This window comes from Anabaena sp. WFMT (genome assembly GCF_051781005.1).
Lineage (GTDB): Bacteria > Cyanobacteriota > Cyanobacteriia > Cyanobacteriales > Nostocaceae > Anabaena.
The window spans coordinates 57,672-288,357 of record NZ_JBPWOA010000002.1 but is presented as its reverse complement, the minus strand read 5'-3'; the positions used below and the strand labels follow the sequence as shown (position 1 = coordinate 288,357).

Annotated in this window: 203 protein-coding genes, 1 tRNA gene, 1 other RNA gene, 4 pseudogenes and 1 riboswitch (2 of these 210 only partly in view); of the genes and pseudogenes, 97 read left to right on the top strand and 112 right to left on the bottom strand. The window is 39.1% G+C overall.

The window, feature by feature from the left end:
- Both ACSQ6I_RS01540 and ACSQ6I_RS01535 read right to left on the bottom strand, forming a co-directional pair.
- Positions 1 to 366: the 5' portion of an acyl-CoA dehydrogenase family protein gene (locus ACSQ6I_RS01540; protein WP_438888507.1), read on the bottom strand. Its footprint begins 1,443 nt before the window's first position; only the first 366 of its 1,809 coding nucleotides appear in the window; the start codon lies at positions 364 to 366; its stop codon lies beyond the left edge, outside the window.
- Positions 367 to 376: 10 nt separating this feature from the next.
- The gene (locus ACSQ6I_RS01535) at positions 377 to 2,215 is read right to left on the bottom strand and encodes a fatty acyl-AMP ligase (RefSeq protein ID WP_438888506.1); all 1,839 of its coding nucleotides are present in this window, start codon (positions 2,213 to 2,215) and stop codon (positions 377 to 379) included.
- Positions 2,216 to 3,123: 908 nt separating this feature from the next.
- On the opposite strand from ACSQ6I_RS01535, the gene ACSQ6I_RS01530 reads away from it, so the two are divergent.
- The 5 genes from ACSQ6I_RS01530 to ACSQ6I_RS01510 all read left to right on the top strand — a co-directional run bounded on the left by ACSQ6I_RS01530 (position 3,124) and on the right by ACSQ6I_RS01510 (position 11,797).
- A complete protein-coding gene (locus ACSQ6I_RS01530) occupies positions 3,124 to 5,550 on the top strand; it encodes a hypothetical protein (protein WP_438888505.1) in 2,427 nt (808 codons plus the stop codon).
- 1,971 nt (positions 5,551 to 7,521) lie between these two features.
- Positions 7,522 to 10,005, top strand: coding sequence for a cell division protein HetF (gene hetF, locus ACSQ6I_RS01525; protein ID WP_438888504.1), 2,484 nt, complete (start codon positions 7,522 to 7,524; stop codon positions 10,003 to 10,005).
- A 139-nt stretch (positions 10,006 to 10,144) separates the two neighbouring features.
- Positions 10,145 to 10,483 (top strand): P-II family nitrogen regulator, encoded by a 339-nt coding sequence (locus tag ACSQ6I_RS01520; protein WP_015216486.1) that lies wholly within the window; start codon positions 10,145 to 10,147, stop codon positions 10,481 to 10,483.
- Positions 10,484 to 10,815: 332 nt separating this feature from the next.
- The gene (locus ACSQ6I_RS01515) at positions 10,816 to 11,106 is read left to right on the top strand and encodes a HigA family addiction module antitoxin (protein WP_438888502.1); all 291 of its coding nucleotides are present in this window, start codon (positions 10,816 to 10,818) and stop codon (positions 11,104 to 11,106) included.
- Positions 11,107 to 11,566: 460 nt separating this feature from the next.
- Entirely contained in the window at positions 11,567 to 11,797 is a 231-nt protein-coding gene (locus ACSQ6I_RS01510) for a hypothetical protein (RefSeq protein WP_438888500.1), read from the top strand.
- A 188-nt stretch (positions 11,798 to 11,985) separates the two neighbouring features.
- On the opposite strand, the gene rdgB is transcribed toward ACSQ6I_RS01510, so the two are convergent.
- The 3 genes from rdgB to purN all read right to left on the bottom strand — a co-directional run bounded on the left by rdgB (position 11,986) and on the right by purN (position 14,902).
- Positions 11,986 to 12,564, bottom strand: a complete 579-nt coding sequence (gene rdgB, locus ACSQ6I_RS01505) for an RdgB/HAM1 family non-canonical purine NTP pyrophosphatase (RefSeq protein ID WP_438888499.1) — start codon at positions 12,562 to 12,564, stop codon at positions 11,986 to 11,988.
- Between the two features lie 104 nt (positions 12,565 to 12,668).
- Entirely contained in the window at positions 12,669 to 14,111 is a 1,443-nt protein-coding gene (locus ACSQ6I_RS01500) for a phosphoglucomutase/phosphomannomutase family protein (protein WP_438888498.1), read from the bottom strand.
- Positions 14,112 to 14,218: 107 nt separating this feature from the next.
- Positions 14,219 to 14,902: a phosphoribosylglycinamide formyltransferase gene (purN, locus tag ACSQ6I_RS01495; RefSeq protein ID WP_438888497.1), complete on the bottom strand. Its 684-nt coding sequence runs from the start codon at positions 14,900 to 14,902 to the stop codon at positions 14,219 to 14,221.
- Positions 14,903 to 14,938: 36 nt separating this feature from the next.
- Here purN and ACSQ6I_RS01490 point away from each other — a divergent pair, with 36 nt between their 5' ends.
- Positions 14,939 to 15,826 (top strand): carbohydrate ABC transporter permease, encoded by an 888-nt coding sequence (locus ACSQ6I_RS01490; RefSeq protein ID WP_438888496.1) that lies wholly within the window; start codon positions 14,939 to 14,941, stop codon positions 15,824 to 15,826.
- Positions 15,827 to 16,096: 270 nt separating this feature from the next.
- Here ACSQ6I_RS01490 and ACSQ6I_RS01485 read toward each other — a convergent pair whose 3' ends face one another.
- The 3 genes from ACSQ6I_RS01485 to fraC all read right to left on the bottom strand — a co-directional run bounded on the left by ACSQ6I_RS01485 (position 16,097) and on the right by fraC (position 18,657).
- Positions 16,097 to 16,876, bottom strand: a complete 780-nt coding sequence (locus tag ACSQ6I_RS01485; RefSeq protein ID WP_438888495.1) for an ABC transporter permease — start codon at positions 16,874 to 16,876, stop codon at positions 16,097 to 16,099.
- A gap of 91 nt (positions 16,877 to 16,967) precedes the next feature.
- On the bottom strand, positions 16,968 to 17,981 hold the full coding sequence (fraD, locus tag ACSQ6I_RS01480) for a septal junction protein FraD (RefSeq protein WP_438888494.1): 1,014 nt from the start codon (positions 17,979 to 17,981) through the stop codon (positions 16,968 to 16,970).
- Between the two features lie 127 nt (positions 17,982 to 18,108).
- Positions 18,109 to 18,657, bottom strand: a complete 549-nt coding sequence (gene fraC / locus ACSQ6I_RS01475) for a filament integrity protein FraC (protein WP_438888493.1) — start codon at positions 18,655 to 18,657, stop codon at positions 18,109 to 18,111.
- Between the two features lie 250 nt (positions 18,658 to 18,907).
- Here fraC and ACSQ6I_RS01470 point away from each other — a divergent pair, with 250 nt between their 5' ends.
- Positions 18,908 to 20,044, top strand: coding sequence for a cob(I)yrinic acid a,c-diamide adenosyltransferase (locus ACSQ6I_RS01470; protein WP_438888492.1), 1,137 nt, complete (start codon positions 18,908 to 18,910; stop codon positions 20,042 to 20,044).
- A gap of 73 nt (positions 20,045 to 20,117) precedes the next feature.
- Here ACSQ6I_RS01470 and ACSQ6I_RS01465 read toward each other — a convergent pair whose 3' ends face one another.
- On the bottom strand, positions 20,118 to 20,573 hold the full coding sequence (locus tag ACSQ6I_RS01465; RefSeq protein ID WP_438888491.1) for a DUF4351 domain-containing protein: 456 nt from the start codon (positions 20,571 to 20,573) through the stop codon (positions 20,118 to 20,120).
- Between the two features lie 383 nt (positions 20,574 to 20,956).
- Between ACSQ6I_RS01465 and ACSQ6I_RS01460 the strand changes: the two genes are divergently transcribed.
- Positions 20,957 to 22,072: a tetratricopeptide repeat protein gene (locus tag ACSQ6I_RS01460; RefSeq protein WP_438888490.1), complete on the top strand. Its 1,116-nt coding sequence runs from the start codon at positions 20,957 to 20,959 to the stop codon at positions 22,070 to 22,072.
- A 184-nt stretch (positions 22,073 to 22,256) separates the two neighbouring features.
- Here ACSQ6I_RS01460 and ACSQ6I_RS01455 read toward each other — a convergent pair whose 3' ends face one another.
- The 4 genes from ACSQ6I_RS01455 to ACSQ6I_RS01440 form a co-directional block, all read right to left on the bottom strand.
- Entirely contained in the window at positions 22,257 to 22,889 is a 633-nt protein-coding gene (locus ACSQ6I_RS01455) for a hypothetical protein (protein WP_438888489.1), read from the bottom strand.
- Positions 22,890 to 23,340: 451 nt separating this feature from the next.
- Positions 23,341 to 24,069: a Uma2 family endonuclease gene (locus ACSQ6I_RS01450; RefSeq protein WP_438888488.1), complete on the bottom strand. Its 729-nt coding sequence runs from the start codon at positions 24,067 to 24,069 to the stop codon at positions 23,341 to 23,343.
- A gap of 177 nt (positions 24,070 to 24,246) precedes the next feature.
- Positions 24,247 to 24,387 carry a PIN domain-containing protein gene (locus tag ACSQ6I_RS01445; RefSeq protein WP_438888988.1) on the bottom strand — a complete coding sequence of 47 codons (141 nt, stop codon included), beginning with the start codon at positions 24,385 to 24,387 and terminating at the stop codon, positions 24,247 to 24,249.
- A 63-nt stretch (positions 24,388 to 24,450) separates the two neighbouring features.
- Entirely contained in the window at positions 24,451 to 24,708 is a 258-nt protein-coding gene (locus ACSQ6I_RS01440; protein WP_438888487.1) for a hypothetical protein, read from the bottom strand.
- A 224-nt stretch (positions 24,709 to 24,932) separates the two neighbouring features.
- On the opposite strand from ACSQ6I_RS01440, the gene ACSQ6I_RS01435 reads away from it, so the two are divergent.
- Positions 24,933 to 26,522, top strand: coding sequence for an NCS2 family permease (locus tag ACSQ6I_RS01435; protein ID WP_438888486.1), 1,590 nt, complete (start codon positions 24,933 to 24,935; stop codon positions 26,520 to 26,522).
- A gap of 152 nt (positions 26,523 to 26,674) precedes the next feature.
- Positions 26,675 to 28,150, top strand: coding sequence for an alpha-amylase (locus tag ACSQ6I_RS01430; protein WP_438888485.1), 1,476 nt, complete (start codon positions 26,675 to 26,677; stop codon positions 28,148 to 28,150).
- A gap of 257 nt (positions 28,151 to 28,407) precedes the next feature.
- Here the strand turns inward: ACSQ6I_RS01430 and ACSQ6I_RS01425 are convergent, their stop codons facing one another.
- A complete protein-coding gene (locus tag ACSQ6I_RS01425; protein ID WP_438888483.1) occupies positions 28,408 to 29,472 on the bottom strand; it encodes a Rieske 2Fe-2S domain-containing protein in 1,065 nt (354 codons plus the stop codon).
- A gap of 75 nt (positions 29,473 to 29,547) precedes the next feature.
- Entirely contained in the window at positions 29,548 to 30,630 is a 1,083-nt protein-coding gene (locus tag ACSQ6I_RS01420) for a DMT family transporter (protein WP_438888481.1), read from the bottom strand.
- A gap of 250 nt (positions 30,631 to 30,880) precedes the next feature.
- Between ACSQ6I_RS01420 and ACSQ6I_RS01415 the strand changes: the two genes are divergently transcribed.
- Positions 30,881 to 31,261, top strand: coding sequence for a hypothetical protein (locus ACSQ6I_RS01415; protein ID WP_438888987.1), 381 nt, complete (start codon positions 30,881 to 30,883; stop codon positions 31,259 to 31,261).
- Positions 31,262 to 31,389: 128 nt separating this feature from the next.
- Entirely contained in the window at positions 31,390 to 32,127 is a 738-nt protein-coding gene (locus ACSQ6I_RS01410) for a DUF4079 domain-containing protein (protein WP_438888480.1), read from the top strand.
- Here ACSQ6I_RS01410 and ACSQ6I_RS01405 read toward each other — a convergent pair.
- Positions 32,128 to 32,199, bottom strand: a tRNA-Thr gene (locus tag ACSQ6I_RS01405).
- 319 nt (positions 32,200 to 32,518) lie between these two features.
- On the opposite strand from ACSQ6I_RS01405, the gene argF reads away from it, so the two are divergent.
- The 9 genes and pseudogenes from argF (at position 32,519) to ACSQ6I_RS01360 (ending at position 40,341) form a co-directional block, all read left to right on the top strand.
- On the top strand, positions 32,519 to 33,439 hold the full coding sequence (argF, locus tag ACSQ6I_RS01400) for an ornithine carbamoyltransferase (RefSeq protein ID WP_438888479.1): 921 nt from the start codon (positions 32,519 to 32,521) through the stop codon (positions 33,437 to 33,439).
- Positions 33,440 to 33,593: 154 nt separating this feature from the next.
- Positions 33,594 to 34,199 carry a transcriptional repressor LexA gene (lexA, locus tag ACSQ6I_RS01395; RefSeq protein ID WP_323311514.1) on the top strand — a complete coding sequence of 202 codons (606 nt, stop codon included), beginning with the start codon at positions 33,594 to 33,596 and terminating at the stop codon, positions 34,197 to 34,199.
- Positions 34,200 to 34,273: 74 nt separating this feature from the next.
- Positions 34,274 to 35,755: a DNA phosphorothioation system restriction enzyme gene (locus ACSQ6I_RS01390; protein ID WP_438888478.1), complete on the top strand. Its 1,482-nt coding sequence runs from the start codon at positions 34,274 to 34,276 to the stop codon at positions 35,753 to 35,755.
- 6 nt (positions 35,756 to 35,761) lie between these two features.
- The gene (locus ACSQ6I_RS01385; RefSeq protein ID WP_438888477.1) at positions 35,762 to 36,211 is read left to right on the top strand and encodes a GxxExxY protein; all 450 of its coding nucleotides are present in this window, start codon (positions 35,762 to 35,764) and stop codon (positions 36,209 to 36,211) included.
- Between the two features lie 103 nt (positions 36,212 to 36,314).
- Positions 36,315 to 36,488 carry a hypothetical protein gene (locus ACSQ6I_RS01380; RefSeq protein WP_438888475.1) on the top strand — a complete coding sequence of 58 codons (174 nt, stop codon included), beginning with the start codon at positions 36,315 to 36,317 and terminating at the stop codon, positions 36,486 to 36,488.
- The gene (locus ACSQ6I_RS01375) at positions 36,485 to 38,557 is read left to right on the top strand and encodes an AAA family ATPase (protein ID WP_438888474.1); all 2,073 of its coding nucleotides are present in this window, start codon (positions 36,485 to 36,487) and stop codon (positions 38,555 to 38,557) included. The genes ACSQ6I_RS01380 and ACSQ6I_RS01375 overlap by 4 nt, the downstream gene beginning before the upstream one ends.
- Before the next feature lie 42 nt (positions 38,558 to 38,599).
- Positions 38,600 to 38,737 (top strand): annotated as a pseudogene (locus ACSQ6I_RS01370) (Uma2 family endonuclease); the annotation flags it as partial.
- A 127-nt stretch (positions 38,738 to 38,864) separates the two neighbouring features.
- A complete protein-coding gene (locus tag ACSQ6I_RS01365) occupies positions 38,865 to 39,341 on the top strand; it encodes a DNA phosphorothioation-associated protein 4 (RefSeq protein WP_438888473.1) in 477 nt (158 codons plus the stop codon).
- Between the two features lie 19 nt (positions 39,342 to 39,360).
- The gene (locus tag ACSQ6I_RS01360) at positions 39,361 to 40,341 is read left to right on the top strand and encodes an HNH endonuclease (protein ID WP_438888472.1); all 981 of its coding nucleotides are present in this window, start codon (positions 39,361 to 39,363) and stop codon (positions 40,339 to 40,341) included.
- Between the two features lie 10 nt (positions 40,342 to 40,351).
- On the opposite strand, the gene ACSQ6I_RS01355 is transcribed toward ACSQ6I_RS01360, so the two are convergent.
- Positions 40,352 to 41,950, bottom strand: a complete 1,599-nt coding sequence (locus ACSQ6I_RS01355) for a DGQHR domain-containing protein (protein ID WP_438888471.1) — start codon at positions 41,948 to 41,950, stop codon at positions 40,352 to 40,354.
- A gap of 179 nt (positions 41,951 to 42,129) precedes the next feature.
- Between ACSQ6I_RS01355 and dndC the strand changes: the two genes are divergently transcribed.
- The 8 genes from dndC to ACSQ6I_RS01315 all read left to right on the top strand — a co-directional run bounded on the left by dndC (position 42,130) and on the right by ACSQ6I_RS01315 (position 49,870).
- Positions 42,130 to 43,755: a DNA phosphorothioation system sulfurtransferase DndC gene (gene dndC, locus ACSQ6I_RS01350; protein ID WP_438888470.1), complete on the top strand. Its 1,626-nt coding sequence runs from the start codon at positions 42,130 to 42,132 to the stop codon at positions 43,753 to 43,755.
- Positions 43,756 to 43,893: 138 nt separating this feature from the next.
- Complete coding sequence (gene dndD, locus ACSQ6I_RS01345; protein WP_438888469.1) at positions 43,894 to 45,882, top strand: DNA sulfur modification protein DndD; 1,989 nt, start codon at positions 43,894 to 43,896, stop codon at positions 45,880 to 45,882.
- A gap of 121 nt (positions 45,883 to 46,003) precedes the next feature.
- Complete coding sequence (gene dndE / locus ACSQ6I_RS01340) at positions 46,004 to 46,399, top strand: DNA sulfur modification protein DndE (protein ID WP_438888467.1); 396 nt, start codon at positions 46,004 to 46,006, stop codon at positions 46,397 to 46,399.
- Positions 46,400 to 46,493: 94 nt separating this feature from the next.
- Positions 46,494 to 47,786, top strand: a complete 1,293-nt coding sequence (locus ACSQ6I_RS01335; protein WP_438888465.1) for an AmpG family muropeptide MFS transporter — start codon at positions 46,494 to 46,496, stop codon at positions 47,784 to 47,786.
- On the top strand, positions 47,771 to 48,172 hold the full coding sequence (locus tag ACSQ6I_RS01330) for a hypothetical protein (RefSeq protein ID WP_015216822.1): 402 nt from the start codon (positions 47,771 to 47,773) through the stop codon (positions 48,170 to 48,172). The genes ACSQ6I_RS01335 and ACSQ6I_RS01330 overlap by 16 nt, the downstream gene beginning before the upstream one ends.
- 83 nt (positions 48,173 to 48,255) lie before the next feature.
- A complete protein-coding gene (locus ACSQ6I_RS01325; protein ID WP_438888463.1) occupies positions 48,256 to 48,399 on the top strand; it encodes a hypothetical protein in 144 nt (47 codons plus the stop codon).
- Positions 48,400 to 48,449: 50 nt separating this feature from the next.
- Positions 48,450 to 49,016: a GNAT family N-acetyltransferase gene (locus ACSQ6I_RS01320; protein ID WP_438888461.1), complete on the top strand. Its 567-nt coding sequence runs from the start codon at positions 48,450 to 48,452 to the stop codon at positions 49,014 to 49,016.
- 95 nt (positions 49,017 to 49,111) lie between these two features.
- Entirely contained in the window at positions 49,112 to 49,870 is a 759-nt protein-coding gene (locus ACSQ6I_RS01315) for a HEAT repeat domain-containing protein (protein WP_438888459.1), read from the top strand.
- Between the two features lie 165 nt (positions 49,871 to 50,035).
- Here the strand turns inward: ACSQ6I_RS01315 and ung are convergent, their stop codons facing one another.
- The 8 genes from ung to ACSQ6I_RS01275 all read right to left on the bottom strand — a co-directional run bounded on the left by ung (position 50,036) and on the right by ACSQ6I_RS01275 (position 63,310).
- Positions 50,036 to 50,737 (bottom strand): uracil-DNA glycosylase, encoded by a 702-nt coding sequence (gene ung, locus ACSQ6I_RS01310; RefSeq protein WP_438888457.1) that lies wholly within the window; start codon positions 50,735 to 50,737, stop codon positions 50,036 to 50,038.
- Positions 50,734 to 51,123 carry a phosphomannose isomerase type II C-terminal cupin domain gene (locus ACSQ6I_RS01305; protein ID WP_438888455.1) on the bottom strand — a complete coding sequence of 130 codons (390 nt, stop codon included), beginning with the start codon at positions 51,121 to 51,123 and terminating at the stop codon, positions 50,734 to 50,736. The genes ung and ACSQ6I_RS01305 overlap by 4 nt, the downstream gene beginning before the upstream one ends.
- Positions 51,124 to 51,228: 105 nt before the next feature.
- Positions 51,229 to 52,440, bottom strand: a complete 1,212-nt coding sequence (locus ACSQ6I_RS01300) for an EAL domain-containing response regulator (protein WP_438888453.1) — start codon at positions 52,438 to 52,440, stop codon at positions 51,229 to 51,231.
- A 3-nt stretch (positions 52,441 to 52,443) separates the two neighbouring features.
- Entirely contained in the window at positions 52,444 to 57,297 is a 4,854-nt protein-coding gene (locus ACSQ6I_RS01295) for a PAS domain S-box protein (RefSeq protein WP_438888451.1), read from the bottom strand.
- Positions 57,298 to 57,799: 502 nt separating this feature from the next.
- Positions 57,800 to 57,964: a hypothetical protein gene (locus ACSQ6I_RS01290; protein WP_438888449.1), complete on the bottom strand. Its 165-nt coding sequence runs from the start codon at positions 57,962 to 57,964 to the stop codon at positions 57,800 to 57,802.
- Between the two features lie 71 nt (positions 57,965 to 58,035).
- Positions 58,036 to 60,789 carry a family 10 glycosylhydrolase gene (locus ACSQ6I_RS01285; protein WP_438888447.1) on the bottom strand — a complete coding sequence of 918 codons (2,754 nt, stop codon included), beginning with the start codon at positions 60,787 to 60,789 and terminating at the stop codon, positions 58,036 to 58,038.
- Positions 60,790 to 60,939: 150 nt separating this feature from the next.
- Positions 60,940 to 62,265 (bottom strand): TIGR03279 family radical SAM protein, encoded by a 1,326-nt coding sequence (locus ACSQ6I_RS01280; protein ID WP_438888445.1) that lies wholly within the window; start codon positions 62,263 to 62,265, stop codon positions 60,940 to 60,942.
- A gap of 109 nt (positions 62,266 to 62,374) precedes the next feature.
- Positions 62,375 to 63,310, bottom strand: a complete 936-nt coding sequence (locus tag ACSQ6I_RS01275; protein WP_438888443.1) for an undecaprenyl-diphosphate phosphatase — start codon at positions 63,308 to 63,310, stop codon at positions 62,375 to 62,377.
- Positions 63,311 to 63,497: 187 nt separating this feature from the next.
- On the opposite strand from ACSQ6I_RS01275, the gene ACSQ6I_RS01270 reads away from it, so the two are divergent.
- From ACSQ6I_RS01270 to nadB, 3 genes are all read left to right on the top strand, one after another.
- Entirely contained in the window at positions 63,498 to 64,265 is a 768-nt protein-coding gene (locus ACSQ6I_RS01270) for a DUF3120 domain-containing protein (RefSeq protein WP_438888440.1), read from the top strand.
- Positions 64,266 to 64,639: 374 nt separating this feature from the next.
- Positions 64,640 to 65,068, top strand: a complete 429-nt coding sequence (gene psbU / locus ACSQ6I_RS01265) for a photosystem II complex extrinsic protein PsbU (RefSeq protein WP_042466168.1) — start codon at positions 64,640 to 64,642, stop codon at positions 65,066 to 65,068.
- 158 nt (positions 65,069 to 65,226) lie between these two features.
- Positions 65,227 to 66,897 (top strand): L-aspartate oxidase, encoded by a 1,671-nt coding sequence (gene nadB / locus ACSQ6I_RS01260; RefSeq protein ID WP_438888437.1) that lies wholly within the window; start codon positions 65,227 to 65,229, stop codon positions 66,895 to 66,897.
- Positions 66,898 to 67,189: 292 nt separating this feature from the next.
- Here the strand turns inward: nadB and ACSQ6I_RS01255 are convergent, their stop codons facing one another.
- The 4 genes from ACSQ6I_RS01255 to btpA all read right to left on the bottom strand — a co-directional run bounded on the left by ACSQ6I_RS01255 (position 67,190) and on the right by btpA (position 72,599).
- A complete protein-coding gene (locus ACSQ6I_RS01255) occupies positions 67,190 to 67,438 on the bottom strand; it encodes a hypothetical protein (RefSeq protein ID WP_438888434.1) in 249 nt (82 codons plus the stop codon).
- Between the two features lie 677 nt (positions 67,439 to 68,115).
- On the bottom strand, positions 68,116 to 70,344 hold the full coding sequence (locus tag ACSQ6I_RS01250) for a CHASE2 domain-containing protein (RefSeq protein ID WP_438888432.1): 2,229 nt from the start codon (positions 70,342 to 70,344) through the stop codon (positions 68,116 to 68,118).
- A gap of 288 nt (positions 70,345 to 70,632) precedes the next feature.
- Entirely contained in the window at positions 70,633 to 71,622 is a 990-nt protein-coding gene (locus tag ACSQ6I_RS01245; RefSeq protein ID WP_438888431.1) for a vitamin K epoxide reductase family protein, read from the bottom strand.
- A 128-nt stretch (positions 71,623 to 71,750) separates the two neighbouring features.
- Positions 71,751 to 72,599, bottom strand: coding sequence for a photosystem I biogenesis protein BtpA (gene btpA / locus ACSQ6I_RS01240; RefSeq protein WP_438888430.1), 849 nt, complete (start codon positions 72,597 to 72,599; stop codon positions 71,751 to 71,753).
- Positions 72,600 to 73,390: 791 nt separating this feature from the next.
- On the opposite strand from btpA, the gene rimO reads away from it, so the two are divergent.
- Positions 73,391 to 74,710, top strand: coding sequence for a 30S ribosomal protein S12 methylthiotransferase RimO (rimO, locus tag ACSQ6I_RS01235; protein ID WP_438888429.1), 1,320 nt, complete (start codon positions 73,391 to 73,393; stop codon positions 74,708 to 74,710).
- A 109-nt stretch (positions 74,711 to 74,819) separates the two neighbouring features.
- Entirely contained in the window at positions 74,820 to 76,331 is a 1,512-nt protein-coding gene (locus ACSQ6I_RS01230) for a DEAD/DEAH box helicase (protein WP_438888428.1), read from the top strand.
- 116 nt (positions 76,332 to 76,447) lie between these two features.
- Here ACSQ6I_RS01230 and ACSQ6I_RS01225 read toward each other — a convergent pair whose 3' ends face one another.
- Positions 76,448 to 77,383: an aldo/keto reductase gene (locus tag ACSQ6I_RS01225; protein ID WP_438888427.1), complete on the bottom strand. Its 936-nt coding sequence runs from the start codon at positions 77,381 to 77,383 to the stop codon at positions 76,448 to 76,450.
- Between the two features lie 293 nt (positions 77,384 to 77,676).
- Between ACSQ6I_RS01225 and ACSQ6I_RS01220 the strand changes: the two genes are divergently transcribed.
- From ACSQ6I_RS01220 to ACSQ6I_RS01190, 7 genes are all read left to right on the top strand, one after another.
- Positions 77,677 to 78,108, top strand: a complete 432-nt coding sequence (locus ACSQ6I_RS01220; protein ID WP_438888426.1) for a hypothetical protein — start codon at positions 77,677 to 77,679, stop codon at positions 78,106 to 78,108.
- A gap of 14 nt (positions 78,109 to 78,122) precedes the next feature.
- Entirely contained in the window at positions 78,123 to 78,404 is a 282-nt protein-coding gene (locus tag ACSQ6I_RS01215; protein ID WP_438888425.1) for a hypothetical protein, read from the top strand.
- 48 nt (positions 78,405 to 78,452) lie between these two features.
- Positions 78,453 to 79,022: a hypothetical protein gene (locus ACSQ6I_RS01210; protein WP_438888424.1), complete on the top strand. Its 570-nt coding sequence runs from the start codon at positions 78,453 to 78,455 to the stop codon at positions 79,020 to 79,022.
- Between the two features lie 71 nt (positions 79,023 to 79,093).
- Positions 79,094 to 80,524 carry a BCD family MFS transporter gene (locus ACSQ6I_RS01205; RefSeq protein ID WP_438888423.1) on the top strand — a complete coding sequence of 477 codons (1,431 nt, stop codon included), beginning with the start codon at positions 79,094 to 79,096 and terminating at the stop codon, positions 80,522 to 80,524.
- 58 nt (positions 80,525 to 80,582) lie between these two features.
- Positions 80,583 to 81,389 (top strand): inositol monophosphatase family protein, encoded by an 807-nt coding sequence (locus ACSQ6I_RS01200; RefSeq protein WP_438888422.1) that lies wholly within the window; start codon positions 80,583 to 80,585, stop codon positions 81,387 to 81,389.
- 288 nt (positions 81,390 to 81,677) lie between these two features.
- Positions 81,678 to 82,859, top strand: a complete 1,182-nt coding sequence (locus tag ACSQ6I_RS01195) for a M20 family metallopeptidase (protein ID WP_438888421.1) — start codon at positions 81,678 to 81,680, stop codon at positions 82,857 to 82,859.
- 248 nt (positions 82,860 to 83,107) lie between these two features.
- Positions 83,108 to 83,422 carry a chromosome segregation ATPase gene (locus ACSQ6I_RS01190; protein WP_438888420.1) on the top strand — a complete coding sequence of 105 codons (315 nt, stop codon included), beginning with the start codon at positions 83,108 to 83,110 and terminating at the stop codon, positions 83,420 to 83,422.
- 223 nt (positions 83,423 to 83,645) lie between these two features.
- Here the strand turns inward: ACSQ6I_RS01190 and ACSQ6I_RS01185 are convergent, their stop codons facing one another.
- Entirely contained in the window at positions 83,646 to 84,704 is a 1,059-nt protein-coding gene (locus tag ACSQ6I_RS01185; protein ID WP_438888419.1) for a hemerythrin domain-containing protein, read from the bottom strand.
- A 526-nt stretch (positions 84,705 to 85,230) separates the two neighbouring features.
- Between ACSQ6I_RS01185 and ACSQ6I_RS01180 the strand changes: the two genes are divergently transcribed.
- On the top strand, positions 85,231 to 87,111 hold the full coding sequence (locus ACSQ6I_RS01180; RefSeq protein WP_438888418.1) for an ABC transporter ATP-binding protein: 1,881 nt from the start codon (positions 85,231 to 85,233) through the stop codon (positions 87,109 to 87,111).
- A 66-nt stretch (positions 87,112 to 87,177) separates the two neighbouring features.
- Here ACSQ6I_RS01180 and gor read toward each other — a convergent pair whose 3' ends face one another.
- Both gor and ACSQ6I_RS01170 read right to left on the bottom strand, forming a co-directional pair.
- Positions 87,178 to 88,530, bottom strand: coding sequence for a glutathione-disulfide reductase (gor, locus tag ACSQ6I_RS01175; protein WP_438888417.1), 1,353 nt, complete (start codon positions 88,528 to 88,530; stop codon positions 87,178 to 87,180).
- 99 nt (positions 88,531 to 88,629) lie between these two features.
- On the bottom strand, positions 88,630 to 89,160 hold the full coding sequence (locus ACSQ6I_RS01170) for a peroxiredoxin (RefSeq protein WP_438888416.1): 531 nt from the start codon (positions 89,158 to 89,160) through the stop codon (positions 88,630 to 88,632).
- A gap of 183 nt (positions 89,161 to 89,343) precedes the next feature.
- Here ACSQ6I_RS01170 and ACSQ6I_RS01165 point away from each other — a divergent pair, with 183 nt between their 5' ends.
- The 3 genes from ACSQ6I_RS01165 (at position 89,344) to ACSQ6I_RS01155 (ending at position 92,074) form a co-directional block, all read left to right on the top strand.
- Positions 89,344 to 89,763: a Fur family transcriptional regulator gene (locus ACSQ6I_RS01165; RefSeq protein ID WP_438888415.1), complete on the top strand. Its 420-nt coding sequence runs from the start codon at positions 89,344 to 89,346 to the stop codon at positions 89,761 to 89,763.
- A gap of 386 nt (positions 89,764 to 90,149) precedes the next feature.
- Complete coding sequence (locus tag ACSQ6I_RS01160; RefSeq protein WP_438888413.1) at positions 90,150 to 90,356, top strand: hypothetical protein; 207 nt, start codon at positions 90,150 to 90,152, stop codon at positions 90,354 to 90,356.
- Positions 90,357 to 90,526: 170 nt separating this feature from the next.
- The gene (locus ACSQ6I_RS01155) at positions 90,527 to 92,074 is read left to right on the top strand and encodes a mercuric reductase (RefSeq protein WP_438888412.1); all 1,548 of its coding nucleotides are present in this window, start codon (positions 90,527 to 90,529) and stop codon (positions 92,072 to 92,074) included.
- Between the two features lie 153 nt (positions 92,075 to 92,227).
- Here the strand turns inward: ACSQ6I_RS01155 and ACSQ6I_RS01150 are convergent, their stop codons facing one another.
- Together ACSQ6I_RS01150 and ACSQ6I_RS01145 are read right to left on the bottom strand one after the other, a co-directional pair.
- Positions 92,228 to 92,485 carry a hypothetical protein gene (locus ACSQ6I_RS01150; RefSeq protein WP_438888411.1) on the bottom strand — a complete coding sequence of 86 codons (258 nt, stop codon included), beginning with the start codon at positions 92,483 to 92,485 and terminating at the stop codon, positions 92,228 to 92,230.
- 165 nt (positions 92,486 to 92,650) lie between these two features.
- Positions 92,651 to 93,508, bottom strand: coding sequence for an SDR family oxidoreductase (locus tag ACSQ6I_RS01145; RefSeq protein ID WP_438888410.1), 858 nt, complete (start codon positions 93,506 to 93,508; stop codon positions 92,651 to 92,653).
- Between the two features lie 606 nt (positions 93,509 to 94,114).
- On the opposite strand from ACSQ6I_RS01145, the gene ACSQ6I_RS01140 reads away from it, so the two are divergent.
- Both ACSQ6I_RS01140 and ACSQ6I_RS01135 read left to right on the top strand, forming a co-directional pair.
- Positions 94,115 to 95,716 (top strand): peptide ligase PGM1-related protein, encoded by a 1,602-nt coding sequence (locus ACSQ6I_RS01140; RefSeq protein WP_438888408.1) that lies wholly within the window; start codon positions 94,115 to 94,117, stop codon positions 95,714 to 95,716.
- Between the two features lie 50 nt (positions 95,717 to 95,766).
- Complete coding sequence (locus tag ACSQ6I_RS01135; protein WP_438888407.1) at positions 95,767 to 96,087, top strand: hypothetical protein; 321 nt, start codon at positions 95,767 to 95,769, stop codon at positions 96,085 to 96,087.
- Between the two features lie 47 nt (positions 96,088 to 96,134).
- On the opposite strand, the gene ACSQ6I_RS01130 is transcribed toward ACSQ6I_RS01135, so the two are convergent.
- Together ACSQ6I_RS01130 and ACSQ6I_RS01125 are read right to left on the bottom strand one after the other, a co-directional pair.
- Entirely contained in the window at positions 96,135 to 97,433 is a 1,299-nt protein-coding gene (locus tag ACSQ6I_RS01130; RefSeq protein WP_438888406.1) for a voltage-gated chloride channel family protein, read from the bottom strand.
- 214 nt (positions 97,434 to 97,647) lie between these two features.
- Complete coding sequence (locus ACSQ6I_RS01125; RefSeq protein WP_438888405.1) at positions 97,648 to 99,276, bottom strand: cation:proton antiporter; 1,629 nt, start codon at positions 99,274 to 99,276, stop codon at positions 97,648 to 97,650.
- An 88-nt stretch (positions 99,277 to 99,364) separates the two neighbouring features.
- Positions 99,365 to 99,428, bottom strand: a riboswitch (Fluoride riboswitch).
- A 286-nt stretch (positions 99,429 to 99,714) separates the two neighbouring features.
- Between ACSQ6I_RS01125 and ACSQ6I_RS01120 the strand changes: the two genes are divergently transcribed.
- The 3 genes from ACSQ6I_RS01120 to ACSQ6I_RS01110 all read left to right on the top strand — a co-directional run bounded on the left by ACSQ6I_RS01120 (position 99,715) and on the right by ACSQ6I_RS01110 (position 102,394).
- Complete coding sequence (locus tag ACSQ6I_RS01120) at positions 99,715 to 100,863, top strand: Fic family protein (protein ID WP_438888404.1); 1,149 nt, start codon at positions 99,715 to 99,717, stop codon at positions 100,861 to 100,863.
- A 186-nt stretch (positions 100,864 to 101,049) separates the two neighbouring features.
- Positions 101,050 to 101,919: a zinc metalloprotease HtpX gene (locus tag ACSQ6I_RS01115; RefSeq protein ID WP_438888403.1), complete on the top strand. Its 870-nt coding sequence runs from the start codon at positions 101,050 to 101,052 to the stop codon at positions 101,917 to 101,919.
- Positions 101,920 to 101,977: 58 nt separating this feature from the next.
- Positions 101,978 to 102,394: a hypothetical protein gene (locus ACSQ6I_RS01110; RefSeq protein ID WP_438888402.1), complete on the top strand. Its 417-nt coding sequence runs from the start codon at positions 101,978 to 101,980 to the stop codon at positions 102,392 to 102,394.
- Positions 102,395 to 102,456: 62 nt separating this feature from the next.
- On the opposite strand, the gene ACSQ6I_RS01105 is transcribed toward ACSQ6I_RS01110, so the two are convergent.
- From ACSQ6I_RS01105 to hemB, 9 genes are all read right to left on the bottom strand, one after another.
- The gene (locus ACSQ6I_RS01105; protein WP_438888400.1) at positions 102,457 to 103,035 is read right to left on the bottom strand and encodes a Uma2 family endonuclease; all 579 of its coding nucleotides are present in this window, start codon (positions 103,033 to 103,035) and stop codon (positions 102,457 to 102,459) included.
- Positions 103,036 to 103,359: 324 nt separating this feature from the next.
- The gene (locus ACSQ6I_RS01100; RefSeq protein ID WP_438888399.1) at positions 103,360 to 105,288 is read right to left on the bottom strand and encodes a pentapeptide repeat-containing protein; all 1,929 of its coding nucleotides are present in this window, start codon (positions 105,286 to 105,288) and stop codon (positions 103,360 to 103,362) included.
- A gap of 714 nt (positions 105,289 to 106,002) precedes the next feature.
- The gene (locus tag ACSQ6I_RS01095) at positions 106,003 to 106,722 is read right to left on the bottom strand and encodes a metallophosphatase (RefSeq protein ID WP_438888398.1); all 720 of its coding nucleotides are present in this window, start codon (positions 106,720 to 106,722) and stop codon (positions 106,003 to 106,005) included.
- A gap of 73 nt (positions 106,723 to 106,795) precedes the next feature.
- Positions 106,796 to 107,605: a metallophosphoesterase family protein gene (locus ACSQ6I_RS01090; protein WP_438888397.1), complete on the bottom strand. Its 810-nt coding sequence runs from the start codon at positions 107,603 to 107,605 to the stop codon at positions 106,796 to 106,798.
- Positions 107,602 to 108,375, bottom strand: a complete 774-nt coding sequence (locus ACSQ6I_RS01085; RefSeq protein ID WP_438888395.1) for a GTP-binding protein — start codon at positions 108,373 to 108,375, stop codon at positions 107,602 to 107,604. Before ACSQ6I_RS01085 ends, ACSQ6I_RS01090 begins: the two co-directional genes overlap by 4 nt.
- Before the next feature lie 215 nt (positions 108,376 to 108,590).
- Positions 108,591 to 109,241 (bottom strand): GTP cyclohydrolase I FolE, encoded by a 651-nt coding sequence (gene folE / locus ACSQ6I_RS01080; RefSeq protein ID WP_438888394.1) that lies wholly within the window; start codon positions 109,239 to 109,241, stop codon positions 108,591 to 108,593.
- Positions 109,242 to 109,339: 98 nt separating this feature from the next.
- Positions 109,340 to 110,374: a CobW family GTP-binding protein gene (locus ACSQ6I_RS01075; RefSeq protein ID WP_438888986.1), complete on the bottom strand. Its 1,035-nt coding sequence runs from the start codon at positions 110,372 to 110,374 to the stop codon at positions 109,340 to 109,342.
- A 190-nt stretch (positions 110,375 to 110,564) separates the two neighbouring features.
- Complete coding sequence (locus ACSQ6I_RS01070; protein ID WP_438888393.1) at positions 110,565 to 111,803, bottom strand: FAD-dependent oxidoreductase; 1,239 nt, start codon at positions 111,801 to 111,803, stop codon at positions 110,565 to 110,567.
- A 37-nt stretch (positions 111,804 to 111,840) separates the two neighbouring features.
- Positions 111,841 to 112,869, bottom strand: a complete 1,029-nt coding sequence (hemB, locus tag ACSQ6I_RS01065) for a porphobilinogen synthase (protein WP_438888392.1) — start codon at positions 112,867 to 112,869, stop codon at positions 111,841 to 111,843.
- Between the two features lie 120 nt (positions 112,870 to 112,989).
- On the opposite strand from hemB, the gene ACSQ6I_RS01060 reads away from it, so the two are divergent.
- Positions 112,990 to 114,039, top strand: a complete 1,050-nt coding sequence (locus ACSQ6I_RS01060) for a WD40 repeat domain-containing protein (protein WP_438888391.1) — start codon at positions 112,990 to 112,992, stop codon at positions 114,037 to 114,039.
- Between the two features lie 48 nt (positions 114,040 to 114,087).
- On the opposite strand, the gene shc is transcribed toward ACSQ6I_RS01060, so the two are convergent.
- A complete protein-coding gene (shc, locus tag ACSQ6I_RS01055; RefSeq protein ID WP_438888390.1) occupies positions 114,088 to 115,998 on the bottom strand; it encodes a squalene--hopene cyclase in 1,911 nt (636 codons plus the stop codon).
- A 201-nt stretch (positions 115,999 to 116,199) separates the two neighbouring features.
- Between shc and ACSQ6I_RS01050 the strand changes: the two genes are divergently transcribed.
- Positions 116,200 to 117,360, top strand: a complete 1,161-nt coding sequence (locus tag ACSQ6I_RS01050) for a glycosyltransferase (RefSeq protein WP_438888389.1) — start codon at positions 116,200 to 116,202, stop codon at positions 117,358 to 117,360.
- A 253-nt stretch (positions 117,361 to 117,613) separates the two neighbouring features.
- Positions 117,614 to 117,913, top strand: a complete 300-nt coding sequence (locus ACSQ6I_RS01045) for a hypothetical protein (protein ID WP_438888388.1) — start codon at positions 117,614 to 117,616, stop codon at positions 117,911 to 117,913.
- Positions 117,914 to 118,218: 305 nt separating this feature from the next.
- Here the strand turns inward: ACSQ6I_RS01045 and ACSQ6I_RS01040 are convergent, their stop codons facing one another.
- The 3 genes from ACSQ6I_RS01040 to ACSQ6I_RS01030 form a co-directional block, all read right to left on the bottom strand.
- Complete coding sequence (locus ACSQ6I_RS01040; RefSeq protein ID WP_438888387.1) at positions 118,219 to 119,634, bottom strand: S8 family peptidase; 1,416 nt, start codon at positions 119,632 to 119,634, stop codon at positions 118,219 to 118,221.
- 308 nt (positions 119,635 to 119,942) lie between these two features.
- A complete protein-coding gene (locus tag ACSQ6I_RS01035; protein WP_438888386.1) occupies positions 119,943 to 121,415 on the bottom strand; it encodes a pentapeptide repeat-containing protein in 1,473 nt (490 codons plus the stop codon).
- A gap of 390 nt (positions 121,416 to 121,805) precedes the next feature.
- Positions 121,806 to 122,402: a pentapeptide repeat-containing protein gene (locus ACSQ6I_RS01030; RefSeq protein ID WP_438888384.1), complete on the bottom strand. Its 597-nt coding sequence runs from the start codon at positions 122,400 to 122,402 to the stop codon at positions 121,806 to 121,808.
- A 520-nt stretch (positions 122,403 to 122,922) separates the two neighbouring features.
- Here ACSQ6I_RS01030 and ACSQ6I_RS01025 point away from each other — a divergent pair.
- The gene (locus ACSQ6I_RS01025) at positions 122,923 to 124,089 is read left to right on the top strand and encodes an FAD-dependent oxidoreductase (RefSeq protein ID WP_438888383.1); all 1,167 of its coding nucleotides are present in this window, start codon (positions 122,923 to 122,925) and stop codon (positions 124,087 to 124,089) included.
- Positions 124,090 to 124,127: 38 nt separating this feature from the next.
- The gene (locus ACSQ6I_RS01020; protein WP_438888381.1) at positions 124,128 to 125,231 is read left to right on the top strand and encodes a TRAP transporter substrate-binding protein; all 1,104 of its coding nucleotides are present in this window, start codon (positions 124,128 to 124,130) and stop codon (positions 125,229 to 125,231) included.
- Positions 125,232 to 125,393: 162 nt separating this feature from the next.
- Here ACSQ6I_RS01020 and ACSQ6I_RS01015 read toward each other — a convergent pair whose 3' ends face one another.
- The 3 genes from ACSQ6I_RS01015 to ACSQ6I_RS01005 all read right to left on the bottom strand — a co-directional run bounded on the left by ACSQ6I_RS01015 (position 125,394) and on the right by ACSQ6I_RS01005 (position 127,799).
- Positions 125,394 to 125,825 (bottom strand): MAPEG family protein, encoded by a 432-nt coding sequence (locus ACSQ6I_RS01015; protein WP_438888985.1) that lies wholly within the window; start codon positions 125,823 to 125,825, stop codon positions 125,394 to 125,396.
- Positions 125,826 to 125,923: 98 nt separating this feature from the next.
- Entirely contained in the window at positions 125,924 to 127,261 is a 1,338-nt protein-coding gene (locus ACSQ6I_RS01010) for a TRAP transporter large permease (protein ID WP_438888380.1), read from the bottom strand.
- Complete coding sequence (locus tag ACSQ6I_RS01005) at positions 127,245 to 127,799, bottom strand: TRAP transporter small permease subunit (RefSeq protein WP_438888378.1); 555 nt, start codon at positions 127,797 to 127,799, stop codon at positions 127,245 to 127,247. Before ACSQ6I_RS01005 ends, ACSQ6I_RS01010 begins: the two co-directional genes overlap by 17 nt.
- A 189-nt stretch (positions 127,800 to 127,988) precedes the next feature.
- On the opposite strand from ACSQ6I_RS01005, the gene ACSQ6I_RS01000 reads away from it, so the two are divergent.
- Entirely contained in the window at positions 127,989 to 128,504 is a 516-nt protein-coding gene (locus tag ACSQ6I_RS01000) for a GNAT family N-acetyltransferase (RefSeq protein WP_438888377.1), read from the top strand.
- A gap of 103 nt (positions 128,505 to 128,607) precedes the next feature.
- On the opposite strand, the gene ACSQ6I_RS00995 is transcribed toward ACSQ6I_RS01000, so the two are convergent.
- From ACSQ6I_RS00995 to ACSQ6I_RS00975, 5 genes are all read right to left on the bottom strand, one after another.
- A complete protein-coding gene (locus ACSQ6I_RS00995; protein WP_438888375.1) occupies positions 128,608 to 128,937 on the bottom strand; it encodes a putative toxin-antitoxin system toxin component, PIN family in 330 nt (109 codons plus the stop codon).
- Positions 128,928 to 129,179, bottom strand: coding sequence for a hypothetical protein (locus ACSQ6I_RS00990; RefSeq protein WP_438888374.1), 252 nt, complete (start codon positions 129,177 to 129,179; stop codon positions 128,928 to 128,930). The genes ACSQ6I_RS00995 and ACSQ6I_RS00990 overlap by 10 nt, the downstream gene beginning before the upstream one ends.
- Positions 129,180 to 129,329: 150 nt before the next feature.
- A complete protein-coding gene (locus ACSQ6I_RS00985; RefSeq protein WP_015212303.1) occupies positions 129,330 to 129,659 on the bottom strand; it encodes a ribulose bisphosphate carboxylase small subunit in 330 nt (109 codons plus the stop codon).
- Positions 129,660 to 129,700: 41 nt separating this feature from the next.
- Positions 129,701 to 130,108: a RuBisCO chaperone RbcX gene (gene rcbX / locus ACSQ6I_RS00980; protein ID WP_438888373.1), complete on the bottom strand. Its 408-nt coding sequence runs from the start codon at positions 130,106 to 130,108 to the stop codon at positions 129,701 to 129,703.
- 112 nt (positions 130,109 to 130,220) lie between these two features.
- Positions 130,221 to 131,651 (bottom strand): form I ribulose bisphosphate carboxylase large subunit, encoded by a 1,431-nt coding sequence (locus tag ACSQ6I_RS00975; protein WP_438888372.1) that lies wholly within the window; start codon positions 131,649 to 131,651, stop codon positions 130,221 to 130,223.
- Positions 131,652 to 132,712: 1,061 nt separating this feature from the next.
- Here ACSQ6I_RS00975 and ACSQ6I_RS00970 point away from each other — a divergent pair.
- Both ACSQ6I_RS00970 and panB read left to right on the top strand, forming a co-directional pair.
- Positions 132,713 to 133,795 (top strand): ligand-binding sensor domain-containing protein, encoded by a 1,083-nt coding sequence (locus ACSQ6I_RS00970; RefSeq protein WP_438888371.1) that lies wholly within the window; start codon positions 132,713 to 132,715, stop codon positions 133,793 to 133,795.
- Positions 133,796 to 133,867: 72 nt separating this feature from the next.
- Positions 133,868 to 134,638: a 3-methyl-2-oxobutanoate hydroxymethyltransferase gene (gene panB, locus ACSQ6I_RS00965; RefSeq protein WP_438888370.1), complete on the top strand. Its 771-nt coding sequence runs from the start codon at positions 133,868 to 133,870 to the stop codon at positions 134,636 to 134,638.
- Positions 134,639 to 134,683: 45 nt separating this feature from the next.
- Here the strand turns inward: panB and ACSQ6I_RS00960 are convergent, their stop codons facing one another.
- Positions 134,684 to 135,382, bottom strand: a complete 699-nt coding sequence (locus ACSQ6I_RS00960) for a Uma2 family endonuclease (RefSeq protein ID WP_438888369.1) — start codon at positions 135,380 to 135,382, stop codon at positions 134,684 to 134,686.
- 496 nt (positions 135,383 to 135,878) lie between these two features.
- Between ACSQ6I_RS00960 and serA the strand changes: the two genes are divergently transcribed.
- Positions 135,879 to 137,459: a phosphoglycerate dehydrogenase gene (gene serA, locus ACSQ6I_RS00955; protein WP_438888368.1), complete on the top strand. Its 1,581-nt coding sequence runs from the start codon at positions 135,879 to 135,881 to the stop codon at positions 137,457 to 137,459.
- Between the two features lie 129 nt (positions 137,460 to 137,588).
- Positions 137,589 to 138,509: a 50S ribosomal protein L11 methyltransferase gene (gene prmA / locus ACSQ6I_RS00950; RefSeq protein WP_438888367.1), complete on the top strand. Its 921-nt coding sequence runs from the start codon at positions 137,589 to 137,591 to the stop codon at positions 138,507 to 138,509.
- 83 nt (positions 138,510 to 138,592) lie between these two features.
- Here prmA and trxA read toward each other — a convergent pair whose 3' ends face one another.
- Together trxA and ACSQ6I_RS00940 are read right to left on the bottom strand one after the other, a co-directional pair.
- Positions 138,593 to 138,910 carry a thioredoxin gene (trxA, locus tag ACSQ6I_RS00945; protein WP_438888366.1) on the bottom strand — a complete coding sequence of 106 codons (318 nt, stop codon included), beginning with the start codon at positions 138,908 to 138,910 and terminating at the stop codon, positions 138,593 to 138,595.
- 212 nt (positions 138,911 to 139,122) lie between these two features.
- The gene (locus ACSQ6I_RS00940) at positions 139,123 to 139,395 is read right to left on the bottom strand and encodes a sunset domain-containing protein (RefSeq protein WP_438888365.1); all 273 of its coding nucleotides are present in this window, start codon (positions 139,393 to 139,395) and stop codon (positions 139,123 to 139,125) included.
- A 260-nt stretch (positions 139,396 to 139,655) separates the two neighbouring features.
- Between ACSQ6I_RS00940 and ACSQ6I_RS00935 the strand changes: the two genes are divergently transcribed.
- Entirely contained in the window at positions 139,656 to 140,597 is a 942-nt protein-coding gene (locus tag ACSQ6I_RS00935) for a pentapeptide repeat-containing protein (protein WP_438888364.1), read from the top strand.
- A gap of 170 nt (positions 140,598 to 140,767) precedes the next feature.
- Here the strand turns inward: ACSQ6I_RS00935 and xth are convergent, their stop codons facing one another.
- The gene (gene xth, locus ACSQ6I_RS00930) at positions 140,768 to 141,550 is read right to left on the bottom strand and encodes an exodeoxyribonuclease III (protein ID WP_438888363.1); all 783 of its coding nucleotides are present in this window, start codon (positions 141,548 to 141,550) and stop codon (positions 140,768 to 140,770) included.
- Between the two features lie 687 nt (positions 141,551 to 142,237).
- Between xth and ACSQ6I_RS00925 the strand changes: the two genes are divergently transcribed.
- From ACSQ6I_RS00925 to ACSQ6I_RS00915, 3 genes are all read left to right on the top strand, one after another.
- Positions 142,238 to 142,432 carry a hypothetical protein gene (locus tag ACSQ6I_RS00925; protein WP_438888361.1) on the top strand — a complete coding sequence of 65 codons (195 nt, stop codon included), beginning with the start codon at positions 142,238 to 142,240 and terminating at the stop codon, positions 142,430 to 142,432.
- A 204-nt stretch (positions 142,433 to 142,636) separates the two neighbouring features.
- A complete protein-coding gene (locus ACSQ6I_RS00920; RefSeq protein WP_438888359.1) occupies positions 142,637 to 143,998 on the top strand; it encodes a folate/biopterin family MFS transporter in 1,362 nt (453 codons plus the stop codon).
- 195 nt (positions 143,999 to 144,193) lie between these two features.
- The gene (locus tag ACSQ6I_RS00915; protein ID WP_438888358.1) at positions 144,194 to 145,687 is read left to right on the top strand and encodes a carotenoid oxygenase family protein; all 1,494 of its coding nucleotides are present in this window, start codon (positions 144,194 to 144,196) and stop codon (positions 145,685 to 145,687) included.
- A gap of 93 nt (positions 145,688 to 145,780) precedes the next feature.
- Here the strand turns inward: ACSQ6I_RS00915 and ACSQ6I_RS00910 are convergent, their stop codons facing one another.
- The 3 genes from ACSQ6I_RS00910 to ACSQ6I_RS00900 all read right to left on the bottom strand — a co-directional run bounded on the left by ACSQ6I_RS00910 (position 145,781) and on the right by ACSQ6I_RS00900 (position 148,199).
- The gene (locus ACSQ6I_RS00910; protein ID WP_438888357.1) at positions 145,781 to 147,148 is read right to left on the bottom strand and encodes a cytochrome P450; all 1,368 of its coding nucleotides are present in this window, start codon (positions 147,146 to 147,148) and stop codon (positions 145,781 to 145,783) included.
- Positions 147,149 to 147,216: 68 nt separating this feature from the next.
- Positions 147,217 to 147,486 carry a type II toxin-antitoxin system Phd/YefM family antitoxin gene (locus ACSQ6I_RS00905; RefSeq protein WP_438888984.1) on the bottom strand — a complete coding sequence of 90 codons (270 nt, stop codon included), beginning with the start codon at positions 147,484 to 147,486 and terminating at the stop codon, positions 147,217 to 147,219.
- A gap of 341 nt (positions 147,487 to 147,827) precedes the next feature.
- Complete coding sequence (locus tag ACSQ6I_RS00900; RefSeq protein WP_438888355.1) at positions 147,828 to 148,199, bottom strand: hypothetical protein; 372 nt, start codon at positions 148,197 to 148,199, stop codon at positions 147,828 to 147,830.
- Positions 148,200 to 148,708: 509 nt separating this feature from the next.
- Here ACSQ6I_RS00900 and ACSQ6I_RS00895 point away from each other — a divergent pair.
- Positions 148,709 to 149,998, top strand: a complete 1,290-nt coding sequence (locus ACSQ6I_RS00895; RefSeq protein WP_438888353.1) for a Glu/Leu/Phe/Val family dehydrogenase — start codon at positions 148,709 to 148,711, stop codon at positions 149,996 to 149,998.
- Positions 149,999 to 150,215: 217 nt separating this feature from the next.
- Here the strand turns inward: ACSQ6I_RS00895 and ACSQ6I_RS00890 are convergent, their stop codons facing one another.
- Positions 150,216 to 151,514 (bottom strand): hypothetical protein, encoded by a 1,299-nt coding sequence (locus ACSQ6I_RS00890; RefSeq protein WP_438888352.1) that lies wholly within the window; start codon positions 151,512 to 151,514, stop codon positions 150,216 to 150,218.
- An 848-nt stretch (positions 151,515 to 152,362) separates the two neighbouring features.
- On the opposite strand from ACSQ6I_RS00890, the gene ACSQ6I_RS00885 reads away from it, so the two are divergent.
- Positions 152,363 to 152,803, top strand: a complete 441-nt coding sequence (locus tag ACSQ6I_RS00885) for a cobalamin biosynthesis protein (protein WP_438888351.1) — start codon at positions 152,363 to 152,365, stop codon at positions 152,801 to 152,803.
- A gap of 87 nt (positions 152,804 to 152,890) precedes the next feature.
- On the opposite strand, the gene ACSQ6I_RS00880 is transcribed toward ACSQ6I_RS00885, so the two are convergent.
- The 7 genes from ACSQ6I_RS00880 to ACSQ6I_RS00850 all read right to left on the bottom strand — a co-directional run bounded on the left by ACSQ6I_RS00880 (position 152,891) and on the right by ACSQ6I_RS00850 (position 159,425).
- The gene (locus tag ACSQ6I_RS00880; RefSeq protein ID WP_438888350.1) at positions 152,891 to 153,244 is read right to left on the bottom strand and encodes a phage holin family protein; all 354 of its coding nucleotides are present in this window, start codon (positions 153,242 to 153,244) and stop codon (positions 152,891 to 152,893) included.
- A 244-nt stretch (positions 153,245 to 153,488) separates the two neighbouring features.
- Positions 153,489 to 154,304 (bottom strand): peptidoglycan-binding domain-containing protein, encoded by an 816-nt coding sequence (locus tag ACSQ6I_RS00875; protein ID WP_438888348.1) that lies wholly within the window; start codon positions 154,302 to 154,304, stop codon positions 153,489 to 153,491.
- Positions 154,305 to 154,384: 80 nt separating this feature from the next.
- On the bottom strand, positions 154,385 to 155,656 hold the full coding sequence (locus ACSQ6I_RS00870) for a M16 family metallopeptidase (RefSeq protein WP_438888346.1): 1,272 nt from the start codon (positions 155,654 to 155,656) through the stop codon (positions 154,385 to 154,387).
- A gap of 79 nt (positions 155,657 to 155,735) precedes the next feature.
- The gene (locus ACSQ6I_RS00865; RefSeq protein WP_438888983.1) at positions 155,736 to 156,977 is read right to left on the bottom strand and encodes a M16 family metallopeptidase; all 1,242 of its coding nucleotides are present in this window, start codon (positions 156,975 to 156,977) and stop codon (positions 155,736 to 155,738) included.
- 580 nt (positions 156,978 to 157,557) lie between these two features.
- Positions 157,558 to 157,741: non-coding RNA, 6S RNA (gene ssrS / locus ACSQ6I_RS00860), on the bottom strand.
- Between the two features lie 62 nt (positions 157,742 to 157,803).
- On the bottom strand, positions 157,804 to 158,937 hold the full coding sequence (locus ACSQ6I_RS00855; RefSeq protein ID WP_438888982.1) for a 5-(carboxyamino)imidazole ribonucleotide synthase: 1,134 nt from the start codon (positions 158,935 to 158,937) through the stop codon (positions 157,804 to 157,806).
- Positions 158,937 to 159,425: a pentapeptide repeat-containing protein gene (locus ACSQ6I_RS00850; RefSeq protein WP_438888345.1), complete on the bottom strand. Its 489-nt coding sequence runs from the start codon at positions 159,423 to 159,425 to the stop codon at positions 158,937 to 158,939. Before ACSQ6I_RS00850 ends, ACSQ6I_RS00855 begins: the two co-directional genes overlap by 1 nt.
- 479 nt (positions 159,426 to 159,904) lie before the next feature.
- Between ACSQ6I_RS00850 and ACSQ6I_RS00845 the strand changes: the two genes are divergently transcribed.
- Positions 159,905 to 160,228, top strand: a complete 324-nt coding sequence (locus ACSQ6I_RS00845; RefSeq protein ID WP_438888343.1) for a hypothetical protein — start codon at positions 159,905 to 159,907, stop codon at positions 160,226 to 160,228.
- A 103-nt stretch (positions 160,229 to 160,331) separates the two neighbouring features.
- Here ACSQ6I_RS00845 and ACSQ6I_RS00840 read toward each other — a convergent pair whose 3' ends face one another.
- From ACSQ6I_RS00840 to ACSQ6I_RS00810, 7 genes and pseudogenes are all read right to left on the bottom strand, one after another.
- Positions 160,332 to 160,754, bottom strand: a complete 423-nt coding sequence (locus ACSQ6I_RS00840; protein WP_438888341.1) for a response regulator — start codon at positions 160,752 to 160,754, stop codon at positions 160,332 to 160,334.
- Positions 160,755 to 160,925: 171 nt separating this feature from the next.
- On the bottom strand, positions 160,926 to 161,306 hold the full coding sequence (locus ACSQ6I_RS00835) for a response regulator (RefSeq protein ID WP_438888340.1): 381 nt from the start codon (positions 161,304 to 161,306) through the stop codon (positions 160,926 to 160,928).
- 22 nt (positions 161,307 to 161,328) lie between these two features.
- A complete protein-coding gene (locus tag ACSQ6I_RS00830; protein WP_438888338.1) occupies positions 161,329 to 163,872 on the bottom strand; it encodes a PAS domain S-box protein in 2,544 nt (847 codons plus the stop codon).
- A gap of 281 nt (positions 163,873 to 164,153) precedes the next feature.
- Positions 164,154 to 164,516: a circadian clock KaiB family protein gene (locus ACSQ6I_RS00825; RefSeq protein WP_438888337.1), complete on the bottom strand. Its 363-nt coding sequence runs from the start codon at positions 164,514 to 164,516 to the stop codon at positions 164,154 to 164,156.
- 18 nt (positions 164,517 to 164,534) lie between these two features.
- Positions 164,535 to 164,846, bottom strand: a complete 312-nt coding sequence (locus ACSQ6I_RS00820; RefSeq protein ID WP_438888336.1) for a circadian clock KaiB family protein — start codon at positions 164,844 to 164,846, stop codon at positions 164,535 to 164,537.
- A 196-nt stretch (positions 164,847 to 165,042) separates the two neighbouring features.
- Positions 165,043 to 166,749, bottom strand: coding sequence for a circadian clock protein KaiC (gene kaiC / locus ACSQ6I_RS00815; protein WP_438888335.1), 1,707 nt, complete (start codon positions 166,747 to 166,749; stop codon positions 165,043 to 165,045).
- Between the two features lie 712 nt (positions 166,750 to 167,461).
- Positions 167,462 to 167,731, bottom strand: a pseudogene (locus tag ACSQ6I_RS00810) (hypothetical protein); the annotation flags it as partial.
- A 9-nt stretch (positions 167,732 to 167,740) separates the two neighbouring features.
- On the opposite strand from ACSQ6I_RS00810, the pseudogene ACSQ6I_RS00805 reads away from it, so the two are divergent.
- A pseudogene (locus ACSQ6I_RS00805) lies at positions 167,741 to 168,016 on the top strand (IS4 family transposase); the annotation flags it as partial.
- Positions 168,017 to 168,191: 175 nt separating this feature from the next.
- Here the strand turns inward: ACSQ6I_RS00805 and ACSQ6I_RS00800 are convergent.
- Positions 168,192 to 170,090: a GTPase family protein gene (locus tag ACSQ6I_RS00800; protein ID WP_438888334.1), complete on the bottom strand. Its 1,899-nt coding sequence runs from the start codon at positions 170,088 to 170,090 to the stop codon at positions 168,192 to 168,194.
- Positions 170,091 to 170,498: 408 nt separating this feature from the next.
- Positions 170,499 to 170,732, bottom strand: a complete 234-nt coding sequence (locus ACSQ6I_RS00795; protein ID WP_438888332.1) for a hypothetical protein — start codon at positions 170,730 to 170,732, stop codon at positions 170,499 to 170,501.
- Between the two features lie 60 nt (positions 170,733 to 170,792).
- On the opposite strand from ACSQ6I_RS00795, the gene ACSQ6I_RS00790 reads away from it, so the two are divergent.
- Positions 170,793 to 171,707: a transposase gene (locus ACSQ6I_RS00790; protein WP_438888331.1), complete on the top strand. Its 915-nt coding sequence runs from the start codon at positions 170,793 to 170,795 to the stop codon at positions 171,705 to 171,707.
- Between the two features lie 623 nt (positions 171,708 to 172,330).
- Here the strand turns inward: ACSQ6I_RS00790 and ACSQ6I_RS00785 are convergent.
- Both ACSQ6I_RS00785 and ACSQ6I_RS00780 read right to left on the bottom strand, forming a co-directional pair.
- Positions 172,331 to 173,827: an HlyD family efflux transporter periplasmic adaptor subunit gene (locus ACSQ6I_RS00785; protein WP_438888981.1), complete on the bottom strand. Its 1,497-nt coding sequence runs from the start codon at positions 173,825 to 173,827 to the stop codon at positions 172,331 to 172,333.
- 152 nt (positions 173,828 to 173,979) lie between these two features.
- Positions 173,980 to 174,855, bottom strand: a complete 876-nt coding sequence (locus ACSQ6I_RS00780) for an SDR family oxidoreductase (protein ID WP_438888329.1) — start codon at positions 174,853 to 174,855, stop codon at positions 173,980 to 173,982.
- 212 nt (positions 174,856 to 175,067) lie between these two features.
- Here ACSQ6I_RS00780 and fabG point away from each other — a divergent pair, with 212 nt between their 5' ends.
- Positions 175,068 to 175,808 carry a 3-oxoacyl-[acyl-carrier-protein] reductase gene (gene fabG, locus ACSQ6I_RS00775; RefSeq protein ID WP_438888327.1) on the top strand — a complete coding sequence of 247 codons (741 nt, stop codon included), beginning with the start codon at positions 175,068 to 175,070 and terminating at the stop codon, positions 175,806 to 175,808.
- Between the two features lie 138 nt (positions 175,809 to 175,946).
- On the opposite strand, the gene ACSQ6I_RS00770 is transcribed toward fabG, so the two are convergent.
- Positions 175,947 to 177,029: an MraY family glycosyltransferase gene (locus ACSQ6I_RS00770; RefSeq protein WP_438888326.1), complete on the bottom strand. Its 1,083-nt coding sequence runs from the start codon at positions 177,027 to 177,029 to the stop codon at positions 175,947 to 175,949.
- Positions 177,030 to 177,187: 158 nt separating this feature from the next.
- On the opposite strand from ACSQ6I_RS00770, the gene groL reads away from it, so the two are divergent.
- From groL to ACSQ6I_RS00755, 3 genes are all read left to right on the top strand, one after another.
- The gene (gene groL / locus ACSQ6I_RS00765) at positions 177,188 to 178,873 is read left to right on the top strand and encodes a chaperonin GroEL (RefSeq protein WP_438888325.1); all 1,686 of its coding nucleotides are present in this window, start codon (positions 177,188 to 177,190) and stop codon (positions 178,871 to 178,873) included.
- Positions 178,874 to 179,216: 343 nt separating this feature from the next.
- A complete protein-coding gene (gene ldpA, locus ACSQ6I_RS00760; RefSeq protein ID WP_438888323.1) occupies positions 179,217 to 180,401 on the top strand; it encodes a circadian clock protein LdpA in 1,185 nt (394 codons plus the stop codon).
- A 90-nt stretch (positions 180,402 to 180,491) separates the two neighbouring features.
- Positions 180,492 to 182,231, top strand: a complete 1,740-nt coding sequence (locus ACSQ6I_RS00755; protein WP_438888322.1) for a R3H domain-containing nucleic acid-binding protein — start codon at positions 180,492 to 180,494, stop codon at positions 182,229 to 182,231.
- A 46-nt stretch (positions 182,232 to 182,277) separates the two neighbouring features.
- Here the strand turns inward: ACSQ6I_RS00755 and ACSQ6I_RS00750 are convergent, their stop codons facing one another.
- Both ACSQ6I_RS00750 and ACSQ6I_RS00745 read right to left on the bottom strand, forming a co-directional pair.
- The gene (locus ACSQ6I_RS00750) at positions 182,278 to 182,622 is read right to left on the bottom strand and encodes a hypothetical protein (protein ID WP_438888321.1); all 345 of its coding nucleotides are present in this window, start codon (positions 182,620 to 182,622) and stop codon (positions 182,278 to 182,280) included.
- A gap of 162 nt (positions 182,623 to 182,784) precedes the next feature.
- Entirely contained in the window at positions 182,785 to 183,453 is a 669-nt protein-coding gene (locus tag ACSQ6I_RS00745) for a helix-turn-helix transcriptional regulator (protein WP_438888320.1), read from the bottom strand.
- 92 nt (positions 183,454 to 183,545) lie between these two features.
- Between ACSQ6I_RS00745 and ACSQ6I_RS00740 the strand changes: the two genes are divergently transcribed.
- Positions 183,546 to 184,190, top strand: coding sequence for a DUF3386 domain-containing protein (locus ACSQ6I_RS00740; RefSeq protein ID WP_438888318.1), 645 nt, complete (start codon positions 183,546 to 183,548; stop codon positions 184,188 to 184,190).
- A gap of 138 nt (positions 184,191 to 184,328) precedes the next feature.
- Here ACSQ6I_RS00740 and ACSQ6I_RS00735 read toward each other — a convergent pair whose 3' ends face one another.
- From ACSQ6I_RS00735 to ACSQ6I_RS00725, 3 genes are all read right to left on the bottom strand, one after another.
- Positions 184,329 to 184,724 (bottom strand): GFA family protein, encoded by a 396-nt coding sequence (locus ACSQ6I_RS00735; protein ID WP_438888316.1) that lies wholly within the window; start codon positions 184,722 to 184,724, stop codon positions 184,329 to 184,331.
- A 174-nt stretch (positions 184,725 to 184,898) separates the two neighbouring features.
- On the bottom strand, positions 184,899 to 185,783 hold the full coding sequence (locus ACSQ6I_RS00730) for an alpha/beta fold hydrolase (RefSeq protein WP_438888315.1): 885 nt from the start codon (positions 185,781 to 185,783) through the stop codon (positions 184,899 to 184,901).
- Between the two features lie 13 nt (positions 185,784 to 185,796).
- Positions 185,797 to 186,297: a HugZ family protein gene (locus tag ACSQ6I_RS00725; protein WP_438888313.1), complete on the bottom strand. Its 501-nt coding sequence runs from the start codon at positions 186,295 to 186,297 to the stop codon at positions 185,797 to 185,799.
- Between the two features lie 252 nt (positions 186,298 to 186,549).
- Between ACSQ6I_RS00725 and ACSQ6I_RS00720 the strand changes: the two genes are divergently transcribed.
- From ACSQ6I_RS00720 to ACSQ6I_RS00710, 3 genes are all read left to right on the top strand, one after another.
- Positions 186,550 to 188,034: a CIA30 family protein gene (locus ACSQ6I_RS00720; RefSeq protein WP_438888312.1), complete on the top strand. Its 1,485-nt coding sequence runs from the start codon at positions 186,550 to 186,552 to the stop codon at positions 188,032 to 188,034.
- 23 nt (positions 188,035 to 188,057) lie between these two features.
- Positions 188,058 to 188,408 carry a hypothetical protein gene (locus ACSQ6I_RS00715; protein WP_438888310.1) on the top strand — a complete coding sequence of 117 codons (351 nt, stop codon included), beginning with the start codon at positions 188,058 to 188,060 and terminating at the stop codon, positions 188,406 to 188,408.
- Between the two features lie 85 nt (positions 188,409 to 188,493).
- On the top strand, positions 188,494 to 189,237 hold the full coding sequence (locus ACSQ6I_RS00710) for a Uma2 family endonuclease (protein WP_438888309.1): 744 nt from the start codon (positions 188,494 to 188,496) through the stop codon (positions 189,235 to 189,237).
- 187 nt (positions 189,238 to 189,424) lie between these two features.
- Here ACSQ6I_RS00710 and ACSQ6I_RS00705 read toward each other — a convergent pair whose 3' ends face one another.
- From ACSQ6I_RS00705 to ACSQ6I_RS00685, 5 genes are all read right to left on the bottom strand, one after another.
- Positions 189,425 to 190,384 carry an IS110 family transposase gene (locus ACSQ6I_RS00705; RefSeq protein ID WP_438888308.1) on the bottom strand — a complete coding sequence of 320 codons (960 nt, stop codon included), beginning with the start codon at positions 190,382 to 190,384 and terminating at the stop codon, positions 189,425 to 189,427.
- Between the two features lie 660 nt (positions 190,385 to 191,044).
- A complete protein-coding gene (gene glgB, locus ACSQ6I_RS00700; protein WP_438888306.1) occupies positions 191,045 to 193,336 on the bottom strand; it encodes a 1,4-alpha-glucan branching enzyme in 2,292 nt (763 codons plus the stop codon).
- A 276-nt stretch (positions 193,337 to 193,612) separates the two neighbouring features.
- Positions 193,613 to 193,954, bottom strand: a complete 342-nt coding sequence (locus tag ACSQ6I_RS00695) for a hypothetical protein (protein WP_438888980.1) — start codon at positions 193,952 to 193,954, stop codon at positions 193,613 to 193,615.
- Positions 193,955 to 194,001: 47 nt separating this feature from the next.
- Entirely contained in the window at positions 194,002 to 194,676 is a 675-nt protein-coding gene (locus ACSQ6I_RS00690) for a glutathione S-transferase family protein (protein ID WP_438888304.1), read from the bottom strand.
- Between the two features lie 349 nt (positions 194,677 to 195,025).
- Positions 195,026 to 195,235, bottom strand: a complete 210-nt coding sequence (locus ACSQ6I_RS00685; protein ID WP_438888303.1) for a hypothetical protein — start codon at positions 195,233 to 195,235, stop codon at positions 195,026 to 195,028.
- 549 nt (positions 195,236 to 195,784) lie between these two features.
- Between ACSQ6I_RS00685 and ACSQ6I_RS00680 the strand changes: the two genes are divergently transcribed.
- Complete coding sequence (locus ACSQ6I_RS00680; RefSeq protein WP_438888302.1) at positions 195,785 to 196,237, top strand: hypothetical protein; 453 nt, start codon at positions 195,785 to 195,787, stop codon at positions 196,235 to 196,237.
- A gap of 80 nt (positions 196,238 to 196,317) precedes the next feature.
- Entirely contained in the window at positions 196,318 to 198,129 is a 1,812-nt protein-coding gene (locus tag ACSQ6I_RS00675) for a peptidoglycan D,D-transpeptidase FtsI family protein (RefSeq protein ID WP_438888301.1), read from the top strand.
- A gap of 288 nt (positions 198,130 to 198,417) precedes the next feature.
- On the opposite strand, the gene ACSQ6I_RS00670 is transcribed toward ACSQ6I_RS00675, so the two are convergent.
- On the bottom strand, positions 198,418 to 199,527 hold the full coding sequence (locus ACSQ6I_RS00670) for a glutamate--cysteine ligase (protein WP_438888300.1): 1,110 nt from the start codon (positions 199,525 to 199,527) through the stop codon (positions 198,418 to 198,420).
- Positions 199,528 to 199,641: 114 nt separating this feature from the next.
- Here ACSQ6I_RS00670 and ACSQ6I_RS00665 point away from each other — a divergent pair, with 114 nt between their 5' ends.
- The 5 genes and pseudogenes from ACSQ6I_RS00665 (at position 199,642) to ACSQ6I_RS00645 (ending at position 202,856) form a co-directional block, all read left to right on the top strand.
- Positions 199,642 to 200,301, top strand: a complete 660-nt coding sequence (locus ACSQ6I_RS00665) for a Mo-dependent nitrogenase C-terminal domain-containing protein (RefSeq protein WP_438888299.1) — start codon at positions 199,642 to 199,644, stop codon at positions 200,299 to 200,301.
- 185 nt (positions 200,302 to 200,486) lie between these two features.
- Entirely contained in the window at positions 200,487 to 201,524 is a 1,038-nt protein-coding gene (gene obgE, locus ACSQ6I_RS00660; RefSeq protein WP_438888298.1) for a GTPase ObgE, read from the top strand.
- A 229-nt stretch (positions 201,525 to 201,753) separates the two neighbouring features.
- Complete coding sequence (locus ACSQ6I_RS00655) at positions 201,754 to 202,098, top strand: hypothetical protein (protein WP_438888296.1); 345 nt, start codon at positions 201,754 to 201,756, stop codon at positions 202,096 to 202,098.
- A 104-nt stretch (positions 202,099 to 202,202) separates the two neighbouring features.
- Positions 202,203 to 202,427 carry a hypothetical protein gene (locus ACSQ6I_RS00650; RefSeq protein WP_438888295.1) on the top strand — a complete coding sequence of 75 codons (225 nt, stop codon included), beginning with the start codon at positions 202,203 to 202,205 and terminating at the stop codon, positions 202,425 to 202,427.
- A gap of 3 nt (positions 202,428 to 202,430) precedes the next feature.
- Positions 202,431 to 202,856: pseudogene (locus ACSQ6I_RS00645) on the top strand (PIN domain-containing protein).
- A 102-nt stretch (positions 202,857 to 202,958) separates the two neighbouring features.
- Here ACSQ6I_RS00645 and ACSQ6I_RS00640 read toward each other — a convergent pair.
- Positions 202,959 to 204,089 carry an acyltransferase family protein gene (locus tag ACSQ6I_RS00640; protein WP_438888294.1) on the bottom strand — a complete coding sequence of 377 codons (1,131 nt, stop codon included), beginning with the start codon at positions 204,087 to 204,089 and terminating at the stop codon, positions 202,959 to 202,961.
- Between the two features lie 120 nt (positions 204,090 to 204,209).
- On the opposite strand from ACSQ6I_RS00640, the gene ACSQ6I_RS00635 reads away from it, so the two are divergent.
- Positions 204,210 to 204,671: a peroxiredoxin gene (locus ACSQ6I_RS00635; RefSeq protein ID WP_438888293.1), complete on the top strand. Its 462-nt coding sequence runs from the start codon at positions 204,210 to 204,212 to the stop codon at positions 204,669 to 204,671.
- 90 nt (positions 204,672 to 204,761) lie between these two features.
- On the opposite strand, the gene hpf is transcribed toward ACSQ6I_RS00635, so the two are convergent.
- Complete coding sequence (gene hpf / locus ACSQ6I_RS00630; protein ID WP_438888292.1) at positions 204,762 to 205,397, bottom strand: ribosome hibernation-promoting factor, HPF/YfiA family; 636 nt, start codon at positions 205,395 to 205,397, stop codon at positions 204,762 to 204,764.
- A gap of 45 nt (positions 205,398 to 205,442) precedes the next feature.
- Between hpf and ACSQ6I_RS00625 the strand changes: the two genes are divergently transcribed.
- Positions 205,443 to 205,592, top strand: a complete 150-nt coding sequence (locus ACSQ6I_RS00625) for a hypothetical protein (RefSeq protein WP_438888291.1) — start codon at positions 205,443 to 205,445, stop codon at positions 205,590 to 205,592.
- A 125-nt stretch (positions 205,593 to 205,717) separates the two neighbouring features.
- Here ACSQ6I_RS00625 and ACSQ6I_RS00620 read toward each other — a convergent pair whose 3' ends face one another.
- Entirely contained in the window at positions 205,718 to 205,861 is a 144-nt protein-coding gene (locus ACSQ6I_RS00620; protein ID WP_438888290.1) for a hypothetical protein, read from the bottom strand.
- A gap of 148 nt (positions 205,862 to 206,009) precedes the next feature.
- Between ACSQ6I_RS00620 and lipB the strand changes: the two genes are divergently transcribed.
- The 3 genes from lipB to cysH all read left to right on the top strand — a co-directional run bounded on the left by lipB (position 206,010) and on the right by cysH (position 208,640).
- The gene (gene lipB, locus ACSQ6I_RS00615) at positions 206,010 to 206,699 is read left to right on the top strand and encodes a lipoyl(octanoyl) transferase LipB (RefSeq protein ID WP_438888289.1); all 690 of its coding nucleotides are present in this window, start codon (positions 206,010 to 206,012) and stop codon (positions 206,697 to 206,699) included.
- A 149-nt stretch (positions 206,700 to 206,848) separates the two neighbouring features.
- Positions 206,849 to 207,049, top strand: a complete 201-nt coding sequence (locus ACSQ6I_RS00610; protein WP_323313788.1) for a hypothetical protein — start codon at positions 206,849 to 206,851, stop codon at positions 207,047 to 207,049.
- A gap of 886 nt (positions 207,050 to 207,935) precedes the next feature.
- Positions 207,936 to 208,640 (top strand): phosphoadenosine phosphosulfate reductase, encoded by a 705-nt coding sequence (cysH, locus tag ACSQ6I_RS00605; protein WP_438888288.1) that lies wholly within the window; start codon positions 207,936 to 207,938, stop codon positions 208,638 to 208,640.
- 153 nt (positions 208,641 to 208,793) lie between these two features.
- Here the strand turns inward: cysH and ACSQ6I_RS00600 are convergent, their stop codons facing one another.
- A complete protein-coding gene (locus tag ACSQ6I_RS00600) occupies positions 208,794 to 209,195 on the bottom strand; it encodes an HNH endonuclease (protein WP_438888287.1) in 402 nt (133 codons plus the stop codon).
- Entirely contained in the window at positions 209,192 to 209,542 is a 351-nt protein-coding gene (locus ACSQ6I_RS00595; protein ID WP_438888286.1) for a hypothetical protein, read from the bottom strand. The genes ACSQ6I_RS00600 and ACSQ6I_RS00595 overlap by 4 nt, the downstream gene beginning before the upstream one ends.
- Positions 209,543 to 210,111: 569 nt before the next feature.
- On the opposite strand from ACSQ6I_RS00595, the gene sbcD reads away from it, so the two are divergent.
- Genes sbcD through ACSQ6I_RS00580 form a run of 3 tightly spaced genes read left to right on the top strand, consistent with a single transcriptional unit; the run spans position 210,112 to position 217,221 of the window.
- Positions 210,112 to 211,365, top strand: a complete 1,254-nt coding sequence (sbcD, locus tag ACSQ6I_RS00590) for an exonuclease subunit SbcD (RefSeq protein ID WP_438888285.1) — start codon at positions 210,112 to 210,114, stop codon at positions 211,363 to 211,365.
- Positions 211,366 to 211,418: 53 nt separating this feature from the next.
- A complete protein-coding gene (locus ACSQ6I_RS00585) occupies positions 211,419 to 216,740 on the top strand; it encodes a GAF domain-containing protein (protein WP_438888284.1) in 5,322 nt (1,773 codons plus the stop codon).
- 55 nt (positions 216,741 to 216,795) lie between these two features.
- Positions 216,796 to 217,221: a hypothetical protein gene (locus ACSQ6I_RS00580; protein WP_438888283.1), complete on the top strand. Its 426-nt coding sequence runs from the start codon at positions 216,796 to 216,798 to the stop codon at positions 217,219 to 217,221.
- A 78-nt stretch (positions 217,222 to 217,299) separates the two neighbouring features.
- Here the strand turns inward: ACSQ6I_RS00580 and ACSQ6I_RS00575 are convergent, their stop codons facing one another.
- A complete protein-coding gene (locus tag ACSQ6I_RS00575; protein ID WP_438888282.1) occupies positions 217,300 to 218,100 on the bottom strand; it encodes a Uma2 family endonuclease in 801 nt (266 codons plus the stop codon).
- A 114-nt stretch (positions 218,101 to 218,214) separates the two neighbouring features.
- On the opposite strand from ACSQ6I_RS00575, the gene recJ reads away from it, so the two are divergent.
- On the top strand, positions 218,215 to 220,287 hold the full coding sequence (gene recJ / locus ACSQ6I_RS00570) for a single-stranded-DNA-specific exonuclease RecJ (RefSeq protein ID WP_438888281.1): 2,073 nt from the start codon (positions 218,215 to 218,217) through the stop codon (positions 220,285 to 220,287).
- 296 nt (positions 220,288 to 220,583) lie between these two features.
- Here the strand turns inward: recJ and psb30 are convergent, their stop codons facing one another.
- Positions 220,584 to 220,703 (bottom strand): photosystem II reaction center protein Ycf12/Psb30, encoded by a 120-nt coding sequence (gene psb30, locus ACSQ6I_RS00565; RefSeq protein WP_438888280.1) that lies wholly within the window; start codon positions 220,701 to 220,703, stop codon positions 220,584 to 220,586.
- Between the two features lie 165 nt (positions 220,704 to 220,868).
- Between psb30 and ACSQ6I_RS00560 the strand changes: the two genes are divergently transcribed.
- From ACSQ6I_RS00560 to ACSQ6I_RS00550, 3 genes are all read left to right on the top strand, one after another.
- Positions 220,869 to 221,219: a YkgJ family cysteine cluster protein gene (locus tag ACSQ6I_RS00560; protein ID WP_438888279.1), complete on the top strand. Its 351-nt coding sequence runs from the start codon at positions 220,869 to 220,871 to the stop codon at positions 221,217 to 221,219.
- Positions 221,220 to 221,312: 93 nt separating this feature from the next.
- Entirely contained in the window at positions 221,313 to 221,717 is a 405-nt protein-coding gene (locus tag ACSQ6I_RS00555; RefSeq protein WP_438888979.1) for a TMEM165/GDT1 family protein, read from the top strand.
- Between the two features lie 28 nt (positions 221,718 to 221,745).
- Complete coding sequence (locus ACSQ6I_RS00550) at positions 221,746 to 222,033, top strand: TMEM165/GDT1 family protein (protein ID WP_438888277.1); 288 nt, start codon at positions 221,746 to 221,748, stop codon at positions 222,031 to 222,033.
- Between the two features lie 40 nt (positions 222,034 to 222,073).
- Here the strand turns inward: ACSQ6I_RS00550 and ACSQ6I_RS00545 are convergent, their stop codons facing one another.
- The 3 genes from ACSQ6I_RS00545 to ACSQ6I_RS00535 all read right to left on the bottom strand — a co-directional run bounded on the left by ACSQ6I_RS00545 (position 222,074) and on the right by ACSQ6I_RS00535 (position 225,932).
- Positions 222,074 to 222,559: a hypothetical protein gene (locus ACSQ6I_RS00545; RefSeq protein WP_438888276.1), complete on the bottom strand. Its 486-nt coding sequence runs from the start codon at positions 222,557 to 222,559 to the stop codon at positions 222,074 to 222,076.
- Positions 222,560 to 222,924: 365 nt separating this feature from the next.
- Positions 222,925 to 225,510, bottom strand: a complete 2,586-nt coding sequence (locus ACSQ6I_RS00540) for a GAF domain-containing protein (RefSeq protein ID WP_438888275.1) — start codon at positions 225,508 to 225,510, stop codon at positions 222,925 to 222,927.
- Between the two features lie 260 nt (positions 225,511 to 225,770).
- Entirely contained in the window at positions 225,771 to 225,932 is a 162-nt protein-coding gene (locus ACSQ6I_RS00535) for a ribbon-helix-helix protein, CopG family (protein ID WP_438888274.1), read from the bottom strand.
- Positions 225,933 to 226,713: 781 nt separating this feature from the next.
- Here ACSQ6I_RS00535 and ACSQ6I_RS00530 point away from each other — a divergent pair.
- Entirely contained in the window at positions 226,714 to 228,018 is a 1,305-nt protein-coding gene (locus tag ACSQ6I_RS00530) for a Tudor-knot domain-containing protein (protein ID WP_438888273.1), read from the top strand.
- 67 nt (positions 228,019 to 228,085) lie between these two features.
- Here the strand turns inward: ACSQ6I_RS00530 and ACSQ6I_RS00525 are convergent, their stop codons facing one another.
- The 6 genes from ACSQ6I_RS00525 to ACSQ6I_RS00500 form a co-directional block, all read right to left on the bottom strand.
- Positions 228,086 to 228,451: a hypothetical protein gene (locus ACSQ6I_RS00525; RefSeq protein ID WP_438888272.1), complete on the bottom strand. Its 366-nt coding sequence runs from the start codon at positions 228,449 to 228,451 to the stop codon at positions 228,086 to 228,088.
- Positions 228,441 to 228,734 carry a helix-turn-helix domain-containing protein gene (locus ACSQ6I_RS00520; RefSeq protein ID WP_438888271.1) on the bottom strand — a complete coding sequence of 98 codons (294 nt, stop codon included), beginning with the start codon at positions 228,732 to 228,734 and terminating at the stop codon, positions 228,441 to 228,443. Before ACSQ6I_RS00520 ends, ACSQ6I_RS00525 begins: the two co-directional genes overlap by 11 nt.
- A gap of 22 nt (positions 228,735 to 228,756) precedes the next feature.
- A complete protein-coding gene (locus ACSQ6I_RS00515; protein WP_438888270.1) occupies positions 228,757 to 229,182 on the bottom strand; it encodes a hypothetical protein in 426 nt (141 codons plus the stop codon).
- Positions 229,175 to 229,474, bottom strand: coding sequence for a hypothetical protein (locus ACSQ6I_RS00510; protein ID WP_438888269.1), 300 nt, complete (start codon positions 229,472 to 229,474; stop codon positions 229,175 to 229,177). The genes ACSQ6I_RS00515 and ACSQ6I_RS00510 overlap by 8 nt, the downstream gene beginning before the upstream one ends.
- Before the next feature lie 3 nt (positions 229,475 to 229,477).
- A complete protein-coding gene (locus tag ACSQ6I_RS00505; RefSeq protein ID WP_438888267.1) occupies positions 229,478 to 230,113 on the bottom strand; it encodes a hypothetical protein in 636 nt (211 codons plus the stop codon).
- Positions 230,114 to 230,256: 143 nt separating this feature from the next.
- A protein-coding gene (locus tag ACSQ6I_RS00500; protein WP_438888266.1) for a HEPN domain-containing protein crosses the window boundary here: on the bottom strand, positions 230,257 to 230,686 show its end. The gene runs 1,124 nt beyond the window's last position; 430 of the gene's 1,554 nt are visible here — the last part of the coding sequence; its start codon lies off the right edge, out of view; it ends in the stop codon at positions 230,257 to 230,259.

Genomic DNA, 230,686 nt, shown 5'->3' with positions numbered 1-230,686 from the left:
AGCGCCGTTGGCATCTTTCATGAAGCTGGACAGGGTGTGTTTTTGCTCGTCCGTTCCTGCCATCCAGACCAAATATGACCAAAACATGGTGGTGAATGCGATCGCAGCAGTTTGATCTCGTCGCGAAAGCACCCGGACAAAGGAGATAAACTCGTCAAAGCCGGTAAACTCACCACCGCATTCTGTGGGGATGTAATAGTGTTGGAGTTTCCAGTTGTATAGCCAGTTAATGATTTCGTGAGGAAATTCTTCCTTTTCATCCAGGTCTATTACCTGTTTGAAGGACATCATATTATCTGGGTTGCCAGGGTCGCCTAAATCCCGTTCTAGTGCTTCTGCGACCCAAAATTGCTTTAGTGGTTGCATGGTTTTCTCCTTAGTGGGTAACTTGCACTTGATCCAGCAAGGAATCGACTTCCTGTGATAGTTCTTGGTAGCTGGCACAGAATTTAGGGTTTTCGCTCCAGTCTGCTAACACGCCCAATTCACCTGCGAGGAAACTGGCTTTACAAGCACGACGCTGAATCTTGCCACTAGATGTTTTGAGGACGTTACCTGGTTTGGCTAAGACGATCGCATAAACTTGCAGTTCATGAATTTCTGCGATCGCTTGTCGGATACTGTTAATTACCTCATCGGCTTTAAACTCTTCAGGATTGCGTTTGATTTCCTGTACTATCACTAGTCGCTCAACTGCATCCACATCTATGGAGAAGGCTGCACCGTAGTCTGGGCGCAGAGCAGGATGAATTTGCTGCACTGTCCACTCTAAATCTTGGGGATAGTGGTTAGTACCCCTGATAATGATCAAGTCTTTGATCCGTCCAGTAATGAATAACTCACCACCCTTGATAAAACCTAAATCACCAGTTCGTAGGAATGGTCCCTCGTTGGTATCGACGGTGTAGGCGCGGAAGGTACTCTCGCTCTCTGCTGGGCGATTCCAGTAACCCCCAGCCACACTAGGATCAGCCACCCAAACCTCACCCACCTCATCGGCTGAACAACGAGTTAAGGTATCGGGATTTGCGATCGCTACTTTGGTATCACCCACCAACTGACCACATCCAGGAATCGCCCGCACACCATCACCCCAGCTACTGGCTTCGACAATTTTGTTTTTCTCAATTTCCGATGTTTTTACCAAACAAAGTACAGGTGGTTCATCTCTAGGACTAGTTGACACCAGCAATGTATCTTCTGCCAATCCATAAGCGGGAGCAAAACTTTCCCAACGAAATCCACAAGGTGCAAACTTCTCAAAGAACTCTTCCAACACCCTAGGATTAATGGGTTCTGCGGCATTACCCGCTGCTACCCAACTGCTGAGATCAAGACTTTCTATCTGTAAATCAGTAACACGTCCGACACACTGCTCATAAGCAAAGTTAGGAGCCTGACTATGAGTCCCTCGATAGCGAGAAATAGCCTGGAGCCAGCGAATCGGCTGTTTAATGAAAGCTAGGGGAGACATGACGTAGCAAGGATGACCATTGTAGAGTGGCTCAGTCAATCCTTCCACCAGTCCGTAATCATGGAAGTAAGGCATCCAAGTGATAGAAACACTCTCTGCATCATAGCCACAGGCTTTTTGCAAATAGCCACAGTGGTGCATGATGTTGTGGTGGCTGATCATCACCCCTTTAGGTGTAGAGGTCGAACCCGATGTATATTGCAGATATGCCAGGGTATCTGGACTCACTTGAGGATCTTGCCACTGTTCTGCCATTGCCAGATCAATATCTTCAGTAGCTATCCATTGCATCTGCTCAAACTCTGGAAAATCTAATTCTGCCTCTTGCAAAATGGTGAGAAAGCGTTGAGTGGTTAAGGCAAAGGCTGCATTCGCATCTTTCACTATTGCCCTTAACCGAGGCAAAGCCCGCTTCAACCTGCCAGCATCGGGCGGTGGTACAGGTATAGCTATCACCCCACCATAGAGACTACCCAAGAAAGCCGCTATGACATCCAATCCTTGAGGGTAAAGCAATAATGCTCGCTGGCCTTTTCCGTTGTATTTTTGCAACAGTGCGCCAATAGCACGGGCTTGAAGGTCAAGTTCTCCATAGGTTAACTTGCTTCCTTGTTTTTTTCCATCAATCAGGAACGTATAGGCGAGCTTATCCACTTCCTGGGTAGCACGCCAGCGCAGTAATTCTATCAAGGTAGAGGCGTTTGTCATTGGCAAATTTTGGGTAGCGAGGCATTGATTCATTTGGCGACTCCGTACAGAGTAGGATTATCTGAATCTATGGCACTACACATATCTCATCTGTACGTAGTACATCTGTATAGCTATGTGTTTGACGGGACTTTTCTAGCTCCATACTTAATCGTGACACGTACAACCGATTTAGTGAATACTTTATCCGTATTTTCACCAAATCAATAAACTTAACCTTTATTAACATCCGTTAATTCACTAGCCTTAAATTGCTAAAACCATTGTTTCTGAGGAAGTTTGCCTTCTTCATCAGTGTAAATACGAGATAATAATAATGATTTTCTCTATGAATTTTCTATGAATTTTTTTTTGAGTAGAAAATTGTTACGTTTGTTATGCTTTTAGAGTTTTAACCACTTAGTTTGATTAGTTGCCAGACAAACTAGCAGTACTTACATCGTTATAGAATTCTTGACGGCTATTCTGGTCTGGTATGGATGTAAAAGATTGGTTGCCAAATTGCCCATTATTGAAAAGCTTGCTGAACAAAACTTAGTTTGATTTTTTGTTCTGCTTTGCGGGGCAATAAATGCTTATTGGTATTGGTATCTTTTTATCAAAAAGTAATCAGATGGGGTGGTTGGTTAGTAAAACCCAGTATTCAAACTTTTAACTGTTTGGAATCAGTTCCACATTGCCCATAATCTTTCTTTTGATAGAGGTGAACTACTTTTGTCTGTTTATAAGTTGGTTATAACTATGAAATTAATAAATTAGCCAAATATTATGGCTGACCTTGTGGAAACTGCTGTCAAAGCTGGAATTTTCAACAAATTAGTCCAGACGGCTGAAGCTGTACAAATAAAAGATTTGTACAGCTAATTATCAAAAACCTTGATTTACCGTTATTTTAGCCTCAACCTAAAACTTCTCAAAACACTAAAACTCACAGAGAAAAAATGAAACTTTTAACGATTGACACCAAAAACAATTGTTACGTTATTGACGCTAATGCAATGAACCACCTGCAACAAGATGTTGCTAGGTCTTTTACTTTGGAGAAAGGGACTTTTGATATAAAAATTACCAGTGGTCGCTATAGTTATGCTCAGAGTGAAAGTGAAGGCGAACCTTTGGTTGTACTTTGGATATATGGGGTTGATGGTAGTACATTTATCAACAAAAATACAGGTGCGGAAACAGGTGCAACTTGGACAACTTTAAACGGATATAACAAGACGTTACAGTTGGAAGTTAAAGAGAAAGCTGTTATCTGTGCTTTGTTTTTTGATGTAAATAATAGTGATAATAAAGGAGCAATCAACCTTTTAATTAACAGTAATAAACCACATTTTAATCCTCAAAATCTAACAGTTGATAGTAAAAAGAACTGTTATGTTATTGATGAAACAGTTCTCTCTAAGCTGAAGCAACCAAATTCTAATCTTATTGAATTGGAACCAGGTAATTACAAGCTCAAAATTCGTGAAAGCAACGCAACTTATTGGTCTTCTGAGCAAAAATTCCAATTAGAACCTTGGGCTTTACTATGGATTAAAGATGGAAAATTTGTTTCTAATCTTACTGGTCTTGAAGTTAAAGAAACTTGGTGTTCGCTCAACGGATTACAAGATGAATTCATTTTAGAAGTCAAAGAAAAAACTACTATTTTAGGATTTTTCTTTGATACCTACAAAGAAGATAACAAAGGACAAGTCGTTCTAGAAATTAACACAGTGAGTGAGACTGAAGTAACCGAAAAGTATGAAGGGCAGAAGGAACCCCAAGTAACAGTAGGGACAGGCGGTAATGGGAATAAAGACAATGTCACCCTTGTAAGCACTGATGGTGGAACTACCACGGTCGGAGATCGCTTCAGCGGTGAGAATGATTTCAGCTTCAGTTTCAATCAAGATCAGATGGAGCAAATGTGGCAAGAGATGGCTGCCAATATCGAAAGCTCAGTCAGCATAACGGCTCAAAAAGACGAAAATAAACAAGCCTACTGGGAAAGTCTTGAAAACTCGATACTCAAAGGCTATCAAAGCCAAGCTAAGACACTTGCCATGCAGGTAGCACGGCTTGAGTTCATGATGAAGACTCTCATACAACAAACTGAGGTAAATTTTAACCAAAGCTTCCAAGGTTGGTCTAGTTACTTTAATAAAAATCTCAATGACTTGTTTATTACGAGAATTCCCAGAATAGTTAATGACCAGGTTCATCTGGCAATTACTGAACAAACCCAAGAAATTAAAAACTTAGTAATTCAACAGATACAAACAGAACTCAATGAGCGTGTTGAGTCTGTCGTTAATCTGAAACTCACTAATCAAGCGCAAGAGATTAAGACTTCAGTCGTTCAGCAAATGCAAACAGAACTGGAGCAACGGATAGAAAATGTCGTTAATGTCAAAATTGCTAATCAATCTCTTGAGATTAACACTCAAGTCATTAACCAGATATCAAATGACATTGACCAGCGCATTGAGAATGTGGTTAATGTCAAAATTGCTAATCAATCTCAACAGATCAGCAATCAAGTAACTCAGCAGATACAATTTGACATCGATCAGCGTATTGATAATGTCGTCACTCTGAAAATTTCTGATCACACCCAGGATGTCAAGAATCTTGTGATTCAGCAAATGCAAAACTACATTGAGGAACGGATTGACAATGCAGTTAACATCAAAATTGCTAATCAAGCCCAAGATATTACCACTCAAGTAGTTCAGCAGATCCAAAGCAACATTGATAAACGTATTGATGCGGTAGTTAACATCAAAATCGCCAATCAAAACCAAACCATTAAGAATTTTGTAATCAAACAGATTGAGTCTGATTTCGATCAACGCATCAAGTCTGTCGTTAACCAATCTACCAATAACAATGTTCAGTTAGTTGTTAATAATGTCGTCAACGAGCTTGATAATCGCATCAATGTCAACTTAGACAATAAAATTGTTAACTTCCGCAATGAAGTATCTACGCTCGTTAAGAATGAGGTTAACCAAAACTTCACAGAATCTCTCAAAATAACGATTTTAGGAGATATCAAAAAACAGCAGTTCTACATTGATATGCAATCAATCAAAGCTGAGGTAGAAAACTTTTATGCCCGTTTAGGACAGTTTGAGAGTCAGTTATATTTTCGTATTGAACAGGGTGATACCCAACTTTATAATTGGACTCTCGAACAACTTATTGCCCTTCAAGGTTGCTTAACCGACCGCCAAGCTCTGGTTGAGATTTTTGAGGTCTTCGCCAGTAACCTTAAAGACCAACTAAATGGTGCTGAATGTGTTCATCCTAATCGGTTTACCCCTTGGGTAAGAAGAACTTCGCAAGCGCAATTTCAGCCTATGGAGCCTCAGCAACCTTAACGGGTGACACATAGCAGATGACTTAGCATGGAAGCATAAGTAAGTAATTGGTAGTAATTGTTAGGTTTTCAGCTACTGTTAATTAACCCCATAGTAAAAATTGGGGGTTCTTGCGTTCTTTTTATGGTGATTGAGGATTGATTATAACAAAACCCTGACGGGGCAAGGGTTATAAACAATTATGCCCATATTTTCAATGAAATGCCCACACAATAAGGCTTTCAATGGTTTTGAACCAGGTTTTCCATAAAAAGAACCGAAGAACCAAATTGGGTTGCCGACCAGAGCGTTAATTGTGGAAAAATTATTAAGAACCCTAGTTATATATCACGGCAATCATTCTGAAGTCATAGCTTCGTCCCAAAATGGAGTGAAAGCGATTTAGGAACGGGGTGTTGCTTTTGGCAGACAACATGGTTAAACTGGGACTTCCTAGCCAGTGGTAATTAGGCTAGAATATTGCAACAGCCCCAGCTTGTTAGTAAATAGTTATCTCGAGCTTGTCTTTGCCAATAAAAAACCCCCAGTAGGTATTAGCCAGCTAGGGGAGATTAGTTATCAGGGTGCATCTACCAATTTATTTTTCTCAGGTGCTTCACTATCCTCCGGATAAATTTCTCCTCCAGAAGTTTGTTTTTGTTTCTGAATCAAAAACTCTCAGTGAGTATTAGTCAGCTAAGGGAAGTTAGTTATCAGGGTGAATATGGCAAGTAACTGTTATTTTTTAACCCACTGGCTACGGATAAGTTTTTCAGAGATAGGGTAGTATGATTGTTGCTAACTACAAAAAACCCCCAGCGGGTGTTAGCCTACCAGGGGAAATTAGTTATCAGGGTGCATCTACCAGTTAAATGTTCTCAGGTTTCACATCGTACTCCGGATGAATTTTTGAGAATCAGGGTTGTATTACAAAACCTTAGTTGATTTCTAGACAGACATAGGCTATTTTAGGCATAAATAAACATCTTTACGCCTTCATAGTCGGTGATTCAAATCAATGCCTTGGTGAAATTCCGGCAATGAGAAGTAAACCCTGATATCTTTGTCTATGGTTTTATGGACTATGATTGGTAGTAACTACAAAAAACCCCCAGTGGTGTTAGCCAGCTAGGGGAAGTTAGTTATCAGGGTGCATCTACTAATTAAATGTTCTCAGGTTTAATGTTATCTCCGGATCAATTGAGGTGCATGACTATTTTTGTTTATGACTAAAAAAAACCCCCAGTGGGTGTTAGCCAGCTAGGGGAAGTTAGTTATCAGGGTGCATCTACTAATTAAATGTTCTCAGGTTTAATGTTATCTCCGGAAAAATTTGGTGGCATTTCAATTTATTGATATTCGCCAACCACATAAAAAACCCCCAGTGGGTGTTAGCCAGCTAGGGGAAGTTAGTTATCAGGGTGCATCTACTAATTAAATGTTCTCAGGTTTAATGTTATCTCCGGAAAAATTTGGTGGCGTTTCAATCATTGATATTTGCCAACCACATAAAAAACCCCCAGTGGTGTTAGCCAACTAGGGGAAATTAATTATCAGGGTGCATCTACCATTTAAACGTTCCTGGTTATCTGACTATGCTCCGGATAAATTTCACCAAATCTGGCTATTGCTTACGGAAAAAAATTTCTATGGCTAGTAGTTGGTTAGGGAAGTTATTTATCAGAATTTGATCTACTGATAGTTTGAGAAGAAATTCTTGGGTCAAAGATTGCTTTTTTTGCCAAAATTAAAAAGAAAACCCCCGGCGGGTGTTAGCCTACCAGGGGAGTTGAAGATCAAGGTGCATCTACCATTAAAGTGTTCTAGTCTGAAGTAATCCAATCCGGATAAAGTTGTTCGAGCAAAAAAAGCGAAACAACACAAAATCAGAAACATTCCTTGGCAATATGCTTCTAAAGTATCAGCTAGAGGGAGAAAGGACTAGAAATTTTTACGGTTCAAACCGGATTTAGGAGGCAAACAGGAGAAGTTGTGACCCAGGAATTTCACATTTCCGTAACCCCAGTAGGGCAGAATGACTACTTGGTGCGGACGGAACAAGTCGCACCTGGGGTGCCATTGGCAGAGGAACTGGTAACTTGGCCTGTGGCTGAGTGGTTAGTGGCAGCAGGACATTTGATGAATGACCCTTTACAGTTGGTGCTACAGGGTGATGCTGCGTCGCAGTCTGCCGCAGGCATCGCTAGAAACTCTGTAAACTTGGTGGCACTGGGTCAACAATTGTATAATGCACTGTTTCAAGGCACTCTTAGAGATAGTTGGATTACTGCCCAAGGTATTGCCCAGAATCAGCAGCAGGTACTGCGCTTGCGTTTAGGACTTAAAGATAATAAGTTGGCACGTTTGCCTTGGGAAGTGATGCACGCAGGCGATCGCCCTCTCGCTACTGGGCCATATATCGCTTTTTCTCGTTACCAAAGTGGAATTCCCGCAACATCAAGACTAGCAACTCGCAACATCCCCACACAGGAAGACAGCGGGGTAAAGGTATTGATGGTTATTTCTTCCCCCACTGATCAAGTGCGTCTTGATTTGCTCAAACAAGAAGCGATTAACTTGCAAGCCGAATTACATCGCCAAAACCCCCGAACCACTGAAAATGGCAATTATTTTCCAGAAATTGAACTAACGCTCCTTGATCAACCAGGAAGGGAAGAGTTAACCCAAGCTCTAGAACAGGGAAGATATCACGTTCTGCATTACTCCGGTCATAGTAACTTGGGGACTAATGGAGGAGAAATTTATCTAGTCAGTAGAAGAACTGGCTTAACAGAAACCCTCAGCGGTGATGATTTAGCAGGGTTGCTGGTGAATAATAATATTCAAATGGCAGTATTTAACTCTTGTTTGGGAGCATACAGAGCTAAGTCTGATACATCTGGGGAGACAGGAGAACGTAACCTAACTGAAAGTTTGGTGAAAAGGGGTTTGAGAAGCGTTTTGGCGATGTCAGAACGGATTCCTGATGAAGTAGCGCTGACGTTAACGCAATTGTTTTACCGTAACTTAAGTCAGGGCTATCCCCTAGATTTATGTGTGAGTCGGGTACGTCAAGGCTTAATTTCTGCCTATGGTTCTCACCAGATGTACTGGGCGTTACCAATGCTGTATCTACAGCGGGAATTTGAAGGTTTTCTGTCTCCGCAAATTGGTTTGTCTGCAAATGCAGAATTGTTCAATGAATATCACTCGCCTGTGGGAACATCAGTTAATTCGATGTATGCTGCTACAGATGATGCCCAGATGGCTTTAAATTTTGAGGATATGATGCCCTCAGGTTTAGCACGGGATGCCTCTGAGCTAGATTGGCTAGGAGATGATACGTGGGGGGATCTTTTGGATGAAATTGAGTATGATCAACCTGGTTATGATGAAGATTCGGCAATTGTTTCCGATTTGTTTCGTCAGTTAGGTAATCCACAGGTTTCTACTGAAGAAACTTCCATGAAGGCGGAACTAGAGCAACCAGTACGGGAAAATGATCACCAGGAAAAGCAGCCTTCAGAGGTAGATGAAGATTTAGATTTATGGGGAGATAGTGTCGCAGAAACAGCGTCAAATACGCCAATTGTTGAAAGCAATCAGGAAAACTTTCAACAACCGCCATTACCACCAATTCGTCCACCACGTCGCCGTCGTCGATTATGGCCAATTTTCGGGCTTGTGGGTGCAGGACTGGCAATTCTGGTGGGTGTGATGTGGTGGCAGCATCGACCATCAGTGGTCGGCAAAATCCCGCCGATTCCTACCGATAATTTTGCTAACCGCAAATTAGAACCCATTAATCTACAGACATCAACTACAGGAATTGTCACTGCTACGGCTACAGAACAATTGAGTCAAGGTAATTTAAAAGCAGGGTTAGAGGCTGTAGATGAATTATTGAATCGTGGCGCTTTGAAATCAGCAGAAACTGCTTTAGCGCTGATTCCTACTAAGCAAACTGAAGATCCATCTGTCAACTTTTTACGGGGACGCTTGGCTTGGCAATTTGCTCAAACCAGAGATAACAAATACAGTTTTGATGATGCTCGTCGTTACTGGGAAATTGCAGTGCGGGATCGACCGGATTCTGTGTTGTATAATAATGCTTTGGGATTTGCTTACTATGCAGAGGGAAATTTAAATCGCGCTAATGATGCTTGGTTCAAGGCTTTGAATTTGTCACTCAATCCCCAGAATACAACTTTGACAGAAGCCGAATCTCCCAATCCGATTATGCCACCAGCGGCTTTAACTTCTTATGCGGGGTTAGCTTTAGGTTTATATAAATCTGTAAATAATCAACCTGTTGCAAGACAAGGGCAATATCTTAAAGAAGCAATTAAACTGCGTCAAACAGTGATTGAGAATGAACCTGCGAAGTTTACGGTCGAGAAATTGGCTCAAAATTGGCTGTGGACAGAAAAAGCGATCGCAGATTGGCGATCGCTCCTTCAGGAACAAAGCCAGTAAGTAAGGTCTAGACACCTGAGCAGTGGTGAAATACAATACATCAAACTCAAGTTAAACAGTAGCTCTATAGTTACAGCTTTAGACAACTAATCTGGTTAGATATATAAACGATGTTCTTAGAAGTCAGGAATTGCAAAAAATGAGAAAAGTAGAAGCTATTATCCGTCCATTTAAGCTGGATGAGGTAAAAATTGCCTTGGTGAATGCGGGAATTGTGGGCATGACAATTTCTGAAGTCCGTGGTTTTGGACGACAAAAAGGTCAAACTGAACGCTATCGGGGTTCGGAATACACGGTTGAGTTTCTACAAAAACTCAAGGTGGAAATCGTTGTTGAAGATTCCCAGGTGGATATGGTGGTTGATAAAATTATCTCAGCCGCCCGAACTGGAGAAATTGGTGATGGTAAGATTTTCATCTCTCCTGTAGAGCAAGTTATCCGCATTCGTACCGGGGAAAAGAATACAGAAGCTGTTTAATTGCTGTAAGCGGTAGCGAGGCGTTTAGCCCGTGCTGAGTATTAAAATATTGGGCGTTGTGGAATTAAGGGATGAGGTATTGTCAATATTTCTCTTCATCTCTAACATCAGCAGCGCCTTTTGTAGTTTGATTTTAGGAAAAATAGTGCATTTGTTTTATAGCGATTTTCAAATAAATGAACCACATTTTGCTCAGGTTTGGCGCAAAGAAATAGATTAATTTATAATTTAGGGTGTAGTCTATATGAAACCTGCTGTAATTGGCTAGATGATGAATTAGAACCTTTTACTTTCAAGATAGAAATTACAAATTATCACTGAAGGAGAATTATATGGCACGTCCACCTATTCATCCTGGAGAAATTCTAGCCGATGAATTGCAAGAATTAGGAATGAGTGCAAGTGAATTAGCTCGTTTAATTGATGTACCTAAAAATCGGATTACAGAAATAATTAATGGTAAAAGATCAATTACTGCTGATACTGCATTACGACTAGGACAATGGTTTGGTACTAGTGCTGAATTTTGGATGAATTTGCAAAAAAATTATGAACTCAGACTGGCTGCACAAAAGATTGGTAAAGAAATTCAAGCAACTATAGATAAAATATATTCAAATTAATTTTTAACGTATGTTATTTTTGCCCATTTTATGATTCTAAATTACCAATGTAGGTAATTAAATTACCTAATACAGCAAATTTGAGAGTAACAAAAAGTCTCCTCTACTAGATGTCATTTACAAACACAGGGTACACATATTTATTAAGGCTCAAATATTAAATAATCATTAAGAAATTCAAAGTTGCTAGTGTAAGCGAACACAACAAGGGTATCTGTGTTACATTAAGAAGTATATCAGTTTAAATAATCACTTGTAATTAAGACTCAGGCTGCGACTGAGAAATAAATTCATACACAGAGAGTTGCGAATTACAAGTAATTAACCGAACTTGATATTACGTTCACTAAGGAGCAAAAAAGACAATATGTACAACAACAATATCAACAAAAAACACAAATTTCCCAACAATATGAACTACAACATGATTAAAAAACACAAACTTCGCAGAAGCAGTCGTATGATGACCATTTTTGCTGCTTCGGTACTTCGCCACCCGCGTTCTAGTGTTCTAGCTAGAACACTCGCTGGTTCTGTCTTATCACAAGCTGCACCCAGAGATCCCAGAGCATCTGCACAAAGAAGAACTAGTTCAAGGATGGCTAGGATTGCAAGCTACATACTAAGGAAGCCTGGATTGAGTTATTTAGAAAAAGCCTTAGCTGGTTCTGTGCTATCACAAAGAATGTAATAGAGAGAGTATTAATAAATTAGAGTTGTTACAAATATAACTTTTAGCAGATTAGATTTAACCTGATTATATAAACACAAGGTACTGCCAATAAACTGCTTTTGCAGTACCTTTTCCCTTCTTCCTTCGTGTACTTCGCTCCTTCGTGGTTCGTTAAAATTATCCTCAATAGAAAACGAATAACCCCCTCACCCCAACACCTTCACCAACTGGGGAACTAAATTTTTCAAAGCATTACCCCGATGACTAATTGATTTTTTCAACTCCGGTGACATTTCGGCAAAAGTTAATTGCTTTTCTGAAACATAAAAAATGGGATCATAACCAAAACCACCATCACCACGGGTTGAATAAAGAATTTCACCGCGACAAATACCCTCAGATTGCAAAACTATCTTTCCTTCAGGATTTGCAACTGCTACTGCACAGATAAACTGGGCTTGACGATTTTCTGTATCGCCTAACTCTCGTAATAACCGAGAAATACGTTCTGCGTCGGTATTGCCATAACGGGCAGAATATACACCAGGCGAACCATTGAGGGCATCTACAGCTAAACCGGAATCATCTGCGATCGCCCAATTTCCGGTAGCTATAGCAACCTCAGAGGCTTTGATACAAGCATTTGCAGCAAAAGTTTCCCCTGTTTCTTCCACGTCTAAATCATCTGGTTTAAGGGTTAATTCCCAACCAGAATCAGCTAAATAAGCTTGCATTTCCCGCAACTTACCGGGATTTCCTGTAGCTACTACGAGTAATTTTGTCATTGATAATTGGTAATTGGTAATTGGTAATTGGTAATTGGTAATTGGTAATTGGTAATTGGTAATTGGTAATTGGTAAGAATTTATTACCCATTACCGATTACTCATTAATTAGATTCAGCCCAGGTTTTTGCCCAAGCTAGGGTTTGATGAACTTGTTCTAGTGTGGGTGCTTCGCAGTACAGACGTAAAACTGGTTCAGTGCCACTAAAACGAATCATTAACCAACTTTGATCAGCGAGGCGGAATTTATAACCGTCGATAGTTTTGCAATCAATTACCTTTTTTCCAGCAATTTCTGTTAAAGGTTGGGTTTGCAGTTGTTGCAATAACCTTCCTCGCACGTCCATATTTGCTAAAGGTAAATCTATGCGATCATACACTGAACTGAAATTGGTTTGTTGTTGCAATTGGCGATAATAATCACCTAAATCTAAGCCTGATTCTACAACTGCTTCTAAGACATACAATGCTGAAAGTAGGGCATCTCGTTCGGGAATATGACTACCATAACCAATGCCACCGGATTCTTCACCACCTAGTAATACCTCTGTATCTAACATTCTGTCAGCGATGTATTTATAACCGACTGCGGTTTCAAATACAGGCAAATTCAGTAATTTAGCAACAAGGGGAATGATGTCAGAACCGCTGACTGTTTTGACGATTTCGCCTGTAAAGTTACGCCTGCGGGTGAGGTGATCTATTAATATGGGGATTAAGATTTGGGAACTGAGGAAATTAGCGTCTTTGTCTACTGCGGCAATGCGATCGCAATCTCCATCAAATACTAAACCTATAGTTAAACCTGATTTATTACTTTTCCCATGAGTTTTCATGACTTTAAATAGCTGGGAAAGGTATTTTGGCAAAGGTTCAGGCGCACCACCTGCAAACAAGGGATCACGGTTGTTGTTGATTTCTTTGACTTGTTTGCCTAACAGTCTACCCAATCCACTAGCTGCTGCACCATGCATAACATCAACAAATAATGTTATTTTGTCAGATGCGATCGCTTCCCTAATTTTGCCAATATCAACTTTAGCTGCTAATGCTTGACAATAACTAGGCCAGGGATCAAACTTCTCTTCTTTCCCCGTCGTGGCTGCGGGTGGTACATCTACGGTTAACAAACTTTCTATTTCATTGGTAACTTCTGGTGGTACGGAACCTCCGAAAGCGCTTTTGACTTTTAAGCCTAAGTATTTGCCAGGATTATGACTGGCTGTAACGACTAGCGCCCCTAACGCATTGAGTTCTTTAGCTGCCCAACTAAATGCCGGTGTAGGGGCAAAAGTCTCGCTAAATAGGACATCAAAGCCCACAGCAGTAACAGCATTAGCGACAACACGGGCAAACTCTTCTGCCATAAAACGGCGATCGTAACCGATAATAATTGTGCGATTACCTACCGTAGGAAAATAAGTACTATATAAAACTTTGGCGGCAACGGTTGCTACTAGGGCTAGGCGTTCAAAAGTGAATTCCTCGCCAATTACGCCCCGCCAGCCATCCGTACCAAACTTGATTGGGCTAGTTAAAACTGGCATAAATATATCCTAAATTTCTAACTGAGGATTGTAGCATTTATATAGGTAATGGGTAATTGGTAATTGGTAATTGGTAATTGGAAAGATACAACGTAATAAAGCAATTTTTACTCCTGACTCCTGACTCCTGACTCCTGTATTCTGCTATAAGAGGCTAGAGAAGCGATCGCTAATGGTAAAATTAGGTGTTCCTGTAATTGGATTCTAGCGTGTAGTGTTTCCGCCGTATCATCCGGTAAAACTGGTACTGCCGCTTGCATCAAAATTGGGCCACTGTCCATTTCTAAACGAAGGAGATGCACAGTACAACCTGTTATTTTCACTCCTGCGGCTAAAGCTTGTTCTACAGCCCTAACACCCTTAAAACTAGGCAATAAGCTGGGATGGATATTAATAATTTTGTCAGGAAAAGCGTCAATTAATTCTTGTGTCACCAGACGCATCCAGCCTGCCATGATCACCAAGTCTACATCATACTGCTGCAAAGTCTTAACAATTTCTCTGTCCAAATCTTCTCGGCTTTTGTAGTCGCGGTGATTTAATAGAATAGCTTCTACACCGTGATTTGTTGCCCTTGTTGCTGCCTTAGCCGAAGGATTATTGTAAATTAAAACTTGAATTTTCGCGTTTAATGTCCCTTCTTGGATAGCTTTCGCAACTACCTCAAAATTACTACCATTCCCAGAAGCCATAACTCCTAATTTCAAGGGAGTATCTGATGTGAATTTTGTACTAGAAATGTCAGGAGAAATTAGGCTAGATGCACCCTCAATCGGGTAATATTGACTCATAGAATGATGAATATCGTATGACTGAATAAGATTATCATGAAACCATCCCGATTTTCGTCTATGCAACTGCTGGATAATGATACAGTCGCTGCTTGGATTTTTCTCACACCCGCATTGATTTTGTTAGGCTTATTTATTATTTGGCCTATTATCTATTTGTTTTATCTCAGTTTCACCGCTGGTAGTTTTACTTCAAGTGGGACTTATTTAGTAGGCTTTAAAAATTACTGGCGTTTGCTACTCAACTCTGATTTTTGGCAAGTTATATTTAACACTGTTTATTTTACCATTGGTAGCCTCTTTCCTAGTTTAGTCATCCCCTTGGGACTAGCAGTATTATTAGACCGTTCCATTGCTTTGAGAGGGATTTTAAGAAGTGCCTATTTTCTGCCTTCAATTGTCTCTCTCGTTGCTGCTGGTTTAGGATTTCGCTGGCTGTTTCAAAATACTGGGCCAGTCAATGGACTTTTGAATTTTTTTGCTATTCAGCCAATATCTTGGTTAGGAGATACTTTTTGGGCAATGCCAGTCATAATTTTATTTAGTATTTGGAAACAACTAGGTTTCAATATGGTGGTTTTTTTAGCTGGATTACAAGCAATTCCTCCTAGTCGTTATGAAGCAGCAGAATTGGATGGTGCTAATGATTGGCAACAATTTTGGCATATTACTCTACCAGGATTGCGACCTACTTTAATATTCGCTACTGTCACCACTGCTATTTTTACATTGCGGAGTTTTGAACCTGTTTATATAATTACAGGTGGTGGCCCTTTAAATTCTACTAATTTATTAGTTTATTACACTTATCAAGAAGCTTTTGGTCAATTTGATTTTGGTTATGCAGCAGCAGTAGCAACTGTCTTGTTAGCTGTAACTTTGCTATTAGTTTATTTGCAGTTACGAACTTGGGAAAAAGATTAAAGGTAAGAATTCAGGAGTCAGGAGTCAGAATGCTTATGAAATGAAGAATAGAGAAAAGTGATATTTTATCAAAATCATCAAATTTGAATAAAAAAGCCTTTATTCTCATGACTTGAACTATTCTTTATCCTGAATACTTACGATTGAAGTAATTACCTGTTGTTTGTTAATGGTATATTAAAGTCTCGAATCTTTTAATTTCTGACTCCTAACTTCTAACTCCTAACTCCTGACTCCTGAATCCTGAATCCTGACTCCTGAATTCTTACTTTAAAACTCTCTGCGTAAGAAGATAAAAATAGCAATTGCTAACAGCATGAAGCTATAAAGTAAACCATAGCCTGCATTAGTAATCAGTGTGATTATGTCAGGTATTGCTTGTAAACCATAAACGGCATCATTTTTCAAATCCAAGCGAGATAAATCTGGCAGTATAAGATATAAAGCTTGGGTAATGCGTTCTACACCAGGGTTTTGACTAAGACGACCAAGTGCAACTAAATCTTGTGTAATATTTCCCATTAAATAAACTGCAAATGTTAAGGCTGTGGCGATGAGGGAACTGGTAAAAACTCCTAAAGTGATGGCTACAGCGGTAACTAAGGTTAATTGTAAAAATAAGAAAAATGAGGCAATGAGAATGCTTTCTATCGGATATGACATTTTACTAAATTGCAAAAATACCAGATAAATAGCTGTCATTGCGACTACAAGTACTGCCAATACACCAGATAAACCTAAGTATTTACTAGTAATAAATTCACTACGACTGATAGGTTTAGCAATTAGCATGAGAATAGTACGTTTTTCTATTTCTTTGTTAACGAGTCCTGTACCTATAAAGATGGCAATAATTAAACCGATGACGTTCATTACTGACAGTCCGACATCTAAAAAGATTTTGTCTTGGCTTGTAGCACTAAATTCAAAAATGGTACGGTTAGCAACAGCCAGGATGAGTGCATAAAAACCGATGATATACAGGATGCGATCGCGTATCACTTCCTGAAACACATTTTTTGACATCACAAAGGTTCTAGCTATGTTCATGGTGATTGGGGATTGGTTACAGGGAATAGGGAATAAGGAACAGGGAACAGTTAGAAGAAAGATAGATATTTCTCCTCATCTCCCCAAACCCTTACTGCTGTGGTGGTGGGGAACCAAGGTAAAATCTGTTAATGCGATCGCATTCAATTCCAGCGACTGCGTTTTTATTTTCTGGTTGATTGACGGATGCAATTGGTTGGATGCGACAAGATTTTTGGATATAAAAACCGCGTGAATTTGAGCTTGGACCTTTCCAAATGCTGAGAATATCTAATCTGTATCCCGATTCGATGTTGACTACACGGGGTTCAACACTCCATAGTTTTTGTTCTTTATATTTAACCAGATTTTTCTCAATCATTCTGTTTCCTAAATTCCCAACCTCCTTATTAGCTTCTAACAACCATCTCTCTACTTCTGCCCAAGGTTTGGTAACTATTTCTTCTTCTATGAGTGGTTGAATTTTATTTAAAATAGTCTCACCATTTTTTGGTTTTTCAGTTTTTGGTTCTAGTCTAATTACAAAGGTGCTGCGTTGAAAATTATCTACGGATAAACTTGGATATTCTTTTAACCATTTATCTATGACAAAATAAAACTGAATCCAACAACTTATCAACATAGACCAAGCAATCAATACGATGATTTTTTGACGGGTTTCTAGTTTGGGAATAGCAGCTTTTGTTGCGGTACCTGTGCCTGCAAAAAATTCTGGTATTGCGGTAATGATGGCAGCGATTGTTGGCCAGAGAACTATGGTTCTAGGTGTAACTACATTCACCTGATGTCCAAAAGCAAAAACACTGACTAATAAACCAGTTATTAATGCTCCAACTGGCATAAAAGTACCAGGTACTCTTAAAGGATCATCGGTGGTATACCAAGCTGTACCAGCTATTAAAAATAACCAACCTGTTAATGCAATTATATCTTTTATAAAACCTAGCGCAAAATATGAAGTTCCCCAAGAAAATACGCTTAAATAAATTAATGTTTGCCAGGAGAAAGCTTTGGGAGGCATTAAAAGTTTTTGAACTCCCAAAAATAAATCTTGAATAAATTTAAAGATCAGGGTTACTTCTTTAAAGAATAATGATGAGTTCATTTTTTTACGTTAATAAGGTTATTATTTTGGCAGTTATGTAGAAAACAAAATTGAATTCGTTGGTGAACATAGATAACAGAGAATGGGTAATAATGAAAAATGTGTATAATTAATTTTTTTGAGGCAGTTATTTTATAACTGGAGATAAATTGCGAAGTATTAATACTACAGTTATGGCAGTATAGCTCATTGAATTTGCTATTAATGTAGTGGTAACTAAATTGGTATTTTGCAATTTAAATTTTTCATTGATCATGATTTTTTCTCGCTGAGTAGTCGGTGTTTCTTCTTTTTTACCAATTTCATCTAATGCGATAATTAATATTTTTAGTAACAAAAATTTTAGCAAAAAGGTAGCGAAGAACATGATGAAACAGATGAAGATTATATAACTCTGCGTACTGACATTTGTGAACTTGTTAAAAAATACATAACTCATTAATTCTGATTTTGCTTGTAAAGGTAATATTGGCTCAATCAGAAAAAATAGATTCCAGCCAATGACGGTGGAAAAAACGTTCATAGCGATGGCATAAAAGATGCTAGTTTTTTTGTCAAATTTTAGCCATCTATGCAAAACATAGCCTTCTATGGCAATGGCAATTAGTAAAAATAAAGTTTGAAACAAAATTGCACCAACGGGCAAAATTCTGGGAAGTGATAATTCTTCTGGCATAAAGGGTGAACAGTAAGGGTTGACTCCACAGTATAACTGAGATAATACGGATGATGGGGGCAATTATCTCATTCTTCTTGTCATTTGCGATCTGTGTATGATGGTAGATTGTGATTAAGATTATTAATACATTGACTTCACTAGTATACTGAGGTGTCATCTATGGGGCAGATTTTAGAGAAAATCTTCCTACCTAATTAAACCAAGGTTCGGTAAAATAGGGGATTGCCACGTTACAGCTTTTCCAAAGATGACAAGAAATGGCATCGGTATTCGCACAGCACAAGTACGTTCTGAACGGCTCACGGGTCAAATTCACGTCTATGATGGACTTGGAAAAGGAAAGTCCCAAGCTGCTTTAGGGGTGGTTTTGCGCTCGATTGGTTTGGGAATAAATACACCGAGTGATTCTAATCGCGTCTTACTGCTGAGGTTTTTGAAAGGGCCAGAACGTGATTATGATGAAGATGGAGCGATCGCAGCTTTACAGCGTGGTTTTCCCCATTTGATTGATCAGGTTCGCACGGGTAGGGCTGAGTTTTTTGGACATGATGAGATTACTCCCTTTGACAGAACTGAAGCTGCACGGGGTTGGGATGTGGCCAAGGGTGCGATCGCATCAGGGTTATACTCGGTTGTGGTTTTAGATGAAATTAACCCGGTTTTAGATTTGGGTTTGCTATCAGTGGATGAGGTGGTAAAAACATTAAAATCTAAACCCCAAGAATTGGAAATCATCGCTACCGGACGTGCTGCACCGCAACAGTTATTAGATATTGCAGATTTGCACTCGGAAATGAAACCCCACCACCACCCGACAGCAGCAGCTCTGTTCATTGAGGGAATTGAAATTTATACTGGTGCAGGTAAGGGAAAATCTACTAGTGCTTTGGGTAAGGCTTTACAAGCGATTGGTAGGGGGATAAATCACCCTGGATCTACCCGTGTATTAATTATGCAATGGTTGAAAGGTGGTAGTGGTTATACTGAAGATGCTGCGATCGCGGCTTTGCAGCAATCCTATCCTGAAGTAGTGGATCATTTACGCTGTGGTAGAGATGCGATCGTGTGGCGTAATTCGCGGCAAGAATTAGACTATGTGGAAGCTGAGAGAGGTTGGGAAATTGCCAAAACTGCGATCGCATCTGGTGTGTATAAAACCATCATTCTCGATGAACTTAATCCCACCGTTGATTTAGAATTACTTCCCGTTGATCCCATTGTTCAAGCTTTACTGCGTAAACCACGAGACACAGAAGTTATTATTACCGGTCGCTGTCAAAATCAACCTGCATATTTTGATTTAGCTAGTATTCACTCTGAGGTTTATTGTCATAAACACTATGCAAATCAAGGTGTAGAATTGAAACGAGGAGTAGATTTTTAACCGTCGTAAAATTACAAAAAACCTAGATGTGTAGGGGTTTAGCACTGCTAAACCCCTACTTGTAAAATCACTATTAATAATGTTCTTCTTGGTTTAACCAATTTACTAAATCCGCAACTTCAGAGATATTAAACAACGCTGCACCTAAATTTTCTAACTGTTTCACAGGTAGGATTTTAACTCTTTCAATTATTTCGGAATCAAGTTTTCCAAACCTTTGATTAAGTAACATTAAACAAAATTTAACTGCTTCTTTTCCTTCTCCCTTCTGCAAAATATCCTGATAAATTACTGATTCTTGCATAAGATCCTCACTCAATAATTGACGAATAAAATCTTTTTCAAACCGCAAACCTGCTAAAATCTCTGTGTACGCTACAATATCCTGTTTAGTCTCCCTATCTGCAATTTTAGCAACATTATTGGCAATTTGGGATAATAAACCTTGGGGTGAATTTGTCCGAGTTAATGGCGCTAATGGTAATAATGCCAGATTATGCAAAAATAATTCTGATTCTTGTTCCCACATTCTAATTACAACTCATAGGGTTGTAAAATTAAATTGTCTGAATCAGGATATCCAGGATTTAAGGATTTACAGGATGTTTGTTTGAGTTGTGTTTTTAGGGTTTGAGGATTCAATACTTTTCGGTTAGGCTAAAAACACTGTAATGTGATCTAGATTAGTGCTTTTTACTGCTTGATAGGGAATACTAGAATAAATACTCCTTGTCAGATAAAGGCGAATTTTGAGCAATGGACTGGACAACAATACTCAAAGCACAGCAGACTGATTTTATTCAAAGACTGAAATCTGGTGACTTACTCCATTGTGAGAAGGAAGGCCGACATAGTGAGTTGACGGTTATCTCTGGAGAGAGGTTACAGCAATTACGGGATTTTTGCTGGGATATGGCTGAAAAATATAGACACACTTCTTCAAATCCTATTCGTAATGTTTTTATCAATAATTTAAAAGGAAAGCTTGGTGAGGAAGTTGTTAAAAGTCGATTAGGTGATTTAGTAACTGAAGTTGATTATGAAAAACGCATTGGTGGAGATGGAAAAATTGATTTTACTTTAACTTCTGATCCATCAGTTGGTATTCAGGTTAAAACCCGTTATGGATATTTTGATAAAGTTCAATGGACAATTGATAGAGAAGAAGTTGAAAAAAATGATGTTTTAATTTGTATTTTATGTCAAGAAGAATTTAGTGAAACGGAAAAAGAATATGGTCTTATTGTAGCTGGGTTTTTACCAACCAATATAATTAAATCAACTGGTGATAAAACTTTAGTCAGAATAGATGAATTACTTTATCCTGGTGGTTTGCGTGGTTATTTAGAGAGTTTAGTATCTTACGATGCTGACAAATATATCAGTTTAGGTGATGAATGTCTTGAGAAACAAGACTATAAAAGTGCTGCTTCCCATTATAATCAAGCCTTACAACTAAGACCTAATGATTCTCTTATTTACAAAAAACGGGGATTAGCTCGGTATTTTTTGGGAGACAAACAAAGTGCTATTGATGATTACACCAAAGCTATCTATATTAATCCTAATGATGCCAATGCTTATCAAAATCGAGGGAATGTTAAATTTGCGTTAAAGGACTGTCAGGATGCAATTTATGATTACACCGAAGCTATCAAAATTAATCCGAACCTTGCCATAGCCTACTATAAACGAGGAATTGTTCACTCTGTTTTAGGAGATAACCAAGGTGCAAACGCAGATTTTAAACAAGCTGCTGATTTATTTTATAAACAAGGAGATCAAAAGTTTTACCAAGAAGCACTGGATAGAATTAGAAAACTTAAACTGCAAGATGATAATAAATCTCAGAAACAATTACAGCAATGCTGGAATGTAGGTGAGCGTGTAATTCACAAAAAATTTGGTACTGGTGAAATAACTCATGTTTTTGGATCAGAAAACAAAGTATCTTTAGCAATTAGGTTCAATGAAGTAGGTCAAAAGATACTTGATCCAACTATCGCTCAACTAGTAAAGATAGATTAAATAGCTGTGAGAATTAGATTTAATGGCTGAAAAAGGTTTCAAAAATTGATATAACTTCTTTAGGACTTATGCACAAGTCACATAATAATGAACCACGAAGACACGAAGGAAACAAAGGAAATAGGGTTTGAGAGATATTTTGCGTATCTATTCTTATTTTTGCTAAATTTTAATAATAATTAAATCAATGATCTTCAGGTAAGCTATTAACCCATTGTAATAGATTTTGAAAATCTGAAGTTTTTTTATATTCTTGTTCCACAAAATACAAAAGCTGATCTGGTTTTAATATCAACGATCTCATTCGGTTATGAAAAGGACGTTTATCCACTTTTATAAACCAATGATATCCAGCAGACATAAATCTATAAAGATTCGCTTCATTATATGGATCTTTTCCTCTGATTGGGGGGAGGTGTATATATGATTCTTTACCTGTATATTTGAAAAGTAACACAGAAAAATCATCTTCTGTACCAGGATTCTCTAATAAAAGCATAGTTCTCAATTTAGTCTCCCATTCTTCTCCTAGATTAACTTGTTGGAAAAACTGTGCTTTTTTAACTTCAAATTCTCTAATTTTATTCTCAACAAAAAAATGATTTCTGGCTATGTGACTTCTCCATAAAACCGACATAAAAAACAATTTCAGCAAATTGTAATTAAAATTTTCTACAAATTTAAGTTTCGTTCTTGTACTTTGTACTTCAACTTTAGATATTGTGTCAATATATTTATCTCCGACTAATAATTCTTGTGCATATTTATCCCATTTGCCTATTAAATTTTCACATTTTTTACATAAAATGTCTCCCATAAAAAGTCCACTTTGGAATTGTTTTGATTTTCCATCTTTCGAGTACAAATATGTGGGATTACTAGTTGTATCAATAATTTCTTTTTCTACTTATTCTGTCGTATAATGGTAAAATTGTCTAGGTATAATATGAGATTTATTAATTAATTCTTGTTCTGTTCGACATAGCTTGCAGATGCCAATTTTCATAAAAATTCTAGGTTTTTGCGTTGTGTTTATGGAGACTTAATAGTAGAGTGTCATTACTTCCCTTGTATCAGAATTAATAGGATGTTGATTGTATTCAGTTCATCGTTAATAAAACATAATATAATAGAGCATAAATATTTAGATTAATTAACATTAAGATGATAACTTTATTAAATCCTGAAAATCCTGAAATCCTGGACATTATCTCGACTTGTCTCCGACACACTTCGTGAACGCTCGATAACCACCTGATTCAGACAAATTAAATATCAGGTTCTACACCCAGCTTTCTTAACTGTTCTATCAATCTTTCCTTTTGTTGTCTTTCCTGTTCCGTCGGAGTCAAAACCCAATTACCAGAAACATCATACCAGCGTAACCAAGGCTGCTGAATATTATTATATGTTCCTTCCCAAACTCCCAAACCTAACTCTATTTCTGGTATCCAAAAACGAGAATCTGATAAAGATAAATCTATTTCCGCATAACGACCACCATCTAATTTAAACATTCTAAATTCATATTTGTAACGGTCAAAAATAGCATAATAGGGAATCCTTAAAATCTGTTCATAAACTTCCCATTTTGTTGGCGGTTTTTCTATATCCCGCAAAGTCTCTCCTAAATCTTCCTTTTCAGTTCCTGGTGATAATAATTCAACTATAATAAAAGGAGTAATTCCTTCTTGCCAAATTACATAACTTAAACGTAAATCGCCATTTTTATAAAGGGGAGAAACACCGACAGACACAAACCAATCTGGTCTTTTATACCATGTTGGATGATTGGGATCATAATATAAATTCATATCACTAGCGGTAAAGATTTTGTTGCTAGGATAGGTAGGAGAATTAAAAGTTTCGTCTAATAACCTTGGTTGTAATAAATGAAATTGATCAGGCAAACCTTTTTCCTCTGGATCTTCACTTTTGAGATCATACATCGTTGGTAATACTTCTTGTGGTGAACGAGGTGGATCTGTTTGATACATTTTACTATTCCTGGAAAATATACTTTATTGTCTGTTCACAGTATTTCTATTGTGCCGAAATTAATAGGATATAGATTTTTATTCTTGACATCTGGGTATCCCTCAAAAATACAGATTATTGGTAAAATTTCTGCCTCAGTATCTATCACCTCAACTCAATCTACATAAACTATGAATTTAAACCCAAGATTCTAAAGCAAAATTATAGACTTGCTGGATACGTTGGAAATCATTGTCTGTTGATACTACTGTAAGGCTGTAGTGAATTGCAGTAGCCGCTATCCAAAGATCATTATCCCCAAAGCCGAGAGTTTGAATGTTGAATTAGATGCAGTTCACCAAAGATAATCCGACTACAATGATTAGTGTCTAGGAGATACATTAAAATTCAGCCTGAGAACGAGTGTCATAAACAAGTTGAAGACATTCTTCAAAATCATCACCTTGCCAAGTACCAGCAAATTGTAGCAAATCTTTAGCTTTAGAATCACGTAATATTGGTTCTTCCTCTCTGTGAGAAACATCTACTGGTTTAATTTTTCTGGTTTTGAGATATTCGAGATAGTCCAGGGTTTCTTCTAGTATTGATTCAGGAACAGCTTCAATTGCGGCTAGAAGTTTTTCTTTAATAGTGGTCATGATTCTGGTTAGGAATTAATAGTATTTATTTTACCTGATTAATATAAGATTTGACATCATAAATCCTTCACCGATGAATAAACTAGCAAAAACCCTAATTCTATTGTTTTACCTGCTATATGTACTATAAACAATTAGACTTCTTGCAAAAATTCTAGAGTTGAAAACTAATACTAACAATTTCCTGGTATTCTGAAACCCAGAAACAACAAAATTCACAACACATGGAAACCGCAACACCAAAAACCCCGCGTTGGTTTGTTCGCAGAGATATAGATGGTTTATTTGGACTCGTACTTGATAACTTTATTCAAATATTATTAATTGTCAGTTTATGCCAAGGTGTATTAGGTTTCCCACCTTCCCTAGTCTATGGACGCATTTTACCCGGTGTGGCTTTTAGTTTAATTGTTGGTAACTTTTATTATGCTTGGTTAGCAAAAGAACAAGGGACAAAAGAACAACGGGATGATATTACTGCCCTTCCCTATGGTATCAACACTATTAGTTTATTTGCCTATATTTTCTTAGTCATGTTACCTGTGAGGTTAGCAGCACTAGCCAAAGGTGTATCTCCTGAACAAGCATCCGAACTAGCTTGGCAAGCAGGTATTGTAGCTTGTTTAGGTTCAGGTTTAATTGAACTATTAGGGGCATTTATTGTTAACCCACTGCGACGCATTGCGCCCCGTGCGGCTATGCTTTCTACCCTCAGTGGTATTGCTATCACCTTTATTGCTATTGGCTTTTTATTTCGCACTTTCGCTAACCCTGTCGTCGGTTTAGTTCCCCTTGGTGTCATCCTCGTTACCTATTTTGGGAAAGTGCGTTTTCCCATACCAGGAGGTTTATTAGCTGTGTTGTTAGGAATTACCCTAGCATGGGGAACAGGTTTAGTTAGTTGGGATCATGCTAAATTTACTGCTGCGATCGCACCCATTGGCTTTTATTTCCCCAGTTTATATTTAGGACAACTGTGGGAAAGTCGCACAGTCTTAGTAGAATACCTCAGCATCATCTTACCAATGGGATTATTTAACCTTGTTGGGAGTATTCAAAATTTAGAAAGTGCTGAAGCTGCGGGAGATGTTTTTCCGGCTGTACCTTCGTTAGCTGCTAACGGTATTGGCACTATTGTGGCTGCGGTTTTCGGTTCTTGTTTCCCCACAACTATCTATATCGGTCATCCTGGATGGAAGGCTTTAGGGGCAAGAGTAGGTTATTCGATCGCTAACGGGATTATTATGGGCATCCTGTGTTTAAGTGGTACTGTCGCCATGTTTGCCTATTTTGTCCCCATTGAAGCAGGGATGGCTATTGTCCTCTGGATTGGTATTGTGATAGTTGCCCAAAGCTTCACTGCTACACCCTCTCACCATGCGCCGGCGGTGGTTGTGGGCTTGTTACCAGGTATTGCGGGATGGGGAGCGTTAATGGCTAAAAATGCCTTGCGGGCGGCGGGTTTGGGTACACCTGAGAACCCATTTACACCAGCTTTAATTGAGCAGTTTAAATTGAGTGATACCTTTATTGATGGGGCTTTTGCTTTAGAACAGGGGTTTATTTTTTCAGCAATGATTTTAGCGGCTATCACTGTTTTTATTATTGAACGAGATTTTCGTCAAGCTGCCTATTGGTCATTAGCAGGGGCTGTTTTATCTTGGGTAGGTTTGATGCACAGCTATAAGTGGACGATCGCAGATACGGTTGTTAATTTGGGTTGGGGAACAGGCAGTAGTTGGGCTGTGGGTTATATTTTACTGGCTATTTTGTTTTTCTATGTCTCTTGGCAAACAAGGCAAAAACACGAATAATCCTAAAATTTTTCCCAAAAAAATAGCGATTTCCCGTAAAACAGCAAATAACTATTGGAGGAATAAAAAAGCTCAGGTTATCCAAAACACTTAATGGATGAGCTTTTCATATTTCGCCATTATTTTGTGAACTATTTGAGGAAATCAGCTAAATGTCCCAAATCAACGGCACAATGATGCAATATTTCCACTGGTATATCGACCCCGATTTAATCCTGTGGAATGATGTAAAAAACAAAGCTCAAGAATTAGCTAATGCAGGTTTTACAGCTTTGTGGCTACCACCAGCCTATAAAGGAACGGCAGGCGGTTATGATGTGGGATATGGCGTATATGATATGTACGACTTGGGCGAATTTAATCAAAAAGGGACAACTCGCACCAAATATGGCGATCGCACACAGTATCTAGATGCCATTAAAACAATTCAGCAACATGGGTTACAAGTCTACGCAGATACTGTCCTCAATCACAGAATGGGAGGAGATGGAAAAGAAGTAGCTAAAGCTACACCATTCTCCCAAGATGATCGCCTTAATCCCAAAGGTGGGCAACGGGATATCAATGCTTACACCCATTTTGCCTTTTCCGGTCGTCAAGGTAAATATTCTGACTTCCAATGGCATTGGAGGCACTTTGATGCTGTAGATTACGATGATTATAGTAAAGAGCAAAATACTATCTTTTTATTAGATGGTAAAAGATTTGACGATTATGTGGCTTTAGCAAAAGGTAACTTTGCCTATTTAATGGGATGTGATGTAGACTTTCAATCCCAGGAAGTCAGAGAAGAAATAACTCGTTGGGGTGAATGGTATCTTGACACTACGGGAATTGATGGTTTCCGCATTGATGCTGTTAAACATATTTCCGCTTGGTTCTTTCCTCAATGGTTAGATGAACTCAAGGGATATGTGGGCAAAGATTTATTTGCAGTGGGTGAATATTGGGATGATGATATCAACACATTGCACTGGTATCTCAATACTGTTGAGAACAAAATGTCCTTAATTGATGTTCCCCTACACTTCAATTTCCACCGTGCCAGTAAAGCCGGTGGTAACTATGATATGCGACGCATTCTTGATGGGACATTAATGCAGGAACGACCCACCCAAGCTGTCACTTTTGTTGAAAACCACGACTCCCAACCCTTACAAGCTTTAGAATCAACCGTTGAACCTTGGTTTAAACCTTTGGCTTATGCTTTGATTCTCCTCCGTGCCGAAGGCTATCCTTGCGTATTCTATGCTGACTATTATGGTGCAGAATATGAAGACAATGGCAGAGATGGCAACCGATACCAGATTTTCTTACCTTCTCACCGTTGGTTAATTGACAAATTCCTCTATGCCCGTCAAAATTTTGCCTATGGTTCACAGTATGACTACTTTGATCACCCGAATGTGATTGGGTGGACAAGACTGGGAGATAGAGAACATCCTCAAGCTTTGGCTGTAATTATGAGTGATGGATCTGGTGGTAGTAAATGGATGGAAGTTGGTAAACCTAACGCCAAATTTTACGACCTGACAGAACATATTAAACAGCCAGTTTATACTAATGAATGGGGTTGGGCTGAGTTTCATTGTCAAGGTGGCTCAGTTTCGGTCTGGATTCAAGAATAATCATTGAGATAAGGGATAAGCTATGGATAATAGCAATAGTTTAGATTTGGTGACTGGGGGATTAGCGATCGCTATTTTGCTAGGTGGAATGTTGATGATGTTCACTACCATTTTTAGCACTAAGAAATAAGTTACAGCAAATTGTAAGTAAATAAATTACAAACATTAAGATTAGAAATCTTGTGGGGTGGGCATCCTGCCCGCCTTTGTGTAACTAACTCAGATTTAATTTGCTGTAATTTTTTGTACCTAGTTTTTCAAGCAAGCCATCGTAATAACAGACTCTTAACAGGATTGATAAATTCCCGTTTTTCAGCCGTGGCGCGAGCAAACTCCCGCTTTAACTGGTAGTACCATTGCGCTTGCATATCTGAATCTTTAATTAATCGTAGAACTGGATCATATTTGAGTCCAATTTGCTGTTTTTCTACCACTGTTCGGTCTTGGTCGAGAAATTTTCGTGCTAATACATGAATCAAAGGTTTGAATACAGTTAACCAACTAGGCATTCCATAAAGAACAAAAGTTACCTCTGTTTCTGTCTCAGAAATTGGTGTAACTGCGGTCAAATTACAAAGTCGATGTTTACCAAAAGTTATCTCTTCTATTCTCACACCTGGTAAACGAAAAGAAATTTCTACTTCGGGAATACCACCACCGACTAACCAATATAATCGGCTCATATTCTCCATATTTTCTGACAACTTATGCCGTCGGACTGTAAACCCGTAAGGTGAAGGATCAAATTGTTTGACTTCTTCATGCAATTCACCGCTTCTCCACCACCATACCCGATGTACATAAGGAGAATGGGCAGGGTCCATTAAACCTGTCACCGCATGATCTATAAAACAAGGAAACCTCATTACTTCAACTAGTTGAGGGAGTTGTTCAGCAAAACCTGGAACTACTGGAACATCCATTTCTGAAGGATTGGGTTGAGATTTATCCCCATCTGACATATATATCCAAATATTGCCTTGAGTCTCATGGATGGGATATGATTGCACATCGAAGCGGCTCAAATCCATGTCTTGTTCTGGCAATAAAGAAGGAATTGATACACAATGTCCAGCAGGGTCAAAACGCCAACCGTGGTAACAGCATTCTACTTCTTGCCCATCGAATCGACCACAACTCAAGGGTACAGCCCGATGAGGACAAATATCCCGCACAGCAGAAACCTTGCCATCTTGGCTTCTAATCAGTAGTACTGGTTCTCCCAAGAAAATTCGGGCTACCATTTTACCTGGTTTCAGGAGATAACTAGGTAGGGCATAGTACCAAAGATTACGTAATAAAAGGTTGTTGTTATCTATCACAATATAACTAACGTATAACTAAAGGCAATATTACGACAATAGTGATAGACAACAAGTATTCTTTGCAGATAAATTTTATATTCCTTTAAATCCCATCCCGGTTTCTACTTTTTGTTCTGCTGGAAGAGAATTTACTTTTTTAGGTGCAGTTTTGCGATAGCGAAGCGCTGCTGCAAGCAGATCGCTCTGAAGTTGGATACCAATCTGGCTCAAAAATATGCCCACTAAAACCAAGCTACCACCGACATATTGAGCGAAGGTAGGGGCTTCTCCCAATACTAAATAAGCTGCCATAATACCAACAATGGGGGTAAAAGAGCCTGCTAAGGAAGCCTCTGACACCGTAGAAGCTCTCAAGCCTTTCAGCCAAAATGATTGACCTAGCACGACGATTACAGCGCCATAGACAAGCATCCACTGCCACAGAAAAGGTGATAATACATCTTGAAAGTGGTCGCGGCCATAGAGAACTAAAGCAATCAAGAAAAATACTACAGTTCCTAAAGCAGTACGAAAAATACTGAATATTCCTAGTGGGATATGGGAAAGCCATGCTTTGGTAATGATTGTGGCAGCTACTGAACCCAAAGCAGCTAATGTTGCTAATAGTTCGCCAATACCCACTCCTAAACCTCCCATATTCATCATCCCTGCCCCTGGTGGTTGAAGGAGAATAGTAAGGGTGACACCAAGGAATGCAGCCAAGGCTCCCATCACGTCCCAACGATTCACCCGTTCCCGCAGTAACCAAACTGATAAAGCCATAGTCAGAGGTAGTTCCAAGCGGCCAACCAAAATGATATTGTTAACTTCTGTTAGTGCTAATGCCTGAAAAATTAAGCCGGGAATGATAGCTCCAGATAAAATAGCTACTGTTGTTAGTATGAACCAATCTTTTTTTGAAAGTTGCTGTAAAGTGGCTTGATTCCACTGTCGTCCATAAATCAGCAACAGAACTATCAAAGCGCAGAGATTGCCAACGAATAAAACATTACACAGAGAAATCGGATTTCGACCATCCATGAAGTGTTGAGCGCCGATTTGCGTTAGCTTGCGGGTAACTGCACTAGAAGCTCCAAAAATCAGAATTGCCAGCCAGAGATAGATTTGACCTGGAATTTTGGAAATGTGAAGATACTTTCTTCTGGGTCTGGTCACAATAACACCACTGTAAAGAAAATACTTTTAATTATCAATACTAAACTCAAATATGTTGATTAATTTAGGGTGATAAAAAACTTAAATTAAGCTGAGAATACAACATCATAACTTTCTGAGAATGTGCTGAGTACAAACTAAATTTTTCCAAGGGGTAATTTCAGGAAATTCAGGGAATACCTTCATTTGAGCTTCAGTAGTAGATGGGATGCTGTGGTTAGTCGAAAAACTTAAACATCAGGAAAAACAAATGAAAGTCGCTTCTTCTTTACTCACAGGTGTTGCTCTAGCTGGTATGTTGACAGTTTGGGATGTTCCTTTGAAAGTCGTGAATCCTTCCCTAGTTCAAGCATCAGCCGCAGAAATGAAAGATTCTACAGGTTTGAATGCTCAACAGAAAATTGATTTGGTGATGAAGAATAAAGGTCAATTTGGTGGTGGTGATCAATTACGTCGGTTCTTTTTTGGTGATCTTGAGCCACTTGCTGTTCAAGCCGGTGGTGCAGGGATGGTGGTGAATCTTTACAACAAAGCTAATAATGTGACGTTTTCTTATTGCGCTACTTATGATGTGGTAGTTGCAGTTAAACGGGGTAAGGTGTCTAGGTTTGAAGCCAGCGAAGTTAAGTAACTTTACCTGCGTTCATTTTTGATGGGAAGAATCTATTAAACATCTGGTATAAAAGGCGTAGGGACAATTCATGAATTGTCTCTACAGAATATTTTGGGCTAATTAACTAAGTTGGAAAGAGGTGTAATATGGAACTTAGAGATGCGATTTTGTTGTTGCATCCAGCGATCGCTGTAATTGTAGTTTTTCCCCTCATTGGCATTGTTGTCAACTTCGCTTTACAAGTCCGTCAACGTCGCTTGCAAACTATAGCCATAGGGAAAAGTAAAATTCCTCCTGTGGTTGGAACTGAACACGTCCAGTTGGGACGCTGGCTAACTGGCTCAGTTGTCGGTATTGTTTTATTAGCTTTGGCTAACGATGTTTTCGGTCATATTGTAGATCAGCAAATTTGGATGAAATCACCATTTCAGGTAATTTTTATTGCCCTGTTATTTGCGGCGACAATTGCTTCTCTATATTTACTTTATCGGGCGAAAGCAAAAAATTGGCGTGGTATATTTGCAACTCTGAGTGGAGTTGGGTTGGTGGTGCTTGGTTGTCAAGATGGTGTTTACCGCAAAACCGACCAATGGTATATTTCTCACTACTACTACGGGCAAGTAGCTGCTCTATTGATGATTTTTTCACTGGCTATCTTACCAGACATCTACAAAGATAAAACCAATCGCTGGCGCAAGGTTCACATTATCCTCAATTGCATTGCTCTGTTACTGTTTATCGGTCAGGGAATTACCGGCGTGCGATCGCTCTTAGAAGTTCCCCTCCGTTGGCAGGAACCATACATTAATAAGCTTTACGAGCAAAAATGTGAAACCAACCCCTGCACAATCCAAGCACCTTCTCTACTTCCAAAACCTGAATAAAGCCAGCAGCGGGATTTGAACTCGCGACCTTCCGATTACAAGTCGGATGCACTACCACTGTGCTATGCTGGCGAACTGGCTAGTGCTTTCTAAGCACCCACCGATTACACATCATATCACAATTCTGAGATTTGTCTAGTGGTCATGACTAAAAAAATTCTTTCCTTAGCCATAGCTCAATTTTCAGTCTTCAGTCTAAAGATACTTGTATAGAGAAAAAATCTGTGCATGAGTAAAAAAACTACTAGGACTTACGCATTGATTAAAAAAGCTAATTCTAATTGTGTAACTTAAGGTAACAATATTTGGTACAGTTTTAAGACTGTATTCCTTTTGACGCGTCTGGGTGAAGGAACAGAAAAACATTATTGTTCTTTAAAAGATCACAAGCATGGCAGAATTGATCGGACGAGATTTATTAGGTCTGGCGGATCTTAATTCCACAGAACTGCAAGAACTTCTGCAATTGGCAACTCAACTCAAGTCACAAAAGTTACAGTTGCAGTGTAATAAAGTTCTGGGGTTATTATTCTCCAAAGCCTCAACTCGCACACGAGTTAGTTTTACGGTGGCTATGTACCAACTGGGTGGACAGGTAATTGATCTTAATCCCAATGTAACTCAGGTGAGTCGTGGGGAGCCTCTTCAGGATACTGCAAGGGTGTTAGATCGTTATCTGGATATTTTTGCAATTCGTACTTTTGCCCAGGAAGATTTGGAAACTTTTGCCAACTATGCCGAAAGTCCTGTAATTAATGCACTGACAGATTTAGAACATCCTTGCCAGATTTTAGCCGATTTATTGACAATTCAAGAATGTTTTGGGACTTTGAATGGTCTAACTTTGACTTACGTGGGTGATGGGAATAATGTCGCTAATTCTCTCATGCTGGGTTGTGCTTTGGTGGGAATGAATGTGCGGGTGGCTTTTCCTTCGGGATATGCTCCAGATGCAAAAATTGTAGAAAAAGCTAGGGCAATAGCTAATAATAAAACTGAAGTTGTTCTCACCCATGACCCAGAAGCAGCAGCTAAAGGTGCATCTGTACTTTACACTGATGTTTGGGCAAGTATGGGACAAGAGGCAGAAGCTGATAATCGGCTTCCTATTTTCCAGCCTTATCAAATTTCTCAACAATTATTGAGTCTTGCAGATCCAGCCGCAATTGTTCTACACTGTTTACCAGCACATCGCGGTGAAGAAATTACCGAAGAAGTAATCGAAGGTTCCCAATCAAAGGTTTGGGATCAGGCAGAAAATAGATTACACGCTCAAAAAGCTCTACTGGCCAGTATTTTAGGGGCTAAATGACAGGTAAAAGCTAAAAAATTGCAAGTAAATAGGCAAAAGCAAAGTCAGTTATTTCTCTTTTGCCTTTTAAATTTTTAAGTTTTATCTTGTTAAGGGAAGATTTTTGTAGTACTAATGTTCTAGGGACATTTATAATTACTTCCCAACAAAAATTATGGAAAGACTAACAGAAGCTCAACAAGAATTATACGAATGGTTGACAGAATATATCCGAATGAATGAGCATTCGCCTTCTATTCGTCAAATGATGCAAGGAATGAACTTGAAATCACCTGCACCAATTCAAAGCCGTTTAGAGCATTTACGCAACAAGGGATATATCGAGTGGAAGGAAGGTAAGGCACGAACAATTCGGGTTTTGCGTCCTGTGAAGCTAGGTGTACCGATTTTGGGAACTATTGCTGCTGGTGGTTTAATTGAGCCTTTTACGGATGCTGTAGAGCATTTAGACTTGGCTAATTTATCTTTACCTCCCCAAAGTTATGCTTTGCGGGTGACTGGAGATAGCATGATTGATGATTTAATTGCTGATGGGGATGTGGTGTTTTTGCGTCCGGTAGCAGAACCAAATCAGTTGAAAAATGGCACTATTGTGGCTGCTAGAGTTGAAGGACACGGTACAACTTTAAAACGTTTTTATCGTCATGATGATCTTGTGACTCTCAAACCAGCAAATTCTAAGTATAAACCGATGGAAATACCTGCAATACAAGTACAAGTGCAAGGTTCTCTGATTGGTATTTGGCGAAACTATAACTGAAAAATGGTAATGGGTGATGGGTAATGGGTAATGGGTAAAATGAATAACAATTACGAATTACCAATTACCAATTTATGTATATAACGCGAAAACCAGTGCAGAAATTGCCTTTTTTCTCTCTCAAGTTACCTTATGTGGGAGAGAAGAAAGGCATTTATCAAGTTAAGCAGCCTTTACCAGGATGTCCAAAAATGCCATTATCTCTGCAATTGCGGGGATATCAGCGTCAAGCTATTACTAGTTGGTTTGCTAATAATGGCAGAGGGACGCTAAAAATGGCTACTGGTAGTGGTAAGACTATTACTGCACTGTCTATCGCTTGTGAGTTGTATCAACAGATAGGGTTACAAGTCTTGGTGGTAGTATGTCCCTATCGTCATCTTGTGACTCAATGGGCGAGAGAATGTGAGAAATTTAACTTAATTCCAATTTTAGCTTTCGAGAATTTACGTAGTTGGCAAAGTCAATTATCAACACAAATTTATAATCTGCGTTCTGGTTCTCAAGGTTTCGTGACGGTGATTACCACTAACTCGACTTTAATTAGTGATGGTTTTCAGTCACAACTTAAATATTTTCCACCGAAGACTTTAATTATTGGTGATGAAGCACATAATTTAGGTTCACCGAAGTTAGAGGAAAGTTTACCCCGGAAGGTGGGGTTGCGTCTAGCGTTATCGGCGACACCGGAACGGTATTTTGATGATGGAGGAACACAATCTTTATTAGATTATTTTGGTGCTGTTCTCCAACCTGAGTTTAGTTTAGAGGATGCGATCGCACAAGGAGCTTTGGTACACTATCTTTATTATCCCGTTTTGGTGGAGTTAACAGAGGCTGAAAGTATTGCCTATCTTAAGTTAACAAAAAAAATCGGACGTTCTCTTTTATATCGAGAAAGAGATCATGGTGATGTTGGAGATTTTGAAGACAACGAAGATATCAAATCCTTATTAATGCAACGTGCTAGGTTAATTGGTGCAGCAGAAAATAAATTAACAGCTTTGCGGGAATTAATGGAAACTCGCAAAGATACAAGCCATACTTTATTTTATTGTAGTGACGGTTCTCCAGAAACCGGACAGCGTTCATCTCTGCGTCAACTCAAAGCAGTTTCTAAAATTTTGGGTGTGGAATTGGGTTACAAAGTCAGCACCTACACCGCACACACTTCTTTACAAGAAAGAGAAACATTACGCTGTCAATTTGAAAGTGGAGAATTGCAAGGTTTAGTTGCGATTCGTTGTTTAGATGAAGGTGTGGATATTCCCGCTATTCAAACTGCGGTAATTTTATCAAGTTCAGGAAATCCTCGTCAATTTATCCAACGTCGTGGCAGAGTTTTACGTCCTCATCCTGGTAAAGAAAGAGCGACGATTTTTGATATGATTGTTTTACCTCCAGATTTGGATAGAGAAACTATTGAGGTGGAAAGAAATTTGTTAAAAAAGGAATTACGGCGTTTTGTGGAGTTTGCTGATTTAGCAGATAATGCCGGAGAAGCTAGGATGAAGTTATTGGCTTTGCAAAAACGATATGGGTTGTTGGATATTTGAAGATTAATGAACCGCGAAGGCGCGAAGGGCGCAAAGGAAGAGGGAATGAAGAAGGAGGAGGGAAGAATGAGGGAGTTGAGTGATGATGTGGAGGGGTTAGCATATGCGGTGATTGGTGCGGCTATTGAGGTACATCGGGTGTTGGGAGCGGGGTTTTTGGAGAGGGTTTATCAAGAAGCTTTGTGTTGTGAATTGCGTTTGCGAGGGATACCTTGTAAACCTAAATATCTAGTATCAATAAATTATAAAGTTCATCCTATTGGTGAAGGTGAATTAGATTTTTTAGTTGGTAATATTTTAGTAGTTGAATTAAAAGCTGTAGAAAAACTAGCTCCCATTCACGAAGCTCAAGTTATTTCATATCTAAAAATGACAAATAACCGCCTCGGACTCCTAATTAACTTTAACGTCCCCATCCTCAAAGAAGGAATCAAACGAGTCATCCTCTCTTCTTAAATCCCCTTCTTCCTTCTTCTTCCTTCTTCTTCCTTTCTTCCTTCGCGTCCTTCGCGCCTTCGCGGTTCATTTACTCTTACACATTCTCAACACAAATAAAAAAATGCCAGAATACCCAAACATTGAAGATGTCCAAGAACCAATTAACAGCGCACCACCAGAAGTAAAACAAATTATTGAAAAAGTATGGAGATTAGAGAAAAGCAGATTAGATAGAAAAAGCAAAGGACATATTAATGATGATATTCTAATAATTGTCAAGGAAGCAGTGCAATGAAACTAACTTCCATTAAACTATGTAATTTTCGCTCATTTTATGGAAAAACACCAGAAATTACTTTAGCTGGTGGAGACGTTCGCAATACTACCATGATTTATGGGAGTAATGGCGCAGGTAAAACCAGTTTATTGAATGCCTTTACCTGGGTATTATATGAAAAATTCAGTGCTGCATTTGCTTCCACAGAACAGTTAGTCAATAAAAGAGCGATCGCAGAATCTCAACCAGGAGATCCTGTAGAATGTTCAGTAGAAGTAGGTTGGGAACATGAAAGCAACCGTTACCGTGCGACTCGTTCTTGTCGGGTTTATAAAAATGAAAGTGATTTTATTGAAGCTGGTAAAACCCAGTTAAAAATCCAAGTTGCTGGAGATGACGGTAAATGGTATTTTCCCCTTCAGCAAGCCGAAGAAATCATCACCCAGATTTTACCCGCAAGTTTACATCAATATTTTTTCTTTGACGGTGAACGCATTGAAGAAATAGTCCGTTCTGATAACAAAGCTGAAATCGCAGAAGCAATTAGGACTTTTTTAGGTGTAGAAGTAATTGAACTTTCAATTAAACACCTGAAAGATACTAAAAAGACTTTAGAAACTGAACTAAAAAATATTGGTGATGCAGAAACTAAACAGTTATTGACTCAGCAAGAAAAGCTGGAATCGGAAATTGAAACTATCAACAAACGTCAAATTGAAATCAAGCTAGAATTAGAACATCAACAAACATTCAAAAAAGAAGTCAGTAATAAATTACGCGAACTAAGTGCTATTAAAGAATTACAAGAAAGAAAGCAAAACTTAGAATCACAAAGAGATAGCTATCGGGAACAATTGAAAAAGACACGGGAAACATTGAAAAAAGTGATTTCCGCACGGGGTTATACAGTTCTCTTGTCAGAAACTACAGCCAAGTTTCGGGAAATATTTACAGACTTAAAACAACGTGGTGAATTAACAACAGGAATTTCCCAAGAATTTGTCAAGGATTTACTCAATACTGGACGTTGTATTTGTGGTGCTGATTTAAGAGAAGGAACGCATACTCATTTCCATGTCAAGAACTTAATGAAAAAAGCAGGTTCTTCGACAGTGGAAGAAACTGCAATTAGAATGAGCGCACAAGTTGATGAAATTGATAAACAAGCACTTGCTTTTTGGGAAGAAGCGGATAGAGAACAAGCACGAATTAAGCAGTTAAAGGAAAACCTTTCTCAAGTTGAACTGGAATTAGACGGTATTCAAGAACAACTGCGAAAAGATCCCAATGAAGAAATTAGCGGTTTACAAAAACGATTAGATGGAATTGAAGCGAAAATTGATGAATTAAATCGAGAACAAGGTGCAAATCAACAAGAACTTTCTCACCTCAAAACAGATATTGATGCTTTAGTCAAACAAATATCTAAGCAAAAGCAAAATGAAGAAAAACAATCTTTAGCACAGCGTCGTATTAGCGCTACCCAAGATGCAATTGAACGTTTATCGGAAGTAAAAAACCGTCAAGAAAACCAGTTTCGTCTGCAATTAGAACAGCGAGTACAGGAAATTTTCTCAGATATGTCTTTTACTCCATACGTTCCCAAAATTAGCGAAAAGTATGAATTGAGTTTAGTCGAAAACACGACAGGAATAGAAGCACCAGTTGCAGCTTCAACAGGAGAAAATCAAATTCTCAGTTTATCTTTTATCGCTAGTATTATAGACAAGGTGCGCGACTGGAGTGAAAAGCGGAAAATGATCATGGTTCCTGATAGTAGCACTTTTCCCATTGTTATGGATTCTCCTTTTGGGAGTTTAGATGCTAATTCCCGTCGTCACATTGCTCAAACTATTCCTAAATTAGCAAATCAGTTAATTGTGTTGGTAACTCAAACCCAATGGAGGGTAGAAGTTGAGGAGGAAATTGCTGATAAAATTGGTAAAGAATATGTGTTGGTTTATTATTCTTCTAAACCTAATTGTCAGCAAGATGATATTCAGTTGGGTAGAGAAAGATATTCTTTGGTAAGACAGAGTTTGAATGGTTTTGAATATACTGAAATTATTGAAGTGGAAAGAAATTAATATATCTCACGCAAAGTCGCAAAGGCGCAAAGGAAGAAAGTTATGGTTGCTAGTTCTGATAGAATTTATATGAGTCCTTTAGAGTATTTGGAGTGGGAGGAACAGCAAGATATTAAATATGAATATATCAATGGTGAGGTTTTTGCTATGACTGGGGGAACTATTCCCCATACTACTATTTTCTCTGGTTCATGAGGATGTTTTTTGATTTTTTTCTCACGCAGAGGCGCAGAGGCGCGGAGAGGAAAGCAAGAGTATGGTATTAATAAATTAGGTTTGAGATATTTAGGGTGTATATTTTATAATTATGGCAGAAACTGGTAGAATCAGAGTTGCTAAAGATAAGGCTGATTTGGTGAAAAGTTTAACTTCTGCTGATGGGGGAACTGGTCCTTTTCAGACTTTTGCTGATGTGATTGTTTTTGCTGCTGCTTTGGGCGCTAAGTATAAAAAACGTATTCCTTTGGAAGAAATTTCTAAACGTGAACCATCCCCAATTCCTCAAGAACAATTTATTGTTAGAGGGTATGATACGATCATAAATCTTTTAGGACTGATTGAAACTGAAGATATAGGAATTTTATCTTTCCAGGATGGTAATAATAATGAAAAGCGTAATCATATATTTGAAGAGTATGCTAATGGTGGTTTAGAAGTATTAGAAGTAGAAATTCGAGGTGCAATAGATTATTCTGATCGAATTTTATTATTTCTCAATTCTGATAGGTTTAATGAAAAATTCGAAGGTGAAGACTATGATTTAAGAAGATTTATATCCTCTTAGTAATAGGTAATAGATAAAAATGAGTAAAGTAGAACAATCATACAATCAGAAAAATTTAGCTTATTATTGTGAATGTTTTTCTAATCTTAAAGTATATAAAACTCAAAAAAAAGGTGATGCACTAAATAAGCCAATATTACTTTTATCCGTAATTGATTTAATTACGCAAAATGTAATAACAGATAAAAATATTTATATTTCTGATGACTTAATTGAGACATTTAAAAAGTATTGGCAGGTAATGGCATCTAGCCCTTTTAAAGGTAGTGATTTTGCCCTTCCTTTTTTTCACTTGAAAAACGATAAATGTAAATTTTGGCATCTCAAGTATAGTTCTGAATATGAGGGTGGCCGTCCTCAATCAATTCCTAAAATTAGAGATGATGTTAACTACGCCTTTCTAGATGATGAACTTTTTAGTTTAATACAAGATGAAAGTACCAGAAAAGAATTAATTGATGCACTTGTATCAAGTTGGCTTTCATCTGATGAAAATGAGATAGGAGAAATTTTAAAAATTAATGAAAATTTTCAAAATGAATCCTTAGAACAAGAAACTATAACCGAATCAACAGATACATTAAAAACTATTCCTAAATGGAGTTTAAAAAAAACACTAATTAGAAATGCTTTTTTTAGAAAAGCAATTGTATCTGTCTATGAAAATAGATGTGCTTTTTGTGGGTTGAAAGTGACTAAAACTGGTAATCAAAATATTGTTGACGGCGCACATATAAAACCATTCTCTGCTTTTTACGATAGTAGAATACATAACGGAATAGCACTTTGTAAAAATCATCATTGGGCTTTTGACAGAGGTTGGTTTGCTGTTGATGATAAATACAAAATTATCGTTAGCAAAGAATTAGAAGAAGTATCTCCCCATGCTAGAACAATAACAGAATTTCATGGGGAAATACTCATATTACCTAAAGTAGAGAAATATTTTCCAGATATTGAAGCTTTGCAATGGCATCGTCATTATATATTTCAGCCATAATTAGCTATTATTATAAAATAACTGGAAGTCCTACATCCTGCGGTTTTACCAACTTTCCATCAAAACCTATCGTTTGTTCTTCAATAGTCCTAGCATTAGCTAAAGCCTTACGTAAAGCAGTAACTTCCATTTTTTCAGTCATTCCTCCCAACATATAAATTAATAACTTCACAGCTAAATCTTTTCCTGCTACCTGTACCCGCTTTTTATTGGGGTCATAGAGAACCCCATACCATAAAGATTGAGGATATTCCATACCACTAAAACCCCCTTGACGGTCAAATTTCTCCAACTTCTTAAAAACATCCGTCAAAGCAAAACCTTTTTTAAATACCAAAGTTCCCAAAGCTTGCGCTAAAGCAACTTGAGAAACTGGACGAAATAACATATTTCCCTCACCACCATCTTTTTCAAAATTGAAGCGACGCAAAACAGTTGTATCTTCGTGTTCCAATACTTTATAGCTGGGAAGATTAGCTAAATTATCAAAAAGTAGTTTAAAATCTGCAATTCCTTCCTGAATTTCTTCATTTTCTGGACGCATGGGAATTAATCCTTTTTCCAAAGGTTTCCAGTGGGGGAATTTTTGCCCCAAATACCTTTCGGACATATCTTGTAAGGCTTGCAGCGTCGTCAAAACCGTAGAATTAGCGGCTACTGTGGCACTATTCCAATTAACACGCGGATTTCGATTTGGTTTTTGTTCTAAAAGTGGATGTGTAACGGCAATTTTTCGCGCTACAATAGCAAAGCCATCATCTTCATTTAATTGTGCTAACTGACCTTTAGTTAAAGGTGCAGCCATTAAATTGACATGAACAAAAATTGATCTTACCCGTCGTTTTGCTTCTGTGTGAGTTTCCCCAGTATTCACCGCGCAAATAAACTCAATACCAATTTTTTCTTTGGATAAACTTTGTAAATAAGCAGGTTCTACTTGATATTTATCAATCAAATCAGACAAAGTAATAAAACTATCATCAGCAGTTTTATCCTTTTTATAACGTTGGAGTTTACCAGATTTAATTAACTCCATTAAACCTTGGACACCCATTAATCTATGCTGACCATCTAAAGCATAAATTGTCACATTTTCTTCAGAAATATTCAGTAAACCAACTTTACCATCTTTATCTAAAGGTATAAAATCAGTAGTCGCTTTTTTAGCCCGTCCTTGACTATCCCACTCCGCTGCTTTGGGGTTATCTACCCAAGGTTGATTAATTACTACCAACACAGCGGGAAATTTATGGTTTTTTCTCGCTGCTAAATACTGTACTAACGGTGCTTGACGCGACCAATCAACAGGACGTTGTTGAATTTCATCAATACTATCAGCGTCAATTTCAATATTCTCTGTCTCTGGGTTGTACTTTTTTTGTAGTAGGGGTAAACCAGACGCAAAATGTACCCGTCCCGCGAACCATTCCAATGTCACAGAACCTACATAAGCCTCAGTACCACCCATTTCTGTCTTTTGGACAAGAATTTGGTCTTTTTTCTCTAAAAACCTCTCTAGCAGTAAAGCTAATACCTGTTTATCCTTATTTTCCCGTTCTAGATACTCGTTAGCGAGTTGATTATTTAGTGCTTCTGTACTATTGCTCATGTTAATTTTTAAAAACTTAATAACTGACTCTTGCTTTATTGTCCAAAAAAATGGATACTAAGGATGCTATTTTTAAAAATATTTTGCACTCGTAGCTAGGTTTATTTATATACCAGATGTTTCCATTCCCCCGAATGGACATATTGAAACTATATCCATATATACACAGGTAGAAAAAAATGACTACAGCACAACAACCAGAAAATAAAAATCAGCAAAATCGTACTGTAGCAGAGTTAGTGGACTATATCCAAGCTCTCTCTACAGAAATTCAAGAATTGTATTGTTTAGATGAAATACCTTGGGTAGTAGGCTATTCGGGTGGAAAAGACAGTACTGCTACGTTACAGCTTATTTGGAATGCGATCGCTGAACTCCCACCGGAAAAAAAAACTAAGCCAATTCATGTAATTACAACAGATACCTTAGTAGAAAACCCTGTAGTCTCTGTTTGGGTACGCAACTCTTTAGAACGGATGAGAGTTGCCGCTGAAGAACAAGGAATGCCAATTCAAGCCCATCTGCTTTATCCTGCAATTAAAGATACTTTTTGGGTGAACTTAATAGGTAAAGGCTATCCAGCACCACGTAATCGTATGCGTTGGTGTACCGAGAGATTAAAAATTAAACCCACTGACAGCTTTATTCGGGAAGTAATTCAAACTAACGGTGAAGTAATTCTTGTATTGGGTACTCGTAAATCTGAAAGTATCAAACGTTCTATCACAATGGCTAAACATCGAGAATGGCGGATACGAGATCATATGAATTTGAATCCAAATAGACCTAATTCTATGATTTATCTCCCTATCGAAGATTGGCGTACTGATGAAGTTTGGATTTATCTAAATCAGCTTCAAAATCCTTGGGGATATAGTAATAAAGATTTATTCGTAATGTATCGAGGTGCAACAGCAGATAATGAATGCCCTCTAGTAGTTGATACTTCTACACCTAGCTGTGGGGATTCTCGATTTGGTTGCTGGGTATGCACAATTGTTAGTAAAGATAAATCAATGGAAGCAATGATCCAAAATGATGAAGAAAAAGAATGGATGCAGCCTCTATTAGATATTCGCAATGAATTAGATATTAAAGATGATAGAAGTAAAAGGGATTTTCGTCGTATCTGGGGAGAGGTTCAATTATTTGAACGTAATGTAGATGGTGCAACTTCTATTGAACCAATTCATGGACCATACACAAAATATTGGAGAGAATATTGGCTAAGAAGAGTATTAACAGCGCAAACACAAGTCCGTCAAACAGCACCTAAAAATATGGGTGATATTACTCTAATTACTCTAGAAGAATTAAGTGCTATCCGCCGGATATGGTTAGAAGACAAACACGAATTTGATGATAGCTTACCCAGAATATATGAAGAAGTCACGGGAGAAATATTTAAAGATCCCCGTCCTGGTGCAGATCAAAGCATACTTGGTATTGATGAATGGGAAATATTAGAAGAAATCTGTGATAGTGACGGAATGCACTTAGAATTGATGGCGAAATTATTAGATACAGAACGCCAATTTAAGAAAAAAACTCGTCGTGTTGGTATTTATGAAAGCCTAGAAAAATGTTTTAATACAAGTTCCCGTTCTCCAGAAGCAGCGATTAAAAACGCTCATTTAAAACGGGATTTACGACAAGCAGCTTTAGACGGTGATGTGGCAACTGTTAGGGAAAAAGTGAAGCAATTAACTTTAGGAGATGCACCTGATAAGGAAGACACTAAACTACAAACTTGGGCTAGTTTTAAGTTTGCAACAAAGAATGTAGATGACAGTTCAGATGAATAAAATATCCTCTCTATCCTCTGGCTGGAAATGTCAATATTGAGGTTCTACCTCATCTAATTATAACAGAGGCAGAGCCTCTTGAAAGCATTCCCTGTCAGAGCCAGGGAACGAGATTAATCTAAAATCCAAAATCGCATAATGATATTCCTCGAATTAGTATTACAAAACTTTGGTCCATACTCCGGTAAGCAAGTTATCAACCTCAACCCGAAAATTGATGAGGATAATGTACGCCCAATTATCCTTTTCGGAGGAATGAACGGTGGGGGAAAAACTACACTTATGGATGCTATTCGGCTGGCTTTATATGGTCAACGCGCCCAATGTTCAACTCGCCGTAATCTTAGTTATAGTGATTTTTTAAATCAATGTGTAAATAGTAAGGCTGATCCTATAGAAAAAACTCGTATTGAGTTGGTTTTTGAACATATTGAAGAAGATAAACCTGTTAGGTATCGTGTTGTTCGGACTTGGGAAAAAAATCCTAAAGATGGGAAAGACCATTTAGGTATTTTAGGTGATGATGAAACTTGGCCGATTGATTCACTGGTTAATATATGGGATGAATATATAGAAAATATTTTACCTTTAGGTATTTCTAATTTATTTCTATTTGATGGTGAACAAGTTAAGGAACTTGCAGAACAAGAAATACCACCCCCAATTGTGGTTGATGCTATTAACGGACTTTTGGGGTTAGAATTGGCAGATAAATTAGCAATTGATTTAGAGATTTTAGTAAATCGCAAAAAACGAGAATTTGCAGATAATAAAGATTTGGCTAAATTAGAAGAAATTGAAACTAAACTCAATGAAAAACAGCAAGAATACGAAAATAATCAGAAAAAACTAGCAAATCTGAATATTGAAGTTACAGAATTAGAAAAAATCTATGAAGAAGCTTTAGATAGATTTGTGAATGAAGGTGGTAAAATTGCTGCTGAACGTAGCCAATTAGAACGAGAAAAGGAAGATAAAATCAAAGCTGGTAATAATATCCGTGAATCTTTATGTGAGTTAGCTTCTGATGTTTTACCTTTGGCTTTAATTAGTCCTTTATTATCTCAAGTCCAACACCAAGGAGAAAAAGAACTTAAAACTCAACAAATTCAATTAGCTAAGGATGTATTAATTGCTAGAGATGAACGATTACTTAATTGGCTGCAACAATTAAATCTGGAATCTAATAAAGTTACTAATATTCAATCTTTTCTAGCTGAAGATATCAATAACTTATATACCAATAATGTATCAACAGAAAATACTTGGTTAAATGGAGATGAAGAAAGTTTAAGTTTGCTTGACAATATAACTTATCGTTTGCAGGTTGCCGAAAGTACAGCCCAAAAGCAGTTAGATGAATTAAGTAATTATGAAGAAGAAATATTAACTTTAGAAAGACAAGTACAAACTGCGGCTGCACCGGAAGAATATACAAAATTGCAAAAGGCTGTAAAACAGGCACAAACTGAATTTAATAAGATGCAATCTCAGGCTGAATCAATGAGTCGGGAATTGATAGAATTAGAGGCAGAAATCAAAAAACTAAGACAAGAACTAAATGAATATACCGTAGAAAATCTGAAATATAAAGATAGTGAACATATTATTAATTCGGCTGCGAAAGTACAAGCGACATTAAAAGAATTTCGGGAAAGATTGACTTTGCGGAAATTGAATAAATTAGAAGAAGAAGTAAAAAACTGTTTTCTGTATTTATTACATAAATCTGATTTAGTACATCGCATTGCTATTGATAGTAAAACATTTGGGTTATCTTTATATGATTTAAACGGTAAACCAGTTCCCAAACATCGACTTTCTGCTGGTGAAAAACAACTATTAGCGATCGCATTTTTGTGGGGTTTAGCCAAAGTATCAGGAAGACGCTTACCAGTAGCTATTGATACCCCTCTAGGTAGACTCGACTCCTCACACCGCAACAACCTAGTAGAAAGATACTTTCCCTCAGCCAGTCATCAAGTTATACTCCTTTCCACCGACACCGAAATCGGTCTACAAGAATATCAAAACCTCAAAGAAACCGAAGCCATAGCCCGCGAATACCTACTCCAATACAACTCCGGTAAAAGAGAAACCACAATTAAACCTGGTTATTTTTGGTAAAAAAATCTCAACTCTTACTCTCTGTGACTTTGCGCTACGCCAGTTGCTACAACGCGGGAAACCCGCGCAACGCACTGGCTCCTCTGCGTGAGACAAAATCATATTCTTAATCACCAAAATCATGGAATCACCAATAGAAAGAATTAAACTTTCCCAAACAGCTAAAGAACAACTTCTCAAACTTAAACGCAGCACAAAAATCGACCAATGGAACATATTATGTCGTTGGGCGTTTTGTCGTTCCCTTGCAGAAATAACTCCGCCCTCACCCGTACCCATACCCCAAGATAGCAACGTAGAATTGACATGGCGCGTTTTCGGTGGAGAAATATCTGATATTCTGCTTTTAGCTCTTAAACAACGCTGCTATAATGACGGATTAGATACAGATAGAGAAACCCTAATTACGCAATTTCGCTTACATTTACATCGGGGAATTGGTTATTTAGCAGGGGATCAGAATATCAAGAAAATTGAAGATTTAATTCAACTAGCCACAAAGAAAGTAAGATCCTGATTCTGCAATGTTAATTGGCGTGTAGGCAAGAAAAGACATAGCCAATATGGCAAGATAGCTGCAACTCTCTCAGGTGAGAAGGCAATTTAAACTAATGAATCCAGTTCAATCGCTACTGCAAGTTTTCGGTAGCCGGAAAATGGCTGCCTTGATACTACTAGGTTTTTCATCCGGGTTGCCTTTGTTTTTAACCAGCAAGACCCTACAAGCTTGGATGACAGTTGAAAACGTAGATTTAACCGCCATCGGCTTATTTAGCCTTGTAGGTGTACCATATTCATTAAAATTTCTCTGGTCGCCTCTGTTAGACTGGTTTACGTTGCCATTTTTAGGAAGACGACGGGGTTGGTTAATTACAATTCAAATTGGGTTACTAATAGCGATCGCTTGCATGGCATTGCAACAGCCCAAACAAGCCCTACAACTGTTAGCCATCAACGCCGTAGCGATCGCATTCCTCAGTGCAACCCAAGATATCGCCGCTGACGCTTACCGCACCGACGTTCTCGAACAACTAGAAATGGGTGCAGGTGCAGCAGTATTCGTCTTAGGTTATCGCATTGCCCTCTTACTCACAGGCTCTTTAGCCTTGATCCTTGCCGATAACATCCCCTGGTCATCAGTATATTTATTGATGTCAGTAGGCATGGGAATAGGCATCATTGCCACCTTATTTGCACCAGAACCCAAAGAAATCAGTCCCCCAGAATCCTTAACCGCAGCCGTAATCTTACCCTTTGGCGAATTTATCCAGCGCCAGGGTATCCTCCAAGCCTTACTAACCCTGCTGTTTATCGTCCTCTATAAACTCGGCGACTCCTTTGTCAACAATATGTCCACGCCTTTTTTACTACAAACAGGCTTTACCCAAACCGACATAGGAGCAATTCAAGGCGGCATGGGATTGATAGCTACCATTGTTGGCACACTGGCAGGTGGAGCATTTTTGAGTAAAATTGGTCTGAATCGCTCACTTTGGGTATTTGGAGCATTGCAAGCAGTCAGCAACTTAGCTTATCTTGTACTTGCACAAGTTGGTAAAAACTACCAAGTTCTCCTACTGACCATCAACATCGAGAACTTTTGTGCTGGATTAGGAACAGCAGCCTTTGTCGCCTTCTTAATGAATATGTGTAATCAGCGTTATTCAGCCACTCAGTATGCTTTACTTTCTAGTTTTATGGCCGTAAGTCGTGATATTCTAGTTGCGCCAGCAGGTTCCTTAGCAAAAAATACAGGTTGGCCTTTATTTTTCGTCATTAGTATCCTTGCTGCTGTACCGGGACTACTCCTGTTACCATTTTTCGCCCCCTGGAATCCAAAGCCAGAGGCAGTCACCAGACCAGGAATTGAGCCAGAAGAAGAGGATATATGGGGAACCAAGTAGTTATTCTTGTCGGTACATTTGTCCTCATCGTCACAGGGTTACTACTGGGCTATGTTCTTTCCCAGTTAGTTTTAGGATTTCTGGGGTTTAACCTGCTCACTCTCCTAGGCACAATCAGCCTGATTTTAATCTTTGGTACACTCTATTACGTTTTATTTTGGCAGTTACGGCGAGAACCTTCACAGCCCTTCAAAAACGGCATACCCAAACAGGTAGACGAAGAAGTCACTGGTAACTACTTAAAAAACCGACTCATAGCTAGGTTATCTGGTGATGTTGCCGCTGCTGAGAGATTAATTGAGCAAGCCAAGCAAAATTATCCAGGTATGCCAGAAAATTGGTACTGTGAGAGGGTACTAGATGATTTGGATCGTGAACAGCGGTAAGTATTAAGTACTGAGTACCGAGTACCGAGTGTTTTGCTCAACTAATTGTTTTCAGAAAATCCCTAGCTAACTAAAACCCAGATATGGCCATTTTTCGTCAATACATTGCCCCTTTAATTGCTGTGCTGATATTTACCTTGGCCTTAGTCGCAGTCAGCGCTCGCATTTTTCTACCTTCCGATATGGCAGCACCCGCACCAATTGGTATGGTAATCCGTAATTCGTAAATTGGGTTATTAACCTCCCCATCTCCCTCATCCTCCCCATTTCCCAAATTTTGACTCTCTTACTACCCGGCTACCACATTCGTCGAGGCTCAACTGTAGATAGGGCAATTCTGGTCAAGTTCATGCAGCAGACTTACCAAGAAATGTTCTCTCATCAAGATTTTTCACATCTAGCTCTAACAGTTGAGCAATATTTTTCTGCTGATACCCCTTTATGGTGGGTAGATGAAGAAGCAAGTGAAAAGGCTTGCCCTGAGTTTCGACAAGCTCAACTACCGCGTAGTCGAAGGGAAGCCGGAAAAAAGGGAGAGTTTACCCAATCACCAATCACCCATTACCAATCACCATCCCCCATAGCTTGTCTATGGGTAGGCAATGCTATAGATCAAATAAAGGGCGATCGCCATACTCACATTTTCCTCCTCTACGTTGTTCCAGAACATCGCCGTCGAGGAATTGGTAAAGCCTTGATGAATCATGTAGAAAATTGGGCAAGACAAAGGGGCGATCGCCAAATAGCTCTACAAGTATTTCAGTCCAACACACCCGCATTACAGCTTTATCATCACCAAGGTTATCAAACACAATCCCTATGGATGGTAAAACCACTCCATTAGCTTGTACAATTATTTAACTAATATCTATCAGGGTTTTGCTTGTTGGTATAGGGGGTAATGAATTGATCCCTTGCGGCGATTAAACCGGAATAATTATGTACGATGAAGATGACCTAAGCCTACTTGATGCCGAAGTGGAGCTAGAAAGCCCCCTAGACCGCATAGAACCACTTACTGCTGAATCAGAAGTGGCAAAACCCGATCCAGAATTAATGTTGGCACTCCTGACAAATCCCCAGTCCCAACAAAGAATGTTAGCGGCGCGGGCTTTCTGTGATATTGAATATGAGCAAGCAATTCCCCATCTCATTAGCCTATTAACCGATAACTGTCCCTTAGTCCGAGTCAGCGCCGCCTACGCCCTGGGACGAAATCCGAGTCAAGATGCAGTCGAGCCATTAATTACTCAACTCAATCGAGATTGGAATGGTTATGTGCGAAAAGGCATAGTTTGGGCTTTAGGCAACTGCCGCGATCGCCGTTCCTTAGCACCCCTAGCAGACGCTTTAAGAACCGACATTTCCGCCGTCCGTCTGTGGGCAGCCAGCGCCCTAGCCCAGATGGCAGGAGTAGGTTATGAGGTAATTGTGGGCGCAATTCCCCCCTTAATTGAAGCCCTTGTCCAAGACCCCATAGCCGCAGTACGCAGTAACTGTGCTTGGACAATTGGGCAACTGTGTAAAGAGTTGCCTTCTAATGTAGTTTATGCCACAGCAATTGATGCATTAATTCAAGCTTTCGCTGAAGACCAAGATTTAGGAGTCCGAGAGGATGCCAAAGCCGCACTTTTAGGAGTTGGTGATCCTCGTGGTTTGCAGTTAATTGAAACCCTAGAACAAGAAGGTTGGTTTTAACAGAGTACGTAAGAATTCAGGAGAAAGAAGGAAGAAGAAAGAAGGAAGAAGAAAGAAGGAAGAAGGAAGAAGGAAGAAGAATATTTTTCTCTTCTGTTAGGAGTTCCCTGCTATATCAAACATTCTGTATCCTGAATCCTTACCAGAGTATTGAGTATTGAGTACTCAATTGTTATTATTCCCCTGCGGTAATATTACAAGTTCCCAATCAATCTCCGGCTTATCCCAACTCCTTAAAGCAGCATTAATAGCTGAAAAAGGTTTGCTGCCAAAAAAGCCGTTTCGTGCAGAGAATGGTGAAGGATGAGCAGATTGTATAACTCTATGCCGATTGGTATCTATTAACTTTAATTTTTTTTGTGCATACCCACCCCACAAAACAAAAATTACCGGCTCAGATTTCTCGTTAACTTTATTAATCACCGCATCTGTGAAAGTTTCCCAACCTTTATTTTTGTGAGAATTTGGCGTATGCGCCCTCACAGTTAGCACCGCATTGAGCATCAATATACCCTGTTTAGCCCACTGAACAAGATAACCATGATTGGGAATATCCAGCCCCACATCTGCTTTGAGTTCTTTAAATATATTCATCAGGGATGGAGGTGGTTTGATCCCCGGTTTGACGGAAAAACATAATCCATGTGCTTGGTTTTCATCGTGGTAAGGATCTTGCCCCAGTAACAAAACATTGACTTTCTCATATGGTGTCAATTCAAAAGCCGAAAAAACATCTTTTGCTGGTGGATAAATATTATAGGATAAGCCATCTTCTACCAAAAATTCTTGGAGTTTATCAAAGTAGGGTTTTGTCAATTCATCACCAAGAACAGCTTGCCAATCAATAGGCAGTTGGAGATTTTTCATTGAACAGAAGTTAACTCAAATGGTCGTTCTATATCATCTTCACCCAAATACTCACCATTTTGAATTTCTAGAATCACTAGGGTAATAGATCCTGGATTTTCAACCTTATGGAGAGTTGCTGCGGGTACATAGGTGGACTGATTACAATTGAGCAATATTTCTTCATCACCACAAGTTACCTTAGCCACACCAGACACTACAACCCAATGTTCATGTCGGTGATAATGAATTTGTGGTTTAATGCCGTGTCTAGGCTTAATTTCCACACGACTAATTCTATAATTTTCACCCTCTTCTAAAACTTCCACATTACCCCAGTAACGTTCACCGGAATGGGAAGAAGATTTATCTAAATTAGACTTAAGCTCATTCTCATGCTGATTCATCACTAATTTTCCACCTTAAATATTGCAAATCAATAATTAATAACAAGAGGTAAAAATTATTCATTGGTGAATTTTGTACCCCATCATATTATACATAAATGTTTCTTAGATAAAAAAGGATTTATTAGATAAAACAAACTTCTCAAATTCTAGTGCTGGCAATGCACAACTAAATAGAAATCCTTGAATAGCATCACAATTTTGTTGCCGCAAAAATGATAATTCTGATTCTGTTTCTACACCTTCAGCAACTATTTTAAGATTTAAGCTATGACCCATTTGAATCAAGGCTTTTGTAATTGCAGATTTTTGATGATCATGGGTGATATTTTGAATAAAACAACGATCAATCTTAAGTGTATTAATGGGGAAATATTTTAGATAGCTTAATGAAGAATAGCCAGTACCAAAATCATCTACTGCAATTTTGATACCTAACGAACGTAATTGATTCATAGTAGCGATCGCACTATTAACATCTTGCATAATCATGCTTTCTGTCAATTCAATTTCTAGTCCTGGCATTTCCAAATTATTTGACTTAATCAAGTCTATTATTTGGACGATTAAATCTGGTTGATTAAATTCAATTGCTGACAAATTAACAGCGATAGTCAAATAATTAATTCCAGCACTACGCCAGATTTTAATTTGTTGACAAACTTTTTGTAACACCCATTGACCAATAGTCACAATTAAACCATTAGATTCTGCTATAGGAATAAACTCAGTTGGTGATATTGATCCCAATTCATGACTTTGCCAACGTAATAAACTTTCTGCTCCAATTATTTTACCACTATAGATATCTATAATTGGTTGATAATAAATCTCGAATTCTTCAAAATTATTATCTATAATTGCTTGGTGTAATTTTTTTTCTAATAACTGCATTCTAGGTGTTAGCCTATTAATTGCAGTCTGATATGATAAATGTTTTCTTAAATTTGCATATTTTTCTAATTTATTGAGGATGGCACTCAATAATTCAGAACGAGTGAACGGCTTAGTTAGATAATCATCTGCTCCCATATCCATACCTTGACGAAAGTCAGATTTAGCAGATTTGGCAGTCAAAAAAATAAAGGGAATTGTTGCAGTTATTGGTTCTTTTTTTAATGCTGTTAATACCTCATAGCCATTAAGCTCTGGCATCATCATATCGCATAAAATCAAATCTGGTACTTCCGATATAGCCAAATTTAAGCCAATTTTGCCATTAGCAGCAGCAATAGGTTCAAAATCTTCTGCTGTTAGTAAATCTAAAATATTTTCTCGAACTGATTCTTCATCTTCAATGATTAAAATTTTATGCATAATTTACCTTATATTATATTTTTTTAATGGTAGTTTAACAGTAAACTTTGTACCCCAACCTATCTGACTGATGACATGAATTGAACCTTGGTGAATGTCTACACATTTTTTGACAATAGCTAATCCTAAACCAGTTCCTAAAATATTACCGACATTTTTAGCCCGATGAAAAGATTCAAATAATCGAGGTATATCTTCTTCAGGAATACCAATTCCCTGATCTTGAATTTCAAACACTGCCTGTCTATTTTTACAAGTAAGGGTAAACTTAACCAGAGTACCATCTGGGGAATATTTGAGGGCATTGGAGAGTAAATTACTTAGAATATACCCCAATAATTTGTCATCCATATAGCAGGATATGGATTCATAATCACTGCTAAAAGATAGCAAGTGCTGATTTTTCAGATTCAACTGAAATTCTTCCACCAAGTGACGGCAATATTCGACTAAATCAAAGAATAATGGACTATATTCCAATTTTCCTGCTTCTGCCTTGCCGATCATCAAAATATCATTTAACATTTCTGTGATCCGCTGGACTGCACTTTGAATGCGACGCAGATGAGTGAGTTGTTTTTCTTGTGTCCATTTGTGGCGGTAATGTTCTAGCAACTCTGAGGAAGAAAGAATAGTACTTAATGGGGTACGGAATTCGTGAGAAGTCATAGAGATAAAGCGGGATTTGAGTTCGTTCAGTTCTTTTTCTTTCTCTAGTGCTACTCTCAGTTCTTGCTCTAATTGCTTACGATTGGTAATATCAGTTTGAATACCAATGTAGTGAGTTAAATAACCATCAGTGTCATAAACAGGGGAAATATTTAACTCTTGCCAAAATAGGCTGCCGTCTTGACGATAGTTACGTAAAATTACAGTGCAGTCTTGTCCTGCCTGCATGGCAGTGCTAAGTTCTTGTAATCCTGGTTGATGAATATCAACACCTTGAAGCAAACGAAAATTTTGCCCCATGACTTCTGCTGCTGAGTAGCCAGTCATCCGCTCAAAAGCTGGATTAACATAGATAATTGAACTATCTGGGCTGGTAACATCAGCTATGACAATACCGTTACTACTAGCAGCGATCGCGCGATCGCGTAGTCTTAAACCTTCCTCGATTAATTTGCGCTGAGTTATATCTGTATAAATACTAACAAATGAAACTATTTTGTTAGTGCTATCTTTAATGGCATCAATACGTAAATCAACTTGGACATTTTGATGACTACGAGTTTTCATGGTTACTTCACCACGCCAAGGCTCACCTCTCTGGACAGTCTTAAATACTTGGTTAAATATGTCTTTTTTGGTAAAATTAGCTGATAAACCACCACAACTATTCAATTGATAAAAAGTATAATCAAATACTTCCACAAAGGCAGGATTGACATAGATAGCCTTACCAGTAATATCTGTAATACTAATAGCATCGCTTGTGCTTTCTATGGCCTTGTGTAACCTTAATAAAGACTTTTCTGTTAATTTGCGTTCAGTGATATCGCGGGTGACTTTAGAGAAACCACGTTGCTTCCCTGTTTCATCATGTAATGGCGTTAAAATACAATTTGCCCAAAAGTGAGAGCCATCTTTGCGAAGAAAAACACTCTCACATTCACATCGACCGTTAACTGCTGCTATTTCTAATTGTTGCTTTGGGATATTGTTTAAAACGTCCTCTGGTCGAAAAAAGCAAGAGAAATCATGCCCAACAATCTCTGATGCCTGATATCCAGTAATACATTCTGCACCAGAATTCCAACTCATCACCCTGCCTTCAGGATCAAGCATATAAATTGCATAGTCTTTGACACCTTCTACTAATAAACGGAAATATTCTTCACTTTGGCGCAGTTCTTCTTGATCACGTTTACGGCCTGTAATATCTGTGGAAATACCGCAAACAGCATAAGGAGTACCATTAACATCTTTTAAAGGAAACTTCACAGATAAGTAGGTGTGTAAACCATCTAAGTGGGGTGCAACTTCTTCTGTTTCTAGAGGAATACCACCAGCCATTACTTGAGAATTGCTAACTGCGAATGCTTGAGCAACATCATAAGGCCAAACATCATACACACTTTTACCGACTATCTGCGCTTGAGTAATATTAAATAGCTTTTCATATTGGTGGTTCACTAGCAGGTATTTATTCTCAGGATCGAGTAAGTACATTACCGCTGGGAAATTATCCAAAATGGCTTGTAGTTGCTGTTGCATTTCCCATAACTTTACCGCTTCCTGCTTGCGAATAGTGATATCTCGATCAATACCGCGATAACCACCGAAGTTGCCCTCGACATCAAAAATGGGAACTCCATTGGTTTCCATAACTACTAAATGTCCATCTTGATGATAATGAGTGTTCTCCACGCATTTAAATGTTTGTCTGGCGGCAAAAAGTGGCGAGAAAATCTTGATAACACGCTCTGCTTCTGCTGGTGGCATCAATTCAAAGGGGGTTTTTCCTAATACGTCGTGGGGTTCGTAACCTAAAATATCGCGGACTTTAGGACTAACATAGGTATAAATGCAGTTTTCATTAACTTCCCACACCCAATCACTAGTAGCTTCAACCAAGTTGCGGAAACGTTCTTCGCTTTCTCGCAGTGCAGCTTCAGTTTGTTTGCGCTTAATACCAAGGGCAATTTCATCAGCAACAATTCCCATTGAGCTAAAAGTAGTTTCTGTGAGGGCTTGGCAGGAAAACATAGCAATTACACCTATTGTTTCCCCTTCCACAATTAAGGGATAACCTGCAAAAGCAACTATTCCCTCTTGCTTTGCCCACTCTTGGTTACTAATGTGAGGATCATCCTGAACAGAGTTAGTCAAGTGGGGTTTACCTTCTTGGGCAATCAAACCAATCTTAAATTGACCAACTGCCACAAGTCTGTGATTTCCATCAATGTGAGTGTATATCCCCGAACTGACTTGTAATTCCAAGACTTGCTCTTCTGTATTCAGTATCCAGATGCGAGCAAAGGCAGCATGAAGATGTTTCACTAAAGCATCAGTGCAACCACGCATCATATTTTCTAAAGTTTCTGTCTGAGTCAGAACAGCATCTACTTCCGAGCGAAAATCTGCTAACTGCACTCGTTCTAACAGTGCTGCTTCTACTCGTTGGTGATTCCTACGGAGCGCTTCGCTATCGCGCAACACAGCTTGTTTTTCGCTAATATCTGTGACTGTACCAATGTAAGTAACCTCTTCTCCAGTGTCTGAGCATTCGGCAACTATCTGACCAACCACCCACCTAACTTCTCCATTAGGATGTTGAAACCGATATTCGGAACGAAATGACAGATTTTGGCTTACAGACTGATACCATTCTGCTTGAATTCGCGCTTGGTCTTCTGGATGAATAGCACTTACCCAGGTACCAGCTATATCAGATGGGACTCTACCAGCAATCTCGCACCAACGGTCATTGGCATAGTGAAAATTTCCCACTGCATCGGTGCAGAACAAACCCACAGGGGAAACTTTGGCGATCGTGTGATATCTTCGTTCACTTTCCCGGAGTGCAACTTCTGCGGTGACGCGGTCATGAATATCTGTATTTGTGCCAAACCAATTGATAATTTGCCCTTGTTGGTTACGCAATGGTAAGGCTCGTCCCAAATGCCAGCGATAGCTTCCTGATGATCGCTGGAGGAGACGAAATTCTACTTCATAATTTGCACCTGTGGCTAGAGATATATTCCAAGCTGCAATACTGTTTGGCAAATCATCGGGATGTACCCATTCCTGCCATTTCCAATTTAAAATTTGCTCTGAGGTACAGGCAAAGTAATCTAGTGAGCGTTTGTTGATGTATTCCAGACTGCCATCTGGATGAGCAATCCATACTTGCTGGGGGATGGATTCAGCTAAGAAGCGAAAGCGTTCTTCACTTTTTTCTAAAGCATCTAAAGCCTGTTTGCGCTCTGTGATATTTTCTAATGTTCCTAACATACCTACAACAGTGCCTTCTGTATTATACAGAGGGACTTTGTTTGTCTCTAGCCAAATTTGGTTACCATCTACTTGCTGTTGAGATGTAATAGTTTGATATTGAGGTTGATTAGTCTTCATCACCTGGGCATCACACAAACGGTAGAAGTTTGCTTGTTCCTGATTGGCAACTAAATCATAGTCTGTCTTACCAACAATATCTTTGGGATTTTCCAAACCAACCATTTTGGCAAAGTTGCGATTACAGCCCAAGAAGACGGAATTTATGTCTTTCCAGAAAATATTATGGGGGATAGTATCCATAATTAACTGCAACATTTGCTGAGATTGCAGGAGTTGATTTTCTACCATTGGGCGATTCCGCTGTGAGTGCAAGGCACACGCTCCGCGATCGCTAAATGCTGCTAAAGGCAGATCACTAATTTCTTCTCCTACTGCTTCTAGAGCTAGACAAATACTTTCCGGGGTGATGGTGTCGATAAGTTGATCTTGCTCATCTACAACTGCAAACAACTGCAACTTAGACTGAGATAATAATGAAATTACTGTTGCTAAAGTATTAAGTGACTGCATAGTCAGTTTTATAACTGAGGTCTGCATCACTTCCGAAATTGGCACATTGTTCAAGTCAGATCCTGAAGCGACAAGCTGCACTATATCTTCTGGTGTCAAACACCCCACTACCTCTGAAGCTGATTTAACCAAAACACCTTGACATTGTAGAGCCATTGGTGAGATACCTGCTGGTGCGATCGCACTGTTTTGGTGTAATCTATCCGTAAGACTTACAGGCATCGCCGCGATCGCATCCAAGACAGTTGTTTCTGGCGTAACCGTCAGCGTCGAACAGTAAATTATAGACTCTAAGCTTTTGAGGACAAAATAGTGAGGTGATGCTTGCATATTTGATTTAAATAGCCACTACCAACAAATAATTAGAGACTTCCAACTAAAAAAATCTCCCGTCGTTGTGACGGCAGGGGGGCAGGGAGCAGGCTTGCCCTGAGCGTTCACGTAGTGTGTCGAAGACAAGTCGAAGGGGAGCAGGGGGAAGAAAAGTCGCTTTGATTTGGTGAAATTGGATCATCTTTTTTGTGGAGTTCTCTTATCTAAAATTGCTGATTTATTGAAGTCAGCCCTAGTCCCAGAAGCCAGGAGGAAAGAAAGCAAATTTTATGAGCTGTTTAAGCTTTTTGCACTAGCTAGTTAATTTCCTCATCTTGTACTAAATTATTGTGACGCGAAATCAATATTATTATAATGGGTAAAAATACGGTAAAATTTTTGGTCAAAAAATACTATAGTGTTTTTTCAATTGCCTAGATACATGATCTACACGCAAGAAGATTGTAACTAAACAATTAATATAATTTAGGATTTTAAATTTTATATCATTTCCACCTAATCACTTGCGATATAAATTGTTTGTGCAGGAATCCAAAAATTCTTTTTCCCCCTGATCCCCTTCGACTACGCGGTAGTTGAGCAGTTCGGCAAGCTCACTGTAAGACTTGTCGAAACTCAGGGCAAGCCTGCCCCCTAAGCGTTCACGTAGCGTGGCGTTAGCCATAGGGCTGCCTTAATAATAAGTATTCAACCGGATATGATATTAGTCGTAATCCTGTTGAAAACTTGCATATTCTATTGATTTATTACCCTCCGCTCACCGTAACGCAATAGCCTTTCTATTGTTAACAGTCGATTTTCCCAGACTTTAACTTGATAAGGATTTTCCTTCGCTGTCACAATCATCCAAATTCTAAATTTAGACTGGAAGCGATTGAGCGATGCTCTGGCACTAATTAAATTACGAGGAGAAGGTGAAACTGCCAGTTGATTTAAAATACTTTGTAATTCTTGAGACTGGTTCTTAAAAGTAGAAATTGTATTTGCCGACATTTGTAATTGACCATTCTCTCGCACAAGTTGCCATTCTTTTTCTAGAGCCATGTAGCGGAAAGCCGCAGTACGAAATGGCTGACGCTGAGGAATAGGCTCATTTTTTGAATTTTGCACCTTACCCTGGGTATTACTAAATACTTCGTCCAACTCGTTATTAAAATTATCTGCTGCAAAGAGTGCATAACCACTGACAGGTAAATCTCTCAACATTTGCAGTTGGTCAAAAGCCCCCACTGTAGGCAAAGACAGCAGACGAATTCCCGGAACCAACAAAGTAGAACCTAACTTAGTAGAGTTAATCCAAGGTTGCGCCAGTCGTTGAAAACGAGGAGTATCCAAAGCATAAGTCATCGGCACAACTAAATCTATATCTCCTCGTCTAGCCCAAACTTCCCAACGCTGTTGAATCTTTTGCACCCTTTCATATTCTGGTAACGGAAATACAGCCACAGATAAAATTAAATTTGCTCGCTTTTGGCGTGACATCTGTGATACTTCAGCAACAAAGCTATCAACTTGTTCGGTGCGAAATGCCGTCCATTTTTGCCACAAATCTCTCTGCGTAGGAGCAATATTTACAGGATCTACACCAGTTTGTTGTTGAAATTGCTCTCTTGCTGCTTTACCATAACCGTAAATTCGGCCTACAAAAGGATCTTGAAAAGGGTAACGAATGTAATCTAAATGTAGACCATCCACCTGATACCGAGTCACAATTTCTTCGTACAGTTTTAATAAATATTGACGTACTTCAGGATTAGCTGGGTCTAAAAAAGGCTTTGTTTGACCACTGGGAATCATCTGTCCACGCTGATCATAGTTTGCCCAATTAGGATTAGCAGCCAACACAGGGCCTGGATAATCAGGACTGACATTAATAATTTCATTGTGAGGGCGATTACCAGCGGCAAAAGTCCAAACCCAAGCGTGTAATTCCATTCCTCGTGCATGGGCTAATTTCACAGCGACTGCTAAGGGATCCCAATCTTTAATTAAGGGGTTTTGTTGTGGTGCAACCTGACTGGGATAAATTGTATAACCGGCATTGACAGTTTCAAAAAATATAGTGTTAATTCCAGCTTGGGACAAACGATCAAAAATCTGCACTAATCCCGCTTCATTTTCAGCTTTAACAATTGTTCCCCTATCTAACCAAACTGCACGAATTTCTGGTTGAGCTATGCGTTGATTAATAGGAAACTGTTGCCATAAATTCGTCCTGATCTTTAACCATTGCTGACGAGCCAAGGCATATTTTTTTTGGGCAATTAACACAGGAATATTTTTGGCAACTTCCCTAGCTTGGGCTAAGTTTTCCTCTAAACTGAGGTCTGTAGTTTCTAATCCAGTGGATACTAATTTTTCACTTTCTAATTTTAAGGTTTGGAGTTTATTGACGTTACCATAACCATGAACTGAAGCTGCTAAATGGGCGCTTTCCACTCGACCAATCAGATTCTCTAATTCTTTTTGAAGTGCTACTGCATCCTTACTATCAATCGGCTGATTAGAATTGGGTAAAACATCCAAACGAACTGCTGTTTCGAGTTGATCAATTGCCTCCTGGAAATTTTGAGGAACAGGTTTAGTTTGGGGTTTAGGGTTCCGAGAAGTCACCTGTCTAGGCTGGGTTCTAGTCTTGGGCAAATTGGGCTTTTTCTGAGAAATAACCCGCCTCGGCTGGGTTCTAGTCTGGGGTGGATTGATTTTGCTAAGTGCAGGGCTTTGTGTAGTAGTTGGCACATTTTCTGAAGCAGAGGGACAATTGGCCGCCTCTCCCACAATTTTTGTATTTGGCCATTTTAAATAACGACTGAGTGCAGCTTTTAACCAAGCGGTATCTAAATCGGCTGTTGCAGCGGTATCTGTTCCCAAGCGCCAACCTAACAAAGTGGAACGCTCGGTTGTCAGTACTGCTGACTGCTGATATTGAGAGTTCCAAACAGCAGCAACCTCAGTTCTAGGATGATCAGAAATCATCACAGCACCTACAACTTTACCAAAGAGTTCTTTTCGGTTTGCCCATTCTGGAGAATTTGTTTTTGCTGGTTGCAACTCTTGAGCTTGACTGAGGCTAAATGCCCAATAACCCCCTAACAAAGTTCGCAATAACTGACGCACTCCAGGAGTTGATAAACTACCTACAGGACCACTAGCAATTAAGCGCCCTCCCCGACTCATCCATTCTTCTAGTGCGATCGCTTGTACTGGCGTTAAAACCTCTACATTTGGCAATAACAATACCTGTTGCTTACCTAAATCTGCTACATTTTTCACACTATCTAGAGGAATTACACAATATTTTGCGCCTACAGCCTGTAAGCGGTTAGTGATTCCTTTCCATTGATTGCTATTCTCTTGGCTTTTAATTACGCCCAATACATTTACTTCTGTTGCCGCTTTTGTTGGTAATATTCCCAATAAGTTAACAACCAAAAAATTAATATTTACAATAAACAAGCTCGCAATTTTAATTTTTATATGATTATGCACCAAATATTCCTCACACACTGAATTCAGTTCGTATTAGTCCGCAGATTGTGTTAGCGACAACACACCATTTCTGGATTTATTGGTACGTTATGGAAGCCTAACGTACCCTACAACAAATTCGATATTTTTCAAATTGGCAGCCTCGAATCATTAGGAAATACAGGTATTGATTAAATCCTCAACCCCCGCTACTGGAAATATTTTTGTATTCAGTTGATTTGCTACATTCTCAACACTGATATCATCTAAAAATATTAATTCTCCATGTTTGAGCATAACGCTAGGTAGCAAAATACCCTCACCTAAATCTTGCCCATTTAATTTCAAAAGTAAATCATGTCCGGTTAATAATCCCGTAACACTGATACTTTGCCCCCAGTAATCGCTACATAACGCCTGCATATTTATCTCTAAGCCTTCCACAGCATTTAATTGTTTGACGATAGGTTTAAATGCCTGTTCCACAGCATTACCGACAACCCAAGTTAATTTTCTTTGGGGAGATACTTTTAATGGTAGTAATTCGTGAGCAGCTTGGGTAAATTGCTTGATAAATAATCGAATAGAACCAACACCATTATCAATTTGAGGATATTCCTCATATTCAGCTTCGCTAGGTAATTCTTCACCAGCAATCAAAAACCATTCATCTGCTAACCAAGCCACACTAGAACCAAATTTTTTCCGAAATTCGTGAGAGAGTGATTTAACTTGAGAAATTACTTCCTGCGCTTTTTCTCGTGTCACGGGTACAAGCTCATCTTCTTGGGGACGAAATCTGGTTAAACCGACGGGAACAACTGCTATTGATGCTACCGCAGGTATTTCTCCGGTATGAAAAGATGTTAAATCTCTCAATGTTTGTTCTAGATGTTCACCATCATTGATTCCTGGACAAACCACTACTTGAGCATGAATTTGTAATCGTCTTTCTTGAAACCATTTGAGTTGTTTTAAAATCTGCCCTGCGCGGTTATTTTTTAACAGCCTAGTTCTAATTTCTGGTTCTGTAGCATGAACAGAAACATATAAAGGAGATAAACGCATTTGTTCAATACGTTGCCATTCTTTTTCTGATAAATTTGTCAGAGTTAGATAAGATCCATACAAAAAACTCAGCCTATAATCATCGTCTTTGAAGTACAAGCTGGAACGTTTACCTGGTGGTTGTTGGTCAATAAAGCAAAAAGGACAACGGTTATTACACTGAATTAAACCATCAAATAAAGCGGTTTCAAATTCTAGTCCTAAGTCATCATCATAATCTTTTTCAATTTCAATATGATGGGTTTTACCAGATGTATCTAAAACTTCTAGTTCTAAAACTTCATCAGCACATAAAAATTGATAATCAATTAAGTCACGGGGTTGTATTCCATTAATAGCAACAATCGCATCACCCGCTTCAAAGCCAATTTCAGCCGCTATTGATTCGGGAAGCACCTTGGTAATTTTGGCAGGATGAATGGTAGTCATGGATAATTGGTAATTGGTAATTGGTGATTGGTAAATAATTATCTTTCTCCCTGCTCCCTGCTCCCCTTCGACTTCGCTCAGGGCAAGCCTGCTCCCTGCCTCCTATCTCCTATCCTTGCCAACCAAATGCGATCGCTAATAAGATAGCAGTGCCGAAGGCTAATCTGTACCATACGAAAACCATTGTGTTTTTGGTTTGTAAATACCGGATTAGAAATGCAATTGATAAGTAGGAAAAGATAAAGGTTGAAATAATCCCGACAATTAACAGTAAAACAATGTTATTTGGCAACTCTTGAGCTTGAAATAGCTTAAATATTTTCAGACTTTTATAAAGGGTGGCAATGGTCAGAGTGGGAAACCCTAACAAAAATGAGAATTTAGCTGCTGTTTCACGCTCTAAGCCTAAAAATAAGGCAGTTGTCAATGTAGAACCAGAACGGGAAACGCCGGGAATTAAAGCTAGAGTTTGTCCTAATCCTACTAAAATACCATCTCTAATTTGTAATGAATCAAATCCTCGCTTGCGAGTGCCAATTTTTTCGGCTAAACCTAGTAAAATCGCCATAACGACTGACATTATAGCAATAATTAATGCACTATCAGGTAAAACGTCTTTTAAAAGAAAGCCAATAGTTAATGCAGGTATTGTTCCTACTGCAATACCTACAGTAATTTTCCATTCTTCCCGTTCCCAGTCTTTATCCTTGAGTGTTTTGATTGCACCTTTAAGAATACTAGAAATCAGCGTCCAAAAATACCATAAAATTGCTAGAACACTACCAAATTGAATGGCATCGACGAAATCTTTAGAACCTAGTTCTTTCCAAGCAAATACTTTGGTGACAATTAGCAGATGTGCGGTGCTACTAATCGGTAAAAACTCGGTAATACCTTGCACAATACCGAGAATGAATGCTTGCATTAGTCCTTGAACAAGGTTGACTCCATTAGTTGTAGCTTCGCTAGGTACTCCTACCTGTAAAATTTGCCCCCATACAAGAAATAGCAAGTCTATACTGCCTGTTGCCAAGATTATCGCCATTTACCACGCTCCCAAAATGAATAAATAACTTGAGAAAATTATCCAACTTTACCTGCTTCTCGTCATTTATTCCGGGCAACATCCTTAGAGATGAAAAAATTTAAAGTATAATCAAGATGCCCCCTAGGGGGATTTTAGAGTATGATACTTTATGATAAGTAAAGTTTAGTAACAAATATTAAAAATTTTGATTAATAATACATTGTCCTCTTACACCACTACTAATACGGATTTGCTCACCACTGACACCGGGTACGGGGGAATCAAGGAATTAGAGTCTACTCTATCGTTATCGGCTTCTTTTCCCGCTGTCATCTCTAGGAGGCAAACTTGGCTAGTGTTTGCAGCAGCGATGTTTTTGGTAACAGTACCAGTATTTATAGAAGCGCCGTTAGTGCGATCGCTCCCCAGCGTTAGTTTAGTAATGACAGGATTTTGGGTTTGGCTGAGTTTGACATTAATGTCACGTCCACAAACCTACATTTGGGGGGATTTACTCCTAGGATTTAGCTGGAGTTGGTTAACAGGAGCAATTTACTGGGGCTGGTTACGGTGGGAACCCCTATGGCACTTACCCATAGAATCAATCGGACTACCCTTTGCTATCTGGTGTTTGTGGCGAAATTGGGGCAAAGTCGGGAACTGGTTTTATTTAGGTTCGCTATTCGGCACAGTTTTAACCGATGTGTATTTTTATTTAGTGGATTTGATGCCCTATTGGCGACAAATTATGAGAACAGATGCCGCTGGAGCTTCACAAATCTTAAAAAATGCTTTAGCGCAAGTCCTAACCCCTTGGGGAGAAGCCTGGGCAATTATTCTCGCCCTAGCATTGTTAACCGTCGGAATTGTCTCTTTGGGTAAAACACAATGGCACTGGTACGCCTTTAGTGGAGCAGTTTTGAGTACAATTTTAGTAGATAGTCTGTTTTTATTAGCAGCGGTTTTTGCCTAAATTTATCAAACAGACTTGAGAAAGGCACAACATAAAAATTGCAGATAAATTTGTAAAATCAGACCCCAGAGCCGTAAATTTGTGGATATTAACTAAATTTGGACAGAAGTCACCCACTATATCGGCAGGTTAGTATTCCGAATCAGCGATGGGTACTTCACTAAGCTGTATATTAGTTTCTGATGACTGCTGTGTGTTGATTTAGCTATCAGCTATCAACCAAAGGATGAGGTCAGAACAAATAAGTACCCGATCAGCCTCCAGAGTCACTAGCGGGGTTGAATTTGTACTCCATACCTCTGAACTTTAGCCTACAGTTGACGGCTTCTAGCTAAAAGCGTTGATTTATGTTTGTTGGAAAGAGGTAGAAAATTGTGAAAGGATTAGTACGTTTATTAACAGTGTTTAGTCTGTTGCTAGGCAGTTGGGGATTATTGGGAACTACTCAAATCGCCCAAGCTGCAAGTTTTAGCAACGTTACTTTGTTTCAAGTCCCAGTTTTGGCAATTTCACGTCAAAATCGGGCAGATGCCAAGCTAGGAACGGAATTTGGTAAAAAAATTGATTTGAATAATACCAACATTGCCGCTTTCCAACAATATCCAGGGTTATATCCCACTCTGGCCAAGAAAATTATCAGCAATGCTCCCTACCAAAAAGTAGAGGATGTATTGAATCTACCAGGATTGAGCGAGAGTCAAAAATCCAGACTGCAAGCCAATTTTGATAACTTTACCGTCACCGAATACGAGCCTAACTTCAATGAAGGAGACGATCGCATTAACAACGGTATTTATAGATAACTAAATGGGATTGGGGACTGGGAATTGGGAATTGGGGACTGGGGACTGGGGACTGGGGACTGGAAAAATTATTTAGATACTTTTTTCCATTACCATTATCCACTAACCATTACCCATTACCCATTACCCATTACCCACTACCCATTACCCATTACCTAATGTCTAAAATAGATATTCCTAGCCAATTTGATGTTTTAGTAGTCGGTGCAGGTGCTGCTGGACTATACACAGCATTGTGTCTACCAGAGTCCTTACGAGTCGGCTTGATTACTAAAGAAACAGTTACTTTATCAGCCAGTGATTGGGCCCAAGGTGGCATTGCCGCAGCCGTATCCCCAGAAGATTCTCCCAAACTGCACATTGAAGACACATTAAAAGCAGGGGCAGGTTTATGTGATGTCGAAGCTGTAGAATTTTTAGCTGAAAATGCTCCTAGCTGTATTGAATCATTAGTTAACTTAGGTGTAGCCTTTGACCGTCATGGTAGTTCCTTAGCTTTCACCCTAGAAGCAGCCCATTCTCGTCCTCGTGTTCTTCACGCCGCAGATACTACAGGTAGGGAAGTAACTACTACTCTGGCAGCCCAAGTACTACGCCGCCACAATATCCAAATTATCCAGCAAGCCTTAGCTCTGAGTTTATGGATAGAACCAGAAACAGGACGCTGTCAGGGAATTAGTCTGTTTTATCAAGGACAAGTTACATGGGTCAAGGCTGGTGCTGTAGTCTTAGCCACAGGTGGCGGTGGTCAAGTGTTTGCCCAAACCACTAACCCAGCCGTTAGTACAGGAGATGGTGTGGCGATCGCTTGGCGGGCTGGTGCTATCCTTAGAGATTTAGAATTTGTCCAATTTCATCCCACTGCTCTCACTAAACCAGGACGCTTTTTGATTAGCGAAGCTGTACGCGGTGAAGGAGCGCATCTGATTGATGATGAAGGGCGACGTTTTGCTTTTGACTACCATCCAGATGGAGAACTTGCACCGCGAGATGTGGTGAGTAGAGCTATTTTCAGCCATTTGCAAAATACAGCCGTTGATCTTGCCACAGCCCATGTCTGGTTAGATATGCGCTCCATTCCCCCTGAGAAAATTCGCCATCGGTTTCCCAATATTATTCAAGTTTGTCAGCATTCGGGTATTGATGTCTTCAATGAACCTGTGCCGGTAGCTCCTGCTGCTCATTACTGGATGGGTGGTATTTTGACCGATTTGATGAATCGTACCAATATCCCCGGTTTGTACGCTGTAGGCGAAACTGCAAGTACTGGAGTGCATGGAGCTAATCGCCTTGCGAGTAATTCTCTGTTGGAATGTATTGTTTTTGGGGCGCAGATGGCCGATGTCGAAAATGAATTATTAAGCAAAAATCAACTCACAGTCTCGGAATCTATATCGAATCCATTATCTTGTGTCTTTTCTGCCAGCGAGTGGCAAAATCAACAGGAATATCTAGAAGCCATACGAGAAAAACTACCCCGTTTAGTCTGGCAAAGTGCTGGTATTTGTCGAGAGGAATCTGGTTTAGAAAGTGCGATCGCTACAATTGAATCTTGGCAACAGGATTTCGCTAACTTACCTTTGAGTCAATTCTTGCAAAGTTTATGTCCCACAGAATCAGCCAGTTTCAATCTCCCGAATATTGATCAGCAATTGCGACTTTGGGCAGAAACACGCAATTTGTTAGATGTAGCTTACCTAATTCTTAAAAGTGCCGCTTTTAGAACTGAAAGCAGGGGTGGACACTACCGCTTAGATTACCCTCAAGCAGATCCAAATTGGCAAGTTCATACAATTGTGCAGAATCATAGTTGGTGGAAATCTCACTAAACATCATCTAAATAGATTTTGCGGAAAAAGTCTTTTCGTGAGGGCTAGGAGTCACAATTCAGGCTTCGCCGTGAGCGTCAGCCGAACGGAGTCAGGAGATGAATTTCAGAATTTTTGAGCATCCTTGAAAACCAGGAAAGTGTTTGACTTTTGATGCGATCGTCCCTTATTCCTTGCAGCATTTTCAACGCTCATATCCATGTAGTTCTTTATGTATAAGGGTGTCAGATTTATTCAGCAAGCCCTAAATAAATTTTATATGCTCTTTTACAAGTTTGAAGCTCAACCCCTATTAACGTGTTCCGCTACCATACTGACTGTCAGGCGCGCCATAGTTTGGTGGAGTATAGATATCTAAAGCAAAAGTATTCACTGCTTGAGTTCTTGAGCGAGGGCTTTCTGTATCGCTAAAATCATTAACAATTAAGCCATGAAATATTTTTGTCGCCTCCGTCAAATTGGGTATTAGTATAACAGCACTTACTACACATAAGACCACAATACTTGTGATTTTTGCATTAGTATCAAGGGATCTTAGCATATTGACTAGCATATAAATGCGTCCTGCCTCTTTTTGGTGTCTACTGTAGACTGACTAGGTTATTCGGACAAAATCAAAGCTTCCTCAAAGTTAGTTATTGTTGTTAGCAATTAACTGCTGAACTGAAAAGTAGCTTTCTCCTGAGCTTTGGAAATATTTTTGAATAATATATGTCTTAATTAAGAATTATTCCTCATATGCTCTTTGAATCATCGCTCCAGAGATAGATATTCACCACCTTATTCAGAAAAAATTAACTATTTGGCTTATTTTTAACCAAAGCTTAACTTTTTTTGTGTGTAAACACCCAAGCTACTCCATCAAAACTTACAAGAAGTTAGAAAAAATTATTAGTTGTTACTTAAATTATTAATTTACGAGTATAAAACACCAAGTTATGTTTACATAAATAAATGTAACGATGAATCACAACAATTATCCTAATTTTTAGAAAAATTTATTAATACAGCAGATTGCAGATCAATGAGGCTTCGCCGTGAGCGTCAGCCATACGGTACAGAATCAAAATTGAAACCTAGACACCAAACCAGTTTTACTCCTGACTCCTGCTGTAAAATATATATAAATTGACCAACAACTGTTAATAAATACTTATCAATATATATAGGAATCATAAATGATATAACAAAGTGCCAAGTGCATTTAATTTTAATTTTTTACTCAGCATTCATAACTGTTTTAGTGAACTCATAGCGATTTTTACCCAGATGTTTAGCCTTGTACATTGCTGTATCTGCTTGCTTAATTAAATCTTCACTATTTTGGCTGTTAATTGGGTAGATACTGATACCAATACTGGCAGAAACTGTAGTAGTATGCCCATCTAAAATAATTGGCTCAGTTATCACACTTAAAAGTTTTTCAGCTACCTTTGCAGCTACTTGGAAGTTAGAAATAGCCCGTAAAATCACAGTGAATTCATCACCACCCAAACGAGAAACTGTATCGCTAGTGCGTAATGAATTATTCAGACGTTGAGCAATAATTACCAACAAGCGATCGCCCATTTCATGACCTAATGTATCATTTACATCCTTAAAGCCATCTAAATCAATAAACAGCAATCCCAACATGAGATGATTAGTTTGTGACCAATTTAGCGATTCATCAAGTTGTTCCAGAAAAAATTTACGATTAGATAGACCAGTTAGAGAGTCATGGTATGCTAATTGACGCAGATGGTTCTCTTGGAGTTTTAATGCATAATTGGAGTGGAATAAATCAGCAGCAGTGCGTTTAAGTTCTTCCTCAATTTTTTTGCTTTGAGTGATATCTCTAATGATCCCAACTAAAAAGAAATTACCAGCAGCATCTTTGTGCAGGGATCGCTTAGTAGCAATCAAGTGAGTCTTACCATTAGCATCAGTAAATTCTTCTTCATGTTCCTGGGGTTGCTGAGTCTGAAACACAATATCATCTTGCTTGCGAAATATATCAGCTTCATGTTGAGGAAAAAAGTTATAATCTAACTTTTCTATTAATAGTTTATATGAATAACCGATAAATCTACAATAGGCTTCATTTAAAACAATCCACTGATGTTGTTGATTTTTTACAAAAATGGGATCAGGAATTGCATTGATAATTTGATGCAAAAAATCTTTAGAACGTTTTAATTCTTGCTGTATATAATTAATATAAAAAATCATAGCAATAGCTGAACTGCTAAAAGTCAACAATGCTGGAATAATGGGTATCCACCAACCACCTAAAAAAGCCAAATAAACAGTTAGATTTAAAGCAAAACCAGATAGTAAAAATATGAATATACTCTTTTTTAGTTGGCGGATTTGCCAGATGATAACCATTCCGATAAAAGACCAAACAAAAATCCACAAATTTTCTATATAATCAGGACAGACTTTGAGTAATGGTCTTCCTTGTAGAGCAGCAGAAATTAACTCATTGATAAAATAAGCTTGCAGTTGGACACCAGCTATCGGTTGTGCAGCACTTTTATCCATGAGATGGCTAGAGTAAGGAATAAACACAAAATCCTGGAGACTGGGTGCAGTAGAACCAATGAGGATAATGCGATCGCGAATCCAATCCTCTGAAATTCTCCCAGCTAATACATCTGCCAAAGATACATGACGATAATTGCAAAGTCCAACAGATACAGTATGACAACGGGGTTTAGGAAAATTAGATAAAATTTGGTAGCCTCTAGCATCAGCCCCCACATAACCACCATTGTTACTCTCAAACCGAGTAAAAATAGCCTTACCTAACTGTAAATATTGATGATTCCCCTCGGCTGTTTGAGGTGTTATTCCCTCTGACTTTAAATATAATAGAGCCAACTTGAGAGCAAAACTTTCATGGGCTTGATTATTTACGTGCGAATATAACAAACTACGGCGAACTTTACCATCAGGATCATAGAGTATATTATTAAACCCTACTTGGTTTCGCTCATTCAGTATTGCTGGAGGTGAAACACTTTCTTTTTTGTTATTTGCCAGTAGTTGAATACCAATCAAATTTGGTATGGCTTTATAAGCATTCTCTAGTTTTTTGTAGCCAGATCGTACAGGCAAATCTCTATAAATATCTAAGCCAATTGCACGGGGTTTGTAGTCCTTTAACTTAAACAAAACCTGGGCAATGATCTCATCGGGAATCGGCCAAGAACCCACTTGACGTACAGAAGTTTCATCAATTGCGACTATAGTGATGCGCTCATCTGGCAATTCATAGGGACGTAAGCGAAAAAATTTATCTAAAGTCTCCAATTCTAAAGACTGTAATAAACCTACAGAACGCAAAATCATGACAAAAATGGCAATCCACGAAGCAATCATCAATTCTCTGCGTCCTTGACTAAGAACTTGTTTAACTTCAAATACAAGTCTGACAAGATGACTGCTTAACTGCTGATTCATAAAAACCTCGCGGGATTGTGGAAAGCTAGAATTAGCAGCCGGACTAATACCGTTTCACTTGAAAGTTGATACAAATAAGCTTGCCTTGAGCGTAGTCGAAAGGGGGCAGGGGGAAAGAATTAAACATCAATGATTTGTATCATGCCTTTCGTGAAATGGTATAAGGCTGAGTGTGGAATATAGAGTATATGTTAAATCCCCAGCTTAATCTATGAACCAAGCCAGGGATCATGTCATTTATTTGCGGTAGGATGCTCCTGTAATAGTCAAAAACTGGATATAAGTAGTTTATCTAAAATACTTAAAGTTTCGAGAACCAGTATAACCAGTAATCTTTGCCAGTTCGTCTAGGTTCTGCACACCACTATAGGTTTTACCATTGATTATCCAAGTGGGGAAACTTTGAATTTTAGCAGCTTGACATTGGTCTGGCTTTGCTTTGGGGCTGTCAGTAGCGCACTCTACCTTAATATTATCGTCGATAATTTTTTCAGCTTCTTGTCCAAAAAGTAACTTCTGTTCATGACAGTGGGGACACCAATAAGCGCTGTATTCTTTAGCCCCAACTTTAACAAGATGCTCTGCTAAGGCAATTTCTGATTCCCCAGATGTGGTAGTAATTTTCCAGCCAAATTCGGGCTTAGGTTCTTCTGTGGGAGTGAATGTAATTTGCTGAGGTTTGCCAGAAGTGGATTCAGCGATATCACCAGATTTATTCACTCCAGCATAGATGCCTAAAGTGCCAATTAGCGTCACCATCCCGACAATAATGGCCGTGAAAAATATTTGCCCAATATCTTCCCAGTCACGACCGATGATGGTTATTACTAACATACTCAGGGAAAATAAAGCCGAGCCGATACAGTAAGGACATAAGGCTTTGATTTGAGATGCCAGTATGTACATTAAGTAACCACTAAAGACTGACATTGCGATCGCTCCCACTAATAGCAACCACCAAGTCAGATTTTCCAGTTGTTTACTGCTTTTGTTGTTTTCCCCTGAGTTTAATGCTAAGGGAGCAAGAGCGAATATCAGCATACTGATATAGGCTAAAAGCCCAAACAAAGCTAATGGTTGACCAAAAACTGTTGCCCAAGGGCTAGAAAGGACATCATTACAGCCCTTAGTACCAGCTTCGGCTACACAAGCAGCACTTCTGCCAGTCAGCTTTTCAAAGGTGAGATAACCTGTGATGAGGACACCACAGCCTGCGATCGCCCCAATTAATGGACGCGACCATTTATGAATCCAAGGAGTAGAACGACGGCGAATCATAAGTATTTAGTCAGGAGTTCAGGAGGCAGGAGTCAGAAGGCAGGAGTCAGAAAAGGGAGCAGGGGAAGCAGATGAGAAAATATTAACTCGGTACTCGGTACTCGGTACTCGGTACTCGGTACTCAGTACTAAGAATGTAATTTCACTGAAGGAATGGATTTAGTTTCACCTTTGGAGTTCCAACTGCGGTGAGCAGCTTCCACAAATTGACTGACGCGAATTGGGTCAATGGGTTGCGAAATTTGACCGTGGCGTTTGAGAGAACTAGAAACAATCACACCATTTGCGGCTTGCATCAGGGTATCAATATTTTCCCAATTAGCTCCGCTCCCAATGAACACTGGTGTACCAGCAGCCGCACCACAAGCAAGTTCCAAATCTTCTAGATTAGGAGGGCTACCAGTTGCCCAGCCTGATAAAATTACCCCATCTGCCAATCCTCTTTCTATTGTGTCTTTGACAGCAACTGTGAGATTGGGTGAACTCAAAGGACGGGCGTGTTTGACTAAGACATCAGCTAGGATTTTCACATCCGAGCCTAGTTCTCGTCGATAGCGCAGTAATTGATGGGCTTCACCTTCAATTAATCCTTGGTCAGTAGCCATAACTCCAGTCAGGACATTGACTCGGATAAATTGGGCTTTTACACAACTAGCGATCGCCATTGCACTTTTGCCATCATTTCGCAGAACATTTAAACCTATAGGCAAAGTGACTAAATTCTGTATGCGCTGTACCACCACAGTCATCGCACTAACAACTGCTGGATCAACTTGATTTTTAGTAAACGGTGCATCGAAGAAATTTTCTACAATAATACTGTCTACCCCGCCACTAGCCAGGGCTGTTGCTTCTTGTTCTGCGCGGTCAATTACCGCTTTGAGACTACCTCCCCAACGGGGTGAAGTCGGTAGCGGTAGCAGGTGAACCACGCCAATAATTGGTGTTCGAGTTTTGAATAGCTGATATAAGTCCACGTCTTTAATTTGCTAGGGCATTGTCCAGAGTTGAGAATTTTTTGTTTAAGAAGGATGAAAAGACAAGAATAATTTTTGGATCTACCACGTCCCTAGTCTGTTTTTAATTGGTTTTTGGCGATTTTATCACCCTATCCTCTGATGATTGAGGGCATTTCCGCCTTTATGCTTCATTCTTGAGCGAACTCTTGACTTTTAACTAAACTAGTCAAGTTATTTGATTATCCATGCTTTATTGCGTCCTTCTGAAGATGGAAATCGGCGTTGAACCTTCCATAAGATATGTTAAGATAAAATCTGGCTATAAGAGGAGTTTGCCACTCACAAGACACAAGGCAGCTTCCCGTGGTTTAGGCATACCGCCCGCGCATCGTCGCCGGCCTAGTCTGAGGTATGGGGTAGCATTACTGCTTGATAGGCGTAGTCGCAAGTGCGATTTCCCTGAGGGTAGCGACTTCTCAAAAACAGCCCTTTGGGCGGCTTCCCGATGGGTAAACTAACAACGCACACGCTGGGGTAGTGTAAAATACCAATAAGCGAATCGTTAAAAAAGATTAAGAGTGTCATAAGTACCCAAAGACACTTCAATTTACCCTGGGGAACAGATTAATAAAAATATCATAGCATGGCCTCTATATCAATACTGATTAGGGTCAAACGTCCACGGGTATTTATTAGCAGTGGCAATTTGTTACTGCCCATGTCCTGATCAGGGTACGGGAAAAAACACCTAACTACTGTTTTTAATGTTGTGATTGAACGAGAAAAAAAAGTGAAGATTTTTTCAAAATATGGGTGACAAGCCGACAATTGCTATTTCTCATCTGGGATGTGAGAAAAACCGAATTGATACAGAACATATGCTAGGGCTGCTGGTAGAAGCAGGCTATAGTGTAGATACAAATGAAGAGTTAGCTGATTATGTTATTGTCAATACCTGTAGTTTTATCGAAGCTGCCAGAGAAGAGTCAGTAAGAACTTTAGTAGAACTGGCGGAAGCAAATAAAAAAGTCGTTATTACTGGTTGCATGGCGCAACACTTTCAAGAACAATTATTGGAAGAGTTGCCAGAAGCAGTAGCCGTGGTTGGCACAGGTGATTATCACAAAATTGTCAATGTCATAGAACGGGTAGAACAAGGGGAACGGGTTAAACAAATTAGCGCCGAACCCACCTACATAGCTGATGAAACGACACCCCGCTACCGAACGACAACCGAAGGAGTAGCTTACCTGAGAGTTGCCGAAGGATGCGATTATCGTTGTGCATTTTGTATTATTCCTTATTTAAGAGGGAACCAGCGATCGCGTACTATTGAATCCATAGTCGCCGAAGCCAAGCAATTGGCTAACCAAGGGGTCAAAGAAATAATTCTGATATCCCAAATCACCACCAATTATGGTTTGGATATTTACGGCCAGCCAAAGTTAGCGGAATTACTCCGCGCTTTAGGGAAAGTAGATGTACCGTGGATCAGAATGCACTATGCCTATCCCACCGGACTCACCCCAGACGTAATAGCGGCAATTCAAGAAACACCTAATGTTCTGCCTTATTTAGATTTGCCCTTGCAACATTCTCATCCAGAGATACTTCGCTCTATGAACCGTCCTTGGCAAGGACGGGTAAATGATGGCATTATTGATCGCATCAAAACAGCGTTACCATCGTCAGTACTGCGAACAACCTTTATTGTTGGTTTCCCTGGAGAAACACAAGAGCAATTTGACCATCTACTAGAGTTTACTGAGCGACACGAATTTGATCACGTTGGTGTCTTCACCTTTTCCGCAGAAGAGGGAACCCCAGCCTATAAATTGCCTAATCAAGTTCCCGCAGAAGTAATGGTAGAGCGCCGTGATCAACTCATGGCACTCCAGCAGCCCATTTCCTTCCACAAAAATCAACAGGAAGTAGGCAAAATAGTCGATGTCCTGATTGAGCAAGAAAACCCCGAAAGTGGAGAATTAATCGGCCGTTCCGGCAGATTTTCCCCAGAAGTCGATGGCCAAGTCTATGTTAAAGGCGAGTCTAGGCTAGGAACCATCGTGCCAGTAAAGATCCACAATGCCGATGCCTATGACCTCTATGGTCAAATTGTTAATAGTTAATAGTCATTAGTCATTGGTGATGTTGCCATGACCTATGTCCCATGCCCTAATTTACAAACTAAGTATCGGTTTACAAGTCCACAACTCACAATAAAATCTAGGAGAATTAATGAATCTTTCCTTTCAAGAACTAGGTATTTCCCAAGAACGTGTAGCAATTCTAGAAAAAATGGGCTTTACTACACCCACGAATATTCAAGCCCAAGCTATTCCCCAACTGTTAGCGGGTCGTGATGTCGTTGGTCAATCACAAACAGGAACCGGTAAAACAGCGGCTTTTTCGCTGCCGATTCTAGAACAACTAGATGTTAACAAACGGGCTGTACAAGCTTTGGTGTTAACACCTACCCGTGAATTAGCAATGCAAGTTCATGATGCCATTTCCCAATTCATGGGTGATGATGGCTTGCGAGTCATGGCAATTTACGGTGGTCAATCAATCGACCGCCAAATGTCACAACTCAAACGTGGTGTTCACATGGTTGTCGGTACTCCCGGACGGGTGATCGACTTGTTAGATCGCGGCTGTCTCAAACTTGACCAAGTACAGTGGTTTGTTTTAGACGAAGCTGACGAAATGTTGAGCATGGGCTTTATTGATGATGTCATCAAAATCCTCTCCCAGGCTCCCAAAGAGCGCCAAACAGCTTTATTCTCGGCAACAATGCCACCCTCAATTCGCTCCTTGGTCAACAAGTTTTTGAACTCTCCGGCAACTGTCACCGTTGAGCAACCAAAAGCTGCACCCAACAAAATCAATCAAGTAGCTTACCTGATCCCCCGTCATTGGACAAAAGCTAAAGCTTTACAGCCAATTCTGGAAATGGAAGATCCAGAAACAGCTTTAATCTTTGTTCGCACCAGACGCACAGCCGCAGAATTGACTAATCAATTACAAGCTGCTGGTCACAGTGTTGATGAATATCATGGTGATTTGTCTCAACAAGCACGGGAAAGATTGTTGATCCGTTTCCGTAATCGTCAAGTCCGCTGGGTAGTAGCTACTGATATTGCGGCACGAGGTTTAGATGTTGATCTACTTTCTCACGTCATCAACTTTGATTTACCCGACAGTGCCGAAACCTACGTTCACCGAATTGGCCGGACTGGTCGTGCTGGAAAAGAAGGAACAGCGATTTCTTTAGTACAACCTTTTGAACGCCGTAAGCAACAAGCATTTGAACGTCATAATCGCCAAAATTGGCAAGTGTTGACGATTCCTACAAGAGCGCAAATTGAAGCCAGACACATTCAAAAATTGCAAGAACAGGTAGGAGAAGCTTTAACAGGTGAACGTCTAGCTTCATTTTTACCAATCATTAGCGAATTGATTGAGAAATATGATGCTCAAGCGATCGCTGCTGCGGCTCTACAAATTGCTTATGATCAAACCCGTCCTGCGTGGTTACAATCAGGTGTAGATGTTCCTGAAGAACCATCTTCCAAACCCAAACTCAACAAGCGTCGTGATGGTGGCGAACGCAATCGTGTTTCTTGGGCTAAAGATAACGATGGTGATGAAGGTAATGGATCTTCCAAACCTAAGTTACGGACAGGTCGCCGGGAATCTTCCCCCGCACCCAGTAATCATAAACTAGGTTCACATACAGGAAGAGAATAGACTTCTCAATTCAATTTTGGATTTTAGATTTTGGATTGAGAATTAAAGAACTGATGCAATTCTCAAGTGATGGTTTTTCCTAATCTAAAATCGCCAATCTAAAATCTAAAATTGGTTCAAAGGCGGGTAATTTGATCTAACTCGCCAAATTCATCATCAGTTAATTTCCAACCCAAAGCGCCAACATTTTGTTTGACCTGTTCGGCGTTTTTGACTCCAGCAATGGGAATCACGTTCCCCTGAGCAATTAACCAGTTAAGGGCTACTTGGGCGGGGGTACGACCATATTTTTCACCAATTTTCCGCAGTAAAGATAAAACTGGGGCAATTTTATTTAAACCATCTTGACTAAATCGCGGGTCTATGCTTCTTGCGCCTGTAGGATTTTGAGAAGGTGTATATTTGCCTGTAAGTAATCCCTGAGCTAAGGGACTATAAGCTAAGATTATTACATCCAAATCACGGGCAGTTTGCAAAATGCCGTTAGTTTCGATTTGCCGTGTTAGTAAAGAATAACGGACTTGGTTAACAGCTAAAGGTACTTCCCTTGCGGCTAATATTTGATGTGCTTCTCGCATTTGTGATGCAGAATAATTACTGACACCTACTGCACCGATTCTGCCCCGTTTCACTTCATCCGCCAAGGTGTTCATCAAAATTTCTTGACTGAGAAAGAAAGTAAATGGCCAATGGACTTGGTATAATTCAATTCTTTCAACTTGTAGACGTTTGAGACTTGCTGTTAACGCCTCAGATACAGATTTGCCATCCCAACGCCAGGGTAATGGTCCGAACTTAGTAGCAATTTGTACTGATTGGGATGTTTGTTTCATGAACTTTCCTAAAAACTCTTCAGAAAGTCCTAAACCGTAAACTTCCGCAGTATCGAAGAAAGTAACTCCAGCATCTAAAGCTGCGGTAAAAGCTGCTTGTAACTGTTCTTCACCGTAAGCGTCGCCATAATTCCAAAAGAGTTTATCACCCCAAGCCCAAGTTCCTATACAGAGGGGAGGAATGGTTATGCCATTTTGACCTAATGTGATGGGTTCCATTTTGGTAAAATAGATTATATTTACATTTCTTTACTTATTTAGTTTATCGTCTTCTATTAACCTTTTGATGATTAGTAACTCAATATAAAAAACTTAAGATTCAGTTGAGTTAAGACAAGTATTTGATTATTGGTGGCAATTTAAAATAATTTTTGGCTATGTGGGCTTGACAATTTTTATACTTATTATGTTAAGATTTACACGTGTATTTTAAAATTTTTAACTAAATAACACAACAGTATTTTGCCTTTATGACGAAGAATTGATTGTAATATCATAATGGATAATTTTTAATGGAAAGCAATCACATAAACTATAACTTTGACAAGAGTAGAGAAAGAATTGATGCAATACTTGACACTAGCGATGTGTTATATGAAGAAGTAAATGAAATTCCCTCAAGAGATAGGTTAACCTTTACAAATGGGTTTTATGTAAAATGTACTGCACTTTTTGTTGACATTCGAGACTCTTCATCATTACCAGAAAAATATAGAAGACCAAGATTAGCAAAATTGTATAGAACTTATATCTCTGAAGTCGTTGCAGTCATGAATGGTAATCCCAATTGCTCAGAAATTAACGTTCAAGGAGATTGCGTTTGGGGAATTTTTGATACACCATATAAATCGAATATAAATAGTGTTTTCGAGACAACAGCTATTGTATCATCAATAATTAATATTATAAATTGCAAATTAATTAAAAAAATTTTCACCCAATAAGAATTGGTATTGGTATGGATTATGGTAGGGCTTTAATGATAAAAGCTGGTTATAGTGGAAGTGGTATTAATGAGGTTGTATGGATGGGAGATGTAGTTAATTTAGCTTCTAATTTATGTAGTAATGCAAATAAAGCTTGGAGTGATGAGTTAATGATATCAGAAGCTATTTATAACAATCTTAATGAAGATTACAAAAATCTAATGAAATGGAATTCAAACAGAAGATGCTATCATGGTAATGTTATTAACCTTTTAATGAACAATTGGTTAAAAAGCAACTGTAGTAAGTGGTAATTTCAAAAATTGAAGCTAGAAAAATAAAAATTATTTGTTAATTAACGTATGGATATTTTAGAAAAATTACTCAAAATTCTAGAAATAGTAATTGATTGGGTTAAGTTTGCAGAAGCCAAAAATGCTGTTCTTCTGGCATTTTCAGGAGCAGGTGTTACTGCTATAATCACATATATTAGTGCTGCATCTAATATTCCAAAATCATTAATATTATCTTTGCCAGCTAGTACATTTATTCTCAGCCTTAGTTCATTAGTTTGTTTATTTTCTTTCCTACCAAAAACTAATCTCGAACATATTGTGTGGATGCAAGGTAAACCATCTAAAAATTTTAAAAATTTACAAAATAATACGGATAATTTATATTATTATGGACATTTAATGAAATATAAAAATATAGAGTTACTAGATACCATGAATCAACTTTATTGTGACAATAAAATTTCTCAACCATACAAAAAAGAATATTTGGATATTGCAACTCAAATTATTATTAACTCTGAAATTGCGTTTTTGAAATTTAGATTTTTTACATTTTCGTTATGGATTTTGATATTTTCCATACTTATTATTCCTGTTTCAGTTTTATTAAATTTAATAATTTTTAGAATAATATAAAATAATAGTGAATTTCGGTTTATCTTAATCTAATAAGAGGTTAAATCAGTAAACCATACAAAAAAGTAGCTATGGCAGGTAATACATTTGATACGAAAAAGGAATCCCTAGCTGTACCAAAGGTCAATATTTTGACTATGTTCCGGCTAGGGTTGTTTCAAATGGGGTTGAGTATGATGTCTATCTTGACTCTGGGGGTACTCAACCGAGTCATGATTCAGGAAATAGCAATTCCCGCAACGCTGGTATCTCTGGTGTTAGCAATGCCGGCATTTGTTTCTCCGACGCGGATTTTGTTTGGACAAATGTCCGATGTCAAACCATTATGGGGATATCATCGCACAGCTTATGTGTGGGTGGGAGCAGGAATATTTGCGATCGCAGCCTTTTTAGCAGTACAAGTAATGTGGCAGTTAAATGCCGCTAGTAATGCAGCTACGTGGGTATGGACAACCCAAACAATTGGTTGGACAGCAGTATTAGGTCTAGTTTTCGCTGTCTATGGTTTAGCGATTTGTGTCAGTGGTACGACATTCGCAGCTTTGTTGGTGGATATTTCAGAAGAAGATAACCGTTCCCAAATTGTCGGTATTGTTTGGTCAATGCTGATGGTAGGTATTATAGTTGGGGCTATTATCAGTTCTAGCTTGCTGAATCAATTAACAGCAGGTGCATCTTTAGAAACTTTGCAAGCTGCAATTAATAGATTATTTTTGATTGTTCCAGGAATAGTATTTTGTTTAGCAATTGTCGCAACTGTAGGCGTAGAAAAAAAATATTCCCGTTTCTCCAATCGTTCCACACCAGGAAACCGGGAAGATAATATTAGCATCAGTAAAGCTTGGTCAATATTAACAGCTAGTCCGCAAACAGGGATATTTTTCACTTTTTTATTGGTGATGACTATCAGCTTGTTTATGCAAGATCCAATTTTAGAACCTTATGCGGGTGAAGTGTTTAAGATGCCTTTAGCGGAAAGCACCAAACTCAATGTTTTTTATGGAATAGGAATTTTAATTGCTTATGGTGTGACGGGCTTTTTCATTGTGCCACGTTTGGGTAAACGCAGAACTATAAAATTAGGCTGTATTTTAGTAGCATTTTCGGCTTTATTACTCGGTTATTCAGGATTTTCTGCTAATCCGAACTTCCTGAAATTTGGTTTAGTCATCTTTGGTTTATCTACGGGTTTCTTAACTACAGCCGCAGTTAGTTTAATGTTAGATTTAACAGTTGCAGAAGCCGCAGGTACTTTTATAGGTGCTTGGGGACTAGCACAGTCTATATCTAGGGGAATAGCTGTAGTTATAGGTGGTACTGTTTTAGATATAGGACGCAAACTCCTACCCGATAACTTAGTATTAGCTTATGGATTGGTTTTTGCTTTAGAAGCAGTAGGAATGCTAGTATCAATTTGGTTTTTGAATCGAGTAAACGTGACAGAATTTCAAACTAATACCAAAAAAGCTTTTGCTTCTGTTTTAGAAAGCGATTTAGATTAATGGGTAATTAGTAATTATTTACTCCCCTATTCCCTATTCCCTGTTTCCTAAATAACAAATGAACGATTTTTGGAATACAATTTTAGATTTTGCTGAAACTACTACTAACAGAGTGGGACAGCAATTAATGCAAGATTTTGGTAAAGTGCAAGCATCTCAAAAAGCTGATGGTAGCTTAGTTACCCAAGCTGATAAATGGGCAGATCAAGAAATTCGAGATGCGATTATTTCTTCGTTTTCAGGTTACGGTATTTTAAGCGAAGAAAGTGACCAAACTTTTCCTGACACAGAATGGTGTTGGGTAATAGATCCTTTAGATGGAACAACCAACTTTACAAGAGGAATTCCTATTTGGTCGATTTCTTTAGGTTTACTCTATCAAGGAACACCTATTTTTGGTTACGTTTACGCACCACCATTAAATCAAGCTTTTCACGGTTTTTGGCCTGGTAAATCAGGTTTAACAACACCAACGGGAGCATTTCTGAATCATCACCCTATTCATACCAGTCAAGATGCTCCCAGTAAAAACCATTTTTTTAACCTTTGTTCCCGCAGTACGGGAGTTATTCAACCTGGTTTTCCCTGTAAAATTCGGATGTTAGGGGTTGCGAGTTATAACTTTCTCACAGTTGCTACTGGTGCAGTTTTGGGAGGACTGGAAGCAACCCCCAAGGTATGGGATATCGCAGGTGCTTGGGTAATAGTTCAAGCTGCTGGTGGTAGTTGGATATCACTCAATTCTGAGTCATTTCCATTATCGCCTGGAACAGATTATAGCGATCGCTCTTTTCCTAGTCTAGTTCTGAGCAGTCCAGAGTTAGCACCAGTATTTACACCATTTCTCCAAACTGGAGTATCTTAACCGTTTAGAGTATATAAAACAAGATCCCCCTAGCTGCTTTGTTTTCCAAGCTAGGGGGATCACATAATTGGTAGTCTATAAATCTTTCGGTATAGTCACTAAAATAAATTTTATATCATTTGTTTGGCTTTGGCTAGTCTTAGCATTATAATTTGCAAAATTTTTATATCTTCTTCACAATTGCCCCAGATGGGAGGCCAAAGCCCTTTTTTCCTGTCAAGTGAGAGCATTTTGGCAATTGGCACTTATCTATCATGGAAACAACACTGATCAACTAAAATTAATTAAATGCTGACCCGAATTAAAGACTTAGCCACCACCCTAGCAACCCGCTTAGTGGAGATTCGCCGCCATATTCACTCACACCCAGAACTCAGTGGACAAGAGTATCAAACTGCTGCTTTTGTGGCTGGGGTACTGTCTTCCAGCGGTTTACACGTAGAAGAAGGAGTGGGTAAAACTGGTGTGATTGGCGAATTACAAGGTGCTAATCAAGATGATCGGATCTTGGCAATTCGCACTGATATGGATGCTTTGCCAATCCAAGAACGCAGCGGGTTAGAATATTCTTCTCGTAAAGAAGGGGTGATGCACGCTTGTGGTCATGATGTTCATACTACGGTGGGATTAGGTACAGCGATGGTACTTTCCCAAATAGCAGATGAGTTGGGTGGTAAAATCAGGTTTTTATTTCAGCCAGCGGAAGAAATTGCCCAAGGTGCAAGCTGGATGGTAAAAGATGGGGTGATGGAGAATGTCTCTGCTATTTTGGGGGTTCATGTTTTTCCTTCTATCCCTGCTGGTTCTGTTGGTATCCGTTATGGGGCTTTGACAGCAGCAGCGGATGATTTAGAGATTATCATTATGGGTGAATCTGGACATGGTGCGCGTCCCCATGAAGCGATTGATGCCATTTGGATTGCTTCCCAAGTTATTACTACATTGCAACAAGCGATTAGCCGCACTCAAAATCCTTTACGCCCTGTTGTGTTGAGTATTGGACAGATTAATGGTGGTAGAGCGCCCAATGTGATTGCTGATAAAGTACAGTTATTGGGTACGGTGCGATCGCTCCACCCAGAAACCCGCGCCCAATTAGCACACTGGATTGAGAATATTGTCGCTAATGTTTGCAATTCCTACGGCGCTAAATACCAAGTTAATTATCGTCAGGGCGTACCCAGTGTACAGAATGATTATGCACTGACGCAATTATTGCAATCATCAGCAGAAGAAGCTTGGAGTAGCGAATTAGTCCAAATCTTACCAGAACCTTCCCTTGGGGCTGAAGATTTTTCTGTTTATTTAGAACACGCGCCCGGTTCGATGTTTCGCTTGGGTGTAGGTTACAAAGATAGAATCATCAATCATCCCTTACATCATCCCCAATTTGAAGTTGATGAATCTGCAATTATTACTGGGGTTGTGACTTTAGCTTATGCAGCTTATAAATTTTGGAAAAGTAAATAAACTACAGTTATATTGAGTATTTATTACATCTGATTTACTAAACTCCTCTACACTGGCGAGGAGTAGTTTTTCATTAATATCTTTAATTAGAGCTTACCCTAGTTACTAGAGGTGAAGATACCAGAAAAATACTGCTATACTATTTTGATTAATAGTCAGTTGAAAAATCCCTTTTTAACTGCTATTCATCAAGATAATCCCAAAAGCCACTTCAAGCTTTTGTTTTGATCATAAACTTCACCTATACTATGCCATCAATAGAACCTCTAGAATCTTCATCACCACAACCTATTAGTAATAATTGGTACTTGTTAACTGTGCGTTCTAAAAAGCGGGAAGTATTTTTAAAATATCTTAGATTTGCGATTGACCAAAATAAACTAGAAGATTTAGTTGTAGATATTAAAATACCCCAAGATTCAGTATATGAAGATATGGTTATACTGAGTCTAAGTAATTTTAAAACCGCCTCAACATATCTAAAAAAAGTTGAATGTTTTCAGAATATAGAGCGCAAACCCTTACAGTCAGAACAGGTTAATAGAATGTTAGGCATGGGGTGAATTAAATAAAAAGCGCATCGATACAACTCTGATTCTTGAATTAATAAGCAAAGAGGGTTTAGCATTGCTAAACCCCTAGTTTACTTGACAAATCAAAGAGGAAGGCTATACTACTTACCGCTCAGTACAAATCCAAACATATGCCTCTGTTTTAGTGCGTTCCATTTGTTGTTGAATTCTAGCTTTTGCAGCTTTAAATTGTGTAGTAAACTCATCACTTTTCCTAGTATTCATATGCCTCTGTTTTAGTGCGTTCCATTTGTTGTTGAATTCTAGCTTTCGCAGCTTTAAATTGTGTAGCTAATTCCTCACTTTCTCTAGTATTCATGTTGTTACGAATTGATGCAAACATTGTGCTTTCTTCTTGGCGCACATGATCTGTAACATCATCCATCAATTGTCTAATTCTGTCTTTGAATTCTGGTGCAGAAGGGCTAATAGCTTTCAATTGCTCAAATACTGGACCCCAGCGAGCTTGTTCATCATATAATTCTTGAGTATTGGCTTCACCGTAAAAAGGACGTACTCTGGGATAGACAACTTCCTCTTCAGCTGCTGCATGGGCGCTGAGATCTTTAAAAATTTGCCCAAAGTATTCTTGAATTTTTTGAGGATTATTGCTTTGTAGCAATTCTGTAAACAAGATATTTACCTTATTGTGATCCATACGCAGAACATCTTGGATATTCATATCCTGTTTATCAGAAGTTTGGGTAACAGCACTACCCACAGCACCACTAATTGCAGCGATCGCATCTTGCACACGCGACCAAATTCCCTGGTCGGCATCTTGTCCAGTCAGTTCCCGCACACCTAATATTTCTAGAATTCCTTTCAGTTGTTCTTGATGAGCGCGATTTTCAAAATTGATAGTATTTAAAGGGCTAATTGCTGCCATAACATCTGCACCAACTTTCTGTGCAGCTTTATGAATTGTAAGCCCATTCATCACTTGTTGATGCTTCAACAACTCATGCTGAAATACTTTTTCAAAAAAACTTAATTCACTACCTTGCATTAATTGGCGAATCGATTGCACCATTTGCTGCACAGTTGAGTCCGCATTTTTTTGGATGCCATATTGAACCACAACAGTATCAAGAATGCCTTGATTTTTGCGATCATCATCAAGCATCCGGCGAATACTATCAGTTATTTCCCCATCAGAGCAATCTCTCAAAAAGAGTTCTTCATTATCAATACATAATTGTTGCAGTAATTTCATATCTGCCAATTTTACTGCAATAGCATTTCGTTTGGTATCATCTAAAGTCGTTACCATGCTAAATTATCCTCGCCAAAGTAATCGTAGTTATTACCAATTTCAGGTTGACATAATAACTAGATATTTTTCATCTTTCTTTTGAGCTATTACCTGCTGAATGCTGGATAGAAAATTAGAAATAAATCTCATAAATTCTTGTTAATTATTATCTCCTTCTATTGCCGAAGATATAAATTACTAGTTTGTATTCCATCTTCAGATAGATAAATTTCAATGGCTAATTTTCTGAATTGACTCAACTGATGTGGATAATGGAAACTACAAAACCAAATTTTACCAATGATTCCTTGATGCTACAAGTTCCCGGATTTATCCGTAATTATCTGATTCCTTTGCCTCATATTCGAGGGTAAAGCATAAAAGGTATAAAAATTTGCATCCTTACTTAGAAATGCTTCTGGGTAAGCATTTTGGAGATTACTGTTCTGCACCACCAAAAAATGTCTTAGGATTTATAGATTGAATTGCAAAATTAAATAGTACATTTGTATAAATAAAGTCTAAACTTCAATTAACTTTTAATATGGTCATCTACCAATCCCAGAAAAAATCTAACAAAGAATACCGTCCCCGTAGAAACGACTGGCGGTTGTTTTTGCGTCTAGTACCTTATGCCCGCCGTAGCGGGCGGTTATTGACGCTATCAATGTTTTTACTCATCCCCATCTCCATAGCTAACGCCATTCAACCGCTACTGATTGGACAGGCAATATCCCTGATTCGGCAAGAACCCAGTACCTATGAATTCCTCAAAAATCGCTCGTTATGGGAAGGGTTAAGTATCCTCCAAGGATGCTTCCTGGCTACGATAGTTACCAGACTATCACTCACAGGTATTCAGGGCTATCTCGTACAGAAGCTAGGGCAAAAAATTACAGCGACAATTCGTGAAGATTTATTTCGCCATGTCACATCTCTTGCGGTGCGTTTTTTTGACCGCACACCTGTAGGTAAACTCATAACTAGACTCACCAGTGATGTCGAAAGTTTAGGAGATGTTTTTGCTACAGGAGCAATTGGCATTGTCTCTGATTTGTTTTCTATGGTGGTAATTGTCGGTTTGATGTTTTCTCTCCAGTGGCAACTTGCTTGCTTGCTGTTATTAATTCTTTGCCCAATCACCTGGTTAATTATTTATTTTCAGCAGCAGTATCGCAGTGCCAATTACAAAGTACGAGAAGAATTATCAAAACTCAACTCCCAGCTACAAGAAAACATTGTTGGTATTAATGTAGTGCAGTTGTTCCGCCGGGAAAAATTCAATGCAGAACTATTTCGCGCTACAAATAACCGCTATGTTAAAGAAGTTGATACCACTATTTGGTATGATTCTGCTGTTTCAGGAACCTTGGAATGGGTTAGTTTGATTGCTATTGCGGGAGTATTGGGAATAGGTGGTTGGTTACTGTTAGAAAAAAATCTTACCTTCGGTATTTTAGCTACATTTATTTTGTATGCCCAGCAATTATTCGATCCTCTGCGGAATTTTGCCGAAAAATTCACTGTTATTCAATCTGGGTTCACTGCCGTTGAAAGGGTAAACGATATTTTAGATGAACCGATAGAAATCAGAGATAATATCAATTCCAGATTCTCACTTTTAGATGCTCAATTCGGCTATATAGATGAGATCATTAGGGATTTAGAATCCCAAAATTTTACTACTCCACCTGAACTTGGAGAAATTTGTTTTGAACACGTCTGGTTTGCTTATAAAGATGATGATTATGTAATTAAAGATTTAGATTTTACAATTCATCCAGGAGAAAAAATAGCTTTGGTGGGGCCGACAGGTGCAGGTAAAAGTTCTATTATTCGGCTTTTGTGTCGTCTCTACGAACCTACTCAAGGACGCATTCTGATTGATGGTGTGGATATCCGTGAGATACCACAAGCAGAACTGCGGCGTTATATGGCAGTAATTTTACAAGAAGCTTTTTTGTTTGCTGGTGATGTCAAAAGTAATATTACTTTAGGGGATAGCTACACGTTTGAAGAGATTGAACAAGCAGCAAAAAAAACTAATGTTTCTGAGTTTATTGATCAATTGCCTCAAGGCTATGATACTCAATTACGAGAACGGGGAACAAATATTTCTAGTGGACAAAAACAACTTTTAGCATTTGCTCGTGCTGCTATTCGTAATCCCCAAATTTTGGTATTAGATGAAGCTACAGCTAGTTTAGATGTGGGAACAGAAGCTTTGGTTCAACAGGCGCTAAATCAGCTTTTAATCAAACGGACGGCGATTATTATTGCTCACCGCTTGTCAACTATTCGCAATGTAGATCGAATTTTTGTTTTGAAGCGTGGGGAATTAATTGAGCAGGGAAGTCATGAACAATTGATAGAACAAGGAGGACTTTACGCCACTTTGCATAATTTGCAAATGTTGGGAACTTGAAGAAGAATCCAGGAATCAGAATCAATGTCCTAAGTGCTGACTCCTGACTCCTGCTATAACTGATTTTTAGCGCATGGTGACGAACTCTTCAGCGGAACTAGGATGTATGCCTACTGTGGCATCAAAGTTGGCTTTGGTTGCACCCATTTTGAGTGCGATCGCAATTCCTTGAATAATCTCTGCCGCATTTGTTCCCACCATGTGCGCTCCCAACACCTTATCGGTCTTCTCATCAACCACCAGTTTCATCATCGTTTTTTCATCTTTACCAGCCAAGGTGTAGTACATGGGGCGGAATCGACTGCGATAAATTTTTACCGCATCACCGTACTTTTCCCTAGCTTCCGCTTCCGTCAAACCGACTGTAGCGGCCTCTGGAGTTGTAAAGATCGCTGTTGGTACATTTTCATAACTCATGGTACGAGACTTGCCACCAAACACAGTATCAGCAAAGGCTCGACCTTCATTTATCGCTACAGGAGTCAGATTAATAGTGTTGGTACAATCTCCCACCGCATAGATATTCTCTTCATCTGTGCGACTGTACTTATCAACAACAACTGCGCCATCATGCAGCTTAACTTTGGTATTTTCTAAACCTAAATTTTGGGTATTTGGTTTGCGTCCAAGTGCAGCTAAACTAACAACATCAACAACAACTGTCTCATCAGACTCGCCATCTTTGCGAACAGTCACCTTAATTCCTTCCGCATCCTTTTCAATAGCAATCATGTCGATGTTGCTGAGAATCTTAATCCCGTGGTTAGTCATTCCTTGATGAATTTCAGTCCGCAAGTCGTCATCAAAACCACGCAAAAGGTTATCACCGCGTATCACCTGAGTGACTTCGGTTCCCAATCCATTCATGATGCAGGAAAATTCTGTACCAATGTAACCACCCCCCAAAATCACCATTCTTTTAGGCTGTTCTTTGAGGTGAAAAATATCATCGGAGGTAATGGCGTGTTCAATTCCTAAAATGTTGGGCTTAATAGGATGACCACCAACAGCAATCAGCACCTTGTCTGCGGTCACTTGACGTTCGCCAACGACAATAGTGTGAGCATCAACAAACTGAGCGTATTCCTGAAAAAGTTCAACTTTGGAATTATCCAGCATTTTTTGATAAATTCCATTGAGGCGAGTTACCTCGTTGTTGACCACCGTGATCATCTTTTCCCAATCTAGAGTACTTTGGACAGAACTCCAGCCGTATCCTTGGGCATCCTCAAACAAGCTAGGGAAATTAGAAGAGTAAACCATAAGTTTTTTGGGGACACAGCCACGATTAACGCAGGTTCCGCCTAGTCGGTCAAACTCAGCAATTCCTACCTTGGCACCATATTCTGCTGCACGTCTGGCAGTAGCAATACCACCAGAACCCGCACCAATTACAAACAAGTCAAAATCGTAGCTCATGTGTCCCCTAAGTTTTATATTGCTTATTAAGAGCATGGTGATATCATGCCCTTATTTTGATGAAATCGCGTTTTCTCAAAGTTAGACAGCAATACCAGTCTAAGCGCTTTTCAGGTAAGCCAGCATGGTATCTGCATCTGATACTTCAAAGGGATCTGTAGGGCAGTTGTCATCGAAACCTGGCTCAACGAACATTTTTTCGATTTTGCCGTCATTCACCACCATTGAGTAGCGCCAAGAGCGCATTCCAAAGCCTAAATTGGCTTTATCAACCAACATCCCCATCTTACGGGTAAATTCACCATTACCATCGGGGAGCAGGAAGACGTTTTCTGCGTTCTGTTGTTTACCCCATTGGAACATAACAAAGGCATCATTTACAGATACACAGATGACACTATCAACTCCCAAGGCTTTGAAATCTTTGTAGAGTTCTTCGTAACGGGGTAGGTGTGAGGTTGAACAGGTAGGGGTAAAAGCACCAGGTAATGAAAACACTACAACCCGTTTACCAGCAAACAGTTCTTGAGTGGTGCGTTCTTGCCAGCGGAAAGGGTTGGGGCCACCAATAGACTCGTCACGGACACGGGTTTTAAAGACAACGTTAGGAACAGTTTCGATTACAGCCATATTGACCTCTTGAATGTGATCTGTGAATTTATGTTTGCTTGATGTATCTCAGAATAATTCTGATTTAATAAATATTCAATAGTTATAAATACCTAAATATGATAAAAAGATAAATGTGATACTAATTCCTTAATCTGGTAGACTATAATAAAAACAAAAAACTATTTAAATACGGCAACGATCATGCAGGAACAAGCAAACGCGATTGTTCAAACCTTAAAATCCAAGGGTTTGAGGGTGACTCCTCAGCGGTTTGCGGTCTATGCAAATTTGTTATATCGCACAGATCACCCGACAGTTGAGCAAATACTGACTGATCTGAATAAAGATTTTCCTGTTTCTTCTCAAGCAACGATCTATAGTTCTCTCCAAGCGCTCAGAGAAGTGGGACTAGTGCGGGAAGTGCTATTACAAGAGGGGGTTTCTCGCTATGATGCTAATGTTCAACCCCATCATCATTTTTGCTGTCATAAATGTGGTGCAATTGAAGATATTGCTTGGGATACATTCAATTTTATTGGGCTGAAAAGTCTACGTCCTGGTTTGCGTGGGGAAACCTATGAAGTCACGGTTCAGGGTTTATGCGATGCCTGTGGCGAGTAAAGTTAAGTAAGTCGGCACAATTAAACCTAACAATATCAATCTGATTGGAATTTTTTTAAATCTCAGTATTTCTAAGGTGGGTCAATTTATGCTTGATCACAATCATGAACTATACACACTCTACGTATTCTGTAAAAATCAAACATTAGCCCTAATAGGTGCAGAAAAACTAATGAGGTTGAAACCTTTTTCCATGCTACCTTCTGCCTGATTACCATTATAAATATTCACCCCCATCTAGCTAGATAAGTGATGCAAATCACTAATTCATGGGTATTCAAATCACAAAAAAAAATGATATTTATCACACCAAATACATTAGATCAATCACCAGAATAAATCACATTTGAGGAGATATTAAATCAATAGAGTTCAAAGCCAAACCTATGCTTCACATCCAAATTCTTCCTGGTGCTGTTTCGGAAATTATCGCTTCTTCTGCTGACACAGGGGTTTTGACTCTAGCTGATCGCTATGGGCTAATGGCAGCAATTTTAGATGAATCTAAGGATAAAGAAGAAGAAGAAGCACTCAATAGACTTTTACGCCGTGTGGCTAAAGGTCGTATTCAGGTATTAGACAGAGTTTCTTAACACCAAGCGTATTTATTTATATAGTTATTATTTCTGAAGAACTGTTAAATATAAAACTGACAAAATATTCATAACGCTATATTGATTGTAAAGACAGCATCTTTAACAGATTAACTCAAGACTAGAATCAAAAACATACTTTATACTTTATCATTCAGAGGTAATACATAATGTCTATTACAGAATTTGAGAGAGTGACTGTTTTGCCAATGGATGAGTATAATCAGAAGTTGGTAGCCAATGTACATCCAGGAAATTGGGTTAATCCCCAACCTGTTGATTGTTATGACTTAGTAGTAATTGGTGCCGGTACAGCAGGATTAGTGGTAGCTGCGGGTGCTGCGGGTTTAGATTTGGGTTTGAAAGTTGCATTAATTGAAAAGAATCTCATGGGTGGAGATTGCTTAAATGTGGGTTGTATACCATCTAAATGTCTGATTAGGTCTTCGCGTGTAGTTGGAGAAATTTGGAAAGCTAAGGATTTAGGTATTAATATTTCCCAACATATTGAGGTAGATTTTTCTACAGTTATGGCTAGATTACGCCGCATTAGAGCAGGTATTAGTCATCATGATTCAGCAACAAGATTTAAAAATTTAGGGGTTGATGTTTTTTTAGGAAATGGTAAGTTTACGAGCAAGAATACTGTAGAAGTTGGTGACAAAATTCTCAAGTTTAAAAAAGCTGTGATTGCTACTGGTGCAAGAGCAGTTAAACCGGCAATTATTGGTATTGAAAAGGCAGGTTATTTAACTAATGAAACGGTTTTTTCTCTAATTCAAAAACCAGATAAGTTGGCGGTAATTGGTGGGGGTCCGATTGGTTGCGAATTGGCACAGACTTTTCAACGCCTGGGTTGTGAGGTAACATTATTTCATAATGGTTCTCATATTCTCAATAAAGAAGATAAAGAAGCTGCGGAAATTTTACAAAAGGTTTTGATTGCTGAAGGTATTCGTTTGGTGCTGAATTCTAAGTTAGAAGAGGTGGTGACAGTTACAGAAGGAAAACGACTGTATTTTTCTGCTCATGGCCATCGAGATTCTGTGACTGTTAATGAAATTTTAGTGGGTGCGGGACGTGCGCCAAATGTGGAGGGTTTAAATTTAGAAGCGGTGGGGGTGGAGTACGATAAAACTTTGGGTGTGAAGGTGAATGATTATCTACAAACAACTAACCCCAAGATTTATGCTGCGGGGGATATCTGCATGAATTGGAAGTTTACCCATGCGGCTGATGCTGCGGCGCGAATTGTGATTAAGAATACGCTATTTTCGCCTTTTGGTTGGGGACGTTCTCAACTTAGTAGTTTGGTGATGCCTTGGGTAACATACACAGACCCAGAAATTGCTCATGTGGGGATGTATGCAGATGAGGCTGAGAAGCTGGGTGTTGAGATCACGACGATTAAAATTCCTTTTAGTAGTGTAGATCGAGCGATCGCAGATAGTGAAGAGTCAGGATTTCTGAAAATCCACCACAGAAAGGGATCTGACGAAATTATCGGTGCAACAATTGTTGCTAATCATGCAGGTGAAATGATTTCGGAAATTACTACAGCCATTGTCAATAAAATTGGTCTGAGCAAACTCAGTAGTGTAATTCATCCTTACCCAACTCAAGCAGAAGCAATTAAAAAAGCAGCAGATGCTTATCGCCGCACACTACTCACGCCAAAAACTAAAAAGATACTGGAGTATTTAACAAAATTGTCTTAATACTGGGATATTTTATCTATATTTCCCCGGCTTATTTTAACTAGTTCCGTGGGTTTAAGTCCCCCGGTTCTATAATCGGCAAGTTTTGTGTTGGGGTTAAATCCCCATTACAAAACTTAATTACGAATTACGAATTACGAATTACGAATTATTTTAAAGTTCTGATGCCGTATCAGGAGCAATAATTTCTCCTGTACCCATTGTTAAAATCATATCCTGATCGGTAATCAGTTCACTGAGTTCTTTAACTTTTAAATTCATTGTTTCACAAGCTTGGCGAAGTGCTTGGGAAAATGTTTTGATGTCATCGCCATAGCCACATTGATAAGCAGCCGTTTCAATTCCTAACTTGGCATTTGCTCTAGCACAATCTACTAGTTCTGTACCATGTAATTTTGTTGGGGAACCCATAGACATAATTATTTATTAGTATAATTTCTTCCATAGATATACTATCAGCCATTCAATATTGATTCATCCCTCTAATGGAGGAATAAGCACGGATTTTGCACTCAGATTGAGTATAAGGAGATAGAGGAAAACATCAAATCTTCCCATCTCCTTGAGCTTAAAAAATTAACCGTTGACTATTTCACCACCATTGGGATGTAATACTTGACCAGACATATAAGAAGAGTCATCAGAAGCTAAGAATACAAAACTTGGTGCTACTTCTTCCGGCTGACCGGCTCTTCCCATTGGTACTTGTGCGCCAAAAGTTTCTACTTTCTCTTCTGGGAAAGTTGAGGGAATTAACGGTGTCCAAATTGGTCCTGGTGCTACAGCATTGACGCGAATTCCCTTGGATACTAAGTTTTGTGATAGGGAACGAGTAAAGGCAACAATTGCACCTTTAGTAGAGGAATAATCTAATAATTGAGCATTGCCTTTATAAGCTGTTACTGATGTTGTATTAATGATAGAGCTTCCTTGGCGTAAGTGCTTCATAGCCGCTTTAGTCAGAAAGAACATTGAGAAAATATTAGTTCTAAAAGTGCGTTCTAATTGTTCTTGACTAATATCTTCAATGCTATTTTGAGGGTGTTGTTCAGCAGCATTATTAACGAGAATATCGAGTTTACCAAACTCATCTATTGTTTGTTCTATAGCCTGCTGGCAAAAATCTTCATGGGTAATATCACCTGTAATAGTTACTGCTTTTCTTCCATGTTTTTCAACTAAATTTTTAGTTTCTGTCGCATCTCCATGTTCTTGCAGATAAACTATGGCTACATCAGCACCTTCTTTAGCAAATGCAATAGCTACAGCACGACCAATACCACTATCTCCACCAGTAATTAAGGCGATTTTATCCTTTAATTTACCACTACCCCGATACTCAGCATTTTCTGCTTTGGGTTTTGGTTCCATTTTTGATTCTACACCTGGTGGTTCTTGTGTTTGTGGCGGTTGCATGGTCTTTTGTTTTGGCATAATGATGACTCCAAATTTGATGATTTAAAACCCAATTACCAATTACTAAGAATAAACCTTGGATCGAAATATCAACCCAAGGCTTACTTTTTAGCTCCCACTTGTTCTTTTATTGCAAGTTCAGACTTTTTTCTTGGATATTTGCCCAACGCACTAATATCTAACAGTGCGGGACTTTTTAAGATTACTCCCCACATCTGCACACTTTAATCCAACCACTGAGAATAAGTACACAACTCTCTGTAGATGAAGGATTTATCCTTACCATCTGCCCTTAATTTAAATGTTATTTGTTGATATTTTATCGTTCCCTAGAAATAAACAAAATATCAATTTAGTCAACCTTGAGACGTAGGAATCATAAATTAAAATATATAGATTTTGAATGATGAATGAGCTAAATTTGAACACATAAATGACGATGTAACCCGGAGATGAAAAACATAATTTTGATTAAAATTGAAATATATTGCATCCTCAATGTTTATCATCAGACTTTTCTCAGACATTTACAAAAATATACATACTAAATTAGCGCCTCAACTATTCCTTGAGATATACCTGAGATAATGAGGCAAAAAATGGCATCTAGTCAGGGTATGGGTTATGGTGACAATAAATATTTCTGAGTTAGAACAGGTTGATCAGTTTCGCAATTTACAATTAACTTTACGCGATCGCTGGAAAACTAGCGAGTTATTTGACAACAGCGAAGCGGATATTTTAATTATCCCCTCTTTGAGCATCGACCAACGGGAAATGCAAAAGATTGAAGGGTGTGAACATTATGAAGAAAGATTACTATTTTCTTTAATGCGCTTACGAAATCCCCGGACTAGATTAATTTATGTGACATCAATGCCACTACATCCCAGCATTATTGATTACTATTTACAGCTATTACCCGGAATACCATTTTCTCACGCCCGTCATCGCTTATTACTGCTTTCTACTTATGATTCTTCCCTGAGACCTCTCAGCCAAAAGATTTTAGAACGTCCTCGTTTGATAGAAAAAATTCGTCAAGCTTTGCGATTAGATAAAGCTTTTATGGCTTGTTACAATTCCACATTTTGGGAAGCAGAATTATCACTGAAATTAAATGTACCCCTGTATGCTGCTGCACCAGATTTACAGATTTGGGGGACAAAAAGTGGTAGTCGGCAAATTTTTGCTGAAAGTGGTGTACCTGTTCCAGATGGTAGCGAACTAGTGAAAAATACCGCAGACTTAGCAGTAGCAGCAGCTGATTTATGGGAACGTCAACCGACATTAAAACGGATGGTTGTGAAACTTAATGAAGGAATTTCGGGAGAAGGAAATGCACTTTTTGATCTGCGTCCATTGGTGAATATTGCACCTGGTCAAGGTTCTCATAGTGAAAGAGTAGCAGCAATTAGCGATCGCTTCTCAACCATGCGCTTCCAAGCCACACAAGAAACCTGGGCGAATTTTTCCCAACGTATCCCAGAGTTAGGCGCAATAGTAGAATCATACATCGAAGGAGAAATCAAGCGTTCTCCCAGCGTCCAAGGACGAATTACACCTAATGGAGAAGTAGAAATCCTCTCGACCCATGACCAAATTCTGGGAGGACCAGACGGACAGATTTATCTAGGTTGTAGCTTTCCTGCTGATGAAAAGTACAGATTACAATTACAGCAATTAGGCTTAAAAGTAGGTAAAAAATTAGCAGAAAAAGGCACATTAGAAAGATTTGGTGTTGATTTTGTCACCGTAGACCAAGGTAATGGCCAATGGGATATTCAAGCAATTGAAATCAACCTCCGCAAAGGTGGGACTACTCACCCTTTCATGACCTTAAAGTTATTAACAAATGGACGCTATGACCTGTCCACGGGATTATTTTACAGCCAACAAGGAAGACCTAAATATTACATCGCTACAGACAATTTACAAAAAGACCGTTATAAAGGATTATTACCCAACGATTTAATGGATATCATCGCTCATCATAGATTACATTTTGATAGTGGAACTGAGACAGGTACAGTATTTCATCTCATGGGTTGTCTTTCCCAGTTTGGCAAATTAGGATTAACTAGCATTGGTGATTCTCCCCAACAAGCGGAAGATATTTATAACAAAGTCGTCAAAGTTCTTGATCAGGAAACCAATGGTAAACATAATCACACCCTGTCTTCTGATTATGATTTTACCATGATTGAAGATGGATATAATTACTGATACATTCAACTAAATTACACACCAATGCGAGTCAATTAAAATATCAAATTATGCCCAAAGATGATTCTCAAACTACCCCAGCTAGTATTAGACTTTTTGAACAAAAGGGAGAAACTTCACGCTTCATTGATGCAGAATTAAACGAAAAAGGCGACTTACTCATTTTTGGGCAAGATATAGGTCAAGCACCTATGGAAACCTGGGGTGATACAGACTATGAATTTTGGGTAACTGTAGCAAAAAAGGATAAAGATAAAGTTCTACTAGCATTGCTAAAAAAATTATATAGCGGTAATCCCTCAGCCGTGGATGAGTTTCGTAATTTTTGTAAATCAGAAGGAATTCCATTTAAATTTGAAACATGGACTTAAGATAATGGGTAATTGAAAAAAGTAATTATCAAATTAGAGTAGGTTCATCATTCAGTTTCTGGGATATTTTTTGTTTGTTTGTAAGTACCCACAGTCAAGCCTGATTCCAGATTTGCAGATGAATACTTGTTCAAACCAATACGCTGTGCAGTGTAAATTCCCGAATGACCAGAAAATAGATAGCTGACAACACAAGCAATAGCAATAAATACCCCAGATTCTAAACCAAATAACTCAATTCCCATTAATATTGATGCCAAAGGTGTATTCGCTGCACCTGCAAACACAGCTACAAATCCCATTCCTGCTAATAGCGGTGCAGGTAATGATAAAAACGATGATAAAGCATTACCTAAAGTAGCACCAATAAAAAACAACGGAGTTACTTCCCCACCTTTAAAACCTGCCCCTAAAGTGAGTGCCGTCATACCTAATTTAGCAGCGAAATCCCAGGGAGGTAACTGAGTTTGAAAAGCATCAACAATAGTCGGAATACCCAATCCAATATATTTAGTAGTCCCACTTAAACCAACAATTGCAGCAACCATAGCACCACCGATTAAAGGACGCAGTGGTGGATAAGATATTTTAGCTTTAAATAAATGATTAATTTTGTGCGTTAATTGCGAAAAAACTCTCGCTACAATTCCAAAAATTGCACCTGCAATAATAGCATAAGTAAACATCCAAATTGTCATTGTGGGGATAATTGGAGCGTGTCGATATGCTGTATGATGTAAACCAAATAACAAAGTTACCTGATTCCCAACAATTGCTGCAATTAAAGATGGGAAAAGGGCATCATAATGAATTTTTCCAATTGCTAAAACCTCCAAACCAAAGACTGTTCCCGCTAAGGGTGTCCCAAAAACAGAAGCGAAGCCACCGCTGATACCAGCCATTAACAAAATTCGCCGACTCGCTCCTTTAAAATGCAATATTTTAGTTAATTGATCTGCTAGAGATGCACCCATTTGTAATGCTGTACCTTCACGTCCGGCTGAACCACCAAATAAATGTGTGAGGTCTGTTCCTAGTAGCACAAGGGGAGCCATGCGGAAGGGAATAATATTTTTAGGGTTATGAATTTCTTCGAGTAAAAGGTTATTTCCAGCTTCTACATTCCGACCAAAACAATGATAAATCCAACCACTGATAAATCCACCAATTGGTAAAAAAGCGATAATCCACTGATGAGATTCCCGCCAATTAGTCGCCCATTCTAATGATGATAAAAGAGCAGCAGAAGCAGTACCGGCTAAAATACCAATTATAAAAGAAATTGGCAACCACTTAATTAAATGCCTAGAAGCAATAAATATTTCAAATTGATGCAGGTAATTCATTTACTTAAAAGAGGTATTTTTATGAATTCCAGGAGTTACACATTGACAAAAAAATCAAATATGTGTGTCCGTGAAAACCACATTTATCGTAGGGGTTTAGCACTGCTAAACCCCTACCCCACGGTTGATTTGTCGGTAAAAATAGAATTAGTTTCAGTCTGAAATAAAGTATTTTGGTGAACGCATATCATGATTGATTTGTACAGTGCGTAAATCATTTATTTCCCCGATTTTCTAACAAAATTACAGGAATTGAACTGGCTTCCAAAACTGCTTGTGATACTGAACCAATCAGCACTTGTTCCCACGGTTGATGTCCACGTTTTCCCATGACAATTGCAGTCACATGATACTCTTGAGCAATGCGAATAATCTCTTCGGGAACAGTTCCTGTGGTTGTTAAAAACTCATATTTGATATCCGATAGCAACTTTTTAGCTTGTGCTTCCAGTTGTTTCACACCTTGCTGATTTGAAATATTAACTACGTGGAGAACGATCGCATTTCCATGACTGCGACGGGCTAAATCTGCCACCTTTATCAAAACTTCAGTTGATAAATCAGAGGTGTCTACGGCTGCCAGCAACAGGGTTTGAGTAGCAATTGTGACTTTTGTGGGGTCAACCTCTCCCCTAGTTAATAATTTAGGTGCAAAAGCCATAGTAGCCCAAGCACCTATAGGTGCAGTAGTTATAATAGAAAGGGCTGCGATCGCTAAAATTATATCTCCTCCCTCTATTCCTTGCGCTAGGGGAATCGCCCCAATAGCCGCTTGTACAGTGGCTTTAGCAGAGTTTCCTGGTAGTAAAAACAGTCTTTCGCGCCAATTCCAATTACTACCTAAAGTCGATAAATACCAGCCTATCGTGCGACCAATAAATAAACCAATTGCCAAAATTAACAGGCCGGGTAACAGTATTTTTCCCAATACTTGCAGTGGAATAGTTGCACCCAACAACACAAACAGGAAAATCTCTGCTACTACCCATAAACTATCAAACCCACCCCGCAAGCGTCGCGCTAAAGGTGCATCTAATTCAATTAAGAAAAATCCTAAGGCCATTGTCGCCAAATAACCAGAAAAATAAGGTAAACCATGCGCGACAATTACCAACAATAAAGCTAACCCAGCCGCAATAATCGTATCTTGAACAGCATTTTGAGTCCAGTTTTGTGTGGTTAATAGGGAAACTAACAACCTGGCTGCTAAGTAACCCAACAAAATTCCTAAGCATATCTGCATGATAATTTGCAGTGGGAGTAATTGCAGAGCATTTAAAGTCAAACCCCCAAACAGGGTAATTTTTTCAACTCCTCCTTTACCCAAAAAACTGAGTAAAAGGCTGAAAACTAATAACAGCAAGACATCAGATAAGGCGCTACCAGTTAAAATGGCATCGGGAATACCTTTAGTGACACCCCAACCTAAACTTTTTAGTCTCAGCATTCCCGGAACAATTACAGCGGGAGATTCTGCACCAATGACACAACCTAAAAGCAAACCCGTGGGAAAATCTAATTTAAAAATTACCATAGAAGCGAGACAAAGTGCGATCGCTTCCATAGTCGCAGGTAAAAAACCCAAACGCAGCGCCACAGTCCCCTGTTGAGCCAGTTTTTCTCTATCTAAACCTAGCCCAGCTTTCATCAAAATAATCATTACTGCCACAGTTCTTAATTCATCAGCAGCATTTAACACACCTGCACTGATAACATTCCCTACTTGAGAACCAAGCAAAATCCCCACCAAAATCATCCCCAGTAGCGGCGGAGTGCCTAAACGACGGGCAATTTGTCCGCTAAAATAGCCCATCAATAAAATCCAAATTATACTGAATAACATTCCTAACTCCTGAAAGTGCGATTTGTAAACAGATACTTTCTACAGGGGAGTTAGGTTTGCAAATAGCCCTACTCTCCCGCAGCAAGTCGGAAAAGTAGGAACCATCAGCCTTTCAAAAGGCGGTTTTGGCGAGTTCCATCGCCGTTTATAGCTTTTACATAACTACATTACATCATTTTTCCCAATTCGTTTGGCGCAGGTTTGGGTCTTGTAGCATATTAAAAATTTGATTAGCGAATCAAGTGATAAATTATCTTCAGAATTCCCATGTTTTTCTCGATACAATAGTCTAATTTGAAATCTTTAGTCCATTAAACTAAAATTTTAAGGATATTAATCATATCATATATTTTGATCCACATAACTATATTAACGAAATGAGAGGTTTTTTGATAATATAGCTATATAAATCATACGATGTTAACGAAACCGATAATAATGAGCAACGTTGCAAGAGCCGGTCGCTACGTGGAGCAACCAGCAAAATATAAAGCTTTTATACCTAATGCACTTCCTCCTGTGCCTGAAATTAATATGGATCAGGAGATGTGGCAAATGCTGTCTCAAGCAGATTTAGCATTAGGCCGACTAGATGGTTCTACAGATGCCTTACCTAATCCAGATTTATTTGTATTTATGTATGTTCGTAAAGAAGCCGTTCTTTCTAGCCAGATTGAGGGTACACAAGCCTCACTAATGGATGTTTTAGAATTTGAAGCTAAAGCAATAGAACCAGATAATCCTCAAGATGTAGCTGAGGTAGTTAACTATATTGCCGCCGTTAACTATGGTCTTGAAAGGTTAGCAGACTTACCTGTATCTTTGAGACTAATTCGGGAAATTCACAAGAAGTTAATGAATGGAGTTCGGGGATTTGAGCGTGACCCTGGAGAGTTTCGCCGCACTCAAAATTGGATTGGTTCAGGAGGTTGTTCTTTGAATAATGCTACTTATGTTCCTCCTCCTCCATACGAAATGAATCAAGCTTTAGAAAATTTAGAAAGTTTTCTCCACGATTCAACACCAATACCTGCTTTGATTAAAATTGGGTTGGCTCATGCTCAGTTTGAAACAATTCATCCTTTTCTGGATGGTAATGGCAGAACAGGTCGTATACTAATTACTTTTCTACTGTGTGAACAAAATATACTTAAACGACCATTGTTGTATATCTCTTACTATTTCAAGAAACATCGCACTGAATATTATGACCGTCTTCAAGCTGTGAGAGATAATGGTAACTGGGAAGGTTGGCTTAAATTCTTCTTGCGTGGAGTCCATGAAGTAGCTCAAGAAGCATCTGCAACTGCTCGCAAAATAGTCAGTATGAAAGAAGAACATCGACAGTTAGTGCTAAATACAATGGGTCGTAAATCAGGAAATGCCATAACTTTACTAGAAAGTTTGTACTTCAGACCGATTGTTTCTGTAGAAATTGTTCAAGAAATAATTCAATTATCATATCCCAATGCAAACACACTAATTAGGGAGCTTTGCGAGTTAGGTTTGCTACAAGAAATTACAGGGCAAAAGCGTAATAGAGCCTTTGCTTATCAACCATTTTTAGATGTGTTTAAAGAACCTTAAAAATATAAAGTAGCAGCTAAACTAAATTGTATTTTTACAGATGTAGCGGGAAAACCGTACTTCTCTAACAGGTTTTCATCACTGTACCTCAGAGTTGGACTCGATACAATCAAGACATGGTTGAACAAATGCTGTTGTCTACTAAAAGTTAAAGAAATTAACACAGCATTAACAGGAGAGTGCAATATGGGAAATCAACTGAAAACTGCTGTTTTGTTAGCCACACTTAGCGGCTTATTAATTGCAATTAGTTATTGGGTAATTGGTGGTACAGGTGGTTTGATCATAGGAATTGGGTTAGCAGCAGTTACTAACCTGTTTTCTTGGTATCAATCTGATAAAATTGCCTTGGCAGTTTATCAAGCCCAACCTGTTAGTGAAGCCCAAGCACCGGGACTTTATCGCATGGTGCAAAGATTGTCTGCGCGTGCCAATATTCCCATGCCAGGAGTTTACATTGTTCCTGGACAAACTGCCAATGCTTTCGCTACAGGGAGAGATCCAGAACACGCTGCTGTTGCCGTAACTGAAGGCATTTTAAATATTTTACCAGAGGAAGAATTAGAAGGTGTTATTGCTCACGAACTCACCCATATTATCAATCGTGATACCTTAACTCAAGCCGTTGCTGCTACTGTTGCCGGTGCGATTTCTTTCCTGGCACAAATGTTAAGTTATAGCTTGTGGTTTGGTGGCGGTTCAAGAGATAATGAAAGAGGAGGAAATCCTTTGGGAGTGCTGGTGACAGTTATGCTTGCACCCATAGCCGCGACAGTAATTCAGTTGGCAATTTCCCGCACAAGAGAATTTTCTGCTGATGCTGGTGCTGCAAAATTAACAGGTAATCCCCGCGCTTTAGCTAAGGCTTTACAACGTTTAGAAGCTACAGCAAAACAGATACCTTTAAATGCTAATCCAGCCTTTGAACCATTATTGATTATTCATCCAATTTCTGGGCAATTTTTAGGTAATTTGTTTTCCAGTCACCCTGCAACTGAGGCACGTGTGGAAGCATTACTAAAATTAGAGCAAGAACTACCAACAAGAGCTTATTAAGTACAAAGATACGGTTTTTATCTGCGAGTAAGCTTTGCAAATTAAGGATGTGTGAATTATGACTAATAACAACATTGAATCTTCAGCAATTGTAGTAGAAGTTAATCCTCAAACTAGCGAAATAGTAGAAACGGAAATGGCTGGAGAAACTGATGAAGTGAAGCAAGAAACCAAAGCCTTAATTGAGGCGATTAAAAACCGCGCCCAAGCTGAAGCGAAATCTGCTGGTACTCTCACTCGTGATACCTATTTAAATGCTGTGCGTCAAGCACGGGAGGCGATTGAGAAAGAAAAATTGATTGAGCGCGATAAACTAGAAAATGCCTGGAAGACTATTCAGGAAGAAGCAGAGAAAAATTGGCATACCATGTTTAAGGATTTTACCACCTTAAGCGATCGCTTCACCGACATAGGATATCGCTTCCAAGATGCAGCTAAAGCCGCCTGGGAAGCCTTTCACGCCCCTCGTCCTTAAAATTAAAGTGCGTAACGTGATTTAGGGATACAGCAATGCTGTATCCTTCAGTATTTCTAAAATTATCCAAAAATCGGCTGTAAATCTAAAATAAAACCTAGTAATACATCTTCTCCAGATAAAATTGCAGGAGATTGTAAAATCTCTACTTCTTGATTTTGGCGATAAATTTCTACTTGTTTATCTTTAGGATTAATTAACCAACCTAAACGCAAACCATTATTAATATACTCCCGCATTTTCGCTTGCGTATCTTCTAAATCATCGCTTTCAGAAACTAATTCAATCACAAAATCAGGACACAAAGGCAGAAACTTTTTCTTTTGTTCTGGTGTCAGTGCATTCCATCTTTCTATTTTTATCCAAGACACATCAGGGGAACGAGTACCACCTTTTGGTAATTTAAAACCTGTGGAAGAATCAAAAGCTTTTCCTAAATTATTTTTACGATTCCAAAACCAAACTTGTCCACTTAATTCTAAGTTTCTCTCCCCCGTTTCTCCTCCAGTTGGTGACATAACAATTAATTCCCCTTCCGATGATAATTCCAAACGCAAATCTTTATTAGCATCTACTATTTCTACAAATTCATCATCTGTGAATTTGAATGATTTTGGTATTTGTAAAGTTACAGAAGTCATGATTCATACCTCGTGACCATAGCATTTTTTAGTTGAATTATATACCCGGAACCTCACCCCCAAACCCCTCTCCGTAAACAGAGAGAGGGCTACTGTCACCTAGTTTACCTCGTTCCTAGTCTCCGACTGGGAACGCTCTCCTGGAGGTTCTACCTCCAATCTTAACCGTATTTCTAGAAAGCTAAAAACTAGATTTGAGTGACTTCCAATTTAAAAAATATCCCATTCGTAGGGTGCGTAAAGCACCGTTTGCTATAAATAAAGATGAAAGATGGTGCGTTACGGCTTCTGCCTAACGCACCCTACCGACTACCGACTGCATTTCTACCCTAAACCCAGAAAAGTAGAAATTAAAGGTAAAAGTTTACTACATTCCTCAACCAATTTTGCCGCAGTTGGTAAGTTGCTAAGAACTCCTTTTAACATAGTAATTGCTGTATCTGCTAAATCTTGTTTTTCTTGAGGATTTTGTGCGGCTTCTGCTAAAGATTTGACTTGCTTGAGTGCCTTTTCTTTATCTTTTGGTGTTAAATCACTATCAGCCTCAATCGCTTTTTGCAGTTGTGTCAAAATTTCCTTAATTCCCGGTTTCTCTGGTTCGGGTGCAGATGGTAATTCGTTGATTGTGTTTGTTACTGTACCGCTAATTTCACCTAAATTTAAAGCTTGTCCACTAGCATTAAAATCTCTACCGACACTACCAATTTCAACTTTACGACTGGAATCATTACTGTTAGTCATATTTTTATTCTCTACTTTGTTATCAACTTGAACAGTTATAGGTTTATTGGCTAATAAGCTAGTAATTTCTTTCATATCAGCACTTTGTTGACGATAGATAACTATTTCATTATCTTTTGCTTGTAAAAGTGCTTTATATTTTTCTTCTACTGCTGCTAATGCTAATTGATAATTTTGAGTAAAATCGCTGTGAATCTTTTCTTTATCAGCACCTTCAGGAACAGCAACCTTAAATACAAATATCCCATCACCTTTATCGTCAAAACTCTTTAATTTAGTCTTTTCATCTTCTAGCACTTTTTTTAAAGCCGTAGAAAACGCTTCCCCGTTATCAAGTTTATGACGGAAAATGAAATCAACAGTATTTAAAACCTCCTTAAATAATTTAGTAAAATCTCCTTCCTTAAATTCCCCACTACTAGGACGACGTTCTCGGTCATCTGTTCCTGGTTTGGGATATTCTAAAAGATAGACAAAACGACAATCTACATTATCCAATATAGTTGTAATTTCAATATTCCAAGCTTCCACACAAGCACCTGTCATGTGAGCATTAGTGAAATTAGTACCCACAGCTTGAGAAAGAGTCAGGTTTGCCCATTCTAAACAAGCACCTTGGAAAGTGGCTTCAATAATATCAGCATCTTTTAAATTAGCCTCTTTCAAATCTGCACCAATTAGGTTTGCACCTCTGAGGTTAGCACCAGCATAAGATTTACCCCTACCATTGCCAGTAACCAGCAAGTCTATTACAGCGCGGTTAGTCAATATAGTGCCGTCTACTCTGGCCAAATCTAGTTTTTTAGCTTCATAAAAACGAGTGCGTGTTAGATTGGCATTTCTGAAATCTGTGTTTTTCAGGGTTGCACCAGTAAAATCAGCATCAGTAAAATCAGCGCCACGAAAACTTGTGCCACCTGTAGCAGCAAAAGCCGTACTAAATAAGTCTATCCAAGCATCTTTTTCATGTCTACCTAGAATTATCCACCCAATATAAATACTAAATAATATGAAAGCAAAAGCGAATAATAAAGCAAAGACCAAGGCTAAATCTTTAGGTGATGTTCTAATCACAGTCAAGGCTTTGGGAAAGGCAAAAGTTAAAGTAACAACTAAAAGAGAGGCGACGACATAAAGTACGACTAAAACTCCTAAACCTGCTGTTAAACCTTTACGAATAGCGACAATACAAAAAACCACTACAAAAACTAGGGAAACTGCACCAATTAATATGTTTCCAGGGTTTTGGATGTAAAAAATATTTGCCACTGATAAACCAAGGCTAATTGAGTGAATGAATGCTATTGGTAAAAGCGGAAACCCAGCTAAGAGCAAACCAATTACCCAACGTCGCTGTAGTCCAGCCTTAGCACCACTAAAATCAGCACCTTTAAGAATAGCGTTGGTAAAATTTGCTCCTCTAATATCGGCTTTGCTAAAGTTGGCTTCTGTCAGGTTTTGACCTTTAAAAGATCGCCCTCGGAGATTTTCACCGGAATAGTCTGGCGGCATAATCGCGTCAGCAAGAGTTCATTTATTATATTTTATACATACTTGCTGGTATTTATTCCTATTTTTGCCGAAATTCGCTTAAATTCATCTGTCTGCTGTACTCAAAGCGGCTAATTAACCTTTTCAAAAATGCTGAATTGTTTGATTCGATAAGTCAGGGTTTAGCTGTTACGCAATTATACCTTTTCCAACTTTTCAAACAACCTTTAACATCAAAGTTATGTCCCGCAAAGTGGGTAAGGAAAGCAACTCTGTTATTCTCAATAGCTGGAAATAGATAAACACAGAGTTAACACTATGCTTGTTACTCCGTGTTTTTTATTTTGGTGATTGGGGCATTTGCACCCTTAATTTGTAACGCCCTTTGTTTCTTAATCGTTAATTTAAATATTTTTATATTATCGCTCATCTGTCTTACGACTGGTTTAAATATCTTACTTTAAGATTACGTTTTTGCCTGACAATAGTATTTTAATTAACCTGGAATTTGCGAGATTATTAAAGATACTTGTAAGCAAATTTTATTTTTTTAAATCATTTTTTAAATGTAGATTTAATTACAAATTAATTATACAAACTACCCAATTGTAACCAATTTATTTAATCTGGAATATTGAGTAGTATGATTGTATTTTACACAAGAAATAAACCATCTGACTTTCATCACTAACTGCTAAAAAATCAGTATAAGTTAGCAATTATTAGCTTTTTTCATTATTTCTTATCATTATTGTTGTAATACACAGATTTAAATTCCACTTGATTTGTACCAGGATTATAGAGAGTATAGGTAGCTTGACCGGGAATGCGTCCCACATTCCCCACCCCAATTACTTGACGTGGGGTAACAGTGGTTGTTTGCGGAGACACTTGGTGATCAAGGGTGGTGATTGCACTGGTAATAGAACCAGTTTGCAACTGATACTGAAAAGTTAAACCAGAACGTCCGCAAAATAAATTATTTGCTTGCATCCGCGCCAGTCTATCTAGCATTTGGATAGGAGGCGTTTCTGGGGTAAGTTCTTCATTCACATCTACCGTAGAACCGTGAATTAGCAAGCAATCTAACTCAAAAAAACCAAAATCAAGCGATCGCACCCACTCCACAGTCTGACGAGAAACACTCTCCCACAGCATTTTCACCGTATCCCCCCCATATTTCGCCAACAAATCAGGCGCTTCCCCAGTCGCCCCCAAACCATGCAAAATCAAACACTGTTCCTCCCACCAACCCTTACAAATCATCGGTTCTAACTCACCCCGCAGCGGTGACTTTACCCTTTCCACTAGCGCTTCACATTCCTGTCTTGGGCCAACCAAATCACCCAAAATATACAACGCCTCTAAATAACGTTGGCGCTTAATATCTGCCATCACAGCTTCATAAGCCGCCAAATTCCCTTCAATTCCACTCAAAATAGCCCACATAGTCAATTTTAGATTTTAGATTTTAGATTTTAAATTGGTAATGAGTATTCATATTCCCAGTCCCTAGTCCCCAATCCCTTTACCTTGTGCAAACATGAGTTGGATCATCAGCCCGTTCTGCAAACTCCAACCCATGCGCCAAACGCCAAGCAAAAATTTTCGGTAATCCCTTCTCAATAATTGCTGCACAAGTTTTCTGATAATCATAAACAACTTCTCGCAAAGTCACAGATTGAATATCAGTATCGTAAATCACATAAGTCGCATTTGGTCTACCATGTCGGGGTTCTCCTACTGAACCAACATTCACAATTTGTTTGAGAGGAGATGTAAATCTAATATCCCGTGATTCTTCTTTGCTATCAACCCGCACCTGTAACTGACCAGCATCAAGATTTCGGGAATAAGGAACATGAGTATGACCGCAAAACAACACATCTGCACCTGTCGAAAGCACCCTTTCTAAAGCGACAAAAGCATCAAGTTCCGGTAATAAATACTCATGATTACTATGGGGACTACCGTGAACAAAAGCTAAATTTCCTTCCTTGAAACTGTAGGGTAAATTAGCTAAAAATTCGCGGTTTTCAGAATGAATTTCCTTGTTTGTCCATTGGTGAGCTTCTATTCCTCTTTTTTCGGCTAATAATGAGGGATAACTACAATCACAAGCATTCAAACCTTCCACAATATCTTCATCCCAGCAACCGACACAAGTAGGAATATCTAAAGAGCGAATTTGGCTAACGACAGCATTAGGATGGGGCCCATATCCGACCAAATCACCAACACAAAAGATTTTTTCAGCTTTTTGCTGGTCAATATCTAACAAGACAGCATTTAAAGCTTCAAAATTACCATGAATACATGAAATAACAGCTATTTTCACCCTTGTTTCTCCGCTAATAAAATTTCTTTTACCTGTTGTTGATACTGCACAATCAGAGAATCAGATAAACAGCAATCTGATAATGTTTGTTTTAAAGTTGCTTCATCTAAATTTTTTCCCACCACTTCCAAACCACCAAACCGCTGAGGTCTACCTTCTAAACAGCGTGGTAAATCTAATTCTAGAAAATCGGTTTGGGGAACACCAGCAACAAAATCACAATAAAGAGAACGTCCATCATTGACATCAAAAATTCCCTTAGCACGGCTAACTACACCATAAGCACCATGAGTTATTTCATACCAAAATTCCTCTAAACTGTTTTCATCAATTACTTGACCAGTCGTAGCTACCCGCCATAAGTTTTCTACTGTCGTAGTTTGGGCTGGTGCGCCATAGACAATTTCTTCAGCCCAAGAATTATATTCAGTGTTTTTGGTATTTGGTGGTAAGACTGCTACAGCACGGTATGTCAGATTGTCTAATCCTGACAATATTGATTTTAATTCTAGATAAAAACCCAATTCGACATAAACCGCATCTGCTTTGGGTAGTTGATGAAGAAATTCAATTTCTTGACCATCACCAAAAACTTGAATACCAGGAAAATCGGTAGATATGCGAGTTTGGTCAACAATAACATTCCCTGACCCAGGACTAAAATAAATTAATTTATCAACAGATTTAATATCTCTAATTTGTTGATAAATCCAATTGGTTTTTCCAGCCCCAGATAATCCAGCGACGACAGTAATACTTGGTATAGTCATAATCAGATCATAAAAATGCAATAAATTAGGAGTTAGGCTTCACCGTGAGCGTCAGTCGAACGGAGTCAGAATATTTTTCAAATCCATATATCTAAATTAAAATTTAGTAGGAATAATTTCCACTAACCTAATTAAAAAATCAATAATGTAGAGATAAGAAATTTCCTATCTCTACATAGTACACCTAAATTTACATTTGCATCCAGCCAAGGCTTTTAGTGAAAATTAGGATTGTGTCGAATCAAATTCATAAACTCTTCACGGGTGCGAGCATCTTCTGAGAATACACCACGCATTGCACTAGTCACAGTCCAAGAACCGGGTTTTTGTACACCGCGCATCACCATACACATATGAGTTGCTTCTATAACCACTGCAACCCCTTTGGGTTTAAGTAAACCTTGCAGTGCATCAGCAATTTGTAAAGTTAATCGTTCTTGCACTTGCAAACGTCTTGCATACATTTCACAAATGCGGGCAATTTTTGATAAACCAATGACTTTACCATTAGGAATATAGGCGACATGAGCGCGGCCAATAACTGGTAGAATATGATGTTCGCAGGAACTGAAAATATCAATATCCCGGACTAATACCATTTCATCAGCGTCTTCTGTAAAAACTGCTCCATTTAATAGTTCATCTAAGGATTCATTATATCCTTTGGTGAGAAATTGCAAGGCTTTAACAACCCTTTTAGGAGTATCTTTTAACCCTTCCCGGTCAGGATTTTCGCCTAGTCCAATCAGCAAAGTACTGACAGCCTGCATCATTTCTGCTTCTGTCACAATTGTTTGTTGCTGAGTAGATAAGGATGACACCATCTGAGCAGCAGAATTCAGATCGGGACGAATCGATAAAGTCATTTTCTTTGTTTTAATTGAGATAGATTATGTGTTGATTAATAGTTAAAAACACTTGAATAACTATTAACCAAATCGAGCTATTTCTTAACACTTATTGATTATAACAAACATTTGTTAAGTTGTGTGTGAATTTCCCTAGCATCCAATTTTCTACCAATGAAAACTACTTGATTTTTAGGTGAAGTAGACCATTCATCAGCGTGCAAGTGATAACGAGGTCCACTCAGTTGAAAAATATGGCGTAAATCACTATCACTAAACCATAAAATTCCCTTAGCTCGAAATACGTCCTGGGGCATTTGTTCAGTCAGAAAATCCTCAAATTTATTAACGTCAAATGGTCTATCAGATTGAAAAGAGATTGATACAAAACCATCATTTTCTAAATGATGAGAGTGATGTTCATGATGATGATGGTGGTGGTCATGATTTTCATGGTGTTCAGGTGCGTGAGTATCTTCTTTATCACCAGAAATATATACATCTTTTGGTGTTAAACCTACACCTAAAATTAATGGTAAAGCAACTTCTCCATATTGAGTATGTAAAATTCTCGCTCCATTTTTTACATCATGGATAAAATGTTCTACTTCTTGTAGTTTTTCTGGTGTCACGAGGTCTGTTTTGTTGAGGAGAATAATATCTCCGTAAGTAATCTGTTGTAAAGCTGCTTCACTTTCAAAATGTTCCTCATTAAATGTCTCAGCATCTACTACTGTGAGAATTGAGTCTACATTTGTTAAATCCCTTAGTTCTGTTCCCAAAAAAGTTAAAATTATTGGTAATGGATCAGCCACACCAGTGGTTTCAATGACTAAATAATCAATGCGTTCTTCTCTCTCTAAAACTCGATAAACTGCATCAACTAAACCATCATTAATGGTGCAGCATATACAACCATTACTGAGTTCTACCATATCTTGGTCTACAGAAACTAGCAGTTGGCTATCAATATTAATATCACCAAACTCATTCACGAGTACAGCAACTTTTAAATCTTGTTTATTTTGGAGAATTTGATTTAAAAGTGTGGTTTTTCCACTACCTAAAAATCCTGTGATGATAGTCACAGGCATTCCTTGTTTGGGAATTTCAGGAATTATATTTGAAGTTGGTGCTGTTAATTGAGTCATCATCAGTTCAATAATTCGAGACATATAATGAGAATCGTTATCAGTCTAGCGCAAAAAGCTCTAAATGTTATTGATGTTGAAGTTTATTTTTGGGGAAATACAGTAAGGAGACAGAAGGCAGGAGTTGGGAATTTTGGATTATGTGAGTTTCTTCCAATCCAAAATCTAAAATCTAAAATCCAAAATTGTATTAGCTGGCTTTGATTCCAGTGATGCTATGGGAAAAGGCTACACTGGGTTTAGCGATCGCAGGGACGATTTTTTCACAAGCCATTCTTGCACCAGATAAATTCCTTGCTGTTGGCCCCACTTGTAACGCTGCTAAACCACCCATAATAAATAATTCACAACCAGTCCAACGCAGATACGTATCTAAAACAGGTAAACCGTTGACGATTTGGATGGGGTAAGCGGCTAAAATGTCTTTTAATAAAGGTTCTGTGGTGACATCGAATTTAGTACCAGTGGCTAACCAGATATAATCACACTCGTAAAAGTTATCATCACTACATTCTACCAGCCAATTATTACCCAACCATTCGGCTTTGATAACTTGACAATTTTCATCAATTATGATTTTACCACGATGCTTTTCTTTGCGTAGTTGGGAAGCTATTGCAGGTGTGATAGAACCACCATTTCTAGCTTGTTGAATTAGCGTCCACCGTTGCTGCCAATCTTGATCAAAAAATCCTTTGAGATATTTTGGGCCTAACCAACCCGGTTCAGCATCAAATAGCTTTTCTGATAACTGTCGTCGAAGTATCAAGTGAACTTTTGAACCACGAGAAATAGCACCTACAGCCAAATGTCCACTTGTCAAACCACCACCAACAATCAAGACTCTTTGAGACTTTAACTGTAATTGACGTAAATCTACAGTTTGAGAATGGCAAAGTCTATCTTGAGGATAGGGTGACTGAATCTTGTTTACCCAATCAGGAATGTGTATTTTACCGCTACCCGTTGCCAACACTAACCGCCGTGCAGTTACCGTTTGTCCATCTGACAGCCCTAATTGAAATTGAGGACGAAAATGATTAAATAACGGTTTAATGCTGGTTACAGCCAAAGGGATAACTTGATTTTGTAACTGATGTTCTGCTATTATACCCTCGCAAAAATCCGCAAATAGTTTTGTCCCTGGTAAATCGTAGGGGGGAAAGAGTTCCTGAGAACGAGATTCAGCAAATTTCCGTAAAGCGAAGGGGTTGGGGTGGGGATGATGAACTGCGGGCGATCGCAAATGAGGAATTTCCAAAGCTGCAAATTGCTGTTTCCAACCACTCATCCATGTACCACTGGGGTCAAATACGGCAAAGTTATCTTTCATTGTCTGCCGTTTTTGTAACAGATGGGCAGTCAAAGTTAGGGCATGGGGGCCAGCACCAATAATTCCTAGATCAATTTTTGCAGGGACTGTAATCATAATTCGTAATTGGTTGATTAATCTCTCTCATCCCCAGTTACATCAACATGAGAGCAACTTCTTTGGCGAAGTAGGTTAAAATTAAATCAGCACCAGCCCGCTTCATACTGGTTAAAGTTTCTAAAATCACCTGTTTCTCATCAATCCAGCCATTAGCGGCCGCTGCTTTAATCATTGCGTACTCACCGCTAACGTTGTATGCTGCAACTGGTAAATTTGTTACTTTTTTGACTCGATGTATGATGTCTAGATAAGCTAAAGCTGGTTTGACCATAATGATATCTGCACCTTCGGCAATATCTAATTCCACCTCTTTTAAAGCTTCTTGGCTATTGGCAGCATCCATTTGATAAGTCTTTTTATCACCAAATTTCGGGGCTGATTCTAAAGCATCTCGAAAGGGGCCATAGTAGGCTGATGCATATTTGGCAGAGTATGCCAAAATACATACATTGATATAACCTTCAGCATCTAAAGCCTGGCGAATTGCCCCAACTCTACCATCCATCATGTCAGAAGGAGCAACAAAATCAGCGCCGGCTGCTGCTTGGGAAAGTGCCATTTTTACTAACACTTCTACTGTGGGGTCATTTAAAATAATGCCGTTTTCATCGACTAAACCATCGTGACCATGAGTGGTGAAGGGGTCAAGGGCAACACCGGTAATAACGATGATTTCGGGAACTGCTTTTTTAATAGCTTTGACGGTGGTTTGTACCAAGCCTTCTGGGTTATAGCTTTCTGTACCTGTATCGTCTTTTTTATTTTCTGGGATAACGGGGAAAAGTGCGTAGTTTACCGCCGTAGGCATCGCATTAATTCCCAATTGTGACACTTCGGCTATTTCTTTCAGCAGCAAATCCAGAGAAAAACGATAACATCCCGGCATAGAAGGAATTTCTACTTTTTGTCCTTCCCCTTCCATCACAAACATCGGATAGATCAGGTCATTTACACTTAAAGTCGTTTCCCGCACCATTTTCCGCAAGCTTGCATTCCGACGCAGACGACGGGGACGTTGAGGCAGGTTTAAGGGCTTATCAGTGTTTGAATTTGCAGACGACATAGAGCTTATGTAAAATGATAATCATTATTATATAGCTTGAGTGGCAAAACAGTTATCCGTTATCTATCTCAAAAATGGTGAAATAATTTGTGATCATGAAATTTGAGATTGAAATATCTGATGAAAATTTTCAAGTCAGGTAATTGGAAACACACAGCCTTATTGATTCCGGTAGCCATCATTGTGGGTTTTCTCCCTGGTTCTCCAGAGGAACTTTTCAGCTTTTTTCAATATAGGGATAGGTACTGTTCCCATAATGCAAGTTCTCCATACTGCAATTTTTCAGTTGTTCGCACCATAGAGGGTCATCCTACAGCTTCTGCCATTGTGATCAGTGCGGACGGTCAAACTCTAGTCAGTGGTGGTCAAGATAAAACAATCAAAGTGTGGGAACTGCAAACAGGAAAGTTGAAAAAAACACTACGGAGTGATTCAGGTGCAATTAATGATCTGGCGATCGCTCCTGATGGTAAAACTGTTGTTAGTGGTAGTAGCGATCGCCTAGTACGCATCTGGGATATTACCTCAAATCGACCCCCTCAGTTACTCATAGGTCATTCTGGAAGTGTGACTCATGTTCATATTTCCTCAAATGGCAAGACTATTATGAGTCGTGATCGTGGTGACTCTCCAGAGATTAAAGTCTGGGATATGGTAACAGGTGAGCAAAAAGCAAAATTGCCATATATCCATTTTGATGATATTAGTCCAGATGGTAAAACTGTACTTATTACTTTACCGAGTAGTAAACTTGTGGCGTGGGATGTGGCAACAAACCAACAACAAGTCCTCCAACAATTTTTTAGCCCTTCTTCAAACTCAGGACTCATCAGTTTAGATGGGCAGACACTGGTTAATATCAAACGAGCAAGAAAAGACTATTTGCATCTGCAATTATCTGATTTAAAAACAGGAAAAGTAAAGGCAAAGAAACGCTTTTCTCGTAAAATATTTGAACCATTTAATATTGCCCTCAGCCGTAATTTTATGATTGGTAGTACCTCGAAGGGACTAACAGTGTGGAATCTACAAACAGCCGATCTAGAAGCAGTTCTGGAAAAACAGCAAATGAGTCATTTAGTTGTCAGTCCTGATGGCAAACTCTTAGCCGGAATTACAGGCAATTCAGATGATGCGAATATCATAATTAAAGTGTTGCAGCGTCCGTAAAGTTCCGAGGAAATTAACCCCTCAGCAATTGGTTAAACAAGAGGTATTTCATCTCTTAATCGCTTGATATCTTCCCAAAGCAATTAAAGGAAAATACTGTTGATAAAGGTGATATTTGAGATAGAAATGACAAGGAAAACCTGTTCCTGTAAAGTATGACTCATCCCAAGTACCATTTGATTTTTGAGTTTCTAACAAGTAATTAATCCCTCTTTCAATGCTATCAAAAGGCATTTTACCCGTTGCTTCACCTGCGGCTATGAGTCCAATTAACGCCCAAGCTGTTTGGGATGCGGTGCTGTCTCCTTTGCCTTTGAGATTGGAATCATTGTAACTAAAACAAGTTTCGCCCCAACCACCATCAATGTTTTGAACCTTGACTAACCAAGCTGCACCTTGTTCTATATTGGTGCAATATTTTTGAGGATTTATTAAAGCTAAAGCTGATAAAACGCCACTTGTTCCATAAATGTAATTTACCCCCCAACGTCCGAACCAACAACCTTCTTTTTCTTGTTCATTTAGAATATAAGTGAGCGATTTCTCTAATTTATCAGGTTGAATTGATAAGTTACAAGCCCCCAACATTTCTAATACTCTGGCTGTGACATCGGCTGTATTTGGATCAATCATGGCTTTTAAATCGCCATAGGGTACAGAATTGAGCCACTCTTGATCATTATCAATATCAAAAGCCGCCCAACCGCCTGGTTGACATTGCATTGATGCAATCCAGTTTAAAGCACGATTTATAGCTTGTTTTTTAAGTTCTTCATTCGGTAATTTTGTTTGATGCAAAGCCATGACAACTACAGCAGAATCATCAACATCTGGATAGAAACGATTGTCAAATTCAAACGCCCACGCGCCGGGTTTTCCCTGCTTATTTTTTACGTTCCAATCACCATAATCTAATATCTGTTTTTCTAATAACCATTCTCCAGCTTTTATTATTGCAGGATCATCTGCTGGAAAACCTGAATCAATTAAGGCACGAATTGCCCATGCTGTATCCCATACAGGAGATACACAAGGTTGAACGCAGTAACTATTTTCTGTTTCAATTGCAAAATTATCAACTGCTTTTAAACCTCTATATATAATTGGGTCGTTTGCATCGTAATCTAAACACTTCAAGGCTAACAGAGAATTTAACATGGCAGGAATTATTCCTCCCCAATCACCTGTAGCTTCTTGACGTTCTAAAATCCATTTTTCTGCGGCTTTAATTCCTTCATTTCTGAAGGGGATAAAGTTTAAGCTTTCTGCTAATTTAAAACCATTATCTAAGATGTTAAATATATCCGACCAATCACCATTTTGGGGTAATTCCCAGCGGACGTTATTTACACCTTCTGTATATAATTCATCTAGGTTTATAGGTTGATCAATTTTAAAAATAGGTTTACGATCAAAGACTATTAATAAAGGTACTGTGCTAGAACGCGCCCAACTAGAAAGTTCATAAATATTGAAGGGAAAATTATCGGGTAGCAGCATTACCCAAGGTGGTAAAGAAGGCAGTCCACGCCAGTTGTAGCAACCAATTAAGGCGAGGTGTAATTTGGTGAAAATGCGGGTTTTGCTGATTCCCCCTTTTTCTAAAATCAAAGATTTAGCGCGAATTAGGGCGGGATCTGTTGGGGGTACACCTAACAACCTCAGCGCCATATAAGCTTCAACCGTTGTACTCAGTTCTCCACCATCACCATAAAATAGTTCCCAACCGCCGTTTTCTCGTTGTTGCGATCGCAAATATGTTTCAATTTTATGCAAAGGTCGAGTTTTGTCTGTTCCCCAAATCTTATGCAGCAGAACGGTTTCAGCCGTGATGGTAACGTTGGATTCTAATTCCGCCCACCAATAGCCATCTGGCTTTTGAATCGCAAGCAGATGTTTTTGACTGGCTTTAATTGCTTCTGCTATTTGCTTGACTTGCACTCTGTTTTGTGTTTGCATTAATTACTTTCCTCTGCACTACATGATATTTAATCACATATCTTCTTACCTAAAATAATATGGATTAAATGAACCGCGAAGGCGCGAAGAGCGCGAAGGAAGAGGGAAGAAGGAAGAGGGAAGAAGGAAGAAGATAGATAATCTTTCCTAAAATCGCTTGACACTGTATTCTGTCTGAGTCACTGACAATTTGCAAGAGATATGACGGAAATTGTATTGGGGTTGGTGGTTTTATCTTTGGTAATTTGGTTATTTTTGCTTTTGTTTTGGGGGCAGTTTTGGCGGGTAGATCAGCAATTAGAAACAAGTGAAGACATCTACACACAACAAGGCTTACCTACAGTCTGTGTGGTGATTCCAGCGCGGAATGAAGCTGATGTGATTTCCATTAGTGTGCGATCGCTCCTCCTACAAGACTACCCTGGTGATTACAACATCTTTTTAGTAGACGATCATAGTACAGATAATACAGCACATTTTGCCCAAGAAGTAGCCCAAGCCGTAGATAAACCCCAACAATTACATATTGTCTCTAGTCAAGAATTACCCGCTGGTTGGACTGGTAAACTATGGGCAATGGAACAGGGTATACAAAAAGCCAATCAATTACAACCTGATTATTTTTTACTTACTGATGCAGATATAGAACATAATCCCAGCAATCTGCGGCGATTAATTGCCAAAGCTGAAGAAGAGAATTTAGACTTAGTCTCAATTATGGTCAAACTGCGTTGTCAAAGCCTTTGGGAACAACTACTAATTCCTGCCTTCGTATTTTTCTTCCAAAAACTCTATCCTTTTCGCTGGGTAAATAACCCCAAAAAAACTATAGCAGCAGCAGCAGGCGGTTGTATGTTAATCCGTCCAACAGCCCTAAATCGCATTGGGGGAATACAAGTAATTCGCCAAGCTTTAATTGATGATTGTTCTTTAGCAAAAGCCGTCAAATCCAATCAAGGACGGATTTGGTTAGGATTAAGCAATTTAACTTATAGCTTGCGTCCTTATGATTCTCTAAAAACAATTTGGGATATGGTAGCGCGTAGTGCTTACACCCAATTAAATTATTCTCCCTGGCTACTAATAGGAAGTGTGTTGGGAATGATATTAGTTTATCTAGTGCCACCTGTGGGAATGATTTTGGGTTTAGTTTTGGAAAACTTTCCTATTACTTTCACTGGTTTAATCACATGGTTATTGATGACTTTAGCTTATTTCCCCATCATCCGTTTTTATAAATGTTCCCCTTGGTTAGCCTTTTGTTTACCTATAATTGCTCTTTTCTATACTTTAATGACTATAGATTCTGCTATCCGTCACTGGCAAGGGCGTGGTGGTGAATGGAAAGGTAGAGTTTATTAAAAAATGCAGAAAAAAGGAAATTTTATCAGCCTTTTAAAATTAATTTTGAAATTTGTATTCCTTTAGATATAGTTTCCCTAATCATTATCTATTGTTTTTGCATCTATCGGATGATTGTCAAGAGGAATATGTTTGTTAAAATACGGGTATAAATGATGATTAATTGATATAGCGGTATGTATTTCACTCAACCGAGAACCGCTATAAAACAAATTTCATCATTTCACATGATGTATTTATTGCAGGTAAGCTTATGACAATGCAGAATGACAAAAGACAAGTCTATCAAGATAAAGTCAAAGCACAATTAGATAAATTCAATGCTCAGATTGATGAAATGAAAGCCAAGGCAAATCAAGCAAAAGCAGATACAGCCTTGGAATATAACAATAAATTGGAAGAAATATATACCAAGCGTGATGCTGCTCAAGCTAAATTAGAAGAATTGCAGCAAGCTGGTGAACAAGCTTGGGAAGAGATGCAAGTTGGCTTTGAAAAAGCTTGGAAAGAACTAAATACGGCTTTTGAAAGCGCTGTTGCTAAACTCAAATAAACCAAACCCACCAATTCCTTCCTCTAGTAGATATCTCCAATAAAGATTGTAGAACCGAGAATCCCTACCTATAGAACGTCTCTACAAGGGTTCTTGAAGACGCATATTTAATTTTCCCCAGATATCTAGTATGCGAGGTTAAGTCAAAGTCTCTGCCTTAGCAGGAGATACAGCAGAATTCAGGAGTCAGGATACAGAATGTTTGATATAGCAAGAAACAGAAGAGAAAAATATTCTTCTTCCTTCTTCCTTCTTTATCCTGACTCCTTGCCCTGAGCGAAGCCGAAGGGCTGACTCCTAACTTCTTACAAATCAGCATCTTCAGTAATTGTGTAATTAGTTAAATCGCTGTCGTAGTAACGCAATTCCCATCTATCATGACTCTGATTGTGATAACTAAATTCCTCTACATTAGGCGTTGCCGTACTCATATCACCAACAGATAAAACAACAGATTCTAATGGGATAGTTGATTGTGCTTCTAGGGGAAATAATGAACCTATATTATCGAAGGGAAATAGTGAGCCGATATTGATGAGACTGAAGGGTAACTCAATAGGAAATGGAAATGGTAAAGAAGGCGTTGGATTTGAAGGCTGAGTAGGTTCTGGAGTTTGTGTCCCATTTTCTGCTGTACGGGTAATAATATCCCGGATTTGGCTATCAGTCAGATTGGGGTTAGCACTAAGCATAAGGGCAACTACCCCAGCAACGTGAGGGGCTGCCATAGAAGTGCCACTGTAAGTGGCATATTGATTATTGGGAACTGTAGAGTAAATATCCTGACCAGGTGCTGTGACGTATTTGATTTCTTGAGAACCAGAACGGTTAGAGAAGTCAGTGAGGTTATTATTTTTATCTACTGCACCAACAGCAATTCCTAAATTATCAGCATAACGGGCGGGATAGGATGGTGTAGACTCGCTATTATTACCTGCCGCCATAACCACAATTACGCCTTTACTGCTGGCATATTCAAGGGCTGATTTGAGAGTATTATTACCAGAATTACCTCCCAGGCTGAGGTTAATCACATTAGCACCATTATCTACAGCATAATAGATGCCTTTGGCAATATTTGAATAAGAACCTGAACCATTTTCATCTAAAACCTTGACTGCCATAATTTTGGCATTATAAGCAATACCAGTCACACCACTACCGTTATTTTCCCCGGCGATAGTTCCTGAAACATGAGTTCCGTGTCCGTTGTCGTCTAAAACATTATTGTTAGTACTATTAAAGTTCCAACCTTGAATATCATCAATATAGCCATTACCGTCATCATCTATACCATTGCCCGCGATTTCTTTACTGTTCGTCCAGATATTATCATTCAAATCGGTATGGTTGTAGTCAACTCCAGTATCTAGAACGGCTACAACAATACCCTGGCCTGTATGTCCACGCTCCCACGCTGCCGGAGCATTCACCAAATCTGCACCCCAATTATTTCCACCCAAGTCAGGAGCATCTGGATAGGGACTCTCACCAGCAGCCTCACTAACTGCTTTTCCAGCATTGATTAAGCCATAGCCATTCTTGGAGTTATAGGTGCTAGTGGAGACAACAGACTCTTTTGTTTCCTGCTCTGGAGAGCTACTACGATTACCCCAACTCAAGCTATTGTCAGCCTGATTATTAAAGATATTAACTGGGGAAATAGGAGTAATATTCAGTTCCTTTTGGGAGGAAAAATTGTTAGTAATATCCAGTGTCATCAGACTTTTATCCTCAAAAATAGTAATCTTTTTGTAACAGCCTGATCTTTTCAAACCTTTATCTAGCAAAAGCTTGAAAGCGTTATTTATTAGTCATGGTCAAAAATTACTATAAATTGCTAACTATAAAAAGCTAATTTGATTACGAATTAAGGATTTAAAAAACAAGCAATCATGACAATTACAAAGTCATGATTTAATGACTTGATTAAAATTAAAATATGAGCAATTAATAACAATTAAAATAATTCATAATTCGTATCTTGCCTAGAAAAGTAGAATGCACCAATGACCGCAGTTGTAAATCTTCAAACAGATTGCCGCCAACTCTCCGGGGTTTCGATATAATCAGGTAGACGAGTAGTGCGATCGCCCAAAGCCATATTTATCTGCTCTAATTCCAGGTTTTTCGCCCCCGTCAGAATCGCTCCAGTCAATTTAACATCACAAAGATGAGCGCCAGCTAAGTTAGCTCCCATCAAATTTGCCCAAGAAAGATCAGCTTCATCAAGAATAGCCTTACAAAGATTAGCTCCCATCAGATTAGCTTGTTGCAAATCTGCTTCCGTCAAACTAGCTTCGCTGAGATTAGCAAAATAAATATCTGTTTGCTGCAATTTAGCCGCATTCAAATTTGCGCCTTGGAGATTTGCGCCATTGAGATTTGCACCTTGCAAATTCGCCGCAGTCAAACCCGCTAACTGTAAATTAGTTTTACCCAATTTTGCCCCTTGCAAATTAGCCAAAAATAACTTAGCACCAGACAGGTTAGCCGCTTTCAGAGTTGCTTGTTGCAAATTAGCTTTATACAAATTAGCTGCTTGTAAATTAGCTGCACGCAAACTTGCACCAGATAGGTTAGCTGAACGCAAGTTGACCCCGTATAAATTAGCAAGATTCAAATTCGCCCGACTTAAATTAGCTCCCCGCAAACTAGCTTTAAACAAATTAGCTTCATAGAGAATCGACCCGATGAGTTTAACCCCATCTAAATCTGCTCCACTTAAATCTATCTCCCGCAAATCAGATCCACACAAATCAGATCCCCGCAAATCAACCCCTTGCAGTTTAGCCCCTGCTAAATCTACCCGTCTGATGTCAATATTCCGTAAATCCAGTTTTTGATTTTCTCGATCTTGCTGAAAATTGCGTCTACCAATCACAGTTAGTGCCGCTTGAATATCGGTGCGAAGTTTGAGAGACTCTAATGGTATAGAATAATCTGCTGGCTGTTGACGGCGCGATCGTTCTCGCTGTTGACCCAAATCAATCGCCATAAAATCTTCCGGCTTGGGTAGTTTCCGCTCTAGTTGTATGGCTGCATTCTCTCGTATAAAAGCGGTGAGAATTTCCATAATTGTCCAATGTTCTTGGGGGAAATCCTGGGCAATTCTTTCTAACGCATAAATTGCACCAATGCGCGTTTCTACCTTGTCATGTCCTAACTGAGCAATTCCGCCAAGAAAGCGTTCTGCAATCAATCTTTCTTGAGTCAGTTTAGTATTTTCTATGCCAATTGCTAGGCTTTTCTCCGCTGTAATCGCATTTTTTTGCATTGCTTGAGTCCGCTTTGCCGCGTAGTAAGCATTAAGCATGACAGCTAAACCTAGAAAAACTATGGCAGTAGTAGTTAATGCTTGATTTCTATCAGTTATTCGCTGCTGAAGTGATAACTTCTCAATATTAGTAGATGCGAAGACAATCAGTATTAAGGACATAGCAACAATAACTATGATGGTAATAAACCAATTCAAAGTTGCGTCTGTCTTTTTAGCAGACATACCAGAAAGATGCTTCACAATAATGAGTTATTACTGAGATGATTAAGAACAACAGTATAGCATTTAGCTTCAAAGTTAGATATGCAAGAACTTACTTAATTAAGTGTTGTATTAATTAGTTAGAATGAAAATAAATATACTTTTCAGAAAAAATCTTACTGTCTGTAGAGCGATCGCATTGCTCAGTAGGTGAAGATATACACAGATCACAAAAATCAGACATAGAAAGACTTTCAACCCTGTTTCTTCTTCCCTGTTAAGATTTCCCTACCATACAATTTACTTCTATATCTACCCCTACACAGGAGTAGATGTCAATACCTGGAAAGCAAAAATTTCAGTTGCAACTTGATCAGTGATCAGCATTATACACTCGGTATATATTTTTTCTTACAACTTAAACTGAGCTTCCCTCAGGTTTGCTTCATCCAGGATAGCATCATTCAAAATTGCATCCTGTAAACTAGCTAAATATAGATTAGCTCGATGTAAGTTAGCACCAGAGAGATTTGCACCTCTGAGATTTGCTGCACTCAGGATAGCTTGGGAGAGATTAGCAAAATTGAGATTAGCACCAGAAAGATTTGCCGCACTGAGAATCGCTCCCTGTAGGTTTGCACCAACAAGATTTGCCTCTGATAGATTAGCTTGATAAAGGTTAGTTTGTTCCAGATTTGCACCTTGCAAGTTTACTCCCCTTAAGTCCGTGTAACTTAAGTCAATCTGCTCATTCTCCGGGTCATGTTTTGTATCTCTCCTAGCAATCACAGTAATAGCTGCTTGAATGACTGCCTTAGTGTTTTCTGAAGAATTATTCGTTACTTCTTCTGGGGATCTACTGGGAGCTTTATTTCGCACAAAATTAGTGAGCATATCCATAATTATCCAGTGGTATTGTGGATTAACTTCAGCGATATGCTCTAAATCATTAATTGCATCTAAACTGATTACCATTGAATTATTTTCCAGTCGGCTTACAACTTTCATTAAGTAATCCTGATGGTGTTTATTGTGTTGATCATGCTTTAGTTTTTCATTGATTACCAGCATCCACCGGATGATTTTTATGCTAGTAATTTTATCGAAAAAACCAGTATTTTGAACATCTTTAGATGTAATAGAAAATATTTTTGGCACTCTCATAATACTTGTATTGTTTTTTATTGAGTATTTTTTTGCAACTGTTTGTACATAAATAACCTTTAATTATTAGTTAGCATAACTACCAAGTAATTTAGAATCCCCAATTCAAAAGATACTAGAGGAACTATTAGCAGGTTAATAAATCATATCTATGATCTACAGCTATTTGGGATCAGCCCAATTCTACTCTGCACTAAAAAAAGAAAACATAATCATTTGAGGTATAGACACCAAGAAAAATATATGTTAAACATATGGTTCAAAATTTAGTTGTAAATACTACTGTTTACTATTCATAAACAACTGATCAGAATCATGATCATATTGATATTTAATGATTAACCATATTTACTTAAATCTGACAATGCAGCAAAATTCCCGACCAATACTGAAACAGCTAGTGCTGATCGGTGGAGGTCATAGTCATGCCATTATCTTGAGACTTTTGGGTAAAAAACCTTTACCTGGATTGTATTTGACCTTAATTACTCCAGATAAATATACGCCCTACTCTGGGATGTTACCAGGACATCTTGCTGGATTTTACAGTTATGCTGAGTGTCATATTAACTTGCAAAATTTAAGCAACTTTGCTCATGTAAATTTGTATTTTGACAGAGTAGTTGGGCTAGATTTGCAAAATAACAAAGTGATTTGTGCTAACCGACCTGCGGTAGATTTTGATCTACTGTCTATTGATATTGGCAGCACTCCTGCTAAATTGTCTGTATCAGGTGCAGCAGAATATGCTATTAGTGCTAAACCAGTAGCACAACTTTTAGAACATTGGTATAAATTACAAAAAAGTGTAGCTGTAAAACCCCAAAAACCGCTAAGTATTAGTATTGTGGGTGGTGGTGCTGGGGGTGTGGAATTGGCGTTATCAATGCAAGCAGGTTTACAAAAATTAGAGATTGAAAATTTAGAAGTGCATTTATTTCAACGAGGTAGGGAATTAATGCCAAATCATCATCTATCAGTACGGCGAATCATGGAAGAAGTTTTAACTAAAAAAGATGTAAAACTGCATTTAGGGGAAACAGTGTGTCAACTTGTACCGATAAACGAAAATTTTGATGTGAAATGTGAATCTGGGTTAATAGTTGAATGTAATAAAGTTTTTTGGGTGACACAAGCATCAGCACCAAATTGGGTAAAAGCATCAGGAATTGGTACTGATGAACAAGGGTTTATTTTAGTAGATGATCATTTGCAATCTCTCACCCATTCCCATATTTTTGCAGCGGGTGATATTGCGACTATGGCAAGTTATCACCTACCAAAAGCAGGTGTGTTTGCGGTGCGTCAAGGTAAACCGTTGTATGAAAATTTGTGCAGGATGGTTTTGGGTAAATCACTCAAACCCTACAAACCACAAAAAGCATATTTGAGTTTGATTAGTACAGGGGACAAAAGAGCATTAGCTACTAGGGGAAATTTCACTTTACCTCCCCATCAATTATTGTGGCACTGGAAAGACTGTATTGATCGCCGTTTCATGGAACAATTCCAAAATCTACCAAAAACCTGATAAATTGCACTATCAGCCTCAAGATAGATTAAAAAATAATGAAACGTAGACAAATTATCAATACTGGTGTAATTGCAACAGCAACAGCCACACTTACCGCAGCTTGTGCAAAAACAGTTACATCTAGCAACGCACAAGGTAGTTTACCCAGTGTCAGATGGCGCATGGCCACTAGCTGGACAAAGACTTTAGGGACTTATATCGGTGCGGAAACCATCTCCAGACGTGTCAAAGAAATGACCAATGGCCGTTTCACCATTACTCCTTTTGCGGCTGGGGAATTAGTTCCAGGATTACAAGTATTAGATGCTGTTCAAGCGGGAACTGTGGAATGTGGACACACTGCTAGTTATTATTACATTGGTAAAAATCCAGCATTAGCTTTCGCTACTACTGTACCCTTTGGCTTAAATGCCCAACAGCAAAATGCTTGGTTGTATCATGGTGGTGGACTGGAAGCCATACAAAAAATATATGCTAATTTCAATATCATCAACTTTCCTGCTGGTAATACTGGGGCGCAAATGGGAGGATGGTTTAAGAAAGAAATCAAATCTGTTGCTGATTTGAATGGGTTAAAAATGCGGATTCCTGGCTTAGGTGGACAAGTTATGTCTCGCTTGGGGGTGAATGTGCAAGTGTTACCCGGAGGAGAAATATATTTAGCATTAGATAGGGGTGCAATTGATGCGGCTGAGTGGGTGGGACCCTATGATGATGAGAAGTTGGGTTTAAATAAAGCCGCGCAATTTTATTATTATCCTGGTTGGTGGGAACCGGGTCCAACTTTAGATGTTTTGGTGAGTCGTAAGGCTTGGGATAAATTACCTAAAGAATACCAAGAAATTTTTAGATCAGCAACTGTTGAAGCTAACGTGAATATGTTGACTGAGTACGATGCTTTGAATGGGGAAGCGCTGACAAGATTGCTCGCTGGTGGGACTAAATTAACTCCTTACAGCGAAGAGATTATGCAAGCTGCAAAAAAAGCGGCTTTTGATATATATGAGGAAAATGCTAGTAAGGATGCAAGTTTTAAACAGCTTTATGAACAGTGGAAAACCTTTAGACAGCAGATTTTTAACTGGAATCGTGTCAATGAATTAAGCTATGCCAATTTTGTGACGGCTGATAGTAAATAATATCTCATTTGAGTTCAATGTAAGTTATGTTGGGGTCAGGCGATCGCTTGACTCACATTTTTTGCAAATTTCGTTTTTAGTGGAAGTAAATTTACCAAACTCAGTACTCGGAACTCGTAACTCTTCATACTTGGCTACTTTTGCCCCTAATTCGGGCTGGCTTCATTTAACCAGATATAAGACCGAACCTATGTTCCAACTCATCCCTAGGAGACAAATGATCCCCACTGCGTACATAATACTTCGCCAGGGCTGAAAACCGAAAAGATACATCAATGTATGAAGTATTCGCGCAATTGTGAAAGTGGGAAACAGCCAAGTTGCAGCCCTTGGTGATGCTCCAGTCAGCAGATACGCTATGCCTAGACCCAGAAATATGGGAATGTTCTCTAAGTCATTAAGCCAAGCTTTGGCCGCACGTTGAACTTGTGGTATCTCCTCTGCTGCGGGCGGTTTATTGAATACTGCTGCGTCCTCAGGGTTCACAAATATACGTTTGCTAATACGATAAAACCCCTGATAGGCTGAAAGTGCAAACATTTTCAAAAAGAGGACTATAACGCACAACGAATACCATTGAAGAGCGGTTTCCATATTTTTGATCATAAAGATCACCCGTGATTTTGAATTTGTATTTAACCCAATTAAAAACTGTTGTAATACTCCATATTCCTACATAGTCTTGTGTTTTATTAACCTCCCAAAGAAGGTAAAAAACTCACAATTCCTGGGAAGGTAATAATTAAAAGCACTACCAACAATTGCAACAAAATAAAGGGAATTACACCACGATAAATATCACCAGTTGTGACTTCTGGTGGTGCAACACCGCGCAGGTAAAATAACGCAAAACCAAAAGGTGGGGTGAGGAAAGAAGTTTGCAGATTTGCCCCTAAGATGACACCATACCAAACTAAATCAATGCCTAAAGTTTGGGCAACTGGGACAAATAAAGGCACGATGATAAAGGCGATTTCAAAGAAGTCGATGAAAAAGCCGAGAAAGAAAACTACTGTCATGCTGAGGGCTAAAAAGCCGATTTTGCCACCGGGGAGATTGGAGAGGACATCAAACATAAAGCGATCGCCATTTAATCCCCGAAAGACTAAACTAAAGGCTGTAGAACCCAGCAAAACGAAAATTACCATGCTGGTAATTCGCAAAGTGTTATCACAAACTTGACGCAGAGATGCTAAAGTTAGTTGACCGTTAGCAGCAGCAAGTGCGATCGCTCCCCCACATCCTACCGCACCCGCTTCCGTTGGTGTAGCAATGCCAAAAAATATACTTCCTAAAACTAAAGAAATCAAAATCAACGGCGGTAGCATCACCTGAACTACCCGCTTTCTCAAAGCCTTTCCACCAATTTCCCGCACTTCCGCAGGTAAAGCTGGCGCTACCTCTGGCTTCAAAAATGCCACAATTAGTACATGGAGAGCAAAAGCCCCCGCCATCATCAAACCAGGAATGACTGAACCAATAAACAAATCACCGACAGACACACCCAATTGGTCGCCTAAAACCACCAAAACCACACTAGGGGGAATAATTTGTCCCAAAGTTCCCGAAGCCGCAATTACCCCAGTAGCTAATTCTTTGTTATAACCATAACGCAGCATAATCGGTAGAGAAATCAAACCCATTGCTACCACAGTCGCTGCTACCACACCAGTAGTCGCTGCAAGTAATGCACCTACCAAAATCACAGCTAAAGCCAGTCCACCCCGCAAGCGTCCTAGCAAAATCCCCATCGTTTCTAACAACCTTTCCGCAATGCCAGATTTCTCCAACATTGACCCCATGAAAATGAAATAAGGGATAGCTAACAGGGTATAATTGGACATAATGCCAAAAATCCGCTGTGGCATCGCAGTCAGAAATACCGGGTCAAAAACACCCAAAGAAATTCCCACAATTCCGAATAAAATCGCCACACCACCCAGAGAAAAAGCAACTGGATACCCCAAAGACAGCAGCACTAAAGCACCCGCAAACATAAACGGGCCAAGCCATTCATAATCCAGCGTCATGGTTTTCCTCCTGAAGTTCTATTCTGTTTTGGAGAATTGCCAAATTTTTAATCGCTTGGGAAATTCCCTGAAAAATCAGCAGCACAAAAGCAACAATAATCATCGCTTTAATGGGGTAGCGTGGTAAACCACCAGGATCAGGTGATGTTTCCAGAATTTGCCAAGACGCAATAATGCTATCCCAGGAAAAAATAATCACCATAATACAGAAGGGAATTAGAAAAAATACTGTTCCCACTAAGTCTGCAAGTGCTTTGCGTTTACCTTGCCAATTACTGTAAAAAATATCAACACGGACGTGTTCGTCATGCTTGAGAGTGTAAGCTGCACCTAATAGAAAAACTAAGTCAAAAATATACCATTGAGCTTCTATATAGGCGTTGGATGTAAGATTACTACCAATCAAGCGCCCAATGTATCTACCTGCAACATTCCACACACCCAGTATAACCATAACTAGGACTAGCCAACTAGTTAATCTGCCAATGCGTTCAGTACAAGCATCAATAAAGTTTGATATTTTTAATAACGTGTCCAATGCTTTTCTTCTCTCCTCTTAGAATACTACACCCTAGATAGTAACATCACCCGCTTGAAGTATCTGTACACCATAGTTCTCTCAAATCGTACTTTAACTTTGAGATCAGGGGTATAGTTCAACAAATGAGCATCTAACCGATTAGTATAAAATAATTAAAGCCCAAATTATTGACGAGGTTAGTGAAGCATGAATAATTCCTTAATTGGGATTGAAAAGTTATTAGATACAGATTTAGAAGAACTCAGAAAAGTTAGTCTAGATATTTGGTATAGTCACTATTCCCAAATTATCAGCATTGAGCAGATAGATTATATGCTAAATCTGATGTACGGTGTAGGAGTAATTGAAAATGAAATTTTAAATCAAGGTATATTCTACGATAAAGTCTTAAAAGATAATCAATTCGTTGGTTATTTATCCTATGGCTCAGAAACCAAAAATAATATTACTTATTTAAAACTACATAAATGTTACTTATTATCCTTCCTACATGGTTTAGGATATGGGCAAATCATGTTATCTCATGTTTGCAAAAAAGCACAAGAAATGAACTTGAAACAAATAATTCTCAATGTCAATAAAAGGAATGAAAAAGGAATTAAAGCTTACACTAAATTTGGCTTTAAAATTATTGCCAGTGAAATTAAAAATTTTGGGAATGGATTTGTAATGAATGACTATATAATGGGTTATGATATTTAAGAGATAGGATACCAATATTTATTAATAAATTTATTAAGTTAATTGTTGAGGTAATATTAAACTAAGGAAATCTGTTGCATTTATAATTGCAATACCTTCATAACTACCTAAAGGTAACAATGTGAGTTGCATTGGACAAAACTGCACATTCTAAAATCATATTATCATCTGGGTCAGTGGTGAGAAAATTTAAAGTGTTGGTAATTGTTACTAATCGGAGAAAGCTGAGTAAATCAGATATTGTATCAATTACTTGAGTATCTGAAAATTTTAGCTTTAGTTGTAATTTTTCTGTGACTTCCTCAAGTATTTCTGGACATATTACACCTTCTATTATTTCCTTACGTGCCAATTCAAGACAGCGAAAAGGGTTGCTTCTCCAGCCAATACCAGAGAGCAAAACATTTGTATCAAATACCACTACTAGGCGCACCGTCTGTCCTCATGCACCAAATCATCTATAAATGATTCATGTTCATCTTCTGACATAGTATCCCAATTTAAACCACGTTCAGCACATAAGTTATGTAGTTGTTTTTCCGCATATTCCATGCGAGACTCACGCTTACTTTCACTTTCCTTAGCTAGTGCTAACAAGACTACTCGTTTACTTTCAGGGGGTAGTTGCTTGACTAATTCAATTACCTGTTGATCGCTTAATGTGAGATTTGGCATGATTATTACCTCCACTTCTATTTTGCACTCAAAAATGAAAAAACCCTCCGCGTACCTCTGCGCTAACCTCCGTGTCCCTCTGCGTTAAAAAAAAGAGAGATAGAAAACTCTACCTCTCCCAAGAATAAATTATTTAAACCAAATCAGAATTTAGTATCTGCTGGGTTTGTGAACGATAAAGCTGAGAACTTGACACTGCTTGATGTTGTCAAAACCAACAACACGAACATAGCAGTTACCGAACTGAGAACGGCAACCTTGAACTTCACTCAATACTTCTTGAGTGGTTTTAGCACCAAACAAAGGTAGCTTCCACATTGTCCAGAACAATTCGGTTGGTTCAGATGTTTCATTGAACTCGATTGCTGGAATGTAGCCTTGGCTCAGAATGTACTGAACTTGCTTGGCAATTTGAGCATCAGACAAGGGGGGAAGATAAGAGAGAGTTTCGTAACGACGCTCTTTTGATAAAGTTTGCATAGCTGTTGGTAATGGGTTGTTTTTACTACTACGTTGACCGACTAACCGGATAAATTATCCAAATCAGGGTCTGAGATTGTGTGCTGTTCAGTTATTGGGCTGGGACTTGATAAATTTAGTTGCGTGATGCGTTCGAGATGCTGGCGACGCTGTTCCATGTTGGCTTGCTGAATGCCAGTACGCACCATTTCTGGTAAGAAATCTGTCACTTCCGCCGCAATGTGTTCCCTGACAGTCATAATTCGCAAAGCCAAATCTGACTTGACCAGAAACAATTCCTCAATATACGCTTCTCCGTCTTGGATTTTCCCCGCAGAAAAGTTTTGCAACCAATATGCTAAAGGAGGATTTGTTTCGCCTAGCTGTGCCAAAACAGTCATAAGTGCCTGATAAGTCAGATAACTTTGGAGAGTTTTGGCTGTGTCTTTCGCAATTTGCTTTAAATTCATGCTTGACCCCAGCCCCATAGATTTTAGATTTTGGACTTCGTCGTGAGCGTTCAGTCGAACGATTTTGGATTTTAAATTTATCCAATAGTCCAAAATCCCAAATCCTAAATGATCAGACGGTATCCATTGCTTCAAACTCGAACTTGATTTCTTTCCACAGTTCGCAAGCAACAGCTAGTTCAGGAGACCACTTAGCCGCTTCGCGGATAATGTCGTTACCTTCACGAGCCAAGCTACGTCCTTCGTTACGAGCTTGAACGCAAGCTTCTAGAGCTACGCGGTTAGCGGTTGCACCAGGAGCATTACCCCAGGGGTGACCAAGTGTACCACCACCAAACTGTAGTACGGAGTCATCACCAAAGATTTCTAGGAGTGCGGGCATATGCCATACGTGGATACCACCGGAAGCAACTGCCATTACACCAGGCATAGAAGCCCAATCTTGGGTGAAGTAGATACCGCGAGACTTGTCTTGCTCAACGTAGTTTTCACGTAGTAGGTCAACGAAGCCCATTGTGATGCCGCGTTCGCCTTCCAATTTACCAACAACTGTACCGGTGTGAATGTGGTCACCACCAGACATCCGCAAGGTTTTAGCCAATACGCGGAAGTGGATACCGTGGTTCTTTTGACGGTCAATTACAGCGTGCATAGCACGGTGAATGTGCAGCAAAATACCGTTCTTACGACACCAATGAGCCAAGGTGGTGTTAGCTGTGAAACCTGCGGTCAGGTAGTCATGCATGATGATGGGCATTTTGAGTTCTTTAGCGTACTCAGCCCGTTCCAGCATTTGTTCACAGGTAGGAGCGGTTACGTTCAAGTAGTGACCCTTGATTTCGCCGGTTTCTGCTTGTGCTTTGTGGATTGCTTCTGCTACAAACAAGAAGCGATCGCGCCATCTTTGGAATGGAGCGGAGTTGATGTTTTCGTCGTCTTTGGTGAAGTCCAAACCACCACGTAAACATTCGTATACAGCGCGTCCGTAGTTCTTAGCAGACAAGCCTAATTTGGGCTTAATGGTACAACCCAACAAAGGACGACCATATTTGTTCAACTTGTCGCGTTCAACTTGAATACCGTGAGGAGGACCTTGGAAGGTCTTCAAGTAAGCAACGGGAATCCGCAAGTCTTCCAAACGCAATGCGCGTAATGCTTTGAAACCAAATACGTTACCTACAATAGAGGTCAACATATTGGTTACGGAACCTTCCTCAAACAAGTCTAGAGGATAAGCAACGTAAGCGATGTATTGGTTGTCTTCACCAGCAACTGGTTCGATGTCGTAGCAACGACCTTTGTAGCGATCTAGGTCGGTGAGCAAGTCTGTCCATACAGTTGTCCAAGTACCTGTAGAAGACTCAGCAGCTACCGCAGCACCAGCTTCTTCAGGTGGAACTCCAGGTTGAGGAGTCATCCGGAATGCTGCAAGAATATCTGTATCTTTAGGTGTGTAATCGGGAGTGTAATAAGTTAGTCTGTAATCTTTAACCCCAGCTTGATACCCAGCTTTCGCCTGAGTCTTCGTTTGCGCGTAAGACATATTTTCCTTCCAAGAAGTCATTCTTTTTACTATCAAATCACGTTATGTGCAATTTCTTATCACCCTTTATCTTTCTCCTTTTCTCATTGTAGATATAAAGAGAACTTATATTTGGGGGTTGACTGTTGGTTGAGGGCAGCGTTATTTGTGCGACAAACATTTGGCAGCGGTGGTAAATTCCCGCACCTTTATGATTATCTCTATATAGAAGCGCACATCTAGGCGCTCTGCTTTTTCCCTCGTCCCACAAACACAAAGTTGTTTCTATCTCTTTTGCTTGCCTTACTAAACCTGCTTAATTTCAGAGAAAATTCGGTGCTTTACGGGCATTTATGCCTTAAAAGTAGGAAAAATTAGGGTTTTAAGCTGTCTAGCTCATTTTCCCGTTTTTTCTCCTGATATCTTTATCCTGATTGGGTAAAAAGATATAAAGGAAACTTCACTAACTGCGGTTTAGCTCAGGAGTGAGCTAAAGATAAAAAACTGCACACGACGTAATTTGTAACTTGTCTCACAATATATCAATAATTCAATAAGTTATTCTTTGAAAATTTTGAACTCATATATTTAAATTTCTTATTAAAGAAATTTTTAAACATTTTGTTAAGACTACTGTACAAAGGGTGACTATTAGTTGTATTAACTACCTGCGATAGATTGCTCTGCCAGATACAAAAGGATTTCTAGTCTACTGAGTGCTGTGTCACCCCATAGTTAAAATTAGGGGACGGTTAGAGACTTCCAACTAAAAAAATATCCCGTCGTTGTGACGGCAGGGGGGCAGGGAGCAGGGAGCAGGGAGCAGGGGGAAGAAAAGTCGCTTTGATTTGGTGAAATTGGATCATCTTTTTTGTGGAGTTCTCTTAGCGATCGCACCAAAGTCTTGTCAAATTAGTTTACTGACTCCCGATCGTGCAGCATAATCTATCAGCAAAGTGCTAGATTGAGGAAAAAAATTGCTCTTGATGCTAAAAAAATACCAACTCAGGGAAGACTATTAATTAATCTCAAGTCATTTTAGTTAATAGTTCTTAGGTACTGTCTCGAAAGGATATACAACCGTGGTATTATTTAATAGTCGTACTCGTTTATTGATGATTTCTATTTTGCTGGGGCTAATAAGTCTGCCCAGCACAGGAGAGCGAGTAGAAGCGCAAACAAAACCTGATATCAATCCAAATAATTCCACTACTACTTACCCAGCCGCACCTCCACCAAGGCGAGTAGATCCCTTACCCGATGACCGGGATGTGCAAGAAAGAGAAGCAGAAACTGATTACCGCATTAGTAATTTGTTAGGAGATTTTGCTGGTAATTTGTGGGTAGGTTCTTGGCGGGGTTTATCGCGGATTGACCCGAATACAGGTAAGGTTATTGCTCGTGTCAGTTTACCGAATATTACTATTGGTGCATTAGCCCAGGATAAAGTCGGTCGTTTGTGGGTGGGAAATTATGAGGGTTTGACACGAGTAGATCCTCGCACTAATGAAATTACAGCACAAAATTTATTACTACCTTCCAAACGGGTATTGTCGCTGTTAATAGATAAACGTGGTTATTTGTGGACAGGTACTGATAGCGGTTTAGCCTTGATTAGTCCTGACCAAGGCTTGATTATGACAACAATCAAAAATTTGCCTGGTGTTAGTGCCAATGCAATGACTTTAGATGCTGAAGGTCAGCTTTGGGTTGGGACTTTGGATGGACTGGTCAGGGTGAATACTGCCAATGCCTTGATTATGAAGAGGATAAATAATTTACCAGGGACGACTGTGCAATCTTTAGCTATCAGTCCTGAAGGGTTAATTTGGGCAGGAATGCCAAATCAATTGTTAGTGGTTAACCCAAAAAATGGGATTGTGTTAAGGTCTGTTACTCCTCTACGAGGACGGAATGTAACTTCAGTCCGTTTTGCTCAAGATGGTAGTGTTTGGGTTGGTACAACTAATGGTTTGTTACGATTAAATCCCAATACAGGCGCTTTATTAGACCGAGTTGCGGGGCTTCCTTCTAGTCGAGTGCTGACTGTTGCACCTGATCTTGGTAATAAGTTGTGGGTGGGAACCAGCGAGGGGTTGGCTTGGTTAATGCCTACAATGGATAAAGCACAAACTCATTTTGGGTTCGGTCGGGCTGTGAAGTAGGGTTTGGTAATGGGTAATTGCAAAAAACTATTGCCCATTCCAAAATCTAAAATTTAAAATCTAAAATCGCTTATGGCAGTTACTACCCAGCAATTAATTCAATGGAAACAGCAGGGGCGGGCAATTGTCGCTTTGACTGGCTGGGATTATGCGATCGCTCAACTGCTAGATGCAGCTGGTGTAGACTTAATCCTGGTAGGAGATTCTTTGGCAGCAATTCTTGGGTATGAGACAACGCTGCCAATTACTCTAGATGAAATGATCCATCATGCTAAAGCTGTGCGTCGTGCTGTGAAACGCGCTCTTGTTGTTGTCGATTTACCATTTTTAACTTATCAAGAAAGTATTTCTCAAGCTATGCAGTCTGCCGGCAGGGTGCTGAAGGAAACTGGCGCACAAGCGGTAAAATTAGAAGGTGGACATCCGGCAATGGTGGAAACTGTAGCCAGGTTGGTGCAAGCTGGAATTCCGGTGATGGGTCATGTCGGGTTGACACCACAATCTGTACATCAACTCGGTTTGCGACAACAGGGAAAAAGCCCAGAAGCGGGTGAGAAAATTTTAAATGAAGCGATCGCTCTCGAACAAGCTGGTGTATTTTCCATAGTATTGGAACATATCCCTGCTCATTTAGCATTACAAATTACTCAGAAATTACGTATTCCTACTATTGGCATCGGTGCAGGTTCGGACTGTGATGGTCAGGTATTGGTTACTTCTGACATTCTCGGACTTTCAGAAAAACAACCACCCTTTGCCAAAGTTTATACAAATTTACGAGAACATATTACTCAGGCTGTGCAAAAATATGCTGTGGAAGTGCGCGATCGCCAATTTCCGTAATTAGAATTAAATATATAAACCTGCATAGGCAGGTTTATGTTTATCTTATTGAATTTGATCAGGATCGATTCCTAAATCTTGCAATTTTGCAGCTAACTTTTGCGATCGCACTTCTGCCAACTGAGCGCGTTTTTCTGCCTCTTTAACCTGTTCTTGTGGTGTCAAATACCGCTTACCTTCGCTATCGTACCAATACAACCATTCCCGGTTCAAACCGCCATAATTTCCCTGTTCAGAACCAATTCCTAAACCAATTTCTGGTAGCCACACAGGGTTTCCTGTTTGTAACTCATATTTTCCATTAACCAACTTATGTACTTCCAAACGTGGTTTGCGACGACGACGAGAAGAATAAATCACATAATATCGCACACCTAAATCCGCATATTCGTCCAGTTTAATGCTATACTCCTTGCGATAATTTGGAGAAACCACTTCTAGGACTAAAATAGGGACAACATTTTCATCCCACAACACATAACTAGGGCGTAATTCCTCATCATAACAACGTTCTACTCCCAAGCTCAGAAACCCATCTGGCACTATTGGCAGTTCATCAGGGTGATAATAAATCCCCATATTTACCCCAAAAAACCAGTCCATGCGTTCTGCCCAAAGTATGAGCAGTATAGATTTCAGCAATCCTGGAATTAATTCTTGTAGTTCGTTATCCACAGGTGTTTCATCAGAATCGGGTAACTCTTCAGCCGAGGGTAAGTACCTTGGTAGGTGGAAATTTAACATCACTACTTCTCCCAACACTCACCACAATTAATTATAGAATTATTATTTTGTTCAGGCGATATGGCAGGAGTCAGGAGTCAGGAGTCAGGAGTCAGGAGTCAGGAGTCAGGAGTCAGGAGTTAGGAGTCAGGAGTTAGGAGTCAGGAGTTAGGAGGAAGAAGGAGGAAGAAGTAAAACTTATGATGTGATTGGAGTGTCATCAATACGCTTGATGTCCTAACTGCTTTGTCCGTTGCGATGCGATCGCACCAAAATCAGGTTTATGGGTTTGAAACAGGTAAATTAGATATAAGACTCCTATTTGATTTTTGATAACTTGCGTGGCGTAGCCATAAAAAACTCAGTACACATATTTGTGCCTTGTTTCCCTTGTTTGCTGTTAAGAGTTCCCTGCCTGCTATATATAGAAACGCATAATTCTTGCTGAATTGTTACAGATAAAGACTAAACTTAAAAGTCTTGTGCAGCAAAACCTGTAAATTTAAATGAAGTAATCATGTCTAAGGTTCTTGTCTCCGATCCGATTGACCAGGCTGGTATTGACATCCTTTCCCAAGTTGCTACGGTTGATGTCAAAACAGGTCTTAAACCAGCAGAACTGATAGAAATTATTGGTGAGTACGATGCGTTGATGATCCGTTCTGGAACTCGCGTCACTCAAGAAATTATTGAAGCTGGCACACAATTAAAAATTATTGGTCGTGCTGGTGTGGGAGTGGATAATGTTGATGTTCCTGCTGCTACCCGCAAAGGTATTGTAGTAGTCAATTCTCCAGAAGGAAATACCATTGCCGCAGCCGAACACGCACTAGCGATGATGTTATCTTTATCCCGTCATATCCCAGATGCCAATGCTTCCGTAAAAAGGGGTGAATGGGATCGTAAAACTTTTGTAGGTGCAGAAGTATACAAAAAAACTCTCGGCGTTGTCGGGCTAGGTAAAATTGGCTCTCATGTTGCGGCTGTAGCCAAAGCTATGGGGATGAAACTTTTAGCTTATGATCCCTTTATTTCTACAGAAAGGGCTGAACAGATGGGCTGTCAGTTGGTAGAGTTAGATTTACTGATGCAGCAAGCAGATTATATCACCTTGCATATCCCCAAAACCCCAGAAACTACCCACTTAATTAATGCCAAAACTTTGGCGAAGATGAAACCAACAGCGAGAATTATTAACTGCGCTCGTGGTGGCATCATTGATGAAGCAGCTTTAGCAGCGGCAATTAAAGAAGGTAAAATTGGTGGTGCAGCTTTAGATGTGTTCGAGTCAGAACCTCTGGGTGAATCTGATTTGCGATCGCTCGGCAAAGATATCGTCCTCACCCCCCACTTAGGAGCATCTACCACCGAAGCCCAAGTTAATGTCGCTATAGACGTAGCTGAACAAATCCGCGATGTTCTCTTAGGTCTACCTGCTCGTTCTGCTGTTAACATCCCCGGATTCGGCCCCGATGTCTTAGAAGAACTCAAGCCTTATATGCAGTTGGCAGAAACCCTTGGTAATTTGGTAGGACAACTAGTAGGTGGCAGAGTAGAAACACTCAATATCACACTCCAAGGGGAACTCGCAACTAACAAAAGTCAGCCGTTGGTAGTAGCAGCCCTCAAAGGACTACTTTATCAAGCCTTGCGGGAACGGGTTAATTATGTCAACGCCAGCATAGAAGCCAAAGAAAGAGGAATTCGCGTGATTGAAACACGGGATGCCTCAGCCAGAGATTATGCCGGTTCACTGCATCTAGAAGCTACAGGTACTTTAGGTACTCATTCAGTTACAGGTGCATTATTAGGTGATAAAGAAATTCACCTCACTGATGTTGATGGTTTCCCCATTAACGTTCCACCTAGCAAATATATGCTGTTCACTCTGCACCGTGATATGCCAGGAATTATCGGCAAACTCGGTTCTCTACTTGGTAGTTTTAATGTCAATATTGCCAGTATGCAGGTAGGTCGTAAAATCGTCCGTGGTGATGCAGTCATGGCACTGAGTATTGATGATCCTCTACCAGAAGGCATCTTAGATGAAATTACGAAAGTACCAGGAATTCGAGATGCGTATACAGTAACACTTTAATTTTGGATTTTGGATTTTGGATTTTGGATTAAAAACAGGTAACAAGTAATTGTTTTTTCCAATTACCCATCACCAATTACCCATTACCAATCTAAAATCTAAAATCTAAAATCTAAAATCTAAAATTCTATGGCAAACACCTGGTGGGAACTGAAAATTTTATGTGAACCAGACCTGGAAGATTCTATCTTTTGGCGACTGGAGGGTTTTGGCTGTCGTGGTACAGCTAGTGAAAGCAAAGGTAATTCCTCATTATTAAAGGCTTACTTACCCAGCTTTCAAGCACAGCTACTGGATTTATCTGCTCTATCACTATGGTTGCGGCAAGATGCTATGTGTATAGGGTTGCCATCTCCCATACTCCATTGGCAATTGATTGATGAGGAAGATTGGGCTAGTAGCTGGAAACAATATTGGCAACCTCAAGAAATAGGCGATCGCTTTTTGATTAACCCCGCATGGCTACCACTACCAGACTCATTAGAACGGTTGGTCATTCGTCTTGATCCAGGTGTTGCATTTGGTACGGGTAATCATGCTACAACCCAATTGTGTTTAGAATCGCTAGAAATGCGCCTCAGTCAAGTTCCTGAAGCTTTCGTTAGTAAAAATGATAAAAAACAACCCCTCATCATTGCGGACGTTGGCTGCGGTTCTGGCATTCTTTCCATTGGTGCAGTATTACTGGGAGCAGAAAAAGTTTATGCAGTAGATACTGATCCTTTGGCAGTACAATCCACTTTCAGCAATCGCGCCCTGAATGATATTAATTCAGAACGCTTAATCCCAACAGAGGGCAGTGTAGAAATTCTCACCAAAATAATTACTCAACCAGTTGATGGTATTGTCTGCAATATTTTAGCCGATGTAATTATTGAGTTAATTCCAGAAATGGGAGCTATTGTTAAACCCACAACCTGGGGTATCTTTAGCGGTATTTTACTAGAACAATCCAAAGCCGTTGCTGATGTCTTAGAACAAAATGGCTGGGTTGTGGCTACTCTCTGGAAAAGAAAAGAATGGTGTTGCTTAAATGCCCGTCGTTCCTAACAGAAGGGACTGGGGGCTAGGTATTGGTGATTGGGAAATTGATATTTTTCCCCTGCGTCCTGCCCCCTACTTCCAATTTTTAACTAAATGAGAGATTTAAGACGTTGAACTAACTGCGGTGCTTGTACTACACCCTCAATTCTCTCCACTGGCTGACCTTGCTTAAATAATACTAGAGTTGGTAAGGCCGCAATTTGATATTGGCTGGCTAACTCTGTATATTTCTCTGTGTCAATTTTGACAATTCTTAAACGATTGTTCAATTGGGCATTGACTTGTTCTAAAATTGGCACCATCATCTGGCAGGGGCCACACCAATCAGCATAAAAATCTACCAATACAGGGACATCTGAACCAGACAGCATTTCTTCAAAGCTGTTAAATTGCTTTTTAGTAGTCATATGACACACACCAATTTTCTATCGTTTGTTTCAATGGTAGTTCTTACATTATGGAAACGGTATATCTTCATATTTTTTTTGGAAAGCTAATAAATCTACAAAATTAGCTGAATTTATTTAACAGAAAAATATTTAAGATAATTCGTAATATTAAGTTTTGTGACAAAAATTGACCGTAAAATCGAAACGGAGAATTACTCCGATGAAATATTTTACTTTGGTGCTTTACTCCAACCATTTGCCACAGCTTCTGACTCTGTACAAAACCATTTCTCTCCCTTTGTAGGATCAATTACTGTTGATTGATAATCTTCTGCACCAGGAACATGATAAAACTTTCTCCCGGTGTTTATGGAAATATTTCCTTTGATTTTGCATCCTGGTTTTGTGAAAGATGTGATTAAAGATGGAGAACGACTACCGCTAAATTGCGTTTGCAAAATAAAAAAACCAAAAATAATAGGAATACCGATAAGATTTTTCATTAAACTCCGTTTTTTTGCCTTTTGCTGTTTTCTGACAGGTAGAGGTGCAACACCTTGAATTGAAGCGTTGGTAGCACGAACTTTTCCATCTGCTGCGATCGTAGTTGGTCGTAGTTGGTGATTTGGGCTTCGGCTAGTTGTCCGACAGGGAGGTCGGTTATTTGGAGGGTGAGGTTGAAGGTGGGGTCAACTAGGGTAGACCAGGAAGGGAGCAGGGTAGAGTTAAGGGTATTAAAGGATGTGGGTGTGGGTTTAGTGTTATGGACGAATTTGAAGAAATTCTCAGACTGAACGCCTTGCGAGAAGAAATTATTCAGCGTTATGAGGCTGGGGAAAGAAACTTTGCTGGTGCTGATTTGAGAAATATCTGGTTTAACTATCCCTGTTTGATAGATATCGACTTTAGTGCTGCCAATTTGGAAGGTGCTTCTTTCGGTGGTACCTACTTCGTTAATGCCAATTTTAGTGGTACTAATTTGGAAGGGAGCCATTTGTGTACTTGTTTTATTAATTCCGACTTGAGTTACGCCAATCTGCGAGGAGCCAAATTCATCGGTGCTGAATTGACTGGTGCTAACTTGACTGGGGCTGACTTGACTGGTGCTGACTTGACTGGTGCTACTTTGAGAAGTACCAAATTGATTGGTTGTAACTTGAGGGATGCTAATTTGACTAATATCAAAATTGATGAACGCACTATTTTTGTTTCCACCGTCATACCCGATGGCAGCAGAAGAACTGACTCTACCAAACAAATCATTGATGCTCAAAAATTGCGTCAGTGCTTCTATGGAGAGGGGCAGGATAGCTTTCAAGGTATTATCATGCATGATGTCGATTTGTCGGGAATCGACTTGCATGGCACCTGGATGTACCCTGTCAATATGTCCGGAGCTTATTTCAATAACGTTAATTTCAGGGATGCTAATTTGAGTCGCGTTGATTTTAATAGAAGTAGTTTCATCGGTTGTGATTTCAGGGGAGCTAACTTGGAAGGCGCTAACTTGGAAGGGGCTGAGTTGATTTGTACTGATTTTAGAGGGGCTAGCTTGGAAGCTGCTGGTACTTATTATGTTCGGTGTATAGGGGTTAACTTCCAAGGGGCTAACGCTAGCATTTACGGGCATATCTATATTAAAACTACTTTGCCCGATGGAAGATATATTTCTAGCATAATTGACTGTTATACTGAAAACGGATGATTGCTAGTGGAATCGCAATTCCTCGTAGTGCGATCGCTGATCTTGTAGGTTGGGTTGAGGCACGAAACCCAACATTAACAATATTTAAAATAAATAAATAAATAAACCTTAAGCGCGATGCCTGCGGCGTTCGCGGAGCGTCTCGAAGAGAGCGTAGTGCGATCGCACAACTAAAACTCTACAATCACTGGTGTATGGTCACTAGGCTGGGTTAACTTCCTTGGTGCAACGTCAATAATACAACTTTGAGCGCGATCGCACAAAACCGGTGTGAGATAATGATGGTCAATCCGCCAACCTAAATTACGCTTGAAAGCAGCAGTACGATAATCCCACCAGCTATAATTTCCTCCTTCTTTGTTAAATTTGCGAAAAGCATCCGCAAAACCCAGTGAAATAACACCTCGTAAAGCTTGGCGTTCTGGCTCAGATGCCATAATGTGATTTTCTATCTTCGCTTTATTGTGAATATCTATATCTTCCAAAGCAATATTAAAATCACCGCACATACAAATATCAGGTTGAGACAACAACACCACCTGCAAATATTTTCGCAATACCGTTAACCAGCGCAGCTTATATTCATATTTATCGCTTCCCACCGAGGAACCATTGGGAACATAAAGATTGACAATGCGAACTCCATCAATAACACCCGTAATGACTCGCTTTTGCTCGTCCCATTGTGGTTCTATCTCTGGCAAAATCGCACAGAACCCCATACTCACATCTTCCAGGGGTTTACGGCTAATGAGTGCAACGCCGTTATAACTCTTCTGTCCGAAAATATAAAGGTGATAGCCTAATGTTTCAAAAGGTAAACGCGGAAAATCAGCATCTACAACTTTTGTTTCTTGCAAACACAGGACATCAATAGGATTTTGATTTAACCAATCAATAACCTGTTCTAAACGTGTGCGAATCGAGTTGACATTCCAAGTGGCAATTTTCATGAGTTATTTATCAGTAATGATGGTAGATTAAGAATTATAAAATATGTAAATTTTTCGTGACTATTTACTCTCGATAATTTTTCTATTTTGTTGCTATTTACTCTAAAAAAAGCAGTAAGTAATTGATCCCTAGCCCTAATTTAGTATTGTCAGCTACAAAATATGCGAATTTGTAAATTCAGCTACAGAATATTCTAATTGTTTATGATCCCCAAGACAGATGAAAATACTAAATCCTCGGTTATAGTTTAAGAGTGCTGCTGGTAGTTAGCTATTGCTGATGAGATGACATGATGATTTTGTAGGGAATTGATCGTATATTTAGCTGAAATTTTGCTTTTGGGTGGGAAAAAGTTAATTTAAATTTCGGAAGAATATATACAAATGCTTTGTCCTCATAAAATAATGTCAGTTATTAAATCAGTATTGGTAAAATACAACCTTAAATCAATATTATGTTGATGCTGTTAATTGCGGTATGGAATAAACAAATTTTTCTTGTATATAACAACCGTAATATCCACAGAATTTAGCATTTTTAGATTACTATTCACCAGTAAAAAGAGCAAAATATGTAGTTTTTGTCGCCAAGCAGAATTTTTGGCATTTGAACGTACATATTGATTAGGTTTTAATCAAAAATTTTTTGCCTGTTTTCAACAACAATTTTTTTAGGAGGACATTGGTATGAATAAGAGAGCCAACATCTGCCCCTGCTGCGGTGGTTCTATCCTGCGTCATGTCCGTCATGGTGAACTGTATTGGTTTTGTCTGTCGTGCCGGCAAGAAGTTCCACTTTTAAGCATTAATCGTTTGTCTAATTTGGACAGTCGTAACACTGGAGTGCTGACTCAGAAAGCGGTTGATTTAACATCGTCTTGATTTGCATCTGGGATAAAAACACAATTAGCCCGAATTTATTAAGCGCAAGCGTCAGTCCATAAATGATGCTTGCGTCTTGTTTTAGTTACATTTCACCCTTCTTTTACAGTTGCAGCTAAAAACTTTGTAATTAAGATAGCTGATAACATCATCCGTATATGGTTATGATATAAAAGTAGATAAAACTTAAAGAATATTTATCAAATGCTGATTGACTCTTCTGGCTTGTCCAAGGTCAAAGACTCAGTAACCAAACAAATTCTCTTAGGTAACGAACCTAAGCCGGAGTTAATTGCAATACTTGCTGTTTACTTTGTCCAAGGCATATTAGGGTTAGCTCGTCTAGCCGTCAGTTTCTTCCTGAAAGATGAATTACATCTGAGTCCAGTTGAGGTGTCAGCACTGTTGGGAATAGTCGCCCTACCGTGGATGATTAAGCCCGTATTTGGCTTTATATCCGATGGTTTGCCTATCTTTGGCTATCGTCGTCGCCCGTATTTGGTGTTATCAGGAATATTGGGATCTGCGGCTTGGGTGAGTTTGTCCACATTAGTTCATACTAGCTTGGGAGCAACAATAGCGATCGCACTCAGTTCCCTCTCCGTTGCCTTCAGTGATGTCATAGTTGACTCCCTCGTTGTCGAACGTGCCAGAGTTGAATCTAAAGCACAAGTTGGCTCCCTCCAATCTATCTGCTGGGGTGCTACCGCCCTTGGAGGCTTGATTACAGCTTACTTTAGCGGGCTACTCTTAGAATACTTCACCACCCGCACAGTATTTTTAGTTACCGCATTATTCCCCCTCATTATCTCAGCAGCAGCTTGGTTAATTACTGAAACACCCATTCACAAAAATACCCCAGAAAACCATCAAACTAATTCCTTCAACGTCTCAACTCAACTCAAACAACTACGTCAAGCCTTCACTCAGAAAGCAATTTGGCTACCCACATTATTTATCTTTCTGTGGCAATCTACCCCTAGTGGGGACGCAGCCTTTTTCTTCTTCTTCACCAACGAACTACACTTTGAACCAGAATTCTTAGGAAGAGTTCATTTAGTCACCAGTTTAGCCTCATTAATTGGCATCTGGATCTTTCAACGCTTCCTTAAAAGCGTTCCTTTCCGTGTAATTTGTGGTTGGAGTATCGTCATCTCAACAGCACTAAGAATGACAATATTAGTGTTAGTAACTCACACAAATAGAGCATTAGGAATAGATGACCACTGGTTTAGTTTAGGCGATAGCTTAATTCTCGCCGTCATGGGACAAATTGCATTCATGCCCGTGATGGTATTAGCAGCTAGAATTTGTCCATTAGGAATAGAAGCCACATTATTTGCACTCCTCATGTCAATATTTAACTTAGGAGGAGCTATTTCTAAAGAATTTGGTGCATTAATCATGCACTGGTTAGGTATTACAGACACCAGCTTTGATGCCCTATGGCTATTAGTAATTATCACTAACTTGAGTGCTTTATTACCTCTGCTATTTATCAACTTATTACCAGAAGAACAAGAAACAGAAGTCACAACATTGATAACAACCTCAGTTAATAATTAATCGCACATAAAAGCAAAAGCAAAAGCAAATTTTTTACGTCTATATTTATAGTGGTATGCACTTGAATGAGGTACATTATAGCCCCCTCCTCGCTTGCGGGGAGGGGGTTGGGGGTGGGGTTCTTGTATCTCACTCAACGGAGAATCACCATATAGCACTAGGTAACAAATAACAACTTAACACATATCCAAAAATATGCAGATATTAGAAACTCAAGAAAACCAAAATTCAGCAAAATCCTATACTCTGGAAGATTGGCAAGGAGGATATGAATCTCTCTCCCAAGAATTTGATTATTGGATTGATGACATAGAAGGACAAATTCCCCCAGAATTGCAAGGAACACTATTTAGAAATGGACCCGGTTTATTAGATATAAACGGAAAACGCTTACATCATCCTTTTGATGGTGATGGCATGATTAGCCGCATCACCTTCACCAAAGGTCGCGCCCATTTTCGCAACCGCTTTGTGCAAACTAGTGGTTATTTAGCAGAAAAAAAAGCTAAAAAAATCCTTTATCGTGGTGTTTTTGGTACTCAAAAGCCAGGTGGTTGGCTGACAAATGCCTTTGATTTCAAAATCAAAAATATTGCTAATACAAACGTTATTTACTGGGGTGGTAAACTCTTGGCATTATGGGAAGCAGCAGAACCCCATCGCCTTGACCCCCATACACTCGAAACATTAGAACAAGAATATTTTAATGGTATTTTATCAGCAGGTGAAGCCTTTAGCGCCCATCCTCGTTTTGACCCCACTTGCCAACAAGATCATGACACACCTTGTCTAGTTAATTTTTCTATTAAGCCAGGATTATCCACAACAATTACCATTTTTGAGTTAAATCCAGCAGGAGAAATTATTAGAAAACAATCCCACAAAGTTCCTGGTTTTTGCTTCATTCACGATTTTGTTATTACCCCAAATTACTGCATCTTTTTTCAAAATCCTGTTGAATTTAACCCTTTACCTTTTGCATTGGGAATATGCAGTGCAGGACAATGTATTAAGTTAATTAAAAATAAACCAACTCAGATAATAATTATCCCCCGTATATCCAAAGAAGAAACACCAAATTTTAAAATTCTAGAAGCTCAGTCAGGTTTTATCTTTCACCACGTCAATGCTTTTGAAGTTGAGGATGAAATAGTGATTGATTCAATTTGCTATGAGTCTTTATCGGAAGTTGAACCAAATAGCGATTATCGAAAAACTAATTTTGATGCAAATGCACCTTCACAACTGTGGCGTTTTCATCTAAATTTAAAAGAAAATAAAGTCCAGCGTCAATTGATAGACAGTCGTGCTTGTGAATTTCCCTCTATCCACCCTAATAATATGGGTAGAAAATATCGTTATTTATACATTGGTGCCGCTCATAATGAAACTGGAAATGCCCCTTTACAAGCAATTCTCAAAGTTGATTTAGAGTCAGGAGACAGACAATTATGGAGTGCTGCACCTCGTGGTTTTGTGGGTGAGCCAATTTTTGTTCCTCGTCCCAATTCTCAACAAGAAGATGATGGTTGGATAATAGCTTTAGTTTATGATGCCGAATATCATCGTTCAGATGTAGTAATTTTAGATGCTCAAGATTTCCAAAAAGGTGCAGTAGCAAAACTACACCTGAAGCACCATATCCCCTATGGTTTACATGGGAGTTTTACCTCTGAGATATTCATGTAATGTAGGTTAGGTTGTAGCTTGCTTCCCGAAGGATACAACGTGAAACCCAACAAAATATCAAAAATGTTGAATATTAAACTTGAACAGAAATATTCAATTATTTCTAAATCCAGAACGAAAAATTACTTTCAAACCGTCACGGGGTTGGGGTGTGGGTATCATTGCTAAATCTAAATTTTGCCCCGCGACAAGTTCCCATTCATAACCACGTAATAACAAAGCTGCAAATATTTTCATTTCCAACCTAGCAAATTCCTTACCTATACATTCTCTCATCCCACCTCCAAAAGCCACATAACTAAAAGGCTTAGATTTATCCTCATATCTATCTGTAGCAAACCTTTCTGGGTCAAAATTTTGAGCATCTCTGTATATAGTTTCATCTTGATGTGTTTTCCCAATTTGATATAACACACTCCAACCTTGAGGAATGCGATATCCATTAAACTCACAACTTTGAATTACTTCACGAAAACCACCACCAACAGGGGGAATAACTCGCAAAACTTCCTTGAGTATTTGATCTAAGTAAGTCATTTGTTTAAGATTTTCAGATGTTAGCTCACTTGTACAAATTATTTGCTGCTGTTCCTTCCTTGCTGCTGCTAAAATTTCCGGCTTCTGTGCTAATAGTAAACAGAAAGAAGATATTGCAGATGTTAATGTTTCATGTCCAGCAAATAATAAGGTGAGAATTTGGTCTTTGAGTTCATCTATACTCAAACTATTACCATCTTCATCTTTTGCATTTAACAATAAACCTAAAGCATCTTGTTCAGAACTTGGTTGTTGTTGACGTTGCAATATAATCTCTTCAATTTTTGCCAATAACTGATCTCGGCATTTCAAAGCTTTACCAAACTTAGTCCAAGGTAAACGAATAGGAAGAGTAAATAAACCAAGACACCATTCTTCAAATAATTCAGCGAAATGACTATCATTAGTAGCATCTGTTCCTACTAATAATTTACAAGCTACATCAAAAGTATATTGTCTTAATTCAGGATACCAGGTTAATTGCCCCGCACCTTCCCATTTCTGTAAATAGGTATTAGTAATTTCTACCATTGCAGGTAAATAACTTGCCAAAGCTCTCGGTTGAAATGCTTGCGATAACAATTTACGTCTGGTTTGATGAATACTACCAGTTTGCATTGATAAAGACGCAGGGCCAAGTAAGACAGAAACGCTCTCAGGCCATTTAATCGTAAAATTCTGATTTTCGCTGCTAAATATAAAGCGATTGGCTTCTGCTCCTATCATCATGATTGTGGGAGAGCCAAATATATTAGTTTTAAAAACGTTACCGTATTTATTTTGTCGTTTTGTTGCAAAATCTGGGTCACTCAAAAAACTAATTGTTTCGCCAATTAAAGGTAAACCTAAGTTTCCTGGTGGTAAAGGTAGTTGATTATGAGGAGAAATATTTTGATTTTGTGATTTGTTCTCTTGGTTTATCATAATTAATTATTAATTAATAATTTATATGTATTATATGACGGTTTTAATATGAGGTACAGTGATCGTCATCAAGCCGCGCCATTTGCTAAATGCTTCAGTGCAGATGTAAAAGCCTCTGTGCCGACCATTTTTGATTGGCTCAGAGCAGTTTCAGCATTTTGAACTAACATCATATCTTCTAATTTTTGCAGCCTGTCAAGTAATTTTTGGTAGCTATCTGCGGAAATAATTACATGACTAGGACGTGATTGTTTAGTAAGCAAAACTGGTTCAACAGTAGCTTTATCAAAAACCTCACCATGTTTGTTGCGAGCATCTGTGAGAGCTTGGTGGTGCAGAAAACTCCTGAAACACCTATAAATAAAGGATTATCACCGAAACAATGGATTTGGGATTTTTCAAGAAATCGAACGAAGGCATTGGGTTTCAGCTTCTATTTTGACCCTTCAGGCTTTTCATTATGAAACCCAAAAAAGTTTTCTGCACCACTAAGCAATTTATCTGGAGTTTTAAGAATTCTCAAGCATTTAGGTTGTATTATTACGGAATCTTAGTTTTTAACTCCAGCAGCTTAACCCTCTTGTCCCACATTGAGACAATCCCATCGATCTCAGTTTCAGAATCAAGCCTTGATAATGGTTGTTTAAAAGTGACACAAAAGAATTAATTACCAACATTTTTAGTTGATTCTACAACTTGCAGCAAGTTCTACATTTAAGAAAGTTCCTGATTTGGGTGTAATTGAACGTAACTGCTGGATAAAAGCTTTAAATTTGGCATCAGTTACGCCGAACCCAACTTCAGCGCAAGCAGATAACCCACCTTCTTTCGGAATAGGACCACCTTCTTTTGGGCTATATACAATAAATTCATCAACAGTACCAGTCCCAACCGCAAACCCGATCACTTGGCGAACTGTTCGCAAAGCAGCATTATCTAATGCACCACCAATACTGCCAACACTGATATTAACTGCACGGCTTTCAGCTAATGCCGGCGCACTCATCGACAATATTGCTCCGACAATCATCAAACTGCTAAATTTCTTCATTTTATCTTCTCTAAAAAATTGAAAAACTAATACAGAGATTTCTTTGCTTACTAGTTAACACACGGGCATTATCTAAAGATAATGATTTATTAAAGCAGGGTTTAAAAAACAGCTTTTTAAAGAAAAATGTAACTGCAAAAGTATTATTCACACACAAAAAATATTTTCAAGTGCTTCAAGGATGCGCGAACCAATAGGTCTTCTTGCTTTACGTTACCTTTAGAATTTCTCTAGTAGCAATTCTCATTTTAAGGTTTCATGACATTGAAACCCTTACAGTCATAGGATTTTACAATTCTTGACGAATCTGGAGATAGCGAAGCGCTGCTGCAAGCAGTTCGCTGAAATGGCGCAAAATCGTTTCAAAATGAGAATTGCTGATTTTGGATCATATAAAGAAAAATAAAATTGTAACAAAAACTACAAAATTGCCATCTTTTTCAAAAAAAAGGGTAAGCTAATCCATATAAATCCGGCTCGCGAAGACACCGCGACGAGGGGAAAATCTTATGGTTTCAACATCGCTACCATCACTAGCAAGTCACTCTCCTGCTTACATTTGCCCTTATGACCAAGCTTGTAGCTACTTAGAATGGGCAGGTAAAGAATTAAAACTAGATCCAGGTCTATTAGAAATCCTCAGCCATCCTCGTAAGGTGGTGACAGTTTCCATTCCCGTGAAAATGGATAATGGTGATATCAGAGTTCTCCCCGGTCATCGGGTGCAGCATTCTGATATTTTAGGCCCCTATAAAGGGGGGATTCGTTATCATCCGGCTGTGACGCTGCGGGAAGTTTCAGCTTTAGCCATGCTCATGACTTGGAAATGTGCCTTGCTGGGTATTCCCTACGGTGGCGCTAAAGGCGGAATTCCCATAGATCCCAAACAGTACAGTGTTGGAGAATTAGAACGAATTAGCCGTCGTTATATCAGTGAATTAATTAAGGATATTGGCCCCTCTGTAGACATTCCTGCACCTGATATGGGTACTTCTGCCCGTGAAATGGCGTGGATGATGGATACTTATTCTGTTAACGTTGGTCATTCTGTACCGGGTGTGGTGACTGGTAAACCTATTTCCATTGGTGGCTCACTAGGTCGGGAAATGGCTACTGGCAGGGGTGTAATGATTATTGTCCGTGAAGCGCTGGCAGATCAAGGTAAATCTCTTGCGGGTGTGCGAGTTGCTATTCAAGGTTTCGGTAATGTTGGCGGTGCTGCTGCTGAATTATTACACCAAGAAGGAGCAAAAATTATTGCTGTTTCTAGTGGTGCTGGGGGTGTATTTTCGGAAACTGGTCTTGATATTCCGGCTTTAAAAGCCTACGCTGCTGAAAACCGTAGGAGTGTGGTAGGTTTCCCCCACGCTACACCAATTAGTAATGCAGATTTACTAACTTTACCTTGTGATGTCTTGATTCCCGCAGCTTTGGAAAACCAAATCACTGAGGAAAATGTTCATCAGATACAAGCTCAGTTTATCGCTGAAGCTGCTAATGGCCCAGTAACCCTGGAAGCTAACCGAGTTCTAGAAGCGCAGGGTGTGACGGTTTTACCGGATATTCTGGCCAATGCTGGTGGTGTGGTAGTCAGTTATTTGGAATGGGTGCAAGGACTTTCTTACCTATTCTGGGATGAGGAACGTGTTAACCGAGAAATGGAATATCTGATGGTAAATGCTTATCGTCGTGTGGTTAAACAGTCACAATCCCAAGGGGTAAATTTACGGTTAGCAGCTTACACTTTGGGCGTTGGTAGGGTGGCTCAAGCTTTGACTGATAGGGGTTTATATCCTTAGATTTTATCAAGGACTTACGCAACTAGAATATTAATAGGGCGCGTCAGATTTTTAAAATCTGTTGATACTAACTAATTTATAAGTCTGACGCAGCTTACAAGAGACATTGAGTGTGACACGCTCATAGCACACAATTTTTTAACCGAAGAGGTAAAAATATTTACTTTTATTTTTACCTCTTTATTTTCTGAGGACACGTTACCTCAAAGGTTATTTATCAGTAAGTAGTAAACTGTCTGACATTACTAACTTCAGTTATCTCTCTATAGTTTCTGACCTCTTCAAATACCAAGCTTTCTTCGCGTCTGCTGGTTGAATCATAGCGGATTTGAGTGACAAATTTTAGGTCTGATCTCGACAAGTCAAGATTACCTAGTCGCAGTTTATTGAATTCTATTACTTCTGGTTGTAAAGAAAACCTTCCGGATTTTTTTTCAATCAGTCTTGAGCCTGTACTGCTGTAAAATTGCACCCAACGATTGTTTTGTAGAGCATATACAGTGTAGACTACATTTGCATATCTAGTAATTGGTTTTTCTAGAATATTTAGCTGCAAAACTAAGCCTCTTTGGTTGGAATTAACTAGTCTTCCAAATTGTAGTAAGCCGCTCCAGTCTTTGTTCCGAAAAGCTTTTGATGAGTTACGATTTTGTTCTCTGCCATATCCTTGTTGGCGGCGATAATCATCATCGTCATCACGTCTGCGATTATTATTCTGACGATCATAGATTGTTTGATTGTTAGTATTAGTTGATGTGCTGATATTGGTAAACTGCCTGATACTACTAATTTCAGTAACATCTCTGTAGTTTCTGATATCTTCAAATACTAAACTTTCTTCGCGTCTGCTGGCGGAATCATAGCGAATTTGAGTGACAAATCTCAGTTCTGATCTCGACAAGTCAAGATTGCCTAGCCGCAGTTTATTGAATTCTATTACTTCTGGTTGTAAAGAGTATCTTCCTGCTCTTTGCTCAATCAATCTTGCGCCTTTACTGCTGTAAAATTGCACCCAACGATTGTTCTGACGAGCGTAGACAGTGTAGACTACATTTGCATATCTAGTAATTGGTTTTTCTAGAATATCTAGCTGCAAAACCAAGGCTCTTTGGTTAGAATTAACTAGCTTTCCTGATTTCAGTAAGCAACTCCAGTCTTTGTTCCGAAAAGCTTTTGATGACTGATAACGTTGTTCGTCTCTTCGATAGTTATTCTTACGATCATCATCGTCATCGTCATCGTCATCACGTCCACGACGGTTATTCCTACGATCATCATCGTCGTCATCGTCATCTCCAGCAATCAAAAAAGTTGACTTTTTCATTCCGCTCAACTGATTTGAGAATGAATTAGTTCCTTGTTCTGTTAGTTCAAGATGTTGACTTTGTAAATTCTGTTCTACTTGGGTTGTTAAGGAGAAAACTGGGGAGGGGAGAGCAACGGTAGCTAAGACAGAGATACTAGTAACTGTCAAAGCACCTTGACGAAAAAACTTGAATGGAGACTGAGGTAACATGGAAATCCTTCTGTGACTTGACTTTTCAAATGGTCTACTGAGTCTTTATTAGAACGACAGGAGGTAAAAGATATAAGTTCCCAAGATTGTGTAATTTTGTACAATTGCTATCAGTCGCAAATTGTTCTATGCTCGCCATCCGAGTTGAATTGTGAGAAGATATGGCGATTCTCGGTTGAATGCGATACGATTAAGGGCGGGAAAACCCACCTCTACAGGCTTTGCGATTGAAAACTATACCTCACTGATCTGAAAGCCTTTATAGTGACGTTTAACGCCGATTGAAAAACTAAGTTTTATAACCCGTTATAGCGGTTCTCGGTTGAGTGAGATACAAGAACCCCACCCCCAACCCCCTCCTCCTTCGGATGATGCCTCCGGCACGCCTAACGGCGAACACCAGTCGTCTACGGTGGGAAACCCGCCTACAGCGCTGGTTCACCGCAAGCGATGAGGGGACTATAATGTATCTCATTCACGTGCATACCGCTATAAAATAAGCAAAACTCCGCCGTAACTGTTGTGAGTTTGCTACGACGGAGAAAGAAGAAATTGGAACATCAAGATGAAATGCTTAAGCTACAAGGGTAGAGAAAAGTAAAAATGAAGACCTAATTTACCTTTTACCTTTGCTTTCTCCCTCGATGTTTCCTACTGTGCTAGATGTACTAAATATATCGGTTTTTAGTTGGAGGGAAAGTATTAAAATTAGCAATTTTGATGTATCAAAATGCACAAATATGTAAAATAAATCATCCATTGGTGTGATTTTGTGCCTATTTACAAGGCTTTTACAAGATTATATATAAAATATTAAATTTATTTAAATACCATTGAATGACTAAATTATGCAAGTGGATTTATTATTTTTACAAGACTTATGGGTGGGTATCGGTTGTCAAAAAGGAATTTCCTACCAATTAATTAATGCTGCAATTAAGAAAGTTTTTCGAGAGAATCAAATTGCTTATACTGGCGTAGTAGGTATTGCTACTATTGAATTTAAAGCCTCAGAAGTAGGTTTAAGAGAATTTTGTCAAGTACATAATTTCCCTTTAAAAACTTTTACCGCAGAAGTTTTATCTAGTGTCTGTGTTCCTAACCCTGGCAAAATCATTAAAGCGGCAGTAGGAACACCAAGTGTTGCGGAAGCATCTGCTATTCTGGCTGCTACAGAAATTATTTCTGTAGATGTGAGGTTATTAGTCCCCAAGCAAATTTTTCGCTTACCAGGAGAATCAGGTAGTATCACTGTAGCTGTTGCCCAAGGTATCAGGGGTTTTGTTTAGAATTTATACCAATTTGAATAAAGTTGCGCCAAATAAATAACGTAGAGACGTTCCATCGGTAGGGATTCTCGTCTCTACATCGGCAATTCAATCAACTACTCTCAGCAAATAGTTAATGAGACTAGAAACAATGGAAAGTACGATAGAACCGAGAAAAGCAGGTACAAAACCCTGAATCTCGAAACCGGAACCTGGAGTGATAGCGCTTGCCAGCCAAAGAGTTAAAGCGTTGATGACAAATGTAAATAAGCCAAATGTAATTAAGGTAATGGGAAATGCTAACAAACCCAAAATTGGACGGATAATGGCATTCACTAAACCGATGACAATAGCGGCCAACAGGGCTGCTACGAAAGTTTTGATAATGAATCCAGGCACGATTCTAGCGGTAACTAATAATGCTACCGCAGTACCAAGCCAAGTAAATAGAAAGTTTTTCATATCAATGTAAGTAGCCGTGCAGAATAAATTATCTAGTTAGGGGAGGTAACGGGGAAAGAATGGAGCGATTTCATTTGTGTTTATACTGCAACCGGGTGAAACCTGAACTTATGTCATACTGTATCCCTGACGGGAGCGTTAGCCATACGTAACGTAGTGCAGGGAAGTATCTCGGAGATTCTTCACTTCGTTCAGAATGACATTTTTAAACCGTTTTTAGTATAAATGACATTTTCGATTCGGTCTAAGGTTGTTGGGGCAATCGTCGCACGAAAGCTTCCCAAGTAGCGCCACCAGCTATCCCATCTGGTTGTAAACCATAGCGGGTTTGAGCGGCTTTGACTGCTGCTTCAGTTGTGACACCAAAGTCTCCATCTATACGACCTTTCAAAAATCCCAGGTTTTGGAGTAGTTTTTGCAACTTTACTACTTCTGAACCACTGTTACCTAAACGCAAAATCGGCCATCCTTCTGCGGTGTATTGAATGCTAGGATTTTGCTGTTTGCTGGGAGTGGGCTGAAAGGGTGTGTTGGGCTTGTTGCGGATGATTGTGCTTTGTTTTGGGGGAGTTAGTTTCAGTACAGGGGTGTTATTAATTTTGGGGATTCTATTGGGTTGGGTAGGAACTGTAAAACTGTTGACTGAGGTGGGTTGGGTAGGGGCTAATGGGATATTGGCAGCAACGGTTGATACATTAGGAAAAAGTTTTTGCCAGGTGATAGCATCGACAATTCCATCTGGATTTAAGCCAGCTGCTTGCTTAAACTGGGAAACAGAGCTGGCTGTCCCTGCTTGATAAATGCCATCTACTGCACCTGTGTAAAAGCCTAAAAGTTTGAGTGCTGCTTGGAGTTCAGAAACACGTTCACCTTGGCTACCAAGTTTTAGGGTGGGACGGTTAATAGTGTTTGTGCTTAATTGGGCAATTTTTGCTGGTACTGCGATCGCTCTCATAGCAGAGGAGCCAATCAGTAAAGGTATTGCGGTACACAAAAACAAGTAATACAAATGATTTGGTTTCAAGTAGTTAGAGATACTTGCTGTGAGACTGCCGTTCATAAAATTTACGTGCAATATTCTGTTGTTCATCTTACAGCTATGCGATCGCTCTCGTACATGAAACCATTCCCCATAGCCCGCTAAATAACTGATTTAATTGCCTCTTCTTGACCTACTAAAGACAAATATGGTTCCTGTAAATACTGTTTCGCCGCTGTCATCGCTAACTTAGCACTGACTTTGTTAATCATTTCGGCAAATTCCTGGTCAAATGCTATTCCTAAGCCGAGAATTTCATACCAGCCATATATTTGAGCAATTTGTCCGTTAGTTTGCTTACCCAATGCATACTGACCGAGTATTTTATTTTTAGCTGTTTGCAGTGCATCTGCGGATAGTTCATTAGTGCAGAGTAGTTCTACTTCTTGGCGTAGTCCTTGGAGGGCAACACCAGTATTTTCAGGTGCAGTCCCCATATAAACGATAAATGAGGCTGGAAATAGGCGTGTGGAGTAAATGGCAGAGACTTCGTAGGCTAAACCCCGCTTTTCCCGTAATTCTACAAACAAGCGGCTAGAAAGACCATTTCCCAAGTAGGTAGACAGCAATTTGAGGGCGGCATATCCTGGGGCGCTCACTGATGGCCCCATATAACCTAACATGACGATTGATTGCTGTGTATTTAAGGGTTTGAGGCAAGATTTTGGTGTGACAGAAATGCCAGGTAAGTCCAGTATATGGCGTGGTTGCGCTGGAGGCTGCCAATCACCAAAGACTGCTGTGACTAACTCTAAAGCTTCTGAGGGTGTAATCCGTCCAGCAATACTAATTACCACATTATCTGGACGAAAGTGAGTTTGGTGAAACTGTACCAAGTCTGCACGGGTGATACTATTGAGAGTTGTTTCATGTCCTAAAACCGACATGGAATATGGATGCTCTTGGTACATTGCTTGCCGTATTTGCTCAAAAGCGAGGCTAAAAGGTTGTTCTTTTTGAGAGCGAATATCTTGTAATGCTAACCGGCGTTCTAGTTCGACTTGGGTTTCGGGAAATGTGGGCGATCGCAATAACAACCCCGATAATGCTAAAATTTCGGCAAAATCCGCACTCACCGTTTTTAACGATAGTAAAAAATAATCCGTACCCGCATCTGTACTTAAACTTGCCCCTACAGACTCGACTTTTTCGGCAATTTCTAAACTAGATAAACCATCACAACCCTTGGTCATCACCGCTGATAGCAAATGTGCTAACCCAGATTGCTCTCTGCTTTCGTAACAACTACCAGCACGCACAAAAATTCGTCCGGCAATAATATCCGCAGCTTGATTTTCTGCCACCAAGACAACAATGCCGTTGGGTAATACGGTGCGATGGATAGAGGAGTTAGAATTATTTATAGTTTGCATTCTTTAGTCAAAAGGTTGATGGTTAATGGTCAATAATCAAAAGTCACAAGCTTTTAACTCATGACTAAGTGATTAATGACTAATAGGGTTTAATAACAGTAACTGCGTAATTCTGTAGTGAAAGGTACTGCCGTGCTAATTGTTGTAGTTCTTGAGCATCAAAGGACTGAATTGCCTGAGGATAAGTAACGGCTAATTCAGCTTTGGCAATGGTATTGTAATAACCATAGAGTGAAGAAAGCTGATTAGGCGCTTCTGTAGAAAAAGCATATTCATTACACAATGATCTACAGGTGCGGTTAACTTCTTGTTCACTAATACCTATAGTTTGCAAGTCATGCAAATGGTTACAAATTAAAGACTCCACGCGTTCCAAATATTCAGGCTCTAACCAAGCAGTAATTGTAAATAAACTTGATTCCCTTTGCAGAGAAAAATTACTGCAAATTGCCTGTACCAATTGCTTTTCTTCCCGTAAATCATGAACTAAGCGGGAAGTTCTTCCTTCTGCCAGTAACACCGAAAGAAATTCTAAACCATGATTTGTCCGGAGTTGTTCTACCCCAGGTGCTATCCACGCCATCATTAACCTAGCTTGCTCTAGCCTTGGTAAAATCAACTCTTGACGGCGAATTCCTGTAATTACTGGTTGTATTATTTTCTGAGATGGGGGACAATTAGAGCCACCACTAAAATCTGAAAAGTTGCGATTTACAAGTTCCCAAGCTGGTTCTTGAGCAATTCCCCCCACAATTACCACCGTCATATTTTCCGGTTGGTAGTGAGAACGATGAAAACAGCGCATTGCTTCTGGTGAATGCTGCATCAGTTCTTGCTCAGTACCTAACACAGAACGTCCATAAGGATGGTCTTGATAGACGTTTTTGAGCAGCGATTCAAATCCTATCCAATCAGGGTCATCAGCACAAGAGCGAATTTCCTCTAGAACTACATCCCGTTCGCGAACAAATTCATTGTCGGGAATGGCCGCATTTAGTAGGAGTTCGCCTAAGTGTGGTAAGGTGTCTGCTAAGTAAGAGGTAGCTGTGGTCAGAGAGTAATGAGCATAATCATGACTTGTCGCCGCATTACTCACACCACCCATCTTTTCGATGTTATAATCAAACTCCCCAGGAGGTAAGGTGGCTGTACCTTTAAAAATCATGTGTTCTAAAAAGTGAGCCATTCCGAACCAAGGTTCAGGCTCTAAAGTAGCTCCAGCACGAACCCAAACATCAGACACCACTACAGGGGTAGTAGGAATCTCCTGATGAATAAAAGTCAAACCATTGTCTAGGTGAAGAACCGAGGCTGGAAACACTGTTTTAGTTAGGTATTTTGTCAATTTTTTGTAGCTTCAACCACAATTTAGCCCAATTTTGCCATCTTAACTCTGAATTTTACTCCAATTAGAATCAAATTATACAGATTTTTGGCCTCAATAAAATAAATAACTTGATAAATTGTAGGATTTACACACTGTACAAATTGAGCGTAATATGTATTAACGAAATTGGGTTATTTCAGGCTTTTGGCATAGCATAATTAGTAGAGTGCCTTAGATATCTAAAGTCTGTTAATTTTTGCCAAATTATTGAGTCTGACGTGGTTGGTGAGCTTGCCGAACCACACCCTACAAGACGACACAACGCATACACCATTTTTGGTGGATTCTGTCAATGCGTAAGTCCTAATTTCTAGAAATCGCATCATCAAATCTAGCTAAACCTCGTCCAAGTTGAGAATTAGAGTTTTTCAAAAGGGAACAGGGAAGAGTATAGGATTTGGGAATAAAACCCGATTAAGAAAAAACTATGGGTTTCAAAGTAGACGCGGTTTAATACTAAGTTTTGAAATAATTAAAACTCCCAGGTTGTTGCAACTTGGGAGCTAAAATTTTTGAGTTCACCGCAACGCCGTCTTGCCTAAGTTTATGACCTGGTTAAACCAGGGGGGAACGGCTGTTTCTCGTTTAAAGTTTCCGGGTACAAGCCCGGTATACTGCCACAAGAACTCTTTTGCTCCCTTTTCTTTAAAGACATAGATCAAAAAACTTGGGGGCAGTCACCAACGTCGTAGTGCAACTAGTTCATTATAACTTTCAAAATCAGTTTGTGTGTTGAATATTCAAAAGTTGGAGAAAATTTTTATTGCGGATACCAGATAGATTCTATGGTATTGATGATAGCCTTGATGGCATCTGGGTTTTGCTGCTCTAGCAAAACGGTGATATGTCCCAGTTTACGTCCTGGACGAGATGCAGTTTTCCCGTACCAGTGCAGGTAAGCTTGGGGAATATTTGCTAGTTTTTGGCGTTGGTTTTGATAGTCGCTGTGTGAATTTTCATACCCTAGCAAGTTAACCATAACTGCACCAGCACAATTTAAAGCTGGATGAACCAAAGGTAAACCACAAACGGCTCTTAGGTGTTGTTCAAATTGGGAAATTTTACAAGCATCTAAGGAAAAATGCCCAGAATTATGGGTACGGGGGGCAATTTCATTTACTAGTATTTTGCCTTTAGCGGTGATAAATAGCTCTATGCCAAAGATGCCTACAGCTTGTAGGTTATTTAATAGTGTATGAGCGATCGCTTGAATTTCTGATTCTTGTTGGGGTGTAATATCCGCTGGTGCAATTACCCGACGACAAACCTGTTGTTCTTGTTGGGTTTCTACAACCGGATAGGTGACAATTTCCCCATGCACAGAACGTGCCGCAATTATAGCTAATTCTCTGGTAAAGGGAACAAATTCTTCTACTAAAAACTGTGTATTATTTTGACTTACTACTGTTGACAAAGCAGCTAAATCATGAATAATAAAAGTCCCTTGACCATCATAACCATGTCGTCTAGCTTTGAGAACAATGGGAAAACTCAAATATTCTTTTTTAGCTTGAATATCTTCTGGCTTTTCTAAAGCGAAAAACTGGGGAACAGGTAAACCTAAATCCCGTAAATAGCAACGTTGCTCATATTTATCTAATAGCGGAGATAAAGCTGCTAATCTGGGACGGAAACAAACACCTTGTTTCTCTAAAAAAGATAAAGCATTTAAATTAACAAACTCATTCTCAAAGGTGATCACATCACATTTTGCAGCTAAAATTTCCGTAGCTGCGGCATCATCAACTGCGGCAAAAACGGCTTCTTGAGCAATAGATACAGCGGGATCATCTTGACTAGAAGTTTGTATGACTAATTCTACTCCCAGCTTCTTTGCTGCATCTCCCATCATCCAGGCAAGTTGTCCGCCACCAATTATACCAACACGTTGCATCAGCATCCTAAAGAATCACGAGTTTCGACACCAGTCTGGGAATTTACACCACTGGCTTTTTGACATAGCTCTTTAATTTGCGCTCTATCCAAAATTGCATTTGTGAAATCTGCACCTGCAATATTGACATCAGTAAAAATGGAACGCAGTAAAAGAGTTTCTAATAAAATGGCATCACTTAAATCAGCCCCGTTTAATTTTACCTGATCAACCATTGCATTTGTTAAATTGGCTCCATGTAAATTTGCTTGAGTCATAACTGAAGCGCTTAACACTGCTCCCCGTAAATCAGCATCTGTAAAATTAGCCATTTCTAAATTAGCGTTAGAAAACTCCGCAGCTTGCAAACTTTGTCCCGAAAAATCGTGTCTTCCTAACTCTGCATTACTAAATGATAGGGGGTGAGTCCAATCTACTGCTAGTGCGGGAAATGGTACACACCATATAATAATTCCTAAAAGTAATACTAATCCTTGCCGCAAATACATATTTAATCACCCACAAGTGTGTTTAACGTATTTCAGCTTACCTCATTCTGTTGGCGTGAGCGGCTGCTTTTGCTTAAAAATTCGTAATCATCTGCTTGGTGCTTCTGCAAAATATCAGCTAAGTTCTAACTTTGGTAAACTTGACGATTTTTCAAACATCCTCTAAGCCATTATGAGCAGCAGCAACCTATTTTTAGAATTACTTAAGAATTTAGCAGTGACCCACGCATTTATTTACATTAATTTACAGAGTAAAGTTTATTATCGTTTGCTGGAAACCTTCAGTTGATGCTGTTATTCTTCTAATTAAGGGCAGCAATCTGTGAGCATGATTTATATATATGTCTCAAATGCTGAACTCAATATTTACGATTATGGAATTAGCGTTAATCTTACTAAGCATTATTTAGCTTGTCAGGAATCTTCGATAAATCTATATTCACTAACTAAACAAATTGAAACCTGGAATTATTATCCCCATGATGAATCATTACTCTATTCAATGGATCGAAGCATGGTGCATGGAAAATGGTTGGACAGATTTATTTATCGAACGTCGTGATAACTTTTGGGCGTTTCCTCCTGGGGGAGTAATGCCAGAACCAATTCCAGTTCATGTTTTGAGAGTTATTAAAGAAGAGAATGGACTCACCAATCAGGAACTATTATGGTCGATGTCCGCTGTGGTAATTAGCATTTTAGCCATTATTTATACTTTCGTTTTAAAGTGTCCCATGCCGTTAGTTTTTGCTTTCGCATTTAATGCGGTGACAGTGGCACAATTAGAATTAGAAGATGTCTAAATTATTGATTTGGACATTAGTTAAAAACTGCTCTCTCTGAATACAGATGAGGGTATTTTTGTATTTATGATTTTCTACATCCAGTGAAAAATAAGCTCATGTTTTAGCCTCCCATTGTCCAACCGAGAAATTGAGCAATTTGTTCAGAGAGGAAGATGGGATTAAAAGGTTTCGTAATCGTTCCCACCACATCTAAATCTAGCAACCGAATATGTTGAGTTAAACTAATACTGCCAGTCACTAAAACTACTGGTAAAGACTGTACCTCTGGACTTTTTCTCAGCTCCTTTAAAAAGGTTAAACTATCCATTCCCGGCATGATCCCATCGAGAATAATGGCATCTGGCTTTTCAGCCATGACTTTAATTAATGCTTCGTATCCTGAACTGGCTATCATGACATCCCACCCACCGATGTCTTGCAAAGAATACTGCATTAACGTCAGAATATCAAGATTATCATCAATCACCAAAATTTTTTTCTTTGCTATTTTATGAGGATCGCAGGATTGTAAATTATTGTTCATACAGCTATTTTCACCTCAACTTTCTTTAAACTTAGACAATAATAGTGAAGAATTTTTGAAGATGGCAGAAATTTAAAGAAGGTAGCTATGCTGGAGAGAGAAAGAAATCAAGAAAGGTTTTTCAGCTTTTGGCACTGGATAGTTATTTTCGCCATACTGCACTAGTTTTGATCAAACTTCCCACGCAAATAGATCAGCTACTTGATTCACAAGATTCATGGGATTAAAGGGCTTAACGAGTATACCCAAAATTCCTAACTGAGAAAATAGCTGCCTATCTTCAGATTGCACTTTTGCTGTCAAAAATACAACTGGAATATGTTGAGTAATAACATTGGCTTGCAGTTTTTTTAATGTTTCAATTCCACTCATTTGGGGCATAGAAACATCTAAAAGAATACCATCTATTTTTTCAGTTTCAGCTAATTTTAATCCTTCTTGACCTGAACTAGCAAGCAAAACTTCCCAGCCAGCAATGTCTTCTAAGCAACTCTGAATTACAATTTGAATTGTATTTTCATCATCGACTACCAGGACTCGTTTTTTAGGCATAAATTCCCAATTTTACTAATTTTTACTTGTTTGTTACTAAAGGCAATGTAAAGAAAAATGTACTGCCTTGACCTAATCCGCTTTCTGCCCAAATTTGTCCCCCATGTTGGTGTATGATGCGCTGGCAAATTGCTAGTCCCAGACCCGTACCACCTTTTTCTCGTGCATTGGAAGCATCAACTTGTTGAAACCAACCAAATATACTCTCTAATTTATCTGTAGGAATTCCCTGTCCTTGGTCTTGTACCTGAAACAAAATATAAGGTGGTGTGAGGGAGTTGAAAACAGAAAGATTACCAAAATGAGAAGATATTTTTGCTTCAGTTTCTTTGCTATCAATTAATGTATTACTTACTAAAATAGATGTATGAGGTGAAGAAAACTTGATAGCATTGCTCAACAGATTTGTTAAAGTCTGAATAATGGCATCAGAGTTAGCCCAAACTTCCATAGGTAAAGCTTTGATATTAAGAGTGATGTGCTGTTTTTCTGCTTCTACCTGCATTGTATCTGCCGAATATGTAATTAATTGAGCCGCATCACAGGCTTGTTTGATTAGTGTTGTATGACCAGATTCTAACTTTTCTAGTACTAATATATCATTAACTAACCTGACTAAACGCTCTGTTTGAGAGTTAGCAATATCAAGCATCTGGTTACGTTTGTCTGGGTTTTTGTCATAGACCTTACCTGCTAATAGTCCCAAAGAACCATGTATTGCTGTTAATGGTGTTCGCAATTCATGACTGACAATAGAAATAAAATCTCGTTTCATTTTTTCAACTGCGCGAATTTCTGTTATATCTTCTACAGTGCCAATATAACCACTTAATTTCACACCGTTTATCAACATAGGAGCAAGCTGAACTCGTGCATAACAAGTTTTACCATTTTTGTGTAAATAACAAATTTCTTGATTAAAATCTTTTTGCGTATATGTTAACATTTTTAACCATTGATTATACAAATCATTTTCATGTTCTGCATGAATAATTTCTAACCAATTTTTTCCTATGACTTCTGCCATCGTCACTTCAAAAATATTTTCATAGCAGGGATTAATATAAGTGTATTTGCCCTGATTATCAGTTAAAAATACGCCAATAGGTAAACATTCACTAAGAGAACGAAACTTACTTTCACTGTCTTGCAAAGCTTGTTTTCTTTGCTTTTGTTGGGTGATATCATTATTAATTTCCAGGATTTTAATCTGTTTTCTACACTCGTCTTTTTGTAGCACCCAACGACTAGCTACATTCACAAGAATACCATTTTTATCAATGTGAATTAACTCACCTTCCCAATATCCATTATTTATTAATTGGGCGTGAATTTCTGAGATAGGAATGGGAAATTGAGTTTGCAAAAGTACGTGAGCTACTTTTCCTATAGCTTCGGCTTTTGTCCAGCCATACATCTGCTCTCCTCCATTGTTCCAAAAGGTAATTACCGAGTTTAAATCTTGGGTCAAAATCGTATCGTGAGCTAGATCTAAAAGTTGTGATTGTTCCCAGAGAATTTCTTGATTTTGTTCTAATTTATCTAGGGTAAGAGACAGATTTTTATTGAGGTTAGTAAGTTCAGCAGTCCTTTCGGCAACGCGAATTTCTAATTCCAACTTAGCTTGGTGCAATTCTGCTTCCTGGCGTTTACGCTCTGTAATATCTGTAAGATTAATAATTGCTCCAGTGATTTCCCCCATTGAGTTTAACAAGGGACAAGCATTCAGTAGTAAATCAAAATATTCACCATCATTCCGTTGATAATAAACCTCTACTCCCCGATAACTCTTTCCTTGTAAAACTGTATTAATAGAAAAACGATTTTCTATGATTATTTCTGCACTTACTGGATTTATATTTATATCTAATTTAGAGTAAAATAATGATAACAAATCATCAAAGTTTTCAAAAGGATAATTATTACCACATAAATTATTAAAAACTTGACTAGTGCGAATAATTTTTCCTAGTTTGCTACAAACAGCTATGGAATCGCCTGCTTGTTCTAAAATTGATCTAGCAAACTTTTCTGAAGCTATAACTTCTTCATTCTGTTTTTTTTCTGTTAAATCAGTAACAATAATAGAATTAATGTAGTGATTATCTATTTTGAACTTATTAGTAGCTAAATAAACAGGTAGTTGATGTTTATTACTATCGAGTAGTGATAACTCACCTATTGAAGATGATTCTTGATCTTGTTTTTTCATCAAACCTTGAAAAATATTAACATCCTGATTTAACACAAATTTGTGAAATGGAGAGCCGATAACTTTCTCTAAAGGATACTTGACTAAGTTAGCGAATGCTTTATTAGCATATAAAATCCATCCATCTGATGTAATAATAACTGCTCCCTCACACATCTCTTCAATAAGCAAACGATAGGTATAATCTCCGCTTTGCAGCGTAAATACCTGATCACCATCTGAAGTCGCAATAACAAAAGCATCTACTTCCCCTTGATGAATAGCCTGTAGTGTATCTTCAGCTATAGTTAGTTTTGCTCGTAGAGATTTAATTTCCTGGGACAGTTCTTCTGGTGAATAATTGAATTGAGTCATATTTTTATTATGAAAATACATACCTTCGTTTTCACAATGCTTGTACAGAAATCATGAATTTGTTGATTCATAATTTTAGAAAAATATTCAAACGTGATAATAGTAGAAGTATTATTTCTTCGCTAGGAGGTAAGAAAGCTTACTTGATCAGCTTTTTCAACTGGATATTTATTTTCGCTATGCTGTACTTGATTCTTAGTAGGTTTGAGGGTTTAAGTAAGGAGCAACTACTAACAAGTGACAAATTTTGTGGTAGTGATAAATCTCAGTTACGAATTATTTCAAGTTTGGTTTTGCTCTAGCACAAGATTTAAACCTAAAAGCACTTTTGATGTATTTGATAAATCACCAATTACTTTTTTGAGAGGGAGAGGTAACTCTTTTACTAATGTAGGAATAGCTACTACATTTTCTACTACAACCAACCCTGGCTGTTGATAAATATCAATTACTTCCAGGTTATACTGTCCAGGTAAATATTCTTCACATATCTGCTTGATGTTTTTTAAAGCCTTGAGTGAATGCAAATTAGCACCAGCCACGTAAAGTCGTAAACAATAAACTGCATTTTTTGTTTCTGTAATTATCTTGTTAAATTCATCACTCACATCTTCTTTTTTATTTTTATCACTTTGAGTATTCATCTGCTTGTACCTAATTTATTACTTAAAATCTGGTTGAATGTCTAAGCCTAATAACACTTTTTCTTTGTTTGATAGATCTCCTATAATTTGTTTAATAGGAGTAGGTAACTGCCGGATTAAAGTGGGAATAGCAAAAATCTGATTTTCTTTAGCTAAGTGAGGAGATAGAAGTAAATCCACTACTTCAACTTGATATTGTCCCTGAAGATTTTGTTCACAAATTTTTGTTAAATTTGTAATTGCAGCCACTGATTTTGGTGTTTGTCCAGCGACATAAAGCTTTAATCTCCAAATGATTGATTCTTCTTTTAAGTTACTAATTTGTTCCATAATATAATCTCCTGGGGTTCATGATTAGTGGAAGAAGGAAGCAGGAGGGAAGAAAGCTAGTTATTTTTACTATAGCGGTTATCGATTGAGTGAGATAGAAGAACCCCACCCCCAACACCCTCATCGCAAGCGATGAGGGGGCTATAATGTATCTCATTCACGTGCATACCGCTATATGCTGTCATAGTGCTAGAGGCTAATCTGCTTTTCGTAATTGAGATAGGGCTTGACTGCCTTGTTTTAAATTGCTTTGAAGTAAAGATTCTTGTTCAAACAGAATGTGGATTTCTTCCTTTTCTGCGGCTAATTCTGCCTGTAGTGCAGAAATTTGAGAGGAAACTAGCATTTCTTTGCTTTCCAATTCTCGTTGCTTTTGCTTTAACAATAGTTGACGTTGATTGGCTGCTAATTGTTCTTGTGCTTCTTGAATAATCCTAGCACTACCTGTTAAGACATTTTCCTGTCCTAAATAGACATCTAACAGTTGAATACCTTGTTTAGTTAGTAAAAATTCCCGGACTTGGTTAGAGTGTTCCATGCCACGAGATTTGAGAACATACAAAAGTCGGTTACGCTCACCGTTGCTTTCCTGGGTGCGTAGTTCAATCCAAGTATCCATGATGGAAGAAACTCCTATTTCAGTCTGTCCATATGGATAACCACCAGAAATTAGGTTAGTAGCTAAGAGTGTAATCTGTTGGGACTTGAGACAATCAATGAGTCGAATAAAGAAAATCTTAGTTTGATTGATAGTACCACTTAAGACAAGGTTGCTCATGGGATCAATAACCACCGTAGAGGGGTTAAATTTCTGTAAGAGGTGATTTAAATTCACTAGGTGCATTTCTAACCCATAAGTGGTGGGACGAACTGCCTGAAAATTGAGTAAACCTTGGTGTACATAAGGTTCTAAATCTAAGCCGACTGAGCGCATATTTCTGATAATTTGTTGCGGTGCTTCTTCTGATGCTAGATATAAACACCGTTCTCCTTGACGGCAAGTTTCCGCAGCAAAATAGCAAGCTAATGTACTTTTACCTGTTCCGGCTGTACCTGTAACCAGAATGCTGCTACCTTTGAAGTATCCTTTCCCAGCCAACATGGTATCTAAACGAGGAATACCAGAGGAAATTTGCTCTGTTGAAACTTGATGATCTAAACCAACGGAGGTAATGGGTAGAACGGAAATGCCATCTTCAGTAATTAAGAAGGGATATTCATTAGAACCATGTTGAGAACCTCGATATTTAATAATTTGCAGTCGTCGTGTTGATAACTCTTCATGAGTTCGTTGATCTAGTCTAATTACACAGTCGGAAACGTATTCTTCTAAACCGTGGCGTGTGAGGGTATTATCTCCCCTTTCTCCAGTAATAATTGCTGTTAAGCCTTTTTCTTTAAGCCAGCGAAATAGACGGTGTAATTCAGCGCGAACGATAGCTATGTTGCTTAATCCGACAAATAATACTTCGATGGTATCTAATACAATTCTTTTTGCACCAATTGCATCCACAATCAGAGCAATACGAATAAATAATCCTTCTAAATCATAATCTCCTGCTTCTGCAATTTCTTGTGGGTCGATGTGGATGTAGTCAATAGCTAATTTTTTTTGTTCTATCAGTTGTTCTAAATCCCACCCAAAAGAAGTAACATTTTGTAGTAGTTCTGATGGATTTTCTTCAAAACAAACAAATGCTCCTGGTTCTCCATATTCGGTAGCACCCCGGAATAAAAACTCCATACCCATTAAGGTTTTGCCGCAACCGGCAGCACCACAAATTAATGTAGGACGACCTAATGGTAATCCTCCATATGTAATTTTATCTAAGCCTTGAATGCCAGTTGGACACTTAGGGAGCAATTTTTTTTGATTTGTTATAGTTGTCTCTTGTTGAAGCATAATATCTAAATTATCTAAGAAAAACTAACTACATTTTGTTGTTATATTTGTTTCTTTTCTGCTTCGATATACAGTACTAATTCTTAATTGAGAATTTATAAAATTGCCTCTAAGTTTCATTTACCTACTAGTTAACATCCTAGCTTTAAAATATGAGGATTTTGTGAACTTAGAAAAATCATTTTTTAATCAATTGTCTAATATCAGGATAGGAAAAATAACTATCCAGTCTATGTAAAGCTTTCAGAGTTAGCGCTCATATATAAATAAATATGTAGTAATAAGTACTATTTTTTTAAACCCTAGTTAATTCCATATAAAGATACAAATACGCAATTAATCCTTGTTTTGTCATCTCAAAAATCGCAATTCATACTCTAATTCAGCAATGCCAATGATTAAATATGCATCATGTATAACTTTTGTAGAGACTTTCTATGTAATGTCTCTACATTCTTTGTCACTATAGCGGTTCTCGGTTGAGTGAGATACAAGAACCCCACCCCCAACCCCCTCCCCCTTCGGGTTCACCAGTCGCCTACGGAGGGAAACCCGCCTACAGCGCTGGTTCACCGCAAGCGATGAGGGGGCTATGATGTATTGCATTCAAATGCATACCGCTATCAATACTGCTTGGTTAAGGAAAATAGGGAGTAAAACCAAGAGAAAAGTGTTCGCGGGTGATGTACGAGAATAATTAAAATTGAGAGACTTACTTTTTCTCTTTGAGACTATCGTACAAGTCAACCCAGTTTTGTCGAAGAGAATCAATGCATGATTGTAAGTAATCTACTTGGGTTCTTCTAGATACTTGCATGACTGCATCAACGTGAGCCGGACTTCCAGCCTTGCCTAAATGCTTGTATTTAGTCAATTTGTCGGGTTGAGCGGTGGGAAAAATCGGGTGAGTAGCGTGTAACTTGTAGTACCAATAAACCCGTTGTTTACCTCGTGCTTGGTAACGGTAAACACAGCAGCCAGGAAGAATATTTCTCCATTAAGGTTAAGCTTTGTTGGCAGTCTACGAGTGATTCGCCGGGCAATTCCTGAGTTTCAGCGTCAGATAAATAATCAACTTGATATCACCACATATTATAGTTGGTTAATTGCCGAAATTTCAGATTTGGAAATTCCTTTACGAAAACATAGAAGTAATCCCAGAGTAGTCAAGAAAGCCCGCTCTAAGTTTAAGAGTAAAAAACGAAGTCATCGAAACTTTACTCCTCGACAACAACTATCTTTTCAAATTGTTAAACAGGCAAGCTAAATATATCCATTTTAAGGCTCTAATTTTCTCATTTTCAATTGTCAAATGTCTGTTAATTGTTGGTAAATTATCGAGTCTGACGTGGTTGGTGAGCTTGCCGAACCACACCCTACAAAGTAAGCCAATTGGCTAAGTTTTGAATCGGTCAAAATGTCTTTGACAAACTACCAGATACCTACTGAAGATAATAATCAAATCGTTCTCGTAGTTGTTCGGTTGTTAAGTTTTGAGTCCAATACTCTATCAAGGCATGACCAAATGCCCAGGCGTTACGGTCTGGAGTGGTAGAATTTTCTAATAACAATGGCCATAGGGATAGTAAATCAAAATTACGTGATGGGGAATTGTCTGTATTTAACAGGGGAAATAGTTCATAAGCCATTTGCAATTTACCAATAACTATGGGTAATTGTTCGACGGGAATTTGTTGTGCGAGGAGATAGGCAAGGGTAGGAGTACCTGTTGAGAGAGTAGAAATAAATTGCAAAACAGGACTTTTTAGAAGTGTGGTTAGTCCTTGGGTTGTGGCCATCTGAAATGTATAATGGTCGATGATTTTCGCTGCTGCTAGGGTGCGTGTTTCTAGGTTACGTAAAAAGCGGGTGAGACGTAATTGTTTTGCGGGAGATATGGTTTCTACTAATCCCCAAGATAATTCTTCTATTCCCCAAGCGGTGCGATCGCTCTTTATATCACTGGTAACAATTGGTAAAACTAAATTTGCGGAATTTCCTAATAGTTGTTTTCTGTATTCTGTGGCTTCTCGAATGGAAATTTCTTTTGGCTTTTCTCCGGTTTCCCAATTGTATGGGGGTTGCCATTCACGGAGAGGACGCAAACGATCTACTTGGGTAACAATGGTAATGATGGGTAAATCTGCAACTTCGGCTTTTATCTCTTGGAGAAAGTCTACATCCATCTGCAAGGCGGGATCAAGTGCGGGGGTAATTAATAATAGTAGGTCGGCATTTCTGGCATAATCAAGAACTAAATCCCGTAAATCGTCGCGTTTTACTTGTTCATAACCGGGAGTATCCAAGAGGTTGAGGGTTTCACCACTTGCGGTTTCCCAATGGTAGTTCTGAATTTTATCTGTACTGGGTAATACATCAACTGCGGCAAGTTCGGCTTGAAAGAGTGTGTTAATTAAACTACTTTTACCTGCTCCTGTGCGTCCTACGAGGAGAATATTAACGGGTTTTTGGGCGACTATTTCTGGGGGTTCTGCTTGGGTGAGGATGTCGCGCAGGGTTTGGGTTTTGTCTGGGGATAGGGTGGGGGTAGATAATTCAATTGTAGTACCGGCGTAGAGTGCGATCGCTTGTTTGCATAAATTTCGCAAAGCTGCTTCTCTTAATAATTGGCTCAAATTTATCAGCAGTTCTTGAGAAGCGCGGTTACTTGTACCTTGACTGGCACGTTTTGCGACTGCTGCAACTGGATTTAATACCCACTGCGCCCAATTCCAAGCTTGCCAGAATTTACGGGCTGATGGTTCTAACTTGCGGTAGATTTGGTATGCTTGGTAAGCCTGTCCGACGGTAACTTGATTGAGAACAGGGGATAATTTTTGCATCCATTGATCCATATCATCTACGGTGCCGCGAATTAAACCGTATACTTGGGGAATGTAGATGTTTAATAGGGGATATTTTACTTCAGGATTGTAAATGTGTGCGATCGCTACTACTAAATCTTGACACCTTTGCCAAAAGCTTTGCCAGTCTTCCCAAATCAGAGAATCATTTTGTGCTGCGGTGAGAATTTTTTGTAATTCTGCTTCTGCTTGTTGGGTGTTGTCTTTTGTTGTTGACACATCTAGATTATTATTAGTGGTATCAGATGCCAATTCTTCCCGCATCTCTGCAAAAACAGCTTCAATCTGATTAACAGCCGGTTTAGTCCAGCGTACCAGCAACCAACGCCAACCGACAAACACAACAGTAAATACACCCCAAATCCAACTTAGTCCCCAAGTGTGAATTTGCGTTCCTGCGGATATGAGTAGGAATGAGATAATCAGCGCAATTGGTGAAACTATAATTATCCATTGCCATATTTTTAAGCGTACCATTGTTTAATACCTGCCTTGGTTAGAGTTGTTAGGGACTACTAAATACAAAAATATCTAAAAATTTATTACTGAAAAAATATCCCCTCTTTATATTTCTGATATTGAATTAGTACAAGTTTATAACATAGAGATTTTTCTTGGGTTTTCTCTATTTTCCCTAATTGTATAGGGGTTACTATTCGCGGAGAGAAGGCAAACAAATGCCTGGTTTAAATATTTTACTCAAAGGTCAAATTGTGCCAAAATTAACAATAAATAAACTAGGATAATTTTTGAGTAGGGGTGAGTCTGAGGATGAAAATAGATGAATGTTATGAAATTGTTCAACCCTTGGGAAAAGGTGGGTTTGGGACTACTTTTTTGGCTAGAGACACCAAACGACCGGGAAATCCTGAATGCGTTTGATTTTTAGCGGTAAAAGAAATTAGGACGGTATTGACGAGAGGAAATTTCTAAAGAATATTCTTCTTCAATACGGATTTTTTGAAGTTCCTTAAAAGTATCAGCTAAAGTCTTTCTTTGGTTATTTTGTACTAAATATTTTATGGGATAATCTAGAGAAATCTGAGATTGTTTTAAAAAATGTTCAGTTTCTTCAAGTGAATCAAATTTTAGTAATTGTTGAATTTGTACAGCAGACATCTCCAAAATAGTAACATTCTGTGATAAAAGAACATCAGAAAGATTTTTTAACACAGAAAAATGAGCAACATACTAAATCATATTCAAGAGCATCCAAAAGAAACACAGCGTTTAATTGGTTTGGAGTATGAACAGTTACAACAGTTAATTGAAAATGCCGAACGATTAAATCATGAAAAACAAGCTTTACTAGAATCAAAAAAAGTTAGAATTATTGCTGGCGGGGGAGGTCGAAAACCAAAACTATCTGCGAGAGAACAAATAATCTTAACCTTAGTTTATCTCAGACACATGACGACATTTCAACTTCTTGGTATCCAATTTGGAGTGAGTGAATCGACAGCGAATGACATATTTAATTATTGGTTGCCAATCCTGAGAGAATTACTACCATCAAGTTTAATGGAACAAGTAAAAAAAAACGAATCTGACTATGAGATAGTTAAAGAAATACTCACGGAGTATGAATTAATTGTAGACAGCTATGAACAAGTCAGAGAAAGACCTAGCGATAATGAAGAACAAGAAAAATATTTTTCAGGTAAGAAGAGTGATCATACATTTAAAAGCCAAATAATTATCATGCCAGATGGTAGAGATATCGTTGATGTTGTAGCAGGAGAACCAGGACCAAAAAGCGATATAATTTTATTCAGAGAAAATCGTGATAACTTTGACCCAAAACAAAGTTTTAAGGGAGATTTAGGTTATCTAGGAGAAGACTTAATTGATACTCCAATTAAGAAACCAAGAAATAAAGAGTTAACAACTGACCAGAAAAAATCAAACAAGGAGTTTTCCTCTAAACGAATATTTGTTGAACATCGCATCCGCTCGGTAAAAATATTTCGAGTTGTTCAAGACAGATTTAGGTTGCATCCGAAAAAGTATGAACAAGTTATTTTGACAATTTGTGGATTAGTCAGATTACGAATTAGAGCGCTAATATTACCATCAGAAATATCGACTATATGATCATGTTAAAATTAACGCATATAACTAAATATTTTTGCCTAATTATCAACAACAAATATCTCAAAGCCTTATTTTTTCGTACAGACTAGCTAATTTAGGATGATTGCATTTACGTCCTATAGCCTAGCCACATAAAAGCTTTGAGCGTTTTCGGAGATGTCTAGCAGTCATGATTCCACTTATATAAGCTTCTATTGCTAAATATTCTAAAAATTTTTGTGGTAAGTCTTGCCAGTTTTTTTTGTAGTTGGTTGCCAATATCTTCAGGAATTTCGATAGTGATTTGCATATTCTTAACATTTTTTAGATTAGATAGGATTTATTATACATGATATTAATTGTCTGAACCAGGATTGACAGGATGATATTTTTAGTTTGAATTAGGATTTATAGAATCAAACTCACATCCTATCTATTTTTTCTTGTATGCTATGTTTTGCATATTGCATTTTCCCGATCTGACAAAAGAGGGATAGTATATGAAATTACTATAAAAATATAATTTTATTTAAGTAAACTTATTTGGGTATTTTATTAATTAAAAAATTACAAGATTAAAGTTACAAGCCTACTCATGATTTATTCCCTGACAGAGCCAGGGAATGAGAATATAGATTATGCTGTTATCTCACAGAAAAAGCCTCGCTAAACCTGCGCGTAATTGGCTCAACAATAAATGTCAAAACTGACTTTTTCCGAGTGACAATTTCTGCATTTGCAGCCATACCTGGTGTAAATTCTACATCTTGTCCTCGGAAATTGATTGAGTGTTTGCTCAACTTAATTTGAGTCGGAAAAATTAATCCCAAATCCTTATCAACAACTGCGTTGGGACTTATTTGCATAACTTCACCATCAACAACTCCAAATTCTTGAAAAGGGAAAGTTGCTAATTTTACCTTTGCTTTCATGTTCTGACGAATAAAACCAATATCACGATTGAGAACTTTTACCTCTAATAGCATTTCTTCCCCTTCAGGAACAATTGATAATAATTCTTCACCAGATTGAACTGGCCCTTTAGTAGCTTTGATTTTGTAGATTGTCCCTGCTACAGGTGCTTTAATAGTTTCTCCATCTTTTTGCTTTCTTGCTTGTTCTAATTGACCGGCAACATTGGTTAATTCTTCTTTGCGTTTATTAATCTGGGTTAAAATTTCACTTTGTCTTTCTGAAGATAAACGTAAAACTTGATTAAGTGCAGATTGATAAGCTTGTTCAACTTGTTTAATTTCTTGACTTTGAGCAGCAATATCTTGTTCTAAAGATGAAACTTTATCTTTTGCTTCTGTTAATCTGTTTTTGGCGTTAGTTACTTCATCCGCACTTCTAATAATTTCTGTATTGGCACGATTTAATCTTTCTTGTGCTTCTAAATAATCAACTCGGGGAACTGCACCGGGATTTAATAAAGTGCGGAGATTTTTTTCTCTTTGTTGAGCAATACTTAAATTATTTTCAACTTTAATACGGATATTTTCAGCATTAACTATATTAGTTTGAGCATTAATAACACTGGTTTTAGCGCTGGCTAAATTTTCTTGTAACCGAGTCAACCGGACTTTTGCTTGATTGATAATCGAAAGTTGACGTTGTGCTTCAGCTTCTGCTGCTGCTTGTTTAGCTTTGTAATCTGACAAACGCGAGTTTAACAATTCATCTTGCAGTTTTGTTCCCGCAGTTTTTCCCCCAGTCCGTTCTGCTTGTAAACGCTGTAAGTCTTCCTCAATTAATTTACTAGCTTTAGCCAAGCGATTCACATCTGTTTGTTGTAAATTGGGGTCACGTTCAATTAAAATCTGATCTTTGGTAACGCGATCGCCTTCTTTCACCTTTACGGCTAGAATAGAACCATTACCCAAAGATGTCACTGGTCTGACTTGGGTAGATGCAATTAACTCTCCTGGTGCTGTGGCTACTTCATCAATTTCGGAAAAATGCGCCCAGGAAATTGCTCCAAATATAACGATGCTAATTGTTCCGGCTAATAATCTTGTATAAAGTGGTGGTAATTCTTGTACAGCTTTACCCAATTCATAAGATAATTGTTCTTCTGGTTGAGCAAATCTCTCTTTTGTCTGACGTGCTTGAGCAGCATTTGCAGCTAGGGAATATTTCATAGATTTTGGTAATGGGTAATGGGTAATGGGTAATGGGTAATGGGTAATGGGTAATGGGTAATGGGTAATGGGTAATGGGTAATGGGTAATGGGTAATGGGTAGAAGTCTTTCCAATCACCAATCACCAATCACCAATCACCAATTACCTAATTTAAATAGCTAAATAACGGTGCAAAAAATTTTCCAAAGTTTCCAATTGAAAGTTAAAAATTCTTTCTACATTTGCGGTTTCTTCTGCTGTGCAGAAAAATTCATTAGCCAGTAAAGTGCGAAGGGTTCCTAAAGCTGTTTGTGCTTGGAAATTTAATAAACCCAATGCACTTCGTAACCCGTCAATAGCAAACAAAGGAACGTTAATTACTATCGGTTCTTTGTTAAAGATGCGACTAAAAATCTTAGGAATATCCTCTCGCAATAGAATTTCCGCGCCTCCTATTGGTAAAATTTGATTACGAGCATCTGCAACGGTCAAAGAATCTACAATTATTCTGGCTAAATCATCGGTGCTAACAATAGATGTACGGTTTTTAGGATCACCGATAAGTAAATACAAACCAGTTTCTCGAAAGCGTTCTGCCAGTGGTAGCAAGTTTGATGCTAGTCCAGCCGGGCGTAAAATAGTGTAATCTAAGCCACTACTTTGCAGATATCTCTCTACGGCTCGTTTTGCTTTGAACACGGGTGCATCTTCATATCCTCTATCAGCACCTAAAACGGATATGAAAACAAAATGTTCAACACCTTGGACTTTAGCTTGGTCAATGAGTTCAATATTAGCGCGGTAATCCAAGGAGAGTGCATCATTACCCGAACCGTGAGTGCTGATTATATGTTTAATGCCTCGACAAGCTTTTTCAATGTCCTGTTCTCGTTGCAAATCCCCAATGAAGATATCAGAACCCCGATGTTCTAACTCGCTGTAATGGGATGTGAGACGGACAAACGATCGCACAGGCTGCTGTTGTTGGCGCAATAGTCGCACGACGCGACGACCAATTCCTCCAGTTGCTCCAGTGACTAGAATCATAGCTTTTGGATTTGAGTATGGGGCTATTCCTCTAGTTCAGTTTAATCACTATTTTCCGTTGAGAAAATTCTCAGAATCCGAAGTTGTGCCATTTTGCCTACAATGGAAATCTTAGGCTGCGATTTATACTGTCTTGACTCCGATAATGTTGCGCCGTTACACCCTTTAAAGATTTACTTATAAATGGTCTGTTTGATATTGAGGAAAATTAAATGACACTATTAAAAGATCAAGTTGCGATTGTCACGGGAGCATCACGGGGAATTGGGAGAGCGATCGCACTCCAACTAGCATCTCAAGGCGCTAAAGTAGTTGTCAACTATGCCAGTTCTAGCGCAGCAGCAGACGAAGTAGTAGCAGAAATTATCGCTAATGGGGGAGATGCGTTCGCACTCAAAGCAGACGTTTCTCAACCAGATCAAGTAGAGACACTCATTAACACCACCATTGACAAGTTTAAGCGTGTCGATATTTTGGTTAATAATGCAGGCATTACCCGCGACACCTTACTATTACGAATGAAATTAGAAGATTGGCAAGCAGTTATAGACCTAAATTTAACTGGTGTATTTTTATGTACAAAACTTGTCAGCAAAATTATGCTTAAACAACGTTCTGGGCGAATTATTAATATTGCCTCCGTCGCTGGACAAATGGGCAACCCAGGACAAGCCAACTACAGCGCCGCCAAAGCAGGTGTGATTGGTTTTACCAAAACAGTTGCTAAAGAACTAGCTTCCCGTGGCATCACCGTTAACGCCGTCGCTCCTGGCTTTATCACCACCGACATGACCAGCGATGTCAAAGCCGAAAATATTCTCCAATTCATCCCCCTGGGTCGCTACGGTCAACCTGAAGAAATTGCTGGTATGGTGCGCTTTCTTGCAGCTGATCCCGCAGCAGCTTACATCACTGGTCAAGTCTTGAATGTAGACGGGGGAATGGTCATGTAACTCGTAATTCGTAATTCGTAATTTACCGCCATGTAAAGGAAGAAATACATTAATTAAGACCGTGGTATAAATGCGCGGAATGTGCGTACTTGCACAACCTTAGTATTATTAATTCAATTACGAATTACGAATTATCAATTACGAATTACTACGTATTCTTTGCCAGATAGTAAAACCCAAAAGCAAAATAATACTAGCGGCAGATGTAGCCATAACTGGTAAAGTCATACCTTGTATTCTCATAGCCAGCAAATTAAAAAACAAAGTAATTGACCACAGAGTCAAAGCTGCGTGGCGTTGGGATAACCCCCAAGCCAACAAACGGTGATGTAAATGGTCTTTACCGGGAGTACTCAGGGGGTTTTTTCCTGCTAGAAGTCGCCGTACAAAAACCTGAGTGGTATCTAATACTGGCAACATCAGAAATAAAACCGTGGGTACAAGAGCATAAACGGTGTTTTGTTGGAGTTTTCCTAAAATACTAGTTGCTGCTAATACGTAGCCGAAAAAATATGCCCCGGCATCACCCATAATGATCCGTGAGGGATAGAAATTGTGCCTCAAAAATCCCAGTGCAGCACCTGCTAAAGCGGCTAAAACTAAGGTTGCTGCGGCTCGATTATTAAACTGAGCCGAAACCCCTAACAAACTCATGGCGGTAATAAAACTGATTCCTCCCGCCAAACCATCCATACCGTCCATCAGGTTGATGGCATTGGTAATACCTACTACCCACAACACTGTCAACGCCATCGACAATAGCGAGTCTATGGGTGTACCAAAAGTAACTTTAATACTAATGCCATTTGCTACCAGCAAGAGTGCCGTGATCATCTGCGCCCACAAACGCACAGAAGGAGGTAAGCCAAATTGATCATCAATAAAGCCAACCAGGACTAAGATAGATCCTCCCAAAAGGATTGTTAGTACCTGAGCTAACACCCCTTGGAGTTCAATAGGTCGTAAGAGACTAGCCAACACCAAAGCGGCAATAACACCGGCATAGATAGCCAAACCTCCGGCATTAGGTAAAGGTTCTTGGTTAAGTCGTCGGGCATTGGGTTGGTCTGCCCAACCGACCCGCAAGGCAAATTGACGTATTGCCGGAATTAAACGCCAAGTCACAAACCAAGCCAAAATAAAAGTAAATACTACCGCTAACCAGCCGGTGCCGCTAGGGTTAGCAATGCCAAGAGACTTAAGGGAGTTGTCTAGGTTCATCTCCCACTTTAACCATTACTGCTAGTATTGAAAATCAGCATCAATTGTAATATTAATCAATTTTTTATTAGAATTTCTTAATTTGAGTGGCTAAGGGACTTAGCACTCTTTGCCTGTGAGTGCTAAATTGTCTAATGGAAGCGCTAGAGAAATTAAACATGGCGAAAATTATTGCATTTGATGAAGAATCACGGCGGGCATTAGAAAAGGGTATTAACGCTCTGGCTGATGCGGTGAAAATCACCTTGGGGCCAAAAGGTCGCAACGTCCTTTTAGAAAAAAAATTTGGTATACCTCAAATTGTCAACGATGGTATCACTGTTGCCAAGGAAATTGAATTAGAAGATCCTTTGGAAAACACTGGAGCTAGACTAATCCAAGAAGTGGCATCCAAAACCAAGGATGTGGCTGGGGATGGAACTACTACTGCTACGGTTCTAGCACAAGCTTTAGTTCGAGAAGGACTCAAGAACGTTGCCGCAGGTACTAACCCTATTAGCTTGAAGCGGGGAATTGATAAAACCGTTGAGGCACTCGTGCAAGAAATTGCTAAAATTGCCAAACCAGTAGAAGGAAGTGCGATCGCTCAAGTAGCTACCGTTTCGGCTGGTAATGACGAAGAAGTCGGCAATATGATTGCTGAAGCTATGGAAAAAGTCACCAAAGATGGCGTAATCACCGTAGAAGAATCCAAATCCCTCACTACCGAATTAGAAGTAGTGGAAGGGATGCAAATTGACCGGGGTTACATTTCTCCATACTTCATCACCAACAACGAACGGATGACGGTGGAATTTGAAAACGCCCGTATCCTGATTACCGACAAAAAAATCAGCAGCATTCAGGATTTAGTACCTGTCTTAGAAAAAGTTGCCCGGTTAGGTCAACCTTTACTGATAATTGCCGAAGATGTAGATGGCGACGCTTTGGCGACTTTAGTTGTCAACAAAGCGCGGGGTGTATTGGCAGTTGCTGCTATCAAAGCTCCTGGCTTTGGTGAACGCCGCAAAGCTTTATTACAAGATATCGCGATCCTCACCGATGGACAGATGATTTCTGAAGAAATCGGTTTAAGTTTGGATACCGCAACTTTAGAAATGCTGGGAACTGCCCGCCAAATCACCATTGACAAAGAAAACACCACAATTGTATCTGCTAGTGACATCAAGCCAGAGGTACAAAAGCGGATTGCTCAAATTCGTAAACAGTTGGAAGAAACTGATTCCGACTACGATAGCGAAAAACTACAAGAACGCATTGCCAAACTAGCTGGTGGTGTGGCAGTCATTAAAGTGGGTGCAGCTACAGAAACCGAACTCAAAGACCGCAAACTGCGGATTGAAGACGCACTCAACGCCACCAAAGCCGCAGTCGAAGAAGGCATTGTTCCCGGTGGTGGTACAACCTTAATTCACCTGTCTTTGCAAATAGATGCAATCAAGAACACCCTTGATCCTGAAGAAAGAATTGGCGCAGAAATTGTCCAAAGAGCCTTAGAAGCTCCCCTACGGCAAATTGCAGATAACGCTGGTGTTGAAGGTACTGTGATTGTTTCTAAAGTCAAGGAAACAGACATTAACATCGGCTATAACGCTGCTACTGGAATATTTGAAGATTTAATCGCCGCAGGTATTATTGATCCTGCCAAAGTTGTCCGTTCCGCTTTGCAAAACGCCGCTTCTATTGCGGGAATGGTTTTAACAACCGAAGCCATCATTGTTGAGAAACCTGAAAAACAAGCTGCTGCTGCCCCTGATATGGGTGGTATGGGCGGTATGGGCGGTATGGGCGGTATGGGCGGCATGGGCGGTATGGGCGGCATGGGCGGTATGGGTATGTTCTAAGTACCGAGTACCGAGTACCGAGTACCGAGTACTGAGTATTGAGTGCTGAGTAAAAAAACAGGAGGCATTCGCCAGTTTTATGGAGTTCCTCCTGACTCCTGTACGGGCGTTCGCGTAGCGTGCCGGAGGCATCAGCATTCGGAAAATAGCCTTGGCCAAAAACTGATAATTGATCGCCCGAATGCTTCGCCCCTACTACTCCTGTATTCTGTTTGATAAATTTTGATTTTTTATACAGTTTGTCTTCACAAAAGGGCAAACTGTTTTTTTGTGTCTTGAGAAAATTATGATTTTTTCTTGATTACGGTCGTAATTTCCATGCAGATAAAAGCATAATAGAAGTGTGAGTGATATGTTAGCCCCTTTACAATCCCTGCAACAGGGTCACTGGTTCAAGTTGATTTGTGGAGCCAGTTTCCAACATTTACCTGCGGTCAGAAGTTTAACATTAGCCTACACTTTGGCGGGCGCTGACTGCATAGATGTGGCAGCTGATCCGGCGGTGATTGCGGCTGCCCAAGCAGGTTTACAAGCAGCGAAGGATCTGGTTAGGGATGCCCAGAAGCGAGGCTTTGGTTTTCAAGGTAATTTACCTTTGTTAATGGTCAGTCTCAATGATGGAGAAGACCCCCATTTTAGAAAAGCAGAGTTTAATTCTAGAAATTGTCCAACAGATTGCCCTAGACCCTGTGAAAAAATTTGTCCTGCACAAGCGATTGTGTTTAATAATCTCAAAGATAGCTATTCAGGAATTGTGGCTGAAAAATGTTATGGCTGTGGTCGTTGCATTCCAGCCTGTCCTTATGAGATGATTGATACAGCATCATATGTGTCAACGCCGGGAGCGATCGCACCATTGATCATGTCAACGGGAATAGATGCCATAGAAATTCATACACAAATAGGGCGTTTGGCAGAATTCCAGCGTTTGTGGGCAGCAATTGCCACACCTTGGGCAGTTAATTTAAAGGTAATAGCCATCAGTTGTAACGATGGTGAGGGATTAATTGACTACCTCCAAGCAATTTATAATCTTATGTCCCCCCGTCCCCAAGTTGTAATTTGGCAAACAGACGGGCGCTCTATGAGTGGTGATATTGGAGATGGAACCACCATTGCCGCAGTAAAATTAGGGCAAAAAGTTTTGGCAGCAAACCTACCGGGATATGTGCAGTTAGCAGGAGGCACAAATAGTTACACCGTTCCTAAGTTGAAGGAACTGGGACTGCTGCAAGAGGCAAGGGAGCAGGGAGCAGGGAGCAAGGGGGAAAATTCATCTCCACTGCACCCTGCACCCCGCCCCTCTGCCTCCATAGCCGGGGTTGCCTACGGTAGCTACGCTCGCGTATTGCTGTCACCCATTCTTGAAAAGTTAGAAAATAAGGAGGTGAGTAACACTAGTATTAAGACCTCTATCCGCCTGGAAGAAGAACCGGAATTACTCTGGCAGGCTGTAGAGCTTGCCCATACTCTCGTTTCCCAACTCAAGTCACAGCGATCGCTGCAACTAGCGGAGCGATCGCCCTAATCGCTCATTCCGGTCACTTTCCCCAACTGTGGGAACTCCCGCAAAAAAGTGTCCTAATTATCTCTCAAAACGTCAGTCACCATAGAAAGCATGACGATTACAGAAGATCTCCAAAAGTTATTAGACATTTTGCCCCAGGACTTGCGACAAGTACTAGAGAATCATCCCAAACGAGATAGTTTAGTTGAAGTGGTCTTGGATCTAGGTCGTCGTCCAGAAGCTCGGTTTCCCCATGAAGCTGAGTATCTGAGCGAAACAACCGTTACTCAAGCACAGATAGATGATTGCATTCAAAGAGTAGGAACCTTTGGCGGAGATAATCGGGCAGGAATTGAGCAAACTTTACATCGAATCAGTGCTATCCGTAACCGCACTGGTAAGATTATTGGCTTGACTTGTCGTGTCGGTCGGGCAGTATTCGGCACAATTGGCATGATCCGCGATTTGGTAGAAACTGGTAAATCAATTCTCATGCTGGGTCGTCCAGGTGTGGGAAAAACTACCGCTTTACGGGAAATTGCCCGTGTGTTGGCGGATGATTTAAATAAACGGGTGGTGATTATTGACACCTCCAATGAAATCGCTGGAGATGGTGATATTGCCCACCCGGCCATCGGTCGTGCTAGACGAATGCAAGTAGCTAAACCAGAATTACAACATCAGGTGATGATTGAGGCGGTGGAAAACCATATGCCAGAAGTCATTGTCATTGATGAAATTGGCACGGAATTGGAAGCTTTAGCAGCTCGTACCATTGCCGAAAGGGGGGTGCAATTGGTAGGAACTGCTCACGGAAACCAAATCGAAAACCTGATCAAAAACCCCACTCTCTGTGATTTGGTTGGGGGTATTCAAGCGGTGACGCTAGGAGATGACGAAGCAAGAAGGCGAGGTTCTCAAAAGACAGTTTTGGAACGTAAAGCTCCTCCTACTTTTGAGATTGCTGTGGAAATGTTGGAGAGACAGCGCTGGGTAGTACACGAAAGTGTTGCTGATACTGTAGATACTCTGTTAAGGGGTCGTCAACCTAACCCGCAAACGCGAACTGTGGACGAAAAGGGTAAAGTGGCGATTAGCAGACAGTTATCTGTGGTTAATGGTCGTGGGGGTAGTTTACCTAGTGATGAAGAATCTTTCCCAGCGGTGAAGCAGGCTAATGGCTGGCGTTCTTCTGGTCAAATGGTCGCTCTACCACCTTTGTCTCTGGAACGTGAACGGGTAACTGGGCGCAGTGAATTTGACCGCTTGTTAGATGAATCTTTCAATTATTCTGAAAGTATTGATTTTAGTACTTCTACTAAGCAAGCGGGGCCAAATGGGGAAGATTTGCCATTACACATTTACCCCTATGGAGTAAGTCGTCACCAATTGGAACAGGTGATTAGTGTGCTAAGTTTACCTGTGATTTTGACAAAAGATATAGATAATGCTGATGCTATTTTGGCATTGCGATCGCACGTCAAAAATCACGCTAAATTAAGGCAAATGGCTAAGGCTCGTCATGTCCCAATTCATGTCATCAAGTCCAGCACCATTCCTCAAATTACTCGCGGTTTACGTCGATTGCTGAACATTGATGATCCAGAAATGGGCGATGACCGAGAATTACAATTGTTACTGCATAGGGGTGGTGATGATGAGATGGACGCTTTGGAAGAAGCAAGACTTGCTGTGGAGCAAATTGTGATCCCCAAAGGTCAGCCAGTCGAGTTATTACCCCGTTCTTCTCAAGTTAGGAAGATGCAACATGAGTTGGTAGAACATTATCGGCTCAAGTCAGACAGTTTTGGGGAAGAACCAAATCGGCGGTTAAGAATTTATCCAGCTTAACCCTGTTCAAAACCTTGACAAAACCCCTCTTTTTCATCAAGAGGGGTTAATTTGTGGGTTCAATTAATTTAAAGCCCCAAGGTTTCATAGCTGCGATCGCAAGTTCTCTATCTACACCTACATAAGCTTCCCATTCAGACTGCTTATCTTTAGGATGTCCTTCACCCACATGACCTGCAACTTTGATCACTGGCACACCTACCAAAGAATCGCGTTCCAACCCTTTTGGCAGGGCTAGTCGCATCTTGTGACCTACAAATTTTGATGCACTGGAATTAGCTACAGATTCACGAACTAAACAAATATCACCCGCAGTCCCCCAAGTAGTTGGATAAATGTGGAGAAAACATATATAAGTTTCTGGTTTAATGGATCTTTTTAGAACTTGCATTATCTGTAATCCTTAATCAACAATTTTATCTTAACCTCCCAGGAGACCCCCACCATAACCGTTTGCAGAGTGTTCCGTAAAGTCCTACGGGCATCGTCGCTGCGTTTACCGTATAGCATTCCCAAAGAAGGGAAATGGCTGGTGGTGGGAGGAATTAGGAGGTTAAGGTGAAACCAGTCTATCTTGCAATTTTGCCACCATTTCTGCCCGCGCTGATACCCCAAGTTTGCGGAACATTCTTTTCAAAGCTTGTTTAACAGAATTTTGGGTAATCCAAAGTTTAGCCGCAATTTCACCATTGGTTAAACCTTGAGCAACTAATTCCGCAATTTCTAACTCCCTGGCTGTCAAGGGACAACTGACAGCAGACAATAATGGTTTTGGTTTCGCCCGTAGGGTAGCCAGTTTAGTGGATAAATGAATACAAACAGCACTTAAATCAGCTAAATCACTACCATTAAAAGGCGGACTTCCTTCGTCACGGGCAAAATTTAACGTCCCCACCAAACGACCATCACAAACTATAGGCCCAGTCATCACATGATCATGACGTGAGCAAAAACGCTTCCAATCCCCAGGAGACAAGATTAATTGCTCATGGGCTGGGGCGTGACGTTCCACCACATAACGCCCTACGGGATTGCTTTCTAAACAGGCTGCGGGCATTTCTGGCAGGTCTATGTCGGTTGTAGAATAGTCATCTAAGAAATAAATACCCCAATGTTGCACGCCAAAATGGTCGCCAATAGCATCCATGAGAGCTAATTTTAATTCTTGCTCATTCTGGATATTAGCGATCGCTTGAAAAATGGCATGGAGAGTTTTAGCCATAAGAGTACCCACTTGGGGACTATACGAACCTCGATAATTACCTCTATGCTAATACCAACAGCCATAAAACTCTATTAATCACCAATAAACACATGACAGTTACTCAAATTTCAGCCCAAGAATTTTTCCAGGCTGCTTATGAAAACCGCTACACCTGGGATCAAAATTTCCCTGGTTATACCGCAGATATCACTTATAAGTATGACGGACAAGTATTAACTGGAAAAGTTAAAATTGACGCTAATCTCAAAGCAGAAGTTTTAGACGTAGAAGACGAAGCCGCAAAAAAAGCAATTCACGGACAAGCTTGGGAAATCGCTGTTCACCGTGTTCGTCGTGCCTTTGCAGATACCCACGGCGCAAATACCTTTAGCTATGGTAAAACTGACGAAACCGGTGCAATAGAAATTTTAATGGGTGGTAAAGCCGAAGGTGACAAATACAAAATTCGTAATAATGAAGTTTGCCACGTTCATCGTTTAATTCATGGCACTTACGTGACAATTGACACTTTCAGCAGTCATGATACAGGTGCAGGTTATCTGTCTCACACCTATGACTCTGTATATCATGACCCCCAAACCGGCGCACAAAAAGGTGGAAGAAGTTTCTTCACTGACGAATATGAAAAAGTTGGTGAGTATTCCATTTTAAATCGTCGAGAAATTCGCACTGAAACAGAAGGTAATCTTTCAGTTCAAGAATTTATCTTCTCTAACATAGAGTTGTTAGGCTAGATTTGGGAATAGCAACTAATCTAAATCAATAGAGTCTGTTGGTAATTTATTTATATCAGCAGAATCATCTGTAGGGGCGGGGAGACCCCGCCCTCTCAACTATATTACATCCAACCAAAAACAAAAAAAACGTAAGTTCTAGCTTTCAATCAACTTATGAATATTATCCTCCCAATTGGCACCATCAAAAGGTACAACTTCAAAATCACCAATCACATCTCCATCTAAACACCTGACATTCACATCAATACAATCAGGATGACTACGGGGAATATAAAAAGAATGAATTCCACAAATATTACAAAATTTATGTTTTGCAACTCCCGTATTAAATTGATAACTCGTTAAAACATCCTCCCCTTGCAGCAAAGTAAACTTATCTTTAGGAACAATTAAATGTAAAAATCCTTTTTTTCTACAAATTGAACAATTACAATCATCAACTTTATATTTATTAACCATCACCCGAAAGCGCACCGCACCACAGTGACATCCACCTTCATAAGTAACAGCTTTATTAATATTTGTTATCATTTTGAATTACCTAAACTAGTTGTAGGGTGGGTTAGGTGCTAAGAAAAACCATAATTTTAGAGTCTAGATATATGCACCGTAACCCACCTTTTTTACAGATATATTAAACCACAAATAGAAGTCAACCACACCTGAAGATTGATTTTGTAAATAACCTCTTGGTATAGTCGAGAATTAAAGATATTTGTATAATAAACCAATCACAACTTCTGGTGTTTCTAGATGTGGTAATATACCAGTATTTGCAATTTCTTGAAAATCTCTAATCACATTTTTATTTAAACTGGCTAACCTCCGTCCTAATTCGATATTAGTAAATTGTGCCTCCTCACCCCAGAAAAACACAGTAGGAATTTTCAATTGCTGAATATATAAACTCAAATCAAAATAAAGATCACCTCGTAAAAATGCCAAAGCCGAAAACTTTGCATTTGACTTTTGTGCAGATGTCAAATAAGCCTCTACCATTTCTTGAGTAAGAAGTTCTGGTTTAGCAAACAAAAAACTTCTTAAAAAATTACTAACTGCAACTTCATTCTCCGCACCCAAACCATAAATTAGATTATCCAAAAAAGGCATATTAATCACCGAAAGTGGTAATCTTCGTCCCGCACCTTGTCCAAAATCATCAAATCCAGAAGGAGAAACTAAAAACAAATCTTTAAATAAATCAGGTTCAGCAATAGCCAAACGAATAGTAAATGCAGCAGTTAAAGAAGACGCAACCACAGTCACAGGTTGATTACAAGTTTGATTAATAAACTCACTAATAGTCGCCAAATAATCTTGAATTTGATAATCTCTTACAGGATGATCAGATTCTCCCCAACCAATTAAATCTGGTGCTAAAATACGGTATTGATTTGCAAAAGCTGGATAGACTTTAGACCATTCATAACTAGAAGCACCACCACCAAAATTGTGTAAAAATAATAAAGGTGGTAATTCTTCAATTTTAGAAATATCCCAAGGTTCACTAATTTGGGTATAATATACCATTGAACCCAAGAATGTATTAATAACCTTATGACCAAAACCAGGGGGTTGAAATTTCAGCATATATAATTAGGAATTAGGAAATATTATCTTTAGTAATTTGTACAAGTTGATTGAGATTATCACCATTAATATTGTAAGCTGCACCAAACCCAATTACAAAACGTCCCTCCGTTGGAGTAAGTTGAAAAATTCTAAAATCTGGCAAACTGCGTAACATTTCAATAATTTCCCCAAAACGGTCTTGAAATTGTTCAACAATTTGATTCCATTTTTCAGTTTCCCTTGTAATTAAAGTCGCCGTACAGTCAAAACTCAAACGACGACGAGCAAAAATATTAGGAGTCTTAGATTCATCTTCAATAAATAAAATACCAACATGAGGATGAGCATGAATATTAGTAGTATGACTAGCTAACCCACTCACATAAATGTAGATATTTTTAGATTCATCAATTACAAAAGGAGTATAACTTGCATTAGGAATACCCTTTTCATTGACTGTACTCATAATGATGCTGGAAAATCCTTGAGGAAATTTCTCATATTCAGCTTGAACTTTTTCAAATTGGCTCATAAACAAAATTGCACTCATTCTACCTGATTATAATAGAAAATCCGATACTTATCTTCCATGCTAATCATAAATAATTTATCATAAATTTCCTTAATTACCTCTGTGTCGCGCCAGTTGCTACAAGTTGGAAAACCCGCCCAACGCACTGGCTTCTCTGCGCCTCTGCGCTTAGTTCCAAAAAATTTATAATTGATGTAAATGTAAAACTTAAAATTGATACAATTAAAGTACAGTAGAGTAGCGAAAATAATTGTGACTGAAAAAAATCGTTCTCAATGGGACTTATGCAGATTCATCAAAACCCTCACCTACTTTGAGGTATTTCCTGTCCTCAACTGGGTAGAAAAGTTATTTCAAAGTCGTCCTCAAAACAATCAAAATCAACCAAATGGAGGAAGCAAAATGGGTGTTATTCTAGTAGCGGGTGCAACTGGTGGAGTTGGTAAGCGAGTAGTACAAAGATTGCTAAAACAGGGTTATAAAGTCCGCTGTTTAGTCAGAGATATTGAAAAAGCGCGCTTAATTGTCGGTAATGATGTTGACTTAGTAGCTGGGGATATTACCAAACCCGAAACCCTAAACAGCTTAGTTATGAATAATATTCAAGCTGTTATTTGTTGTACAGCAGTGCGTGTCCAACCAGTAGAAGGAGACACTCCTGATAGAGCTAAATATAATCAAGGTGTAAAATTTTATCTACCAGAAATTGTTGGTGATACACCTGAAAATGTCGAGTTTAAAGGTGTAAAAAATTTAGTAGAAGCAGCAGCTAAATATCTACCAAACACAGGTGAAAAAGCGATATTTGATTTTACTCAACCATCAGAAGAATTAAAAAATATCTGGGGTGCGCTAGATGATGTAGTCATGGGTGGAGTAAGTGCAAGTAATTTTCAAATATTAGAAAAAACAGCCTTATTTGCTGGCAATGTTTCCACCGCTAATTCTGGAGGATTTGCTTCTGTGAGAACAAAGAATTTTTCACCACCAATTGATTTATCAGGTTACACAGGTGTAAAATTGCGCGTTAAAGGTGATGGACAGCGATATAAAATATTTTTAAGAACAGAATCAACATGGGATGGAGTAGGTTACAGTTATGCTTTTGATACTGTAGCTAATACCTGGATAGATATTACCATTCCTTTTGCAGATTTAACACCTGTATTTAGAGCAAAATCTGTTAAAGATTGTCCACCAATTGATTCTAGTAAAGTTTGTTCATTGCAACTAATGTTGAGCAAATTTGAATATGATGGAGCTTTAAATCCCAAATTTAATCCTGGTAATTTTGCATTAGAAATAGAATCCATCAAAGCTTTTGGTGGTGAAAGTTTACCTCAATTTGTTTTTATTAGTTCTGCTGGTGTAACTCGTCCTGGAAGACCAGGAATTAATTTAGATGAAGAACCACCAGCGGTGAGATTAAATGACCAATTAGGAGGGATTTTAACTTGGAAATTAAGAGGTGAAGATAGTTTAAGAGAGACGGGAATTCCTTACACAATTATTAGACCTTGTGCTTTAACAGAAGCCACAGGAGGAAAAGAGTTAATCTTTGAACAAGGTGACAATATTAGAGGTAAAATTAGCCGTGATGACGTTGCTGAAATTTGTATTCAATCTCTACAACAACCAAAAGCGCGTAATCTGACTTTTGAGGTAAAACAGGGAGAAAATAATGCTAACTCTATTAACTGGAAGCAGCAATTTTCTAGCTTAAAACCGGATAAATAACTGTTAAAGAATCAGTCAATAAAATGCTGAAAAAATTATTGTTTGCTGGAACTTTAGTGATAATAATTTGGAGTGGAATTTTATTAAATTCTGCTTCATCACAACAAGTAGATTTTCGCGTTAATAACTTAGAGTCTGACTTGCGTCGGTTAGAACTACGGTTGAATCAAATTGAGTTATCACTCAGTCAAAATCGTCAATTTTCATCCTCTATAACAACTCTTACTCCTTCAAAGCCTACGAATTCTAGACGAAGTTTGTCACAGTCAGAACGGGATAAAATGTTTGATAAACTATCAATTTTAGTGGTTGAAGTAAAGCAACAAGTTAATGAATTAGCCAAGCGGGTTACTCAGCTTGAGTCAGTAAAATAATGAAAATGTCTGATATGGCTACCCTACGCTATCAGACAATAAATGTTATAATCAATAAATAACTACTTGATGCCATATCAATCTTATGATCATTGCTCAAGAATTAGAATTTCAACAAAATGTCTCCCAAGATGTAATTTTTCCTCCAGGTGATTTATATAGTGACGAACCTCAAGTGGAAACAGAACTGCATCTACGACAAATAATCCTACTTTTCAAATGTTTAGAATGGTTGTGGAAAGACAGAAATGATTTCTATGCTGCGGGAAATCTCACTATTTACTATAGTCCTAACCAGAAAAAATCAGAATATTTCCGAGGTCCAGATTTTTTTGTAGTGTTGGGAACTGAACGCAAAACCCGTAAAAGCTGGGTTGTTTGGGAAGAAGACGGTAAATATCCCAATGTAATTTTAGAAATTCTTTCACCAACTACAGCTAATACAGATAAAGAATATAAAAAAGAACTTTATCAAAATACTTTTCGTACACCGGATTATTTTTGGTTTGATCCTTATACATTAGAATTTGCAGGTTTTCATTTAGTGGATGGAAAATATCAACCTCTAGCAGCAAATGAAAAAGGACATTTATGGAGTCAACAGCTAGGTTTATCTTTAGGAATTCATGACGGTTTATTGCGGTATTTCACACCAGAAGGAAAACTAGTATCTACACCAGAAGAAAGCGCAGAAAAAGAAGCTAAAAGAGCAGAACAAGAATTTAGAAAAGCCGAAATACAAGCTAAGAGAGCAGAACAAGAATCTAGAAAAGCTGAACGGTTAGCCGCAAAATTGCGAGAATTAAATATTGATCCAGATACAATTTAAAATGTAGCGACTGTCTTGATTGTCAAGCGATAGCTTCGCTCGCCGCAGGCATCGTAAAGGAAAAATTTAAAGTCTAGGAAAAAAGTCAGAAAATAGAGGAGAAAAACAAAGCAGAACAAAACAGGTAAATTATAGATTGCCATAAATTACCAAACAAGATTGGAGGTATAAAAACGATAGTGAAACTTTATGCAGAAATTGGTTGTGAGTCGTGATTAATAGACCAAGGAAGATGATCTCGAATCATCGCATTTAAAATGACTAACATTTTATGAACACAAGCAGTAATTGCCAATTTTTTGGGTTTACCACGTTCAACAAGACGCTGATAAAAAGATTTAATCACAGGATTATGACGCATGGCAACAACAGCACCCATATAAAGAATGGCACGAACATGAGCGCGACCACCATTAATCATGCGCTTGCCTTTGTGCTGACCGCTATCATGATTAATGGGTGCAACACCAACTAAGCGAGAGATTTGCTTGGCAGTTAATTGACCTAATTCTGGTAAGTCAGAAACGAGAGTGGTAGAAATAACTTGACCAATCCCAGGAGTAGTTTTGAGTAAATTGACTTTATCAATCCATTGTTGATTGTTTTGAGTCAATTCGTCAATTTCTTGATTAAGTTGTTGAAGACGTTGCTCCAGATAATCAATGTGCGCTTCAATGTCTGCCAAGGCTTTACCACGAGCGCGGTCACGTCGGTTTTTCTCAGCAGTAGACATCTCCACTAATTGTCTTCGGCGACTAATTAATTCACCTAATTGACGTGCCATTTCACTTTCAATTGCTAACACTTGCGGTTTCATTGCTTCACCGAAATGTGCCAAAACCTCTGCATCAATTGCATCAGTTTTTGCTAACTTACCTGTGGCTTTAGCAAAATCTCTTCCTTGACGAGGGTTGATTAATGCTACTGGTAAAAGTGCGGCTTGTAATTGGATTATTAGTTCTGTTTCTAGTCCTCCTGTTGCTTCCAATACAATTAGATTTAAAGTGTATAATTGGAGTTCCTTGACTAGATTAGCTATTTCTATTTCCGTGTTAGCAACTTTGAATGCTTTACCTATTGGACGGATATAAACATCAAGTGTTGCTTTACTTACGTCGATACCTATCCACTGAGAGATTTTTTCCATTTTTAACTCTCAACTTTCCACTAATTCTTTTACTCTTTTTTTATTCATCCCGTTGATTTCACTCTTCCTTGCACGATACGGGCTATATTATCTATGTCTTTATTCATAGTTTTTACCCCAGGCGACTGTTCGAGTTCTGTCATGGAGATTTTTGTAGTGACCCTTGCTACTTAACGGTCTTTTTTGACCCAGGTTGGGACGGTCTACTACTTCCTCTAAGATACAAGGTTGGGTTAAGCGACAGCGCAACCCAACAAAAATCCGCAAATGTTGGGTTTCCTAACGTCAACCTAATTTAATGTTTTTAGCTTAACCGACAAGTATTGAGTCAGAAGGAACAAAGAAGAAGGTAGAAGAAAATTTGGCTCTTGCGTTGTTTTTATGGTGATTAAGGATTGATTATAACAAAACCCTTATGGGGCAAGGGTTATAAACAATTATGCCCATATTTTGAATGAAATGCCCACACAATAAGGCTTTCAATGATTTTGAACCAGGTTTTCCATAAAAAGAACCGAAGAACCGAAAATTTTTCCCTCTGACCATTTCTTGTTCCCTGATCTATCAAACATTCTGTATCCTGAATCCTTACCATAAAAATAGGGGTACAGCATTGCTGTACCCCTACAAAATCCTAATTTATGTGGATAAATTAAACTGTTATGCCATCAGTTCAGCCGTCTTTTGCTTATCTAACTTAAGCATCAACACGCCCAAAGGTGGTAAACACAAATCCAACGAATAAGGACGATTGTGTAAAGACCAATCATCAGTCCACTTACCGCCTAAATTGCCCATATTGCTGCCACCATATTGACGGGCATCACTATTGAATATCTCGGTATAAAATCCCTTTTCTGGTACACCAATGCGATAGTGAGAATGGGGTTGGGGTGTAAAGTTACAAACCACAATCACGAAATTATCAGAATCCTTTTCACGACGGACAAAGGAAACGACACTATGACGGTTGTCGCTACAGTCAATCCACTCAAACCCTGGTTCGGCAAAATCCTGGGTGTATAAAGCTGGTTCAGAACGGTAAAGGTGGTTAAGAGCTTGGAAAAAGTCTTTCAACTGTTGGTGTGGTTCATGCTGGAATAAATGCCACTCCAAGTCAGCCCACACATTCCACTCACTCCACTGTCCAAACTCCATGCTCATAAACATGGTTTTCTTGCCTGGATGGGCGAACATATAACTAAACAAACAACGCACATTAGCGAGTTTTTGCCATGTATCACCCGGCATTTTGCCGATGATATTGCTCTTACCATGTACCACTTCATCATGGGACAAGGCGAGCATGAAGTTCTCGCTGTGGTTATACCACATACTAAAGGTGATGTTGTTTTGATGGAATTGGCGGAACCAAGGGTCCATGCTGAAATAATCCAGCATATCGTGCATCCAACCCATATTCCACTTTAGGTTAAAGCCGAGTCCACCTGTGTAAGTCGGCCAAGATACCATTGGCCAAGATGTTGATTCTTCAGCAATGGAAAGAACACCGGGAAAATAGCTGAAGATGGTGTGATTTACTTGACGGAGAAAATCAGCGGCTTCTAGGTTTTCTCTACCGCCATACTGGTTGGGTAGCCATTCTCCTGGTTCGCGGCAATAGTCGTTGTAGAGCATGGAAGCAACAGCATCAACGCGAATTCCGTCAATGTGGTACTTATCAAACCAGAATAGGGCATTTGCTACCAAGAAATTACGGACTTCGTGGCGATTATAGTTGAATACCAGTGTTCCCCATTCTTTATGTTCTCCTTTGCGGGGGTCAGCGTGTTCGTACAGGTGACTACCATCAAAGAAAGCTAAACCATGTCCATCTTTAGGGAAGTGTCCGGGAACCCAATCAACAATCACACCGATGCCATTTTTATGACATTGGTCAACAAAATACATGAAATCTTCAGGACTACCAAAACGAGAAGTGGGAGCAAAGTAACCAGTGACTTGATAACCCCAGGAACCGTCGAAAGGATGCTCGGCAATTGGTAGTAGCTCTAGATGGGTGTATCCTAGTTCTTTGACGTAGGGAATGAGTCGGTCTGCTAATTCCCGGTAGGTAAGAAAGCGTGCGCCAGGATTTAGTTCTGATACGGGAACGATCGCTTGAGTTTCCCCATTGGCTCCTTTAGCTGGTTCTCCACTAGCAGCGTGTAACCAAGAACCTAAATGGACTTCGTAGACGGAGACTGGTTGGGTGAGGGGGTCGGTGTTACGCCGCACTTCCATCCAATCTTCGTCAGTCCATGTGTATGTATTTAAGTCTGTGACAATTGATGCTGTTTTGGGGCGTGGTTCTTGTTGGAAACCGTAGGGATCAGATTTTTCGTAAATATGTCCTTCAAAATTTTTGATTTCATATTTGTAATGCTCTCCTACTCCCAGTTCAGGAATAAATAGTTCCCAAATCCCGGTGGGGCCTTTACGCATTTGGTGTTTGCGTCCATCCCAAAGGTTAAAATCTCCTAATAAGGAAACGTTGCGGGCGTTTGGGGCCCAAACGGCAAAATAAACTCCCTTGACTCCATCTACGGTGGTGAGGTGCGCTCCCAGTTTTTCATAAATTCGGTGATGGTTTCCTTCACCAAATAAATGCAAGTCAAATTCAGTTAGATTGGCTGAACGGAAGGCGTAGGGGTCGTAAGTAACGCGCTCATGTTCCCCTTCTTTGATCCGTAACTGGTAGTTTGTTAGTTCTGCGGTTTCAATTGTGCATTCAAAAAAATGGGGATCATGCACACTTTGCATTGGGTATTCTTTCCGTTCTTCAGGAACTATTACCCATGCTGCACTAGCATTTGGTAGGTAAGCTCGCACAGCCCAGACAGTCTTACCATTTTGCTCTACGGGATGAGAACCAAGTATTTCAAAGGGATCGTGATGCTGATTCCAAACGATGCGATTAACCTGTTCAGGGGCGATCGTGGTCATGGACATGAAGCTACCTACGTAAAATAAGGTGATTAACTAAATCTACTTTTTTAAGATCTATATATATTCTTTACATTTATTTGCACTTTTGTCGTCACGGTTATCCTACATCAGAATGTATCTTGATTGGGTAATTGGTAATTGGTAATTAAACGTCTCCCTGCTCCCGTATGGCTAACGCCACGCTACGCTATCGGCTACGCGGTAGTTGAGCGTTCACGTAGTGTGTCGAAGACAAGTCGAAACTCACGGCAAGCCTGCCCCCTGCCTCATGCTCCTTGCCTAAATATCTAAAAACGGGAAAAGCTGTAATAATGCTTTCCGTAAACGGAGGAGGAATATTTGGTCTCTGATCCTGGCATCGAGTTTTGGTGGTGGACTTGTTTGCAGTTGTGTTTGTAATTCTGCATATTCAGACGCTGTTAAACGCCTACCATCAACGGGCGATCGCGCTTCGGTAATAATTTCTGTTCGCAATATTTCCTCTGGTGTATCCTCTGGTGGCGGTAATAATGCGATTGCCTCCGGCGCGGCGTAGCCTATCGCAGTTTTCCCCCAATAACTACTTACAACCACTAAAACACTAGTGCTAAAACACAAAATCGTAAATAATAAGACTTTTATCTTTTTCACTCTCCCATCTCCCATGCGCCCCCATCTATTTTGACATCTCAGACTAGTCCTGGTGGCAGTTGCTCTCCACACAATTGATGAATCTGCACAATGCGCTCAAACAACCAGGGATATCCCTGACGGTACTGAGGAATAAGAGCTAAAGGACTCAGCAATGCAGCTGCGGTAATATCTGCCACGCTTAAGCTTCCACCCACCAAATATTCGCTTTTTTGCCAGCGGATAGATAATTCCGCCAGAGCAATGGCTAACCTACTGGTAGCTAATTTTACAGTAACATCATTGATACCGTACTGTTTTCTTACCACACTAATCACCATCTGACTGAATAGTGATGGGTCAATTTGTTTACCTTCACCAGCACGAAAGTGATAATACACAAACCTTGTTGCTGTACCAATACTTTCATCTAACCAATCTTCGAGCATCAAAGCTTCAGTTTGGTGTTCATGGTTGGTTAAAAATAGTGAAGGTTCTGGCTGATAAGATTCTAAAAATTTTAGTATTTGGGTAGAGTCAGCGATCGCTTGCGGTTGTCCTTGAATTTGGGGCAACAACACAGGCATAGTAGTTAAACCACCAGTTAGCGGCTTCAGCTTTAAGATATGCAAGCCAGGTGTGAGATTTTCTACCTGGTAACTAATTTGTTTGTAACCTAGGGCTAGGCGAGCCTTGCGACAATAGTGAGATGTACTAAATTGTAGTAGCAACATAAAGCTACTTATTGAGAAAGTAATATTTTTTCCAGCTTAAATTTATAGATGGACACTGAGAGGCGGTAGAAACCGTTTATCTCGTGTCCTAACAGTTGTTGCTATAGGAAAGCGCTGAATGCTGAGTGCTGAGTGACCATATAGCAAAACGATGGGATTTAAGCAAAAACACATTATTTCTCATCCACTCTCGGCTCGAAATAAATCTTTTTTCTTGTTCCATACCTAAAGCCAGGGCTATAGATCAATTTGATACTTAGTCAGGCTAATTTTATTTTTTACTCAGCACTCGTTACTCAACATTCTTTTCAGTGATAGCGATGTGGTGAGGAGCGCTATCCCAACTGAATTAGGGAGTTGTAGTGGGAGTAGCTGTCGGGGTAGCTGCGGGGGTAGCTGCGGGAGTAGCGCCAGGGGTAGCGCCAGTATCAGATGGTTCACCACCTGTTGTAGCAGCAGGAGTACTGGTAGTACCAGCAGGTGGCGTACTACTTTCGCAAGCACCAAGAACTGTAGCCAGACTTAACATTAGAGCCAAACCAAAGATTTTTGTTTTCATAACTCCTCTTTCACCAAATAAGGGCAATATAAATCTTGCACCTGTTGAATAAGATAGCTTATTTGTTGATTTTTTTTAACCCCTATTTTCCAAGGTAACGAGCTTTGTGGTCAGCTATTGCCGCAGAATGCTCTACATTGCCATAATCTTAGATGTATGTAATACCTGATTAGGTCAGTCTACCCAGGTGAGCATTACACTACCTGGTGAATGCAAATTCTGGTGGAGTCACTGAGGAAAACCTAGAAAAGTGTTATCTATGCCGATTGCTAAATAGAGGACTTTAACCTTAGCAACAGGCGGTCAAGTTCAAATACAATATTTACCATTCAAAAAATTATGGTTGCTGCCCGTAAATCAGCTGTTTCTACAAAAAATACTTGGTTCAAGCGAAATTCTGCCCTGCCCCAAAGGCAGCGACCCTCCATCAGTCTGGACACAAATAAGTCAAGCACCTCTACACAGGCTAATGAACTTACAGTAGTACGCCCCAGAAGAAAACGGAATTCCTCTAGAAATTTATCAGTTTCTCCCAAAAATGAGGCAATCATGCCCTCTTCGGAAAAAGATGATGGCAAAAAGGCAGTTTCCAATATTCATGGACAGTCTCGCTTACCCATGATGCCTACTGCTGGGGCTGCACCTGTATGGTTGCTACGCTTACACTCTGTCTATCGTTATTCTTCAGCAGCGGCGTTTTTGTTTGTGGCAGCTACACTTGTAGTTTATGGTTGGACAGTATATTCTCAAGAGCTTTGGAGTCAAGCTTACCGCACATTGCAAAGTCTACAACGTAACGAGCGTCAGTTGACCACAACCAATGCAACCCTAACCAGCAAGATGGCTGAAGAGGCAGAACAAGCAGCCGCAGGTCTTGTATCACCAAGTCCTGGAGGGACAATTTTCTTGCCACCGACATCTAATAGACCTAATTCCCTATCCTCCACTACAGTCCCAAATACAGAAACACAGATCCAACCGAAATCACCTATGGGATATTAATATCAACATTCATTTGGTCATTGGTCATTAGTCATTGGTCATTGGTCATAACAACAAACAACTGACAAAGGACAATCCCAATGCAGAAGTCACCAAGCAGAACAAAATTCAAAAATTTACGAAATTTAGAATTTACAAGGCAGAGAAAGTTTTCTAGGCAAGTTTTTCCAGGGAATGATACTCCTAAAACTCAAGCCCAAGTCCCAAATCTTAAGTCTCGACTTTTGATAGCTTGGGGTGTACTAATTGCTGCTGGGGTGGGGTTGACTTTCAATTTGTATCGGCTGCAAATTATTCAGGGATCAAAGCTGACTGAAAGGGCAAGAAGCCAGCAAATGGTAAATTTGCGTCCTTTTATGCCCCGTCGTTCAGTGGTTGATCGCAACTTTAATATGTTGGCGATTGACCGCCCTGTTTATACTTTGTATGCCCATCCCAAACTATTTGATAAATCTAATGAAGAGATGGCAAAGAAACTTGCCCCTGTATTGGGTAAAGATGCTGACAATTTAGTAAAAATATTTCAAGGTAAAAAAAGTGGTATTCTGCTGTCCAATTCTGTTTCCGAAAATATTGCTGATCGTGTAATTTCATTTCGTTTGAATGGCTTGGAGTTGATTGAAAAATATTCCCGTTTTTACCCCCAAGGTGATTTATTAGCTAATGTGGTGGGCTACGTTAATCTTGACCGTCGCGGTCAAGCAGGGGTGGAATACAGTCAGGAGAAGTTGTTGGAGCGCTCTGTGCAAACTATACGTCTTAGTCGGGCAGGTAATGGGGCTTTAATGCCAGATCACGCACCTGAGGGATTTCTGCATTTTGATGACTTAAAACTGCAACTGACTATTGATAGCCGCTTACAACGTGCTGCCCGTACTGCGCTCAAACAACAGATAGACAAGTTTCAGGCTAAACGCGGGGCTGTAATTGTCATGGATGCGATGGATGGTTCTTTACTAGCTTTAGTTTCTCAGCCTACTTATAATGCGAATCAATATTCTAAAGCTGATATTTCCCTGTTCAAAAACTGGATTGTAGCAGATCTTTATGAACCGGGTTCAACGTTCAAACCTTTGAATGTAGCGATCGCTCTAGAAAATGGTGCCATTAAGCCAGATGATGTCTTCAGTGACCCAGGAACTATGAAGGTAGCTGATCGCATTATCAAAAATGCTGAAAAAAATGCTCCTCGACAAATTGATATTGCTCAGATTCTTCAACATTCTAGTAACGTCGGCATGGTCAAAATCATTCAACGAATGCGCCCCTCAACGTATTACAATTGGCTAGAACGGCTAGGACTAGGGCAAAAAGTTGATACGGATCTGCCCTTTGAAGTCGGTGGTCGGCTCAAAAGTCAAGAAGAATTTTTGTCCTCAACTATAGAGCCAGCAACTACTTCTTTTGGTCAAGGCTTTTCACTCACTCCATTACAACTGGTGCAAATGCATGGCGCTTTAGCTAATGGGGGTAAACTGGTTACACCCCACGTAGTCCAAGGTCTGATTGATAGCCAAGGCAAAATTCACTATTCCCCCACCCTACCAACACCACGCCAAATTTTCTCTCCCACAACTGCCCAAAAAGTAGTAGACATGATGGAAACAGTTGTTTCTGTGGGGACAGGTAAAGCATCAAAAATCAACGGCTACGGCATCGCTGGCAAAACTGGTACAGCCCAAAAAGCCAGTCCCAATGGTGGTTATATTCCGGGAGCAAGAATTACTAGCTTTGTGGGTATTTTGCCAGCAGAAGCTCCCCGTTATGTAGTTGTAGCAATAGTGGATGAACCAAAAGGAGAAAATGCCTATGGTGGAACTGTTGCAGCACCAATTGTCAAGGCTGTGATGGAAGTACTTATCCCAATGGAAAAGATTCCACCTAAGAAATAAGGCAGGGGGCAGGGAGTAGGGAGCAGGGAGTAGGGGGAGATGAGGAAGATGGGGAAAATTGATCTTGCTTCTGCCACCAATCACCAATCACCAATCATCAATTACTAATTACCAATTACCAATTACAGCACTTCCCGATATTATGAGGTACAAGAACCCCACCCCCAACCCCCTCCTCCTTCGGATTCACCAGTCGCCTACGGTGGGAAACCCGCTTACAGCGCTGGTTCACCGCAAGCGATGAGGTGGCTATGATGTACTTCATACAATTGGAAGCCGCTGTACCAATTACCAATTACCAAAGTCGTAAGTTTTCTTAAGTGTTTCTTCGATTGAACCTACATTTTGGAAGATTTCAATTAGTTGATGAGATTTGGTTTTCTTTTCTGCCAAAATAACTTTTAGCGGTTTTAAAAACTCAATATCTGAGTCATTTACAAGAGCAATTTCAGCAGCTTCTAAAATCTTGGTTGTATTCAGAAAAATATCTTCATTATCAAACCCATTTTTTGCCGAAATTTGGTGTAACGTAGCATCGGGTATAGTAGCCCTACCCGGCAAAGTTGTATCTAATGCTAAACCTTTTAATAAAGCTAATAAACCTGCATAAATAGCAAAATTATCACAACTATCACAGGCTTTAAACTCAATCCGTCCTACTTCTGCTGGAATACGGGCTACTTTAGTTAAAGAGGGTACACTTTGAATAAGTTGTTCCTGTTTTTCTACAAAAACTAATGTTGCTGATCTTTTTCCTGTTCTGATAAATGTCCTTATTGATAAACCTTCCCATAAACCCCCATTTAAAAAAGGAGAACTATAACTAAAAGGAACAATATAAGGACTATAATAAGTTAACTTTTTACCTATATCAATGACATTCTCAATAGGTAAATCTGCTAGAGAAATATTTAAATCTGGCCCATAGGAAACCATATAAATATGAGCAGTTTGTTCATCAGGATAAGCTTGTAATTGCCTAATTTCAAAATCATTTAATGGTGGTGTCGGTTCAAAAATGTCAGTATAAGGGTTAAAGCTCACTAAAACAGGTAAAAACCCAAAACTAGCAGCTACTTCATGTAGTAAGTTAAAACTTGCTGTTAATTCAGTAATTGCTCCTTGAATAGTGGGGTGGATAGTTGTTCTGATTTCGATGCCTTTCGCTACACAGTCAATTACCTCTTCTGAATCAGCAAATCTTTCAAACCCCTCAATATACCAACGCTTTTTTTTAATGCCAGCATCACCTACTCTTAATTGTGGGTAGTCATTGGGGTATATAGGTAGCCGATCAACAATTTGATTAAACTCAGCAAATTTTGTACAAGAGAAATCGGCAAACTTTCCTTCATTGTTAAGGAAAGCGACTTCATGTTCAATCCCGAAAGAAAACATATAGTAAATAGAAAGAATTCTCAATAATACTCTCAGAGGAATTCTAACGCAAGACTGACAATTAAAGTAGCTTAAGCTTAGTAGAGATTGAGAAAAAGTTGAGGCGTGAGTTTTATGAAAAGTGCTGTTAAAACCCCATACAGCAGCGAACAAATTACCGCTTGGTTACGTGGCTTACTGTCTATTGCTTGGGCTGATGGTAATTTTGATGCCCAAGAACAGGAGTTAATTACCAGCCTAACCAAAGATGAGTTAGCCCCTTGTCTGGACTGGAATTCACTAGAAATAATTACACCAGAAGAATTAGCTGCTGTATTGGGTAAAGGTACATCAGCAGCGGAGAATTTTTTGCGAACAGCAGTCATGGTAGCGATCGCAGATGGAACATATTCTCCCAGCGAAGAGGAACTTCTGCAACAGTTTTGTCAAGCCTTGGAACTGCAAACAGAAGCACTAGCAGCCCTACGTCATACCCTAGAAGAAACAGAACAAGCAGAAGACACCACCGCACCATCACCAGATATACTTCACCCCATGCGGGACTGGTTGGACGGGCTAGATATTCAAGATCCCAGAGTTGCCAAGTTTTTGTGTAAAATGATCCCCTCCCATTGTCCCTTCGAGCGAGATGTTACCCTATTTGGACGCAAAATAATTCACATCCCGCCAATGTGCAAAATTAACCCGCTCTATGAGCAACTAGTAGGTTTACGCTTCCGCGCCCTTTCCTACCTTGCTGATGACTGCGGTGAAGATATTTCTGCATATATTTAAGTACTGAGTGCTGAGGATTGAGTTACAAGTAAAGAGTGAGGAATGAAAATCCTGGGGATTCGTCATCCCCCGCTCCCTATCCCCACCCTAGAGTACGTTGAGGGTGGGGACTTCCGCAATGCGTTAAAGTTAATGAAAAACTTATAATTGATAACTCATCACTCAGAACTCAAGACTCTAACAATATGCAATTTATAGACCAATCAGTAATTGAAGTAGAAGCAGGTAAAGGTGGTGATGGTATCGTCGCCTTCCGCAGAGAGAAATATGTACCAGCCGGCGGCCCCTCTGGCGGGAATGGAGGAAGAGGCGGTTCCATCATTTTCGTAGCTGATACAAACCTACAAACCTTGCTAGACTTTCGATACAAGCATTTGTTTAAAGCCCAAAATGGGGAACGTGGCGGCCCCAATAATTGCACCGGCGCAGGTGGAAAGGATTTGATTATCGAAGTTCCCTGCGGTACTACTGTTTATGATGCGGAAACAAGCGCCTTATTGTGCGATTTGGTTGAACCTGGACAACGCTTTCGAGTGGTTGAAGGTGGTAAAGGTGGACTAGGAAATCAACATTTTTTGAGTAACCGCAACCGCGTCCCAGAATACGCACTTCCTGGACTGGAAGGAGAAAGGAAGATATTGCGTTTAGAGTTGAAATTGTTAGCAGAAGTGGGAATTATTGGTTTACCAAATGCGGGTAAATCAACTTTAATTTCTTCTTTATCAGCCGCACGTCCAAAAATCGCCGATTATCCTTTTACTACTCTCATTCCTAATTTAGGTGTAGTTAAGAAACCCACTGGTGACGGTACAGTTTTTGCGGATATTCCCGGTTTAATTGAAGGTGCTTCTCATGGTGCCGGTTTAGGACATGATTTTTTACGTCACATTGAACGCACACGGGTTTTATTACACCTAATTGATGCGACAAGTGAAGATGTAATTGCTGATTTCCATACTATTCAAGAAGAATTAAAAGCCTATGGAAGGGGTTTAGCAAAACGTCCGCAAATTTTAGCTTTGAATAAAATTGATGCAGTTGATAGAGAAACTGTAGATTTAGAGGCTTTAGCTACACAATTAAATCATCTTTCTTTAGCGCAGGTTTTCATAATTTCTGCTGTAACTCGCACTGGTTTAGATCCAATGATGCAGGAAATCTGGCGGATTTTAGATGAAATTAATGCTTTGGAAGCTTTGGAAGCTGCGGAGGTGGCGGTTTAATTTATGAGGCGATTTTGTAGAGGAACGTAACAAAAATTTTGTTACCTGATTCAAAATGTCAGACTAGGTTTTATACTAGTTCAGCTATCTAGTTTGAGGGTTCCGGTATGTCTGGAACTTCTCAGCGTTTAGCGAATAGTATTAAAACTAACAATCGTATGAATCTTCCTGCAATTTTAAAAGACTCTAATTACAAGCTTTCTCAATTCACTTCCAAGAAATTGATATTTTGGAAAAATCCATTTTTATCAAACAAACAAAAAGCAGAGATGTGGCTTATATTCAATGCTTAGTGAGTGGTCAGGAAATTAAATTAACTCCAGAAGAAGCCGTAATACAACTTTATTTGCAAGTCTTAATCCAGCGTTATCAATATCCAGTTAGCCATATTACAGTTGAGTATGCTGTTTGGGAAATATTTGAAAAAGGGCAAATCTTGATTTACCTGAAGAAGTTATTGCTAAATTACCTACAGATGGTGCAGCCCAAATTGATCATTATCTTTATGGTAAACCCAAATAATAATTATGAAAATATTATTCTTAGATACTTTTTACTGGGTTGCTTTATTTAATCCTAAAGTTGAAGAGTAAATTTTTTTCCAAACCCCATTAATTCTGAGATAATATAAACATCTAAGTATATCCTGTCCTACAACTACCTAAATACTATCATCCTATGTCAGATCAAATTTACAATATCACAGTAGAAAACCAAGACCTGATTATTAGATTCAGAAAAGATATTATTGAGCTAGATACTCTCAAGAAATTTTTAGATTATCTTGAATTAGAGTCTTTGAGAAAAAAAAGCCGTATGACAATAACACAAGCTGAAACTCTAGCACAAGAAATTGATATTGATGTGTGGTCAAATATCAAACATAAATTTGTTGGAGAGTAAATAGTGTCTAGAAACCAGCCAATTATTGTTGATACAAATATTTTATTTTCTGCGTTACTCAACAGCCAATCTAGTTTTGCTAACCTCCTCTTTCAAGGAGAATATAGTTATTATATCTGTGAGCTAGTATTGGTAGAGTTATTTAAGCGTAAAGAAAAGATAATCAAAGTTAGTCAGTTATCTGAAAACGAAATAGTGTGAATTTACCAAATATTATTACAAAGACTCAATCTCTATAAAGAAGACTTAATTGCACCTGATAACCTAGCAGCAGCTTATACTTTATGTAAAGATGTTGATGAAAGTGACACTCCCCATGTTGCTTTAACATTGGAATTAGAAGGCTTATTATGGACAGGAGATAAAAAATTGAAAGAAGGATTGATGAGAAAAGGCTTTGATAAATTCTTTGAACCGAAGAGTTTTTAATGACTGAAGCCAAATAAGGTAGATTTTGATTCAAAAGAATAGATATAAAGCAAGATTCGCAGAATTTGGACAGGCAAGATGCCCGTCCCACAAGAGTTTTATTTACACTTTAATAAACCAGCGTTTCTGATACATCAAAACAGCAACACCGTACCAAAATAACACGGTAACAAGCCCAAATAAAAATGAGCCGTTGAAATTTCCTGCCCAAGATGCAAAAAGATTTTGGTAAATCCAATTGTAGATGCTGATGGCGGTTTCACCTGTACCAAGTTGGGTTTTAGCTGTGATTTTGATTAACAAGACAGATGCAACAAAAAGTGCGATCGCATTTAATCCTATAATCTCAAATGGTTTACTCCAGCGTTTTATTACTCTCACTTCTATCATTTCATAACAAGCTGCTAATAACATTAACGCCCAACCAGTGGTAAATACAACATAAGAACTTGTCCATAGTTTCTTATTAATGGGAAATGCTACATCCCAAATAATCCCAATTACCAAACAACATAAACCAAATAAAACTAAATCCATACTGGTTTGTGAATTAGCTTGTTTTTTATCTTTTATCCATTCCCCAGTAAAATAACCAGCCAAAACGCTAACTATCGCTGGAATAGTACTGAAAATTCCTTCTGGATCTCCCATGAAGTTAAACCCATCACCTTTATATAACTGCGCTTTGGGAATAATTAATCTGTCAATAAAAGCGCCAAAATTACCTTCCCGTGTCAGCACTCCTGCACCATATTCGGGAACAGGAATATACATCATTGTTAACCAATAACCGATAAGTAATACCCCTGTTACTATCCATTGACTTTTGCGAGGTAATTTAAGAACTATCAAAGATGCGAAAAGGTAACTTAAGCTAATACGTTGCAATACCCCCATCAAGCGGATACTACTTAAGTCAAAAGTCCAAACACCTTTATTCCAAAAGCCGTTAAGTAGTAACCCTAAAATAAAGAGAATTGCAGCACGGCGCAGGATGCGTAAGTAAACTGCTTTGGTGGGTTTGTTATCTGCGGTGTATTTTGATAATGAGAAAGTCATTGCGACACCAACAATGAATAGAAAAAAAGGAAATACTAAATCAGTTGGTGTACAACCGTTCCATTCGGCATGATCTAGAAGGGAATATTTATCGTCTGCGACTCCCACCATGTTGACGAGAATCATACCCGCAATGGTGATACCGCGAAACACATCGAGTGAAGTCAGGCGCATGGGCGGAATAGTTTTTTTGATAACTATCTACCCTACCCTGCCCGATGCACCTTATCAAGGAAAATTTATAGACTAGGTTACAAGGTAAAATTTTATTAAGTAATGTTTGAATTTTTTAATATGGCTATCAAAGTTGGAGATCAAGCCCCAGATTTTTCTTTACCCGCCCAAAACGGTTCTACAGTCAGCCTGAGAGATTTTCGTGGTAAACAGGCTGTTGTCCTTTATTTTTATCCCAAGGACGATACACCAGGATGCACTATGGAATCTTGCGCTTTTCGGGATCAATATGAAGTATTTAAAGGCGTTGGTGCTGAAGTGATTGGTATAAGTGGTGATTCTAGCGAGTCTCACCAGAAGTTTGCAGCCAAGCACAATTTACCTTTTACGCTTTTGAGTGATAAAGGTGATCAGGTGCGGAAGCTATATGGTGCAACTACCGCTTTTGGTTTTATCCCCGGCCGGGTGACTTATGTGATTGACCAACAGGGAATTGTGCAGTATGTGTTTAATTCCATGTTGAATTTTAAAGGCCATGTTGAGGAAACTTTGAAAACTCTGCAACAGTTGGCTGCAAAGTAAGAGGATTTTTAACGCAGAGGGGCGCAGAGGTTCACAGAGTATATTCTCCGCGTTTCTCTGCGTTTTACTCAGCTTTCCTCTGCGTTTTAATTAGACTTTAGATTTTTCTGGTACAGCGACGTTAGCTGTTTTGCCGTTTTTGCCGTTGGTCTGACCGTTACCGTTGCGGGGTTGAATGACTCCAAAACCGCCGTGATTACGTTCGTAAATGACGTTGATTTCTCCGGTTTCGGCGTTACGGAACATATAAAAGTCGTGTCCTACGAGTTGCAGTTGTTCTTGGGCTTCTGCAAGGGTCATGGGAGGCATGGAAAAGTATTTGGTACGGACGACTTCTCCTGGTAGTTCGGGAGTGCGATCGCCTATTAAATCAGTTACTGGTTCAGGCGCTACTACCTCATTGGTTGGTATGGGTTGGGTTTTGTGGTCTTGTCGTCTTTCTTTATATTTACGCAGTTGACGGGCTATTTTATCTGCAACCAAGTCAATACTGGCATATAAGTTTTCGCTGCTTTCCTCCGCTCGGATGACGCTACCATTAGCATAAATAGTGACTTCCGCAGCTTGTCTGGTACTAATTCGGGGATTGCGAGCTACGCTTAAATGGACATCCACTTCGTTTGTGATGTTTTGGAAGTGATTAACTGCTTTTTCAATTTTTTGATGCACATATTCTCGAATTGCATCGGTGATTTCAATATTTTTACCGTGGATGACAAGCTTCATGTAAACTCTCCCGCTCAATATTTATTTGATGTGAATGTATTTTGTATGAACAGAGATTGCGGTCAGTCTATCATTGCCGCTAATACAAATTTTGAACTGCTGTTGATGTATGGCTGTCGCATCTTTAATTGTATGACTACCTCTAGCCTTGATTTACCTTGTCAAACTCTGCTCGGTTCTCCAACTGGTTGCTAGACAATTGGATCTGCCCATAAAGTCCGTAAATAAAGCAGTTTTGACTTTTTTATCCCTGCTGTGTTAGTTAGAGCAGCCTTGACAAAACTAGGATTAGTTGCTCCTTTTTTATCTGGTAGGCTTGGTTATCTTTTATTTAATAATATACAAGCCTTTGTCGAAGTTTTATCCTGATCAATGTCATCAACTTCTGAATATCCATCAGCCAGTCCGTTCGTTCCTATTGTCTTGGCTTGATGATGATTGTAGAGAATTCCTCCTAACACCATTGAGGTTATATATTCAAATTAACACTTTGTTGTTTATATAGCTAATTCCCTTGATGTTCCTTTAAAATCCTTTGCATAGCTTGACATTTATTGACCTTATTCTGGCAAATTGAAATATATTTAGTTATTTACCCAATTGATTTTTTGCATGATTGATAGTATTGAAACCGAAAAATATCGGTGTTTTTTATACAACCAAGGATTAATGCCATATTTAGATGCTCATCAATGGCAGCGATCGCTTCTCCAAGATCGTATCAACAACCCCAGCCTAGATGACGTACTCATTTTGCTAGAACATCCCCCTGTTTACACTCTGGGTAAAGGAGCTAATTCAGAATTTATCAAATTTGATATTGACAAAAGTGAGTATGATGTGCATCGAGTTGAAAGAGGTGGTGAAGTAACTTATCATTGTCCTGGTCAACTGGTGGGGTATCCAATTTTAAATCTGCACCGTTATCGTCAAGACCTGCATTGGTACTTGCGTCAACTAGAGGAAGTGTTAATTCGCGTTTTGGCAAATTATGGATTGTCAGGCGATCGCATTCCCGGTTTTACTGGTGTGTGGTTAGAAGGTTACAAAGTCGCAGCCATAGGCATTAAAGTCAGTCGTTGGGTGACTATGCACGGTTTTGCTTTAAATGTTTGTCCTGATCTAAAAGGCTTTGAACGTATTGTCCCTTGTGGTATTGCTGATAAGGCTGTCGGCAGTTTAGCAGACTGGATTCCCGGTATCAAATGTCAAGAAGTACGTTTTTGTGTAGCCCACTACTTTTCTGAAGTATTTGGCGTAGAATTAGTCGAGTCTCAGTTTGAAGAATCTGCATATTCTTAATTTAAGGAAAAAAATTGCAGAAACTTGCTGAAAACTTTTTAGAAACTTTATGATCTACGTCACATTTTAATCAGAGTATTCAAAGTACAATATGCACATTTGCCAGCAAATATACTCACTTTTTATATACATCAACTGAAAATGTGCTTGTGAATTACTCCAATAATCTACAGGTAAGCCCTTCCTCATACACCACCCTCAGAGAACGGGACTGGGAAGCTTTGATATTATTGTTCGATAGAGACGACAGTGATGAAATTGAAGCCGAAATCAAAAGTAAATTAGTTTGGTTAGTACCAGAACCATGTTGGGAAGATAATCCGTTTGAATTCTTGCGTGAGTTTCTTTGATATTCCTTTGGCTTACTAGCAAGAGAAAGTTAGACTTGTATTAGCCCATAGCTGTCTGTAGTGAAATCGCATCACAGACAGTTTTTTGTATAGCATCTATCCTCCAAACAGGTGAAATCTGGACTTATCTAAAAACGGGTTAAAAGTGTCATACATACTGAGTTTTTAGGTAACTTTATTTTTAGTTACCAAAAAGGCAGGAGTTAGGAGGCAGAGGGCAGGAGGTGGAAGTATCAATAAAAACTTTAGTTCTGGGTCTAAAGCCCAGTTTAAAAAAGGAATTATACCGAGATGTGTAGCGCAAGGTATAAAGTATCCTTGCCTCAATCCCATTCTTTTAAGGGTGGGTTCCTCCTGCCTCCTGAAATACTGCGGTTTTCTCGGGTTTTTTACTTAGTTATATTTAATTGTGTCTACTTATTTATTACAAAATGTAAAAACCCCACTCATTTTTGAACAGGGTTTATAAAAATTTTTCGGCTAAAATTAACTGTATTGTGATTAGAAAACGCTCATGATTGTAATGATCCCCGCACTGGTCAAAATGATTAAAAAGCCCATAACTATAGATTGATTCAAGCTATTTGGTAGTTTTGTATTATTCATTTTTTGTGAAATCCTTGAATTTTAAAGCTTAGGTTAAGAATAACAGGATTAATATAAACATCTATGTAAAAACAAGTAAAAATTAAAATTGCTTAAACTTTCTTAATGTGTAACTAGCGTATTTACTTAAAAGGCTTAATACGTATTTAAATAAAGCACTGACAGGTTTGCGTGTAGTGATACCCGTACAGGATAAATACCCAATTACCGGGAGGAATGTGTGCCTTGATAGGATAAAATTAAGTTTGATCAAGGTAAAAAAATTTTCTAGAAAACGATCATGACAGTTTCCACAGCTTTTGACTTAGATCGCTTAAATCAACAATTTGAAACTGCCACTCCTAAAGAAATCCTGGCGTGGTCTATTGAAAATGTCCCCACAGGACTAGTACAAACTAGTGCCTTTAACGTGGATGATTTAGTAATTACTCATATTCTGTATACTGAACTAAAGCATCCTGTTCCCGTCATCTTTCTTGACACCCTGTACCACTTCCCCCAAACGCTAGAACTGGTTGCAAAAGCTAAGGAGATATATAACCTAGATTTGCAAACTTATAAAACTCCAGATGTAAATAGCCGCGAAGCCTTTACTGCTAAATATGGTGAAGCATTGTGGGACAAAAATATTGCCGAATTCCACCAAGTTACAAAAATTGAACCACTGTTACGAGGTTTAGACGAATTAAATACTGTCGCTTGGATTACAGGCCGTCGTCGTGACCAAGCCGTTACCCGTGCGAATATGCCTATATTTGAATTAGATAATCTGGGAAGACTGAAAGTAAATCCCATCGCAGCTTGGACACGGAAAGATAGTTGGGCTTATGTAGCTGAACATGGAGTAATTTACAATCCTCTTCATGACCAAGGTTATCCCAGTATCGGTGACGAACCTATCACCACGAAAGTAGCTGACGGTGAAGACGAACGCGCTGGACGTTGGAGAGGAAGTGAAAAAACTGAATGTGGAATTCACATTTAGTTAGTTGTTAGTCAGAGTAGGGTGTGTTAGCGACAGCGTAACGCACCTTAATTTATGTATTTTATTTGTCAGAATCAGGATATCCAGGATTTTAAGATTTACAGGATGTTGTTTAATTGTGGTTACAAACTACTACAAATTATAAAATCATTGCTATTTTGACCTTAATTTTTTTTGTTCAGATAGTCTGTCTTCACTATTTATTTGCAACAATTTAACTGTTGTTCTTCCTTCAGGAGTTAAACCAACTAAAACCACTTCTGAAAACATAAAATGTGATTTCCATTCCTGTTTACGTGGGTTGAATAGAAAGCTAAAATTGCCTGTTTCTGGGTCAAATGAACCTAAATCACTACCTTTATATCGGTTACAACGCCAACAAGTGAGTGCTAAATTATCAGCATTAGTCTTACCCCCATGTTTTTCTGCAATAATATGGTCAATTTCATGGGCAAAAAATGCGACTTTTGCAGGTAGTAAACAATACTCACATTGATGTTCTGCACGTTCTTCTACTAACCTGCGAAGTGCAGCCGGAATATAGGATATACTCACAGGTTATTACTTAAATAAGATAAATTACCAGCTTTAATCATGACAATTAAGTGTTCAATACGTTCATACTCATCCAGTTCTTTTGACTCTGTGGGTTTGAGTGTACCTGCTTTACTTTGTATTAGCAAAGTACGTAACCTATTTTGCATTTCCGGTGTGGGTTTAAATTCTGCTATTTGTTGAGGAGTGGGGTTACTAGCAAGAAAGTTCAGAATATATTGGTAAATTTGTGTTGGTATTGGTGATTGTTGAAGACTTAAAGCTAGTAATTCTGGTAAGGTATCTATCCCTATTTGTGCTATTTGTTGAGATAATTCTTCTGATATTTCTAGGGTAATTTTGGGCATGGTGTATTTTTCTGGAATCTGTTATTTTATTATTGTCTGAATCAGGATGTCCAGGATTTTAGGATTTACAGGATATTGATTTTATCTTCATCTGTGTTTATCTGCGTTCAGTTATTTTTGATGTTTTTTTAAACGAACCACAGAGACACAGAGAACACAGAGAACACAGAGAACACAGAGAAAAATTTTCAGTTATCAAAACTTAGAACCAGGACTTTTTGATTAATCTTCTTATTCATATAATTAATTATGTCAGAAATCGGGGATCTTTGACCATAAAATAAAATCCTGTAAATCCTTAAATCCTGGTTATCCTGATTCAGACTTAATAATTTTTTGTAACCCTTAAATATTACAGTCTACCAGTCTCGACGAGAGAAAAGAGATAAATGCACATTCTTTATTCTCTCTGTAATATCGTTACTGATGTCTCTTGGTTGTCTTGGTTTTAACATAGAAAGATGTATGCTTGAATATAACCGTAATTTTAACAGAATCGGGTGATTGAAAATTGCGGTTAGTTCTAAACTAATGACTAATGACGAAGAACTAATGACTAAATACTAATTATGATTAAAATTCTCCATCTTTCCGATATTCACATGGGAAGCGGTTTCTCCCACGGACGCATTAATCCAGTCACGGGTTTGAACACACGGTTAGAGGATTTTGTCAATACTTTATCTTTGTGTATTGACCAAGCCCTGGCTGATGCTGTGGATATGGTGATATTTGGCGGTGATGCTTTTCCTGATGCTACGCCACCGCCTTACGTACAAGAAGCTTTTGCTAGTCAATTTCGTCGCCTTGTTGATGCTGATATTCCGACAGTGCTGTTGGTGGGTAATCATGACCAACATTCCCAGGGAATAGGAGGCGCAAGTTTAAATATTTACCGGACTTTGGGTGTACGGGGGTTTGTGGTCGGTGATACTTTAACTACTCATCACATCCAAACTCGTAACGGAAAGGTGCAGGTAATTACTCTCCCTTGGTTAACTCGTTCTACTTTGATGACTCGTCAAGAAACTGCGGGTTTGTCTATGGCGGATGTAAATCAACTGTTAACAGATCGCTTACAAGTGGTTTTAGAAGGGGAAATTCGCAGACTTGACCCGGATGTACCAACGGTGCTTTTGGCGCATTTGATGGCTGATAATGCAACATTGGGTGCGGAACGTTTGTTGGCTGTGGGTAAAGGTTTTACTTTGCCGCTATCTATGCTAACGCGTCCTTGTTTTGATTATGTGGCTTTGGGACACGTTCACCGCCACCAGAATTTAAATAAATCTAATGATCCACCGGTTATTTATCCAGGAAGTATTGAACGGGTCGATTTTAGTGAAGAGAAGGAAGATAAGGGTTATGTGATGCTGGAATTGGAACGGGGGAGGGTTGATTGGTCATTTTGCTCTTTACCTGTTCGCACTTTCCGCACGATTGAGGTAGATTTATCTAAGGCTGATGATCCGCAAGGGGTTTTATTGAAAGCGATCGCTAAACATGATCTTCAAGATACAGTAGTTCGACTGATTTACAAACTGCGTTCTGAACAGTTAGATTTAATTGATAACTCTTTTATACATAAAATTTTAAGTACAGCACATACATATACGATTCAACCAGAGTTGGTCAGTCAGTTGGCTAAACCCCGGATTCCTGAATTAAGCGCAAGTAGCAGTACTGACCCGATGGAAGCCTTAAAAACCTATTTAAATAATCGGGAAGATTTAAGGGAAATGGCTACATCTATGTTAGAAGCAGCACAAAACTTATTAGCGGATGATGGAGAAATTTGGCTACCTGATGGTGGAATTAAGTAGGTAGGCAGAATAAAACCAAACTGTGTAAAGAAAGTTTCTAAATTCCTACACTAATGTTAAACCTTTCCACGGCGCTTACCCAATCAGAATTGAGGTCTGTCATTGTCCGTGATCCTCTGATAGTTAAACCAGAGACAACGGTGATGGATGCGATAGCTATGCTCTCTTCGAGACGCTACGCGAACGCAGCAGGCATCGCTCAAATGAGTGGTGTACGTATTATCTGTAATGTCACACAAACAACGAATGGGCAATTGGATGAATTCCATCTAGAGGCAAGATCAAGCTGCGTTTTGGTAGTGGAAGATGGAAACTTATTAGGTATTTTCACAAAACGGGACGTAGTGCGCCTGATTTCTCAGCAGCGTTGCTTAGAAAATTTAGCGATTCAAGAGGTGATGGCTGATCCAGTTGTCATCCTGTACGAGTCTACTTTTACGGATTTATTTGTGGCGATTAATCTGCTCCAGCAGTATCACATTCACCACATACCCATCCTAAATGAGCAAAATCGTGTGGTTGGGCTGGTGACTCATGAAAGTCTGCGACAAACTGCTCGTCCTATAGACCTTTTACGGTTGCGGTTGGTGTCTGAGGTAATGACAAATCAGGTGATTTGTGCCGCACCAGATAGTTCCATGTTAGCGATCGCTCAACTCATGGACAAACACGGCGTTAGTTCGGTCATGATTGTGCAAAACCCTAGTAGTCAAACTCTACAAATTCCTGTAGGAATCCTCACCGAGCGGGACATTGTCCAGTTTCAGGCATTAGCCTTGAACCTAGAAACCTGTTTAGCAGAAGCGGTGATGAGTACGCCGATTTTCTCCGTTAAACCAGAAGATTCCCTGTGGGTGGTGCAGCAGATCATGGAACAACGCTTGATCCGCAGATTAGGAGTGACAGGGAAACAAGGAGAATTATTGGGAATTGTCACCCAGACTAATCTGCTACAAGCCCTAAAGCCGCTGGAGTTATACAAGCTGACAGAGGTATTAGAAGAAAAAGTATTCCAGTTAGAAGTAGAGAAAATCGAATTTCTAGAAACCCGTGCCATTGAACTAGAACAACAAGTTGAAGCTCGGACGATCGCTCTCAAATCTCAAGTAGAGCGAGAGAAATTAGTGGCAGCAATCGCCATGCAAATCCGCTCATCCTTGAGTTTACAAACCATTTTAGATACAACAGTTGAACAGGTAAAGCAATTATTGGGCTGCGATCGCGTCAATATTTGGCGATTAGAGGCTAATGGACAAGGAATCACAGTGGCTGAGTCCACAGGCTGCACCCTATCTCTGCTAGGTAAACAAATTCAAGACAAATGTTTTAGTCCAGAGCTTCTGGAAATGTATCGTCAAGGCAAGATTCGCGTCGTCCCCGATATCTACACGACGGAAATGTCAGACTGCCACCGCAGTATGTTAATTGGCCTCCAGATCCGTGCCAAAATTCTGATACCGCTTCTGTGTGGTGATGAACTGTGGGGCTTTCTCAACGTCACCGAAAGCCAGCAACCCCGCGAGTGGCAAGATTCAGAACTTGAACTGCTGCGAATGTTATCGGTACAAATAGCGATCGCCCTTCAGCAAGCTATCACCCATCAAAAATTACAGGAACAACTAAGAGAACGCCAACGGGCTGAATTAACCCTGCAAAAACTGGTCATAGGAACTGCTGCTGTAACAGGAGAGGACTTTTTTCCAGCCTTAGTGCGACATATTGCCGAAGCCTTGGATGTCCGTTATGCTATGGTCACTGAATTGGTAGGTGATCAACTTCATACCCTAGGGTTCTGGGCAAATGGAGATTTACAGCCGTCAGTTTTCTACGATGTGGCTCACAGCCTCTGTGAATATACCCTGAAAGATGGAGAGTTTTACTGCAAAAGCGGAGTTCAAGAACTTTTTCCTGATCATTTAGACTTGGTGAAAATACAGGCCGAGAGTTATTTAGGCATAGCCTTAAAAGACGATTTCGGCAATGCCATTGGCAACCTTTGTATTCTAGACGTGCAGCCCTTTCAGGAGTCTAAGCATAGAGAAGCGATCGCCATCCTCAGGGTATTTGCAGCCCGATCAGCAGCAGAATTACAGCGCAAAACAACTAACGATGCTCTCAATCGTTTGAATCAAGACTTGGAAGTGATAGTAGACCAGCGGACTCAACAACTACAACAGGGAAAGGCTCAACTGCTCGAAGCCCAGAAATTTCTACAAACCGTACTTGATACATTTCCCCTCACAGTTTTTTGGAAGGATCGCCAATTAGTCTATTTGGGATGTAATCAAAAGGCTGCGGTGGCAGCGGATCTCGCTTTACCCACCGACATTATCGGTAAGACGGATTACGACTTGCCTTGGGCAACTGCTGAAGCCGATATCTATCGAGCCGATGATCTCCAAGTTATGGACTCTGGCATAGCCAAACTCGGCATTATCGAAACTCAGCATCAGGCCAATGGGGAACTTATCTGGATAGAAACCAATAAATTACCCTTGCGTAACTTGAAGGGTGAAATAATTGGTATTTTAGGGACTTGTCAAGATATTACCAATCGCAAACAAGCTGAACTGGCTTTGCAAAATAGTGAACTTCGTTTCCGTCGGATATTTGATTCTAGTGCGGTTGGCATGATCTTTGCAGATTTTCAGGGGCGTATTATTGATACCAACGACCACTTTTTACAGATGGTTGGCTACACCAGGGATGACTTCAATGCCGGGGCAATTGATTGGTTGGCAATGACTCCATCTGAATATATACCCTCCGACTTTGCCGCAATGAATCGCCTGATGGCACAGGGCGAGATTGATCCCTGGGAAAAGGTCTACTACCGTAAGGATGGCAGTCAGCTTCCTGTTCTCATTGGAGCGGCGATTCTCCCCGAATCAAAGGATCAAACTATTTGTGTCGTAGTCGATATTAGCGAACAAAAAGCTGCACTGCGGGAACGCCAAAAAGCTGAACTCGCTCTGCATCAAGAGGCAATGTACAAACAGTTGCTCTTAACTCTTACCCACGCAATTCGTGAATCTCTAGAGATCGAAGTCATTCTCAATACGGCTGTAAATGAGGCCAGATCATTACTGGTAGTAGATCGGGTAGCGATTTACCGCTTTCAACCCGATTGGAGTGGTGAATTTATTACCGAGGCTGTGGTTCCCGGTTGGGTAAAACTTGCGGGATCTGGTGTTAAAAAGCTTTGGCAAGATACTTATCTCCAAGAAACTCAAGGAGGTAAATTCCAAAACCACGAAACCTTAATAGTCCCTGATATTTATCAAGCTGGTTTACAGCCCTGTCATATTGAACTTTTGGAACAGTTTCAAACCAGAGCTTATGTGATTACACCTATCTTTGTGGGTAAATCACTCTGGGGTCTGTTAGGGATGTACCAAAATGATCAGCCTTATTGGTGGACAACAGGGGAAATAGAATTATTACAACAAATTGCCAGCCAGTTAGCGATCGCTATTTACCAAGCAAATTTATATCAACAAGTTCAATCAGAATTGATCATCCGCGAAAAAGCCGAAGTAGCAATCTCTCAGCAGTTGCAGCAACAGCGCACTCTAGGGGCAATTGTGCAAAAAATTCGAGAATCGCTAGATATCAGAGATATCTTAGCAACAGTGACTCAGGAGATCAAATACTTATTCAAGACTGATCGCGTCATCGTCTTCCGTCTCTTTGGTGACGGCAAAAGCCAAATTGTTGAAGAAGCCGTTTCTAGTGAGTTAGTGACACTCAAAAACCGCCACTGGGATAATGAGATATGGTCTCAAGAAATTCTTGATTACTACTGGCAAGGACAGCCCCGGATTATTGCCGATGCCATGCAAGATATCTGGACAGATTGCCTAGTGGAATATGCCATCGAAGGTCAAATCCAGTCGAAAATCGTAGCACCGATTTTGCAAGAGGCGCAAGATGGAGAAAAGAATCGCTGGGTTGCCTCTGGGGAAAATAACAAGCTTTGGGGCGTTTTGGTTGTTCATGCCTGCTCGGAAAAACGAATCTGGAAAGACTGTGAAGCCCAACTCCTTCAACAAATTGCTAACCAGTTAGCGATCGCAATTCAGCAAGCAAATCTTTTTGAGCAATTACAGCAAGAACTCACGGAAAGGCAGAAAACAGAAATAAAGCTAACCCAAAGCAATCAACAACTGGCCATTTCTAACGAAGAACTCGCCCGTGCTACCCGCCTCAAGGATGAATTCCTCGCCAACATGAGTCACGAACTCCGCACCCCCTTGAATGCCATTTTGGGCATGACTGAAGCCCTGCAAGAGCAAGTTTTTGGTGGTATTAATGAACGCCAACTCAAAGCCTTAAAAACTGTTGAGCATAGTGGTAATCATCTACTGGAATTGATCAATGACATCCTGGATTTAGCCAAAATTGAAGCCGGACAGATCAATCTCAACTGTGTTTCAATTTCTGTATCTCATCTGTGCCAATCCAGTTTGGCATTTATCAAACAGCAAGCACTGAAAAAGCGCATCAAGCTAGATATTAAAATGCCACAAAACCTACCTAATCTGTTCGTAGATGAACGACGGATTCTTCAGGTATTAATTAACATACTTAACAATGGGGTAAAATTTACTCCACAGGGAGGAAGCATTACCTTAGAAGTCACCCAACTTGACCCTGACATGGAGACCACTGATTTCTCCCCGCAAGACTTCCTGCGAATTAGCGTGATTGATACTGGCATTGGCATCTCTCCAGAGAATATTAATAAACTATTTCATCCCTTCATCCAAATTGATAGTTCCTTAAATCGTCAGTATAACGGTACAGGCTTGGGACTAGCATTAGTTAAACAAATTGTCGAACTCCACGGCGGTCAGGTGGGACTCACCAGTGAACTTGGTGTAGGTAGTTGCTTTATGATTGATCTACCCTGTAGTCCCCTTCTAGCTGAAATCACCGCAGATGATAAATCAGCCTCTACTTCAGAATTAGACTCTCCACCTGCGGAGGAAGTAGCAAGCCAAGCCCCCTTGATTTTGTTAGCAGAAGATAACGAAGCCAATATTAGTACATTTTTTAGCTATCTCGAAGCCAAAGGCTATCAAATTATATTAGCAATGGATGGTCAAGAAGCCGTAAACCTTGCCAAAACTCACCAGCCTGATGTGATTTTAATGGATATCCAAATGCCGGGAATGGATGGCATAGAGGCTATAAAACAAATTCGTCTCGATGCTAAATTGATGAATATACCGATTATCGCGCTCACGGCTCTGGCCATGACAGGCGATCGCGAGGGATGCTTAGAAGCGGGGGCAAATGATTATTTGACTAAGCCAGTGATGCTCAAACAACTGGCTACCACAATTCAACAGCTTTTAAACCAAAATAGTTAAGTTAGAGTTAACCTTAATTAATCTAAAATTTGCATAATTATTGCAGGAGTGTACTATGTCTAAATTAATGTCTGCAACATTGATTGCTACAGCTTTATTGTTAACACCAACTAATAATTCTAATGTCACATTAGCTGGAACCTGCGCTTCTAATTGTGGTGCGAAACCACTTCAGTTTACACCTGGTCAATATATCCGCCTACAAGTTGTAAACCGCACTCCTAGAGTATTAAAACTAGAAAAATTACCAGAAATGCGGCGCATTACTCTACAACCAGGACAAGAATATCGTACAGAACAACAAAGCGGTACAAATCCAAATATTTCTCTTTTGTTCTGGGATGATACAGGAAGGTCTTTAGAAGCAGTTGCTTCTAAACCTAATTTTGGCACTCTGCGTTTAGAACTGCGTCCTAGTAATAAGTTTCCAGGTTATCGCTCTCTTTATATTCTCAATGATGGTAAAGTAAACATATTTTAGATAAAATTAGCTAATTTTGTTGGTGGGTTACTATGTCGCTCTAGCGTAACCATTGCACCCACACTAGTTTTTTTGATGCTAAAGTGTTCCTGTGGGCAAATTATTGGGGTCGATACCCTGAGATTTTAAATAAGCTATTAGCCGTTCTTTCTCCTGACGTTCTTGTTCTTTCTCCTGACGTTCTTGTTCTGCACGTTGGCCTTCCTGGTCTGCACGTTGACGTTCTTGTGAAATCTGTTCGACAGACCAAGGCAACAAATTACCTGCTTTATCCCACCACCTCAACCAATAACCTGTTCTGGCTTCTTTTTCTCCTCTCCAAGTTCCCAAAAATAAGCCCATTGAATCAATCCAATGCAGACCATTTTCATCCGGTTGTTTTAACTCATATCGACCGTTTTCTAGTTGATAAAATTCTAATAAACCGCCATTAGGCTCAAAAATTACATAAATGGGAACTTGTAAAATTTGCTCATAAAAAAACCATTTCCCTGGCGGATATGTTCGCTTAACAGAATATTCTCCACCGTCATTGTCGGATAAAAATTCCATTACTATAGCTGTAACATTCCCCTCTAAATTGGGTGTGTAGCTTTTGCGTTCAGCTAAAATCTCTTTAACCGCAGGAACATATAACCAATCAGGTGCTTTAGCTATAAATTGACCGTTTAATGTTGCACACAACCCAAAATTTGACGCTATCAACATCTGAGGTTGTATGAAACCCGCAATTTCTAAACTTTCTCGCAAAGCACCAGCTAAAATTGGCTGTCCTGTATTTTCCACCGGTTCATCCTCTAACTGAAAATCATCGGGTAAGGCTTCCCAAGAGATTACCAGTTCAGTGGGAGATTTAATTTCACTGATTTGGGCTACCATAAAGACTGCCTCGTGTTGATGTGTTTTTATTTTATCTGATTCACCGTAATCTCATGTCTGATCTTGTCTGAAGATCTATTAGGATATTACCTATGACCATTTACTTAATTCTCAGTGATAGATCGACCTGTAACTGAAATTTCAAAACCCATCAAACGCTTACCCAATCAACGTTGGCAAATTGCCCCAGCGAATCCTGAATTAGCTCAAAAACTGGCAGATTTAACGAATATATCGCCAATTATCAGCCAGTTGTTGATTAATCGGGGGATGGAAACACCAGAAGCAGCAGCCGCATTTTTAAATCCCGAATCGTTAAATTTACCTTCTCCGTTGGAGGATTTTCCAGATTTAGCGGTGAGTGTAGAATTATTGGAAAATGCGATCGCTCATCAAGAGAAGATTGCTATCTGTGGAGACTACGATGCAGATGGGATGACTAGTACTGCATTACTACTCCGCAGCCTCCGCGCTTTGGGTGCTAATGTAGATTATGCTATCCCTAGTCGAATGCACGAAGGTTATGGAATTAACAAACGCATTATTGAAGAATTCCACAGGGAAGGAGTCGGATTAGTTTTAACTGTAGATAATGGTATATCTGCTTTTGAACCAATTGCTAGAGCCAGAGAACTGGGTTTAAAGGTAATTATCACCGACCATCACGACATTCCCCCTATTTTACCCCCAGCTAACGCCATTCTTAACCCGAAATTAATAGCTGAATCTTCACCTTATCGGGGTGTGGCTGGTGTGGGTGTAGCTTATATTTTAGCAGTATGTTTAGCCCAGCAATTAGGGGAAATTAAGGGTTTAGTTCAACCGATGTTAGCGTTGTTTACCTTGGGAACTATTGCAGATTTAGCTCCTTTAACTGGTGTAAATCGCCGTTGGGTAAAACGTGGTTTAAAGTTATTACCTAAATCTACTTTACCAGGAGTCCAAGCTTTAATTCAAGTGGCTGGAGTGCAAGCAACTGAAGGGGAAACTGAAAGTAATCCAAAATCTAAAACTCAAAATCCAAAATCGTTAAAGCCGGAAGATATTGGATTTCGGTTGGGTCCGCGTATTAATGCAATTGGTAGAATTGGCAACCCACAAACAGTAATAGAATTGCTGACTACTGATGATATGGGGTTAGCATTAGAAAGAGCGATGCAGTGTGAACAAATAAACATCCAACGTCAGCAGATGTGTGAGCAAATTGAACAGGAAGCGATCGCACTTGTTGAAGATTTATATGTAAACTCTTTACAAAAAAACCGGGTATTAGTTGTTGTTAAAGATAATTGGCATCATGGTGTAATTGGAATTGTCGCTTCTCGGTTGCTGGAACGTTACGGTGTTCCTGTGTTCATCGGTACTTATGAGGATGAAGGCGTAATTCGCGGTTCGGCGCGGGGAATACCTGAATTTAATGTTTTTGCCGCTTTAGAATATTGTCGGGATTTGCTGGGGAAATTTGGTGGACATAAAGCCGCAGGAGGATTTTCTCTGCCAGCAGATAATTTACTGTCATTGCGATCGCGCTTATGTGAGTTCGCAAATCAGTGTTTAGAACCCCAACACCTCAAACCATTACTAAAAATTGATGCTCAAGCAAATCTCAATCAAATCAATCAGGAGTTATATCAACAGCTAAATGTTCTCCATCCCTGCGGTATCGAAAACCCAGATCCTGTTTTCTGGACAGCTAATGCACAAGTAATTGAGCAGCAAATTGTTGGTAAAGGTCACATTAAACTGACATTGGCGCAAACTGTCGATAATATCAGATATCAAATTAAAGCGATCGCTTGGCGTTGGCGTGATTACTTTCCCCTTCCTGCGCGAGTTGATATAGCTTACAAACTCCGGGAAAATCACTTTAATGACAAAATAACTATCGAAATGGAGTTGATAGGTGTGCGACTCCCCGCTCATTCTCCAATATTTTCCACCCCACCATCTCAAAAATTACGCGCCAACTTTGAATACAAACAGCGTCAATACACCTGTGGCGTTTATCAAAATGGCGTTGATTCAGAATTAAGAATTAAAAATCCTGAAGGTAAAGTTTTAGTCATGCAGCCCGGAGATAATCATGGTCTTTTAGGCAGCAGTCGTGATGATGCCAAAAAGGTTGATTTATGTCTACCTCAGTATGATGGAATTATCCAAGCTGCTATTCAGGCTTTGGATAGTTAGATTTTGCTGATAGCACAGCGTGGACTATGACTTCTATTAGAAAACTCCACAAAAAAGATGATCCAATCTTGTGGGATGGGCATACTTCGACAAGCTCAGTACAAGTCCTGCCCGTCCTTGTATTGTTAGCAGGCTTTTCGTCCTGCACCACAAGAAATTTTGGGATATTTTTTTATTTGGAAGTCTCTTATGAGTTAAAAGTGGTAATTGGCTTTCGCCGTGAGCGTCAGCCGAACGGTAATTGATAATTAGCAAAACTATACCCATTACCCATTACCCATTACTCATTACCCAATCTACAGGTTGCCGTTGCGAAAAGCCAAGAGAAAGATTACTACTGGCCCAGCAATGATGATTAGACCTACAGAGGTCAATTGAAAAATGACTTCCCAATTAATGTTGGCTAAAGCTTCCATTGTTTTCTTTTCCTCTCTATTGTCTTAAAAGATTTAATAATTCAAATGCAAATCCCGCCATAGATCATATCCGGGAAGCGGACACCAGATTTAATTTACTTAACAAAATTATAGAAAACAACATAAAAAAGTAAAATAGCGAGAAGTCACAAGGTAGAGGAAATTATGGCTACTTGGCAATGTGTAAAGCAATGTGGAGCCTGCTGTCATCTTGATCCAGCAGATCGTCCAGATTTGGAAGACTATCTCTCACCAGAAGAAGTGGGGCTTTACCTGAGTATGGTAGGGGAAGGGGGATGGTGCGTTAATTTTGACCATACCACGCGAGAATGCGGCATTTATGATGATCGTCCGCGTTTCTGTCGGGTGGAAACTGAGATATTTCAGGATATGTATGGGATTGAACCAGAGGAACTTAGTGATTTTGCGATCGCTTGCTGTCGTCAGCAAATTGAGGGTGTGTATGGCGATCGCAGTTTGGAAATTATCAGGTTTGATCAAGCTGTTGGCTTTTAATCTGGGATTTTGTCCAGTAGAGTTGCAATTTATTACAAAAATCTGAGAAAATGAAAAGAATATGAAAACAAATTAGTGGCAGGACAACCGCCTGTGAAACTCGACTCTACACCTGTAAGTATTTCTGATCTCTCTCAGACTCAAAACCAGTTAGAAATACAAGACACTGATGATTATCTAATTGAGCCTGTAGTTAAGGATAGTTCCAAAAAGCAGGAATCGGCCTTGGTAGTGTTTGGAACAACCTTCATCACCATATTTTTGGCAGAAATTGGCGATAAAACTCAGCTATCCACTCTGTTAATGAGTGCAGAATCTCATCAACCTTGGGTAGTATTCATTGGTTCTGGGGCTGCATTAATTACTACTAGCTTGTTAGGTGTGCTTTTAGGTGGTTGGATAGCCACTAAACTCAGTCCAAAAACTGTAGAAAAATCAGCAGGGGTAATGTTGCTACTGATTTCTGTGATGCTATTTTGGGATGTGTTTATGGGTTAGTAGTCTTTAGTTATACAAAGAATCAATTATGAATTGGCATCTTTTAGGCTTGAGCTTTATTACAGTTTTTCTATCAGAATTAGGTGATAAAAGTCAGTTAGCGGCGATCGCTCTTTCTGGTCGTGGTCAATCTCGGCGGGGTGTGTTTTTTGGCACTGCTGGGGCGCTATTATTAACCAGCTTGTTAGGAGCATTAGCCGGGGGAGCAGTTGCAGAATTTTTTCCTACACGCATCTTAAAAGCGATCGCAGCGGTGGGTTTTGCCATTCTCTCCATCCGCTTGCTATTACCCAACAGTGAAGCTGAATCAGAATAATTCAGTATTTTTAGCAGGGTGGGAAATGCCCACCTTAATCTCAAACTTCCTGCCAGCACCAGTTTAAAAGCATACCACCTGCAACAAGTTTGAATACTTCCAGCAGAAAATAACCACCGTGTAGTACATTCATTGTTGCTGGCACTGTACTGGATGCAAATAAGCTTAAATTACTTCCTAAAGCGCACATTTGCGGGGTTAAAAAATAAGTATCCAGCAAAGCGGCTGTTAGCAAAAGCGCCGATAAAACTATACTTCCCAAACGCCAATTAGATTTAACTTGGCCAATAGCCAGAACTCCAGTTAAAACTACAGCCGCAGATAGTAATTCTAGGCGATTAAAATTCCAAAAAATTGCATAGCCTGCTGTAGAAAAACTAGCTTGGTTCATCATGCCAGAGATGTAAAGACTAGGCATAATTACCCAATCTAAAACCAAACTGGCACTGAGCCAAAAACCCAAAGTCAACATAATGGCTGTTTGCCAAGTTGACCGTTTAAATTCAAAATTAGAAATAGCGTTCATAAAAATAATTGCTGGTGTTGTACTCCTAGTTTGTATCTAGAGAATTGATTTGACAACAAATATCAATTAACTGTTACAAACTAGAGGCTATGCAACCTTTCTACAGTGACTTTTGAGGTTTTGTATCTTATTTTTTTAAGTTTAATTACAAAATAATAAAAACCATTAAAAAACAAAAACCTATACTAATTGAAGTTAATATGAGCCTAATACGGATAAATTTTGGAAATTAATACGATATTAATCGGGCTTTTTCAAATTTACGCCAGTTGTACAGCTTTATTTGTATTCATAAATGGTGCGTTAGTCCAAAAGACATAACACACCCGACAAATAGCAGATTTTTTCCAGCAAGCAATTAAAGCTTATTTTTCATTAAACGTCCAAACACCATCATCCCAAGTTTGATCAGATGGGGGTGACTGTATCCAATGCTGACAACGGCCTAGATATAACATAGAGGCTTTATCATTGTTGTCAGCTAATAAAGCTTTGACAAACTCAGATTGGGCTTTTACAAACTGACGTTGAAGATAATACTCGCGCCCTTGATGATAATGCTCAATTAGTTCTAGTTTGGTATCACTAATCAAATCAGAACGCAAACCTAGCAACTCATAGATAGCTACTGGTTCATTTCGTCCTTTAACGCGAATATAATCTAATTCCCTCGCCCAAATATCTTTTTCGCAGATTCGATATGTATTATCGCTGACAATAATATCGCAACCATACTGTTTACTAACACTTTCCAGTCGGGAACCAAGATTAACACCATCACCAATAGCGGTAAATTCCATCCGCTTACTAGAGCCAATATTGCCACTAATAACAGTATCAGAATTAATACCAATGCCAATTTTGATCCTAGCTTTATTCACAGCTTGGCGACTTTCGTTCAATTCTTCTAAACGAGAGCGCATTTCTAGAGAAGTTTGCACTGCCATGCGTGCGTGTTCTTTTAAAGGTAGAGGTGAACCAAATACAGCCATGATGGCATCGCCAATATATTTGTCCAATGTGCCTTTATGTCTAAAAACAGCCTCAACCATTGATTCAAAATATTCATTCAGCATACCCACCACTTCCTCAGCTTCCATGTTTTCTGTGAGGGTGGTGTAGCCACGAATATCAGAGAATAAGATAGTAACTTCTTTGCGATCGCCCCCTAGTTTAGCATCATCTAATTTCAGCAGTTCTTCTGCCAACTCCTGAGTCATGTAACGGTACATAGTACTCTTGAGCCGCTTTTCATCACTAATATCATCCATGACCACCAGTGCGCCACAAACTTGATTTTGGTCACTGGCATCAGCAATAGTGTTCAGTGATAAATTAATACTATGCTGTTCGTTGCTTGTAGTCAAAAGCGTGCGATCAGGGTAATATTGCTGACTAGTTTTTAAATCTGTTGCGTGTAAAGCATCTACAAACCACTTACTAAAATCACCCTCCTTAATATTCACAACATCACTAACTAATCTGCCTTCCAAACGTTCTTCGTCATCAAATCCTAATAATCGTTTGGCGCTTTCATTAGCAGTGATGATATGTCCTGTTTTATCTGAAGAAATTACACCATTAGAAAGACTTCGCAGAATATCTCGCTGCATTTGTTCTTGTTGTTTAACTTTGGCAAACAACTGAGCATTTTGTAGCGCCACACCTGCTTGAATGTTAAAAGCTTCCATGAACTCTTCATCATTATGATCAAAACTAGCTTGGAAGCATTCAGGAGCATCAGGCCAATTAGCAGGATCATAAGGAGGAAAATCTCCCAGTTTCTTTTTATTAACTAACTGGGTAACGCCAATCAACTCTTGATCGCTATTAAACACCGGCATACAAAGTAGGCTACAGGTGCGGAAATTAGTTTGTATATCCATAGCTTTAGCCGTTTCTGAGTCTGGATGCTCATATAAGTCAAAGGGAATATTTAACTTCTTGCCAGATGCAGCAACTATACCAGCAAAGCCTTTACCCATTGGTACTCGTAATTCTTTATCTACGCCATTATCCTGTGTGATTTTTGTCCACAATTCATTGCGATCGCGGTCTATTAACCACAGAGTACTGCGATCGGCATTCATCAATTCCTTAGCCTCAGCCATTACCCGTTTCAGGGTATCTTCTAAATCAAGACTACTTTGACTCAGCGACTTGATCGCCTTCATTAGAGCCGCAGCAGCCCTTTGTTTTTGTGTCGCAATATAAAAAGAGCGAGATGACTCTAAAATAAGGCGAATTGAAGGTGCAAAATCTTGAAATAATTTCTCATCAGCACTAGTAAATCCATTATTATCAATACGCTCATACAGTGGATCTTCTGGATTATGTACGTATTTTAATTTATTTAATAATTGTACAACCGCCACCAATTTTTCATCTTCATTTAACAGCGGTAAAGCTAACATTGTGTAGGTGCGGTAGCCATTTCTTTTGTCTTGTTCTTGAGCAAATCCTGACCGCTCATCTGTATAAAAATCAAAAGGTATATTGACTACTCGCTTGAAAGTTGCAACTTCACCAGCAATACCTTTATCAGATGGAATCCGAATCTCTAATGGTCGCTTACCTTTCCCTTCAGCTAAAATAGACCAGAGTTCTTGGTTTTCTTCATCCAATAAAAATATTGTTGTCCGATCTGCTCCTAATAATTCCCCTGTTTTCAAGGTAATCGAATGCAGCATTTCCTGTAGGATAGTTTCAAAACCCTGATAATCCAGCATGGATAAGGTTTCATTGACAATCCTTAATTTATGCTCTACTTCCTGAACTACTTGTTTAAAAGTATCTTGAGTCAAGGGAGCAAGAAACTGAGAAATAGATCCTTTTCTTGTAGCTAGACTAACTACAGGTGAAGCATTTTTTTGTAACTCATAGACTTCTTGATTATTAATATCAATCATCAAATCTGTAGACTCTTCAGCATTCGGGTTTTGCACTGACATAACTTATTTGATATAGTAGGATTTAGAATTTACGACTGTTCAACTGTACTATTAATTTATCTTAGGTTTTGCTTCTAACTATCATTGCTTGACAGTATACACTCTTTGTTTCGCCAGGGTAATCCTGTGGAGGAGAAAGGCTGAACAAATGAGAATTCACGTTAGAGCTAAAAAGTACTTGCATAGGTGTACCTAAGCTCAGATATAAAAGCAGGAAGCTTTACCAATCATTATATAGGATATGGGAATATAAGCGGCTTTTAAACCTCCTCTTTTGTTCTTTTGATTCGACGTTTCAATCCACGTATCAATTCACGCAACACATCTGTTTGATTTCTACCTGTTTGTTCACAATACTCTCTCAGTAAATCTTTCTCTGGCTGGGTCAATCTAAAAGTTATGTAAATTTCAGGTTTAGGCATATTTCAGATACCATTAACTGAGGTATCTTGATTTTAGTAGATTTGGTAATTACAGGAAAGAGGAATAAGTTATATTATTGCCAATGGATGAAATAGCCTCAGTACAAGTATTACCCATCTAAAATTCAAAATTGGTATCAATTACTTCTAAAAAGTCAGATGAGAGAGACTATTCACCTTACAAACTATAAGTGCGTTGAGGTTTAGCATTGCTCTGGCTGCATAAATTTACGTAATAAAATTTAAATCATTGTCTAAAATTTAGTACATATACCAGGAAGATAAAAGGACATTGTTTTGAATTCGGAAAAAGTTCCGAATCATTATTTGTGGTAAAGGTATAATTTCTTGAATAAAGATTACTGAGCTTAAAGTTCTTTTTTATACATAAAATATAGATTGCAAAAAATCAACACGTCGGTTATTTCGTAAAACCTTAATATAAAATCTAACCTGTAATTGAATTTACAGAAACAATCAATACCACCAAGTCATTTACCATGAAGAATCGGCAGCAACGCTATAAGGATTACAGGTTTTTTCATACATCTGTAAGGGATAACTTCAGATTAAAATGAAAGTTACTTTTTTACTAGTTCAGGGAACTCTATATAATACGGTTCAATTACCCATTCTAACAGTAGTATGTTGCTGCTACCAGTGCATAGGCAGCAATGCAGTCAATTTCTTGCTTTACCAAGTGTTGTACTAACTACCAACTTTATTCTATCGGCTGGTCTGAACTGTATTTTCATCCCATTTTTGGTTTTGAGGATTACTTATGGAGAAATCAATTATTCAGTTGGTTGACGAGTTATCAACTGATAATATTACCGTCAAAGTTTTAAAGGCTGTAGATTATATAGCACCAAGTCAATGGAACAATTTGGTGGGCTTTGACAATAGTATCCGTGCCATTACCGGAGAAACTGATGCTAAGGTAATCCAGAAAATCTGGGAGCGTGCTGTTATTTTATATCACGATCCTCAACAAGGCTACCAGAGCGCAATTAAGCTTTATCAAACAATTGATAAAGCAGACACAGCTATGGCAGCGGCAGCTTTAGCGAACAAGGTTGGTGAAAAAATTGGTGTTCTTTCTTTTCTCACCAATATTACACCCAAAGCAGACCTCACCCAAACGATTGATTTGGTATTGAAACTTGCTGTTGAAATCATCGTTTTCTGCAAACTAAATGGCATTCCTCAACCTAACCCCCAAGAGTTTGCCAAGTCTCTAACCAACAACTATCAAGATGCCTCCCTCATGAGGATGGTAGCTCTAGTTTGTTTAGATGGAATTCTGCCATTAGGTCCCGATTTCCTGAACAAAATTCATCAACTCATTAGTGGCACTGACGCTAGTCAAATAGCTCAAAACCCAGTTTTTTCAGCCATCAATAGCTCTCTACCAGGCAATAATCCCACTGAAAAACTTGGTTTTATTACTCAAGGTTTTAACTCTGTGCAAGGCTGGATATCTAATTTAGTATCCAAGACAGGTATAACTCCGCAATCAATTTTTAGTAGTCTGGGTAATTTTATTCAGATTGCTGATGACAATCTAGACTTTGTAGCAGCATTCATCGATCAAACTACCAATTATTATGAGCATACAGGGATTCAAACTGTGGCTTCTAGTTTGATTAAGAAATCCCATATTTTAGTTAAACAGGAAATTCAACAAGAGGAAAAATCATCAGTCCCAGAGATATCATCTACTGTAAAAGTTGATAATAAGCAGTATGCAGTAGGAACAAAAGTAGAAGTATGGGATGAGGAGGAAGAAGATTGGTATTCTGCAACTATTGAGAAAGTCAAAGATAACGAATACTTTATTCATTATGATGGTTATGGGTCATCCTCAGATGAATGGGTTGAACCAGATGATCTGCGTATCCGCGACAAAGCTGCATCCGATGATAATGGATATGCTGTGGGTGTAAAGGTCAAAGTTTGGGATGATGAAGAAGAGGATTGGTATTCTGCAACTATCAATAAAATTCAGGGTCAACAATACTTTGTACATTACATTGACTATGACTCATCCTATGATGAATGGGTTGATTTAGACGATATTTGCTAACTACTGAGCAAGTATTATTGGAATAAGGAGGCTGTTGTCTTTGTTTACTTTTTTAGTTGACTATCCGTTAAGTATGGATATTGCGTAAAGATTCTAATTCATTCATATCAGTTACGACTTTACGTAATGTTTCACTGAAATAAACAACTTCATATTTGGGTGCAAGTTCTTTTTGCAGTTGCTTCCACAAACTAATACCTTCTTGTTCAAAAGCCGCTTTAGCCTCTAAACTGGGAAAACCTGATGAATTAGGATCTTCCCAGTTCAATTTTGCATCGTAAATGTCAGCCCATTTTTCCAAACGTCTAATAGTTTCTTGACTCAGTGGTAATGTTTCAGGGTCAATATCTCCAGCTTTATCAGAATTTACCCACCATAATGGATAACATTCATAATCAGCCATGAGTTTGATTTTTTCTACTTTAAACAGCATCTACCAATTCAAAACGAATTTTCTTACCAACAACTCTAGCAGCTTTATCAATCGTTTCTAAGGTAACAGAATGATTATCAGGAGATAAAAGTCTATCAACAGATGATCTACTTGTTTTCATCTTTTCAGCCATTGCTGTTTTAGTAATATTTTTCTCAGCCATTGCTGTTTGAATTTGCCAAGCAATAACTCTTTTAATGGCTATTAAATTGATTTCGTCTAATGTTCCATCTTCTTCTAAAAACGCATCAAGAGAAGAACCAATATAAGGATTTTCTGTCATATTTATACCTCCATTTTCAAAATTATACTCTACCTTCAATAATAGCTAAACCCCATTCTAATTTATTTAAGTATTTGGCATTAATACTAACAAGTTCTTGATCAATAGGTGATTTAGGAGCATTAGGTTTTCCATAGTCTTGAAAATTTGTAGTGATAAAGCAAATATTTTTCTGGAAATTTTTATTTCTCAATTGCTTACCGATATCTAAAAAAGCCGCAAATATCTGACAGTCTTTAGCTGAATCTTTACCTCTTTGAGCAGGAGCATCACATTTATTAATTCTCTTCATTGCTTCTACATAATGAGAATCATCTATTGCTATTTTTTCACATTTATCTAGGAGGCTTTTGGAAAGATTTCCCAGAGGTTCAGGGAGATTTAGAGCTTTTATTATTTGTCCAAAATCATGGTTAAAATCAAAGATAATATTTGCAGAATTAACCATTTTCTCTCTTTATTAGTTCTGCCTTTTTGATTTCTTCTGTCAGTTCGATTTTGACAGTTTCTATATTTTCTTTCCATTCGGTATAGACTATTTCATTTGTCACTAACCACACACTACGATTATTTAGTTGTGATTTATTAATTAATTCTAAAGATGCTGATATTTCATTAGTAGATATATTATCTCGAAATGGAGAACGGATAATATCTAAAATTATGCAAGTATCTAAAAATAAAACTGGTGCAGGTGCAGAGATAATAATTTCACTTAGCTCTGTTGAACTAATAAACATTCATCATTGTCCTTTTGTATAGTTCAATAAAGCATCTGCAAATTCGTATTCTGTGACTAATTTATCTACTGCTTCTTTTGACCATCCTTTTTCAATTAAGGACATACTTAATAAATTAGGATCTAATTTTACGCCTTTTGAATTTACAGATAATATGAAATCAAACCATTTTTTTCTATCTACAGGATGTGAGGTAACGGTAAATTTATTTGCATAAACAGCAAATTGATTTAATAATGCTGCTGCATCATTACCGATCAGATTTTCAATAAATTCTTGATCGTTTGTTAATTCTGTTGTTACAGCAGTATTTTCAATGGCAGGTTGTACAATTTTTTCAAAGAAGTCTACTAAAATTTGATTGTATTCATCAACAGATAATTGACCTTTTTCTGTTGGTACAATATTAGATACAAACCAAGTATTATGATCTTTCTGGAAAAGTATTAAACCAGACGCTTCTAAACCATCTCCTGTGGTATGTTCAAAACAGTAGGCTTTCTCTTCTAAGAGAACTGCGTTTTTTTCGCGTTCGTAAGCTCTTGACCAATTGTTTGTACAATTATCGGTTAAATGTGTGATTAATTGGTCAATATCATAGCTATTGAGGTATATATATAAGTCTCGAAACTTTTTCATAGTGATTGTAATATCTCACAATTACTAAAAATAGAATAGCATAATTTTGTTGATTTAGCTTTCTAACCCGTCTGGGAATAAATTTTGAGCAAGTTTTATTTTTATTGGCATCATCTTTACTATACCAAATCAATTGTAAAAATTCAATTTGAGGGTGAACGCCATTGTCTCTGATAATTTGTGTTACGGGATATCACTTTTTTGATAGAATCATCTGTAAAATTCAATTCTCTTAATAAACAAACCTGGAGTATAACAGTCAGCGTGTGAAATAGTTGAATTAGCTCGTTACCTTTTGCAGCTTTTTCTTTCTCTTTTTCATCATGATGTGTCCAAGCATTACGAGTTTTTGAAGCTCGACTAGCAAAAAGTTCTCTATCTTGAACATCACCTATAAAATTACTAGGAAGTAAATCTGAAATATTTTTTATTAATTGATTTAATCTTGTTTGAAGAGTAATCTGATTTAAACCCTTAATTTTTCCCTTTAAAGCTGCCCTAAAATCATCACTAATTCCATTAGCTTCACCAACACTTTCTCTAGCAAAATCTTCTATAACTTCTAAAAGTTTT

What these genes read in the sequence shown, in the direction of transcription:
- psb30 (WP_438888280.1), bottom strand. Translation starts at nt 220,703, where the DNA reads ATGGAAGCTTTAGCCAACATTAATTGGGAAGTCATTTTTCAATTGACC.
- ACSQ6I_RS01160 (WP_438888413.1), top strand. Translation starts at nt 90,150, where the DNA reads ATGCTTCACATCCAAATTCTTCCTGGTGCTGTTTCGGAAATTATCGCT.
- ACSQ6I_RS00800 (WP_438888334.1), bottom strand. Translation starts at nt 170,090, where the DNA reads ATGGTACGCTTAAAAATATGGCAATGGATAATTATAGTTTCACCAATT.
- ACSQ6I_RS01085 (WP_438888395.1), bottom strand. Translation starts at nt 108,375, where the DNA reads ATGACTATACCAAGTATTACTGTCGTCGCTGGATTATCTGGGGCTGGA.
- ACSQ6I_RS00575 (WP_438888282.1), bottom strand. Translation starts at nt 218,100, where the DNA reads ATGGTAGCCCAAATCAGTGAAATTAAATCTCCCACTGAACTGGTAATC.
- ACSQ6I_RS00975 (WP_438888372.1), bottom strand. Translation starts at nt 131,651, where the DNA reads ATGTCTTACGCGCAAACGAAGACTCAGGCGAAAGCTGGGTATCAAGCT.
- shc (WP_438888390.1), bottom strand. Translation starts at nt 115,998, where the DNA reads ATGCAAACACAAAACAGAGTGCAAGTCAAGCAAATAGCAGAAGCAATT.
- ACSQ6I_RS01015 (WP_438888985.1), bottom strand. Translation starts at nt 125,825, where the DNA reads ATGGAAACCGCTCTTCAATGGTATTCGTTGTGCGTTATAGTCCTCTTT.
- ACSQ6I_RS01315 (WP_438888459.1), top strand. Translation starts at nt 49,112, where the DNA reads ATGTACGATGAAGATGACCTAAGCCTACTTGATGCCGAAGTGGAGCTA.
- fraC (WP_438888493.1), bottom strand. Translation starts at nt 18,657, where the DNA reads ATGCCAGAAGAATTATCACTTCCCAGAATTTTGCCCGTTGGTGCAATT.
- ACSQ6I_RS00870 (WP_438888346.1), bottom strand. Translation starts at nt 155,656, where the DNA reads ATGCAAACTATAAATAATTCTAACTCCTCTATCCATCGCACCGTATTA.
- ACSQ6I_RS01195 (WP_438888421.1), top strand. Translation starts at nt 81,678, where the DNA reads ATGCTGACCCGAATTAAAGACTTAGCCACCACCCTAGCAACCCGCTTA.
- ACSQ6I_RS00620 (WP_438888290.1), bottom strand. Translation starts at nt 205,861, where the DNA reads ATGGTGTTAGGAGGAATTCTCTACAATCATCATCAAGCCAAGACAATA.
- ACSQ6I_RS00515 (WP_438888270.1), bottom strand. Translation starts at nt 229,182, where the DNA reads ATGGTTAATTCTGCAAATATTATCTTTGATTTTAACCATGATTTTGGA.
- ACSQ6I_RS01180 (WP_438888418.1), top strand. Translation starts at nt 85,231, where the DNA reads ATGGTCATCTACCAATCCCAGAAAAAATCTAACAAAGAATACCGTCCC.
- ACSQ6I_RS00850 (WP_438888345.1), bottom strand. Translation starts at nt 159,425, where the DNA reads ATGTATTTGCGGCAAGGATTAGTATTACTTTTAGGAATTATTATATGG.
- purN (WP_438888497.1), bottom strand. Translation starts at nt 14,902, where the DNA reads ATGAGTCAATATTACCCGATTGAGGGTGCATCTAGCCTAATTTCTCCT.
- ACSQ6I_RS01450 (WP_438888488.1), bottom strand. Translation starts at nt 24,069, where the DNA reads ATGTATCAAACAGATCCACCTCGTTCACCACAAGAAGTATTACCAACG.
- ACSQ6I_RS01410 (WP_438888480.1), top strand. Translation starts at nt 31,390, where the DNA reads ATGGAACTTAGAGATGCGATTTTGTTGTTGCATCCAGCGATCGCTGTA.
- ACSQ6I_RS00735 (WP_438888316.1), bottom strand. Translation starts at nt 184,724, where the DNA reads ATGATAACAAATATTAATAAAGCTGTTACTTATGAAGGTGGATGTCAC.
- ACSQ6I_RS01360 (WP_438888472.1), top strand. Translation starts at nt 39,361, where the DNA reads ATGAGTAAAGTAGAACAATCATACAATCAGAAAAATTTAGCTTATTAT.
- nadB (WP_438888437.1), top strand. Translation starts at nt 65,227, where the DNA reads ATGTCTAAAATAGATATTCCTAGCCAATTTGATGTTTTAGTAGTCGGT.
- argF (WP_438888479.1), top strand. Translation starts at nt 32,519, where the DNA reads ATGGCAGAATTGATCGGACGAGATTTATTAGGTCTGGCGGATCTTAAT.
- ACSQ6I_RS01385 (WP_438888477.1), top strand. Translation starts at nt 35,762, where the DNA reads ATGAACCGCGAAGGCGCGAAGGGCGCAAAGGAAGAGGGAATGAAGAAG.
- ACSQ6I_RS00530 (WP_438888273.1), top strand. Translation starts at nt 226,714, where the DNA reads ATGGAGAAATCAATTATTCAGTTGGTTGACGAGTTATCAACTGATAAT.
- sbcD (WP_438888285.1), top strand. Translation starts at nt 210,112, where the DNA reads ATGATTAAAATTCTCCATCTTTCCGATATTCACATGGGAAGCGGTTTC.
- ACSQ6I_RS00900 (WP_438888355.1), bottom strand. Translation starts at nt 148,199, where the DNA reads ATGAAGAAATTTAGCAGTTTGATGATTGTCGGAGCAATATTGTCGATG.
- ACSQ6I_RS00885 (WP_438888351.1), top strand. Translation starts at nt 152,363, where the DNA reads ATGCAAGTGGATTTATTATTTTTACAAGACTTATGGGTGGGTATCGGT.
- ACSQ6I_RS00840 (WP_438888341.1), bottom strand. Translation starts at nt 160,754, where the DNA reads ATGAACAATAATTTACAATCCTGCGATCCTCATAAAATAGCAAAGAAA.
- ACSQ6I_RS01210 (WP_438888424.1), top strand. Translation starts at nt 78,453, where the DNA reads ATGGATATTTTAGAAAAATTACTCAAAATTCTAGAAATAGTAATTGAT.
- ACSQ6I_RS01125 (WP_438888405.1), bottom strand. Translation starts at nt 99,276, where the DNA reads ATGTTATTCAGTATAATTTGGATTTTATTGATGGGCTATTTTAGCGGA.
- ACSQ6I_RS01040 (WP_438888387.1), bottom strand. Translation starts at nt 119,634, where the DNA reads ATGACACTGGATATTACTAACAATTTTTCCTCCCAAAAGGAACTGAAT.
- ACSQ6I_RS01325 (WP_438888463.1), top strand. Translation starts at nt 48,256, where the DNA reads ATGGCCATTTTTCGTCAATACATTGCCCCTTTAATTGCTGTGCTGATA.
- xth (WP_438888363.1), bottom strand. Translation starts at nt 141,550, where the DNA reads ATGAAAATTGCCACTTGGAATGTCAACTCGATTCGCACACGTTTAGAA.
- ACSQ6I_RS00750 (WP_438888321.1), bottom strand. Translation starts at nt 182,622, where the DNA reads ATGCAAGTTCTAAAAAGATCCATTAAACCAGAAACTTATATATGTTTT.
- ACSQ6I_RS01155 (WP_438888412.1), top strand. Translation starts at nt 90,527, where the DNA reads ATGTCTATTACAGAATTTGAGAGAGTGACTGTTTTGCCAATGGATGAG.
- ACSQ6I_RS01280 (WP_438888445.1), bottom strand. Translation starts at nt 62,265, where the DNA reads ATGACTACCATTCATCCTGCCAAAATTACCAAGGTGCTTCCCGAATCA.
- ACSQ6I_RS01255 (WP_438888434.1), bottom strand. Translation starts at nt 67,438, where the DNA reads ATGCTAAGATCCCTTGATACTAATGCAAAAATCACAAGTATTGTGGTC.
- fabG (WP_438888327.1), top strand. Translation starts at nt 175,068, where the DNA reads ATGACACTATTAAAAGATCAAGTTGCGATTGTCACGGGAGCATCACGG.
- ACSQ6I_RS00755 (WP_438888322.1), top strand. Translation starts at nt 180,492, where the DNA reads ATGACGATTACAGAAGATCTCCAAAAGTTATTAGACATTTTGCCCCAG.
- groL (WP_438888325.1), top strand. Translation starts at nt 177,188, where the DNA reads ATGGCGAAAATTATTGCATTTGATGAAGAATCACGGCGGGCATTAGAA.
- ACSQ6I_RS01415 (WP_438888987.1), top strand. Translation starts at nt 30,881, where the DNA reads ATGAAAGTCGCTTCTTCTTTACTCACAGGTGTTGCTCTAGCTGGTATG.
- ACSQ6I_RS01245 (WP_438888431.1), bottom strand. Translation starts at nt 71,622, where the DNA reads ATGATTCGCCGTCGTTCTACTCCTTGGATTCATAAATGGTCGCGTCCA.
- serA (WP_438888368.1), top strand. Translation starts at nt 135,879, where the DNA reads ATGTCTAAGGTTCTTGTCTCCGATCCGATTGACCAGGCTGGTATTGAC.
- lexA (WP_323311514.1), top strand. Translation starts at nt 33,594, where the DNA reads ATGGAAAGACTAACAGAAGCTCAACAAGAATTATACGAATGGTTGACA.
- ACSQ6I_RS00545 (WP_438888276.1), bottom strand. Translation starts at nt 222,559, where the DNA reads ATGAACGCTATTTCTAATTTTGAATTTAAACGGTCAACTTGGCAAACA.
- ACSQ6I_RS01215 (WP_438888425.1), top strand. Translation starts at nt 78,123, where the DNA reads ATGGATTATGGTAGGGCTTTAATGATAAAAGCTGGTTATAGTGGAAGT.
- ACSQ6I_RS01130 (WP_438888406.1), bottom strand. Translation starts at nt 97,433, where the DNA reads ATGAATTACCTGCATCAATTTGAAATATTTATTGCTTCTAGGCATTTA.
- ACSQ6I_RS00990 (WP_438888374.1), bottom strand. Translation starts at nt 129,179, where the DNA reads ATGCCAAATCTCACATTAAGCGATCAACAGGTAATTGAATTAGTCAAG.
- ACSQ6I_RS00525 (WP_438888272.1), bottom strand. Translation starts at nt 228,451, where the DNA reads ATGCTGTTTAAAGTAGAAAAAATCAAACTCATGGCTGATTATGAATGT.
- ACSQ6I_RS01430 (WP_438888485.1), top strand. Translation starts at nt 26,675, where the DNA reads ATGTCCCAAATCAACGGCACAATGATGCAATATTTCCACTGGTATATC.
- ACSQ6I_RS00960 (WP_438888369.1), bottom strand. Translation starts at nt 135,382, where the DNA reads ATGTTAAATTTCCACCTACCAAGGTACTTACCCTCGGCTGAAGAGTTA.
- ACSQ6I_RS00670 (WP_438888300.1), bottom strand. Translation starts at nt 199,527, where the DNA reads ATGTTTTCTTTCGGGATTGAACATGAAGTCGCTTTCCTTAACAATGAA.
- ACSQ6I_RS00795 (WP_438888332.1), bottom strand. Translation starts at nt 170,732, where the DNA reads ATGTCTGCTGTACAAATTCAACAATTACTAAAATTTGATTCACTTGAA.
- ACSQ6I_RS00640 (WP_438888294.1), bottom strand. Translation starts at nt 204,089, where the DNA reads ATGCGCCTGACTTCACTCGATGTGTTTCGCGGTATCACCATTGCGGGT.
- ACSQ6I_RS00710 (WP_438888309.1), top strand. Translation starts at nt 188,494, where the DNA reads ATGATCATTGCTCAAGAATTAGAATTTCAACAAAATGTCTCCCAAGAT.
- ACSQ6I_RS01230 (WP_438888428.1), top strand. Translation starts at nt 74,820, where the DNA reads ATGAATCTTTCCTTTCAAGAACTAGGTATTTCCCAAGAACGTGTAGCA.
- ACSQ6I_RS00740 (WP_438888318.1), top strand. Translation starts at nt 183,546, where the DNA reads ATGACAGTTACTCAAATTTCAGCCCAAGAATTTTTCCAGGCTGCTTAT.
- ACSQ6I_RS01110 (WP_438888402.1), top strand. Translation starts at nt 101,978, where the DNA reads ATGACTAATAACAACATTGAATCTTCAGCAATTGTAGTAGAAGTTAAT.
- dndD (WP_438888469.1), top strand. Translation starts at nt 43,894, where the DNA reads ATGATATTCCTCGAATTAGTATTACAAAACTTTGGTCCATACTCCGGT.
- kaiC (WP_438888335.1), bottom strand. Translation starts at nt 166,749, where the DNA reads ATGCTTCAACAAGAGACAACTATAACAAATCAAAAAAAATTGCTCCCT.
- ACSQ6I_RS01485 (WP_438888495.1), bottom strand. Translation starts at nt 16,876, where the DNA reads ATGAACATAGCTAGAACCTTTGTGATGTCAAAAAATGTGTTTCAGGAA.
- trxA (WP_438888366.1), bottom strand. Translation starts at nt 138,910, where the DNA reads ATGACTACTAAAAAGCAATTTAACAGCTTTGAAGAAATGCTGTCTGGT.
- ACSQ6I_RS00830 (WP_438888338.1), bottom strand. Translation starts at nt 163,872, where the DNA reads ATGACTCAATTCAATTATTCACCAGAAGAACTGTCCCAGGAAATTAAA.
- rimO (WP_438888429.1), top strand. Translation starts at nt 73,391, where the DNA reads ATGGGTGACAAGCCGACAATTGCTATTTCTCATCTGGGATGTGAGAAA.
- ACSQ6I_RS01330 (WP_015216822.1), top strand. Translation starts at nt 47,771, where the DNA reads ATGGGGAACCAAGTAGTTATTCTTGTCGGTACATTTGTCCTCATCGTC.
- ACSQ6I_RS00730 (WP_438888315.1), bottom strand. Translation starts at nt 185,783, where the DNA reads ATGCTGAAATTTCAACCCCCTGGTTTTGGTCATAAGGTTATTAATACA.
- hpf (WP_438888292.1), bottom strand. Translation starts at nt 205,397, where the DNA reads ATGAAGCTTGTCATCCACGGTAAAAATATTGAAATCACCGATGCAATT.
- ACSQ6I_RS01535 (WP_438888506.1), bottom strand. Translation starts at nt 2,215, where the DNA reads ATGAATCAATGCCTCGCTACCCAAAATTTGCCAATGACAAACGCCTCT.
- ACSQ6I_RS00770 (WP_438888326.1), bottom strand. Translation starts at nt 177,029, where the DNA reads ATGAACCTAGACAACTCCCTTAAGTCTCTTGGCATTGCTAACCCTAGC.
- ACSQ6I_RS01000 (WP_438888377.1), top strand. Translation starts at nt 127,989, where the DNA reads ATGAATAATTCCTTAATTGGGATTGAAAAGTTATTAGATACAGATTTA.
- ACSQ6I_RS01435 (WP_438888486.1), top strand. Translation starts at nt 24,933, where the DNA reads ATGGAAACCGCAACACCAAAAACCCCGCGTTGGTTTGTTCGCAGAGAT.
- ACSQ6I_RS01070 (WP_438888393.1), bottom strand. Translation starts at nt 111,803, where the DNA reads ATGATTACAGTCCCTGCAAAAATTGATCTAGGAATTATTGGTGCTGGC.
- ACSQ6I_RS00505 (WP_438888267.1), bottom strand. Translation starts at nt 230,113, where the DNA reads ATGAAAAAGTTTCGAGACTTATATATATACCTCAATAGCTATGATATT.
- ACSQ6I_RS01010 (WP_438888380.1), bottom strand. Translation starts at nt 127,261, where the DNA reads ATGACGCTGGATTATGAATGGCTTGGCCCGTTTATGTTTGCGGGTGCT.
- ACSQ6I_RS01455 (WP_438888489.1), bottom strand. Translation starts at nt 22,889, where the DNA reads ATGGGAGACATTTTATGTAAAAAATGTGAAAATTTAATAGGCAAATGG.
- ACSQ6I_RS00820 (WP_438888336.1), bottom strand. Translation starts at nt 164,846, where the DNA reads ATGGAACAAATTAGTAACTTAAAAGAAGAATCAATCATTTGGAGATTA.
- ACSQ6I_RS01145 (WP_438888410.1), bottom strand. Translation starts at nt 93,508, where the DNA reads ATGCCAAAACAAAAGACCATGCAACCGCCACAAACACAAGAACCACCA.
- ACSQ6I_RS01225 (WP_438888427.1), bottom strand. Translation starts at nt 77,383, where the DNA reads ATGGAACCCATCACATTAGGTCAAAATGGCATAACCATTCCTCCCCTC.
- rcbX (WP_438888373.1), bottom strand. Translation starts at nt 130,108, where the DNA reads ATGAATTTAAAGCAAATTGCGAAAGACACAGCCAAAACTCTCCAAAGT.
- ACSQ6I_RS01500 (WP_438888498.1), bottom strand. Translation starts at nt 14,111, where the DNA reads ATGCCAGTTTTAACTAGCCCAATCAAGTTTGGTACGGATGGCTGGCGG.
- ACSQ6I_RS00540 (WP_438888275.1), bottom strand. Translation starts at nt 225,510, where the DNA reads ATGTCAGTGCAAAACCCGAATGCTGAAGAGTCTACAGATTTGATGATT.
- ACSQ6I_RS00510 (WP_438888269.1), bottom strand. Translation starts at nt 229,474, where the DNA reads ATGTTTATTAGTTCAACAGAGCTAAGTGAAATTATTATCTCTGCACCT.
- ACSQ6I_RS01020 (WP_438888381.1), top strand. Translation starts at nt 124,128, where the DNA reads ATGAAACGTAGACAAATTATCAATACTGGTGTAATTGCAACAGCAACA.
- ACSQ6I_RS01220 (WP_438888426.1), top strand. Translation starts at nt 77,677, where the DNA reads ATGGAAAGCAATCACATAAACTATAACTTTGACAAGAGTAGAGAAAGA.
- ACSQ6I_RS00675 (WP_438888301.1), top strand. Translation starts at nt 196,318, where the DNA reads ATGCAGAAGTCACCAAGCAGAACAAAATTCAAAAATTTACGAAATTTA.
- ACSQ6I_RS00625 (WP_438888291.1), top strand. Translation starts at nt 205,443, where the DNA reads ATGAACAGAGATTGCGGTCAGTCTATCATTGCCGCTAATACAAATTTT.
- ACSQ6I_RS01060 (WP_438888391.1), top strand. Translation starts at nt 112,990, where the DNA reads ATGAAAATTTTCAAGTCAGGTAATTGGAAACACACAGCCTTATTGATT.
- ACSQ6I_RS00595 (WP_438888286.1), bottom strand. Translation starts at nt 209,542, where the DNA reads ATGCCCAAAATTACCCTAGAAATATCAGAAGAATTATCTCAACAAATA.
- ACSQ6I_RS00550 (WP_438888277.1), top strand. Translation starts at nt 221,746, where the DNA reads ATGAATTGGCATCTTTTAGGCTTGAGCTTTATTACAGTTTTTCTATCA.
- ACSQ6I_RS01165 (WP_438888415.1), top strand. Translation starts at nt 89,344, where the DNA reads ATGCAGGAACAAGCAAACGCGATTGTTCAAACCTTAAAATCCAAGGGT.
- ACSQ6I_RS00785 (WP_438888981.1), bottom strand. Translation starts at nt 173,827, where the DNA reads ATGAAATATTCCCTAGCTGCAAATGCTGCTCAAGCACGTCAGACAAAA.
- ACSQ6I_RS01530 (WP_438888505.1), top strand. Translation starts at nt 3,124, where the DNA reads ATGAAACTTTTAACGATTGACACCAAAAACAATTGTTACGTTATTGAC.
- cysH (WP_438888288.1), top strand. Translation starts at nt 207,936, where the DNA reads ATGACAGTTTCCACAGCTTTTGACTTAGATCGCTTAAATCAACAATTT.
- ACSQ6I_RS00855 (WP_438888982.1), bottom strand. Translation starts at nt 158,937, where the DNA reads ATGCAACGTGTTGGTATAATTGGTGGCGGACAACTTGCCTGGATGATG.
- ACSQ6I_RS00940 (WP_438888365.1), bottom strand. Translation starts at nt 139,395, where the DNA reads ATGAAAAATCTTATCGGTATTCCTATTATTTTTGGTTTTTTTATTTTG.
- ACSQ6I_RS00705 (WP_438888308.1), bottom strand. Translation starts at nt 190,384, where the DNA reads ATGGAAAAAATCTCTCAGTGGATAGGTATCGACGTAAGTAAAGCAACA.
- ACSQ6I_RS01300 (WP_438888453.1), bottom strand. Translation starts at nt 52,440, where the DNA reads ATGCATAAAATTTTAATCATTGAAGATGAAGAATCAGTTCGAGAAAAT.
- ACSQ6I_RS01515 (WP_438888502.1), top strand. Translation starts at nt 10,816, where the DNA reads ATGGCACGTCCACCTATTCATCCTGGAGAAATTCTAGCCGATGAATTG.
- ACSQ6I_RS01205 (WP_438888423.1), top strand. Translation starts at nt 79,094, where the DNA reads ATGGCAGGTAATACATTTGATACGAAAAAGGAATCCCTAGCTGTACCA.
- ACSQ6I_RS01140 (WP_438888408.1), top strand. Translation starts at nt 94,115, where the DNA reads ATGGTGACAATAAATATTTCTGAGTTAGAACAGGTTGATCAGTTTCGC.
- ACSQ6I_RS01190 (WP_438888420.1), top strand. Translation starts at nt 83,108, where the DNA reads ATGCCATCAATAGAACCTCTAGAATCTTCATCACCACAACCTATTAGT.
- ACSQ6I_RS01305 (WP_438888455.1), bottom strand. Translation starts at nt 51,123, where the DNA reads ATGAATCAGCATGAGAATGAGCTTAAGTCTAATTTAGATAAATCTTCT.
- ACSQ6I_RS01035 (WP_438888386.1), bottom strand. Translation starts at nt 121,415, where the DNA reads ATGTCTGCTAAAAAGACAGACGCAACTTTGAATTGGTTTATTACCATC.
- ACSQ6I_RS01490 (WP_438888496.1), top strand. Translation starts at nt 14,939, where the DNA reads ATGAAACCATCCCGATTTTCGTCTATGCAACTGCTGGATAATGATACA.
- ACSQ6I_RS01520 (WP_015216486.1), top strand. Translation starts at nt 10,145, where the DNA reads ATGAGAAAAGTAGAAGCTATTATCCGTCCATTTAAGCTGGATGAGGTA.
- ACSQ6I_RS01375 (WP_438888474.1), top strand. Translation starts at nt 36,485, where the DNA reads ATGAAACTAACTTCCATTAAACTATGTAATTTTCGCTCATTTTATGGA.
- ACSQ6I_RS01390 (WP_438888478.1), top strand. Translation starts at nt 34,274, where the DNA reads ATGTATATAACGCGAAAACCAGTGCAGAAATTGCCTTTTTTCTCTCTC.
- ACSQ6I_RS01295 (WP_438888451.1), bottom strand. Translation starts at nt 57,297, where the DNA reads ATGCAAGCATCACCTCACTATTTTGTCCTCAAAAGCTTAGAGTCTATA.
- ACSQ6I_RS01365 (WP_438888473.1), top strand. Translation starts at nt 38,865, where the DNA reads ATGGCAGAAACTGGTAGAATCAGAGTTGCTAAAGATAAGGCTGATTTG.
- hemB (WP_438888392.1), bottom strand. Translation starts at nt 112,869, where the DNA reads ATGTCGTCTGCAAATTCAAACACTGATAAGCCCTTAAACCTGCCTCAA.
- ACSQ6I_RS01200 (WP_438888422.1), top strand. Translation starts at nt 80,583, where the DNA reads ATGAACGATTTTTGGAATACAATTTTAGATTTTGCTGAAACTACTACT.
- ung (WP_438888457.1), bottom strand. Translation starts at nt 50,737, where the DNA reads ATGAAAAATCTCCAACTGCCTATTGATTGGCAAGCTGTTCTTGGTGAT.
- ACSQ6I_RS01100 (WP_438888399.1), bottom strand. Translation starts at nt 105,288, where the DNA reads ATGCCGCCAGACTATTCCGGTGAAAATCTCCGAGGGCGATCTTTTAAA.
- folE (WP_438888394.1), bottom strand. Translation starts at nt 109,241, where the DNA reads ATGACTTTATCGATTCGTCCCGATCTGAATTCTGCTGCTCAGATGGTG.
- obgE (WP_438888298.1), top strand. Translation starts at nt 200,487, where the DNA reads ATGCAATTTATAGACCAATCAGTAATTGAAGTAGAAGCAGGTAAAGGT.
- ACSQ6I_RS01275 (WP_438888443.1), bottom strand. Translation starts at nt 63,310, where the DNA reads ATGGCGATAATCTTGGCAACAGGCAGTATAGACTTGCTATTTCTTGTA.
- ACSQ6I_RS00895 (WP_438888353.1), top strand. Translation starts at nt 148,709, where the DNA reads ATGGTTTCAACATCGCTACCATCACTAGCAAGTCACTCTCCTGCTTAC.
- ACSQ6I_RS00535 (WP_438888274.1), bottom strand. Translation starts at nt 225,932, where the DNA reads ATGCCTAAACCTGAAATTTACATAACTTTTAGATTGACCCAGCCAGAG.
- ACSQ6I_RS00690 (WP_438888304.1), bottom strand. Translation starts at nt 194,676, where the DNA reads ATGTTGCTACTACAATTTAGTACATCTCACTATTGTCGCAAGGCTCGC.
- ACSQ6I_RS01120 (WP_438888404.1), top strand. Translation starts at nt 99,715, where the DNA reads ATGAGCAACGTTGCAAGAGCCGGTCGCTACGTGGAGCAACCAGCAAAA.
- glgB (WP_438888306.1), bottom strand. Translation starts at nt 193,336, where the DNA reads ATGTCCATGACCACGATCGCCCCTGAACAGGTTAATCGCATCGTTTGG.
- ACSQ6I_RS00920 (WP_438888359.1), top strand. Translation starts at nt 142,637, where the DNA reads ATGCTGATTGACTCTTCTGGCTTGTCCAAGGTCAAAGACTCAGTAACC.
- ACSQ6I_RS00560 (WP_438888279.1), top strand. Translation starts at nt 220,869, where the DNA reads ATGGCTACTTGGCAATGTGTAAAGCAATGTGGAGCCTGCTGTCATCTT.
- ACSQ6I_RS01075 (WP_438888986.1), bottom strand. Translation starts at nt 110,374, where the DNA reads ATGACTCAATTAACAGCACCAACTTCAAATATAATTCCTGAAATTCCC.
- ACSQ6I_RS01170 (WP_438888416.1), bottom strand. Translation starts at nt 89,160, where the DNA reads ATGGCTGTAATCGAAACTGTTCCTAACGTTGTCTTTAAAACCCGTGTC.
- ACSQ6I_RS00825 (WP_438888337.1), bottom strand. Translation starts at nt 164,516, where the DNA reads ATGAATACTCAAAGTGATAAAAATAAAAAAGAAGATGTGAGTGATGAA.
- ACSQ6I_RS01440 (WP_438888487.1), bottom strand. Translation starts at nt 24,708, where the DNA reads ATGACCACTATTAAAGAAAAACTTCTAGCCGCAATTGAAGCTGTTCCT.
- ACSQ6I_RS01510 (WP_438888500.1), top strand. Translation starts at nt 11,567, where the DNA reads ATGATGACCATTTTTGCTGCTTCGGTACTTCGCCACCCGCGTTCTAGT.
- ACSQ6I_RS00745 (WP_438888320.1), bottom strand. Translation starts at nt 183,453, where the DNA reads ATGGCTAAAACTCTCCATGCCATTTTTCAAGCGATCGCTAATATCCAG.
- ACSQ6I_RS01025 (WP_438888383.1), top strand. Translation starts at nt 122,923, where the DNA reads ATGCAGCAAAATTCCCGACCAATACTGAAACAGCTAGTGCTGATCGGT.
- ACSQ6I_RS00685 (WP_438888303.1), bottom strand. Translation starts at nt 195,235, where the DNA reads ATGAAAACAAAAATCTTTGGTTTGGCTCTAATGTTAAGTCTGGCTACA.
- ACSQ6I_RS01150 (WP_438888411.1), bottom strand. Translation starts at nt 92,485, where the DNA reads ATGGGTTCCCCAACAAAATTACATGGTACAGAACTAGTAGATTGTGCT.
- ACSQ6I_RS00910 (WP_438888357.1), bottom strand. Translation starts at nt 147,148, where the DNA reads ATGATAAACCAAGAGAACAAATCACAAAATCAAAATATTTCTCCTCAT.
- ACSQ6I_RS01355 (WP_438888471.1), bottom strand. Translation starts at nt 41,950, where the DNA reads ATGAGCAATAGTACAGAAGCACTAAATAATCAACTCGCTAACGAGTAT.
- ACSQ6I_RS01135 (WP_438888407.1), top strand. Translation starts at nt 95,767, where the DNA reads ATGCCCAAAGATGATTCTCAAACTACCCCAGCTAGTATTAGACTTTTT.
- ACSQ6I_RS00580 (WP_438888283.1), top strand. Translation starts at nt 216,796, where the DNA reads ATGTCTAAATTAATGTCTGCAACATTGATTGCTACAGCTTTATTGTTA.
- gor (WP_438888417.1), bottom strand. Translation starts at nt 88,530, where the DNA reads ATGAGCTACGATTTTGACTTGTTTGTAATTGGTGCGGGTTCTGGTGGT.
- ACSQ6I_RS00935 (WP_438888364.1), top strand. Translation starts at nt 139,656, where the DNA reads ATGGACGAATTTGAAGAAATTCTCAGACTGAACGCCTTGCGAGAAGAA.
- lipB (WP_438888289.1), top strand. Translation starts at nt 206,010, where the DNA reads ATGATTGATAGTATTGAAACCGAAAAATATCGGTGTTTTTTATACAAC.
- ACSQ6I_RS01460 (WP_438888490.1), top strand. Translation starts at nt 20,957, where the DNA reads ATGGCTGAAAAATATAGACACACTTCTTCAAATCCTATTCGTAATGTT.
- ACSQ6I_RS01335 (WP_438888465.1), top strand. Translation starts at nt 46,494, where the DNA reads ATGAATCCAGTTCAATCGCTACTGCAAGTTTTCGGTAGCCGGAAAATG.
- ACSQ6I_RS00985 (WP_015212303.1), bottom strand. Translation starts at nt 129,659, where the DNA reads ATGCAAACTTTATCAAAAGAGCGTCGTTACGAAACTCTCTCTTATCTT.
- ACSQ6I_RS01185 (WP_438888419.1), bottom strand. Translation starts at nt 84,704, where the DNA reads ATGGTAACGACTTTAGATGATACCAAACGAAATGCTATTGCAGTAAAA.
- ACSQ6I_RS01105 (WP_438888400.1), bottom strand. Translation starts at nt 103,035, where the DNA reads ATGACTTCTGTAACTTTACAAATACCAAAATCATTCAAATTCACAGAT.
- ACSQ6I_RS01045 (WP_438888388.1), top strand. Translation starts at nt 117,614, where the DNA reads ATGACAATGCAGAATGACAAAAGACAAGTCTATCAAGATAAAGTCAAA.
- fraD (WP_438888494.1), bottom strand. Translation starts at nt 17,981, where the DNA reads ATGAACTCATCATTATTCTTTAAAGAAGTAACCCTGATCTTTAAATTT.
- ACSQ6I_RS00725 (WP_438888313.1), bottom strand. Translation starts at nt 186,297, where the DNA reads ATGAGCCAATTTGAAAAAGTTCAAGCTGAATATGAGAAATTTCCTCAA.
- ACSQ6I_RS01115 (WP_438888403.1), top strand. Translation starts at nt 101,050, where the DNA reads ATGGGAAATCAACTGAAAACTGCTGTTTTGTTAGCCACACTTAGCGGC.
- ACSQ6I_RS00890 (WP_438888352.1), bottom strand. Translation starts at nt 151,514, where the DNA reads ATGTTACCTCAGTCTCCATTCAAGTTTTTTCGTCAAGGTGCTTTGACA.
- ACSQ6I_RS01290 (WP_438888449.1), bottom strand. Translation starts at nt 57,964, where the DNA reads ATGGCTAACGCCACGCTACGTGAACGCTTAGGGGGCAGGCTTGCCCTG.
- ACSQ6I_RS00585 (WP_438888284.1), top strand. Translation starts at nt 211,419, where the DNA reads ATGTTAAACCTTTCCACGGCGCTTACCCAATCAGAATTGAGGTCTGTC.
- ACSQ6I_RS00915 (WP_438888358.1), top strand. Translation starts at nt 144,194, where the DNA reads ATGCAGATATTAGAAACTCAAGAAAACCAAAATTCAGCAAAATCCTAT.
- ACSQ6I_RS01380 (WP_438888475.1), top strand. Translation starts at nt 36,315, where the DNA reads ATGCCAGAATACCCAAACATTGAAGATGTCCAAGAACCAATTAACAGC.
- panB (WP_438888370.1), top strand. Translation starts at nt 133,868, where the DNA reads ATGGCAGTTACTACCCAGCAATTAATTCAATGGAAACAGCAGGGGCGG.
- rdgB (WP_438888499.1), bottom strand. Translation starts at nt 12,564, where the DNA reads ATGACAAAATTACTCGTAGTAGCTACAGGAAATCCCGGTAAGTTGCGG.
- ACSQ6I_RS00715 (WP_438888310.1), top strand. Translation starts at nt 188,058, where the DNA reads ATGCTGAAAAAATTATTGTTTGCTGGAACTTTAGTGATAATAATTTGG.
- ACSQ6I_RS00880 (WP_438888350.1), bottom strand. Translation starts at nt 153,244, where the DNA reads ATGAAAAACTTTCTATTTACTTGGCTTGGTACTGCGGTAGCATTATTA.
- ACSQ6I_RS01030 (WP_438888384.1), bottom strand. Translation starts at nt 122,402, where the DNA reads ATGAAAGTTGTAAGCCGACTGGAAAATAATTCAATGGTAATCAGTTTA.
- ACSQ6I_RS01465 (WP_438888491.1), bottom strand. Translation starts at nt 20,573, where the DNA reads ATGTGGGAACAAGAATCAGAATTATTTTTGCATAATCTGGCATTATTA.
- ACSQ6I_RS01470 (WP_438888492.1), top strand. Translation starts at nt 18,908, where the DNA reads ATGACAAGAAATGGCATCGGTATTCGCACAGCACAAGTACGTTCTGAA.
- ACSQ6I_RS00845 (WP_438888343.1), top strand. Translation starts at nt 159,905, where the DNA reads ATGATGAATCATTACTCTATTCAATGGATCGAAGCATGGTGCATGGAA.
- ACSQ6I_RS00635 (WP_438888293.1), top strand. Translation starts at nt 204,210, where the DNA reads ATGGCTATCAAAGTTGGAGATCAAGCCCCAGATTTTTCTTTACCCGCC.
- dndE (WP_438888467.1), top strand. Translation starts at nt 46,004, where the DNA reads ATGGAATCACCAATAGAAAGAATTAAACTTTCCCAAACAGCTAAAGAA.
- ACSQ6I_RS00925 (WP_438888361.1), top strand. Translation starts at nt 142,238, where the DNA reads ATGAATAAGAGAGCCAACATCTGCCCCTGCTGCGGTGGTTCTATCCTG.
- ACSQ6I_RS01050 (WP_438888389.1), top strand. Translation starts at nt 116,200, where the DNA reads ATGACGGAAATTGTATTGGGGTTGGTGGTTTTATCTTTGGTAATTTGG.
- dndC (WP_438888470.1), top strand. Translation starts at nt 42,130, where the DNA reads ATGACTACAGCACAACAACCAGAAAATAAAAATCAGCAAAATCGTACT.
- ACSQ6I_RS01250 (WP_438888432.1), bottom strand. Translation starts at nt 70,344, where the DNA reads ATGAATCAGCAGTTAAGCAGTCATCTTGTCAGACTTGTATTTGAAGTT.
- ACSQ6I_RS00680 (WP_438888302.1), top strand. Translation starts at nt 195,785, where the DNA reads ATGCCCTCTTCGGAAAAAGATGATGGCAAAAAGGCAGTTTCCAATATT.
- ACSQ6I_RS00835 (WP_438888340.1), bottom strand. Translation starts at nt 161,306, where the DNA reads ATGCCTAAAAAACGAGTCCTGGTAGTCGATGATGAAAATACAATTCAA.
- prmA (WP_438888367.1), top strand. Translation starts at nt 137,589, where the DNA reads ATGGCAAACACCTGGTGGGAACTGAAAATTTTATGTGAACCAGACCTG.
- ACSQ6I_RS00875 (WP_438888348.1), bottom strand. Translation starts at nt 154,304, where the DNA reads ATGAACGGCAGTCTCACAGCAAGTATCTCTAACTACTTGAAACCAAAT.
- ACSQ6I_RS00520 (WP_438888271.1), bottom strand. Translation starts at nt 228,734, where the DNA reads ATGACAGAAAATCCTTATATTGGTTCTTCTCTTGATGCGTTTTTAGAA.
- ACSQ6I_RS00780 (WP_438888329.1), bottom strand. Translation starts at nt 174,855, where the DNA reads ATGATTCTAGTCACTGGAGCAACTGGAGGAATTGGTCGTCGCGTCGTG.
- ACSQ6I_RS00650 (WP_438888295.1), top strand. Translation starts at nt 202,203, where the DNA reads ATGTCAGATCAAATTTACAATATCACAGTAGAAAACCAAGACCTGATT.
- ACSQ6I_RS00665 (WP_438888299.1), top strand. Translation starts at nt 199,642, where the DNA reads ATGAAAAGTGCTGTTAAAACCCCATACAGCAGCGAACAAATTACCGCT.
- ACSQ6I_RS00790 (WP_438888331.1), top strand. Translation starts at nt 170,793, where the DNA reads ATGAGCAACATACTAAATCATATTCAAGAGCATCCAAAAGAAACACAG.